Annotated in this window: 187 protein-coding genes, 2 tRNA genes and 3 pseudogenes; 95 read left to right on the top strand and 97 right to left on the bottom strand. The window is 39.1% G+C overall.

Going from position 1 to position 173,935, the window contains the following annotated elements; translation table 11 throughout:
• On the bottom strand, window positions 1-165 hold a 165-nt coding region (locus EP1X_RS06610), incomplete at its 3' end, for a TRAM domain-containing protein (protein ID WP_055282893.1).
• A gap of 231 nt (window positions 166-396) precedes the next feature.
• Here EP1X_RS06610 and tdh point away from each other — a divergent pair.
• The 4 genes from tdh (at window position 397) to truA (ending at window position 5,839) form a co-directional block, all read left to right on the top strand.
• Window positions 397-1,449 (top strand): L-threonine 3-dehydrogenase, encoded by a 1,053-nt coding sequence (tdh, locus tag EP1X_RS06605; RefSeq protein WP_055282891.1) that lies wholly within the window; start codon window positions 397-399, stop codon window positions 1,447-1,449.
• A gap of 80 nt (window positions 1,450-1,529) precedes the next feature.
• Window positions 1,530-3,041: a phenylalanine--tRNA ligase subunit alpha gene (locus EP1X_RS06600; protein WP_055282890.1), complete on the top strand. Its 1,512-nt coding sequence runs from the start codon at window positions 1,530-1,532 to the stop codon at window positions 3,039-3,041.
• A 6-nt stretch (window positions 3,042-3,047) separates the two neighbouring features.
• Entirely contained in the window at window positions 3,048-4,730 is a 1,683-nt protein-coding gene (gene pheT, locus EP1X_RS06595) for a phenylalanine--tRNA ligase subunit beta (protein ID WP_055282889.1), read from the top strand.
• A gap of 308 nt (window positions 4,731-5,038) precedes the next feature.
• Window positions 5,039-5,839 (top strand): tRNA pseudouridine(38-40) synthase TruA, encoded by an 801-nt coding sequence (truA, locus tag EP1X_RS06590; RefSeq protein ID WP_055282907.1) that lies wholly within the window; start codon window positions 5,039-5,041, stop codon window positions 5,837-5,839.
• Here truA and EP1X_RS06585 read toward each other — a convergent pair.
• Window positions 5,826-6,845 (bottom strand): annotated as a pseudogene (locus tag EP1X_RS06585) (DEAD/DEAH box helicase); the annotation flags it as partial. The gene truA and the pseudogene EP1X_RS06585 overlap by 14 nt on opposite strands.
• Window positions 6,846-7,077: 232 nt before the next feature.
• Between EP1X_RS06585 and EP1X_RS06580 the strand changes: the two are divergent.
• The 3 genes from EP1X_RS06580 to EP1X_RS06570 all read left to right on the top strand — a co-directional run bounded on the left by EP1X_RS06580 (window position 7,078) and on the right by EP1X_RS06570 (window position 13,957).
• Window positions 7,078-8,343, top strand: a complete 1,266-nt coding sequence (locus EP1X_RS06580; protein ID WP_055282887.1) for a UbiD family decarboxylase — start codon at window positions 7,078-7,080, stop codon at window positions 8,341-8,343.
• A 105-nt stretch (window positions 8,344-8,448) separates the two neighbouring features.
• Complete coding sequence (locus EP1X_RS06575) at window positions 8,449-10,908, top strand: hypothetical protein (protein WP_055282886.1); 2,460 nt, start codon at window positions 8,449-8,451, stop codon at window positions 10,906-10,908.
• Complete coding sequence (locus EP1X_RS06570) at window positions 10,901-13,957, top strand: DEAD/DEAH box helicase family protein (RefSeq protein ID WP_055282884.1); 3,057 nt, start codon at window positions 10,901-10,903, stop codon at window positions 13,955-13,957. Before EP1X_RS06575 ends, EP1X_RS06570 begins: the two co-directional genes overlap by 8 nt.
• On the opposite strand, the gene proC is transcribed toward EP1X_RS06570, so the two are convergent.
• The 11 genes from proC to EP1X_RS06515 all read right to left on the bottom strand — a co-directional run bounded on the left by proC (window position 13,952) and on the right by EP1X_RS06515 (window position 22,598).
• Entirely contained in the window at window positions 13,952-14,752 is an 801-nt protein-coding gene (gene proC / locus EP1X_RS06565; protein WP_055282883.1) for a pyrroline-5-carboxylate reductase, read from the bottom strand. The two genes, EP1X_RS06570 and proC, sit on opposite strands and share 6 nt — an antisense overlap.
• A 257-nt stretch (window positions 14,753-15,009) precedes the next feature.
• The gene (locus EP1X_RS06560; protein ID WP_055282881.1) at window positions 15,010-15,750 is read right to left on the bottom strand and encodes an HAD family hydrolase; all 741 of its coding nucleotides are present in this window, start codon (window positions 15,748-15,750) and stop codon (window positions 15,010-15,012) included.
• Window positions 15,751-15,786: 36 nt separating this feature from the next.
• Complete coding sequence (gene hisC, locus EP1X_RS06555) at window positions 15,787-16,794, bottom strand: histidinol-phosphate transaminase (RefSeq protein ID WP_055282879.1); 1,008 nt, start codon at window positions 16,792-16,794, stop codon at window positions 15,787-15,789.
• Window positions 16,791-17,423 (bottom strand): bifunctional phosphoribosyl-AMP cyclohydrolase/phosphoribosyl-ATP diphosphatase HisIE, encoded by a 633-nt coding sequence (hisIE, locus tag EP1X_RS06550; protein WP_055282877.1) that lies wholly within the window; start codon window positions 17,421-17,423, stop codon window positions 16,791-16,793. The genes hisC and hisIE overlap by 4 nt, the downstream gene beginning before the upstream one ends.
• A complete protein-coding gene (hisF, locus tag EP1X_RS06545; protein WP_371180445.1) occupies window positions 17,407-18,165 on the bottom strand; it encodes an imidazole glycerol phosphate synthase subunit HisF in 759 nt (252 codons plus the stop codon). The genes hisIE and hisF overlap by 17 nt, the downstream gene beginning before the upstream one ends.
• Window positions 18,162-18,845: a 1-(5-phosphoribosyl)-5-((5-phosphoribosylamino)methylideneamino)imidazole-4-carboxamide isomerase gene (hisA, locus tag EP1X_RS06540; RefSeq protein ID WP_055282876.1), complete on the bottom strand. Its 684-nt coding sequence runs from the start codon at window positions 18,843-18,845 to the stop codon at window positions 18,162-18,164. Before hisA ends, hisF begins: the two co-directional genes overlap by 4 nt.
• A 1-nt stretch (window position 18,846) precedes the next feature.
• Complete coding sequence (gene hisH / locus EP1X_RS06535) at window positions 18,847-19,434, bottom strand: imidazole glycerol phosphate synthase subunit HisH (protein WP_055282874.1); 588 nt, start codon at window positions 19,432-19,434, stop codon at window positions 18,847-18,849.
• Window positions 19,435-19,965, bottom strand: coding sequence for an imidazoleglycerol-phosphate dehydratase HisB (gene hisB, locus EP1X_RS06530; protein ID WP_055282872.1), 531 nt, complete (start codon window positions 19,963-19,965; stop codon window positions 19,435-19,437). It abuts the gene before it with no gap.
• A gap of 5 nt (window positions 19,966-19,970) precedes the next feature.
• On the bottom strand, window positions 19,971-21,104 hold the full coding sequence (gene hisD / locus EP1X_RS06525) for a histidinol dehydrogenase (RefSeq protein WP_055282870.1): 1,134 nt from the start codon (window positions 21,102-21,104) through the stop codon (window positions 19,971-19,973).
• Entirely contained in the window at window positions 21,094-21,711 is a 618-nt protein-coding gene (hisG, locus tag EP1X_RS06520) for an ATP phosphoribosyltransferase (RefSeq protein ID WP_055282868.1), read from the bottom strand. Before hisG ends, hisD begins: the two co-directional genes overlap by 11 nt.
• On the bottom strand, window positions 21,708-22,598 hold the full coding sequence (locus EP1X_RS06515) for an ATP phosphoribosyltransferase regulatory subunit (protein ID WP_172672606.1): 891 nt from the start codon (window positions 22,596-22,598) through the stop codon (window positions 21,708-21,710). The genes hisG and EP1X_RS06515 overlap by 4 nt, the downstream gene beginning before the upstream one ends.
• A gap of 392 nt (window positions 22,599-22,990) precedes the next feature.
• Here EP1X_RS06515 and EP1X_RS06510 point away from each other — a divergent pair, with 392 nt between their 5' ends.
• The gene (locus EP1X_RS06510) at window positions 22,991-25,168 is read left to right on the top strand and encodes a hypothetical protein (protein ID WP_055282864.1); all 2,178 of its coding nucleotides are present in this window, start codon (window positions 22,991-22,993) and stop codon (window positions 25,166-25,168) included.
• Here the strand turns inward: EP1X_RS06510 and EP1X_RS06505 are convergent.
• On the bottom strand, window positions 25,158-25,967 hold the full coding sequence (locus EP1X_RS06505) for an immunoglobulin-like domain-containing protein (RefSeq protein ID WP_156300719.1): 810 nt from the start codon (window positions 25,965-25,967) through the stop codon (window positions 25,158-25,160). The genes EP1X_RS06510 and EP1X_RS06505 overlap by 11 nt on opposite strands.
• An 80-nt stretch (window positions 25,968-26,047) precedes the next feature.
• Window positions 26,048-27,325, bottom strand: coding sequence for a serine hydroxymethyltransferase (gene glyA, locus EP1X_RS06500; RefSeq protein ID WP_055282860.1), 1,278 nt, complete (start codon window positions 27,323-27,325; stop codon window positions 26,048-26,050).
• Between the two features lie 108 nt (window positions 27,326-27,433).
• Between glyA and cobB the strand changes: the two genes are divergently transcribed.
• From cobB to EP1X_RS06480, 4 genes are read left to right on the top strand one after another with little or no spacing between them, the layout of a single operon-like run.
• Window positions 27,434-28,201 carry an NAD-dependent protein deacetylase gene (gene cobB / locus EP1X_RS06495; protein WP_055282858.1) on the top strand — a complete coding sequence of 256 codons (768 nt, stop codon included), beginning with the start codon at window positions 27,434-27,436 and terminating at the stop codon, window positions 28,199-28,201.
• A gap of 8 nt (window positions 28,202-28,209) precedes the next feature.
• The gene (locus EP1X_RS06490) at window positions 28,210-28,605 is read left to right on the top strand and encodes a DUF3783 domain-containing protein (RefSeq protein WP_055282857.1); all 396 of its coding nucleotides are present in this window, start codon (window positions 28,210-28,212) and stop codon (window positions 28,603-28,605) included.
• A gap of 29 nt (window positions 28,606-28,634) precedes the next feature.
• A complete protein-coding gene (locus EP1X_RS06485; RefSeq protein ID WP_156300722.1) occupies window positions 28,635-29,360 on the top strand; it encodes a TIGR02253 family HAD-type hydrolase in 726 nt (241 codons plus the stop codon).
• On the top strand, window positions 29,326-29,889 hold the full coding sequence (locus EP1X_RS06480) for an ASCH domain-containing protein (protein WP_055282853.1): 564 nt from the start codon (window positions 29,326-29,328) through the stop codon (window positions 29,887-29,889). Before EP1X_RS06485 ends, EP1X_RS06480 begins: the two co-directional genes overlap by 35 nt.
• A 2-nt stretch (window positions 29,890-29,891) precedes the next feature.
• Here EP1X_RS06480 and EP1X_RS06475 read toward each other — a convergent pair whose 3' ends face one another.
• Window positions 29,892-30,344, bottom strand: a complete 453-nt coding sequence (locus tag EP1X_RS06475) for an Lrp/AsnC family transcriptional regulator (protein WP_055282851.1) — start codon at window positions 30,342-30,344, stop codon at window positions 29,892-29,894.
• A 121-nt stretch (window positions 30,345-30,465) separates the two neighbouring features.
• Between EP1X_RS06475 and EP1X_RS06470 the strand changes: the two genes are divergently transcribed.
• Together EP1X_RS06470 and EP1X_RS06465 are read left to right on the top strand one after the other, a co-directional pair.
• Window positions 30,466-31,629: a GTP-binding protein gene (locus EP1X_RS06470; RefSeq protein ID WP_055282849.1), complete on the top strand. Its 1,164-nt coding sequence runs from the start codon at window positions 30,466-30,468 to the stop codon at window positions 31,627-31,629.
• A 260-nt stretch (window positions 31,630-31,889) separates the two neighbouring features.
• Window positions 31,890-33,371, top strand: a complete 1,482-nt coding sequence (locus EP1X_RS06465) for a sodium-dependent transporter (RefSeq protein ID WP_055282847.1) — start codon at window positions 31,890-31,892, stop codon at window positions 33,369-33,371.
• A 127-nt stretch (window positions 33,372-33,498) separates the two neighbouring features.
• Here the strand turns inward: EP1X_RS06465 and EP1X_RS06460 are convergent, their stop codons facing one another.
• Both EP1X_RS06460 and EP1X_RS06455 read right to left on the bottom strand, forming a co-directional pair.
• Window positions 33,499-34,494, bottom strand: coding sequence for a proline racemase family protein (locus tag EP1X_RS06460; protein WP_055282845.1), 996 nt, complete (start codon window positions 34,492-34,494; stop codon window positions 33,499-33,501).
• Window positions 34,495-34,542: 48 nt separating this feature from the next.
• Window positions 34,543-35,520 carry an ornithine cyclodeaminase family protein gene (locus tag EP1X_RS06455; protein ID WP_055282843.1) on the bottom strand — a complete coding sequence of 326 codons (978 nt, stop codon included), beginning with the start codon at window positions 35,518-35,520 and terminating at the stop codon, window positions 34,543-34,545.
• Between the two features lie 185 nt (window positions 35,521-35,705).
• On the opposite strand from EP1X_RS06455, the gene EP1X_RS06450 reads away from it, so the two are divergent.
• The 12 genes from EP1X_RS06450 (at window position 35,706) to pfdA (ending at window position 45,311) form a co-directional block, all read left to right on the top strand.
• Window positions 35,706-37,190 (top strand): FAD-dependent oxidoreductase, encoded by a 1,485-nt coding sequence (locus EP1X_RS06450; protein WP_055282841.1) that lies wholly within the window; start codon window positions 35,706-35,708, stop codon window positions 37,188-37,190.
• A gap of 4 nt (window positions 37,191-37,194) precedes the next feature.
• Window positions 37,195-38,334, top strand: a complete 1,140-nt coding sequence (locus EP1X_RS06445; protein WP_055282839.1) for an FAD-binding oxidoreductase — start codon at window positions 37,195-37,197, stop codon at window positions 38,332-38,334.
• 170 nt (window positions 38,335-38,504) lie between these two features.
• On the top strand, window positions 38,505-39,938 hold the full coding sequence (locus EP1X_RS06440; protein ID WP_055282838.1) for an FAD-dependent oxidoreductase: 1,434 nt from the start codon (window positions 38,505-38,507) through the stop codon (window positions 39,936-39,938).
• The gene (locus EP1X_RS06435) at window positions 39,935-40,441 is read left to right on the top strand and encodes a 4Fe-4S binding protein (protein WP_055282836.1); all 507 of its coding nucleotides are present in this window, start codon (window positions 39,935-39,937) and stop codon (window positions 40,439-40,441) included. The genes EP1X_RS06440 and EP1X_RS06435 overlap by 4 nt, the downstream gene beginning before the upstream one ends.
• Entirely contained in the window at window positions 40,438-40,719 is a 282-nt protein-coding gene (locus EP1X_RS06430; RefSeq protein ID WP_015848924.1) for a (2Fe-2S)-binding protein, read from the top strand. The genes EP1X_RS06435 and EP1X_RS06430 overlap by 4 nt, the downstream gene beginning before the upstream one ends.
• Window positions 40,709-41,872, top strand: coding sequence for an FAD-binding oxidoreductase (locus EP1X_RS06425; RefSeq protein ID WP_055282834.1), 1,164 nt, complete (start codon window positions 40,709-40,711; stop codon window positions 41,870-41,872). Before EP1X_RS06430 ends, EP1X_RS06425 begins: the two co-directional genes overlap by 11 nt.
• Window positions 41,873-42,001: 129 nt before the next feature.
• Window positions 42,002-43,204 carry an MFS transporter gene (locus tag EP1X_RS06420; RefSeq protein WP_055282832.1) on the top strand — a complete coding sequence of 401 codons (1,203 nt, stop codon included), beginning with the start codon at window positions 42,002-42,004 and terminating at the stop codon, window positions 43,202-43,204.
• A gap of 208 nt (window positions 43,205-43,412) precedes the next feature.
• Entirely contained in the window at window positions 43,413-43,568 is a 156-nt protein-coding gene (locus EP1X_RS06415; RefSeq protein ID WP_055282831.1) for a 50S ribosomal protein L39e, read from the top strand.
• Window positions 43,569-43,574: 6 nt separating this feature from the next.
• Window positions 43,575-43,835, top strand: a complete 261-nt coding sequence (locus EP1X_RS06410; protein WP_055282829.1) for a 50S ribosomal protein L31e — start codon at window positions 43,575-43,577, stop codon at window positions 43,833-43,835.
• A gap of 40 nt (window positions 43,836-43,875) precedes the next feature.
• On the top strand, window positions 43,876-44,562 hold the full coding sequence (locus EP1X_RS06405) for a translation initiation factor IF-6 (RefSeq protein ID WP_055282827.1): 687 nt from the start codon (window positions 43,876-43,878) through the stop codon (window positions 44,560-44,562).
• Between the two features lie 6 nt (window positions 44,563-44,568).
• Window positions 44,569-44,805, top strand: a complete 237-nt coding sequence (rpl18a, locus tag EP1X_RS06400; RefSeq protein WP_055282825.1) for a 50S ribosomal protein L18Ae — start codon at window positions 44,569-44,571, stop codon at window positions 44,803-44,805.
• Window positions 44,806-44,867: 62 nt separating this feature from the next.
• Window positions 44,868-45,311, top strand: coding sequence for a prefoldin subunit alpha (pfdA, locus tag EP1X_RS06395; RefSeq protein ID WP_055282823.1), 444 nt, complete (start codon window positions 44,868-44,870; stop codon window positions 45,309-45,311).
• Here pfdA and EP1X_RS06390 read toward each other — a convergent pair.
• From EP1X_RS06390 to EP1X_RS06380, 3 genes are read right to left on the bottom strand one after another with little or no spacing between them, the layout of a single operon-like run.
• Complete coding sequence (locus tag EP1X_RS06390) at window positions 45,292-46,239, bottom strand: hypothetical protein (RefSeq protein WP_055282821.1); 948 nt, start codon at window positions 46,237-46,239, stop codon at window positions 45,292-45,294. The two genes, pfdA and EP1X_RS06390, sit on opposite strands and share 20 nt — an antisense overlap.
• A gap of 8 nt (window positions 46,240-46,247) precedes the next feature.
• Window positions 46,248-47,021, bottom strand: coding sequence for a hypothetical protein (locus tag EP1X_RS06385; protein ID WP_055282820.1), 774 nt, complete (start codon window positions 47,019-47,021; stop codon window positions 46,248-46,250).
• The gene (locus EP1X_RS06380; protein WP_055282818.1) at window positions 47,021-47,944 is read right to left on the bottom strand and encodes an SDR family oxidoreductase; all 924 of its coding nucleotides are present in this window, start codon (window positions 47,942-47,944) and stop codon (window positions 47,021-47,023) included. The genes EP1X_RS06385 and EP1X_RS06380 overlap by 1 nt, the downstream gene beginning before the upstream one ends.
• A gap of 138 nt (window positions 47,945-48,082) precedes the next feature.
• Here EP1X_RS06380 and EP1X_RS06375 point away from each other — a divergent pair, with 138 nt between their 5' ends.
• Both EP1X_RS06375 and EP1X_RS06370 read left to right on the top strand, forming a co-directional pair.
• Window positions 48,083-49,756: a DUF4932 domain-containing protein gene (locus tag EP1X_RS06375; protein WP_055282816.1), complete on the top strand. Its 1,674-nt coding sequence runs from the start codon at window positions 48,083-48,085 to the stop codon at window positions 49,754-49,756.
• Window positions 49,757-49,847: 91 nt separating this feature from the next.
• The gene (locus tag EP1X_RS06370) at window positions 49,848-50,867 is read left to right on the top strand and encodes an adenylosuccinate synthetase (protein ID WP_055282814.1); all 1,020 of its coding nucleotides are present in this window, start codon (window positions 49,848-49,850) and stop codon (window positions 50,865-50,867) included.
• On the opposite strand, the gene EP1X_RS06365 is transcribed toward EP1X_RS06370, so the two are convergent.
• The 6 genes from EP1X_RS06365 to EP1X_RS06340 form a co-directional block, all read right to left on the bottom strand.
• Window positions 50,864-51,655, bottom strand: a complete 792-nt coding sequence (locus tag EP1X_RS06365) for a hypothetical protein (protein WP_055282812.1) — start codon at window positions 51,653-51,655, stop codon at window positions 50,864-50,866. The genes EP1X_RS06370 and EP1X_RS06365 overlap by 4 nt on opposite strands.
• Window positions 51,655-52,584 carry a hypothetical protein gene (locus EP1X_RS06360; RefSeq protein WP_055282810.1) on the bottom strand — a complete coding sequence of 310 codons (930 nt, stop codon included), beginning with the start codon at window positions 52,582-52,584 and terminating at the stop codon, window positions 51,655-51,657. The genes EP1X_RS06365 and EP1X_RS06360 overlap by 1 nt, the downstream gene beginning before the upstream one ends.
• Window positions 52,585-53,439, bottom strand: coding sequence for an alpha/beta hydrolase (locus EP1X_RS06355; RefSeq protein ID WP_082391507.1), 855 nt, complete (start codon window positions 53,437-53,439; stop codon window positions 52,585-52,587).
• Window positions 53,440-53,504: 65 nt separating this feature from the next.
• Complete coding sequence (gene tsaA, locus EP1X_RS06350) at window positions 53,505-54,137, bottom strand: tRNA (N6-threonylcarbamoyladenosine(37)-N6)-methyltransferase TrmO (RefSeq protein ID WP_055282809.1); 633 nt, start codon at window positions 54,135-54,137, stop codon at window positions 53,505-53,507.
• Window positions 54,138-54,139: 2 nt separating this feature from the next.
• Window positions 54,140-54,892 (bottom strand): nucleotidyltransferase domain-containing protein, encoded by a 753-nt coding sequence (locus EP1X_RS06345; protein ID WP_055282807.1) that lies wholly within the window; start codon window positions 54,890-54,892, stop codon window positions 54,140-54,142.
• A gap of 167 nt (window positions 54,893-55,059) precedes the next feature.
• Window positions 55,060-56,325 carry an adenosylhomocysteinase gene (locus tag EP1X_RS06340; protein ID WP_055282805.1) on the bottom strand — a complete coding sequence of 422 codons (1,266 nt, stop codon included), beginning with the start codon at window positions 56,323-56,325 and terminating at the stop codon, window positions 55,060-55,062.
• A 92-nt stretch (window positions 56,326-56,417) separates the two neighbouring features.
• Between EP1X_RS06340 and EP1X_RS06335 the strand changes: the two genes are divergently transcribed.
• Window positions 56,418-56,993: a cyclase family protein gene (locus EP1X_RS06335; protein WP_055282804.1), complete on the top strand. Its 576-nt coding sequence runs from the start codon at window positions 56,418-56,420 to the stop codon at window positions 56,991-56,993.
• 3 nt (window positions 56,994-56,996) lie between these two features.
• Here the strand turns inward: EP1X_RS06335 and gcvT are convergent, their stop codons facing one another.
• Entirely contained in the window at window positions 56,997-58,190 is a 1,194-nt protein-coding gene (gene gcvT, locus EP1X_RS06330; protein ID WP_055282802.1) for a glycine cleavage system aminomethyltransferase GcvT, read from the bottom strand.
• A gap of 94 nt (window positions 58,191-58,284) precedes the next feature.
• Between gcvT and EP1X_RS06325 the strand changes: the two genes are divergently transcribed.
• Window positions 58,285-59,127, top strand: a complete 843-nt coding sequence (locus EP1X_RS06325; protein WP_055282800.1) for a universal stress protein — start codon at window positions 58,285-58,287, stop codon at window positions 59,125-59,127.
• 146 nt (window positions 59,128-59,273) lie between these two features.
• On the opposite strand, the gene EP1X_RS06320 is transcribed toward EP1X_RS06325, so the two are convergent.
• Together EP1X_RS06320 and EP1X_RS06315 are read right to left on the bottom strand one after the other, a co-directional pair.
• Window positions 59,274-60,143: a type I restriction endonuclease gene (locus tag EP1X_RS06320; protein WP_055282799.1), complete on the bottom strand. Its 870-nt coding sequence runs from the start codon at window positions 60,141-60,143 to the stop codon at window positions 59,274-59,276.
• A gap of 117 nt (window positions 60,144-60,260) precedes the next feature.
• Window positions 60,261-60,998 carry a Rossmann-like domain-containing protein gene (locus EP1X_RS06315; RefSeq protein ID WP_055282797.1) on the bottom strand — a complete coding sequence of 246 codons (738 nt, stop codon included), beginning with the start codon at window positions 60,996-60,998 and terminating at the stop codon, window positions 60,261-60,263.
• Between the two features lie 56 nt (window positions 60,999-61,054).
• Here EP1X_RS06315 and EP1X_RS06310 point away from each other — a divergent pair, with 56 nt between their 5' ends.
• Window positions 61,055-61,849 (top strand): class II glutamine amidotransferase, encoded by a 795-nt coding sequence (locus tag EP1X_RS06310; protein ID WP_055282795.1) that lies wholly within the window; start codon window positions 61,055-61,057, stop codon window positions 61,847-61,849.
• On the opposite strand, the gene folP is transcribed toward EP1X_RS06310, so the two are convergent.
• Window positions 61,839-62,663, bottom strand: coding sequence for a dihydropteroate synthase (folP, locus tag EP1X_RS06305; protein WP_055282793.1), 825 nt, complete (start codon window positions 62,661-62,663; stop codon window positions 61,839-61,841). The two genes, EP1X_RS06310 and folP, sit on opposite strands and share 11 nt — an antisense overlap.
• 119 nt (window positions 62,664-62,782) lie before the next feature.
• On the opposite strand from folP, the gene EP1X_RS06300 reads away from it, so the two are divergent.
• The gene (locus EP1X_RS06300) at window positions 62,783-63,685 is read left to right on the top strand and encodes a DMT family transporter (protein WP_082391505.1); all 903 of its coding nucleotides are present in this window, start codon (window positions 62,783-62,785) and stop codon (window positions 63,683-63,685) included.
• 47 nt (window positions 63,686-63,732) lie between these two features.
• The gene (locus EP1X_RS06295; protein ID WP_055282790.1) at window positions 63,733-64,704 is read left to right on the top strand and encodes a beta-ribofuranosylaminobenzene 5'-phosphate synthase family protein; all 972 of its coding nucleotides are present in this window, start codon (window positions 63,733-63,735) and stop codon (window positions 64,702-64,704) included.
• Here the strand turns inward: EP1X_RS06295 and EP1X_RS06290 are convergent.
• Both EP1X_RS06290 and EP1X_RS06285 read right to left on the bottom strand, forming a co-directional pair.
• Entirely contained in the window at window positions 64,682-65,758 is a 1,077-nt protein-coding gene (locus EP1X_RS06290; protein WP_055282788.1) for a DUF835 domain-containing protein, read from the bottom strand. The two genes, EP1X_RS06295 and EP1X_RS06290, sit on opposite strands and share 23 nt — an antisense overlap.
• A gap of 93 nt (window positions 65,759-65,851) precedes the next feature.
• Complete coding sequence (locus EP1X_RS06285) at window positions 65,852-67,627, bottom strand: ribosome biogenesis/translation initiation ATPase RLI (RefSeq protein ID WP_055282786.1); 1,776 nt, start codon at window positions 67,625-67,627, stop codon at window positions 65,852-65,854.
• An 89-nt stretch (window positions 67,628-67,716) separates the two neighbouring features.
• Here EP1X_RS06285 and EP1X_RS06280 point away from each other — a divergent pair, with 89 nt between their 5' ends.
• A complete protein-coding gene (locus EP1X_RS06280) occupies window positions 67,717-70,401 on the top strand; it encodes a DEAD/DEAH box helicase (protein WP_055282785.1) in 2,685 nt (894 codons plus the stop codon).
• Here EP1X_RS06280 and EP1X_RS06275 read toward each other — a convergent pair.
• The 4 genes from EP1X_RS06275 to EP1X_RS06260 are packed head-to-tail and all read right to left on the bottom strand — an operon-like array spanning window position 70,379 to window position 72,179.
• Window positions 70,379-70,774 carry a hypothetical protein gene (locus EP1X_RS06275; protein ID WP_055282783.1) on the bottom strand — a complete coding sequence of 132 codons (396 nt, stop codon included), beginning with the start codon at window positions 70,772-70,774 and terminating at the stop codon, window positions 70,379-70,381. The two genes, EP1X_RS06280 and EP1X_RS06275, sit on opposite strands and share 23 nt — an antisense overlap.
• Window positions 70,752-71,078, bottom strand: coding sequence for a hypothetical protein (locus EP1X_RS06270; protein ID WP_055282781.1), 327 nt, complete (start codon window positions 71,076-71,078; stop codon window positions 70,752-70,754). Before EP1X_RS06270 ends, EP1X_RS06275 begins: the two co-directional genes overlap by 23 nt.
• Window positions 71,053-71,904, bottom strand: a complete 852-nt coding sequence (locus EP1X_RS06265; RefSeq protein ID WP_172672605.1) for a DNA-3-methyladenine glycosylase — start codon at window positions 71,902-71,904, stop codon at window positions 71,053-71,055. Before EP1X_RS06265 ends, EP1X_RS06270 begins: the two co-directional genes overlap by 26 nt.
• Window positions 71,892-72,179: a hypothetical protein gene (locus EP1X_RS06260; protein WP_055282778.1), complete on the bottom strand. Its 288-nt coding sequence runs from the start codon at window positions 72,177-72,179 to the stop codon at window positions 71,892-71,894. Before EP1X_RS06260 ends, EP1X_RS06265 begins: the two co-directional genes overlap by 13 nt.
• A 96-nt stretch (window positions 72,180-72,275) precedes the next feature.
• Here EP1X_RS06260 and EP1X_RS06255 point away from each other — a divergent pair, with 96 nt between their 5' ends.
• The 5 genes from EP1X_RS06255 (at window position 72,276) to EP1X_RS06235 (ending at window position 77,224) form a co-directional block, all read left to right on the top strand.
• A complete protein-coding gene (locus EP1X_RS06255; protein ID WP_055282777.1) occupies window positions 72,276-73,625 on the top strand; it encodes a nodulation protein NfeD in 1,350 nt (449 codons plus the stop codon).
• 6 nt (window positions 73,626-73,631) lie between these two features.
• Window positions 73,632-74,429 carry a slipin family protein gene (locus EP1X_RS06250; RefSeq protein ID WP_055282775.1) on the top strand — a complete coding sequence of 266 codons (798 nt, stop codon included), beginning with the start codon at window positions 73,632-73,634 and terminating at the stop codon, window positions 74,427-74,429.
• Window positions 74,430-74,599: 170 nt separating this feature from the next.
• Window positions 74,600-75,382: a cell division ATPase MinD gene (minD, locus tag EP1X_RS06245; protein WP_055282773.1), complete on the top strand. Its 783-nt coding sequence runs from the start codon at window positions 74,600-74,602 to the stop codon at window positions 75,380-75,382.
• Entirely contained in the window at window positions 75,379-75,624 is a 246-nt protein-coding gene (locus tag EP1X_RS06240; RefSeq protein ID WP_055282771.1) for a hypothetical protein, read from the top strand. Before minD ends, EP1X_RS06240 begins: the two co-directional genes overlap by 4 nt.
• An 88-nt stretch (window positions 75,625-75,712) precedes the next feature.
• Entirely contained in the window at window positions 75,713-77,224 is a 1,512-nt protein-coding gene (locus EP1X_RS06235) for an AMP phosphorylase (protein WP_055282769.1), read from the top strand.
• Here the strand turns inward: EP1X_RS06235 and EP1X_RS06230 are convergent.
• Window positions 77,221-77,598, bottom strand: coding sequence for a DUF2095 family protein (locus EP1X_RS06230; RefSeq protein WP_055282767.1), 378 nt, complete (start codon window positions 77,596-77,598; stop codon window positions 77,221-77,223). The two genes, EP1X_RS06235 and EP1X_RS06230, sit on opposite strands and share 4 nt — an antisense overlap.
• 102 nt (window positions 77,599-77,700) lie before the next feature.
• Here EP1X_RS06230 and EP1X_RS06225 point away from each other — a divergent pair, with 102 nt between their 5' ends.
• Window positions 77,701-78,159, top strand: a complete 459-nt coding sequence (locus EP1X_RS06225; RefSeq protein ID WP_055282765.1) for a DUF123 domain-containing protein — start codon at window positions 77,701-77,703, stop codon at window positions 78,157-78,159.
• Complete coding sequence (locus EP1X_RS06220; protein ID WP_055282763.1) at window positions 78,143-78,910, top strand: geranylgeranylglyceryl/heptaprenylglyceryl phosphate synthase; 768 nt, start codon at window positions 78,143-78,145, stop codon at window positions 78,908-78,910. Before EP1X_RS06225 ends, EP1X_RS06220 begins: the two co-directional genes overlap by 17 nt.
• 45 nt (window positions 78,911-78,955) lie before the next feature.
• Here EP1X_RS06220 and EP1X_RS10080 read toward each other — a convergent pair whose 3' ends face one another.
• The gene (locus EP1X_RS10080) at window positions 78,956-79,102 is read right to left on the bottom strand and encodes a hypothetical protein (RefSeq protein ID WP_156300718.1); all 147 of its coding nucleotides are present in this window, start codon (window positions 79,100-79,102) and stop codon (window positions 78,956-78,958) included.
• A 168-nt stretch (window positions 79,103-79,270) separates the two neighbouring features.
• Here EP1X_RS10080 and EP1X_RS06215 point away from each other — a divergent pair, with 168 nt between their 5' ends.
• Window positions 79,271-80,113, top strand: coding sequence for a M55 family metallopeptidase (locus EP1X_RS06215; protein WP_055282761.1), 843 nt, complete (start codon window positions 79,271-79,273; stop codon window positions 80,111-80,113).
• On the opposite strand, the gene EP1X_RS06210 is transcribed toward EP1X_RS06215, so the two are convergent.
• From EP1X_RS06210 to EP1X_RS06200, 3 genes are all read right to left on the bottom strand, one after another.
• Window positions 80,110-80,349, bottom strand: coding sequence for a hypothetical protein (locus EP1X_RS06210; protein WP_055282759.1), 240 nt, complete (start codon window positions 80,347-80,349; stop codon window positions 80,110-80,112). The two genes, EP1X_RS06215 and EP1X_RS06210, sit on opposite strands and share 4 nt — an antisense overlap.
• Window positions 80,350-80,589: 240 nt before the next feature.
• On the bottom strand, window positions 80,590-81,198 hold the full coding sequence (locus EP1X_RS06205; protein WP_055282757.1) for a DUF257 family protein: 609 nt from the start codon (window positions 81,196-81,198) through the stop codon (window positions 80,590-80,592).
• 64 nt (window positions 81,199-81,262) lie between these two features.
• Window positions 81,263-83,575 (bottom strand): DEAD/DEAH box helicase, encoded by a 2,313-nt coding sequence (locus tag EP1X_RS06200; RefSeq protein WP_055282755.1) that lies wholly within the window; start codon window positions 83,573-83,575, stop codon window positions 81,263-81,265.
• 214 nt (window positions 83,576-83,789) lie between these two features.
• Between EP1X_RS06200 and EP1X_RS06195 the strand changes: the two genes are divergently transcribed.
• Complete coding sequence (locus EP1X_RS06195; protein WP_055282903.1) at window positions 83,790-84,125, top strand: DUF134 domain-containing protein; 336 nt, start codon at window positions 83,790-83,792, stop codon at window positions 84,123-84,125.
• Here the strand turns inward: EP1X_RS06195 and EP1X_RS06190 are convergent.
• The 4 genes from EP1X_RS06190 to EP1X_RS06175 all read right to left on the bottom strand — a co-directional run bounded on the left by EP1X_RS06190 (window position 84,117) and on the right by EP1X_RS06175 (window position 87,850).
• A complete protein-coding gene (locus EP1X_RS06190; protein WP_055282901.1) occupies window positions 84,117-85,217 on the bottom strand; it encodes a radical SAM protein in 1,101 nt (366 codons plus the stop codon). The genes EP1X_RS06195 and EP1X_RS06190 overlap by 9 nt on opposite strands.
• A gap of 23 nt (window positions 85,218-85,240) precedes the next feature.
• Window positions 85,241-85,984, bottom strand: coding sequence for a hypothetical protein (locus EP1X_RS06185; protein WP_156300717.1), 744 nt, complete (start codon window positions 85,982-85,984; stop codon window positions 85,241-85,243).
• A gap of 112 nt (window positions 85,985-86,096) precedes the next feature.
• Entirely contained in the window at window positions 86,097-86,984 is an 888-nt protein-coding gene (locus EP1X_RS06180) for a P-loop NTPase (protein ID WP_055282751.1), read from the bottom strand.
• Window positions 86,985-86,989: 5 nt separating this feature from the next.
• Entirely contained in the window at window positions 86,990-87,850 is an 861-nt protein-coding gene (locus EP1X_RS06175) for a P-loop NTPase (RefSeq protein WP_055282749.1), read from the bottom strand.
• A gap of 415 nt (window positions 87,851-88,265) precedes the next feature.
• On the opposite strand from EP1X_RS06175, the gene EP1X_RS06170 reads away from it, so the two are divergent.
• From EP1X_RS06170 to EP1X_RS06110, 13 genes and pseudogenes are all read left to right on the top strand, one after another.
• Window positions 88,266-88,865 (top strand): NifB/NifX family molybdenum-iron cluster-binding protein, encoded by a 600-nt coding sequence (locus tag EP1X_RS06170; RefSeq protein WP_055282748.1) that lies wholly within the window; start codon window positions 88,266-88,268, stop codon window positions 88,863-88,865.
• Window positions 88,866-89,163: 298 nt separating this feature from the next.
• A complete protein-coding gene (locus tag EP1X_RS06160) occupies window positions 89,164-89,616 on the top strand; it encodes a NifB/NifX family molybdenum-iron cluster-binding protein (protein ID WP_055282743.1) in 453 nt (150 codons plus the stop codon).
• 73 nt (window positions 89,617-89,689) lie between these two features.
• Window positions 89,690-90,592, top strand: coding sequence for a hypothetical protein (locus EP1X_RS06155; RefSeq protein ID WP_055282741.1), 903 nt, complete (start codon window positions 89,690-89,692; stop codon window positions 90,590-90,592).
• A gap of 11 nt (window positions 90,593-90,603) precedes the next feature.
• Entirely contained in the window at window positions 90,604-91,413 is an 810-nt protein-coding gene (locus tag EP1X_RS06150; RefSeq protein ID WP_055282739.1) for an MBL fold metallo-hydrolase, read from the top strand.
• Between the two features lie 153 nt (window positions 91,414-91,566).
• Window positions 91,567-92,529: a radical SAM protein gene (locus tag EP1X_RS06145; RefSeq protein WP_055282738.1), complete on the top strand. Its 963-nt coding sequence runs from the start codon at window positions 91,567-91,569 to the stop codon at window positions 92,527-92,529.
• A 52-nt stretch (window positions 92,530-92,581) separates the two neighbouring features.
• Window positions 92,582-92,707 (top strand): annotated as a pseudogene (locus tag EP1X_RS10235) (short-chain dehydrogenase); the annotation flags it as partial.
• A gap of 56 nt (window positions 92,708-92,763) precedes the next feature.
• A complete protein-coding gene (locus EP1X_RS06140) occupies window positions 92,764-92,952 on the top strand; it encodes a hypothetical protein (RefSeq protein ID WP_055282736.1) in 189 nt (62 codons plus the stop codon).
• 125 nt (window positions 92,953-93,077) lie between these two features.
• Complete coding sequence (locus EP1X_RS06135) at window positions 93,078-94,040, top strand: hypothetical protein (protein ID WP_055282734.1); 963 nt, start codon at window positions 93,078-93,080, stop codon at window positions 94,038-94,040.
• 113 nt (window positions 94,041-94,153) lie between these two features.
• Window positions 94,154-94,453 carry an antibiotic biosynthesis monooxygenase gene (locus tag EP1X_RS06130; protein WP_253276548.1) on the top strand — a complete coding sequence of 100 codons (300 nt, stop codon included), beginning with the start codon at window positions 94,154-94,156 and terminating at the stop codon, window positions 94,451-94,453.
• Between the two features lie 113 nt (window positions 94,454-94,566).
• The gene (gene scpB, locus EP1X_RS06125) at window positions 94,567-95,139 is read left to right on the top strand and encodes an SMC-Scp complex subunit ScpB (RefSeq protein ID WP_055282731.1); all 573 of its coding nucleotides are present in this window, start codon (window positions 94,567-94,569) and stop codon (window positions 95,137-95,139) included.
• 118 nt (window positions 95,140-95,257) lie between these two features.
• The gene (locus tag EP1X_RS06120) at window positions 95,258-96,319 is read left to right on the top strand and encodes an OB-fold nucleic acid binding domain-containing protein (RefSeq protein WP_055282729.1); all 1,062 of its coding nucleotides are present in this window, start codon (window positions 95,258-95,260) and stop codon (window positions 96,317-96,319) included.
• A 1-nt stretch (window position 96,320) separates the two neighbouring features.
• A complete protein-coding gene (locus EP1X_RS06115) occupies window positions 96,321-96,692 on the top strand; it encodes a hypothetical protein (RefSeq protein WP_055282727.1) in 372 nt (123 codons plus the stop codon).
• A complete protein-coding gene (locus tag EP1X_RS06110; RefSeq protein WP_055282725.1) occupies window positions 96,689-97,489 on the top strand; it encodes an OB-fold nucleic acid binding domain-containing protein in 801 nt (266 codons plus the stop codon). Before EP1X_RS06115 ends, EP1X_RS06110 begins: the two co-directional genes overlap by 4 nt.
• Window positions 97,490-97,521: 32 nt before the next feature.
• On the opposite strand, the gene EP1X_RS06105 is transcribed toward EP1X_RS06110, so the two are convergent.
• Genes EP1X_RS06105 through EP1X_RS06095 form a run of 3 tightly spaced genes read right to left on the bottom strand, consistent with a single transcriptional unit; the run spans window position 97,522 to window position 99,863 of the window.
• Window positions 97,522-97,902: a hypothetical protein gene (locus tag EP1X_RS06105; RefSeq protein WP_055282724.1), complete on the bottom strand. Its 381-nt coding sequence runs from the start codon at window positions 97,900-97,902 to the stop codon at window positions 97,522-97,524.
• 3 nt (window positions 97,903-97,905) lie between these two features.
• Window positions 97,906-98,745: a geranylgeranylglycerol-phosphate geranylgeranyltransferase gene (locus tag EP1X_RS06100; protein WP_055282722.1), complete on the bottom strand. Its 840-nt coding sequence runs from the start codon at window positions 98,743-98,745 to the stop codon at window positions 97,906-97,908.
• A gap of 47 nt (window positions 98,746-98,792) precedes the next feature.
• A complete protein-coding gene (locus EP1X_RS06095; RefSeq protein ID WP_055282720.1) occupies window positions 98,793-99,863 on the bottom strand; it encodes a Clp1/GlmU family protein in 1,071 nt (356 codons plus the stop codon).
• Window positions 99,864-100,015: 152 nt separating this feature from the next.
• Here EP1X_RS06095 and EP1X_RS06090 point away from each other — a divergent pair.
• Window positions 100,016-100,479, top strand: a pseudogene (locus tag EP1X_RS06090) (helix-turn-helix domain-containing protein).
• Here EP1X_RS06090 and engB read toward each other — a convergent pair.
• Window positions 100,448-101,023, bottom strand: coding sequence for a GTP-binding protein EngB (gene engB, locus EP1X_RS06085; RefSeq protein WP_055282718.1), 576 nt, complete (start codon window positions 101,021-101,023; stop codon window positions 100,448-100,450). The pseudogene EP1X_RS06090 and the gene engB overlap by 32 nt on opposite strands.
• Window positions 101,024-101,094: 71 nt before the next feature.
• Between engB and EP1X_RS06080 the strand changes: the two genes are divergently transcribed.
• Window positions 101,095-101,754 (top strand): hypothetical protein, encoded by a 660-nt coding sequence (locus EP1X_RS06080; protein WP_055282717.1) that lies wholly within the window; start codon window positions 101,095-101,097, stop codon window positions 101,752-101,754.
• Here EP1X_RS06080 and EP1X_RS06075 read toward each other — a convergent pair.
• The gene (locus tag EP1X_RS06075) at window positions 101,751-101,921 is read right to left on the bottom strand and encodes a preprotein translocase subunit Sec61beta (protein WP_055282715.1); all 171 of its coding nucleotides are present in this window, start codon (window positions 101,919-101,921) and stop codon (window positions 101,751-101,753) included. The genes EP1X_RS06080 and EP1X_RS06075 overlap by 4 nt on opposite strands.
• Before the next feature lie 348 nt (window positions 101,922-102,269).
• Here EP1X_RS06075 and EP1X_RS06070 point away from each other — a divergent pair, with 348 nt between their 5' ends.
• The 9 genes from EP1X_RS06070 (at window position 102,270) to EP1X_RS06030 (ending at window position 110,796) form a co-directional block, all read left to right on the top strand.
• Window positions 102,270-102,593 (top strand): hypothetical protein, encoded by a 324-nt coding sequence (locus EP1X_RS06070; protein WP_156300716.1) that lies wholly within the window; start codon window positions 102,270-102,272, stop codon window positions 102,591-102,593.
• Between the two features lie 117 nt (window positions 102,594-102,710).
• Complete coding sequence (locus EP1X_RS06065; RefSeq protein ID WP_055282711.1) at window positions 102,711-103,055, top strand: winged helix-turn-helix domain-containing protein; 345 nt, start codon at window positions 102,711-102,713, stop codon at window positions 103,053-103,055.
• Window positions 103,056-103,538 carry a permease gene (locus EP1X_RS06060; protein WP_055282709.1) on the top strand — a complete coding sequence of 161 codons (483 nt, stop codon included), beginning with the start codon at window positions 103,056-103,058 and terminating at the stop codon, window positions 103,536-103,538.
• Complete coding sequence (locus EP1X_RS06055; RefSeq protein WP_055282707.1) at window positions 103,535-104,050, top strand: permease; 516 nt, start codon at window positions 103,535-103,537, stop codon at window positions 104,048-104,050. The genes EP1X_RS06060 and EP1X_RS06055 overlap by 4 nt, the downstream gene beginning before the upstream one ends.
• Before the next feature lie 319 nt (window positions 104,051-104,369).
• Entirely contained in the window at window positions 104,370-104,750 is a 381-nt protein-coding gene (locus tag EP1X_RS06050; RefSeq protein ID WP_055282705.1) for a 30S ribosomal protein S6e, read from the top strand.
• 105 nt (window positions 104,751-104,855) lie between these two features.
• Window positions 104,856-106,088 carry a translation initiation factor IF-2 subunit gamma gene (gene eif2g / locus EP1X_RS06045; protein WP_055282702.1) on the top strand — a complete coding sequence of 411 codons (1,233 nt, stop codon included), beginning with the start codon at window positions 104,856-104,858 and terminating at the stop codon, window positions 106,086-106,088.
• 34 nt (window positions 106,089-106,122) lie between these two features.
• Entirely contained in the window at window positions 106,123-106,527 is a 405-nt protein-coding gene (locus EP1X_RS06040; protein ID WP_055282701.1) for a PIN domain-containing protein, read from the top strand.
• A gap of 65 nt (window positions 106,528-106,592) precedes the next feature.
• Window positions 106,593-110,126: a chromosome segregation protein SMC gene (gene smc / locus EP1X_RS06035; RefSeq protein ID WP_055282699.1), complete on the top strand. Its 3,534-nt coding sequence runs from the start codon at window positions 106,593-106,595 to the stop codon at window positions 110,124-110,126.
• 10 nt (window positions 110,127-110,136) lie between these two features.
• On the top strand, window positions 110,137-110,796 hold the full coding sequence (locus tag EP1X_RS06030) for a ScpA family protein (protein WP_055282697.1): 660 nt from the start codon (window positions 110,137-110,139) through the stop codon (window positions 110,794-110,796).
• Window positions 110,797-110,804: 8 nt separating this feature from the next.
• Here EP1X_RS06030 and EP1X_RS06025 read toward each other — a convergent pair whose 3' ends face one another.
• The 4 genes from EP1X_RS06025 to EP1X_RS06010 form a co-directional block, all read right to left on the bottom strand.
• A complete protein-coding gene (locus EP1X_RS06025) occupies window positions 110,805-111,248 on the bottom strand; it encodes a hypothetical protein (RefSeq protein WP_055282696.1) in 444 nt (147 codons plus the stop codon).
• Window positions 111,249-111,273: 25 nt separating this feature from the next.
• Window positions 111,274-111,381: transfer RNA gene (locus EP1X_RS06020), tRNA-Met, on the bottom strand.
• 270 nt (window positions 111,382-111,651) lie between these two features.
• Window positions 111,652-112,407, bottom strand: coding sequence for a bifunctional fructose-bisphosphatase/inositol-phosphate phosphatase (locus tag EP1X_RS06015; RefSeq protein WP_055282694.1), 756 nt, complete (start codon window positions 112,405-112,407; stop codon window positions 111,652-111,654).
• Between the two features lie 2 nt (window positions 112,408-112,409).
• Entirely contained in the window at window positions 112,410-113,216 is an 807-nt protein-coding gene (locus EP1X_RS06010; protein ID WP_055282692.1) for a DUF63 family protein, read from the bottom strand.
• A 95-nt stretch (window positions 113,217-113,311) separates the two neighbouring features.
• Between EP1X_RS06010 and EP1X_RS06005 the strand changes: the two genes are divergently transcribed.
• Together EP1X_RS06005 and EP1X_RS06000 are read left to right on the top strand one after the other, a co-directional pair.
• A complete protein-coding gene (locus EP1X_RS06005; RefSeq protein WP_055282690.1) occupies window positions 113,312-114,352 on the top strand; it encodes an NAD(P)-dependent glycerol-1-phosphate dehydrogenase in 1,041 nt (346 codons plus the stop codon).
• 24 nt (window positions 114,353-114,376) lie between these two features.
• Entirely contained in the window at window positions 114,377-114,805 is a 429-nt protein-coding gene (locus EP1X_RS06000; RefSeq protein ID WP_055282688.1) for a UPF0179 family protein, read from the top strand.
• On the opposite strand, the gene EP1X_RS05995 is transcribed toward EP1X_RS06000, so the two are convergent.
• The 3 genes from EP1X_RS05995 to EP1X_RS05985 are packed head-to-tail and all read right to left on the bottom strand — an operon-like array spanning window position 114,806 to window position 117,268.
• The gene (locus EP1X_RS05995; protein WP_055282686.1) at window positions 114,806-115,807 is read right to left on the bottom strand and encodes a biotin-dependent carboxyltransferase family protein; all 1,002 of its coding nucleotides are present in this window, start codon (window positions 115,805-115,807) and stop codon (window positions 114,806-114,808) included.
• Window positions 115,804-116,496, bottom strand: a complete 693-nt coding sequence (gene pxpB / locus EP1X_RS05990) for a 5-oxoprolinase subunit PxpB (protein WP_055282684.1) — start codon at window positions 116,494-116,496, stop codon at window positions 115,804-115,806. Before pxpB ends, EP1X_RS05995 begins: the two co-directional genes overlap by 4 nt.
• 4 nt (window positions 116,497-116,500) lie before the next feature.
• On the bottom strand, window positions 116,501-117,268 hold the full coding sequence (locus tag EP1X_RS05985) for a LamB/YcsF family protein (protein WP_055282683.1): 768 nt from the start codon (window positions 117,266-117,268) through the stop codon (window positions 116,501-116,503).
• A 62-nt stretch (window positions 117,269-117,330) separates the two neighbouring features.
• Here EP1X_RS05985 and EP1X_RS05980 point away from each other — a divergent pair, with 62 nt between their 5' ends.
• Window positions 117,331-117,816 carry a type II toxin-antitoxin system VapC family toxin gene (locus EP1X_RS05980; RefSeq protein ID WP_055282681.1) on the top strand — a complete coding sequence of 162 codons (486 nt, stop codon included), beginning with the start codon at window positions 117,331-117,333 and terminating at the stop codon, window positions 117,814-117,816.
• Between the two features lie 111 nt (window positions 117,817-117,927).
• Window positions 117,928-119,037, top strand: coding sequence for an ATP-binding protein (locus EP1X_RS05975; RefSeq protein WP_082391503.1), 1,110 nt, complete (start codon window positions 117,928-117,930; stop codon window positions 119,035-119,037).
• Here the strand turns inward: EP1X_RS05975 and EP1X_RS05970 are convergent.
• Complete coding sequence (locus EP1X_RS05970; protein ID WP_055282678.1) at window positions 119,027-119,473, bottom strand: HAD family hydrolase; 447 nt, start codon at window positions 119,471-119,473, stop codon at window positions 119,027-119,029. The two genes, EP1X_RS05975 and EP1X_RS05970, sit on opposite strands and share 11 nt — an antisense overlap.
• A 57-nt stretch (window positions 119,474-119,530) precedes the next feature.
• On the opposite strand from EP1X_RS05970, the gene EP1X_RS05965 reads away from it, so the two are divergent.
• Window positions 119,531-120,067, top strand: coding sequence for a flavoprotein (locus tag EP1X_RS05965; RefSeq protein WP_055282676.1), 537 nt, complete (start codon window positions 119,531-119,533; stop codon window positions 120,065-120,067).
• Here EP1X_RS05965 and EP1X_RS05960 read toward each other — a convergent pair.
• Window positions 120,031-122,088, bottom strand: coding sequence for a hypothetical protein (locus EP1X_RS05960; protein ID WP_055282674.1), 2,058 nt, complete (start codon window positions 122,086-122,088; stop codon window positions 120,031-120,033). The genes EP1X_RS05965 and EP1X_RS05960 overlap by 37 nt on opposite strands.
• A gap of 88 nt (window positions 122,089-122,176) precedes the next feature.
• Between EP1X_RS05960 and nikR the strand changes: the two genes are divergently transcribed.
• From nikR to EP1X_RS05940, 4 genes are all read left to right on the top strand, one after another.
• Window positions 122,177-122,593, top strand: a complete 417-nt coding sequence (gene nikR, locus EP1X_RS05955; protein WP_055282673.1) for a nickel-responsive transcriptional regulator NikR — start codon at window positions 122,177-122,179, stop codon at window positions 122,591-122,593.
• 42 nt (window positions 122,594-122,635) lie between these two features.
• Window positions 122,636-122,712: transfer RNA gene (locus EP1X_RS05950), tRNA-Thr, on the top strand.
• Window positions 122,713-122,847: 135 nt separating this feature from the next.
• Complete coding sequence (locus EP1X_RS05945) at window positions 122,848-124,083, top strand: Nre family DNA repair protein (protein WP_055282671.1); 1,236 nt, start codon at window positions 122,848-122,850, stop codon at window positions 124,081-124,083.
• A gap of 125 nt (window positions 124,084-124,208) precedes the next feature.
• Window positions 124,209-124,844 (top strand): DUF257 family protein, encoded by a 636-nt coding sequence (locus EP1X_RS05940; RefSeq protein ID WP_055282669.1) that lies wholly within the window; start codon window positions 124,209-124,211, stop codon window positions 124,842-124,844.
• Between the two features lie 250 nt (window positions 124,845-125,094).
• Here the strand turns inward: EP1X_RS05940 and EP1X_RS05935 are convergent, their stop codons facing one another.
• Window positions 125,095-125,388: a hypothetical protein gene (locus EP1X_RS05935; protein WP_156300714.1), complete on the bottom strand. Its 294-nt coding sequence runs from the start codon at window positions 125,386-125,388 to the stop codon at window positions 125,095-125,097.
• A 34-nt stretch (window positions 125,389-125,422) separates the two neighbouring features.
• A complete protein-coding gene (locus EP1X_RS05930) occupies window positions 125,423-126,205 on the bottom strand; it encodes a ParA family protein (RefSeq protein ID WP_055282665.1) in 783 nt (260 codons plus the stop codon).
• 883 nt (window positions 126,206-127,088) lie between these two features.
• On the opposite strand from EP1X_RS05930, the gene EP1X_RS05925 reads away from it, so the two are divergent.
• The 5 genes from EP1X_RS05925 to EP1X_RS05900 all read left to right on the top strand — a co-directional run bounded on the left by EP1X_RS05925 (window position 127,089) and on the right by EP1X_RS05900 (window position 130,824).
• Window positions 127,089-127,418, top strand: coding sequence for a hypothetical protein (locus EP1X_RS05925; protein ID WP_055282663.1), 330 nt, complete (start codon window positions 127,089-127,091; stop codon window positions 127,416-127,418).
• A gap of 932 nt (window positions 127,419-128,350) precedes the next feature.
• The gene (locus EP1X_RS05920; RefSeq protein WP_055282661.1) at window positions 128,351-128,809 is read left to right on the top strand and encodes a 6-carboxytetrahydropterin synthase; all 459 of its coding nucleotides are present in this window, start codon (window positions 128,351-128,353) and stop codon (window positions 128,807-128,809) included.
• 109 nt (window positions 128,810-128,918) lie between these two features.
• On the top strand, window positions 128,919-129,350 hold the full coding sequence (locus EP1X_RS05915; RefSeq protein ID WP_055282659.1) for a chromate resistance protein ChrB domain-containing protein: 432 nt from the start codon (window positions 128,919-128,921) through the stop codon (window positions 129,348-129,350).
• 87 nt (window positions 129,351-129,437) lie between these two features.
• Entirely contained in the window at window positions 129,438-129,860 is a 423-nt protein-coding gene (locus tag EP1X_RS05910; RefSeq protein WP_055282657.1) for a PPC domain-containing DNA-binding protein, read from the top strand.
• 256 nt (window positions 129,861-130,116) lie between these two features.
• A complete protein-coding gene (locus EP1X_RS05900; protein WP_055282653.1) occupies window positions 130,117-130,824 on the top strand; it encodes a hypothetical protein in 708 nt (235 codons plus the stop codon).
• A gap of 34 nt (window positions 130,825-130,858) precedes the next feature.
• Here EP1X_RS05900 and EP1X_RS05895 read toward each other — a convergent pair whose 3' ends face one another.
• Window positions 130,859-131,701: a radical SAM protein gene (locus EP1X_RS05895; protein WP_055282651.1), complete on the bottom strand. Its 843-nt coding sequence runs from the start codon at window positions 131,699-131,701 to the stop codon at window positions 130,859-130,861.
• Window positions 131,702-131,759: 58 nt separating this feature from the next.
• Between EP1X_RS05895 and EP1X_RS05890 the strand changes: the two genes are divergently transcribed.
• Together EP1X_RS05890 and EP1X_RS05885 are read left to right on the top strand one after the other, a co-directional pair.
• Entirely contained in the window at window positions 131,760-132,158 is a 399-nt protein-coding gene (locus EP1X_RS05890; RefSeq protein ID WP_055282649.1) for an OsmC family protein, read from the top strand.
• A gap of 34 nt (window positions 132,159-132,192) precedes the next feature.
• Complete coding sequence (locus EP1X_RS05885; protein ID WP_055282646.1) at window positions 132,193-132,477, top strand: family 4A encapsulin nanocompartment shell protein; 285 nt, start codon at window positions 132,193-132,195, stop codon at window positions 132,475-132,477.
• Here EP1X_RS05885 and EP1X_RS05880 read toward each other — a convergent pair.
• From EP1X_RS05880 to EP1X_RS05865, 4 genes are read right to left on the bottom strand one after another with little or no spacing between them, the layout of a single operon-like run.
• Window positions 132,467-133,357 (bottom strand): triphosphoribosyl-dephospho-CoA synthase, encoded by an 891-nt coding sequence (locus tag EP1X_RS05880; protein WP_055282645.1) that lies wholly within the window; start codon window positions 133,355-133,357, stop codon window positions 132,467-132,469. The genes EP1X_RS05885 and EP1X_RS05880 overlap by 11 nt on opposite strands.
• A gap of 6 nt (window positions 133,358-133,363) precedes the next feature.
• Complete coding sequence (locus EP1X_RS05875; RefSeq protein WP_055282643.1) at window positions 133,364-134,236, bottom strand: hypothetical protein; 873 nt, start codon at window positions 134,234-134,236, stop codon at window positions 133,364-133,366.
• 2 nt (window positions 134,237-134,238) lie between these two features.
• Window positions 134,239-134,688: a PspC domain-containing protein gene (locus tag EP1X_RS05870; protein WP_253276546.1), complete on the bottom strand. Its 450-nt coding sequence runs from the start codon at window positions 134,686-134,688 to the stop codon at window positions 134,239-134,241.
• On the bottom strand, window positions 134,654-134,884 hold the full coding sequence (locus tag EP1X_RS05865) for a PspC domain-containing protein (protein WP_055282638.1): 231 nt from the start codon (window positions 134,882-134,884) through the stop codon (window positions 134,654-134,656). The genes EP1X_RS05870 and EP1X_RS05865 overlap by 35 nt, the downstream gene beginning before the upstream one ends.
• 178 nt (window positions 134,885-135,062) lie before the next feature.
• Here EP1X_RS05865 and EP1X_RS05860 point away from each other — a divergent pair, with 178 nt between their 5' ends.
• Window positions 135,063-135,773 carry a 2,3-bisphosphoglycerate-dependent phosphoglycerate mutase gene (locus tag EP1X_RS05860; RefSeq protein ID WP_055282636.1) on the top strand — a complete coding sequence of 237 codons (711 nt, stop codon included), beginning with the start codon at window positions 135,063-135,065 and terminating at the stop codon, window positions 135,771-135,773.
• Between the two features lie 24 nt (window positions 135,774-135,797).
• Here the strand turns inward: EP1X_RS05860 and EP1X_RS10140 are convergent, their stop codons facing one another.
• The gene (locus EP1X_RS10140; protein WP_172672604.1) at window positions 135,798-135,941 is read right to left on the bottom strand and encodes a hypothetical protein; all 144 of its coding nucleotides are present in this window, start codon (window positions 135,939-135,941) and stop codon (window positions 135,798-135,800) included.
• Between the two features lie 144 nt (window positions 135,942-136,085).
• Between EP1X_RS10140 and EP1X_RS05855 the strand changes: the two genes are divergently transcribed.
• On the top strand, window positions 136,086-136,490 hold the full coding sequence (locus EP1X_RS05855; protein ID WP_055282900.1) for a M67 family metallopeptidase: 405 nt from the start codon (window positions 136,086-136,088) through the stop codon (window positions 136,488-136,490).
• Window position 136,491: 1 nt separating this feature from the next.
• On the opposite strand, the gene mobB is transcribed toward EP1X_RS05855, so the two are convergent.
• Window positions 136,492-137,229, bottom strand: a complete 738-nt coding sequence (gene mobB / locus EP1X_RS05850) for a molybdopterin-guanine dinucleotide biosynthesis protein B (protein ID WP_055282634.1) — start codon at window positions 137,227-137,229, stop codon at window positions 136,492-136,494.
• Window positions 137,230-137,234: 5 nt separating this feature from the next.
• Window positions 137,235-137,456 carry an LSm family protein gene (locus tag EP1X_RS05845; RefSeq protein ID WP_055282632.1) on the bottom strand — a complete coding sequence of 74 codons (222 nt, stop codon included), beginning with the start codon at window positions 137,454-137,456 and terminating at the stop codon, window positions 137,235-137,237.
• A gap of 61 nt (window positions 137,457-137,517) precedes the next feature.
• Here EP1X_RS05845 and EP1X_RS05840 point away from each other — a divergent pair, with 61 nt between their 5' ends.
• The gene (locus EP1X_RS05840) at window positions 137,518-138,321 is read left to right on the top strand and encodes a hypothetical protein (RefSeq protein WP_055282627.1); all 804 of its coding nucleotides are present in this window, start codon (window positions 137,518-137,520) and stop codon (window positions 138,319-138,321) included.
• On the opposite strand, the gene EP1X_RS05835 is transcribed toward EP1X_RS05840, so the two are convergent.
• The 10 genes from EP1X_RS05835 to EP1X_RS05790 all read right to left on the bottom strand — a co-directional run bounded on the left by EP1X_RS05835 (window position 138,305) and on the right by EP1X_RS05790 (window position 150,229).
• Complete coding sequence (locus EP1X_RS05835; RefSeq protein WP_055282625.1) at window positions 138,305-138,628, bottom strand: hypothetical protein; 324 nt, start codon at window positions 138,626-138,628, stop codon at window positions 138,305-138,307. The two genes, EP1X_RS05840 and EP1X_RS05835, sit on opposite strands and share 17 nt — an antisense overlap.
• A 30-nt stretch (window positions 138,629-138,658) precedes the next feature.
• A complete protein-coding gene (locus EP1X_RS05830) occupies window positions 138,659-139,648 on the bottom strand; it encodes an AIR synthase family protein (protein WP_055282622.1) in 990 nt (329 codons plus the stop codon).
• A gap of 45 nt (window positions 139,649-139,693) precedes the next feature.
• On the bottom strand, window positions 139,694-141,199 hold the full coding sequence (locus EP1X_RS05825) for an FGGY family carbohydrate kinase (RefSeq protein ID WP_055282620.1): 1,506 nt from the start codon (window positions 141,197-141,199) through the stop codon (window positions 139,694-139,696).
• On the bottom strand, window positions 141,200-141,565 hold the full coding sequence (locus EP1X_RS05820; RefSeq protein ID WP_055282617.1) for a DUF1667 domain-containing protein: 366 nt from the start codon (window positions 141,563-141,565) through the stop codon (window positions 141,200-141,202).
• The gene (locus EP1X_RS05815; RefSeq protein WP_055282614.1) at window positions 141,549-142,805 is read right to left on the bottom strand and encodes an NAD(P)/FAD-dependent oxidoreductase; all 1,257 of its coding nucleotides are present in this window, start codon (window positions 142,803-142,805) and stop codon (window positions 141,549-141,551) included. Before EP1X_RS05815 ends, EP1X_RS05820 begins: the two co-directional genes overlap by 17 nt.
• Window positions 142,802-144,565: an FAD-dependent oxidoreductase gene (locus tag EP1X_RS05810; protein ID WP_172672603.1), complete on the bottom strand. Its 1,764-nt coding sequence runs from the start codon at window positions 144,563-144,565 to the stop codon at window positions 142,802-142,804. Before EP1X_RS05810 ends, EP1X_RS05815 begins: the two co-directional genes overlap by 4 nt.
• 2 nt (window positions 144,566-144,567) lie before the next feature.
• Complete coding sequence (locus tag EP1X_RS05805) at window positions 144,568-145,713, bottom strand: (Fe-S)-binding protein (RefSeq protein WP_055282612.1); 1,146 nt, start codon at window positions 145,711-145,713, stop codon at window positions 144,568-144,570.
• A 2-nt stretch (window positions 145,714-145,715) separates the two neighbouring features.
• The gene (locus tag EP1X_RS05800; protein WP_253276545.1) at window positions 145,716-147,134 is read right to left on the bottom strand and encodes an FAD-binding oxidoreductase; all 1,419 of its coding nucleotides are present in this window, start codon (window positions 147,132-147,134) and stop codon (window positions 145,716-145,718) included.
• A gap of 244 nt (window positions 147,135-147,378) precedes the next feature.
• Window positions 147,379-148,548: a pyridoxal phosphate-dependent aminotransferase gene (locus tag EP1X_RS05795; protein WP_055282610.1), complete on the bottom strand. Its 1,170-nt coding sequence runs from the start codon at window positions 148,546-148,548 to the stop codon at window positions 147,379-147,381.
• Between the two features lie 79 nt (window positions 148,549-148,627).
• Window positions 148,628-150,229, bottom strand: a complete 1,602-nt coding sequence (locus EP1X_RS05790) for a carbamoyltransferase (RefSeq protein ID WP_055282608.1) — start codon at window positions 150,227-150,229, stop codon at window positions 148,628-148,630.
• Window positions 150,230-150,291: 62 nt separating this feature from the next.
• Between EP1X_RS05790 and EP1X_RS05785 the strand changes: the two genes are divergently transcribed.
• Together EP1X_RS05785 and EP1X_RS05780 are read left to right on the top strand one after the other, a co-directional pair.
• Window positions 150,292-150,636 carry a cupin domain-containing protein gene (locus EP1X_RS05785; protein ID WP_055282607.1) on the top strand — a complete coding sequence of 115 codons (345 nt, stop codon included), beginning with the start codon at window positions 150,292-150,294 and terminating at the stop codon, window positions 150,634-150,636.
• Window positions 150,637-150,699: 63 nt separating this feature from the next.
• Window positions 150,700-151,575, top strand: coding sequence for an AEC family transporter (locus EP1X_RS05780; protein ID WP_055282606.1), 876 nt, complete (start codon window positions 150,700-150,702; stop codon window positions 151,573-151,575).
• Here EP1X_RS05780 and EP1X_RS05775 read toward each other — a convergent pair.
• From EP1X_RS05775 to EP1X_RS05720, 12 genes are all read right to left on the bottom strand, one after another.
• A complete protein-coding gene (locus EP1X_RS05775; protein WP_055282604.1) occupies window positions 151,565-152,203 on the bottom strand; it encodes a DUF257 family protein in 639 nt (212 codons plus the stop codon). The two genes, EP1X_RS05780 and EP1X_RS05775, sit on opposite strands and share 11 nt — an antisense overlap.
• A gap of 5 nt (window positions 152,204-152,208) precedes the next feature.
• Entirely contained in the window at window positions 152,209-154,146 is a 1,938-nt protein-coding gene (locus EP1X_RS05770) for a hypothetical protein (RefSeq protein ID WP_055282603.1), read from the bottom strand.
• A complete protein-coding gene (gene flaJ, locus EP1X_RS05765) occupies window positions 154,143-155,852 on the bottom strand; it encodes an archaellar assembly protein FlaJ (protein ID WP_055282601.1) in 1,710 nt (569 codons plus the stop codon). The genes EP1X_RS05770 and flaJ overlap by 4 nt, the downstream gene beginning before the upstream one ends.
• 9 nt (window positions 155,853-155,861) lie before the next feature.
• Window positions 155,862-157,487, bottom strand: coding sequence for a type II/IV secretion system ATPase subunit (locus EP1X_RS05760; protein ID WP_055282598.1), 1,626 nt, complete (start codon window positions 157,485-157,487; stop codon window positions 155,862-155,864).
• Between the two features lies 1 nt (window position 157,488).
• Window positions 157,489-158,184, bottom strand: a complete 696-nt coding sequence (locus tag EP1X_RS05755) for an ATPase domain-containing protein (RefSeq protein ID WP_055282596.1) — start codon at window positions 158,182-158,184, stop codon at window positions 157,489-157,491.
• A 10-nt stretch (window positions 158,185-158,194) separates the two neighbouring features.
• Window positions 158,195-158,632, bottom strand: coding sequence for a flagellar protein G (locus EP1X_RS05750; protein WP_055282595.1), 438 nt, complete (start codon window positions 158,630-158,632; stop codon window positions 158,195-158,197).
• A 10-nt stretch (window positions 158,633-158,642) separates the two neighbouring features.
• On the bottom strand, window positions 158,643-159,158 hold the full coding sequence (locus EP1X_RS05745) for a hypothetical protein (RefSeq protein ID WP_055282593.1): 516 nt from the start codon (window positions 159,156-159,158) through the stop codon (window positions 158,643-158,645).
• A gap of 11 nt (window positions 159,159-159,169) precedes the next feature.
• Window positions 159,170-159,994: a FlaD/FlaE family flagellar protein gene (locus EP1X_RS05740; RefSeq protein WP_055282592.1), complete on the bottom strand. Its 825-nt coding sequence runs from the start codon at window positions 159,992-159,994 to the stop codon at window positions 159,170-159,172.
• The gene (locus tag EP1X_RS05735) at window positions 159,991-160,485 is read right to left on the bottom strand and encodes a flagella accessory protein C (RefSeq protein WP_055282589.1); all 495 of its coding nucleotides are present in this window, start codon (window positions 160,483-160,485) and stop codon (window positions 159,991-159,993) included. Before EP1X_RS05735 ends, EP1X_RS05740 begins: the two co-directional genes overlap by 4 nt.
• 65 nt (window positions 160,486-160,550) lie before the next feature.
• Complete coding sequence (locus tag EP1X_RS05730) at window positions 160,551-161,207, bottom strand: flagellin (protein WP_055282587.1); 657 nt, start codon at window positions 161,205-161,207, stop codon at window positions 160,551-160,553.
• Window positions 161,208-161,394: 187 nt separating this feature from the next.
• On the bottom strand, window positions 161,395-162,357 hold the full coding sequence (locus EP1X_RS05725; RefSeq protein WP_055282585.1) for a bifunctional 2-polyprenyl-6-hydroxyphenol methylase/3-demethylubiquinol 3-O-methyltransferase UbiG: 963 nt from the start codon (window positions 162,355-162,357) through the stop codon (window positions 161,395-161,397).
• A gap of 10 nt (window positions 162,358-162,367) precedes the next feature.
• Window positions 162,368-162,694, bottom strand: coding sequence for a helix-turn-helix domain-containing protein (locus tag EP1X_RS05720; protein WP_055282584.1), 327 nt, complete (start codon window positions 162,692-162,694; stop codon window positions 162,368-162,370).
• Between the two features lie 328 nt (window positions 162,695-163,022).
• Here EP1X_RS05720 and EP1X_RS05715 point away from each other — a divergent pair, with 328 nt between their 5' ends.
• From EP1X_RS05715 to eno, 3 genes are all read left to right on the top strand, one after another.
• Window positions 163,023-163,211 (top strand): hypothetical protein, encoded by a 189-nt coding sequence (locus EP1X_RS05715; RefSeq protein WP_055282581.1) that lies wholly within the window; start codon window positions 163,023-163,025, stop codon window positions 163,209-163,211.
• The gene (locus EP1X_RS05710; protein ID WP_082391495.1) at window positions 163,180-164,472 is read left to right on the top strand and encodes a sodium:solute symporter; all 1,293 of its coding nucleotides are present in this window, start codon (window positions 163,180-163,182) and stop codon (window positions 164,470-164,472) included. The genes EP1X_RS05715 and EP1X_RS05710 overlap by 32 nt, the downstream gene beginning before the upstream one ends.
• A gap of 160 nt (window positions 164,473-164,632) precedes the next feature.
• A complete protein-coding gene (gene eno / locus EP1X_RS05705; protein ID WP_055282579.1) occupies window positions 164,633-165,925 on the top strand; it encodes a phosphopyruvate hydratase in 1,293 nt (430 codons plus the stop codon).
• A gap of 34 nt (window positions 165,926-165,959) precedes the next feature.
• On the opposite strand, the gene EP1X_RS05700 is transcribed toward eno, so the two are convergent.
• The gene (locus EP1X_RS05700) at window positions 165,960-166,640 is read right to left on the bottom strand and encodes a fibrillarin-like rRNA/tRNA 2'-O-methyltransferase (protein ID WP_055282577.1); all 681 of its coding nucleotides are present in this window, start codon (window positions 166,638-166,640) and stop codon (window positions 165,960-165,962) included.
• 5 nt (window positions 166,641-166,645) lie between these two features.
• Window positions 166,646-167,878 carry a C/D box methylation guide ribonucleoprotein complex aNOP56 subunit gene (locus tag EP1X_RS05695; RefSeq protein ID WP_055282574.1) on the bottom strand — a complete coding sequence of 411 codons (1,233 nt, stop codon included), beginning with the start codon at window positions 167,876-167,878 and terminating at the stop codon, window positions 166,646-166,648.
• Window positions 167,879-168,067: 189 nt separating this feature from the next.
• Here EP1X_RS05695 and EP1X_RS05690 point away from each other — a divergent pair, with 189 nt between their 5' ends.
• From EP1X_RS05690 to EP1X_RS05680, 3 genes are read left to right on the top strand one after another with little or no spacing between them, the layout of a single operon-like run.
• Entirely contained in the window at window positions 168,068-169,120 is a 1,053-nt protein-coding gene (locus EP1X_RS05690) for a hydroxymethylglutaryl-CoA synthase (RefSeq protein ID WP_055282572.1), read from the top strand.
• A 10-nt stretch (window positions 169,121-169,130) separates the two neighbouring features.
• On the top strand, window positions 169,131-170,288 hold the full coding sequence (locus EP1X_RS05685; protein WP_055282570.1) for a thiolase domain-containing protein: 1,158 nt from the start codon (window positions 169,131-169,133) through the stop codon (window positions 170,286-170,288).
• 2 nt (window positions 170,289-170,290) lie between these two features.
• Complete coding sequence (locus tag EP1X_RS05680; RefSeq protein WP_055282568.1) at window positions 170,291-170,698, top strand: Zn-ribbon domain-containing OB-fold protein; 408 nt, start codon at window positions 170,291-170,293, stop codon at window positions 170,696-170,698.
• Here the strand turns inward: EP1X_RS05680 and EP1X_RS05675 are convergent.
• Complete coding sequence (locus EP1X_RS05675) at window positions 170,671-171,207, bottom strand: GNAT family N-acetyltransferase (protein WP_156300720.1); 537 nt, start codon at window positions 171,205-171,207, stop codon at window positions 170,671-170,673. The two genes, EP1X_RS05680 and EP1X_RS05675, sit on opposite strands and share 28 nt — an antisense overlap.
• 83 nt (window positions 171,208-171,290) lie before the next feature.
• Between EP1X_RS05675 and EP1X_RS05670 the strand changes: the two genes are divergently transcribed.
• Entirely contained in the window at window positions 171,291-171,824 is a 534-nt protein-coding gene (locus EP1X_RS05670; RefSeq protein WP_055282565.1) for a multiprotein bridging factor aMBF1, read from the top strand.
• On the opposite strand, the gene EP1X_RS05665 is transcribed toward EP1X_RS05670, so the two are convergent.
• Together EP1X_RS05665 and EP1X_RS05660 are read right to left on the bottom strand one after the other, a co-directional pair.
• Window positions 171,825-172,208, bottom strand: a complete 384-nt coding sequence (locus tag EP1X_RS05665) for a DUF356 domain-containing protein (RefSeq protein ID WP_055282564.1) — start codon at window positions 172,206-172,208, stop codon at window positions 171,825-171,827.
• Window positions 172,209-172,279: 71 nt separating this feature from the next.
• Window positions 172,280-173,710, bottom strand: coding sequence for a S8 family serine peptidase (locus EP1X_RS05660; RefSeq protein ID WP_055282562.1), 1,431 nt, complete (start codon window positions 173,708-173,710; stop codon window positions 172,280-172,282).
• Between the last annotated feature and the right edge of the window lie 225 nt (window positions 173,711-173,935).

The raw sequence follows: 173,935 nt of genomic DNA, 5'->3' as shown, positions 1-173,935 counted from the left end.
TTTTGTGTTTGGGACGAATACTACAAACCCCCTAATCCTAGCTATCCCATCTCCACTTTTTCCAAGGGCTTCAATTTTCACTTTGTATCTTTCACCAACTTTTACAGGAGGAACTCTTGGAGCTCTTTTATCTCTTCCTTTCCTTTCAAACTTTCTATCCTCCAATTCAGACACCACCAAGTAAGTATCTGCAATCTTATGGTGATAGTAAATGTATTTAAGATTTTTGGTAATGAATGTGTCTTTTTCAAACTTTTCGTCGCTTAGGTCTTTCTTTCACATACTAACAAAGAAATAAAACTTGCTTTTTAGGCTCTACATATTTTATAGAGCAAAAAGATTTATATCAGCGAAAACAGAGATAGTAATGTTAAAAGATTCATGGAGATGATACCTATGAACGAGAAAATGATCGCAATAATGAAAAGTAAGCCTGCCTATGGTGCAGAACTCGTTGAAGTTGATGTTCCAAAGCCAAAGGAAGGCGAAGTTCTCATTAAGGTTCTTGCTACAAGTATTTGCGGCACGGACTTACATATTTATGAATGGAACGAATGGGCCCAGAGCAGAATAAAGCCTCCTCAAATAATGGGTCATGAAGTAGCTGGTGAAGTAGTAGAGGTAGGACCTGGAGTGGATAATATTCAAATAGGGGATTATATCTCAGCCGAGACACATATAGTTTGCGGGGAATGCTACCAGTGTAAAACTGGCAACTATCATGTGTGTCAGAACACAAAGATATTTGGTGTGGATAGTGATGGTGTTTTCGCTGAATATGCAATAGTACCTGCTCAAAATGCGTGGAAAAATCCCAAGGGGATTCCTCCGGAATATGCAACTCTTCAAGAACCTCTTGGAAATGCAGTTGACACAGTTTTAGCGGGCCCTATTGCAAGTAAAACTGTTCTTATCACTGGGGCGGGTCCATTGGGTCTTCTAGGTATCACTGTTGCTAAGGCAAGCGGTGCTTCTCTTGTTATTGTAAGCGAACCGAGTGATTTTAGAAGAGATCTTGCAAAAAAAGTTGGGGCTGATGTTGTCATAAATCCAATGGAAGAAGATGTAGTTAAGGAAGTAAAGGATTTGACTGATGGCAATGGTGTGGATGTTTTCCTTGAATTTAGTGGTGCTCCTAAGGCCCTTGAGCAGGGTTTGCAAGCGGTGACTCCAGCAGGAAGGGTTAGTCTTTTGGGACTGTTCCCTAGGGAAGTAACTTTTGATATAAACAACTTAGTTATCTTCAAGTCCTTAGAGGTGCATGGAATAACCGGAAGACACTTATGGCAAACATGGTATACGGTCTCAAATCTTCTAAAGAGTGGAAAGCTTAACTTAGATCCGATCATCACCCATAAGTACAACGGGCTAGACAAGTTTGAAGAAGCCTTTGAGCTCATGCGTGCTGGAAAAACAGGCAAGGTTGTCTTCTTCCCACACAAGCATTAGTTCCCTCTGTATTTTTTTGTTCATTTTTCCCACCGCAATTTTTAAGTAAGTCTTGTGAGAGTTCTCTCGGGGGGTTGATAATGGAACTAAGCTATCAAGAAAAGTTGACTCTCATCAAGCTCAAGGATTTTAAAAAAGTGAAATTTGAAGACCTTGTTAAAGAGACTAATCTTGATCAAGTAGCAGTCATGAGGGCTATTCTATGGCTTCAAAGTAAGGGACTTGCACGACTACATGAAAGGCAGAAAAAAATTGTAAGGATCACAGAATTAGGAAGAAAATATGGCCAAATTGGGCTTCCGGAAAGAAGGGCTTTAAAACTCCTTGTGGAGAGAGGAAAGATAACTTTGGATGATCTCAAAGATGTGCTTAGTGAGGATGAACTCAGACCAATAATTGGGATTCTTAGGAAAGAAGGATGGGCTAATATTAAGAAAGAAGAGGGGATTCTTGTTTTAGAGGCAACGGATAAGGCAAAAGAAGCTCTTTCTAAGGAGAGACCTATTGATGTTGTCCTTAAACTTCTTGTAGAGAAGGGTGAAGTGGAAGCAAAGAATATTGAACAGATAATCCCTCTGAAAGAGGTGAAAAGCAGAAAAATTGGAGAAGAAGATATAAAGTCAGAAAGAGAAGTAGAGATAACGGAAGAGGGATTAAAGCTCGTGGAAATGGGGCTTGAATTAAAGAAAGAAGTTTCAATCCTAACTCCAGAGCTTATAAAGAGTGGAGAATGGAGAAATGTCGAATTTAAACGTTTTAACATACAGGCTCCTGTTAAGAGGATCTATCCAGGTAAGAAGCAACCCTATAGGGCCTTTTTGGATAAGATAAGAAGAAAACTCATAGAAATGGGATTCATTGAAATGAGTGCGGAGAGTTTAATTGAGACTCAATTCTGGAACTTTGATGCTCTGTTCCAACCTCAGAATCATCCGGCTAGAGATTGGACAGATACTTATCAGCTTAAGTATCCCAAGCACGGATACCTCCCAAGTGAAGAACTTGTAGAAAGAGTAAAAGCCTCTCATGAGCATGGATGGATCACCGGTTCAAGAGGCTGGGGCTACAAGTGGGATCCAAGAACTGCCATGTTGTTAATGCCAAGAGCCCATGCAACTGCTTTAAGTGCAAGACAACTTGGTAAAGGTGTTCAAATACCTGGCAAGTATTTTGCCATTCAAAGAGTTTTCAGACCTGATGTTTTGGATAGGACTCACCTTATAGAGTTTAACCAAGTGGATGGATTCGTGGTAGGGGAAGACTTAACATTCAAACACCTTCTTGGAATACTGAAGCGGTTTGCTGTTGAAATAGCTGGAGCAAAGAAAGTAAAGTTCCTTCCTGATTATTACCCATTCACAGAACCTAGTGTCCAGATGAGTGCATATCATGAAGAACTTGGATGGGTAGAGTTTGGAGGAGCAGGGATATTTAGAGAGGAGATGACCAAACCATTAGGAATTGATGCTCCAGTTATAGCTTGGGGGATTGGAATTGATAGACTGGCCATGTTTAAACTTGGAATAGATGATATACGGTACCTCTTTAGTTATGACCTAAAATGGTTGAGAGAAGCTAAATTAGTGTGGTGATGGAAGATGCCAAAGTTCGATGTTGCTAAGCATGACTTAGAGAGGCTGGTGGGAAAGGAGTTCACAGTTGAAGAGTGGGAAGATCTTTTCCTCTATGCTAAATGCGAACTTGATGATCTCTGGGAGCATGAAGGTAAAATATACTTTAAAGCTGATGCTAAGGATACCAATAGGCCCGACTTGTGGAGTGCTGAGGGTATAGCTAGACAAGTGCGTTGGGCCCTAGGAATGACAAAGGGCCTACCACGCTACGAAATTGAGAAAAGTGACGTGGTAGTTTATGTTGACGAGAAACTTAAGGACATAAGACCATATGGAGTTTATGCTATAGTTGAGGGTCTTAAGTTAGATGAAGAGGCGTTGAAGCAGATTATCCAGCTGCAAGAGAAAGTTGCACTAACACTTGGCAGAAGAAGAAAGGAAGTTGCTATAGGAACATTTGACTTTGATAAACTTGAGCCTCCTTTCTATTATAAAGCAGTAGAGCCTGAGAAAATAAAATTCATTCCCTTAAATAGTGAAGAAGAAATGACAGCAGATGAGATATTAGAAAAGCATGAAAAAGGAAAAGAATATGGTCACCTAATTAAGGGGAAACCCTACTATCCGTTACTTATTGATAGTGGAGGAAATGTTCTTTCCATGCCTCCTGTTATAAATTCTGAGACTCATGGAAAGGTTACGGAGAATACTAGAAACATTTTCATAGATATTACTGGTTGGCACCTTGAGAAGATAATGCTCGCTCTAAACGTTCTAGTGACTGCCTTGGCGGAGAGAGGAGGAAAAATAAAGAGTGTTAAGGTTGTTTACAAAGATTTTGAAGTGGAGAGCCCTGATTTAACTCCAAAAGAATTTGAGGTTGAGTTGGATTATATTAAAAAGCTTACTGGTGTCGAACTTAGTGATGAAGAGGTAAAAGACCTTCTTGAAAGGATGTTTTACGAAGTTGAGCTTGTTGATGGTAAAGCAAAACTGAAATACCCTGCTTTTAGGAACGATATAATGCATCCAAGGGATGTCTTGGAGGATGTGCTTATAGCTTATGGGTATAATAATATTGAACCCGAGGAGCCTAAGTTAGCAGTTCAGGGAAAAGGGGATGATTTTATCGACTTTGAAAATGCAGTAAGGGACCTTATGGTGGGCTTTGGACTTCAGGAGGTCATGACTTTTAACTTAACAAATAGAGAGGCACAGTTTGGCAAAATGAATATCCCTGAGGAGGACATAGTCGAGATAGAGAACCCCATAAGTCAGAAGTGGAGTGCCCTTAGAAGGTGGCTTTTACCAAGTTTGATGGAGTTCCTGGGCCAGAATACGCATGAAGAATATCCTCAAAAAATCTTTGAGGTTGGAAAGGTCACTTTAATTGATGAGAGCAGGGAAACTAAGACAGTGAGTGAAAGCAAACTTGGTGTAGCTATAGCACATCCGAAAGTTACTTTTACTGAAGCCAAGGAGGTTCTTGATAGTTTGATGCATCACTTGGGGGTAAAATATGAGCTTAGAGAAATAGAATATGGATCATTTATTCCTGGTAGGGCCGGAGAAATAATAGTGGAAGGAAAGAGCATTGGTATAATCGGTGAAGTTCACCCACAAGTCTTGGAAAACTGGGGAATAGAGATGCCAGTAGCCGCTTTTGAAGTATTCCTAAGGCCATTCTATAGAGGAAGTTTTCTTTGATCTTTCTTTTTGTCTTTTAATATGGAATTCAAAAAGGGGCACTCTTTTGTAGAAATTTCTTTGCGAATGTAAACATGATGTCAAAGTTAATTAGGGACTCTTGAATCTCAATATCCAGTTCAATGGTCATTTTTTACACCCCCGAATTTTCTAAGAAAAAGAGGTTTTAGATTTTGTCCTTCTTTTATTGTCAAATTTTCAAAAATGGTGAGCTACAAGATACATCAACTAGACATATTGACCTTGCTATTTGTAAACTACACTTTATCCCAATAACCCTTTTATATTCTCCTAATCATCTATCCAATATGAGAATAGCGTTAAAGATAGCCTACGATGGCACTAAGTTTTATGGGTTTCAACGACAGCCTGGGCTTCGAACAGTTGAGGGGGAAGTGATCAGGGTACTAAAAAAGCTCGGGATAATTGAGGATATTCGAGAAGCCAATTTCAAGGGGGCCTCTCGCACAGATAGGGGAGTTTCGGCATTTGGTAATGTAATTGCGTTTGATACAAATAGACTGGATCTTACTGAACCAAGGATTTTAAACCACTATCTTAATGATGTATGGGTTTTGGGGAATGCAAGTGTCCCTGAGGATTTCCATCCAAGGTTTTGGGCCATGAGTAAGGTTTATCGCTACTATCTTTTTAATGAAGGAATAGATTTAATAAAACTTAAATCGTGTGCTGAGCTCTTTATTGGAGAACATGATTTCTCCAATTTTGCTCGTCTTGAAGAGTTTAAAAATCCTGTAAGGATTGTACGAAGAATTGATGTGGTTCCCAGAGGGAAGATAATCATGATAGAAATTGAAGGAGAGAGTTTTCTCTGGGAGATGGTGAGAAGAATAGTCACTGCTCTTAAATTGTGTGGAATGGGAATTCTTTCGGAGGAAGAGATAAGTTTTATGTTAAAAGAAAAAGTAGATAAAAAACTCCCTCCAGCTTCGCCAGAAAATCTTGTCTTGTGGGAAATCAAGTATGAAAATATAGAGTTTAAGAAAGACAGTTATGCAATTGAAAAAGTTAAAAGAGAATTTTTTGAAAGATTTAGGATGTATCTAACAAGAGCGGCAATCTTTGAGGACTGGATTATTTCTTTATGATCTTTTCGAGTTCTTTGTCGTAGTATTTTCCATAGTATTGCTTCAGGGCTTTTTGTCTCTCTATGAAGTGAGTAAAGAGCAGAGGATCTTCATCTTTGATATCTACTATAATTGCATTACTGCCTCCTTTGGGCCTCAAGGCCCTTCCTATCGTCTGGATTGTCATAATATCGCTTTTTCCTCCACCTGCTAGGATTATAGCCGAAATTTCTGGAATGTCCACACCTTCCTTTAATAATGTAGATATAAGTACGTTAATTTCTCCATTTCTAAACTTTTCAAAAATTTCCCATCTGTTTGGAGTTTGGGAGCTTAGAAATTCTGCATTTATACCTTTCTTTTTGAGCATTTCTATTAGTATTTTGCCATGTTCTATCCGTTTTACGTCGATTAGTACTCTGTGTCCTTGCTTTGCAAGTTTATATGCAGTTTTCACGATTGCCTTGTTTCTTTCTTCATTTTCCATTATTATCTCTTCATAGAGCTCTTTGTATCGTTCTGCCAGAGGGGGCATTGAAGATTCGTATCCTATTATCATGAATCTCGGCTTTGCCAAAAACTTCTCTTTAATTAAATCTTCGGCCTTTATTTCATAAATAATCGGTCCGATGGCACCTTCTATCTTCAGTTCCTCACCCTTAATCCTTCTCCAGGGAGTTGCAGATAATCCGAATCTAAATTTTTGGGGAAGGCTAATTCCAAGCTCATAGAACTTTTCAGCGGCTGAAGTCCTGTGGCATTCGTCAAACATTAGAATTGCATACTGCTTTTTGAGTTTGTCCACTCCTCTTGAAAGCAGAGTTTGTATCATAGCTACGGTTACAGGTTTCTCATCCCAGTTATTATCTCCCACAAGCCCTGGCTCTATTCCCAAAACCTCTCTAATGTTATCGGCCCATTGATAAAGAAGTTCTTTTGTGTGTACCACTACCAAAGTTGATAAGTTAAGTTCATAAATAAGTCTAAGTCCTATTATGGTTTTTCCACTTCCCACAGGGAGGGCTAAATATCATAAAGTATACTTTAGGGTCTGCTTTTTCCACATACGCCAATGCAGACTTATCCGGAATTCTTAATGTTACTACCCTCATAGCAATTCAAATAGGACTTTTGGGAATTCTCCTTTATAGGTTTTTCTCTATCTTTCTGAAAAATATTCAATAGAAACGTATGAAATAAATGAAATGTTCCAAAAAGTTTATCATAAGCTCAGGGTAATTTTGAAAAGGTGATAGCAGATGCTCAGAGATATACTTACTCAATTTCAAGATGAAACGATAGTTATTGATAAACCAGTTAATAAGAAATTTGAAATAACCAAATATTTCCTTCGGCACAAAGATCAGCCGATTCTTTTTAGGAATGTGGATGGATGGGAGGTTATAGGAAATCTTTGGAGTACTAGAGAGAGAATATCTAAGTATCTAGGCATAAAGAGGTCAGAACTTCTTCATTTTATGATGAAGGCAATGGATAGTCCTAGGCCTTATAAAGAGGTTAGTGAGGCAGAGTTCTTTAAGAATTCCACAAAAGACTTCTCACTTAGAGATCTTCCTGTGCCTCATTATTTCCCAAAAGATGGTGGTCAATACTTTACTTCGGCTATCTACATAGCTAAGGATGAGGATTTTGTAAATCTCTCGTATCACAGAACAATGGTAAGAGATGAGAAAACTGCCACGGTAAGACTCGTTCCAAGACATCTTTATGCGATGTGGAAAGAAAAAGCAGAGCATGGCGAGGAGCTTGATGTAAGGATAATTGTCGGTAATCCTATCCATATATTACTCGCCGCAGCTACAAGTCCACAGTATGGAGTTAGCGAGTTAAGCATAGCATCAGCGATGAGGGAAATGGCCTTTGGAAAACCTTTAGAAGTTGTTGAGGTGAATGGGATCCCTGTCCCGGTGGAGAGTGAATTTGTCTTTGAGGCAAAAATTCTTCCTGAACTTGACAAGGAAGGTCCCTTTGTCGATATAACTGGGACATATGATATAGTTAGAGAACAACCAGTAGTAGTATTTGAGAAAATGTATCATGTTGAAAAGCCGATTTTTCATGCTTTGTTTTCAAGTGGATATGAACATTACATGCTTATGGGTCTTCCTAAGGAGCCTCAGATATACAAAACTGTCAAGCAAGTAGTTCCAAAGGTTCATGGGGTAAGACTCACAGAGGGAGGAGCAATGTGGCTCCATGCAGTTGTAAGCATCACAAAGCAGCACGATGGCGATGGGAAAAATGCTATTTTAGCTGCATTCTCTGGTCATCCAAGTCTAAAACATGTGGTGGTTGTGGACGAGGATATTGATATTTATGATGACAGAGACATAGAGTGGGCAATAGCTACAAGATTCCAAGCTGATAAGGACTTAGTTATTATTCCAAAAACTCGTGGGTCTTCTCTTGATCCCTCTGGGGAGAAAGGGTTTACAACCAAATGGGGCATTGATGCTACAAAGCCTTTGAATAGAAAGGAAGAGTTTGAGAGGGCGAGGATTTGACTTTTTATGTTCCTATCTATTGTGATTTTATTTTATGCAAACAAAATTTAAATACTTTTTTGTATTATCCAAAGTGATGAGCTACTAACGTTCGGAGTTGATACTATGGTTAGGTTGTTCGAGAAAGAACTCGAACCTTCAGAATTTGAGGAGTTAATTCTCGATCTCTTTGAGTGGTATCTCAATGATGGGGTGTCCTTTGCCCCTGTGAGTTTCTCATCAAAGTTCTATAAACACATAACACGGGAGATACGGAAGTACTTTCGCGAAAGGGCTCCTAATATGGAGTACATTAGAGCCTTCAAGGAATCCCTCTTAAGAGAAAACTACAAACTTGCGAGAAAGATGTGGGAGATCCTTTTGAAAAAGAAAGAAGCAGTTCTTTTGGAGAAATTGGAATTATACAGTGTAGGGGAGAGAATTGGAGACATTGATCCTCCAAAAGTAACACTTAATATCACGCGAGGGGATATTGTTTTTGGAGGGAGTGCTGGGGTTCTCATAAAAGGAGAATCTGCTTGGGATGTTGCGAAGCTCTACTATGAAAATATTTTGATTCCTTCATTTAGTAATGAAACTTATAAAAAGCTCGTTGAGACATACACCTTAATGAAAGACATCCTAAAGGATAGAAGAGAAGACCTTGCAAAAAAATACAAGAAGATTAAGGAAAGATTTGCAGAGTTTGAAGACTATAACTATGAGGGAAAAAGTTTTCCTTCATTTCCAGGCATACTAAGAGAAAATAGCATTAAATTGTCTCTTCTGCCAGATAGAGAAGAATTTGAGAAGTACTATTCAGTTCCACCCTACGGTGAAGGGTGGGACAAGGAGAGGAACGTTCTGCTCGAGTTACTCAGACACAAGGACAATGAGAGAGTGATTGAGTTTTTAAAAGAACTACACCTGCAGTGGCTTGAGCTTGAAGACTACGAGAAGCTTTTTGATAGTAAGGAGAGAGTAATGGCAGAAGTGAGCAAGCTCTTGAGAGAAGCGGTTGAAAGAGAGGAGATAGGGGAGAGTGAGGTAAAGGGTCTTGGAGTGGAGAAAAAGGGGAGGAGCGATAGAAAAATAGTTGTCGAGATAACTCCCTCCAAGGTGAACAGAGTGGAAGAAGCTTGGGTTATCTTAGGATCGATCGGAGAAGAGGAGTTCAAGGGGCTTGAGGGATTCATTGCCCAGCTCTTTGCGAACTCTTGCTACCTCCCTAAAAAAGTTAGAATATTCAAAAAAATCATCAAGTACAACATTCGGGATGAATCATCAAGGAAAAGACAGAGTCTTGAAATCGTGAATCTATTAAAGGCTACCTTTGATTCTGTGATAATTTATGGCATGCTCAAAGGCGAATTTTCTTTAAGCTCCCCGTTTAATGAGTTTAAGCGTGGATACAATCTTGTCTTTTTAAACAACATCCGGAAGAAGAGTATCACGAGCAACACAATCTTCCACGACTATTATTATCATCTTTTGGATGGAGTAGAGGCAATGGATCATGAATTTTCTGAAGTCCACAACATGAGGGCTAGGATAAACGTGCAGAATATGAAGAAATACTACTATCGTACGCCAAAACAGAAGTGGATCTCGGAGGAAATAGGGGCGATTTTACAAAAGCTCGGATTAGAGCAAGTGGCACTTTATAACTTTGAAAACGGAAAAATAGGGATAGTTGCCAGGCATCAAACAGGAAAAGGAACAATTAAGTATTATGGATTGGAAGAAGTTCTTTCAGCGGCTGAGGGTAAGGACTTAAATAGAAGCCTCCAAGGGATTTATAGGCTCCTCTCAACTTCGGAGAGCTTACTGATGGCGTATTCATTTAAAAATACATCAACAACAGGCTATTCTATAAGTGTTAACGGCAAGAAAGTCATGACGAACATTTACGCCATCTCTATCATAAATCAGAGCCTCGAGAGTAAAGGGAGACAGGCAAAGTTCATACGGATTATTAGAGTTGTCAGATATGGGCTGACAGAGATTGGGAAAAACGTCAGGGCTCAACTAATAAAGCATGTGGCTTACAAGGATAATCCCCTTGGAGATATGAAGAGCTCTAGCAACGTCGTTAAAATGCTCGATAAGCTAATAAAAGAGTACAAAAAAGAAGGACTTGTTTTATTAAGCATTCAAAACCTGAAGAACCACCCCCGTGAATACGAGAGCATCTTAAAGGACACCAAGAACAAGGACGTTCTTTTCTTTGATATGGACAGCTTAGTCCTTGATGCAGATAAGCTTCACAAAGAGAGATTAAAATCCGCACTGACATCGACAAACTACGATGGTGTAATAGCAGACTTTAATTTTGGAATCAAAGGTAAAGTGTTCATAAGTAAGAAAAGCAATGAAAAAATAACATACAGAAGGCCTGTCATGGTGTTTTCTCTAGAAAGGGAGCTTCCGGAGGAAGAAATTTATCCACTCTTAACGTTCGAGGATGAGAAAGGAGGAGCCAGCTTCGTTGGAATAAAAAGGCTCTTTCACACACCCTATCCAGATCCAGTTAGAAGGATTATGAGACCCTCACTATTGCTCTTGGGGGCGAAGGATAATGAATAGTGAGAGTATTAAACTCATTTCTACCCTCTACGGGGAGGCTTTTGAAATTGGGGTGAATGCAGGAATAGCGGAGACACAAAGGGGATACATGATTAAGCAGTTAAACGATTGGGAAGAGTTCTTTGATCTCGATGATGAAGAGAAAAATCAATACAAAGAGCTCGCCCTTAAGTACACCAAGTATTACAACAAGATAGTCAATGAAGAATTAAACAAAGGCTTTGAGAGCTTTTTGGAGATTTATCTTAACGTCATTCAGCATGAGAGAAGAGTAAAATTCGGGGAAGATGATATTAGAAAAGCTCTAAGTGAAGTTGACAAAAGAAACATAGTAGCTCTCCTTAGGCTTGGACATGAAGTAGGCAGGGAACTTCTCGAATGGAGCAATGGTGATTTTCTACTCCAACCAAAGGTGGCCAAACTATACCCCGACTTCATTATCATCGAAGGAGAGAGCATAAAAGCAGTCGGCGATTTTAAGACCTACATGGGCTTCTTTGAGAGGGATTTAACGAGTGTGGTTTGGCAGCTGAATTTTGACTTTTACAATAGAGAGGAACTCTTGCATAGGATTAACCATCTACCCATTTGGAACTACAAAGGACTATTCTCAGTGCTTATGAAGTACATGAAAGTGCTGAGATACGCTACTCTCATAGATGTTTTTCCAATAAAAGCAGTTGCTGCTTTTCCACAGGGCTACTCTGCTCTTACATTGGAAAACTACGAGGCCCTCAGGGAGTGGGAGAACATAATCCTCACAATAGCGGAGAAAGCAACACCCCTTGGAATTGGAAAGAAGGAAAGAGTACTTCTGCTTGAACACCTAAAGTCAACGAGGGGTTACATAACCCACCGAGAGGATGGCTACTACCTAGTTGATGATAGTAAGAAAGTTGAGATTCGCCTTAAGCACCACAAGGCATTTAGAGAAACGCGCTTCTGGAAGGTGGATGTGGACTTTAAGTTCACGGACATCGAGAGAATAAGAAATGAGCACGCAGAGAAATTCAAGGAACTCTTAAATAGAGATTACGATGTGGTTATAAACGCATCAGATCAAGGGATAGGAAAAAACTGGACCCTCAGCAACCACATTAAGATGCTTCACTCATATAATGAGAAATTAAAGGTTCTCTTCGTGGCTCCGAGGAAGAGGATTCTAATCGAGCTCGAGAAGAACTTGAGAAAAGCTTTGGGAGATTCTATAAAAATATCTAAGACGTTCTCTGATTGGGAGGTTGAGTTGGAAAAGGTGGACACATTTTATGAGGTACCCCGGTTCGACGAGGATTCTAAATCAGCAACAAGAAAACTCTTAGAGGCTTTAAACGATGAGACTAACGTAATCCTCGCAACGTCCCAAGCTTTCTCCTATTTCGTCCACTCGGGGACACCAAAAATCTTGGCAAAAGCTGACTTTGTTATCTTTGATGAGTTCATTAATTCTGGGGCACCAGCCATCGAAGCCATTTTGGGCTTTTTAAGACAGTTCAGTAAAAGAAAGAAGAATTCAAAATTGAAGAAGGTCATCATTACTGATGCCTCCCTAACTTGTGCTAAACTCGTTAAGAAAGCCTTTGAGGAGCACATAAGCAAAGAAGGAGAGGTTTATACTCCCTTAATGACATACATTTCCCCGAAAGGAGAAATTCAGGGAGAAATCGTGGAGTCATTCAAGGTGGGGACCCTAAACTTTGCTTACTACAGGCGACTCCTTGACTTTCCTCTTAACTTCTATGCTCTTGGCTTCTACTTTGAGGGATATCTACCGGATTGGGAAAGACTTCTCAGAGATTTGAGCACTTTGCTTTGGAAGCATGGGAAGGTCAACCTTTGGGAGCACCTGAAACAAAATAAGGTGATATTTTACATCGACAACAAGGTTTATGTGGAGGACTTGGCAAAATACTTGAGCGAGAAAGGATACAAAACCGTAGCAATTCACTCGGGCACTGTAGATAAGCTTATTGATTTAGATGCCAACGTTGCTGGGACGTCAACCCTTGCCTTTGGGAGCAATCTTGAGAACCATGAGATTTTGATAGTTCTTCCTCCCTACAAGGGACATAACTATGAGGACAGAGCCTATAAAGTGGAACTTTTCCGCCAAGTGATTAAGAGAATGAGGGGAAAAGAAAAACAGCTTAAGCACGTTGTTTTTGTAGGCTTTGCAAACCAAGAGAATGGTCAAAGCATCGAGTTTCACCGCGCAAAGAACTTCATAGCCAATGTGCTAACTAACCGTAAGTTTCATGTTTTGCTCCCGATGCACTCGGGGGATGTACTCTTTACGATTTTCGCAGGGATGCCAAGAGAAAAGACTAAGATACCCCTAGAGCGGTTTTTGAGAGATTACATGCCAAAATTAAAGCGTATCCTTTATGCTTCTGGCTTTTCAGTTCATGAAACGTTCACAGTATCATTTGGGGAGGAAAAAACGATAGAACTCCCAATTCCCTACGTTGTTTACCGACTCGATAAGTGGAGGCTGGCAAAGCAGTTTGGAGTCGAAGTTGAGGTCACTGGAAAGGGAGAGAGAGCAAAAGAGGAGTTCTTTAGGGTGCTCGATGATGATTCATTTAACGATGAGCTCCTCACTCTTTATCAGCTCGTGAAGGGAAGAAGTGAGAAGGAGGTTTCCAAGGCAAAAGAGTTCTTCAAGGATGAATTCAATGGCTTAAACACTTACCAAATAGCTCATTACCTAACTGAGAGGTTGACTCCTAAGTATATCCTTGCAACATATTCAAGCATACTTCTCGTTTCCTCAATGTATCCAGTTTATTCTCCCGACTGGAAAGACTTAAGATTAGTAGAGTCCCCACTTTACAAGGTTTTCCTTGGGGATAGCAAATACATTGAGATACCTGTGATAGTTAAAGATGGCCCATTCGAAGCTCCTGGTGTTCTCATCCACCATCCAGCGATTGAGACTCCGGCTACGCGGGAAGGCAAGACGTTTGAGGAGAAAATACGATTTATACTGAGAAAAGAGAGACTAAAGGAGAATACTCTTTTCCTACCCAACCTTTGGAGGATGTTATGACACTCTCTCACTTTTTCCAATCTCAAGCGACAGAATCTTTGATTTCTTCGTTGCAGCATCCACGGCTTTCATCATCGCCGTCCTGAGCTTGCCCTCCTCAAGCTCAAAGATGCCATCTATTGTAGTCCCTCCTGGAGTTATCACCATATCTCTTATTTGGGCTGGATGGAAGCTAGTTTCAAGCAAAAGTTTTGCTGTACCTAAGAGTGTCTGAGCAGCCGCTAAAAGTGCAATATCTCTTGGGAGACCTACTTTTAGCCCCCCGTATATCAATGACTCAAGGAACACTGAGGCATAGGCTGGTCCAGAACCACTCAATCCGGTTATAGCATCCATATACTCTTCGTCAACTCTAACACACCTACCAAAAGCACCAAATATTTTCTCAACAAGTTCAATTTCTTTTCTATCTAAATCATCTGCTGTATATGCGGTAAAAGACTCTTTCACAAGAATTGCTATATTTGGCATTGCTCTCACAAGTTTTGCACCTGTTAGCCTCTTTAGAAAGTTTAGTGAGAGCCCCGCGGCAAATGAAATGAGAATTTTCCCTTCAACAGCAGGATTTATTTCTTCAAGAACTTTTTTGACCTTGTTTGGTTTTACTGTGAGAATAATTACATCTGCCTTTTCGGCAATAGCTTTATTATTATTTGAGATTTTAACTCCATATTCCTCAAGCCATTTCACTTTTTCAATCTTTCTCCTTGTCACAATTACATTATACCCCTCTTCAGCCAATGCCTTTGCAACGGCACTTCCTATAGTTCCAGCGCCTATCACTGCTATTCTCATGACTCATCACCCAGTATCAACTTAATGGTGGCATTTTGCCATAACTTATAATATTTTTCAAAATGCTTTTGAATTTTTGACAATATTATAGAAATGTCTGTGCAATATCTTGATAAAGTGCCAATTATTTAAAACTATTAAATATTGCAATTAAAAATCTGCTCTCCTCTACTCTAAGGGATAAGGATTTCACGTAGTAAAAAATGAAGGATATTTATGCAAAAACATCAGTGAACTGTAGCTATTGGTAGAACACTTCACATCCGCTTCTCTAGTAGCTCTTCTATAGCATTATTCACGTCTTTGGCATCCCTGCTAATCATCATAAACTCAAAATCCTTTCCGTATTCCTTTTTGTAGTTCTCCACCAAAAGGCCATCGTTTACCGTATCACCAATATAAACTCCATTTTCTCCTCTAACCAGATGCCAAAGAGCTTTTGGATCTGGTTTAATATAAAGCTCTCTTGTAACCGCACTTTCAAAGTGAAAGCCAATGAGTTCTTCGGCTAATTTAAGCTCAAGTCTACTCCTTCCAGTTATAACGCCAAGATTAAACTTTTCACTTGCTCTTTCTAGGAGCTTTCTCTTAACTATCGGTTTCTCTTTCTTCCATAGGCCATCAAAATCAAAAGGTCTCTCTTTATAATACTCACCAAGATAAAAGGTGTTGAAAATTTTTTCAATCTCTTCCGGCTCAACAATAGTCCCGAACTTCTCCCTAACCCATTTTATCCCTTCTCCTTCTGGAAAACGTTCAACAAACTCTTCTACCTCACCATTTAGAACAAATGCTATTAAAGCTTCACTGACTTTAAAATCATCTCCAAATGCTCCTTTTCTCCTCAGCTTCCTTATAATTTCCACGTCAATCGCTTTTTTCTTGTTGAGCTTTTTTAGGAAGTATTCCACTGTGAACTTTGTTGCTAAGTCGTAGCTCTCGCTCACGTCAATTAAAACACCGTCAACGTCAAAAATCACCCATTTTAGCTCCTTCATCAGTTAACCCCCCTAAATTATAGCTCGTGCAGGCAATCAGTAATCTTCTTCCAAAAACTCATTCAATACTTTAATCAGCTCGTCGTTTTCCTCCTTCTTACCAATAGTAATTCTTATGTGGCCATCTAATCTCCCACCGAGCTTCCTCACCACAATGCCTCTATCAAGAAGGAATTCATAGGCATTCAAGCGCATAAGCAGAAAGTTTGCCTCACTTGGATAAGCATAGTCTTTGAACTCTTTGTAAATCCTTTCGCGCTCTTTAATTATGTAATTGATGTTTCGTCTAATTAAATCATAGTGGTCAAGCATAAGTTCTGCTATCTTCATTGAAAGGGAGTTCAGCGCAAAGGGAGTTTTGATTCGGTGAAGGTAATCTATTATCTCTTTACTTGCGACTGCATAGCCAACCCTAATCCCGGCAAGCCCAAAAGCCTTTGAGAATGTTCTCAGAACTATTAAATTATCATACTCACTGACCAAATCAACGTTGCTGCTCTCTGCAAACTCTATGTATGCTTCATCTAAAACCACAGGAGCGCCAGTTTCAAGGACACTTATTATCTTTTCCCTTTCTTGAGTGTTGCCCGTAGGGTTGTTTGGAGAGCAGATAAAGATGCTCTTGGCATTTTCCGCGTAGTCCTCGACATTCTGGAGCTTAAAGCTCTCATCCAATGGCACATCAACTAAATTAATTCCTTCAAGCTTTGCAAAGAAATCATACATCCCAAAGGTCGGGGAGCTTATGACTATGTGGTCACCTTCAAAGAGCTTCAAAATTAGGCTTATCAGTTCGTCGCTCCCGTTTCCAACGATTACGTTTTCCTTTTCAAACCCCAAAAACTCGGCTATCCTCTCCCTTAGAGGATCAGCTGTGATGTGTGGATAGCGGTTGAAAGGGACATTTTTAAGCTCTTCAAGGATTTCTTCCTTAATCTCTGCTGGAATGTCAAAGGGATTTTCGTTCTTATCGAGCCAAATCTTGTAGTCTCCCTCTAAAACCCTATACGGTTTAAACTCCTTAGTTATCTCACTAACCTTCACCCTCTCCTCCCCCTAAGCTCCTTCATAACTTCACCTAGGCTTATCTCATTATAAGTGAGCAAAACTAAGAGGTGATAGATTAAATCAGCAGTCTCGTAAATTATTCTCTCCCTTTCTTCAGCGACCAAAACTTCCACTGCTTCTTCTCCAAATTTCTTGTATATCTTCTCTTTCCCCTCTTTGAAAAGCTTTGAAGTGTAGGAGCCTTCTTTTGGATTTTCTTTGCGCTGCTTTATGACCTCCTCAAGCTCCCTCAAAACTGTCAACGAGTAGTCAATCCCGCCAACTTCCCTCTCTGGCTCTCCCAATTTCCTGTAAAAGCAGCTTCTATTGCCGGTATGGCAGGCTACGCCAACCTGCTCAACTATTAAAAGCAAGGCATCATTGTCGCAGTCTATCTTTATTTCCTTAACTTTTTGAACGTTCCCACTAACTTCTCCTTTCATCCTAATTCTCTTTTGACTCCTTGAATAATAATGTGCATAACCCGTCTCTAAAGTCTTTCTCAATGCTTCCTCATTCATATAAGCCAAAGTCAAAACTTCTCCATCAACGTTCTGCACAATAACCGGAACTATTTCGCTTTTCTCCCAGTTGACCTGCTTTATAAGCTCATTCAAGTCTGACATTCACACCCCTCCTCGCTAAATACTCCTTAAGTTCCCTAACAGTGTACTTCTCATAGTGAAAGATTGATGCAGCTAAAGCCGCGCTTGCACCAATTTTAAATGCTTCATAGAAGTGTTCTGGACTTCCAGCACCTCCAGAGGCAATAACGGGAATGTCAACAGCTTCGACTATTGTTTCAGTTAGGGGTATGTCAAAGCCCTCCTGTGTCCCGTCCGTGTCCATAGAAGTGAGCAAAATCTCACCAGCTCCCAAAGATTCGACCTCTCTGGCCCACTCTATTGCATCTATCCCTCTCGCTTTTCTTCCTCCGTGCGTATAAACCTCCCAAAACTCCCCATTCCACTTTGCATCAATTGCTATGACTAAATTCGCACTCCCAACAACTTTTGCCGCTTCGCTTACAAGTGTTGGATTGTCAACAGCAGCCGTGTTGAGGAAAACCTTATCGGCACCGCTCTTTATTATCTCTCTAATCTCCTCAACGCTCTTAATCCCTCCACCAACCGTGAAAGGAACGTAAATCTCTTCCGCAATGCGCTTTACTAAATCGAGGAGAATTTGCCTCTTCTCGTAAGATGCAGTAATGTCGAGGAAAACTATCTCGTCTATTCCCTCCTCCTCATAGCGTTTTGCCAGCTCTATTGGGTCTCCAGCGTCTCTAATATTCTGAAACTTTATCCCCTTTACAACTCTCCCCTCTTTTATGTCCAAGGCGGCGATAATTCTCTTAGCGAGCATCATAATACCTCCAAAATCTCTTCTAAGCTTATTTTCTCCTCATAGAGAGCTTTTCCAACTATTGCTCCAGAGAATCCAATTTCTTTGAGCTTGATTACATCCTCAACGCTTGAAACCCCACCGGCATAGATGAACTCCTCTCTGCCCCAAAAGCGCTCTATCTTTTCAATTCCCGTCAATGTCCCGTCCTTCTCTATTGCCGTGTAAATGAACCTATTAACGTACTTTTTGAGCATCTCGTAAGCCTCTTCAACGGTTATAGAGCTCTCTTCCTCCCAGCCTTTTACAGCTATCCTTCCACCTTTGGCATCTAAGCTTACAGTTATTCCTTCAAAATCCTGCGTTACCTTTTCTAAAAACTCTAAATCAAAGGCTTTTGTTCCTATTATGACGTTCTCAACGCCAATTGAGTAGGCTTTCGCTATGCTCTCATAGTCCCTAAAGCCTCCACCCACCTGAACCCTCAGCCCTGTCTCCTCTATTATCCTCCTCACGACGTCGAGGTTCTTTGGCTTTCCTTCAAAGGCCCCATCTAAGTCCACTATGTGGATTTTGTCCACAAGTTTAGCAAAATCCTTAGCTACCTTTACTGGATCTCCATAAACTTTTACGCTCTCTTTTTTACCCTTGTAGAGCCTCACAGCTTTCCCGCTCATTAAATCTATTGCAGGGTAAACCTTCATCTCACAGCCTCCTGAAGTTTTCTAAAAGCTTCAACCCATTTTTGCTCGACTTTTCTGGGTGAAATTGAACTCCAAAGACGTTATCTTTGCAAACTGCTGAAGGAAAGACTACTTCCTTCCCCTTTGACTCATAGTCCGTTATTGCTGCAATTACTTCTTTGTCTTGAGGATTTACATAGTAGGAGTGCACGAAGTAGAAGTAGCTTCCGCTTTTGATTCCTTCAAAGAGCGGACACTCTTTAGCAGGAAAAACTTGATTCCAGCCTATGTGGGGAACTCTAACACCTCTAAACTTCACTACATTGCCCTTAAATACTTCTAAGCCCTTCCCTTCGCTTTCTTCACTCCACTCAAATAAAAGCTGCATCCCCAAGCATATCCCAAGGAATGGCTTTCCTTCATTGATCGCATCTAAGATCGTCCCTTTTAGAGGCTCAAGCCTTTTCATCACTGCTCCAAAGTTCCCTACTCCTGGGAGCACAATTTTATCAGCCCTCTCAATCTCATAGGGGTCACTCGTGATTATTCCGCCCAAAGCTTTTCTAACATTTGCCAGGTTCCCAATCCCTAAATCCACTATTGCTATCATTTACAGCACCCCTTTTGTGCTCTCCAAACGCTCGCTCTCACTTAAAGCCTGCCTTAGGGCAACGCCGAGCCCCTTAAAGGTCGCTTCAACTATGTGGTGAGCATTAACTCCACTCAGTTGCTTCACGTGGATTGTCGCATTGAGAGTTCTCGCTAAAGCCCAGAGAAACTCTCTAACTAAAGTGAACTCAAATCCTTCTTCGCTCTCTTTGAAGTCAAGCTCGAGGTTTAGGTAAGGTCTTGAAATGTCAACGGCGACCAGGACTAACGCATCGTCCATTGGAATTATTGCATTTCCAAAGCGCGCTATTTTCTTGCCCTTAATCTTCTCTCTAAGCTCCTCTCCAAGGACTATGCCCAAATCCTCCCATAGGTGATGCCTTAAGTCCCACTCAGCGCTCACACTAACCTCTTCACGCATGTAAAAGAATAAAGCAGTGAGGAGGTGGTCAAAAACTTTATCGCCAGTCTTTATTCCTCCTCCACTGCCGAGCTCAACAGTTATGTCCGTTTCTCTTGTTTTGCGCCTCATCAATACTACCTCCTTATCTCCATGCTCCTCTTGTGCTGTTCCATACCCTCGATCTCCGCCAAGCGAATCCCCAAATACCTCTCCTGCAAAAACTCCTCCCTGCTCACGTAGGCTAAACTTATCCGCTTCATAAAGTCCATAACCGTTAAGACCGAGCTGAACTTGGCCGCTCCACCCGTTGGAAGGACGTGGTTGACTCCTAAGAAGTAATCCGCTGCTGGGACTGGTGTGTATTCTCCTAAATAAATCGCCCCAGCATTTTCGATTAAGTCCACTAACTTCAGAGGCTCTTTTGTGAGTATCTCCAAGTGCTCTGGCGCAATCTCATTGACCTTTTCTGCACACTCTTCTAAGCTTTTGCACAAGACAACCTCAACGCCCTCCTTGTTGCAGTATTCTGCTAACTCTTTTGAAGTCGTGAGGAGCCAAGCCTTTGAGTCTTTTCCGTGCTCTAATTGGGAGAGCAGATCAGCCAAGACATAATCTTTATTTGCACTTTCATCGGCTATTATCGCTATCTCCGAAGGACCAGCTAAGCTATCAATCCCGACAACACCAAAAACCTGCCTCTTAGCTTCATTCACGAACTTGTTCCCGGGGCCAAAGATTTTGTCCACTTTCTTCATTCCAATGCCATAGGCCATTGCCCCAATCGCTTGGATTCCACCGAGCTTGTAGACTTCTTTAATGCCAAGGAGCTTTGCAACATAGAGGACGTAAGGATTAACTTTTCCATCTTTCGGCGGTATGGCAACAACTATCTCCTTAACGCCAGCTATTTTAGCCGGAACTCCAACCATTATGAGCGTTGAGGGAAGAGGTTTTCCTCCAGGGACGTAGATTCCTATCCTCCTAATTGGCTTGTAGATTATGCCGTAAAGCGATGCGTTCTTTATGTAGACCTTATCATTTTCAAGCTGCTTCTCGTGGTATTTCCTAACGCGCTCGATAGTCCTCGCGATTACTTGTTTATCTTCCTCTGGAATCAGCCTCTCAGCTTCTTCAAACTCTTCCTCTTTCACTAAGAACTCTCCCTCGTACCTGTCAAACTTCTTTGAGTACTCTCTAATAGCATCAATACCCCTTTTTTGTATATCTCTTAAGATTTGGGATACATAACTCTCTAATTCAAAATCCATCTTCAACAACTCCCTTAAGTTTTAAAATAAGGTCATTAATCTCTTCAAATCTGGTTTTTTGGGATATTCTATTTACTATAAGAACTGCTGAAATATCCATTATTTTTTCCAATTCAATTAGGCCATTTGCCAGTAAGGTATTTCCAGTTTCAACAATATCAACTATGGCATCAGCTATTCCAATTTTTGGAGCTAGTTCAATGCTTCCGTGTAATTTTATTATCTCTACTTCGATACCTCTTTCATCAAAGAATTTTCTAGTAAGGTTAGTGTACTTGGTAGCAATTCTAAATCCATCCATTTCCTCAACTTTTACACTTTTTTCCTTTGGGATGGCTAGGCTAAGTCTACACTTACCAAAGGGTAGTTCAAGAGGAACAAACACGTCGCTTTCTCTCTCTTCTACAATGTCACTTCCAGCCATGCCAATGTCGATTCCATGCTCCACGTAAACTGGAACATCGAAGGATTTTGCAAGCAAAAAGCTGTATTCCCCATTTTTAGTTATTAATTCGCGGCCCTGGGGTAGTCTTACCTCTATACCAGCTTTTTGTAATATCTCCACAGAGCCTGTTAAAAGACGACCTTTTGGAAGAACAAACCTCATTTTCTCACCTCCACTGGTATTCCAAGTCTTACAAACTGTTTTGCTTTGTTATAGGCCTCTTTAAGGTCGCCACTAATAATTTTCCTAGTTTTTTCTAGATCTCCTTCGTAAAGCTTTAGAATGGCTTTTAAGTCAAAAGCGAATCCAAATGCTTTCATGCCTTTAATCTCGTATTCTCCCCCGCCTCCAATAGGTTTTCCAAATTTTGGTGAGTATACTTCGAAGATAATGTCACTATAATAGGGGAGGATTCTCATGGTACCGAAATCCACAAAAACCCTCTTGTCGTCGATTGCTTCAATTATCTTGTTTAGCTTTTGGTATTCACACTTCTTTCCTCTGAAGTTGAAAAGCTTCCAAAGTTCTTCCTTTTTTGCTGAAGGTATAGGGAGGCTTTCTATTTCTTCAAAGTTCCGTCTACTTAATGCAGTAATTATCTGGGGTTTATACTCTTCTATTCCCTTCAGAGCTCTTTTCCACACTTCCAAACTGCCCACATCAATATAGAACTCGTTTATGCCGAGACTTTCCAATGCTGTTATTGCAACTAATATTCCTTCAACCTGTACCATCAAATCATTTCCGCCAATGAACTCAATTCCAGCTTGCCATTCTCCCTTTGTGGCTCCGTTGAGAACCTCAAGGATGTAGTAAAGCTTTAGCTCTCTTTTCTCTTTTAAATTTGCTAGGATTTGCGATGTTGGGTCTGGTTTGAACATATAGAATTTATTGTTATATGCAAACTTTGTACCCTTCCTTAAATTAGGGGAATATTCTTCCACACTAGGTAGGAATATCTCCTTATATCCCCAAAGCTCAAAGGTTCTTCTTAGGTTTTTTACAATATACGCTAACCTAACTGATTCGGAAAATAGGTCTTTTTTCAAAAAAATCCCCTCCTGTGAGTTTTAAAATGGATTTCAACTTCAACAGTAGATCTAAGTTAATCTCAATTATAGAAGAGCCGTCAATGATGATGGCAGTAGCTCACCATACAAACTATTGAAAATACATCCTCTCTATCCTGGACATTTGCAAAGTTTTTCGTACTGTTTTCATTCCAAACTTTCATATTGCTCACCTACGGGGGAAAGGATTCTTAAGCCTTATAAACTTTATGGAGAAAATCAACGAACTTAACCTAGATTCATTTGGGTTTTAGAGAGACCAGAGGAAGTATTGTTATAGGCTTTAAAAAACGATAAAGGAAGAATCTCTTTTTACTAGGCGAAAAATTTTTGTAAACTATTTTTGTAAAATATTATATGGGGTGTTATTCATGCAAAAACACCTGAAAGTAATTTTTGTAATTGCTTTATTACTCTTCTCAAGTATGTGCATAGGCAATAAGGAGACCTTAACAACAAAATCCTCAACTCCTATTCTAGAAACCTCTGAGAAAGATCTCTACTCTACTTGGCTTAGAAATGAAACCAAGTATTTTACGATTTATTACCCAAAAATTGAGGAAGAGGGATTTAATTTCAACATCAGGTATCTTCTAGTGGGGATTGACTATGTCTACGAAAGTTATTCAAAAGCTTTTGGAAGAACTCCAGAAGAGGTTGAGCTCTATATTTACCCAAGCGAAGCGGAGTTAAAGTTTGATTATTCAACAGAACTTCCATGGTATATTGAAGGAAACAAGATATTTGCATTTATTGAGAAGGATGCAAAGGGTTTTAACTACTACAGTGTGGAAAGCGCTTTGATAGCGTATTTAACTGGAAAAGTAAATGGATTGACCTTTATATTCCCGTTTTTGGGTGATTTTTACTTTAGAGGAGCAGATGAGCTCAAAGAGATCTCTTTTGATGAACTTCTTTCTCTAGTTGATAGTCAGGATATTGATGAGGTCATGGATTACAAGAGCAACATAATCAATTTTGTGGGTTTTCTTGTGCATGAGTATGGGGTTAAAGAAGTCTTGAAGCTTCTTGAGAGTGATAGTCCTTCTGAAATAATACGGGAGTTACCCAACGTTAAGGAGGAATATGAAAGGTTTGTTGAGTGGTTCTGGGGCGGGGGAATAATAAAAGGGTTACTTGAAATTAAGAACATAAACTTGACAGTGGTTCTTGAAGAAGAAAAGGCATTTCTCTTGGCAAATGAGAGTGTTAAAGTGGAGTATCTCCAAGATTATTATCCATTCTTCGTCAAAAGCGTCTATCTCAATATAAGAGGAATGAGTACTCAATATTTGCAAAGTTTTTCTTTTCTGCTTCCCTACGAACAGAGAGAGACTTATGAAATATATTATATCGGAAACTACAGCATTCAACCATTAACGTATGATGAGGATATTCATTATGCACTTTCTGGGAAGTTTGTAACTCCCAACATGACTCTTCTTGGCAATGGGCATTTATTCCCTCAGCCTGTGGGCCAATATCTCCCCCAAGGAAAAATTGAAGTAAAAAGTCAAAATATAGCTTTTACAACAACACTACCTAGTCAGGATGTATTCCTTGCAACGGGTAAGTTTAAGAGCTTTAAAGGCTTTGTTAATGGAACATCTGTCGAGTTTTACTATACTGGATGTGTAGAGACTCCATCAACGGTGTTTAAACAAGCCTTGAGTGCTTTTAGATACATAAAAGAATGGTTTGAAGTCCCAACGTCCCAATTTAAGGTTGTTTATACGGAGGAAGGTGTTAAAGAGAAGATTTACTGGTCAAGAGATTTGCTTGTTTATAGGCCTTGGCAAGGTTATCATGAGCTGTATTTTGTAGTGGGGCTCTATCATAGTTGGTTTGATAGTGTAAAAATAAAGCCAAGAGATATCTGGGTGTTAAGAAGCTTATCCCCACTGTTGGAAGCGATTCGGTTAGATAAACTTGAAGATTACAAAAAGAGTGCAGTATATCTTTATAAGACAAATCTACGTGATTTCCCGGAATCGGGATATCCACTTGTTGAGAGCTATAAATACTTCTACAGTGATAGACTATGGATGAAGAATTCAATGGTATACAAAGGTTTCCTAACCTTTTATCTCCTCTATACTCACACAGGGGAAGAGGCTTTCAAAGAGGCTCTAAGAGAATTTTCTGAGAAAACACTCTTCAAAGAAGCTGACTTTGAAGACTTCGTAAAACTTCTAGCTGAGAAATCTGGGAACAATAAAGTGCTCTTGATATGGAAAACATGGACAACAAAACCTGCACTGCCAAATCTCACATTGGAAAATGTCGAAATTCTGAAAACTGATGTCAATTACACATTAAAATTTACCTTAGTGGATACAAATGGCTTTGCTTTTCCATTTGAAATTATGATAATAGGATGGCAGGGCCAGAGAGTTGAAGTGGAAGGTTTTTATTATGGAAAACCTCAAGAAGTCGAAATTCTCCTCTCTGGAGAGCCAAAGGAAATCATAATATCTGGTGCACCTTTCCTAAGCAAGAACTTTGACATAGAGGTAAATGGAAGTAAGATATACGTGACTATTCCCTAATCTCAAACTCTACCTCGAGTGTTAGTGTTCCCTCTACTCCTATTCCCTCCACATTTTTTATTATCTTATATTTTCCAGGAGATAAAGGATGTGGGTTCCAATTCTCGTCAAGATACACTAACCTAATTTCCTGGGTCCAAGATTTTCCTGGCATAAGTTCATGGCCCTCTAGGGTAAAGGGCATTCCCAGTTTAACCTTTTTCCAACTTCCATTTTCAAATCTATAGATCTCATATGGGTTTCCTAGTAGTACTGGTACTTTGCCTATATTCTCAACTATTAGTTTTGCGGTTTCCCCTGAGTTGTAGATCTTTTTATTAAGATGCATTTCGGCACGAAAATCTTGAATTGGGACAAAGACTGTGGAGTATAAGCTATCAATCAGACTACAGTTCTCATCAAAAACATACACAGAGAGAGCATAAGTAACGTTCTGATCAGAGGGGAGGATGAATTCAGCATGCCAGTCATTTTCGGTGTATAGAATCTTCCAGCCGTCCTTAATTTTCTTATAAACGACAAAAATCACTGTTCCATTATAATTTGGAGGCACATCCTGAGCTTCAAATCCAACTGTTTTTCCCGGAGGTTTGTAACCTGTACTTATCCAGTATCCCACTTTTCCAGGGCAACAGAAGAAGGAATGATTAGAGGCAGGCCCTAAAGGTTCTGGAGGAATTTCACAGGAGAGTATTTTTTGATTGTATTCTCGTGTATCCTCAGATGAAATAATTAGATAAGCAGATGCAATTATAAGTAACAAAAGTGCTGTGTAAATAGCCCTTTTCATCGTTACCATCTATTATAAGAGATAGCGTCACAACATCATAAATTTTTGGGCTTCAACTCTAAATTAAAACTAAAGGAAAAGAGAGAAAATCACTCTTTCATTGGCAAGCCATAGTCGAAGGAGTAGTAAACCTTCTGGAATTGCTTTCTGAACTCGAAGACGTCTTTTTCGACTTTCTTTGGATCTTCTTTATCAAGAAGGACTCTTCTCATGAATCTTGCTATCTCCTTTATATCGTCTTCCATCATTCCAACTCTTGTCATCTCTTGAACACCAATTCTTAGACCGCTTGGAGTGTTGACCTTTTCAAGTGGGTCCCATGGGAGAAGGTTCTTGTTGAGGATTATGCCGGCCTCTTCCAATAGTGGAGCGGCCCATCCGCCACCTGCTTCGTGGAGCTCACTAACATCCACAATGACCTGGTGGCTTTCGGTATAGCCTTTGTCCTCACCAATGACTTTGAACCCTTCTTCTGCCATTGCTTCAGCTAGGGCCTTTGCGTTCTTGACAATCTGCTCTGCATAAGCTTTACCGAATTCAAGCATCTCTGCAGCTGTAACGACTTTTCCAGCCATGTGGTGCAAGTGGTGGTTGCTCAAAACGCCAGGGAAGATTGCCCACTGGAGCTTGGCTGTGTCTTCACCAAGATCCTTGTAAAGTATAACACCACCTTGTGGTCCTGGGAATGTTTTGTGGGTTGATGAAGTTATAACATCTGCTCCTTCTCTAAGTGGGTCTTGGAACTTTCCTCCACCGATTAATCCCAAGACGTGGGCGGCATCATACATGACATAAGCTCCAACCTCTTTAGCAACTGGGGCTAGTTCTTTAACTGGGTGTGGGAATGGGAATAGTGAACCACCAAACACAACTATCTTTGGCTCAAGTTCTCTAATCATCTGGGCTGCTTTGTCAACATCAATGTTAAATTCCTCATTATCGAAAGGCCATGTATGTACTTCTAATCCTCTCATACCAGCAGCTCCAAAAGGCATGTGGCTTATGTGTCCACCATGAGAAGTGTGGAGAACTATTGCTTTGTCTCCAGCTTGGGTAAGTCCAAAGAATGCGGCTTGGTTAGCGTTGGTTCCAGAAATTGGTCTCAAATCGGCGAAATCGCTCTGGAATAGTTTACAGAAGAGGTCAACACCTATAAGCTCAACTTCATCCACATACTTACATCCTTGATAGTATCTTTGTTTTGGCCATCCTTCAGCATACTTATGCATAAAACCGCTTGCCACGGCTCTTGTAACGCTTGGAGAAGTTATATTCTCACTTGCAATCAAGTTTATTGTGGAGCTCCTCCAGTTTTCATGGCCCTCAATAAATTCCAATACTTTATCTTTATACATCTGGTAGCTCATAGTATCACCCCAGTACTTTTTTGCATGTGATATTTACATCAATGTAATTTAAATCTTGCCGTTGGAATACCTTTAAAAATTTCAAGGGAGAATTAAAGGCGATGCCATATGATAGAAGAGGCAGCAAAACTCATTACTCACTCTCGCTTTTTAATAGCTTTTACAGGAGCAGGAATAAGTGCTGAAAGTGGTGTTCCTACCTTTAGGGACAAAGGAGGTCTATGGGAAAAATATAAAATTGAAGACGTAGCTACCCCAGAGGCTTTCAAACGAAACCCTGGGTTAGTGTGGGAGTTTTATAAAATGCGAATGCAGCTTATGAAAAACGCGAGGCCAAATTCAGCGCACTTGGCCTTGACAGAACTTGAGAATATGGGAATCTTAAAGGCAGTTATAACTCAGAACATAGACAATCTTCATAAGATGGCAGGAACTAAGACTGTTATAGAGCTCCATGGGAACATTTATTCTGTTAAATGCTCCAACTGTGAGTATAAAGAAAATTTGTTAGAAACTAGGAAGCTTGATGAGTTCTTAAGAGAAGAGGAGATTCCAAAATGTCCAAAATGTCGATCATTTATTCGCCCTGATGTGGTGTGGTTTGGAGAATCTCTCCCTCAAGGAACTCTTCAGAAAGCGTTTAAACTCGCTGAACGGGCCGATGTTTGCCTTGTGATAGGAACAAGTGGACAAGTTTTTCCAGCTGCATATATTCCATACATTGTCAAAGATAGTGGAGGGTACGTAATAGAAATCAATCCCAAAGAAAGTGGAATAACTCCAATAGCGGACTTGTTCCTAAAGGGAAATGCGGGGGAGATTATGAAGCTTCTTTTAGGGAAGGTTAAAATTTGCTTGAAGAACAAAAAATGTTAGGTGGTTGTATGATACTCGTGATAGGATTTGGAAAGGAAGAGTTCTCTAGGATTAAGGAGATACTAGATGGATTTAAGGTTTATGAAGTCCCTGAATACTGCAGAGATTGGATAATGGAAGAAGTAGTTGAGAAGGCCCCCTCTTTTGAGGGTAGTGGAAACTGGCATTGGAGGAAGTTCATTATAATGCATGACCTTTCAAATGAGAGTGTAAAGGAGATTATAAGGAAAGTCCGATCGTTAGGCATTAAAGAGATAATCTTTGCTACCACAACACCGACATCCCTATCTTGGATGTTGGAAGATCTTCTCAAAGAACTCATCCGAGAAGATGAATACTTTAGAAGGCTAAAGGAAGAGCAAAAGAAAATGAAAACCTTCTACCTGGACATTGGAAAAAGTTAAAATAGTTCTCACCCTTTTATTAGATGGGGATAGGTATGGTAAAGGTCATATTTTTTGATTTGGATGATACTCTTGTGGATACATCACGCTTGGCTGAACTCGCTAGGAAAAATGCAATAGACAATATGATTCAACATGGTTTTCCTATTGACTTTGAAACTGCTTATAATGAACTAATTGAACTTATAAACGAATATGGAAGCAACTTTCCTCATCATTTTGATTATCTTCTGCGAAGATTCGATCTAAGGTATAATCCCAAATGGGTAGCCGCAGGAGTAATAGCTTATCATAATACAAAATTTGCCCATCTTAGGGAAGTTAAAAATGCCAGAAAGGCCCTTATAAAACTCAGAGAGATGGGATATAGGCTAGGGATAATAACGGATGGTAATCCAATAAAACAATGGGAAAAGGTTTTGAGACTCGATTTGGATGATTTCTTTGAGAATGTTGTAGTATCAGATTTTGAAGGTGTTAAAAAGCCTCATCCAAAGATCTATCAAAAAGCTTTGAAGATCTTTCGTGTAAATGCTGACGAGGCCGTTATGGTGGGAGATAGGCTTTACTCTGATATTTTTGGGGCCAAAAGAGTAGGCATGTATACAATATGGTTCCGCTATGGAAAATATGCTCATAGGGAGCTCGAATATGAGGAATATGCAGACTTTAAGATCAATGACCTCCTAGAACTTCCGCAGGTTATAGAGGTGCTTGAAAATGGTTCAAATAAGGAAGTTCATGCTGATAGATAATTCTTACAAGTCAAAGATACTCAATGGGAAGAAGAAAACAACTATTAGATTTGGAAATTATGAGGCAAAGCCCGGGAGTGAAGTTTATCTTGCAATAACTCCCAGTGACACAGTAATTGCGAAAGTTAGGATAACAAACGTGGAGAAAAAGAAGGTTAAAGAGCTCACGATAGAAGATGCTAAAAAGGATGGCTTTAAGGATGTCAAAGAGTTGGTAAAGGCATTAAATAAAATTTATGGAGAACTTCATGGAGATGACGAAGTGACAATAATTCATTTTGATATTCTTAAAAAGTTTGATGAAGGTATCCCTCTAAAATGGCTAAAGGGGCTTAATTACAGAGAACCCGTGGAAATAGCCAAGTTATATATAAAAAATAAATTGAAAGACTCTGCAGACGTTGACTTCATTATCAAAAAAGTTTATTCTGAGGGTTTAAAGAGCGCTGTTAGGAGATATGGTCCAAAAAGAGTTAAAAATTCACTTTTGAAAGCTTATCATAGGCTTTACGAGGAAGGGAAAATTTAAAGTTAAAGCGGAAGTTCTGGGGTTTCTTTGTGAACCTTTAATACCACCATTGTATGTGTTGCCACAACACCATCTATCTCTCCGATTTTGTTAAGAAAATCATTGAGCTCTGTACTATTTCTAGTTCGTATTTTTAGTATCATATCGTAATCCCCTGTGGTTTCATATATCTCTACAATTTCGGGGTAAGTGACAAGCTTTTTTGCAACATCCGCGTATTTTCCAGCCCTAGCTTTAATGAGGATGAAGGCCAATAAGTTAAAACCAAGCGACTCTGGATCGGGAATGATCGTGAACCTCTTTATTATTCCTTTTTCCTTTAATTTTTTGATTCGCTCGTATACAGTTGACTCGGCTAAACCAACTCGCTTAGAAATCTCTCTCAAAGGAGTGCGACTGTTTTTTTGGAGCACTTTTAAGATTTCTTTATCAATATCATCTAAAATCCCTTTCATATTCCCACCGTCCAAAAATTTTTCGAGATAGTATATAAAGTTGATGATACCTTCCTTAACCATAAATTTATAAAAATCTTCTATAACCTTTAAACGGCGAGAGAAGAAGAGGTGAATAAAAATGCCAACAAACGTAACAGCAGAGTACTTAGCAGCGGAAGAGGAATATCGACAAGCAAAAAGCATACCAGAGAAAATTAGGGCTCTTGAAAAGATGTATGCTACGGTACCAAAGCACAAAGGGACTGAGAAGCTCAGGCTTCAAATCAAACGTAAAATATCAGAGCTTAGAAAAGAGCTTGAAAAACAGCAAAGTCAGAGAAAGGGTGGAGGCTATTCATTTAGCGTTAAAAAAGAAGGTGCAGCTCAGATAGTCTTTGCAGGTTTGCCCAATGTTGGCAAGTCTTCGCTTCTAAAGGCCTTAGCCAATGTTGATATAGATGTGGCTGATTATCCATTCACAACAGTTGAGCCCATTCCAGGTATGATGAATCATAAAGATGTTCAAATCCAGCTTGTTGAAGTTCCAGGCTTGATTGAAGGGGCCGCATTAGGCAAAGGTATGGGAACACAACTTTTGAGTGTTATAAGGAATGCAGATGCTATTGCTATAGTTGTAGATCTCTCCCAAGATCCCATGAAGCAGATGGAGATAATCTTAAAGGAGTTTGAGCGTGCTGGAATAAAAGTGAACAAAAGGAGGCCCAAAGTGGATATAAAGAGGATGCCTATGGGAGGCATCATCATAAATGGACAACACCTAATTCAAGGTGATGTTTCTGAAGTTATGAAAATGCTTAGGGAAGAAGGTATTCACAGTGCAGAGATTACGGTAAAGGAGCCAGTCACACTTGAGGACTTTTCAGATGCTCTTGATGAGAGTCTTGTATGGAGAAAGGCAATAATAATAGCAAACAAGGGGGATGCTCCAGGAAGTAAAGAGAACTATGAAAAGCTTGTTAAGGCATATAATGATAGATTTAAGATAGTACCCGTTTCTGCTAAAAAGAAGGCAAATATTGAGGTATTAAAAGAGGAATTGTATCAGCTAGCTGATATAATCCGGGTTTTCACTAAGTCCCCAGGAGAGGATCCAGCATATCCCCCTATTGCTCTTAAAAAAGGTTCAACAGTTTTGGATGTAGCAGAAAGAATTCATAAAGACTTTGCTAAGAACTTTAAATATGCTAGAGTATGGGGAAAGAGTGCGAAGTTCCCTGGACAGAGAGTCGGAGCAGAACATGTGTTGGAGGATGGAGATATAGTAGAGGTTCATGCAAGATAAATAACTAACCTCTTTGTTTCACTTTTCTTTTGACGCCCTTGCTCTTCAAAGCAGGAAAGATGTCGGTTTTCAAAAGGATAAATCTTCAAAAGAAAAGAGTAATTAATTTGTCTTACAAGATTGTATCAAAATTGTCTCAATAATGTGTGTAAATAATCAGAAAAGTATAAATATGAGTATTGCTCACATATTAATGCTATATACTGCCCTCTATAGGGCATTGTGGTACTTATTTATAAACCTCTTTGGGGGACTTTAATATGGAAAGAGTAGAAACCGGTGAACACTGGGGTACTAGGTTGGGTTTTATTTTTGCTATTATAGGTGCAATGGTCGGCAGCGGTAACATATGGCGTTTTCCAAGAATGATGGCAATGTATGGTGGCGGTGCCTTTTTGATCCCATACAGTATTGCGCTGTTTACAGTAGCAATTCCACTACTGATTGCAGAAGGTATCATTGGTAGGGAAACTGGAAAGAGCACCATTATAGGATTTGCAAAATACGCAGGGAAGAAATATGCATGGCTTGGAGCATGGGTAGCATGGATTAATATTGCTATAATGTTCTATTATGCCGTTGTTAATGGTTGGGCACTGGCATACTTCGTTAAAGGATTGACAGGACTTTATGCAAGCTATGCACCAGGAAAAGGTTTAGAAACATGGAACGCATTCATTGGCGGATGGCAGCCCTTGTTCTTTACATTGCTTGTTTGGATATTCACATGGTACATAATGGCAGTAGGTGTTAAGAGAATCGAAAAAGTTGCCAGTTTCATGGTTCCATCATTGATACTCTTCCTCATTGTGGTTATTATAAGGGCCATCACAATGCCAGGTTCAGATGTTGGACTCACATATATGTTCAAATTTGACACTACAAAACTATCCAATGCAGAAGCATGGCTTCAGGCATATAGTCAGGTATTATGGAGTACTGGAGCTGGATGGGGTATCTACTTGACTTATTCGTCATATCTAAAGAAGAATGACGATATTAACCTTAACTCCCACATTACAGGATTTGGTGACACAAGTGCAGCACTTTTAGGTGGTTTGGCAGTTATTACCACAGTAGCAGTTACCGCACCCCTTATTGGCCTTGATCCATTCAAAGTGTATGCAGAGGGTAACGTAGGATTGACATTCATTTGGTTGACTGAGCTCTTCCCCAAGGTGCCAGCAGGGTTTGCAATAGGAACATTATTCTACTTAGCATTGTTCTTTGCAGCATTCACCTCACAAATTGCAATCACTGACGTCTTTGTGAAGAACATGGTGGACTTTGGACTCCCAAGAAAGAAAGCTGCTACATACGTTGCTATTATTGGTTTGATTGCCGGAGTTCCAGCAGCAATTAGCATCAACTGGCTTAACAACCAAGATTGGGCTTGGGGTGTCGGACTATTGGTTAGTGCAATTGTGATCTCATTCATCATGCTCAAGACTGGCTTAGAGAAGAACAGAGAGACTGCTAACAGAGGTTCAGATATCAAGATCGGCAAGTGGTGGGACATAATGATTGGTTATGTCTCTCCACTAAGCATCATAGTTGTCATGCTATGGTGGCTTAAGCAATCAATCTCTTGGTATCCAGAAACATGGTGGAAGCCTACCGAAGTATTCAGCGCTGGAACAGTAATCTTCCAATGGATCTTAGCAGCTATAGTTCTCTATGTGTTGGTTAACAAGATGCTCATGCCCAAGATAGAGGCAAGACTTGCAGAGGAGGGAGCGTGAATGGAGGGATCAGTGATAATCTCAATGATAGTAGTGCTTGGATTCTATTGGGGCTTAACACTGTATTTTGTTAAACTGGCACTCCAAAAAGAAAAGGAAAAGGCTCAAGCCTCTTGATTTCTATTTTTTATTTTAGTAAAAACCCTTTCCATAATGGGTCGTTTTTGGAAATTATGTCGTGAGAAATTTTTGTAATATATGCACTTCCAGTAATCTCAGGTATTATTGCAGTGTAATCACCTATTTTTGTTGTTCCTACAATCTTAATTTTAAATTGGGTCCCAAGTATACTCTCATGGATGAAAATATCTCCCTCTTTTAGCACACCTTTTGAATATAGAGTCGCCACTCTTGAAGCGCTTCCAGTTCCGCAGGGACTTCTATCCACACTTCCTTCTCCCCATATAACAACATTTTTCCCATTGGAGTCTTCTTTCTCTGGTTCATCGGTTAGCATTGCAAGGTTTATTCTATTTTGAACACCTTTTCTTGGGTGATGAACCTCTATCTGGTCGTTTGCCACGTCAATCAACTTTAACGCAGCTGGTATGAGTTTCTTTATGTAATCTTTTCTAACTCTAAGACCCAGATCTTTGGCATTTGCTATCACATAAAAGTTTCCACCAAAAGCCACGTCTACATTTATTTTTCCGATTTTTGGATATTCAATTTCAAACTCTCCTACATGGAAGCTAGGCACGTCTACAACGGTAACTTCTTTGACTATTCCGTTTTCTACTCTCGCCTTTGCTTCTACCAACCCTGCAGGTGTTTCAAGTTTTATGCTCGTATATGGCTCATTCAGTTCAATAATTCCCAGCTCCACTAATGTTGTTGCAATTCCCATTGTAGCATGACCACACATGTCCAAATAACCAGCAGTGTCCATATATATAACTCCAAAATCAGCTATCTCAGAAGGCACTAAAACAGCTCCAAATTGATCCCCATGGCCTCTGGGTTCGTGAAGTAAAGCAGTTCTTATCCAATCGTAATTCTCTTTGAAGTATTTCCTTTTTTCTATGATGTCTTCTCCTTTTACATTCACTCCTGAAAGTACTATTCTGGTTGGTTCTCCTTCTGTATGGGTATCAACGACATAAAAAATGTGTTTCGCGAACACAAGTGTTCACCCATGTATTAGAAAAAACAAAAAAGTATATAACCGTTGCTAAAGCGTCACTTCTGTCCCGACCCCTAATTTCAATGCTTTCTCATAGGCCAATTTGGCTGTAATGGCATCTTCTATTGCAAGTCCTACACTCTTAAAGAGTGTTATTTCCTCCTCGTGTTTTCGTCCTGCCTTAGCTCCGGCCACGATTTCCCCTAGCTCTGCGTATACATGTGTTTCATCAATTATTCCTTCTTGTATAGGGATGAGTATATCTCCTGATTCACTCAGTACTCCTTCTCTGGAGTCCACAACTAATTTGGATCTTTTTACAGTCTCCGAATCAAGTTCTCGGGCATCTTTGCCCATCCATCCAATGGAGTTTATATGAGTTCCATTTTGAATCCATTCTCCGCTGATAACAGGTCTGGTTGCGGTAGTAGCAACAATAAGGATGTCAACATTTTTAGCAACATCTTTGGGATTTGAAGCAGTAAGTATTTCTATTCCAAGCTTGTTTGACATTTCTTCAGCAAAACTCTTGGCCCTATTCTCATTTAAGTCATATACTAAGGCTTCTTTTATATCCCTGACTTCACAAACAGCCCACAACTGTGTTCTTGCTTGTACTCCAGCACCTATTATTCCTACAATTTTTGCATCTTTTCTCGCAAGGTATTTTGTGGCGACTCCACTAGCAGCTCCAGTTCTCATTGCAGTTATATAGGTCCCCTCCATAAGTGCTAAAGGTTTTCCAGTTTCGGGATCATTTAGTAGGATAGTTGCTAATACACTGGGAAGGCCTTTTTCGGGGTTTTGGGCATACAGAGAGACTACCTTGATTGCTAAGGCCTCGCTCTCTTTTAGGTAGCTTGGCATGTACAATAAAAAGCCATTGTGTTTTTCGATTTCTATTATTGTTCTTAAGGGGACCTCTGCTTTTTCATGATAAAACTCAAGAAAGGCTTTTTCTACTGCATCTATAGCTTCTCTCATGGACAAGACTTTCTTCAGGTCATTTCTGGTAAGAAGCAACATAGTAATCACCGTTTTTCTATTTTTGTGTTTTTGGTATAAATACTCTTTGCAAAGTTCCTTTTTCTGTAGGCTATCAAAATTTCTGAAACTTCAATAAAAGGTTTAACACCTTTTTGTTTAAACAAAAGGTTTAAATATTTTACATACATAAACGAACTGAGAAAAATGTATACTTGGGTGATAAAATGCGGCCATTAGATCTTTATGAGAAAGACTCTTCTAAAAGGATCACAATCTATTTTGAGGGAAAAGCACTAGAAGCTTATGATGGAGAAAAACTGCCAGTTGCTTTGCTTGCTAATAGGATTTACTGGATAACTACAAGCTTACAAGGAAGAAAAAGAGGAGCGTTCACCTTTGGCCCTCTTCCAGTAGTAGTTAATGGCGTCAAAAATATGAATGGAAGAAAGACTGTTGTGAGGAATGGGATGCGAATAGAGAGACAAAACTACGGCGAGTTTCAAGAAGTTGTGGAGATCGATGAGAACAAGGAGACTGTTCAAGAAGTTGTTGATGTTGCAGTGATTGGTGGGGGAATGGCAGGAATTGGTGCAGTATTAGAACTTCAGGAGCATTTGACAGTTGCAATAATAGAGGAAAGGGGCTGGCTTGGGGGGGCAATGTCTCTCAAGGGAATTACTCAGGAGGGATTTGAGGGGTCTCCTGGAGAAGTTATTAATGAGCTAACTTCAAAATTTAATGAAAATGTGAAAGTTTTCAAAGGTACAATTTCCCTTGGAGTTTTTGATGAGGGAGAATACTTTTTAGTACCTGCTGTTAAAAAAGGCCAACTAATTGAGATAATGGCAAAAAAGGTCATTTTAGCTACTGGTGCTGTTGAGAACATACTTCTCTTTGAAAACAACGATTTTCCAGGAGTGTTTAGGCTTGATTTTGCTCTTGAAGTGATGAATAAATGGGGAGTTGCTCCAGGTAGGAAGGTAGCCATTGTTGGAAGGAGACCTGAGAGGATAATTCCAGAGCTGGAAAAGTGGGGTATTGAATACGTTGTAGTGCCTAATCCAAAGCGGGTTGAAGGGGAAGAATGGGTTGAGCGACTTATTGACATGAATAACAACGTTTACGAAGTAGATGCAGTTATAATGAGCGATTATAGGATACCTGATATCAATCCTGTGACACAGGCTGGAGGAAAGCTTACGTTTAAGTGGGGGTACTATGTTCCTGTTATTGATGAGCAAAATCGCATAAGAGAAGGGATTTATGTTGCTGGGAGTGCAACGGGCATAAAACCGCACTATGCCAATTATCTCGAAGGAAGGCTTGTTGGGGCGTACATATTAAAGGAGTTTAATTATAAGAGCACACCTGCTGTATACAGGGAAAAGCTAGAGAAGTATGAACCCGAAGCTTTACCCCCACTTCACGTTGACTTTAAAGCCATGGATCTAAAGGATGTGCAGATATGTGGTTGTGATGTGGATCTGAAAAAAGTTGATGATGTTGTGAAACAAGGAATCACTGATCTCCAGATAGTAAAGAGACTCACTCATCTGGCAATGGGCTTCTGTCAGGGAAGATTTTGCCTTTTCAATGGGGCTATTCTTGTTAGTCAGAGAACGGGGAAAGAAATGAGCACAATAGATCTCCCGGTTGCGAGACCTCCACTTAAGAATGTGAGAGTGAAAGCCCTTGCAAAGGAGGAATGATAGTATGAAGAGCGATATAGTAATAATTGGAGGAGGAATAACGGGAATTGCTATTGCTCACGAGCTTGCTAAACGAGGTGAGGAAGTAACTGTCCTTGAAAAAAGATTCATTGGTTCTGGTTCTACTTTTAGATGTGGAACAGGGATACGACAACAATTCAATGACGAGGCTAATGTCCAGGTTATGAAGCGCTCTGTAGAACTCTGGAAGAAATATAGTGAAGAATATGGCTTCCCATTTAAACAGACTGGTTATTTATTTTTGCTCTATAGCGAGGAAGAAGTTGAACAATTTAGAGAGAATATCTCCATCCAAAACAGATTTGGTGTTCCTACAAGGCTTATAACACCAGAAGAAGCAAAAGAAATAGTCCCTCTTCTAGATACAAGTGAGATTATAGCGGCTTCGTGGAATCCTACTGATGGAAAGGCAGATCCCTTCCATGCTACAACGGCATTTGCTCTTCATGCTCAAGAGATGGGTGCTAGGATATTGGAATATACTGAGGTCAAGGATATAATTATTGCAGATAATGAGATTAAAGCGGTAAAAACAAACAATGGTGTTATTAAGACAGGAATAGTTATCAATGCCACAAATGCTTGGTCAAAGCTCATTAATGCAATGGTAAAACTTCCAATAAGAATTCCAATTGAGCCTTATAGGCATCAGGCAATAATTACCCAACCTATAAAGAAGAATGCAATAAATCCAATGGTAATTTCTTTCAAATACAAAGATTCCTACCTAACTCAAACTGATCATGGGGGAATAATTGGAGGGATAGGATACGAAGTTGGGCCAACATACGATTTAACACCCTCATATGGATTTCTCCGTGAGGTTACAACATACCTTTCCAAGATAATTCCTGCTTTGAGAGAATTGCTAATATTGAGAACGTGGGCTGGGTATTATGCAAAGACTCCTGATAGTAATCCTGCAATAGGCAAGATAGAAGAGATAAGCGACTATTACATTGCAGCTGGCTTTAGTGGTCACGGCTTCATGATGGGACCAGCGGTGGGTGAGATGATGGCAGATTTAATCATCAAAGGGAAGGCTAGTTTGCCTGTAGAGTGGTATGATCCATACCGTTTTGAAAGAGGAGAACTAAGACAAAAAGCTTTACAAATGGGTTGATTTTTGTAAACTTTATTTTTATTCCATTTCGTTCTGAGGGCAGTAGAAATTTTAAAAAGCCTACAACTCTTTGACTTTTATCCGTTCTTAGTTTAAACCAAAGGTGAATAACATTTTTATGAAAAAACCTTTAAAGTGGAGGGCTCTTTATTTTACATTGGTGAAATTTCATGCGCCTTAGTGAACATCCTATTTTGAATTTTGAAAAAGTTCGAGGAAAAGAAGTAACTATCTACTTCGAGGGGACACCAATAAAGGCCTATGAGGGTGAAACAATTGCCATGGCGCTCCACGCTGCAGGGATAAGAACATTCCAATACTCAACAAAAAAACACAGGCCTCGGGGATTGTTTTGTGCAATTGGAAAATGTTCTTCTTGTCTAATGAAGGTTAATGGTATCCCAAACGTCAGGACATGTATAACTCTCGTTGAGGATGGAATGCAAATAGAAATGCAGGAAGAAAAACCGCTACTACCAAAAACTAAAAAGCCGCCAAAATGGAAAGAGCCGCCTAGAATTGAGGCGGATGTTATTGTGATAGGTGGTGGCCCGGCTGGAATGATGGCTGCTATTCATGCACGGGATGCTGGGGCAAAAGTAGTTCTATTAGATGAGAATCCAATGCTTGGTGGTCAGCTGGTTAAACAAACCCACAAGTTTTTTGGAAAGAGGGAGCAGTTTGCCGGAGTTAGAGGAATTAAAATAGCTGACATACTTGAAGAAGAGCTGAGAAAACGAAACATTGAACTTTTCTTAGAAACTTCTGCTATAATGCTTCTGCAGGAGGGAGAGGAAAAGCTGGTGGTTGGGGTCAGAAAGAACAAAGAACTCATTGAGTTTAAAGGAAAAGCCGTTGTGGTTGCAACAGGAGCAATGGAAAGGATGATTCCGTTTGAAAATAACGATTTACCAGGAGTATATGGGGCTGGTGCAATTCAAACACTTATGAACACTTATGGAGTAAAACCTGGGGATAAAGTCTTAATTGTTGGGGCCGGTAATGTTGGGCTTATCTTGGCTTACCAATTATATCAAGCGGGAGTGAAGGTTGAGGCAATAGTTGAAGCAATGCCCAAAGTAGGAGGATATTTTGTTCATGCGGCTAAGATTAGACGGCTTGGTATTCCAATATTGACAAGACACACAATCCTTAGAGCTGAGGGCAAAGAAAAAGTGGAAAGGGCAATTGTGGCCCAGCTTGATGAGAACTGGAAAGTTATTTCTGGAACAGAGAGAGTCTTTGAAGTTGATGTAATCGCTTTAGCCGTGGGATTAAGGCCGAGTATAGAACTTTTACACCAAGTCGGCTGCCAAATTAAGTATGTCCCAGAACTTGGAGGACACGTAGTAATTAGGGACTCAAGGATGGAGACAACTATAAGGGGAATCTTTGTTGCTGGAGACTCTGCGGGAATTGAAGAAGCTACGACAGCAATGCTCGAAGGAAAGATAGCAGGAATTGGGGCAGCTTTAGGTGCAGGGGTGGCTTCTCCTGAGTGGCTCAAAGAAATAGAAAAAGCTCAGAAAGAGCTTGAAGAGTTCAGAAGCGGTCCATTTGGAAGTAAAGTTCTTGAAGGTCTCAAGAAGGTGGTGGTAGAATGAGTGAAATCCCTCACTATTTGAAAGAAGGATTTCTAAGCGTTGAAGAGTTGAAAGAGTACGTTGGGTTGCCGAGTGAGGAGAGATTAAGGCAAAGGCCAGTGGCAGTTCCAGAGTGCCCGCAGGAAATCCCGTGTACTCCGTGTGCGGAGATCTGTCCTACAAACGCTGTTCTCATGGAGCATCCAAACGCGGTTCCTGTTGTTGATTATGAAAAATGCATTGGCTGTTCTCTTTGTGTGCAAATTTGTCCAGGATTGGCATTTTTCATGGTTCACTACATTGGAGAGAAAGCAAAAGTGACAATGCCTCATGAAGTTCTTCCAGTCCCGCAGGTTGGAGAGGAGGTTGTTCTGCTAAATAGAATTGGAGAAGAAGTAGGAAAGGGAAAGGTTGTAACAGTGATTCCAAGAGAGAAGAGCAAGGGAGATACACCAATAATAACTGTAGAGGTGCCCCTCGAATTAGCTTGGGACGTTAGGGCTGTAAAGGTGGTGAGAGAATGAACGAAAAAGGCGAGAAGATAATCTGCAGGTGTAATGAGGTAACTGTGGAAGAAATTGAAGCCCTCATTGAACAGGGAGTTGAGGACATTGAAATGATAAAAAGGCTTCTCAGAATAGGCATGGGACCATGCCAAGGAAGAACCTGTCTTCCAATGGTTATCAGTATATTAGCAAGGAAAACCGGTAAAAGCCCAGATGAAATAAAGCTTCCTGCAACGAGAATCCCAATTAGACCCGTTCCAGCAGGAGTTTTGGTGGGTGAGATGGATGAAGAGTAAAGCAGAGGTTATTGTTATAGGTGGAGGAAGTACTGGTACATCGATAGCTTATCACCTTGCTAAACTTGGTGTTGATGTTGTTCTTATAGAAAAAGGCTACTTAGGGAGTGGATCCACGTTTAGATGTGCCACTGGGATTAGACAGCAATTCACTGATGAAGCCAACATAAGGCTTCAAAAATATAACGTTGAAAGATGGAAACGGCTAAGTGAAGAGCTGGAATATGATGTGAATTTCAAGCAAACTGGGTATCTTTTCCTTGCCACAACGGAGGAAGAAGTTGAAGCTTTTAAGCAAAATATAGAACTTCACAATAAGTTTGGTGTTCCCACGAGGCTTATAACACCGGAAGAAGCGAAAGAAATAGTGCCCTTACTAAATGCTGATGAATTCTTGGCAGGTCAATGGAATCCTACAGATGGAAAGGCCAATCCATTTAAAACTGTTTTTGCCTTTGCAAGAAAGGCTAGGGAGTTGGGTGCTGAGATCTATGAATACACAGAAGTAACCGATGTCATCGTTGAGAATAAAGAAGTCCAAGGGGTAAAAACTAACAGGGGTATTATAAAAGCGGATGTAATAGTAAATGCAGCCAATGCATGGGCCCCAATAATAAATGAAATGGCTGGTTTGGGGAAGGAATTCATTCCAATAAAGCCCTACAAACATCAACTTGTGAAGACTGAACCTCTTAAAGAAGGCCAAATTGAACCCTTAGTGTGTCCACCAGCATGGAATGATTCTTATGTAATCCAAGATGGAGAAGATGGTGGAGTTCTTTGTGGAACAGGAATAGAACACGGTCCCACTTATGACATGACACCCACTTACGACTTTCTGAGAGGCGTGCTTAAATGGGCTACTCGTATAATCCCAGCACTTAAATATGTACACATATTAAGACAGTGGGCAGGTTTTTATGCGAAGACTCCTGATAGCAACCCCGCAATAGGCAAAATAAACCATATAAACGGTTTTTATATTGCTGCTGGTTTCAGTGGTCATGGTTTCATGATGGCACCTGGTGTGGGAGAGGCAATGGCAGATCTCATAGTTAAAGGAAAGACAAAAGTACCTTTAGATTGGGACTGGTACGACCCACACCGCTTTGAAAGAGGAGAACTTAGAAGTACAGCCTTCCAAATTGGTTGAGTTTTCTTTATCCTCTTTTTCTTAAGATTTGTTCGTGTGAAAAGATTTTTAAATTTAAACTTGTTCAGTAGGGATGGTGTAATCCTTATCTCCTTTGTGTTGCTCATCGGAAAGTCGTGAGGTGATAAAATGAAACGTTGGAAATCTGTAATCCTGAATACACTTGTAATGACAGCTGGATTTGGAACTCTGAGTATGATGAGTGTAGCTAAACCCGATATAATATCTCACTTTGGAATAAGTGGAGAGGCTTACGATCTTCAACATGTAGCCTATGTCTTTGGTCTCTTTATAGCATTTCTTTTAGGTCATACAAAACTTTATGAAGGGAGTTTTAAGAGGAGTGTTGCTATAGCCCTTAGTTTTGCTGCAATACCGCAAGCTGTGATTCCTTATGTTGGAAATTGGCATCTAGTGGTACTTTTAAGGTTTATTCAGGGTTTTGTCGTGAGTTTAGTGCCTCTGTTTAGTACGCAGATAGCTAACTACTTTGTGGCCGAGAGACCATTTGCTAAAGGTATAATCCTCTCTGGAATCTTTTGGGGTGGTGTTTTTGGTTCAATGAGTGCCAAATATTTGGTAAACGCTCTTGGCTGGAAATCAGCATTTTTGGTGACTGTTGTTGTAATGTATGCTGTTCTTTTAGTATGGTGGTTATTTACGGAAGACTTTGAGATAGTCCACAAAAGCGAGAAAAGTACAAAAGTTAACATTTGGAGCATGAAATTTACTTGGGTCCTTGGATTTACATTTTTCCCTGCCTTGTGGGTGATTTTCACAATAGTTGGTTTCTCATCATCTCTAGCTTATGCGCTCGGATGGAACAAAAGCCAAGTGGCAAACTTAAGCACGACTTTGAATATCTCAAAGGCTATTTGGTCAATAGTTATGGGCTTTGTCGGATTTCAGCTTTCTAAAAGAAACACTACTGCCAGGGGGCTTTTCAACGCGATTGTACATGTGATGATACTCTCTTATGCAATATCTTTTGTAGGTTTGGTGGTTTACTCCAAAGCCATGCTTGATGGGAGTTACTCTTTAGCTTTGGCTTCAGTATGGCTTATAGGGGCCCTCCGAGGGACAGGACCAGCTTTTTGGACGTCCGCTCCTGCTACATATCCAAGGAGCATATATCCAAGAGCTTCCTTTGCATTGGGATTAATATCCAATTCAGCTAATGCGGTGGCTCCCTCTATAACAGAAGCACTTGCAAGGCAAAGTGAGACATTAGCACTTGGGGAATTAGCCCTCATGCCACTCTTGGGCATATTGATCTTGATTACTGTTTCAAGAATGAAATTGCCAGTAGAGGAGCTTGGGGAGGACGCTTAAATTTGCATTCTTTTTGTTTTTGCCATTTTTTCAAATCTTACATCGGGGTAGGGAGGTAATTTTTAAGGCAAGGATAGGAGCTTAATCAAAAGCTTTTTAACCTTATAATTTTTGAATGTGAGTGAAAGCAAAAATTTAAATACGCTTGTGCTAAGCCGGCCATTAGTCCGGCATATTTTCACGTTCACAAATTAAGGAGGGATTAAGAATGGCAAGGAACAAGCCTGTAGCGAAAAAGCTTCGTTTGGCAAAGGCAGCTAAGCAAAATAGGAGAGTCCCTGTGTGGGTTATTGTAAAGACAAATAGAAAAGTCCTAACTCATCCTAAGAGGAGATATTGGAGGAGAACAAAGCTTAAGGAGTGATGAGAGATGGCAGAGGAGAGAGTTTACGTAGTCCCGATTAGAAAGATCATAAAGATAGTTCCAAGATGGAAGAGAGCACCAAGAGCTGCTCGCTACGTTAGAGAGTTTGTAGCAAGACACACAAAGGCAGATGAGGTTATCATAGGTACAGACGTTAACGAGAAAATCTGGGAGCGCGGAATAGAAAAGCCACCAAGCAAGCTCCGTGTTAAGGTCACTATTGAGGAAAGAGAAGGCGTTAAGGTGGCTGAGGTCCACCTTGCTTGATTCTTATATTTTCCAATGAGGGAAGGCCGAGGGTGTGAAGATGCACATTGAGAGACTTGACTTTGAGAATTCACCGTACCTTGGAGTTTTTGGGTTAGCTAGTGATAACTTTGCCCTGATCAGAGAGGGCCTTCAAGAAAAGAAGCTTGATGTGTTAAGGGAAGTTTTAAAAGTCCCCATCATAGAGACGAGCATAATGAAATCTAGGATAGTTGGCATCTTTGCTGTTGCTAACTCAAGGGCAATTGTTGTTCCTTACTATATCTGGGATACGGAGCTCGAGAAAATTAGAACTACCCTACGAGAAAACGGTTTTGATGTTAGTGTGGAACCAGTCTTGAGTAAGTTAACTGCCTTTGGAAACTTGATCCTTGTGAACGACAAAGCTGCTCTAATTAGTGCGAAGTTCACAAGAGAAGAAGCAAAACAGTTTGAAGACATATTTGATGTTGAAGTGGAAAGAGGAATAATAGCTAACTATCATGCCGTTGGAAGCGTTGGAATCGTCACTAACAAAGGTGGATTAGTCCACCCGGAGGCTACTGATGAAGAGCTTGAATGGCTCGAAGGTCTCTTTAAAGTTGATTTTTATGTTGGAACCGCCAACATGGGTGTGCCCTTTGTGGGCTCATGCATGATTGCAAATTCCTTTGGTGTTGTCGTTGGGCATCTTACAACGGGTCCTGAAATAGTTAAGATTGAAGAAGCACTAGGATTTTTGGGGTGAGGGGCAATGGAAGTTAAGGTATTCCGCGTTAAGGGGATCTTTGAAAAGGAAGGGAGAAAATTCAAATTCACCAAGGAATACAGAGCCCTAAAGCCAGAAGATATTAAAGAGCTTGTCTTTTCAGAAATTGGAAGCAAACACCGTGTTAAGAGGTCAAAGATCGTCATAGAGAGCATCGAAGAGATAAAACCAGAGGAAGCTGAGAACCCAATCGTTAAGAGACTTACCTTGGAACTCGCTTGATGTTTTATCTTTTTTACCAACACTCTTAAAAACTTCTTTAGTTATTCTTTTTGGTGGTGGAAATGGAGAATAGGGAACAACTTGAGAGGTTGGCTTATGAGTATCAGCTTTTACAGGCACAAGCACAGCTTTTGGCTCAAAACCTTGAACTCTTAACCCTTGGAAGGAATGAGTTCCAAGCCGTGAAAGAGACACTCGAAGGACTGAAGAACGTTGAAGAAGAAAATCCCGAGATTCTGGTTCCAATAGGTGCAGGTTCATTTCTGAAAGGAAAAATAGAGGACAAGAACAATGCAATTGTTAGTGTAGGTTCTGGCTATGCAATCGAAAAAAGCATTGATGATGCAATCACGTACTTGGATGAGAGAATTAGAGAATATGATGAGGCTATAAAAAAGACCCAGGAAGCTCTTCAGCAGCTTGAGGGCAAACTCCAAAACTTAGCCCAAAAGGCTCAAAAATTACAACAAGAGCAAGCCATGGGGTTTAAAGTCCCCAAGAAGTGATCTCTTTTTCTTCTTTCTCTGGAAACACCTCAAATTCAACTTCTTCTTTCACGTCTGGTTTGAAGGGTATATCCAGTGCAAGTCTAAGGAAAAACTTTCCATGCCCTGCTATTATCCTTCCGAACTTTCCAGCTCTAAGGATCTCAAGAGGAGTTGTATTCTCATAGTGGCCTATTATTACTATTGGTTCTGCTGGGAAGGCATATTCAAATATTCCAAAATCTTTAGTTTCTCCTATAGGTTCTTTGACGATTCTGTTGTGTTTTGATATCAGTTCAATCTTAGCCCTTCGGGCCCTGTTGAGATTTGCTTGGATGATGATTTTGATTCCATTTTGGGTAGTTTCAACTTTGGCCTCAGCAAAGTCTTTCTCAGTTGATACACTAAAACTTTCCTGTGGGAGTAATATTTTGTAATTTGGCTTGGCGTGAAGAATTATGATGTCTTTGTATTCTTTATCTAGGATTCTAATTCCGGGCAAATGCACGTCTCCTTCGCCATCTTGGGCTATTGACAGTAAAAATGGTTTTGTTTCAAATTTAAAGGAGCTTAGTGCTTCTTCACTTTCCTTTAGAAAACTCTTGAATACATGATAGTGCCTGCTCTTCCCGCTTGAACTCCAGTAAGCATAAGCATCAAAATATCCAACTTCTGCTCTCAAGGGTTTTAGAAAACTTATTTCATTCTCGCTGATGGAAATGATTTCTTTGATATTCTTTACTTTTTCAAAGGACTTTCTTGAGCGATAAATGACAAAACTCATTAAACCAACCCAAAGGGCAATGAATCCAAGTACTCCAGCTCGATACATTATGGGAATTGTAGGGTTTTTGAGTACTATTACACCTATGGGAACGGTGATAAGTATTCCAAATAGCAGAACAAAGTACAGAACTTTGGTTTTTCCCATTAAGATTATTATCCTCATTATAGTTCTCACCCTAAAGATACACTAAATTTTATATTTTCTCTTATGGCCTTCTTTAGAGGGTATTTAAGCTTAGCTTCAACTTCAAATTCCCCATGTCCACTTATTAAGGAGGCTTTTCCAAAAGCATTTGCAAGTTCTTTTGGAGTGATCAAACTTTCATGAGAGATTAGTAGAATAGGCTCTTTGATAAACTCATAGTTAAATTCTCCCTCTTCATCTCCCCAGAAAAGTAATTCCCTCGTGTTATCCCCTTTGAGTATTACTTCCACCTCCTCAGCATCTTCGAGATTTAGTGAAACTCTACCTTTAAAGCCAAATTGAGTCGGATTGAAGGTGATTTGGGCGAGATCTTGAGAAGTTGAAAGCATTAGACTCGCTTGAGGAAATTGAAATACATATTTTGGAAAAATATAGAGAATCAAAATTCCATTATCAAGGCTGAATCCAGGCAATTCAACTCTTCCAGCACCACTAACGTCTACTTCAACTCGATATTCTTTTGGTTCTAATGGCAACTCATTTGTTGTTATTTTTTCCTCTTCCTTAAATTTTCTTGAAACCAAAAATAGTATGCCATCATAATGTTTTCCACCCACGCGTTTTCCAATTACTATACTACTGGAACATAAGAGAGTTCCTTTCTTGATTTTCTCTTCTTTAGAGAGAAGGATAATGTTGTCTTCTAAGGTGATGTTCTGAGAGAAAGACTGTACGAGTCTTTTTGTCTTTCGTTTTAAAAATGAGAGTTTGGAATCGGGGACAAGGGTTATTTTTCTCATTAGGTTTTCCCCCGATACCATTCTATGGTCTTCAAGAGACCTTCTTCGAGGGAATATTCTGGCTTAAAACCAAGCTTTTTAATTTCACTTATATCGGCTTGACTGTGCTTTATATCGCCGGGTCTTGGCTTGTCAAAGAGTATTGAGCTTGAAGAATCTGTAACCTCGATGATTTTAAGGGCGAGCTCTAAAATAGTTGTTCTCTCTCCCTTTGCGACATTGAATACTCTCCCATTTGTTTTACTGCTCTCAGCTGCCAGTATGTTGGCCTTAACAACATCCTTAACATAGATGAAGTCTCTTGTCTGCTTTCCATCGCCGTAGATAATGAGGGGATCTCCTTTAAGGGCTCTGTTGATAAAGATGCTTATAACCCCGGCATACTGGTTATACCCTTGTCTCTCCCCAAAGACGTTGAAGTATCTCAAGCTTACGGTTGGGACTCCATAGAGCTCATAAAAGACTTTGCAGTAATACTCAGCAGAGACTTTTGTTATCCCATAGGGCGAGAGAGGTTTAGGCTTTTCACTCTCTTTTAGGGGTAAGTTCTGGTTATCCCCATAGACAGCTGCGGAGGAAGCAAAGATTAGTTTCCCATGTCCATCACTCAAGGCTTTTAAAATATTTAATGTGCCTAGAACGTTTATTTCTTCTGTCAAGAGTGGTCTTTCTACACTCTCAACCACACTCACAAGAGCCGCCTCATGAAAGACGTAATCTGCTTGAGAAATCAGCTCCGCTATGCTTTTGTAATCCCTAATATCAGCTTGAATGAACTTTACATTTGGTGGAATATTCTTGATTTTACCAGCATAAAGATTATCAATAACTATAACATCATTATCTTTGCTAAGCTCCTCGGCGATGTGTGAACCTATAAAGCCAGCTCCTCCTGTGACAACAATGAGTTTGTTTTTTATCATGGCTTTCCCTCACTCTAAATTCTTCTTGGGGAATTTATAATTTATGGAACCTACCAGATAGTGGTTAAATAAGATGAATAGCATTTCGTGAGGGAGAAACATTTTTTATCTTCTTTTCCAACAAATTAAGGTGAGGCCATGAAGAGAGCATCCTTTGTGTTATTCTTCATTGTTATTGTCTCTACCTTTCCTCAAGCCTCTGCAGAAGCTCCTGAAATAATCATTGAGGTAAATCCAAACCTTGAGCTTTTTGCTGTTGTGTATATCTTAGCATTTAACGGGAGCGACCCATTTATAATAGCTCCTCAGAGATATATTAGCGATGTTTTGACATATTTTGATTCCTACAGAGATCATCCTGCTGTGTATTTGATGAGAGAGACAATTCCTAAAGATTTGCCTCACTATATGAGAGACTACTCAATAAATGGATTTGCGGCAAAACTGACATCTACGCCCTATCTTGGCAATATGAGTGAAAATGACCCTATTTTAAGTGAGTTTTATAGAGCTCTCGCGAGTTTTGCAAAGGAGAGCAACTTTATGGAATTCTATGAGGCCCATAGAGGAGAATACGAGAAAGTTTTAGAGCCGGCCAAAAGAGCACTCACTTCAGAGCTCTTTCAAGAGTTCGAGGAGTTATTTGGATATCAGTATAAGACTTTTCACATAGCTCTCTCCTATTCCTTGAGAATTCACCCTGGGAGCAGAGTGATTGGTGAAGTTGCGTATTATTTTGGCTACGTTGCTTTTATGCCTGAATCCTACTCCACGATTTCTTACCTTTTCTTGGCCACTCACGAGTATTCTCACACGTTTATCAACCCTCTTGTTTCAAAGTACTTATCCGAATTTTCGGAGCTTGAGTATTACCTTCAGGAGGTTAGGAGTGAGATCGCTTATGCAACTTATGACAAGCACTTTGATACAAACTATGTCTATCTCTCTGAGAACCTTGTGGAGGCATTAACAAATTATCTCCTCCTGAACTTTAAGCACGAACTTGTTCATGATCTCCCAAAATACTTTGTCTTAAGGGATCATACACTGGGATACTACCTGGTTAGGGATTTAATGGGAGAGTTTGAGATTTTTGAGAGTTCGAAGAAGACAAGTGAGACCTTTGAGGATTATATCCCAAGGTTAATAGAGCACATGAAAGAATGGGCAACTCCGGAAAACGTTAGTGAATACTTTGAGAAGAGAGTTCCACCCAGTGGGTTTAGACTTTTTGACAGAGGTTATTTGGAAGGGGAAGTCATAATAGTATATGGAGCTAAAAATCCTGATCCTAACGGCATAGAGTATGACAAAGAGACTGCTTTTATGCTCAAAGAGCTTATAGAAGAAGATGATATCTGGAGGCTTTACAACGGCAAGCCAAAAATTACCGTAAAAGCTGAGAACGAGCTAAACGAAGAAGATCTAAAGCAAAACCTCGTACTCATTGGAGGACCAGCGGCAAATGGGATAGTGCAAAACCTAACAACTCTTCCCCTGAAATTTGTCTTCAACGGCTCATGGATTTTAGAGAAGAATGTAACTAACTTTGAAACTTTTACAAGTTTCGCTATTGAAAAAGAGGTTTATACGGAACTTAAGGAAAGGAGTAAAATCATTCATGGTTATCCTCTGGGAGTTGTTGAGGTCATAAGGAATCCTTGGAACGAGGAAAACCTTTTAGCAATAATAGCTGGAGTGGATAGATACTCTACCAGAAGACTAGCAAAAGACTTCAGGGCCTATCCTCGTAGTTACGGCATTGAAAGCGGCAACTACACAGAAGTCGGATTTTATGTGCCTAGTGGTTAAAAGAGTTTGACATATTTCTGTTAATTTTCACCATTTGCCTTATCCGAAACTGTTTTAAAGATGTTATTCTCTTAACTATGGGTAAGGAGCCATGCCAAGCTACATAGTTGTTGGTGGTCAATGGGGAGATGAAGGAAAAGGTTCAATAATCGCTTATCTCGCGATACACGATAAACCAGAGGTCATAGCAAGGGGCGGAGTAGGAACAAACGCTGGACACAGCGTTTTTATAAACGGGAAAAAATATGCGGTAAGACAACTTCCTACGGGGTTTATGAATGAAAATGCAAGACTTCTAGTTGGGGCTGGAGTTTTAGTTGATCCTGAGGTTTTCTTCCATGAACTTGAACACTTAAAGGACTTTAATGTCGAGGGAAGGGTAGGCCTTGACTATCGTTGTACTGTAATTGAACCAGGGCATAAAGAGCTTGACCGGAGTAATGGTTATCTCCATGGGAAAATAGGAACTACTGGCTCTGGCTGTGGGCCTGCAAATGCAGATAGAGCATTAAGGAAAGCTAAGCAGGTAAAAGACCTTAAAGAACTTGAACCTTATCTAACAGATGTTGCTCAAGAGGTCAACGATGCCCTTGACGAAGGCAAGCTTGTTTTGGTTGAAGGGACACAGGGATTTGGATTAAGTCTCTATTACGGAAGCTATCCCTACGTTACTTCTAAAGACACTTCGGCCTCTGCAATGGCCAGTGACGTTGGAATAGGGCCAACGAGAGTTGACGATGTAATAGTGGTCTTTAAGAGCTTTCCAACGAGGGTTGGTGCTGGGCCATTCCCCACAGAGATGAGTGAAGAAGAGGCAGATCGCATGGGCCTTGTTGAATACGGCACAGTTACGGGAAGGAGAAGAAGAGTAGGATGGTTTGACTTTGAATTTGCACGCTATTCAGCCAAAATAAATGGTGCTACAATGCTAGCAATCACAATGCTCGACAAATATGACAAAGAGGCATTTGGAGTCACAGAGTTTGACAAGCTTCCAAAGAAAGCAAAGGATTTCATAGCAGAAATAGAGGAGAAGGTAGGCGTTCCTGTTGGGCTGATAAAGACAGGGCCTGAGCTTGAGCACATAATTGACTTAAGAGAAAATATTTAGTGAAGAAACTCCAGAATTTTTCTTTTAATTACTTCTTTTTCCATTGTTGCAATCTCTTCTAGTGAGTACTCTTGTTCAAGCCGACAGATGAATTTGTAGCCAAGATAGTAGCCTAGGTATTGTTGTCCAAAAAGGGTGTACCAGGAACCAAAGAATGGATTTAAAGGCTCTTTTTCTTCAACTCTTCTTAAAAATTCTTTTTTGATAACTTCTTCATTCCCCTCACACCACTCAAACCAACCCTTTTCTTCGAGATGCCACGGTCTTCCGCTTATTAAGTCTTCAATCCTCTGAGCAAATCCTTCTGTGTAAAGCCACATTATTTGTTCATCTTCAAGGTTTTCTACATTTTCTTTTCTTAACAGCCAGTGAATTAAGTGGCCGAATTCATGTGCAGCAAGGCCCTTAAGCTTTTTGTACCATCCAAGCTCGGCAATGGCCTCAAGGCCGAAGAGGATTGAAGGCTTTCCATTAAATTCTGTGACCCATCCAGCTCCATTTTCAAGACCGACGTAGATGACGATATTATAATCCGGAACATCAAATAGCTTCTTCACTTCTTCTTCCACTTCAGGAAGAATCTTCAAAAGATTCTCATGGGCAAGCTTCAGTTCATCAGCACTTCTTTTGGAGAGGAGTTTTAGATATTCATGCCAATCCATCTTATAACGCTCATAGTCCCACTTTATTTTCTCAAAGAGTTCTGGGTAGTTTTTAATGTACTCAATCCATGAATCTTTACTCCCATCCCAGTACTTTAGGAAACAGGGAAAAGTGTCGATCAGCATCAGACTCCCCACCTTTCTCCTTCTTTAAGTTCGACTTCGAATTTATAAGAAGCTAGTTCTTTTCTTCTAGGTTTTGGTAGCTTGAACTTCAAGAGGAATTCCCCATGTCCAAGGACAATTTTTGAAAAGTTCAAAGTTCTTAGCAGGTTTTCTACACTCAAACTTCCGTAGGAACTGAATATTACAACTCTTTCGTTTGGAACCATGGAGTATCTAAACTCTTCCGCTGAGGAATCTGCTATCTTTACATTAGTTTCAGGAGTCTCGGGGGCACTTAAAAATATCTCAACCTTCTCTCGTTGGTTTGGTAGTTTATAAAGCCTTCCTACTAACTCTTTTTCTTCTCCCCTTATCTCAACGTTCATATTGCTCCTTAGAATTGAAGGTGCGATGAGCTTTTTGACAGTTACTTTCCCTTTATTGGTCATGAAGAGGAGTACTGTTCTTTCATAGGCCCTTGTTAGTATTTTAATCGCTGGAAAGCTGGCAAATCCTTTTTCGTAAGTAGCCACGAATTTGAACTCTTTCTCTGGAAATTCAAAGATTGAAGTCTTTTTTCTTTCTATAACCTTGAACTCCTTTTTCGAACCCATTCTTTCAGGAGAGTTGAGAAGCTCCATTCTACCGTACTCAAATTCAAGTTCTATGGGGAAGACTAAACGATTCCCCTCGAAGATTGTTTGTTTAGCTAGTAGAGTGGCCTTTTTGGGTCCTTCTCTTATTTTCTTCAGGCAAAAGGCCAGAATACTCATCACAATTACCGCGAATACCAGATATGCCAACACTCCAAGGAAGGCTTCTCGGGAAGCCCCACTCCTTACAAGTGTAAATAATATCACAGAGATGATAAGGAGAAGGAGGATTAGGAAGGCCATGAATAGCCCTGTGAGAAATTTTATTTCGTAGGACTCTAGGACCAACTTTTTCATTTATATCATCTTCTCTATTTTTCCTGCCTCAGGGATTAATAGGAGTTCTTCAGAGTTCACTGGGGCATGGCTCTCTTTTGGGCCCTTCACATGTTCAAGAAGCCATTTCACTATTGTGTTGTGAAATTCTTCTCCCCATTCTGGGTCATCAAATATTTCATGATATGCACCATTAAATTTTTTGATGCTCTTGTCTTCAACTTTGAGTCGTTCAAAAAACTTTATTGCTCCTTCTGGAGGAGTTATTATATCTGCAGTTCCAATAAGGAGTAAAACAGGAACTTTTATCTTTTCAGCCTCTTGATGCGCTTTTTTCATGTTCTCAAAAACACTTTTTCCAAGTGCAGCAGAGATTCTGTCGTGAACTAACTCATCCTCTACATATTTCTTAACAGCCTCTTTGTTTCTTGAGAGGAACTTTGGGTCCAGTCCATTGCTAAGAGTTATGGTAGGAATTAAAGTTCCCAGTACCTTAGCGAGAGGTACCATAAAGCTTGGTGTCTTGGGACTTTTAGCTAAAGCAGGGGAGGATGCTATAAGTCCTTGAATACGGTTAGGTCTTGTTTCAGCATATCTTATTACAGTAAGACCACCAAGGCTGTGGCCAAAAATGAAGGGCTTTTCCCCAATTTCCTCAATGATACTATCTATTATCTCCATCGCCTGTTCTATGGTTGCATGTCCTCTTTTTCCTCCACTTTTGCCATGACCAGGCCAATCGAAAGTATAAAGTGCAAAACCAGCGTTGTTGAGCATTTTTATAAGCTTATCATATCGCCCACTATGCTCTCCGAGACCGTGTACGAGAACGACCCATCCTTTCTCAGGGTTTCCAAATTGAGCTTTATATAGCATAGGAGACACCATAAAAATTTGAATATAAAAGTTTAAAAATGTACCTTATGGCACATTGTGGTGCACTATTCGAGTTTTAACTTATCTTTTATTTCTACTGGTAGCCTGTCATAAAATTCTTTTAATGCCCTAATTAGTTCTACCAGATCTTTGGCGGTTAGTATTGTCGTTTTAGAACCAAGCTCCAAAACGAGTGCATTGTATTTCTCTGGGCTGATTTCTTTAGGATGAAGAAATTCGCTCTTCTTTGGAATTAAGTTTATCTCGCCAATCTGTCGTGATGAAGGAATATCAAGCTCTTGTTCATCGATTGACATTTCTCTAGGACAATCAAACCTCTCTACAAGTATCTTTATGTCTACTATCGGTGTACCGTCGTTGGCGTCGATCCAGTCTATATAAAGTCTGTTTCTTTCAATACGATGTATTTTGAGGGCATAAATCGCAAGGGGATTCGGTCTAACGGGTGAGCGCGTAGCAAAGACACCTTTAAGGGGATTTTCTGGGTTGTTGTATGGATGAACTTTTAGGATTTTTCTTTTTTCCGGCGTATCACTCTCATGGAACCACAAAATTAGCTTAATCCAATCACCTTCGTTTAGGCCTTCAAGGGCCTCAGCGAACTCGGGGTAGATTTCGAGGAACGTTTCGCTGTCTTTATGAACTCTTCCGATTGGAATTAGCTTGAATTTTTCCATCTCTAAACCTCCGTTCTTGTTTTTAAACGCCAGCCATCGATGTTAAATCCTCCCATCTTTTCGAAGACATATACGACGAGTTTTTCTAATGTTTCAAGTTTTTCTTCCTGCATAGCATTCAAAAACAGTGTAACAAACTTTTCATCCGGAAAAGACTCAAACATATATGCCTTCCTAAACTTCTCATCGGTAAATAAACGATAGACCTTACTTGCTGGAGGGGTCTCAACGCAGAGGAACTTTGAGTAAACATGGAGGGCGTGGTTAAGAGTTAAGTGATAAAGGTGGTTAAAACTTGGGTCGTTTCTCTCTTTTGCATCCATCAGACCATCAAGCATGTCCCAGAGGGAGTACTTGGCAATTTCCACCCAAACTGCATCCGGCTTCTCAAAAGGCTTTTCCATGTACTCTAGCGCTTCTCTTTTGAGTTCTTCAGTTATGCCGGTCTTATCAAACAGAACTTTGCTAATTGCAACGATCCTCGCAGTACTCCTACCATTTTCCTTAAATTCTTTCTTAAAGTAATGCTTAATCTGCTTCACCGGGTTTACAAAGTATTCAATTAAAACTCCGTCAATTACTTTATTTCCTCGCTCACGCCAATCGATACTGTCTGAAAGGATGATGTAAACATCGACGTCAGAGTACTTAGTTTCCATACCTATCGCATAGCTCCCCGTGAGCAGAGCAGCCTCAACAAAGTCTTTTCCCTTCCATTCCTCAAGGAACTTTTCTAAAGCGAGTTGCCAGTTCATTTTTGCTCCCCAATCAAGCCTTACTCTATTATTTAATTAACCTTGTGGTGTTTTGCACATTTCTGAATCAAAAAAGATATGTACAGAAGGCCCAAAGTTTCTGTTAGGTATCTAAATAACAGTATAGGCAAGAAAATAGAAAATCAAAAGCGACAAAAACAATACAACTAGGTTCCGTGCTCCCAGCTCTCCAAGTATTGCTTTTGCTCTTCCGTTAGCTTTTCAATCTCAATGCCCATGGCTTTGAGCTTAATCCTCGCGACCATCTCGTCAATCTCCCTTGGAAGGACGTAGACCTTGTTTTCGAGCTTCTCGTGGTTGTCCCTGATGTATTTTGCAGCCATCGCTTGCAAAGCGAAGCTCATGTCCATAATTTCAGCTGGGTGTCCATCAGCTGCTGCTAAGTTCACTAAACGCCCTTCCGCCAGGAGGTATAGCCTCCTTCCATCTTTGAGCTTGTACTCCGTGATGTGTGGCCTTGGATTGTTTATCTCCACAGCTAAGCTCTCCAAGTCTGGCTTGCTTATCTCAACATCGAAGTGGCCAGCGTTTGCCATTATTACTCCGTCTTTCATGACCTCGAAGTGCTCTTTCCTGATACAGTTTATGTTTCCGGTTGAGGTTACGAATATATCTCCTACTTTGGCAGCTTCGCTCATTGACATGACTAAAAATCCATCCATCCTTGCCTCTAAGGCCCTAATTGGATCAGTTTCAACAACAATTACTGTGGCCCCAAGACCTTTAGCTCTCATGGCTATTCCTCTTCCACACCAGCCATAGCCAACTACAACGACGTTTTTACCAGCTATAAGAAGGTTTGTGCTCCTAAGTATACCGTCCCATGTTGATTGACCAGTTCCGTAGCGGTTGTCAAAGAGGTATTTGGTGTAGGAATCATTAACAGCTATGATTGGGAATCTAAGCACTCCATCCTTTTCCATTGCTCTAAGTCTTATCACACCTGTTGTGGTCTCTTCGCTTGCACCCCATAGGTTTTCTATAAGTTCTTGTCTTTCTCTGAGGACTGTGCTTACCATATCAGCACCGTCATCTATGATGATGTTCGGCTCAATATCGAGAGCTCTGTGCATGAACTCATAGTATTCCTCTCTGCTTTCCCCTCTTATGGCATAAACCTTTACTCCGTTTTTAGCTAAAGCAGCTACAACATCATCTTGAGTACTTAGAGGATTGCTGGCTGCTGCAGACACTTCAGCACCGGCTGCTTTTAGGGTCAAAAGCAAAAATGCAGTCTTCATTTCGAGGTGAAGAGTTGTGGCAATCTTGACTCCTTTGAAGGGTTTCTCTTGTTCAAATTCTTTTCTTATGTTCTGGAGAACAGGCATAAACCTCGATACCCAATCAATCTTCTTCTCTCCTTCTGGGGCTAGTTTGATGTCCTTCACACAGTAATCTTTACTACACTTCATGTCATCACCGTTTTGGGGATAAGGTTAAAGGGTTAAAAAGGTGATTATTATGGCAAAAGTAAAGAGTGAGGAGTGGTAGGGGGATGTGAATAATGATAATTGATCTAAGTATGGAGCTTAGCGAGAATATCCTTGTTTATCCCGGAGATCCAAAGGTGGAGATAAAAGCGTGGAGTACTATTGAAAAAGACGGCTACTATATGAACACGCTTTTTATGGGAGAACATAGTGGAACTCATGTTGATGCCCCTGCACATTTCATTAAAGGATGCAAAACGATAGATGAGATGCCACTAGACAAATTTATTGGAGAAGGCGCAGTTATTGATGTTTCAAAACTGGACAGGGAGATATTACCCGAGGATATAACAGAAAACCCTGAAATATTACTATTGTATACCAATGGAGCAGAAGTTTATCTAAGTGAAGAAAGTGCAAAGCACTTAGTCAACCTTGGTATCAAGGCCATTGGGATAGATAAGCCCAGTATAGATAGAGACTTCAGAGCTCATCGTGTTCTGCTGGCTAATGAAGTGGTTATCTTTGAAAACCTTGTAAACTTAGAAAAGCTCATTGGAAAAGAGTTTACTTTTATAGGAGTCCCATTAAAAATCAAAAATGGCTCGGGCAGTCCAGTTAGGGCTTTTGCAATAATAAAAGAAAAGTAGGAATCACTCCTCCCTAAATGCTCCATATTTCTTGGGGTCATAGAAGGGTGGGGCAACTGTTAAGGCCTTCTTCTTTTGTCCTCTTACTTCAATCTCAATCTCTACCCCTGGTTTGGCGTATTCTGGTTTAACGAACGCTATTCCTATTCCAACACCAAGCAACGGAGACATTGTTCCACTTGTAACTTCTCCGATCTCTTTGCCTTCTGCGTACACTTTATAGCCTGCTCTTGGAATTCCTTTATCCACCATCTTAAAGTGTACCATCTTTGAAGGTAGTCCTATCTCTTTTTGCCTTAGCAGGGCCTCTTTGCCGATAAAGTCCTTGTCCCAGAAGATTGCAAAGTCAAGGTTGGCCTGTAATGGAGTAACCTCGTCTATGTCAGTGCTTAAAAGCTGGAGTTCCTTTGTCTCATTGCCGTAAAGTGTATATCCAGCCTCAAGTCTCAAAGTATCCCTTGCACCTAAGCCAGCAGGTTTTATACCATATTTTTGCCCAACTTCAAGGATCTTTTCCCACACGTAGAGGGCTTTCTCGGGCTTTCCACGCTTGCTTTCATCGGGATGATATGGATTTACATCTTCGAAGTAAACCTCAAAACCGTTCTCTCCAGTGTAACCACTTCTTGAGAGAATCATTTTTATGCCATCAAGCTCGACTTCTTTGGCTTGGAACCACCATAGCTGATTAATATCAATTCCGAATAGCTCCATGGCAACATCTTTTGCTTTTGGCCCTTGAATTGAAAACATTACGTAGTCATAAGTTTTGTTTTCGATTTCGAGATCAAGGTCTGTGTATTGCTCAATTGCGCCTTTGATTGAAGTAAACCATGCATAGAGTTTCTCAAAAGCATCGCTGTCACATACCATCATATATGTATCGTTGCCCATATTAAACACGAGGGTCTCGTCTTTAACGGCCCCTCTTTCATTAAGAACAAGGCTGTAGGTACCGCTTATTGCTGGTGGTCTTGAGATATCGTTTGTTGTGACATACTGGAGAAACTTGAGGGCGTCTTTTCCTTTAAAGAATATCTCACCCATGTGAGATACGTCAAAGATCCCAACCCCATTTCTAACGGTTAAGTGTTCTTCTTTTATGCTTGAGTACCAAATGGGCATTTCCCAGCCTGCGAATTCCTCCACCTTCTTTGCATGCTCCTTATGCCAGTCAAAGATGTGTACCCTCTTCATAGTATCACCACCATAGAATATTCCCTCCCAAATATAATGTTTTCTTTCCTAAAGACCTAAATACATGAAAGACGAATATATATTTGGTGGTCACATGTTTGAAAAAGTGTTGTTTCCAACTGACTTCTCTGAGGTCTCGAGGCATGCCCTTAAGAATTGTATTCCTCAGCTCTTTGAGGTAGGGGCTAAGGAATTATATTTAGTCCACATAGTTGATATAACTGCTACAGATATAGAGGCAATAGAACTTATGAAAATAGATGAAGGAGAACTTAATCGGATTGCTGAAGAAATCAGAGCTAAGGGCATCGAGGTAAATCCAATAGTGAAAATTGGCATACCTTCTCTTGAAATCGCTGAGATTGCACAGGAAAACAATGTAGATCTTGTTGTTATACCCTCTAAGGGTGAAAATATTCTTAGGCAGATGTTTTTAGGAAGCACTGCTTCGAATCTTGTCAGGGCCACAAAGAAACCAGTACTAGTTGTGAAATATGAATGGGATGAAGAGAAAGAAGAAATTAAGTGTCTGTCAAACTGTAAAGAAATTTTTAAGAGACCTCTTATTGCTGTGGACTTTTCTGAGTGTTCTGAAAAGGTTATAAATGCTGTAAAGAAGTTTGAGGAGCTCATTGAAGAGGTCACCCTAATTCATGTGGTCGATTATGGAAAGCATGAGGAGCTAGAAAGGAATATTGAAAGTGCTAAAGTTAAGCTAAGAGAATTTGCAAAATTCTTCAAGGTCCCAAGTAAGACGGAAGTCTTAACCGGGATTGCATCTCACTCAATTCTTGGAACAGCCCTAGCAAAAGATTCTTCACTTATAGTTGTAGGTAAGAAAGGTAGGAGTGTTATAAAAGACCTTTTGCTTGGAAGTACCGCAGAAAGAGTCGTGAGGGATTCAAAACTCCCAGTACTCCTGGTGCCATGTGAATAACCTCAGACTGGAACGGCTTCCACATCAAATTCGGTAGCTACCCTGTTGCCATCATCGGTCATTATTTCTTTTTTCTCTGAGTTTAAAAACCTTTAGAGTTATGAAAAATACACAAATCCAATAGAAAAAAGGCTTGAAAAACAAGCTTAGATCTCCAAGCCAATTTTAACTCCTTTCTCTTTTTCCAGTTCGCGGAGGAGGAGCATGATTTTATCCTTGCTTAGTTGAATGTTTCTTAGCTGTTTGTATGCTATAAGAATCTCGTTTCTCTCTTTTTTAGATGCTTTTTCTGCTAGGTACAGGAGCAGGGAGAGTAAGACCCCTTTAAGATTTTTCTCAATTAGTGGAACACCTTTCCAACCGTTGTCATACACATAGAGGCCTTTGGGGATTTCGCTTCCATCTAAATGATCCAAAAGGAGGAAATTTGATTTTATTGAACCGGTTAAATATGAGAAGAGAAAATCTTTGGGGTAACTTTTTTTGAGATTTTCAAAACCCCATGTAAAAGCTTTCAGATAAAGGGAGTAGTCTTCTAATCTTGTGATTTTATTCTTTGATAAGAAACTCAGTTTCAGTGCAGCACGTTCAAGAGGTTCATTTAGAAGGTCAATTCTTAACAAGATCCTATCTTCGAGAGTAGAATTTTCTTCAAAGGCCTTCACAACTTTCCATTGAGTCCCGTTTGTGATTATTCCATATTTAACTCCACGAGAAAAGCAGTATCTAGCAAGCTGCCTTAAAGCTCTCTCGTTTTTTAAGACATTAATTCCCAGATTCTTGGCCTCAACATAAGCAACAACCTTATCTTCAAGCACTAGGGCATAGTCAGCTCTTCCATCCTCTGTTCTTTCCTCTGGTCTAACCTCTCTTGGGTTTTCCCAGTTCCAGCCTAGCGTTCTAAAGATTTCACCTATCAAGTGTTGCTTTACAGCTTCTTCATTTTTTTCATAAAGCAGCCTGTGTTCACGCACTTTTTTGATGACACTTATTATAGTCTCCTGAAGTTTTAGCATTTTAGACCCCCTTGAAACTTAAAAGGAGTCGATAAAAAGCTTACTGTATTAGGGGCTTTTGGCAGTGTATTTTCGTCCTAAATGTTCTGGATTTTATAGAGTAAGCCAACAAGGGTTTTAGACTTCAATTACATATTTTCTGCTTTGTTCGCCAAAGCCTCTGAAGCTTCCCATTTTTAGGTTTAAAATGGCTTTTTCCACATCAATAACTTTCACTGAGGCCAAATGGGTTACTCCACTTCCTTTCAAAAATTCTGGGAGAATTTGAGCAGTTGCTCCAGTTAAAATGATTTTCTTGGCCTTTTTGCTTCTTTTCACTATCATGTCAAGAGTGCAGTTTACCAGAGCGGATCCACTTACTATTACTGCATCCATTTCAGGAAGTAGGTAATACTCGAGGCTATCACTTAAAGTCTCTCTATCCCACAATTTGGGATTTCTTTCGAATACAAAGATCTCTTTTCCTTTTTCTTTCAATGTTCTAACTATTGGAGGCATATTTCCGATAACGGCTATCTTTTTGGCATCATCTATGAGGTCAGTAGCATCTTGAGAAGTACTTTGAGTTAGATCGATATAATATTGAGAAATAGCATTGATTGTTGCTACTCCAAGAGTTCTTTCTATAATGTTTAGGCTGTCTGTTTTATCAATGAACTCTTTTAAGCTAGGCGACTTAAACGATGTCTTGTATTCTCCTATCTCTTCGGGGAGTGTCATTGCTAAGCCAATAGCTTTCCCCTCGGGCCCTTCTAAGACAACATAAGTATAAGGCAACGCGAATGAGAAGTCCAGTATTCTAAAGTCTTCTTTTATTTTCTTCATAGCTTTCTCTTTGAGTTGTTTAAGGATCACCTTTGTCCCTCCAATATTTTTAAAACTTCTTTGTCTAAAAAAGTTTGGTGAGTAAAATGTGCAGAGTGCTTTTTGCAGTTGGAAATGGAAGTGAAATGAAAGAGTTTGTGGATGCCTTGGTAAAATCCTCGGAGAATGACGTTTATAAAGTGGCATTTGGAAAAAGTCCCTATCACAAGGATGGCTGGGGCTTTGTATGGATTAGTAAGGATGATTTAGAATATTATAAAACATCTAAGCCTATTTTTGAAGACACAAAAGGTGTAAGAAAGTTTTTAGAATCCCTTGATGGTTTTGGTGTTCTTCTAGCCCATACAAGAGCTGCTAGCCAAGGAACTGTTAATCTTTTCAATGCTCAGCCTTTAGTGTATTCCTCCCCAGAGGGTTTTAATTTCTGGTTTTATCATAATGGAGATTTGAATAAGCAGATATTGATAGATATGGCTGGATTGGACAATGAAAAGCTTAAAGATATCTCTGACAGCCATGTACTGGGCCTCTATTTGCTGAGTTCATTGCGGTCTTTCTCGAAGGATGAGATCTTAAAAAGATTCAAGGAAATTGTCCCTGTGGTTAAGACAACGCTTAACACTGCCAGCTTATTTATCACACCATCTGAAATAAAGGGCTTTGTAACTGCTTATATGGTGAGGGAAAGAGAAGAGAATTCATTATATAAACGGTATTCGCGCCTCTTAAAAGTAGAAAGAGAAAATCTCTTTGCGATAGTTTCATCAACATTTGAAGTCTACTCAGAATTAAGCTTTGAGGAAGTTAAAAATAGGACTGCTTTTTACCTGACTATAGATCTCGAAAATGAAAAATTTGAAATAGAAGAGCTTACTCTCTAAATCTTTTTATAAAGTGTGCAATCTTAATCGCATCAAGAGTTTCCTTAACGTCGTGGGTTCTTATTATATTTGCTCCATTCCACACAGCTATTGCTGTAGCTCCTAAACTACCAGCGAGCCTTTCCATTGGATCTCTTCTTCCGGTTATTGCTCCTATAAAAGATTTTCTTGAGATCCCTACGAGAATAGGAAGGCCAAATATTTTCAGAAGGTTTAAATTTGCAATAATCTTTGAGTCCCATTCGTACCATGGTGGCCATTTAGGCCGTAAAAATCCTATTGCAGGGTCGATTGCTATTTTATCCTTTTCAATGCCATTCTCATGGGCTATTTGGAGACTCTCTTGAAGAGCAGTGATAACTTCATGAACTGGGTCGGTGAAGTCCTTTACTTCTCTGTGAGCACAGAGGATAACTGGGACACCATATTCTTTGGCAACTTCTACCATTCTTGGGTCTCCCTTAAAACCAGTTACATCGTTTATTATGTCAGCTCCAGCTTTTATTGCAGCTTCAGCCACTCTTGCGTTGGTAGTGTCTATACTTATTGGGATGTTAATGTGTGCTCTAAGGGTCTTTAATGCCCAAACTGCTCTCTTAGTTTCTTCTTCTACTGATATCTGGGTTTCGAGGTACGGAGCCGTGGATTTTGCCCCGATGTCAATAAAGGATGCTCCTTCTTCGACCATTTTAAGTGCTGTTTCAATCAAATCCTCCTCTTTTTGTTTTACACTTCCTTTAAAGAAGCTCTCAGGGGAGACGTTAATCACACCCATAATCTTGGGGGTTGCTAAGTTTATACCTGCAAACTTCATGCTACCACCGAATTCTTATAAATTTGTTATCAAAAAACTTTTTTGCTTGAAATAGTTCCCTAAAGTCAGCAAAAATAGGCTAACAAAAATCTTAAATTTTTCCATGCAAAGTAAGTACTATGAAAAGGATCTACTCGCTAGCTGAAGCCCTATTGGTGACTTTTTTGTGGTCTACCTCGTATGTTCTCATTAAAATTGGTTTAAAGGATATTAATCCACTAGCTTTTGCCGCTTATAGGTACTTATTAGGGTCGTCTATTCTACTGCTTTTTGTACTTTGCTCGCCTAATATTTCCATGCTCCCCATCACGTCAAAGCGATTCTTATGGTTTTTTACTTTAGGGTTTACAGGCTATTTTATTGCCCAAGGATTACAATTTGTTGGGTTGTATTATCTGCCTGCAATTACAGTGACGTTCATTCTTAACTTAACTCCTATCTTTGTTGCTATATTGAGTGTTCTATTTCTCAAAGAAACCCCCTCTGTCATTCAAATAGTTGGAATAACTCTTGTGATTCTTGGAGTTAAAATATTTTTCACCGAAAGTGTCCTAGTTTTCAATGAAAGAATTGGTATCCTCATAACTCTTGTCTCTGGAATTGGATGGGCTGTGTATATGATTCTCATGCGGCATTATCTCAGGGAAAATCACGAAAGTGTAATCTCCTTAACTGCGATCTCTATGGGAGTGGGTGCATTAATGCTCCTTGGGGTTACAGCTTCAAGTGGATACATCACAATGCCTTCACTGAAAACATGGGGCATAATACTGATTCTGAGTATTGTAAACACTGCATTTGCATTTGTGCTTTGGAATCATGCTTTAAAATACCTCAAGGCTTATGAACAATCAATACTTCAGAATACAATGCTAATACAAATAACCCTGCTAGCATATGCTTTTTTAGGAGAAACCCTGACTATACACAAGGTTATAGGGATGATAATAGTTTTTTGTGGTGTTTTATTGGTTCAGTTAAGCCCGATAGTATGTAAAAACAGAAAGTTTAAAGTTTGGTAACGATCACTTTGATAGAGCATTATTTTTATCCAAGGTGGTGATAGGAAATGTTAATCGAAACTCCAAAAAGGCTTCATCTAGGATTGATAGACCCTTCAGCGTCGTTAGGAAGAAGATTCGGTTCATTGGGAGTTGCTCTTGAGGGAGGATATAGGATAAGAATAGTTCCTCATGATAAACTGGAGATAAGGGCAAATGAAGAAGACATGAGGACAATAAGGTTCACGATTGACAGGATGAATCAAGAATTTTTGACAGGATTTAATTATCTTGTTGAAGTAGAGAATGCAATTCCCCGACATATTGGGCTGGGTTCTACTACCCAATTAACTTTAGCTGTTGGTTTGGGAATAGCTACTCTGAATGGGCTTAAAATTAGCGTTGAAAGACTTGCCTCTTTGTTAGGGAGAGGTAAGAATTCCGGTGCTGGTATTTATGCGTTTAAATATGGAGGTTTTTTAGTGGATGGAGGGGTTGGGAAGGGAATTCCTCCTCTTATAATAAGAGAAGAGTTCCCTGAAGAATGGGGGTTTCTATTAATAACTCCCAACGTTAGGAGAGGACTTGATGAGGAAGAAGAGAGGCCAATAATGGAAAGGGTTGGAGGGGCCTCAGAAATTGCTGAGAAGATTTCCCATAGGGTTGTGTTGGGTTTGTTGCCAGCACTTAAGGAAAGAGATATTAAAGAATTTGGGAAACATCTAACCCAGGTACAGATCTTGGTTGGCAAGCATTTTGAGAAATACCAAGGAGGAGAATTTAGGGAAGACATCAAGTTTATCATGGAGTTTCTGAAAGAAAACACCTATGGATATGGACAGAGCTCTTGGGGTCCCACAGTTTATGGGCTTATAAACCGAGAGGACTATACAACACTAAAAACAAAAACTCAAGACTTTTTGAAAGCTCATGGAATTGGGGCCCAAGTTGAATTGGGAATACCTAGAAACAAGGGTGCAACAACTGTTGAGGAAAACACTTACATACTGAGGCTTATTAATAAGGTTGCCAAGAGTTAGGCACACTAACCTCCTCACCTAAAATTCTTTTTAGCATGGCCCATTCTTTTTTCTCCCAAGCGTTTTCTTCTGCAACTAGTACAAGAGTGCCATTATTGATGATTACATGATCTCTCACAGCACTTAGCATTTTTGCCACGCTTTCAAAATTGTTATACAATCTTAGGAATTCTAATCCTTCAATTATTGTTATCCCTTTTGTGTTCTTTTGACGGGCCTCTGAAAAATATCTAACTGCAGTTTCAGTTATCTTGTATAGATCAGTCGGATAAATAGTATTGGGAGCTTCTATAGTACTTAAGCGGTAACATATCCAGCCAGGAGCTGGTTTGAAGTTTCTAAGAAAAGCTAAGGCGGGATAAATTCCTATCTCTTCCTTGATAGCTATAAATTCATTTGGAGAAATAAGTCGGAGGCCTTCGATTCTAAGGGCTTCAATAGCTTCAATACTTTGGGGCCATTTGAAGAACCGTTCGCTGTATATAATTCTGTAATAGAAATAAAACTGTGAAATTGCAAGAGACCAAGCTATAATTAATATTACTAGCTTATTAGCGAATTCGGGGGTGACTATGGCATATGATGGAGTCATAATACCCGAAAGGGCCAATGATATCCCCAATCCTTTTGCATTTTTGCCATAGTACGGACCTAATATTTCAATAGTCATGAGGCCAACAATAAGTTCAAAAATCCCTGCTACAACATAACCATTTTGAGGAGTAGTTCGTATAATACTCTCTACAGTGCCAACAAGTGCGGTCATAAGGGGGAACAAAATAAATATGGATTTGGGGAGAGGAAATTGGTGTTCTTCTTTAATCAGCTGAAAAATACCTAAGATAACAAATGCGTAGCCAAGAGCTATCATAATATTTTCGATTCTTATATCTACACGCCCAAAAGTAGCAGTAGGAATTACTAAGAACCAAAATATTGAGATAAAAAGAGCAGATAATCTTTTGCTTTCCAAATAAGCAAAAAAGAAGGAGAGTCCAGCTAAGATTTTGATAAGTGTGATGGAAGTAATGTAAATGTCGCCTGCATGAACCATAATACCCCCTATTTTAAATTTTATGAATTCTTTTATTTAAATCTTTATTCATTATTGGAAATTAAAAGAAAGAAGAGATATACCCATTGGCCCTTATTCACTTATATAATAATATTCTCCAATTTCTTTTTGTTCTCTATCCTTAACACTTCCTTCCTTATTGGCTCTTGGTCTTCCTGTATCGGGATCTCTTCTGAAAGTGATCCCTACATTGGCTAAAAACTTGTTCATACCTTCTCTCATCCCCATTGGTGGTAAGGCTTTTCCATGTTTGCCTGGCTCTCCATCAAAGACCATTATACGGTCACTTATGTAATCTATCATAAGGACGTCGTGTTCCACAACAAGTGCTGTCTTTTCGTTCTTTTCCATTAGGTGTCTTATAGCTCTTGAAACAGCTAAGCGCTGCTCGACATCAAGATATGCTGAAGGCTCATCTAAAAGGTACAAGTCAGCATCTCTTAAAAGGCAGGCTGCTATTGCCACTCTTTGCAGTTCACCACCACTGAGGTCATTTATCTTTCTTTCGTAGAGTTCAGGAATACCAAGTGGGTTTAGGAGTTCAGTTTTGTAGAAGTTGCTCATAAGTTTGGCCGGATCAATTTTGCTTAGGAGTTCATACACCGTACCTTCATAATCTGCTTTTATGTATTGGGGTTTGTAGCTAACCCTAAGCTCCCACTCGACTTTTCCTTCTGTGGGTTCTTCGACTCCAGCAAGCATTTTTACAAAGGTTGTTTTACCTATACCGTTTGGACCCACTATGCTCACTACTTCTCCTTTATAAAGCTCTCCCCCTTCTGCTTCAAGTTTAAAGCTCCCATAATCTTTAACTAGAGATGGATAGTCTACCAAGACTTCTCCTGTTTGGGTGTGTCTCTCACTTAATTTTGTGAACCTTATCTGATATGGTCTAAATCTCACATTTTCTTCTGGTAAATATCCCTCTAAAAAGACGTTTATTCCAACTCTAGTTCCTTTTGGCATTGAAAAAATACCATAGGCCCCCGGTTTACCATAAACCACATGGATGATATCACTTAGGTAATCAAGAACAGCTAAATCGTGCTCTACAACCATAACAGATTTGCCTTCTTTTGCTAATCTCCTAATAGCTCTAGCAACTTTAAGTCGCTGTCTTATGTCAAGATAAGATGAGGGTTCATCAAAGAAATAGAAGCTAGCATCCCTTGCCATTGCTGCTGCTATTGCCACTCTTTGCAGTTCACCGCCGCTAAGATGCTGAATTTCCCTATCAAGAATGTTAGAAAGCTCAAGTTCCTCAACAAGCTCCTCTAAGATTCCTCTTTCGTCGGCTTTCTTAAGAAGGTCTTTGACTTTGCCTTTAACGACCTTTGGAATTAGATCTACATATTGGGGCTTTACAACCTTCTTTATTGTTCCATCTTTGAGTTTCTCGAAATAATTCTGAAGTTCGTTTCCTCTGAACATTCGTATAACATTATCCCAGCTATCATTTGAGCCGCACAAGTTTGGAATGATTTCACCTGAGAGGATCTTAACAGCCGTAGTTTTACCAGTACCGTTTGGACCTAAGATACCAACTACCATGCCCTCTTTAAGTACAGGAAGTCTATAAAGGGCAAAACCATTAACTCCATATCTGTGTACACATCCTTCCTTCAGCTCTTCTGGAAGATTTACTATTGTTATTGCGTTGAATGGGCACTTGTGGACACATATTCCGCATCCAGTACAGCTAGCCTCTTGGATTATCGGTTTATACTTGTCTTCATCAATGATTATAGCTTCCCCACCCATCCTATTGACAGGACACACTCTCTCACAAAGGAAGTGACCGCATTTGTCTGGATTACATCTGTCATAATCGATGACTGCAATCCTCATAACCCTCACCGCATTACCCTTTTCTAGAGGTCTTTAAAAAGTTGTTGAAGAATCGAAAAGCAATTTAACTTTAAAGATTAGAGTATATCATGCTCAAGATTTTTGAGGATATAGCAAGTGAAATAGTGACTGTGAGGGAATTTCCACCCAAAAGGGGTAGAAGAGATTCTTTTGAGTTTAAAAACAAAGAAGTAAATAAACTCGTCGAATCTATGGGATTTGAGTTATATATGCACCAGGTTGAGGCATTAAAAGCCCTTTATTCTGGGAAAAATATTGTGGTTACTACACCCACTGCATCAGGAAAAAGTGAGATCTTTAGGTTGGCAATCTTTGATAATTATTTATCTAAGCCTCAGGATACCTATCTTCTCGTTTATCCTACACGAGCATTGATAAATAATCAGTATGAGAAGTTTAGCATTGAAAACTTCCTCTTCTTTCAGATTACAGACAAGATTGTTAATGCAAAGATTCTCACTGGAGATGTGGGATGGAGTGAGAGAAGAAGATTAATTCGAGAAAAACCCCGAGTTGTTTTCACAACTCCAGATATGTTGCATTATAATATTTTAAGGAACAAAAAAGACTACGAATGGCTTTTAAAAAATCTCCGATATATTGTTGTTGATGAGCTCCACATATATCGAGGAGTTTTTGGCACTAATGCAGCCTACCTTTTTAGACGACTTTTCAAGACTCTTGAAAGATATGGGAAGAAGCCTCAGATAATAGCCCTCTCTGCAACTCTTAGAAATCCTAAAGAATTTGCTGAGGAGTTTTTTGGAAAAAAATTTGAAAAGATAAGTAAAGCCACTAATCCATTTCCAAAGCGGTATCTAATAATGTTTGAACCAAGGAGATTTAATGAGATGCAACTCCTAAAGAAGATCGTTGAGAACTTAGCTGAAAATAGTATAAAGACCCTTGTATTCTTTGATTCTCGTAAAGGTACAGAAAAGCTAATGCGTTTTCTTCTCTCTTCTTCAGCTGTTTACAAAACCACAACCTATAAAGGTACCCTTCCCAAGAATGTCCGCTGGAAAATTGAGCGAGATTTCAAAGAGGGCAAGTTGCTTGTGCTTTTAACTACAAATGCCTTGGAGTTGGGAATTGATATTGGAGACTTAGATGCTGTCTTAAACTATGGAATACCGCCCGATGGTCTCTTCTCTCTTATTCAACGCTTTGGGAGAGCGGGAAGAAAGGAAGAAAGAGAGGCGATAAATGCCATAATACTGAGAAAGAATGGTTTAGATTACTATTACAAAGAAAATGTAGAAGAACTTGTGGAGAGGCTTGAAAAGGGGATAATAGAGTATATGCCTATAAATCTGAGGAACAAGTTTGTTGCCAAAAAACACCTTCACTACATGTTAAGCGAGCTTAAAATAATTGACTGGGATGAACTCAACGATTTCGAAAAAGATCTTGCAGAAGACCTCATAAAAGAAAACGTGGCAAAACTCTATGATAATCCCCTTACGGCCAAAAAGGAACTTCGCATTCTAAGGCCTGCTCTCACCTACTCCTCGATAAGAACAGCGAGTGATGAAAGTTATTTTCTAGTTCTAGATGAACCTTGGATAAGGTACAAGCTGATGGAAAAGTCTAGTATTGGAGATTTACTTCGTTTTATAAACTGGCTTAAGCTTAAGGGCTACGTTATAGAAGAGGTCGATAAACCAGAATATTATCGGTCTCTTCTACCTGGAATGGCATACTTTTCGAGGGGAGAACTTTATATGGCCCGAGACAAGCTGAGTATTGGAAAATTCCACTTTATCTTTGCATCTTCGCTTAATAAGTTCTGGGAGGTTGACACATTCCCATCTAAAAGAGAAGAGGTAGAAATTCTTAATATCTCTGATAAAAAGGCTTACAAAGGGATTGAAATCTACATAGGAAGACTGAGGGTTAGACATTACTACTGGGGCTTCGCAGTGAAAGGAAAAGATGTTTCCCTTTACCTTCAAGAACTTTTAAAACTGAAAGAAGAAGGTATTTTAAAGGCAGATATGTATTCTCCTCTTGTTGGGAGTGAGGTAAAAGGAGAGAATTGGGATATTCTGAACTGGGAAAAATTTGTAAAGGTTGAGTTTGATGAACCTTTCATATGGGAATTCGAGACGGATGGTATCTGGCTTATTTTCCCTGATGGTATAAGAGAGGTTGCAAATGAGGAATTTCGCCATTTCTTTAAATTAACTGCTGAAAAGGGTTATGAAAACATAGCTTTTTCTCTTTATGAAAAGTTTGATAGAAGGACTATTTTCTCAGAATTCCTTGGCGCAACAACACATTACCTACGGAAGAATATAAAAGAAAGCCTCAAGGATTTGAAGATTAGGGATGAAGAACTTGAATTTGCAATAAAGAAGATGATAGACAGTAAAGATGGTATAGGCTCTGCCCTTCATGCGATAGAGCACAACATGATCAAAATAGCTCCAATTTTTACTTATGTGGACTCTAGAGAACTGGGTGGCTATAGCTATGAGAGTTTTCCAAATCCTCCTTTTATAGGTAAGCCGATAATTTTCGTATATGATGGAAATGAGGGTGGTTTTGGTTTAGCGGATATTTTATACGAAAATGCTGAGAACCTGATGGAGAAAAGCTTGGAACATTTAGATAAATGTGAGTGTAGAGATGGATGTCCTCTTTGTGTGTACTCACCTAAATGTGGTACCTTTAACGAATTTCTTGACAAGTGGCAGGCTATACGAGTTTGGAAAATGTTACTAACATCTACTGAAGATAATACTGGATAAGCTTTCTTAATTCCACATTTCTCTCTATTTTCTTTCTTAAAAAGCGCTTTAGCTGTAGGTTTTCTGCTAAAAGACCACTTAACTCTATTGCCAAGATTTTGTTGTCCTCACTTACCCCGTATGCTTTGTACCTCAATGGGGCCCATTCCTTTTCGAGACTTCCAACTCTCTTTTTGAGCTCTTCTATACTTTCTTCCAACTCTTTTACATTCCCTTTGGGATTTTTAAACTCTCCAGAAAAAATTATCTCTAGGATTTTTTCCTCACTTACCTGGTATCTCTTACCTAATTCTTTTATTTTTGTAATTAATGACTCATCTAGTTCAGCTTCGATCTTTCCAAATCCTCTTTTAGGTTTTATTATTACTTTCACGTTTTTTCGCCTCCAATTCCTTCTTAAGCTCTTCGTTTTCTGTTTGGAGCTTTTTTCTAATTTCTAGCATTAGTTCCTTATCTTCCAGGGCTTTTTTATAGAACTTTCTTAACTCCTCCAGTTCAGCTTCAATTTCTTGTAGTTTTTCTTCAAGTTTTACTTTTGTTTTGAGAAGAAAAATCTCCCTCTCAGCTTGCAAAGTCCTTTCGGCTTTTGAAAGATTCTTTTTTATGAGTTCAGTAATATCGGCATTTTTTAATTCTTTAAACTTCTCCTTTTCAACGCGTATTTCTATTTTTCCCACGTTTTTTCACCATTTCAGTTTTTCTGTCATAACACAGAATATAAAACGCTAAGAGAGACTTCCATTTTTCATAGGGGTCAATTATCTCTCGCACGTCTTTTTCCTTTACTTCTTTGGGTGTTTTTCCAAATATTTTTGCTATTCCTCTTCTAAGTCCTAAGTCGCTGGCGGGGTATGTATTCTTTCCAAGGCCGTAAGCTAAGAAAAGCTCAGCACTCCATTTACCAATTCCCCGGAACTTAATTAGATACTTTATTGCTTCTTCTTCGCTAAGGTTTTCAAGTTCTAACCTCAGCTTTCCATTTACGTACTCTTGGGTTAGGTATTGTATGTAGTTTGCTCTATATCCCAGTTTGGTCTCCTTTAATTTTTCTTCACTTAATCTAAGTATGTCATTAGGCTTTGGGAAGAGGTAGAGATCTCCAATTTTTCTTCCTATTAATTTTACAAGATTTCTTATAGTCTGCATAGCGAACTCAAAACTCACTTGCTGCTGGGCAATGGTTTCAATCAAAGCTTGATACTTCTCTGGAGCTTTTGGGACTGTAAGACCATAAAATTCATCTATGAGGAATGCGAATTTTGAGTCAGATATTTCAGAGTAAAACTCTTCTAGCTTAACATCTAAGCCAAGTATGAATTTAATCTTTTCTCGAGCTTTCTTTTGTTGCTTTTTAGAAAAATGCTCTGGGAAGTAGAAGTTTTCTCCATCAAATCCTATTATCCCATAATCCAGAGCCTGTCTAAAGATTCCATTTTTAAATTCCCATGTACCGTTTTTGATCATTTCATGAGTTATCTTATTAAGATCAATCACTTTAACCATCGGTCTAGCTTAATTGGATTGTCCTTTATATCTTTTAGTGTTGAAACATATAACCGTTTACCGTCTATGGATCGGTGTATTTCAACTTCTCCCACCTGTTCCAAGAAACGCATGATCTCTTTAACATCCTTTTCCTTTATTCCAAAGTTTTCCTCTAAGAATTTCCAGAAAGGTCCACTGTGAGAGTATTTAGCAACTTCCCTAATCAACTTCCATGCAACCTTAATCTTTTCATCTCCTTTTGTTATTCTAAACTGTTTTATCTCCTTTTTCATGGTTCTCGAAGGTATTATGTTCTAGATTCTTATTAACTTTTCTTGCAAGAGAAAACTTAATTAAGATTAGGAACTACATTTATACAGGTGGTAGTTATGAGGAAAACTGTTGTACTAGTAGTTTTTCTACTTATTTTTCTAGCCCCTACTCTGGCAGAGGCCAAAGTGGTTTATGTAGCTCAAATAAAGGGTGAGATAACTTCTTATACTTATGATCAGTTTGATAGGTATATTAGCGAGGCGGAACAGGCAGACGCGAGTGCTATTATAATTCTCTTAGATACTCCTGGAGGAAGAGCAGACGCAATGCAAAACATTATAGAGAGAATAAAGTCTGCAGAAGTACCTGTTATAATGTATATCTATCCACCTGGAGCCATGGCGGCTTCTGCAGGCACATATATTGCGTTAGGTTCTCACTTAATAGCAATGGCCCCCGGCACAAGTCTTGGGGCTTGTAGGCCAATTATGGGATATTCCCAAAATGGGAGCATTATAGAGGCCCCTCCGAAAGTTGTTAATTTCTATATATCCTATATCAAAAGCCTAGCAAAAGCCAGTGGAAGAAATGAAACCATGGCAGAGAGATTTATAACTGAGGATCTGGCTATAGATCAGGAGGAAGCTTTGAAATATGGTATAATTGAGGTTATTGCCGGCGATGTTGATGAGCTCATAGAGAAGGCTCATGGTATGAAGACAAAAGTTCCAGTCAAAGGAGAATACGTTACTCTAGACCTAAAAGGGGCAGAATTGAGGTACTTAGAACCCAGTTTGAAAGATAAAGTAGTAACATACATAACAGATCCAGCAATTGCGTATGTTCTCCTTACATTAGGAATATGGGCATTAGTTCTAGGCTTTTTAAGTCCTGGATGGCACGTTCCTGAGACGATTGGAGCAATCATGATAGTATTGGCGATAATAGGCCTCGGATATTTTGGCTATAGAAGTGCCGGTCTATTATTGATTATTCTAGCAGTAATCTTCTTTATCGCAGAGGCATTAACTCCTACATTTGGATTATTTACAGTCGCAGGTTTCATAACTTTTGTTTTGGGTAGTATAATGCTTTTTAGTGGAGGTGGTGGAGTGGATTACCTTATTTCTCGAGAAGTCTATTCAGAGATAAGAGTAATAATCATCACAATAGGGGCATTATTAGCATTATTCTTTGCCTTTGGAATGGCAGCAGTAATAAGAGCTCATAGAAGAAAAGCACAAACTGGAAAAGAAGAAATGATAGGCCTTTCAGGTGAAGTCGTTGAACCGTTAGCCCCAGAAGGCATGGTCAGGATTAGAGGGGAGCTATGGAAAGCAAAGAGCAAAGATGGAACGACAATAAATATTGGAGAGAAAGTGAAGGTTGTTGAAATTGAAGGTCTTAAGCTCATTGTTGTTAGGGAAAAAGAGAAATACCCTAAAGAAGAAAATGTTATGAGGTGAAAAGAAATGGCATTTGAATGGATTGTGTATGTGATAATTTTAGTTTTTGTACTGGTGTTTTTGGCATCGGCCATAAAGATAGTTAAGGAATATGAAAGAGCAGTAATCTTCAGATTGGGTAGGGTTGTGGGCCCAAGAGGACCTGGACTCTTCTTCATACTTCCCATTTTCGAAAAGGCAGTAATCGTTGATTTAAGAACCCAAGTTTTAGATGTGCCTGTTCAAGAAACGATTACAAGGGATAATGTTCCAGTAAGGGTTAATGCAGTTGTCTATTTCAGAGTTGTTGACCCTGTGAAAGCAGTTACTCAGGTTAAGAACTTCATCATGGCAACTTCTCAAATCTCTCAGACAACCTTGAGAAGTGTGATAGGTCAAGCACACTTAGATGAGCTTCTTAGTGAGAGAGACAAGCTAAATAGAGAATTGCAGAGGATAATAGATGAAGCAACAGATCCATGGGGAATAAAAGTTACTGCAGTGGAGATTAAAGACGTTGAGCTTCCAGCAGGAATGCAAAGAGCAATGGCAAGACAAGCTGAGGCAGAAAGAGAAAGAAGAGCTAGGATTACACTTGCAGAGGCTGAAAGACAAGCTGCAGAGAAACTTAGAGAAGCTGCAGAAATCATATCTGAACATCCAATGGCTCTACAACTTAGAACACTTCAGACGATAAGTGATGTTGCTGGGGATAAGAGCAATGTTATAGTTTTACCACTCCCGATGGAGATGTTGAAGCTATTTAGAAGTTTGTCAGACACAGCTGAAGTTGCTAGGAAGAAAATGAAAGAAGAAAAGGAGTAATTTCTCTCCTTTTGTTTTTCTGTCTATTTTTTTACTATTTTATTGGGGTGGATAGTTATTTTTTGTGACCTGCTTGAGTTAAATATAAAAGCTTAGACAGCGAAGTATAAGTAGTTACACCATTTACAGCTTTCGGACATTATTGTCAAAATTCAAATGGAGGGACCAAAGTGGGGAGGTCAATTGTTTTCGCTTCTGGAAAGGGAGGCACTGGTAAAACCACGACAATAGCTAATGTTGGTGTTGCTTTGGCCCAATTTGGGAGAGAAGTTATAATCATAGATGCGGATATTACAATGGCAAATTTGAGTTTAATTTTAGGGATGGAAGATATACCAATAACTCTACATGATGTTCTTTCTGGCGAAGCAGAACTCAACGATGCCATATATGAGGGACCAGCGGGTGTTAAGGTCATACCTGGTGGTTTAAGTTTAGAGAAGATTAAAAAAGCAAAAAATCCAGAGCGGTTAAGAGAACTCATGAGAGAAATTTCATCATTGGCAGATTTTATACTGATAGATGCTCCTGCAGGACTGGAGATGACGTCTATAACGGCTTTGCTTATAGGGAAAGAACTTATTCTAGTCACTAATCCGGAGATATCAGCCATAACTGATTCTCTCAAAACAAAACTTGTGGCAGAAAAACTGGGTACTCTTCCACTGGGAGCAGTACTAAATAGAGTAACTAGTGAAAAGACAGAGCTCTCTAAAGAAGATATTGAGACTATTCTAGACGTACCCGTGCTCATGGTGATCCCAGAAGATCCGGAAGTAAAGAGGGCAAGTGCGTATGGTATACCGCTGGTGGTTAAGAACCCAACTTCTCCAGCAGCTATAGCATATAAACAACTTGCTGCTAAGCTCGCTGGCATAAGGTACAGTCCTCCAAGGCCAGAGAGTCCGATAAAGAGGGTGTTTAGAGCTTTATTTGGAGGGGGCAGAAGATGAGTGCTTTTACAACAATCCTCATAATATTCCTCCTGCTGATGAATATCTTTCTAATAATTTTGTACCTCTCAGAAAGGAGAGCATCCTACTACGTGGCATATGATGAAGAAACCCGGAGCACCCTTAAACGGAGGGTGACACATCTAAAAGAGGAGCTAGAGTCCGAACTTGTAGATTTTGATATAGAGGAATGGGAGAGGGCTCTTGAGGAATCCCTTGAAGAAGAAATAAAGAACCTTTAAGTTCTTTTCTCTATATTTTTAGGTTTGAGAAAAGTTTAAGTATTTTTACAACATATTATTTTTTCCCCAAAGTTGGGAGGTGAAAAATATGAAGGCGAAAGTGAGGATATTAGATATTGAGACAGGAAGGTTCTTGGTTTTTATTAGTGAGGAGGATGCTAAAAATGCTAAGCTTCATCCTGAAGACTTAATAAAAGTGGAAACAGCAAAGAGAACAATATATGGGGATGTTGTCATAAGTAACATGGTTAAACCAGGTGAAATTGGAGTTACAAAAGATATATTAAGAGCTTACAGCTTTTCTGATGGAGAACTTGTGAATATAGTTCCTGGTGGGACACCAGAGAGTGTTCGTTATATCAAGAAAAAGATGAATGGCCAGAAACTAAAAAAGGTTGAGATAGAAGCAATAATAAAGGATATTGTAGACAGAAAACTAAGAGATGTTGAGATAAGCTCTTTTGTCACGTCCTTAGAGATAAACGGACTTGACATGGATGAAATAGCATGGTTAACTACGGCAATGGCAGAAACTGGTGACATGTTAGATATCGATAGAAAACCAATTATGGATGTCCACAGCATTGGAGGAGTGCCTGGCAACAAGACCAACATACTTGTAGTGCCAATCGTAGCCGCTGCAGGCTTAACAATCCCTAAGACTTCTTCTAGGGCAATAACAAGCGCTGCAGGAACTGCAGATGTTGTAGAAGTTCTCGCACCAGTAACTCACTCTTTAGATGAAATTAAGAGAATCGTGGAGAAAATTGGAGCGTGCTTGGTGTGGGGCGGTGCCCTCAATTTGGCCCCTGCTGACGATCTAACAATAAAAGCCGAAAGAACTTTGAGTATTGATCCTAGAGGTTTAATGCTCGCTAGTATAATGTCAAAGAAATATGCAATGGGTTCTCAATATGTTCTGATTGATATTCCTACAGGAGAGGGAGTAAAAGTTGAAAAAATAGAAGATGCTAGGTCATTGGCAAAGGACTTTATAGAACTTGGAAAGAGACTTGGACAATATGTAGAAACCGCCATAACATATGGTGGACAACCCATTGGACACACTATAGGACCAGCCCTTGAAGCAAAAGAAGCTCTGGAGACAATAATAACAGGAAAAGGTCCAGGAAGTTTAGTGGAAAAGGCAACTGGATTAGCAGGAATATTGCTTGAAATGGGAGGCGTTGCTCCAGCAGGCATGGGGAAGAAAATCGCTAGGGAGATTTTAGAAAGTGGTAAGGCCTATGAGAAGCTTAAAGAGATAATAGCAGAACAGGGTGGAGATCCAAATGTAAAGCCAGGTGACATTCCAATAGGCGATAAAACGTACACCTTCGTGGCTCAGACCTCTGGATATATAACCAGGATTGATAATAGGGCCATCACTACAATAGCTAGGGCTGCAGGTGCTCCTGAAGATAAAGGATCAGGAATGATATTGCATGTAAAAGTGGGAGAAAAGGTAAAAGAGGGAGATCCACTTTTCACAATACATGCAGAAAGCGAAACACGGCTAGATCAAGCTATAATACAAGCAAGAAGAATGGAGCCAATAAGGATAGAGGGCATGGTCCTGCAAAGAATTGGGAACCTTTAGCGTTTTCTATGTCTCTCGTACCATCCCCACTCTTTTTTACTACCAAAACTTCTTACTCCTTCCTTTACAAGTTTTATACGGAGTTCTTTGGCAAATTCAGGTGTTATCTCCCCATGATCTTCCATCCAGTTGATGATCTCTAAGGCTTCCTCATCAGTTTCACACCTTCGTATGAAGTCTATTACAGTGGGGTTATATCCTGAAAAGTCCATGGGCTCTTCTTCGTATTCTTCCTTGGTTCTATAACCTTCAATAACTAACTCTGCCCCTTCGTCTAACTCTTTAGCTAAATAAGGATATTTTTCCTTAAACTCTTCTTTGTCATACTCTTGCCAAGGAAATTCATCAACTGGACGCTTTTTCTTTTTATCCATATTAAGCACCTCTTTTCAGAGTTTACTTTGGGAAGGGATTTATATAGTTTGTCTTTTGCTCTTTGCAAAGAACTTATATAATTCGACTCTAATTCTCTAACCATGAAGGGAGGATATTTTCTTGTAATTTACCTCGAAAAGAGCCAAAATATAAGGACTAAGGCTAGGAGATTCAGCTTGGAGAAGGGGTATTATGTTTATGTAGGTTCTGCAATGAATTCTCTTGAAAAGAGAGTTTTAAGACATTTTAAAAAGGAGAAACGTTTTCATTGGCATATAGATTATCTCCTTGATAAAGCCCAACTTATCGATGCTTATTTGATCCCCAGTAATGCAAGGATCGAAGAAAAACTGTCCCAGGCATTGAGTGACGTTGTTATGGGCATTGAAGGCTTTGGGGCGAGTGACGTAGCTGTAAAAACAAATTTATATTACTTTGGAGATACTACTCCTTATGAGATACTAGTTAACATCTTGAACTCTATGAAATTAAGGTGGAAAAGGATTAAAAATCCTCAGGATATTATGGAGTGGAGGGAAGAGAATGGTGAAGATAGGTAAGGTTGAGTCATATATTCACGAGAAACTTGAAAAAGAAAAGCTTCACTTTGTTTTACTTGATCCTGACGATGTTTCACCTGATTTGGCTTCAAAGCTTGCTCAAATGAGTGAGGAAGTTGGTGTTGACGCAATAATGGTTGGTGGTTCTACTGGGGCTGAAGGTGAGGTTTTAGACAGGGTTGTCAGAAGAATAAAGGAGAGTTCTAATCTTCCAGTTATTCTTTTCCCTGGATCTCATGGGGGAATTAGCAAATATGCGGATGCCATATTCTTTATGAGTCTTTTAAATTCTACAAATCCATTCTTTATAACAGGGGCCCAAGCTTTGGGAGCTTTTACTGTAAAGCGTTATGGTATAGAGCCCATTCCAATGGCCTACCTCATAATTGAGCCTGGAGAAACTGTAGGCTGGGTGAGTGATGCGAAACCAATTCCCAGATATAAACCAAAAATAGCTGCTGCTTATGCACTTGCTGGACAATATATGGGTATGCGTTTGGTATATCTCGAGGCAGGAAGTGGAGCACCAGAACATGTGCCTTCAGAGATGATAGGACTTGTAAAAACTGTTATAGAAGTTCCTCTTATAGTAGGTGGGGGGATTAGAAGTTACAAAGACGCAAAAGAAGTTGTTAAAAGTGGGGCAGATATAATCGTCACTGGCACTGCAATAGAAAAGGCCGGTTCTTTAGAAGAAGCAAGAAAAAGGCTTGAAAGCATAATACGAGGAGTTAAAGAGATTAAGAAATAGCGTGTATGGGGTTGGTTTCAAGTATCTCTATGTGTTTTTAAAACCTTATTTTTCGGATTGCTCGAATAAACTTGCAGCAAATTCTGAAATACCTTTCCAAAAACCTTGGAGGAACCATAGTAAGAGCACTATTACAGCTATCCACACTCCAAAGCCCACAAGTAGCCTTAGGAACTCAGCAATTCTAGACATTGATTCTCCTCGTTTAAATGATGGTCTTTATTATACTTAATTGTTTTTGAAGGGTTGTCCGTTCAGAATGAATCCTATGTGAACTTGACTCTTATCATATGCTGGTTTTTGGGTTTATTTCAAAAACATATTTAAACATTCAGTTTAATTTCTAAATGGTGATCCTCAATGAAGGCTTTTATTTCTGTAGACTTAGAAGGGATGCCCTTTGTGGTAAGTCCCCAGCATTTAATTGAAAAAGGGGCGCTTTATACAGAGGCAAGGAAAATAGCGACCGAAATAACATTGACAGCAGCAGAGGCGCTTTACGAAGCAGGTTTTAGTGAGGTAGTAATAGCGGATAGCCATGGTCCTATGGTAAATATTCTTCCTGAAGAACTTCCTGAGTATGTCTACTTAGTTAGGGGCTATCCAAGGCCGATTGCAATGATAGCAGGGGCAGAAGATTGTGATGTGGCTTTATTCTTGGGATATCATGCAAAAGCTGGAACATTTCATGCTATCTTTGACCACACATACAGTGGAGCAAATGTAGGAAAGCTTGAACTCAATGGGGTGGAAGTAAGCGAATATCTTCTCAATGCTTATGCAGTTGGTCATTATGGGATTCCCGCAGTTTTGGTGGGAGGTGATGAGAAACTGCTTGAGGATGATGTAAAAAGATTCACTCCTTGGGCTGAAAGGATACCTTTCAAAAGAGCTTTTTCAAGATATTCTGCTATAAGCCCAAGCCTAAAAGTTTTGAAAAAAGATCTGAAAGACGGTATTTTCAAAGCAGTTGAAAAGTACAGAAAAGGTGAAACAAGACCTCTTAAGCTTGAGTATCCTATTAAAGTAAAACTTACATTTAATAACAGTGGCATGGCTGATGTTGGCGAATTATTACCGGGAGCAAATAGGATGGATGGAAAAACTGTAGAATTTGAGGCAAAAGATATAATAGAAGCATACAAAGCTTTTCAACTTCTTGTATTTGCTGCCAGCGGAGTTACTTCCATATTTAGGCGTTAAGCCTCACTAAGGACTTTGAAGGTTATTTTTCCCTCTTTTACCATGTTCTTAAGGTGTGTGAGAAGCTCAGGTACATTCTCTTCGGTTACCTCAATTCTTATTTCACTAATGCCCTTGCTCGTAGGCGGGAGAAAGTGAATGTCTTTAATTTTCCCTCTAAGCTTACCTAAAACTTTAGTCAAAATTTTTCCTCTTTTTTCATAGGGCATTTTAATGTCGATTTCAACAATTTTCATAGTTTTCACCAATTTATTTTAGAAAACAAGGCCTATATAACCTTTTTCATAAATGAAGGTAATTCTTTAGAGGAATTTTTATTCCCTATAGTTATGATAAAAGTTTTTGAGTTTATACTCCCAAAACTAAGTGCCCCGGGGAAACCGCGGGGGATAAGCTAACGGCGAGCTGTGAGTCCCCTTCGCTCCCCCGGGGTACATTACAATCTGAAAGTTTGGTTTCTTCAGGACAAGAAGAGCTCAGTCCATTAGGGTTTTTAATAGCTTGACTGTTGGAGGAGCACTTTCATTTCTTCCTATTCTCACTACTCTTGTGAATCCCTCTTCTAGAATTGGAAGTGCTGCAGGAGCAGCAACCTCTATTAGGTCTTGATTTATGAAATAAAATGCTATTCTCCTTTTATTTCCAACATATTTCAAGATATCATGAAGAGAACTTAAAAATTCTTTTTTGTCTTGGAGTAAGAGTAAATATTTGTCAAACCCTACTACAATATTTAGGAATCTCTCATGCGGCACTTTTTCAAAAACAGAGTCATATTCTTTTTGTAAAATAGTACTCTCACTAACTGAAACCTTTCCTATGACATTTCCTACCTCTAAAATACCGCCTAATTTTATTACCATTGCTGCCTTTATTGGCTTGGTTAAAAGACCAGAGAGTTTTATATGTTTTTCATACAAGTAGAGAGAATCCAAGAAATCATCAATGAGAACGGGATATGAATTTAGCTCCGCCCACTTTATAAGTTCATAAAAGAGGATATGCACTGGAGCGGTTGATGAGTGTTCTATCAATATGCTCTCTCCAAACTTTAGATTTTCCAACAATGTGCTAATGGTTGACATGTAAAAATCCCCCAATAACTATAGCTAGGCGGTTATATATGTAACCTTATATTTTAATTTTTCTCTATTTTTCCTCTTCATAAGGAGCAGTGATGACTTTTCTTATTTCTCTAGCTATTTTTTCACCTATTCCCTCTACTTGGGTAAGTTCACTCTCTTTTGCAGTGAAAACTCGCTCTACACTTCCGAAATGCCGTAAAAGTCTTCTTGCAAGAACTGCAGACACATAAGGGAGACCTTCTACTATTAGGCGTTGTCGATCTGCCAGAGTTAACGCTTTTTTCTCGCTTCTGACTGCAATCTCCTTTTTTCTTTCTTCTTGTTCGCGTTTTGCTATTAAGTATATGTAGTTTGCCACCTCATTTGGGTCTTTGGCAAATAGTATGGGAATATCCCAGTCTACGGTTAGAGCTGCTAGAGCACCTCTAATGGCATTTGGGTGAATATTTCTAATTCCGTAAAGCTCGCCTTCGATGATAATTATGGGTTTTAGATATGCCTCTTTCAAGCGTCTTGCTTGGTCAAAGAGCCGTCCATCTATTATCGACTGAATAAAGTCATTAGCAGCTTTTCTTTCTATGGCAACATCTTCACTAACTATGTAATCTCCGATGTCAAGTGTTTTGATTTCCAAGTGCACCCCGAGTTCCTTTAACATTTTAGGGACTTGACTTTTAAGCTCACGAGAGTCAACATACACTACAATACCCTTTGGTTTTCGTATGAAAATAGGTTTTATGGGAAGTTTTTCATAGACTTCCTCTTTTGAGACTTCGATTTTTTCTTCTACCTCTTTTATGGTCGTTTCACTTTTTTTCTTCTCTTTTGACTTCACAAATCCAAGAAGAGAGGATTGTTTCTCTTTTTTAACCATATCTTCCACCTTCTTTAAAAGAGAAATCATCTGTTTTTCCTTATGACGGGAACTCCAGTAATAGGCCTCATCTCTTGTCCCTTTTGCCATTAAAATAATTACTTTACCGGGTTTATGGCGTCCAGTTCTTCCCTTCCTTTGAATACTTCGAATGGCAGAGGGTACAGGCTCATAAAAAATCACTAGATCTACTTCTGGCACGTCTAGGCCTTCCTCTCCGACACTGGTGGCAACTAAAACGTTGAACTCTCCCTTAGAAAAGAGATCTAAAATCTGTTTTTGTTTTTTCTGACTTAGACCTTTGTCATTTTCTCTGCTGGCTTGTCCAACAAAGCGCATAGCTTGAATAGGTTCTTTTAGGAGCTCTTCCACTATTTTCTTTGCAGTGTCACGGTAATTTGTAAAGACAATTATTTTTGAGGATGGTTTCTTGTCTAGTTGTTCTTTTATAATTTCCTTCAACTTATCGAGTTTTGGGTGATCAAGTCCAAGCTCCTTAGCCTGTACAAGAAGAGCTATTGCTTTTTTCATTCTTGGGTCTTGGATAATCTCTTTTGTAGATTTTGTTCTGCCCTTCCTCGCTTCTTCATAGAGCTTTTTTAAGTATCCCCTTAATGCGGATAGTCCTTGGGTCTCAAGCAATTCTATCGCGTGATGAAGCTTTAGAGCTTTAGCTTGGTATAGCATAAGTTTTCCTACTTCGTAATTACCTTTTGCCATTTCGGTGTTTATTATTCGACCTGCCTTTAGGACTTCTTTCTTTGGTATGTCGGGGGAATAACTATCGAGTAACCCTGCTCCAGCAAGAGGTTTTAGAGAATCTTTGAGCATTTCACGCAAAAACTTTCTAACGTCTTTATAAATCTCGGGAAGTTCGACTTTGAGCCATTCGAACTTTATCCCCTGTACATAGGGCTTTACGTCAGAAGAATTTTCTGTTCTGAGTTCAATATGTTCTATGAATAGATTTTTCACAATAGCTCTTATTTTTGTCTCGTCGCTTCCAGGAGAGGCCGTTAAGCCTAGAATGAGAGGATGCTTTGATTCTCTCATGTATTCTTTTGCGATATATACATATCCGTAGTTTCCAACAGCTCTATGGGCCTCGTCAAAGATAAGCAAAACCACATCTTCGAGGCTTATTCTACCAACAACAAGATCATTCTCTATAGTTTGAGGAGTAGCTGTAATTATAATACTCTTTCTCCATATCTCTGCTCTTTTTTCGGGAGGAATCTCTCCCGTTAAAGTGTTTACTTTTTCTTCTGGGATGTTAAAGAGTCTCAGGAAACTTTCCCTATGTTGGAGGGCTAAAGGCTTTGTGGGAGCTAGCATTAGGACTTTTCCTCCATATTTGGAGAGGCGGTAGTCTGCTATCATTTGAGCTATTAGAGTCTTTCCTAACCCTGTTGGTAGAACAACTAGGCTATTTTTGTCTTTACACTTTGCGTAGATTACCTCTTGATAAAGCCTTGGCTGTATAAGGTCTTTTCGCAAATACATTGATGTATATTATAGACAAAGAGGTTTATAAAAGCGCCGCTTGGAAATTGTTCTCTCCTCTCTTGAAACTAGTAGGAGACATAGGAGAGTTAACGCGGGAATTTTGTGAGAATCAAAGATGGGAAGTACTAAAAGATAATGAAAGTGGGAGTTGTTCCTTCTTACCGAAACTCTAAAAAGGGAAACTTCCAAATGGATTCAGGTGAGAGAAGAAGTGCCCCGAGGAATGGGAAGAGGTAGGGGTCGGAGAAGGAAAATGCGTTTTATAGGTTTTATTCCTGAGGTTAGACACTTTTATCCGGCTAAGCCTCCGTTTGGCCCTCCTCAACCTCCAATCTTCATGACATATGAGGAGTTTGAGGTATTGAGATTAGTTGATTATGAAGGGTTAACGCAGGAGGAGGCTGGCCAAAGAATAGGTGTTTCGAGAGGAACAGTGTGGAGAGCATTAACATCAGCGAGAAAAAAAGTTGCTCAAATGCTTGTTGAAGGGAGGGAGTTGATAATTCTTGCCCAAGGAAATGAAATTCCAAAGGAGGAATCACCTTAAGAGCCAGTAATTCTCTATGTAAACTTCTTTTATACCTTCCTCTTTAGCTGCATGATAGACCTCTTCCATTTGTTTTTTGCTTGTAGGTAGAACATCATGCATTAAGTGCTGAGGAGCAAAACCGAGAAGAACGTAAGGAATCTCTGGATCCAGTTTTGCAAGATATGTTGCTATTTTTCTGACCTCCTCCCCGTCAATGTAATGAGGAACTACAAGAGTGCTCACGACTAACAGTGGGGGTTCGTTTCTTGTTTTCATTGAAGAAATAAGTTTTATGTTTTCCTTTATTCTTTGAAGGGCTTTTTCTCCGTTTATGCCTGTTAAGGCCTCATAAACTTGGGGTGTGTATGCTTTCCAATCAATTTTTATTATTCCTCCGCTTTCAATGCTTAATTTGGCCATTTCTTTCATAATATTTGGGTTTTCGAGACCATTTGTTTCCCAGCAAATCCTTTTTGTTGATTCGATATTTTTTGCTCGTTTGAGGATTTCTCTTGAGGTTTTAATTGCATAAGGTGCGTGTGGTGTGGGATCTCCACCAAAGTAACATACACAAGAGACCTCTCTTTTCATAGCAACATTAGCAAGTTCTTCTGAGCTTATGATAATTCCCGCTAAAGGATCGATATTTCCATTTTTTATCATGTATTTGTGTTCTATGTTTTGGCAAAAGAGGCAATCTAAGTTACAGCCGGCGAAAAAGACTGCTAAGTTACAGAATCCTCTGTGTTTTGCCTCAGGACACACAGGTTGTGCAACACAGTTTGTGGGATGAGGATCAAGATACCAGTGGAGGTATCCATAGTCAAAACTTCCAGTTATTGGCACCAATTTTCCTTTTCTGTTCCAGATTATCCCACAATAGCCAGGATTTCCTTCTAGAATTTGACATTCATTAACACAGATTTTACAGGAAATTTCTCCGTTTTGAGGAGGAAGGGAAGGCAAGTTTATTAGCTTCCGCCATCTGAAATGAGACTTCATAACTTTTTCTAAAGCTTTTTGAGGGTTTTTCCTAAGGCAGTTAACACATACCCCAATTGCTTCACTAATTTCTTCAGACTCGTACCCACATAATTCACACTTCGCCATTCTAAAAAGATTTGAGAAATATTTTATAAATAGTTTCTTCTTACTAACAACACAACTGAAACTAAACACACTAGCACTCTAAAAATAAGAAAAACCATGAATGCTATTCTGATATTTGCCCCAAATATTGCTGCTATTATCCACCACAAGGGATTTTCATTCAAGAGATACGCTAGCACAATCCCTACACTGTTTCTTGTTTTGTGATAGACCCATGTAAATAGGAACCCAAAGAAAAGAATATCAACGGGATCAAGTTTTCCGGTTAGTAGTGGTGTATTATATAGTCCAGACCATAAAATAGCTATCCAAAGTACTGCAAATCTAGGAGAAATGTCTCGCATGAGTTCATAGGGAAAAGCTTGCCAAAAAGCGAAGGCAACAGTGCCAATTAAACCCCAGAATAGGACTGCGAATATTAAAATTCCTAACGAAATTGGAAAATTTGCCCAGGACGGTTTAGCAGCAACTAATAATGTATCAATACCTACAATTTGCATACCAATGAGCCAAAACAACGGGATGGGCGTTGAAAGAGCTGCAGCCAATAGAAAGCTATTGCGTAAATTATCTCTTCTAATTCCAAAAAGGGAGGGGAGTAATTTTTCATTATTCAATTTTAGTACAAGAATAGCAACTAAAAATATTCCTATAAATGTAATCCCAATCGTCGCTGTAAGATCTAAAAGGATGTAAGAATTTTTTAAATAGTATTTTATAACAAGCGTTGAACCGTAGACAATTAGATAGACAAGCAAATAAAACATCACCACGCTTTCTATTTTTTTGCTCCTTAAATTATCTGGGCGGTGCGGACTCATAGTTATACACTCACAATAATATTATTTAAAAATTAGTGAGTGGGAGAAATAGAAAGTACTATCTTAAAATCTCTTCTTCTACTATCTTTGCAATTTCTTTAAGAGCTTTAGATGCTTTAGACTCTGGAAATGCTTCAATAACTGGTTGAAGCATTGTCATACTTTTTGGAACTGCTTTGTCATACGGTATCTCGCCGATTATAGGTATATCTTCTTCCTCAGCAAACTCATGTAATCTTCTAAACCCTGGATTTAGGTCTGCTTTATTGATTATTAGGTAAGCTGGTTCTCTAAAGTGCTGAACAACTTTGTAAACTCTCTTTACATCACTCAATGAAGCAGGAGTTGGCTCCGCAATAAGTATTACTGCATCTGCGCCTCCAAGACTTGCTATTACTTGACATCCAATCCCTGCTGCTGAGTCCACTATCATGTGTTCTAGATTTTGTTCTTTCATAATTTTCTTGGCCCATTCTTTCTCTTCAGTAACAAGCTTTCCACTATTTGGTCTACCCACATCAAGCTGTGCTGAGATTAAGGGAAAGTTGTATTTTGTCGTTGTCTTTCTAATTATGCCAGACCGAACTTCTTCTAAAGTGATTACTCCTTTCACTGGACACACAAGCCTGCAAACACCACAACCTTCACATGTTAATTCATTCACTATGTAATCTCCATCAATGAAGTTTATACAATCATAAGGACATCTCTCAGCACATATACCACATTGTATGCATGTTTCTGTGTTTATTTTGGCAACTTTTGCTCCTATGAGTTCTTTTTCCTCTTCCCATTTCTCCACATTAAAGAGTAAGTCCAGATTAGGCGCATCAGCATCAGCATCAATCGCTATTAGCTTATAAGTGTCTTTAAGAAGGTAAACTAGTGAAGCAGTAACACTTGACTTTCCAACTCCACCTTTTCCGCTTGCTATCGCGATCTGCATCCTTCTCACCCCACGTATTCTGCAACTTTTTTGGCAAGTTCTTTGAAGACCTCTGCCTCTTTATTCTCGCTTAACACTATAGGCTTCCCCTCAATATAGCTGCGGATTATATTCTCGCTATATGGAATTTCTGCGACTATCTCTACTTTGTATTCTTTTGCCACTTTTTGAACTCCTTCCCTATTACCAAGGCTGCTTCGATTGAGGACTATCCAAGTCTCAATACCCATAAGCTCTGCAAGCTTTAGTATGAGTTCGAGATCATGCAGACCCAATGGAGTTGGTTCTGTAACTGCAATTAACAGTTTTGAATTTTCTAAAGCTTTGGAAACGGTGTTACTTGTACCTGCAGCAGTATCTACTAGTAAAAGCTTTTTCTCGAGCTTTTGTGCTCTCTCTTTTGCTGCAACTACAATTGGCATAGCTCTCTCTTCTCCTTCCAAGAGTTTGCCTGTTATGAGGGGAAATCCATAGACAGTGTTTGTTAGGTATGTGTGCCCCATGGTTTTCTGTCTCTCCAATATTGCCTCCGGAACCGGGCATACTATCTCACATCCTCTACAACCAGAACATAAAGTTGGTATCAAGAAGGGGGTTCCATCCTTCATAGTGATTATTGCATTTTCTTCACAAATCTCAGCACACTTTCTACATTTGATGCACTTTGAATAGTCAAAACGAGGCATAAACATGTTGACAGGTTCTTCATTTTGAAGCTCAACATTAAGGAGTATGTGGTCATTTGGTGCTTCAACATCTAAATCAGCTAATGCAAGGTCGAAATATTCCTTTAGGGCTATTGCTAGGTTAATTGCAACTGTCGATTTTCCTGTTCCTCCTTTACCCCCACTCACTGCTATTTGCATGTGTTCACCTCCAGAGTTAGGGAGGCCTAAAACTTTAAAAATTTTGTGCATATGCTATCATGATGATCTGGAAATGAGAAAGCTTAGAGTTGCATTTGGTATGAAAGATTATGAAACTTTGGCAGATACTCACTATGGGGATTCAAAATTTTTCTCGATATACGAAATCAGGGGGTGATGCAAGTTTTGAATTAGTGGAAAAGAGATCAAACGGAGCGTTAAATTGTGTTCTTCGCTCAGCCGAGAGGTTTAAACATTGTGCTCAAGCATATTGTGGGAGGAAGTTTGACGAAATCTGGAATGAATTTGAAGAAAAGTAGCAGAAAACTGATGTTCCGGCTAAATGTTAAGTTAATCGAAAAGTTTTTAAGATTTTGTGCATATGCACATAACAGAAATATGGGTGGTGATGAGGATGAGGATTGGAATATCAAGTTCGACAAATGGAGGATTGGAAGATACCATAGCTCCAGTATTTGCGCGGGCACCAGTGTTTACAATAGTTGATGTGGAGAATGGGGAGATAAAGAATGTCAAAGTACTCCAAAATCAAGCTGCATACGCAGGAGGAGGGGCTGGTCCAATAGCTGTACAGGCACTTATAAACGAAGGGGTTGATACAATAATAGCATCACAAATAGGGCCAAATGCCATGGGTGCCATTCAAGCAGCTGGGATCAAATACTACACCTTTCCGGCAGGAACATCAATAAAGGAAGCTGTTGACAGAATTATAAAGGGAGAAACTCCTTCGCCACCATCAGAATTTCCACGAGCTCCATCTTATCCTCCTGTTCAAGTGTCCTCCCAGAACCCACAGTATTATCCTCCTGTTCCACCGTATCCAGCGTACGGCTTTGGTTGGGGTAGAGGATTTGGTAGAGGTATAGGAGGAGGATTTGGTAGAGGTTGGGGTAGAGGAGGACGTGGCTGGGGAGCAAGATTAGGATACTGTCCATGGACTGGAATGCCAAATAGAAGAAACTGGATAGCTAGATATTTTGGCTGGTGGTGAACTTTTCTCTTTAATTTTTGGAGGATTAAAAATGCCACGAGGAATGGGGAGGGGCTATAGAAGACAAAGTTTCTTTAACTATCGCCTGAGAGAACCTTATTATTTGATTGACATGCTTTTGCTGATTGGAATTATTTACTTTTTCATAAAGCTACTTTTTGTGGCCCTTCCGTATACCTTGGGCTTCATAGTGCTTCTCATTATCAGAGGTTTTCTGAGGCCAAATAGGGGTGGAGGTTTTTTGAGCTTATGCAAACTTTTTTAAATTCGGTCTCCCTAATTCTTTGGGGTGATAATCATGAAAATAGTGGTAGCAACTGCGAAAGGTGGATTGAATGATTTTGTTAACCAAGCTTTTGGGAGAGCTCCAATGTTCACAATAGTGGATATTGAAGAAGGGCAAATAAAAAATACTAAAGTAGCTCCTAATCCTGGTGCAAGTGCTTCAAGAGGAGCTGGTGTTCAGGCGGCTCAATTTTGTATAAATGAAAGTGCAAATGTTGTCATAGCTGGTCAGTTTGGACCCAACTCTTCCCAAATACTTCAAGCATCAGGCATAAGGTTTGTTTCAGCTCCTCCAACCATGACTGTAGAAGAAGCTGTGAGGGCATTTTTACGTGGTGAATTGACTCAAGCAATTCTAGGCCCTGAAGGGGGGATGGGTCCTGGAAGAGGCAGCAGCCGAACGATGGGCCGTGGAAGAGGTCAAGGAATGGGACACAGAAGGGGACAAGGCAAAGGTGGTTGGTGACTTTTCTTTTTATCTTCTACTTAAGAGAAATCCGTTTATACTTCATTTACCTAATAATTGTTTGGTGAACCTCATGAAATATAGCAAATTAGCTGTAAAAATTTTAGAGTATGAAGAGAAAGAAATATACTATGATCCTGTTTACCACGGAAGGAGCTTGAAAATTTTTGGGATCGACGATGATCCAACCAAAGTGATTGAGTACATTGGGGATAGGTTTCTAGAGAAGGAATATGGATTGGTTTTCTTTGATACGAGAGGAAAATACTCAAAGGAGAAGTTTGATACAATAGTAAAAATAGAGGACAATAAACCAACTGGTCTGGATCCAATAAAAATGGCAAAGGAAGGTATTTTAAAGAACTTTTACACAGCGGCAACTATAATCCAAACAATTTATGGGTTAGATCGTTCCCTTACGAATAAACTTTACTCTGATATACTAACAGGAAAAATAAAAAGTGTTCCAGAGGCTGCAGTGTCTAAAGAGAAGTATAGTGAAGTGATACGAGAAACTTATACTACTCTTGATGAGGTTTTCTTTAAGGGCAAACCTCCAGAGCTTGGAAAAAGTGTTCTCATAGACTTTGGCAACGCTTACAGCATAACTCTTGTAGGAATGGCGTTCTTAATTCTTGCAGCAGCAGTGAAAGATAGAAGGAATACCTTAATAGGTATTGATGATGCTGCAGTTCTTTTCTATACTACTCCAGGAAGTGCTGCTATTCCTTTATTGACCCAGCCCATGAGGGGAAGAGTTACTCTTTTAGCGTCTAGATATGTAGCAGAGAACCTTCTTAATGTTCCGGGTCCGACACTTGTCCTTTACAATGATCCTGATCTGCAGAGCATGATTTATGAAGCAAATGGGGTCCCACAAGGAGCCATGAGAAAGCATGTTCTCAAAGGAGAAGGAGCTTTCGTATGGAGAACGACACAGACCTTAGAAGTTGAGTTTGGTAAACTGTTGATTTGAGGGAGTCAAAGATGAGAATTACAGTACTTTTTGAGAATCATGCAGGGTTTAAAAAGGGCCTCTTAGGATACCATGGATTTTCTCTTTTTATTGAATACGATGGGAGGAGAATTTTAGTGGATGTTGGAACGGAAGGGAAAATTCTTCTCCATAACATGGAAGCCTTGGAAATAGATCCAGAAAAAATCGATGCAGTCGTTTTAACTCACGGTCATTACGATCACACTGGAGGGTTGAAGGAGTTTCTTAGAGCTAGGAGAAGTGCTATAGATATTTATGCTCACCCTGAGATCTTTCTACAGCGAATAGCACTAAAGCCCAAGCGAAGGGATATAGGGATTCCATATCTCCAAGAAGAATTGGAAAAGCTTGGAGCAAACTTTATTCTTGATAAAAAGCCATTAAAGATTTTTGATGGAGTTTGGACTAGCGGAGAGATCAAGAGAGTAACTTGGGATAGAAGAGTTGGATATATTGTGAAAGATAATGGGCTTATCAAAGATCCTGTTAGGGATGATATAGCACTAGTTGTAGAAGATGGAGAGAGTGTCATTGTAATAACGGGTTGTGGTCACAGTGGGATCTTAAATATAGTCGCTCAAAGTTCGTTGAATAAACCTGTTAAGGCCCTAATAGGAGGTTTCCATCTGATGGGCTCTAACGAGAGATTGCGGAGGGAGGCAATAAGAGGTCTAAAAGAATTGGGCGTTCAAAAACTTTATGCAGGTCATTGCACGGGTTTTGAAGCAATGGCATCATTTATGTACACTTTTGGAAAAAACTTTGAGCCCCTATATGTTGGAAAAGTGATAGAGCTTTAAAATAACTCTTACCTATCTGAGGGTCTTAGTCTTTAGGAGAAGAAAAAAGTTAGTTGTTACGCGGTTTATGTCCTTTACCAAGGCTATGGTCAGCCAGAGTGGTAATACAAAAACCTTAAAGAGGATTAGATTAACCTAATTTTGGTGATCATTATGAGAACCTTAATTGCCTTTGGTCCTGTTCCTTCTCGCAGACTTGGGAGAAGTCTTGGGGTAAACAACATTCCCGACAAGTTTTGTTCTTATGCTTGTGTTTACTGCCAAGTTGGGAAGACCCTAAAGATGGAAATTAAAAGAAAGGAGTTTTATGGTCCAGAAGTTATCTTTGAAGACGTTAAGAAAAAAGTTGAAGAAGTGAAGGCAAGAAATGAGAAAATTGATTATATTACTTTTGTTCCTGATGGAGAGCCAACATTAGATGTAAACCTTGGAAAGGAGGCTGAGCTTTTAACGGAACTTGAAATTCCTCTTGCAATTTTAACGAACTCTTCTTTGATATGGCGTGATGATGTTAGAGAAGAGCTGTTGAGGTTTAATTTTGTCTCTTTAAAAGTTGATGCTGTTAGTGAGGAGTTATGGCGAAAAATAGATAGGCCTCATAAAAGTCTGAGGCTTAATACAATTTTGGAGGGTATGATAGAGTTTAGAAAAGAGTTCAAAGGTAAACTTGTAACAGAGACTATGCTAATTGATAGAGTAAATTATAGAGATGAGTTTGAGAGGATAGCAGAGTTTTTGAAAGAGCTAAAGCCTGATGTAGCATATATCTCAATTCCTACTAGACCACCAACGGAAAAATGGGTTAAACCACCAAAAGAAGAAATTATTAACCAGGCATTTCAAACTTTTGCAAAAGTCGTTGATAGGGTTGAATATTTAATTGGCTACGAAGGAAATGCTTTCACTTTTACGGGAAACATTGAGGAGGACTTATTGAGCATTACAAGTGTTCATCCGATGAGAGAAGATGGCGTGAAGGAACTTTTAAAGAAAGCAAATGTTGATTGGGGGATCGTTGAAAAGCTTTTGAATACGGGAAAGCTCATTGAACTTGAGTATGAAGGAAAAAGGTTCTACATGAGGAGATTGCCTAGTAGAAACTCTTCAAGGGAATGATGTTTGTGAAAATTTATAATTCTTTAAGTAATGAGATTTTAGTGATGATATTATGGAGATAAGACTTAATGGAAAGTTAGCTTTTACAACGGCCTCTTCTAAAGGGATTAGTTTTGGTGTTGCAAAACTTCTAGCAATGGGGATTGATGTAATACTACTTTCAAGAACGAGGAGGAACTTTTAAAAGCGATAAATTTATTAAAATTTGAAGATAAAAATAGATAGGTGCGCTCAATGCGTGGTCCTTTTCCCGACCAGAAAACCATTAAAGATTCTGAAATAATGTCGAAGGTAAAACAGAAAGAATTTCTTAGTCAGAGTAGGGAGCTTAGAGATTACTCAAAACTTGAGAGTGCAATAGTGATACTCCTTGGATTAATTGTGGTAGGTTTTGTACTCTTTGTGCTGAGCAATTATTTTTAACATAGTCATGAAGGTAATAGAGAAACTCTAAAGTTCATCCTCATCGAATATAAAGAGCTCATCTAAACTCATAAAGTAAAAAGAAGAGGTAGCTTGAAAAAGAGTAGGTGAGTTGTGGAGGTGAAATGGTGAGAAGACCCTTTTTCTGGCTGATCATTGCTTCATTCTCAGCTTTCTTTGGTGAAGTTACGATAGGAGCAACTCTTTATCCTTTCTTTACTTCCTGGGGACTACTTGTAATTCTTCCCCTCTATGGACTCCACACTCTAATTTTAGGTTCAGTTGTTTACCACTTTGGGAAACCAAGATTCGAAACACTCTACTTAGCAGGCGTTATTTTCGGTCTTTATGAGGCATACATAACGAAAGTTATATGGAATCCTGAGTGGGAGTCGCCAATTCACATTGGAGGCATAGGCATCTTAGAGGTTCTTGTAATAGTACTCTTTTGGCACCCATTTATGTCTTTTATACTCCCTATAGGTGTTGCTGAATTATTAACATCTAAAAGGAATGTATTACCCAGCCCACTACTCAAAAGACCTTATCTTTTTGCTTTTATATTTGGGATGCTTGAAAGCTCTAACTCTCCATCACCATTTGCATCTTTCACATCTGCTGTGAGCACGCTTGGAGTTATTCTCCTTTTAATCTACATTTGGAGGCAAAAATTCGATAGAGATGATGATATGGAAGGACTTCTTCCTACAAAGGGGGAGCTTAAGTTCTTAATTCCTGTGTTGTTGTTATACTACGTAGTTCTGGGTTTCGGGATAAATCCAGCAGCAATACCAGAAATAGGGCCTCAGGCTGTTATCTGGTTACTCTATGCTTTGACATTCTATTTAATCTACAGAGCACTGAAGAGATCAAAGAGAGAGGATATAGAAAGAGTTGAGTATGAGCTTGATTTTTATCGACTGTTTGTCCTTTCTCTCATTTTCATGATCTCAGCAGTGTTGTTCTCAACCCTTGAAGTGCAATTTCATGAGCTTAAGTTCATCATACTCGCCGTTCTTTGGGTTGTAGGAAGCGGTATAGGGGTAATCAGCTTTTGGAAAAGTGCTAAATGGGCATTGGAAGCATGATTGGATGATAAAATCATCAGAACTCCGATTTATCAATCCTATTATTTGAATGCACAATGTTCATATATCATGTAATGTTTATAGAGTAAAGAGGAGGTGATATTTTGGCAATTATGAGGTTGTGGCATGGCAAAGTTCCTATTGAGAAAGCTGATGAGTATGAGAAGTTCTTAATTGAAAGGGCAGTACCGGATTATAGCTCTGTCGATGGTTTACTAAAACTATATTTCACACGAAAAGATGAAGACACAGTGGCTCATTTCCTTCTTGTAACTATCTGGGATTCTATGGAGTCTATTAAAAAATTCGCTGGTGAAAATCCAGAACTTGCGAAGTATTATCCAGAAGACGACGAATTCTTACTGGAAAAAGAGAAATACGTTTCCATGTATCGTGTGTTTTATGAGAACTAACCTTCTTCCCGCCCTAAAGAATGAGACTTTCAAGAGGTAACTAATGCGAAACCAATATAAAATGCAAAGAATAATACAATATTAATTCTGAAATATCTCTCTAGGTGATGATCATGGGATTAATTGAGGACAAGGCCCTAGTTGAGGCTGCTTTATTCGTATCTGGTAGGCCGCTGAGTGTGAAAGAGATTTCGAAGGCTTTGGGAATAAAATCCCTTGACTATATCGAGAAGCTTATTGAGCTTATAGCAGCGGAATATGCAGAAAGAAACAGTGCTATAGAGGTAGTGAGGGTTTTAGGAGACAAATACGTAATGCAAGTTAAGCAAGAGTATTCTCAAAGGGTAGTTCAGTTAATGCCAAGGCCAGATCTGAGAACAGGAGAACTCAAGACACTCGCATTGATAGCATATCTTCAGCCAATCGAGCAGAGCAAATTAGTGAAGCTCAGAGGAAGCCAGGTATATGAACATATAAAACGTCTGCTGGGAATGGGCTTGGTATATGCGGAGCCCTATGAAAGAACAAAAATCCTTGGAACAACCCAAAAGTTTGCTGAGCTTTATGGCTTTCCAGAGAATGATCCTCTCATAATTAAAGAGGCCTTTAAAAAAGTTGTTCATGCAGAGTATTCTGACTTGATATCTAAAATAGAGAAGGAACAAAAAAACGAAAACACCGAGTAGTAATTCTTTATGCTGCTTATTTTTTCTTTTTCAGAGGTATAGGGAAATATTAAGGGTTTATTGCGAATTCAAAAACTTTAAATACCTGTTCTATTAATTACTATCTAGGTGAGTGTATATGGTAGTCATAACTAAAGATGAGATTGTAAAAAGAATACGGCAAAAAACAGGCATGAGTATGGAGGAGATAGAAGCTAAAATCAATGAGATTGCACGGGCTAATGAGATCTCTGAGCATGCCGCTGCTCTCTTACTGGCAGAAGAACTCGGGGTAAAAACTGAAGAAGAGGAAGCTCCACTTATGCATCTCGCTGATTTGGTTCCAGGAATGAGGGGAGTTAATATAGTTGGAAGAGTTCTTCGAAAATATCCTGTTAGGGAATACAAGAAGAAAGATGGTTCTTTAGGAAGGGTAGCAGGACTTCTGATTTATGATAGCACTGGAAGGGCAAGAGTTGTTCTGTGGGATTCTGAAATTGCAAAGTATTACAATGAGATACAAGTTGGAAGTGTGGTTAAGATAATAAACGCCGATGTAAGGGAAAGTCTTAGAGGTCTTCCAGAGCTTCATGTAAGCTTCAGGAGCAGACTCATTTTAAATCCGGACGACCCAAGAGTAAGTGAGATTCCGCCTATTGAGGAGGTTAGGAGCTATAATTACACAAGAAAGAAGATTGGAGAGCTAATGGGTGGAGAGAAATTTGTAGAAGTTAGGGGCACAATAGCCAAACTTTACAGAGTCATTGCTTATGATGCATGTCCTCAATGTAGGAGAAAAGTTGATTATGATCCAGCGACAAACGTATGGATATGTATAGAACATGGGGAAGTAAAACCAATAACTGCTACGATTCTTGACTTTGGTCTGGATGATTCCACAGGTTACATTAGAGTCACTTTATTTGGAGATGACGTGGTAGAAATTCTCGGTGTAGAACCTGAAGAAATAGGCGAGAAACTTAAGGAACTGATAAAAACAGGCATGACTACAAGGGAAGCTGGTAGAAAGCTAGCAGAGGATGAATTTTATCATGTGCTTGGTAAAGAGATAGTAGTTAGAGGAAATGTTGTTGAAGATCGCTTCTTAGGCCTGATATTGAAGGCTTCATCTTGGGATGATGTGGATTGTAAAAGAGAAATTGAAAGAGTTAGGAGAGAGCTTTTGGAGGAGGTAGAGTGATATGGAAGAGATGCCAGTTCGTATTAAAAGACGCAGACCTGCTGTGGAAAGAAAAATCTCTGAAATTACTCTTGATGATCTTAGAGTATCCCTTATTGGTAAAGTTGTCAAGGTAGATAAGATAGACTATATTTTCTGGCTTGATGACGGAACTGGGGTTGTTCCAATTGAATGTGAGGAGAACATCTTACCAAAAATTGGTCAGACAGTGAGGATAATTGGTAGAGTCATTAGGAATGAAGAAATGCACATTTACGGTGAGGTTGTTCAGGACTTTAGCAATGTGGACATAGAGTATCTAGAGGAAGTGCAAGAACTCGAAAAAAAGCTTCTCCCGAAAATTAAAAATGCTCTTGCAGGGTGGTTAGAATGAAAAAGAGATTACCTTCAACTAGGGTTTATATAAAGGATATACTTGAAGGGTTTTATGTAAAAAGTGAGGGTGATTTCGAACCTAATTATCTAATCACAAAGGATGCAAGGAAAGTTTACAGAGCAAAAATTGTAGGCACTGTAGTCAGAGAACCAATTATTGCAGAGGATGAAACTTATGGTAAGTTTCAGATTGATGACGGAACTGGAGTGATATGGGTTCTTGGGTTTAGGGATGATACGAGATTCATTCGTTTAGTGAAAAAAGGAGACATGGTTCAGCTAATTGGTAAAATTACAGAATGGAGAGATGATAAGCAAGTGTTGATTGAAGGAGTGACCAGAGTAGACCCGAACATGTGGATATTACATCGCTATGAGACCTTAAGAGATAAAGTGGAGCACATCAAGAAGGCAAGATTGGCCTTTGAGATATATAATACGTATGGAATAACAGCAAAAGCGAGAGTAATAGCTAAGAACAAAGGAATATCCGAAGATTTACTTGCTACCATTGATGAACTTTATGCTGTGATAATGGAGCAAAAAGCTGAGGAGTCTGCATTTGAGGAAGAATTCTTTGAGGAGGCCGAAAAAGTTAAGGAAGGTTTGGAAGAAGTTAAGAAAGCAGTACTTGAGATTCTCCGATCAAAGGGAATGGCCGTTTCACTTAAGTTTATTCAAAGAAAACTGCAAGACAAGTACGATATAGAAACCATTGAAGAGGCCATTAGGACCCTTTTGGCGGAGGGTGAAATCTTTGAACCAGAGATAGGCTATTACCAGATTCTTGAATGATTTTTCCTTTTTTAAAATATTAAAAAGTGGTGTTAATATTGTTCTCTCATAGTTCTAATAACTGGGTCATGTATTAGTGTTGATGTAATTCCGTCTACTAGTCTGTAGAACTCATTTTTGCCCTTTTCCAAGTCTAGGTTCTCGATTTTAAGAAGTTCACACTTGCTTCCAAGTATCCATCTCCCCAAGATTATTTTCTCTCGGCCTTCATATTCTGCGTCTAATCTGATCACCCCATACGGGATGTCTGCAGTCCACCAATTTGCTTTAAAGGTGACTTTCCATCCCAGTTCTTCAAGAAGATTTGCTAGTTGATCCATGGTTTCACCAGGTCCATATGGGGTTTTAAACGTGATGAGAGTCCAAAGTTTAGGATTAGCCAACTCTTTTTCGATTACGTCTCTAAATTCCATTTACTACACCTCCCTTGTTATTGATCCTAGTAAAAAGCTAAGCACTGCCAAATATATGGCAATTTTCAGCTTTCTTTGAACCTTCCCGGCAGTTGTAGGAGAGGGGCTTTTTAAAACTTCGTAACTTGCCCATAAAATTATTCCATCCACAAAGATTATAGGGAAGTATCCAAGACCTATTCCCACCCTTACAGGAAGGAACGACGCCATAATGGTAGTTATGTTGAATAAAACTCCAATCATGGAAGCCCTCTTAACTCCCCAAATAATAGGGAGGGTCTTTGCACCTTGGATTTTATCACCTTCTATGTCTTCGACATCTTTGAAAATTTCTCTGGCAACGTTTACCAAGAATGCACAAAGAGCAAGATAACCTGCTAACCCTATTTTCTCAACGGCGATTGCGCCGTAAATAGGCGTTGCTCCAGTTAAGGTTGCAACGGCTAAGTTCCCGATGAATGGCAGGGGTTTGAGTTTCCATGCATAGAGGAACATCAATAAATATGCACCTAATGCAAAGAGAAATGCTTCAATACCAATTAAATATGCTATAAAAAGGCCTGAAAGTGCCAGGGAGAGACCATAAATGAGGGCAGTATTTCTGGAAAAGGCTCCTCTCGGAAGAGGTCTCTTTGGTCTGTTAATTTTATCAATTTCATAATCAAAATAATCATTTATAGTGTTTCCCCAGCTACATCCTAAGAAAACTACTAAGAATATCAGCAAACTTGTTTTGTTAGGAGGTAAACTACCTAAGGCCACAGTAGCGCCAAGGATGCCTACTAAACCTGCGATAATACAATTAGCCGGTCTTACAATTTCAACGAGTCCTTTGACTTCCATTAGGAGCACCTAATACTACCAGACACTTTTTGGTTAAAAATGTTTCTCTAAAGGGCTTCTCTAGGGAGGAGGCCGAGCTCTTCTCCGTCTTCCCTAACTCTAATTCTGCCTAACCTTATTTCCGTAATTTTTTCAAGTTCTTCCTTATTTAGGGGAGTCATTAAATGAGCTTTAAGCTCGTTGAAATTTATGAGCTTGAGAATCCCCAATCCCAAACAAAACCCTTTCCTGTCTATAAGGCCAACGATAAGATTGCTTAAGTTTTCAAAATCACAGGTTACAAGTGTGTTTCGATCAAATCCTCTGGGAAAGTTCCCAATATCGGCTTTTACCACGAAATACTTATTGGAAATTTTTCTTCCGTGAAAGATTATCCACCTAAAAAGACGCTCTAGTGTATTCTTCTCTTCTTCAGTGATTTTTGTCCCTTGGAACATTAGCGTGCCACTTATGTTTATCTGTTGCAGGTCAATCTCCCATTCATGGGATTCTTTGAAATATCTTTTCCACTTGTCTCGTCTTATTTTTCTTCTTTCTTCTCTGGTGTGAATTCTCGCGTTTTCACTAATTTTCAACTTGAATATTCTTATTTTATCCTCAAAAGGCTGAATAATATTTTCAAGCTCGTCTTTTTTCTGAAGGGCAATAATAATGTCAGGATTAGTTACTTCGATTTTCATTCGTTTTAATTCTACACCTGGGCCATGGACTAGGCCAGTAGTGTCTATAAGAATAACGTCTGCCCTTTTAATGCCCTCATTCACAAGGAGTTTTACACCAGTTATCATTTCCCCAAAGAACTGATTGGGAGTAATGGTGCCTACAAAATAGTGTTTTTCGGCTTTTATCTCATCTAGCGAGGTAAACACCTTCTCTGGAAATCCAAGGCTAATGACTGCTGGAGGAAGAATTCCCTTTTGACCTATATCACTATCAATTATTCCTACTCTAAGGCCCTCTTTTAACAGTTCATTTGCTAAAAAGACTGTGAGTGTGGTCTTTCCACTATCTACACTCCCTATTATCATGACTTTTACAGGTTTTTTGAGCTTTTTGATGACTTCAACAACTTCTTTTCTATCTTCTGGAACTCTGTTTGTGTACTTGGCTTTATTCATAGTTAAAATTAAAAAGGAAATAATTAAAAAATTAACCCTGAGCATTGGATGGCAATAAGTAGTGGGATTTGTTTACAAAGACCAAAAGATTTATTAAACTCTCAAACGTATTGGTTTATGATGGCAAAGAAAATAGTAAGGGGTGATTGAAAATGAATAATGAAACTGCACTTACATCAAGGCAGATAGAATTGCTTAAGAAGCTTTACAAAGAGGGGAAGACTATAGAGGTACACACAGTTGAAAAAACACAAGATGAAATTGCAGATGAGCTTGGAATAACGAGACAAGCTCTGAGCAATCACCTTAAGACTCTCAAAGAGCTTGGATATATAAGAACAGGAAGAGGGTTTATCGATCTTACAGACAGAGCATTAGAATTCCTTGGGGAGAAAAAAGGGATGTGTTTATTTTTGTTAGAATTGAACCCACAAAAAGAAAACAAGTTTATGAGTCCATTAGAAAGCTTAAAATTAAACGGATTCACAGAGTTACTGGTGACATAGATCTTATTGTGGAAGCGGACAAAACAAGACTTGATGAGATTTTAGAGGAAGTAGCTTCTCTTGACGGTGTTAGAGAAACTATAACCCACGTTGTTCTTGAGACCTTTTGATCTTTTCTTCTATTAATTTTCTGAGTTCCTCGAGATTTGTACCAAATTTTGCTGAAATTGGTATAAAAGTATCTTTATGATCATCCCAACTACCGGAAAGCCCGAATTTCTCTATAAGCTTGTTTATTGTAGCAGGAATATTTTTCATTTTGTCCATTTTATTAACAGCTACAATGGTTGGAATCTCTAGCTCTTGAAGAAACTGGAAGAATTCGACATCTATTGGGATTTCTCCTCGTTTTTCCCAGCGTTCGATAATTTCGAGGGCACTTTTACCATCTATGACAAGAACAGCTAGATCAATTTTATCAGCATTGTTTTCAATAAATCTCACTATTTCAGTTTTTATTTTCTCTTGAACGTGTTTTGGTACTCCACTCATAAATCCAAATCCGGGCATATCTACTATTGTCTTGCCCCTCCAACCGAGTTCGATAGGTTTTCTGGTAACTCCCGGTCTCTTTCCTCGCTTGACGTATTTGCCTGTGAGCCTGAATATGAGGGTGCTTTTTCCAACATTTGAACGACCTACAAAGACTATCATAATCTTCACCTTTTTAACTTCGAGAAAGGCTTAAGTATAGTAACTTCAAAAATCTTTCTTAGGTGAATGCCATGGCCGAAAGTCAACAGGCAAATCAACTTGTTAATAAGTTCGTGGTGTCGTTAACCGAGGGACAAATACTGGGTTATGTAACGGACATTAATGTTGAAGTAGATCATGACCAGTTCTATTTTATATTTAAAATTAAGACTCTAGAGAACCTTGCTAAAACTGGTGAAGTTCAGACAGGAATGTTTTCAAGCGAAAGAAAAATAAGAATCCGCCCTTCAGATATAGTAAATGTTGGACCTGATGTGATAATCCTTGGAAATGGGCAAGTTCCTCCCATAAGGGAGATTGAGCAACTTCACAATATTGCTTCGGAATATAATGCACTAGTAAAAGAACTTGAGCATAAAGAAAGAGTTATTGCAGAGTTGAAAGAGGAAAACTCTAAGTTAATAAAACAAATGGATGAACTTACAAGAGAATTAAAGAGGCTTCAAGTGATTAAGGAAGATTTTGAACATTTAAAGGAGCAACTTATAAAACAAGAGGGACAACTTGAAATGGCTAAGGAATACATCAGACTTCTAGAGGGATTACGGCATGATATTGATCAGATAAAGGCTGATGTTGAAACCCTCCTTAAAGGATATATTGAAGATGCTATTAGAAGGATAGTGAATGAGGAATTAAATGCAAGAGGGTTGAAGAAAACACTCCTTTAACTAAAGATTTGGCTTCCAAAGACGTTGAGGAGTATTTCAATGGCAATGAAAATCAATACTATTGCTATGGCCCCTTTGGGGCTTATTTTTATCGCTCTTGTATCTTCGTCGAAAAATCTCATTAAACCTGCACCGGTTGGTGGAAGAGTTGTTTTTTCCTTCGCCATTTTTCTCACCTCTTTGTTGAAAAGGTAAAGTGAAGGTATATAAAAAAGTTTTGATATTAAACTGAATCATTCGAGAGTTTCTGGTATTGTGATATTGTATAAGTTTCTAAAGATTTAATGATGAATTTGTTGTTCTAAGTAAAATTAAATGTTACTTAACTCTTGATTTGATTATGGAAATCTTTAAATATAACAAGAACACTAGCCACAATTGAAAAAATTCAGCTAGGAAGAGGAGTAAGTAATTGATTGGAGCATCATGAAAGCCTTGGACAATTCTTCCTCTCCCTTGTGTGCTCCCTCTAACACCATGAGAGGTCTTAGGAAGTTATTTTGGAGGTGTGAAAATTGCCGATGTATATTATAACCCATAAGTGGGCCCCTGAAGAGGAAATAGCTGCACTCAAGGAAGCTACTAGATTCTTTGAATCCATTTTGGTTGAAGGCGCAGAACTTCCTAAAGGATTAGAGTTTTTGGCCAGTTATAACTTCACTCATGGTTCATATACTATCTGGAAAGCACCAAAAAAGGAAATACTTGAAAAAATAATGGAAGACTTCCCAGTTTTCAAAAAGGAAGCAGAGATCGTCGAAGTTGTTCAGAGTTATCCACCTACTACGGAGTATGTTGTAAGGATATGGAAGATGGTTATTGCCCTCGCTCAGAAGTGAGCCAGATTTTTGTTTTTTCTTTTTAATTTTCACGCTATTATAGTTTTTATCGTTGAAGAAAGTTTTATATATTACTAATATATTACTGTCAATGACTATAAAATTGTGGTGATTCACATGTGTAATGATGTATCATGCAAACCCCCAGAAGATGTACCTCCAAACTGGCTTCGGCTTCGTAATTTTGTTAGAGCTTTACGCTTTCCAACTAGATGGCTGATAATTAGATACATTGGCAACGGGAGTAGAAGTACAAGGGAAATTTATGAATATCTAATTAAAAAAGGAGAACAATTAACAAAATCTGGGTTATATTATCATCTTTCTGAACTTAAAAATGCAGGTATCATAGAAGTCGCTGGGTATATAGAGGAGGGTGGCGGAGCGCCAGAAAAGGTATGGAGATTAAAGACGAAAAAAATAGTAATAAACCTGTTGGAAACAGAGGAGGCGGGTGATTAAATGAATGTCACTGCACTCATTATTAATATTATAGCTATCTTTGGTCTTTTGATAGCATTTGCTAAAGACAAGGATAAAGCCATACAATCTCTCAAAATAGCCGGGAAATCTTTCATTAGAATGCTTCCGATGATCTTTATAATTATAATTATCATTGGTTTACTTCTCGGATTCGTGCCACCTGAACAAATATCAGGATTTATAGGTGAACAATCAGGAATTAGAGGGATATTGCTTGTTGGTGCAGTTGGAGCATTAATGCACATCCCTGCTTTATTGTCATTCCCTTTGGCAGCTTCTCTTCTTGAGAATGGTGCATCAGTTAGTGCAGTCGCTGCATTTATAACTACATTAACCATGATTGGAACAGTCACACTCCCCTTAGAGATAAAAGAACTCGGAAAGAGGATAGCGTTTCTCCGGAATGGACTGAGTTTTATCATCGCAATTATCATCGCCTTGATTATGGGGGCAATCTTATGAAGAAGGAAGGGGAAATGATTCGAGATTGGGTCCTGTTAGGATTAATTTTAATAATCCTTGTAGTCCTTCTATCAATTTTTCCAGATAAAAAGGAAGCGGTAATTAGTACATCATGGGAGTTTTTTATTGAGATGGTGTGGATACTTCCTGCAGTGATGATAATATTAGGTCTTTTTGCAGTATGGATCCCAAAAGATATTGTTGTGAAATATCTTGGAAGCACATCTGGTATGAAGGGTATTCTCTTTGCGATAGTCCTTGGTACGTTACCAACTGGTCCCCTTTATATTGCCTTTCCAATAGCTGCCGCCTTACTTAAGAAAGGGGCTAAAATATCTAATATCATCATCTTTCTTTCAGCATGGGCATGTATAAAAATCCCACAAGAGATGGTAGAACTTCAATTTCTTGGACCAAAATTTATGGCAATAAGGCTCATTTTAACAATTATCTTTGTAGTCATTATGGGAGTGTTTATAGAAAAACTAATCGAATGGAGTGATAAAAAATAACTGCCATTTTCCCCTTCGTGAGCAGCAAGCCTTCCAAAAGTAAAGGGTATAAGAGACGAAGAAGATGTGAGTATTTGATCCTAAGATGATAGTATTCGCCATACGGGGGAGATTTAAAACAACATCACCTAATAGTGCGCGCGCGGTTTGCTTACTCTCAGTGAAAATTCTTATAGATTTTGCATTTTTGTGAACTTTCTCTCAACAATAAGCTAACAGAACTAACTCAAAGAAACCTTTTTAAATAAAGTTACTTAGCCCATGGTGGACAAGGGGTTTACCCAATGAATCCCGCTAATGAACGTGGAGGTGGGAGGAAATGGCCACATTCAAGCTTGTAATATCTGACACAAAAAGTGGAGTCGCAAAACAAGTTGAGATTACCGGAGCGGAAGCAGAGAAGCTTATAGGATTAAGAATAGGAGACGAAATTGAACCAAAAGAGCTTGGGCTTAATTTGAGTGAAATCTTTGGGAATGAAATTCCTGCTGAGGTTAAGCTCAAAATAACTGGCGGGACAGATAAAGATGGATTTCCAATGAGACCAGATGTTCATGGTCCAAGAAGAGTTAGAATACTCCTCTCAAGAGGGCCTGGATTCAGACCTCAAGAAAGAGGGGAAAGAAGGAAGAAGACTGTTAGGGGCAATACAATAAGCCATGAAATTGCCCAAATAAACGTTAAAATAGTGTATCCATGAGGTTTTCTCCCTTTTATTTAATTTCTGTTCCATCGATTAATTTTAAAAGCTCTTGTGGCAAGGTTAATAAGGGAGAATGAATCCTTACTTTTGGAGGCGAGGGAAATGGCGAAGAAAAAGTTTAAGCAAGCCGAGGTTAATATTGGTATGGTAGGTCACGTTGATCATGGTAAGACTACATTGACGAGGGCCCTAACTGGCATTTGGACAGATACTCATAGTGAAGAACTTAGAAGGGGTATTACAATTAAAATAGGATTTGCCGACGCTGAAATAAGAAAATGCCCGAGCTGTGGCAAATATTCAACTTCTCCAAAGTGTCCGTATTGTGGTGCTGAAACTGAATTTGAAAGAAGGGTTTCGTTTATTGATTCTCCAGGTCACGAGGCTTTGATGACTACTATGCTTGCGGGTGCTTCTTTAATGGATGGGGCCATTTTAGTTATTGCTGCAAATGAACCATGTCCACGACCACAAACAAGAGAACATTTGATGGCCCTTCAGATAGTGGGCAATAAAAATATAATAATTGCCCAAAACAAAATAGAGCTTGTTAAAAAAGAGCAGGCTATAGAAAACTATGAGCAAATTAAAGAGTTTGTTAAAGGTACCGTAGCTGAGAATGCTCCGATAATTCCGATATCGGCCCTTCATGGTGCTAACGTTGATATTTTATTAAACGCAATAGAGGATGTAATCTCAACGCCCAAGAGAGATCCAAATAAACCTCCTAGGATGCTTGTTCTGAGAAGTTTTGATGTTAACAAACCAGGAACGACCCCAGAGAAACTTGTGGGTGGAGTTATTGGAGGATCAATTATTCAAGGAAAGTTACAAGTTGGAGATGAAATTGAAATAAGACCAGGAGTCCCCTATGAAGAACATGGTAGAATAAAGTATGAACCAATAACAACAGAAATTGTATCGCTCCAAGCTGGTGGTAGGTTCGTAGAAGAGGCGTATCCAGGTGGATTAGTGGGTGTTGGAACTAAATTGGATCCGTTTCTCACGAAGGGAGATCTTATGGCCGGCAATGTTGTAGGAAAACCTGGGAATCTTCCACCTGTATGGCAAGAGCTTCGTTTAGAGGTTCACTTGTTAGAGAGGGTTGTAGGAACCGAGGAAGAACTTAGAGTGGAACCAATAAAAAGAAGAGAAGTGCTCTTATTAAATGTGGGAACAGCTAGAACAATGGGTCTAGTTACAGGATTGGGCAAGGATGAGATAGAATTAAAACTTCAGATACCAATATGTGCAGAGCCTGGAGAGAGGGTTGCTATAAGTAGACAAGTAGGTTCAAGGTGGAGGCTTATTGGTTATGGCTTCATAAGGGAGTAATAACTTTATTTTTCAATTTTTAATGGTGGACTTCATGAGAAAGTGGATTGTAGTGCCGGATACAAATTTTCTCTTAGTTCCAGGGCAATTCGGAGTTGATATAGTGGGTGAACTCCAACGTATTCTTGACGTAAATTTTGAGATTGCTATCCCAAATGTCGTTCTTAATGAGCTAGATTTGATAGAGCGTAAAGTTAAGGGAAGAGACCTTATGGCAGTTAGGATGGCCAAGAAGCTGGCCGAAAAGTTTATTACACTTGAAATCGGTAGGTTTGGAGAGAAACCTATAGATCAACAAATATTGGAATTTGCGTTAAATATGCCAAATGTGATTGTATGCACTAATGATAAGGCTTTAAAGAAAAGGCTTCGCGAAAATGGCATTCCCGTAATATATCTACGTCAGAAGAAGATTTTAGAGCTTGAGGGCATAGTTTAGTAATCCCGCTCTAATGGGAAAGATATATAACTATATTTCACCTTAATTTCGCTCAGGTGTTAAATATGCCCTATGTAGAGAAGCTTGAAATGAAGGGTTTCAAATCATATGGAAGTAGAAAAATCGTAGTTCCTTTTTCTCGTGGATTTACAGCTATAGTGGGAGCTAATGGGAGTGGGAAGAGCAATATTGGTGATGCTATTCTCTTTGTCCTTGGTGGGTTATCTGCAAAGGCCATGCGTGCGACTAGGATTGGGGATTTAATCTTCGCTGGAACTAAGGACGAACCTCCAGCTAAATATGCTGAAGTTGCAATGTACTTTAACAATGAAGATCGTGGATTTCCAATAGATGAGGATGAGGTAGTAATTAAAAGACGGGTTTATCCTGATGGTAGGAGTGCTTATTGGTTAAATGGGAAAAGGACAAGCAGGAGTGATATTCTTGATGTTCTAAGTGCAGCCATGATATCTCCAGATGGATACAATCTTGTTCTTCAGGGAGACATAACTAAGTTCATCAAAATGAGTCCCACAGAAAGGAGAATGATAATAGATGAAATCTCGGGGATAGCTGAATATGATGAGAAAAAGAAAAAGGCAATGGAAGAACTTAAGCAAGCAGAGGAAAATCTGGCAAGAGTCGACCTTTTAATTAGAGAGGTTAAGACACAACTTGATAAGCTTGAAAAAGAAAGAAATGATGCGTTGAGGTACCTTGACTTAAAAGAGAAACTTGAAATTGCAAAGACCACCCTCCTTGTGGGGGAGGTTAAGAGATTGGAAAATCTTATTGCTACAAGTCAAGAGAGAGACAAAGAGATAGAGTCTGAAATAGAGCGTATAAACAAAGAACTGGAGAAGATTGCAAAAACAATACTTGAGAAGGAGAAAACTCTGAGTCAGGTGGAAAGGGAGCTTGAAGAGAAAAGTGAAGATGGAATACTTGATGTCACGAAAAAGATAAGCGAGGTCACTTCTCAAATAGAGCTAGCTAAAAAGAACATAGAGCTTGCTCGCAAGGAGATAAATGAGAGCAAAAGGCGCCTTACAAAAGTGAAAGAGGAATTGAAAACTGTTTCCGAGGAAATTGAAAAAGGTAAATCCGCTATTGAGAGATGGAAGAAAAGGAGAGAAAAACTTCTTGGTGAGATTCAGAAAAAGGAGAAAGAGAGAAATGAACTAATACTAAAGCTCGCTGAAATAGATAAAAACTTCACTATTGCAAAGCAAGAGCTAGATAAGGTTGAAGAGGATCTTGAGAATGCAAAGAAAGAACAATATTTCAAAGAAAGTGAAATTACAAAAATGACAGAAGAGATAGAAAGAATTAAAACTAAGAATTCCCAGAATTCCACTAGAAGACTTGTTCTGAAGAATAAAATTGAAGAGCTCAAAGAGGAAATAAATTCTAAGAAATCTGAACTTTCAGAGATAGAGTCGAAGATAGAAAGAGCTGGTGCAAGAGTACGAAAAATCGAAAAAGAACTAGAAGAGGCTCAAAGGAAATTAGAAAAAATAACTCCTGAGATCAAAAAGCTCAACGAAGAACTCATCAAGGCCGAGGCCCGAAAGGAAATCAGTCAAAATAGAACACTTGAAGCTCTTAAAAAAGCCAATATCCCTGGAATTTATGGTTCCTTGGCTGAGCTCATTAAGGTTAGGGATGATACCTATCTTACAGCCGTAGAAGTTGCTTTAGGTTCACACGCTGATAATGTTGTGGTAAAAGATGATAAAGTAGCTGAAAAGGCTATAAACTTCTTAAAACGGAATAAGCTGGGAAGATTGACATTTTTACCTCTTAATAAAATAAGGCCAAGAAAACTGAATGGTACTTCTAAAGGGATTCCAGTCATGGATGTTATTGAATATGATCCACAGTTTAGGAATGCTGTTTCATTTGCCGTTGGAGATACATTGATAGTTAATGATATGGACGAGGCGAGAGAGGTAGGTATTGGTAAAGTTAGAATGGTCACTCTTGAAGGGGAGCTTTTAGAGAGAAGTGGTGCTATTGTTGGAGGATATTACCGACCAAGAACGAAGCTTGCTGTTAACACTGATGAGATACGAATGGCATTAGAAGCACGTGAGAGGGAGAAAGAACAACTTGAATCTAAAATAAATGCTCTAAAGCTTGAGCAAAGAGGATTGGAGAGAGAACTATTTGAACTTAGAATGAAAAAGAGTGATGTGTCTAAGGACTTGCAAATGTTACAGAAAGACATGGAGAGATTCTTAAATGAAGATAAAGGTTTGAAAGAAGAAATTGAGATGGGAGAACGGAGATTAAAAGAATTGGAAGAACGGATCCATCAGACAAAAGGTGATCTTGCAAAACTCAGTGGAAGAATAGAGAGACTTGAAAAGATGAGGAATAAGCTTAGAAAAGCATTAGATAATCCAGAAGCTAGAGAACTCAACCAGAAGATAAGAGAAGTTGAACATGAAATAAGTGGTCTTAGAGAAGAACTCAGCAAAATAGAGTCAAGGCTTGAGAATCTCGATATAAGAATCAACGATGAGCTTATCCCAAGAAAAGCAGATCTTGAGGAAGAAATTGAAGGACTTATCAACAGGATAAACGCTTTCAAAGCTAGCATTGTGCAGAATGAAGAGGATATTAAGTCACTACAAGAGCGGCTTAAAGAACTTCAAGAGAAAGAGCAGGAAGTAAAAGACGAGCTTAAATCCCTAAGAGATGAGAGAGAGAAACTTAGAGAAGAGATCTCTCAAATGAGAGAAGAAAAAGAGAAGTTGAGAGATGTCCTACAAAAACTTAGGTTAGAAGCTAATTCTATTAAAATAAGAATGGCCCAATATGAGGCACAACTTAAAGAAAAGACCAGTGAATTGAAACATCACGACGTTAAAGTTGTTAAAGAAATACCAGAGGATCTTGAAAAGCTTAGGGAAGAGATTGAACAAATGGAAGATGAGATTAGGAAACTTGAACCAGTGAACATGAAAGCCATTGAGGATTATGAAGTCGTTGAGAGGAGATATCTAGAGCTTAAGTCAAAGAGAGAACGGCTTGAAGCTGAGAAAGAGAGTATTGTTGAGTTCATAAATGAAATAGAGAGCCAAAAGAAGAATGTATTTATGCAAACACTAAATGCAATAGCGAAGAACTTTTCAGAGCTTTTTGCAAAACTTTCTCCAGGAGGAGAGGCAAAGCTTGTCCTTGAGAATGAAGAGGATCCATTTAGTGGAGGTTTGGACATAGAAGCAAAGCCAGCTGGAAAGGAAGTAAAGAGAATCGAAGCTATGAGTGGTGGAGAAAAGGCATTAACTGCATTGGCCTTTGTCTTTGCTATACAGCACTTTAAACCAGCTCCATTCTATCTCTTTGATGAGATTGACGCTCACCTTGACGATGCAAACGTCAAAAGAGTAGCGGATTTAATAAAGGAAGCTTCAAAAGATAGTCAGTTCATAGTTATTACATTGAGAGATGTCATGATGTCGAACGCTGATAAAATAATTGGTGTCTCAATGCGTAGAGGAGTTTCAAGGGTTGTCAGTTTAAGCCTTGAAAAGGCCATGCAGTACCTGGAGAAAGCAAGGGCAAAAAATGCAAATGCCCTTGGTTTGTAGGTGAAATAAGATGGAATATAGAAGAGAAGAAGAAATAACTCCGATTGATATACTCTTGCAACTTGTCACTATGGGTAAAGTTGACCCGTGGAACATTGATATAGTGGATATTACCGAGAAATACATTGAACGTATAAGAGAAATGCGAGACTTAGATTTGAGAATCTCAGCAAGGGCCATTCTAGCGGCCTCTGTTCTCCTTAGAATGAAAACTGAGGCCCTGCTCTATGCCAAGGATGAAGAAGAAGAGGAACAGAAGGAAGAGGAAAGGATAAGGGTAGATGTTGATCCATACATTCCACCTCTTAGGAGAGCGGAAAGGTATTATACTCTGGATGATTTAATAGAGGCTTTAATGGATGCCCTTGAAGAGACTGAGAAAAGGAAACCCAAAAAGAAAAAGAAAGTACAAATTGAAGAAGAAATATTCGTTGTCGATGATTTTCGTGTGGACATTGAAAAGCATGTTAATAAGCTGTATGAAATAGTGAAAGAGCTCTACAATAATACTAAGGACAAAATAACTTTTTGGGAGCTTATATTTGATCCTAGCCCCAAAATAGTGGCAAGGACTTTTCTGTATCTCTTGTTTTTGGCAAATATGGGGAAAATAGAGCTCATTCAGGAAGAACCATTTGGAGAGATATTTGTGGTACCTATAGGGAACTGAGGATTTCATCATGTTTTGAGATTTATAAATAGGTTTCTCTCCTCTTTTTTTGCTGGTCTAAGTGTTATAGCTAATAGTGGTTGAATGTTTCCGATATAAAGGACTTTTTTCTCTCGATTGAGATAGAAATAAAATCCCTCTTCTGTGATACTATTTAGGAACTTTTTTGGGGTTGTGACACGAGCAAACCTTTCTTTTCCCCAGAAAATGCACTCATAACTATCTTCTATTTTCTTTATTTTCTCGGCTTCATTCTTAGTTAAAATCTTGGAGGGCAATTTAGTGCACACGAGAGACTTCTTCCCATCAGTAAAAATGATAATCTTTTCGTTTATCTTTATTTCGTTTGCACTTTCTAGAAACTTTAAAATGGAGGAGTAAACTAGGTCGAGCCTCCGTCGTTTTGAAAGTCTTTTAATGATCCTTTCTTTTGCGTGGTTTGTGAGCAACATTGTAACACCTAGAAAAGACTTTTAATGGTGCCGGGGGCGGGCTTTGAACCCGCGACCTCCCGGTTTCTCAGGCTCCCCCAAGAGGGAGCGGCCCTATGAGCCGGGCGCTCTGACCAGGCTGAGCCACCCCGGCACTTCCGCATATACCTCTTTGTGATTTATTTTTAAATCTTTCGCCCGTTTGAATCTTCTGTTTTTCTTATATTTTTAGTCTAATGATTTGATCACATTATAATTATTTTAGAGGAGATACTTTTCATATTAATGGGGTAATACTTGTCAAATATTCAAATATTTCTAAGTGATTCTTGCAATTCGTTTTAACTAACTATGAGTTTGATGAGAAGGAACTACGGGATTTGGGAGAGCTGAGTACTTTTTTGTTTTTCATTTTCAGTGTAAGTTAGATCTCTTCGAGTATCAATTTGAGAAGTCTTTTGTCATTTACAGCTATTATATTCAACTTCTCTGATGCACTAAGATCAAATCTAATTTCTTCCCCACTGTCGTCGGTTATAATGGCTCCGGCTTCCTTTGCGATTATGTAACCGGCAGCTATATCAGTGGGCCTAACATAGTTTCTTATGTCTACAACCCCATCAAGAGAGCCTCTAGCAAGATATGCCAACTCTATCGCAATGGCTCCCAATACCCTAGTTCTTCTAACTTTTTCAACTAGTTTTGCTCCCCTTCCTCTTGTATAAAAGCTTATTGAGATCGATTTTTCATTTAGCGTTTTTACTCTTATTCTATCTCCGTTTAGGTATGCTCCCTGTCCTGGAATTCCTTCGTAAACATTTTTAGGCATGAACTCATATAACATGGAATACACTGGCTTTTTCTCTTTAAAAACTGCAAAGCTGAATCCAAAGATCGGGATTCCATGAATAAAATTGAAAGAACCGTCAATGGGATCAACGATGACAGAGTACTTGCTCCCGGTATCTATGCTCCCAATTTCCTCACTTATTATGTTCACTCCAAGGGGTTTAAGATACTCCAAAACTATATCTTCAGCTATTTTGTCAACAAACTTTGTTTTATCACCACTTGGACTGAATCCAATAAATTCTCCAGCTTTTTTTGTGCCAAAAAGTGGCATAATTTCCCTTTCAATATCCTTTGCAAGATTAAGTGCTATCTCATTCCACTCATACATATCTAAACCCCCATGAGCATTCTCAAAAGGTTCCTAGTACCAGGAGCAAAGCCAAGAATGAACATTACCATTTTTATGAAGTCCATAAGCTCTTTGTCACTTTCAGTCTCTTCTAATTTCTCCATGAGGTATAAAGCAATCATTAATACAGCAAACTTCAATAAATACATCACTGCAGCGGTTCCTGTAAGTTCCATCAGGTATCTTGGAACTACATGTTGCTCCCAGTAACCCAAGAAGTCAACGCCTACAAATGTTGTTGTGGCATCATAGAAATGGGCATAGAAGAGGTAAGAGTTTTCTTTAACCAGCCAGATCTTTTTTGAAAGTAGATATATTGTTATAAGGGCTATTGTTGCAAATGGAATAAAGTATTTTAAGACGGTGAGGTTAAAATCTACTTTATCAATATTAAATAGTAGGAGTAGACTCTCCATTCCAACGAGACTCCAACCAAAGTATAAGAAGACCTTCTGCCAATCTTCAAAAAGTTTGTGGGTTATTAATAAAGCAGAGAACGTTATTGTAAATACAAGAATATAAATCCCCGGCGTGACTGTGAGATACGTTCTGGGTATTATGGTTGCATCAGTCAGGGCTCGTCCAAAGGCCCCCAGAATCATGTAGGGCATAAGGGCTCTAAAGAAAGCGTTATCATATTTTATATTGAGCTTTTTTAAAATTTTATAAACTCCTAAGGATGCCAATCCAAGAATTAAGGCATATGTTAATGTGTTAACGATATTATACCCTTGGTTGTATTTTATTGGATCTATAAAGTATCTCTGAAAGACTTCCGCAATTCCCATTTGACCACCCAGAGGAATATTGTGAGAAAGGTTAAAGCTTTTTCTTCCAATTATTTTTTAAGCTTTGAAACCCTAAGAATAGGATGGTGAGTCTCATGCATTTAATGGAGTTACCTCGGGAAGTTCTTCTCGGAGAAGATTTGAAGGATAAAGTCAGTCAAGTAGCTAGAAGGTTAAAATTAGGGGAAAATGCCCTGATTCTTTATGGACCCAAAACAAAGGAGATAGCAGGAAAGGATGTTGAAAAACATTTGAAAAATTCATTTAATGTAAGAAATATGGTGATAAAAGAAGCCTCAATGAGAGAGGTGCAAAAAACCTTAGAGCTTATTGAAAATGAGGATATTAACTGGCTTCTGGGGGTAGGCGGGGGAAGTATAATCGATGTTGCTAAACTTGCCTCATTTAAAGCGGACATTCCTTTCATAAGCTTCCCAACAACAGCTTCTCATGATGGAATAGCGAGTGCAAATGCTTCAATAAAGGATCTTAATGCCAAGACCTCTATAAAAGCACGTCCACCTGTAGCTATTATTGCAGATGTTAATGTTATAAAGACCGCCCCCTATCGGTATCTTGCAGCAGGAGTTGGAGACATGATAAGCAACCTGACTGCAGTGAAAGACTGGGAACTTGCACATAAGATAAAGGGAGAATATTTCAGTGAGTATGCTGCTTCTTTGTCTCTTATGAGTGCCAAAATGGTAATCAAGAATGCTAACATAATAAGATTAGGTAACGAAGAGAGTGTTCGGAAAGTCATAAAAGGCCTCATCTCGAGTGGTGTCGCAATGAGCATAGCAGGTTCATCAAGGCCCGCCAGTGGAGCTGAACATCTATTTAGCCATGCATTGGATGCAATAGCTCCAAAACCTGCATTACATGGAGAACAATGTGGAGTTGGAACAATAATAATGGCATACTTACATGGTTTGAAATGGCAAAAAATTAGAGAAACATTAAAGAGGGTTGGGGCACCAACTAATGCATATGAACTAGGAATTGACCCGGAGTTTATAATAGAGGCTTTGACTATTGCTCATACTATACGACCTGAAAGGTACACTATCTTGGGCAAAGATGGATTAACAAAAGAGGCTGCTGAAAAAGCAGCCAAGGTAACTGGGGTAATATGATCATATTTCATAGGAGGTGTTAAAATGACAATCACGTTGGTTGGGGAAAAGCTTGCAAAACCAGGAGTTGAATTCATTTATTATGGGCCAGCTGATCCCTGCAAAAGTTGTAGACTTGCAAGAGTTTGTGTAGGAAATTTGGAGCCAGGAAGGAGGTACAAGGTTGTACGGGTTAGGAACATAGAGCACTCATGCCCACTGCACGAAGGTAAGGTTAGAGTGGTCGAGGTTATTGAGCCAGCAATAGAAGTAGCAATGGAACCACGAGTTGCAATAGTGGGTTCGAAAATAAAATTAAGCTTTGTTGAATGCAGTGATCCTGAAAAACAGGCCCTTACTAGGCCAGAAGGCCTCTTTGAGGGCGATATCGTTAAGATTCTTGAAATTTTAGATGATTTTGAATGTGATGGAAAGCACTACAAAGTTGCCCGTGTTATGCGGGAAAAGGAATGATCACCTCTTCTTTTCTATCTTTGTAAATGCTATTACCTCTTCTCCAGAAGTTTTCACTTTATATGCTCTCATCTCTCCACGGAGAAAGAATTTTATCGCTTTCATGAACTTTTCTTGTCGTCTCAAAGCTTCTTGAGCTTTTTCAACACTGATTGCTTTGAATCTAATTTTCTCTCCGGGTCTTGTTTGGGCAACTTTTGGAATATCCACCCTTGTGACTATGGCTATTTTTGCATACCCTCCAGTAGTCTGTCTATCTGCGAGCATTATGATCGGTTTTCCATTTTTTGGTACTTGAATTGAGCCAAGGGGGATTGCATCTGTTATTATGTCTGCTCCTTTATCAGAGTGCTCTATCTTTGGCCCTTCTAGACGGTAACCCATTCTATCGGATTCAGAAGTTACAGTATATTCTGATGTTAGGAAGGTCTCTATGCCTCTTTTGGTGAAGTGTTCCTCTTGAGGGCCAAGGATAACTCTAACTATATTTTCCTTTTCATATTTTGGAACAAATTCTTTTGGCAGCTGTTTTCCGTCTTTACCAGTTAAAATTGCATAACCAAGTTTAAGCTTATCTCCGGAACTTAGGGCTTTTCCAAAATTTGCTCTTAAGTATGTGGAACAACTGCCTAAAATTGGTTCACATGCAATTCCTCCGGCAAACGCTATATAGCCATACATTCCGGATTTAAGGATGCCTATCTCAAGTATATCTCCTCTTTTTGCCCAGTAGCTCCTCCATGCTTTTATTGGCTGGCCATTAAGCTTTACTTCTACATCTCCACCTACTGCAAAAACCGCCGAGGAATGGAACTTTATGGTGGGCCCTTTTAATACGAACTCTAGGAGTGGAGTGTTATCTTCATTACCTACAAGATAATTTGCTAGTCTTGCAGAAACCTCATCCATCACGCCACTAACGGGAACTCCAAAACTCTGATATTTACTTCTTCCTAAGTCCTGCACTGTAATTAAGGAAGGAACATTAACGAGTTCTATCATCTTTCCTCTCCCCATTCATCTTTGTAAATCTCTTGAAATTCCTCTTCGGTTATAGGAACAAACTTCACATAATCTCCAGCTTTTACAATGCTTGGAGGTTTTTTATGGGGGTCAAACGTTTTTAAGGGAGTTCTGCCTATGAGTCTCCATCCTCCAGGGCTTTCTATTGCGTACCATCCTGTTTGTTTCCCAGCTATACCCACACTTCCAGCAGGGACTTTTAAACGGGGTTTCTCAAGTCTAGGCGTTGCTATTCTACCATCCATGCCACCCAGATACGCAAATCCAGGGAGAAATCCGAGCATATAGACTCTATATAGTGGTTTTGAGTGAATCTCTATGACTTCATCTATGGTGAGATTGTTGTATTGAGCAACGAACTCTATGTCTGGGCCAAAGTCCCCTCCATAGACAACGGGTATTTTAACTATTCTTTTTTCTTCTTTCTTAGGCTCGGCTGATAAAAAAGGTTTCAGGGCCTCTGCTATCTCAGAGTAGGAAATTCTAATAGGATCATAATACACATAGACGCTTGTATATGTAGGAACAACTTCAACTAGCCATTCTGGGGAAGCATGTTCTATTGTTTCCGCCACGGCATGCACTTTTTTGTTTATCTCTTCGCTAATTTCATTACCAAAGATTATAGCTATCGCTGAATCACCAGCGGGTTTGAACTTAGGGAGCATTTGATCACCGTATCAACTCTTTCATTGCGACTATTTTAATTCCTTCCTCTTCGAGGCGTTTTCTTATGTATGCTGTTATCTCCACAGCTTTTGGATTATCCCCATGGACACAGATTGTATCTGCTTTGAGTTCAACCCATTCTCCATTGATCGCTTTTACTCCACCATCCTTTACCATGGAGATAACTCTCTCGGCTATCTCCTCTTTATTATGGATTATCGCACCTGGTTTTCTTCGTGAAACAAGGGTTCCATCAGGATTGTAAGCCCTATCTGCAAAAACTTCATGGGCAACTTTTAGTCCCATTTCTTCTGCAATTTCTAAGGGTTTTGACATAGAAAGCCCGACAAAGATTATGTTTTTATCAAAATCAGCTATTCCTTCAAGAACACCTCTTGTAAGTTCTTCATCTCTAACGAGAGCATTATAAAGAGCTCCATGTGGTTTGACATGCTGTAATGTTAATCCTTCAGCTTTCACAAATGCGTATAAGGCCCCAATCTGATACAGGATATAGTTTCTGGCCTCTTCTCTTGTAATGCCCATATATCTTCTTCCAAATCCCATAAGATCAGGATATCCTGGATGAGCGCCAACTTCAACATTCATGTCTTTTGCGAGTCTCACAGTATTCCTCATTACTAGGGGATCTCCTGCGTGCCATCCGCAGGCAATGTTGGCTGAGGTTATGTACTTCATAACCTCTTCATCGAGACCTAGCTTATACCTTCCAAAACTTTCCCCAAGATCTGAATTAAGGTCAATTTTCATAGTTTTTCACCACTTCATAGATGAGACGATAAACCTTTAACTCTTTCTTCTAATTAAATCCCATGTTGATTATAGATGCAGCCATATTTATCCAGGGTATTGATGTAGAGGGCATTACAACTCCAAAAGTAATTGAGGAGGTTAAAGACCCAGAATCGAGACTTTTACTGGAAAGTCTTATTAGTGCAGGCAAAGTTAGAGTTATGGTGCCCTCAAAGGATAGCATTGAAAAAATTAAAGAAAAGGCTATTGAAACTGGTGAACTTGGAGAATTAAGTGATGCTGATATTGAAATACTGGCTCTAGCCTATGAACTTAAAGGAGAACTTTTTACTGATGATTATAACCTTCAGAACATTGCCACTCTTCTAGGGCTTAAGTTTAGGACTTTAAAAAAAGGTATAAGAAGAGTGATAAAGTGGCGTTATGTCTGCGTAGGGTGTGGGAAAAAGTTTGAAACTCGGCCTCTTGATGATGTTTGTCCTGATTGTGGGAGCAAGGTTAGGCTTCTTCCCAAAAAGAAGAGGAAAAGGCGTCAGCGCTCATAGGGTTCTTCATCAATCAGGTTTGATTCATCATCATCCGCTATTGTATTATCCTCATCTTGCCTTTTAACTTTCCCTCAAAAACTTTATAAGTAATGGTACCATTACTAAGTAATGGGGGCATTACCTATGTTGTTTGACCCAAGACCAAAGGAAAAGAGGGAAGACATATTCGATAGGGAACAAGAGATAGAAATGATAAAGAATTCTGCTAAGGAATATCCGATTACCCTTATTCTGGGAATAAGACGGGTAGGAAAATCCTCTTTACTCAAAGTTGTGCTGAATGAGTTGGAAAGCGGTATATACATAGATGTAAGGAAGCTTCATTTTGATTCCGGAGGGTGGATAACAAATGAGTCTCTGCTGAAGGCCTTTGAAAATGGATTAAACTCCCTTAGCCATCCCATAAAAAGGGAAGTCTTTCAGTACCTGAAAAGAGTGAAGGGAGTATCAATTGCAGGACTTCAATTGAACTTTGAACCTGAAGTCTCACTCTCGGAGATTTTGGAGGCATTAAATAAGCGTAGTAGGATTATTATAGCCTTCGATGAGGCCCAATATTTGAGGTTCTACGGACGGAGAGGAGGAAAAGAGTTCTTAACCCTCGTGGCCTACGCATATGACAATCTGCCAAATATAAGTTTTATCTTCACAGGTTCTGAAATAGGACTTTTGCATGATCTTATTGGCGTTTCAGATTATGAATCTCCACTGTATGGTAGGATATATAATGAGATTACTATCTCTCCCTTTTCCAGAGAACTCTCAATTGAATTCTTGAGACAGGGATTTGTTGAGGCAGGAATAAAAATAAGGGAAGAAGAAGTAGAACATGCTGCAGAACTTTTAGGTGGAATTCCAGGCTGGTTAGTAGAGTTTGGATACAATTACATAAAAACGAAAAGTTTTGAAAATGCTATAAAAGGGGTAATGAGAAAAGCAGAAAAATTCCTCGAAGGTGAGTTAAGAGAACTTGAAAAGCGGAGTCCTAGGTATATCTTGGTGTTAAGAGCTATTTCAATGGGATTTGATAGATGGACACTCATAAAAGAATTCTTGGAATCTAGGAGTGGTAAAATACCAAATTCACGATTGGCTGCTATCTTAGAGGCTCTTCAAAAGATGAGTTGGATTAATGCAGAATATAGAGATGGGGAAAAAAGGTATAAAATAATTGATCCAGTTATTGAGAGGGTTATTAAAGAGCGTTTTAACCTCTAAGAGTTGCTATTAGTCTTTTTTCATTTAACAGCAGATTGATCGCATTTTTAATGTCTTTAACCACGATATCACTGGCCAGCAAAGCCTCAACACTTGCTCCTTCTTCTCCTATTACACAAATAGCAAGTTCAGCGTTTTCAAGCATTCTAACGTCGTTGTTTCCATTGCCTACACCAATGTAAGGCTCATATTCAAGGGCCTTCTGAAGCTTTTCGTTGCCATCTTTGACCCTTTCTATCTTTATATCAAGTTCGTTGAATTCATCTTTCAAGGTTCCGAATGTATCGGAGCTTAATACCACGATTTCATATTTTTCACTAAGTTCTTTTAAGAGTTCTTTAACGTCTGCTTTTACTTTTCCTTCAACTCCTAATGTTCCATTCAAATCAAATATGACTGTCTTTGCCATTATCCTCCCATAGTTCGGGATCTCCATATTTTTCACCACTTAAGGTTTGGCAAAAATACTTAAAACTTTGTTCTCGAACTTTGGATGGTGGCGGCGTTGAAAATCGCATGGGGGATCAGTGGTGCAGGACATTTGCTCCTGGAAAGTGTTGATGTACTGGAACACTTAAAGGATCACCATGAGCTTAAAGTGTTCCTTTCTTCAGCGGGCGAAGAAGTAGCCAGGATTTATGGGATTCTTGAAAGAATAGGTAATTTTCCCGTTGTAAGGGAGTCGAAACAAGGACATGCATTTCCATCATGCGGTTCTTTCAATTTAGGTAAGTTTGACGTTTTTGTAATCTCCCCAGCAACATCGAATACGGTGGCCAAAATAAGACTTGGAATTGCAGATTCTCTTCTTTCATGCTGTGCTTCACAGGCCTTAAAAAGCAAAGTTCCTTTGATAATGGTTCCCACAGACTCAAAACCTGTTGTCGAGACAAAGGCACCTAATGGTAAAGTTTTCAAAATATATCCGAGGAAAGTTGATCTTGAGCATATTAAGGCCTTGAAAGAGGAAGGAGTGATAATATTAGAGCATCCCTACGAAGTAGAGAATATTTTGGAACGATTTCTGTGAACATAATAAAATCTCCCATCTTTTGTAACTGTAACATAATCTGGCGTGTATTTAGACCCATAATAGAGATTACGTCCATCGAGTCTGTACCATAAACCTCTTGCTGCTTCAAGCTTGTTTAAATCTTCAAGTACACTTAGGTCTCCCTCTTGTATTTTTTCTAAGAGACCCTGTACGTAGTCTTTGCTTATGTTAAACGTTACGTAAGAAGCAAAAAACTCGTAGCCGGTGATGAGTTCTTTCATGAGATTTTTATACGGATATGCAGGAGTTACGGGGAGGTTAAAACGTTTGTAGAATTCTTCAACGGAGACCATATCTGGCCTGTATGGAAGTATTCCAAGGACCAGCATCTCTACAGTGTCATCATAATATGTAGAAAACCAATCAGGATCATAAGGATAGAAGAGATTATCATTCTGAATATAGGGATCCTTTCCCAACACGTAAACTCCTTTGTAATTGCTTCCCACTAGGAGGGGGACATCCCATATAACAATGACCTCTGAGTGATCTAGTCGCCAGCCGCTTATACTTGCAGGTACCTGAAGGGCCCATGCTTTGAGATTAAAGTCCAAGAAAAGGTTGTTCATAAGTACTACTTGTGTCTCCCCATCATATCCACAGATGGAGGATCTCAAGGTTTTTATGTAAGGCATATCGTATGAGTGCACATAGCTGTTTACAAAATACACAATATGAAGAGGGGTTATTGAATAGAAGGGGAGAGGCTTGTGGTAGAATTTGAAAAGATCTCTTTTTGCTTTCTCGTAGAAGAATTCCATTGCACCATCAAATTTCATTTTTCCATATCTGTCAAATCCCAAGTATGGATAAACGATTTTGTAAATCTGCAGGGGTTTGTATTTGGCCGCATAGCGCCACATCTTTGTGAGTTCTTCTTTAGTGTAAGGTCGAGCGTTTTGAAATTCCTTGCCACTCCCATCAAACTTTATTTCGAAGATTTCCGGGTAGTGGGAGAATTCAATTTTTGCAGAGTGTTTGTTCCCTTTTGCATCCATACCTGTGATTGTTACATTATACTCTCCCCATTCTTGTTCAAAATCTATGGCACTGCTATATGTAAGGGAATTGGTAGAAATTGGAAGAGTAATTACTTTTGCTCCTATTTTGATGATTACCTCTTTTGGAACATTTACATTGTCTTTTATTGTGAAGCTTACTCTGATATTTTTTCCTTCGCTTGTTACCACACCCCATATCTTTGGAGGCGTTGTATCTTTTTGGCTTTCTTGTACAAATTTATCCCAGCTTGTTTCGATGTTAGTCGCATCAAAGTATCTTGAATTTTCAACGAACCACTCTCTAAACGTTTGGTTCGTAAAAAATCTTTCTTTAACCGAGTTGAGGCTATCCAAAAACTCTTCTATCTCGTGGGGTTCAAAACCATCTAGAATACCTTGGGTATTGTCTATTGCTGTTATAATCTCGGGTGGGAGTTCATATAGGTTCATGTAGAGTAGCTTTACTATGGCTATATAGTCTTGGAGGTTGTTTACTTCGTAAATGTTTCTTGAGTTCTCTATCCCATTCTTAATTCTTGGAGGTAATTTTTCATAGGTCTTGAGAAACTCATTTACCTGAGACTTAAATATCATCACTCTGTTTGAAAAGTCCTCAAGGGTATATGGACTCTCGGAGAACAGAAAGCGCACCATGTCATCTTGGAGAGGAAGGGGGACTTTTTCTAATATCTCACTAATTTGTTCGCTTAGATTTGCGAGGAGTAAGGGGTTGTCAGTCTCCACCTCATCAAAAAGAGTTGTACGGTATTTATAGAGGGGGTAAATTTTGATTGCTATGCTCTTTTCTTCTTCACTTAACATACCATCTTTGAGAAAACCAAGTTTTTCGGCAATAAACATAATCTCTTGCTCCTCTTCTGGCGGTGGATGGGGAGGGGGTTGAACTGCTCTCATACTCCAGAAAAGAAATACTAAGTATGCTAAAAACAGGATAATAATGAGCTTTCCAGCATCCAGTTTAAACTTTTTTTGCATATTTTATTTTTCCTTAACCTTCCTTATCTATTTTTCCTTTCTCAAAATTTAAATATTAGAGGCGATTATTTAACAACGGTGGTGAAGTATGAAAATAATCCGCTTTGGAGTTTCAATGCCTGAGGATTTGCTTGGAAAATTTGATGCAATAATAGAGGAAAAAGGTTATGCAAATAGAAGTGAGGCTATAAGAGATTTGGTTAGAGACTTTATAGTGAGGCACGAGTGGGAAGAAGGGAATAAAGAAGTGGCAGGCACTATAACAATAGTCTACAACCATGATGAGGCCGATGTGGTGAAGGAGCTTCTTGAGATGCAACATGACTACGTGAATGAGATCATTTCAAGTCTTCATGTTCACATGGATGAGCACAACTGTCTTGAAGTGATAGTGGTGAAGGGCGAGGCCAGTAGAGTGAAAAAGATAGCGGAACGATTGATAAGTTTAAAGGGAGTAAAACACGGAAAGCTGGTAATGACTACTACAGGCAAGGAACTGGTATGAAAAAGCTTATAAATTTCTCTTTTATCAACATCCTTGGGACGTGCCGGGGTAGCCTAGCTCGGTAGGGCGGCGGACTCGTAATCCGCAGGTCCCGGGTTCAAATCCCGGTCCCGGCTCCAATATTTCTAGTTTCTCGAGTTGACTGCTAAACAATATATTATTCCCTTCTTAGAGATATTAAATATTAGTTCACGATATTTGTGATAACCTTTAATTATCCCTTCATACCGATACATACATGGGTAACTAACTCGATGAAACTGGATCCGAATTTATGTATACTCTGCAGAGGTAGGGGATGGTGCGGTCTTGCATATTGCCCTGTAATAGCTAGGGCCAGGGCCACCTTAATGGTTAAACGACGTGTTTCCTCAAAAATTGTAGAAGGTTCTAGCCCTCCATCGATTTTTATCGGGAGAATAGGCTATCCTTATGTGAGAATAGGGCCAGCCGCACCACCTTTAGTTGGAGACACCCAAGTGTTTGACTATCCTGAGCTGTGGATTGAGAAGAAAATAGAGGATATCCTTGAGTATCGATGGAGTCTTATAACTGGCATTAAAATAGCAGATGTGAAAAAACCTGAAGATAAACTTATTGATGAGTTAAGGCTTTTGGCAATGAGTTCTAAACCTGTGGATGTACAAATTGCCCTTAAAAAGCCCCCTAGGCCTTTTATGACATTTAGTGAGCATGAACCCCCACAGGGGCCTCGTTCTCCTCTTACTAAGATGAAAATCCTTGGAAATCCATCAATCCCTAGACCTGTGGAAAAGGCTCATGATGACACTGACCTACCTGCGCTTGAGGCAGTTACATATCTCTACGAGTCTGGTGTGCCGGTTTCACACATACAGAAGATATTTAGCACTGGTGCATTTGGTGTTAAAGGTAGGAGAAGACTTGTTCCCACGAGGTGGAGCATCACCGCCGTAGATAGCATACTTTCGAGGAAACTCATCAAAGAGATAAAAGAATACGATCCCTTGAACGAGATTTTAGTCTTCAGATATCGCCTTCATGATAATTTGTTTATCGCAATACTATATCCAGCCAAATGGAGTTACGAATGGATGGAAGCATGGTGGCCTGGATCCACGTGGAACCCAGGCGCAGACAACGTGGTTATCGAGGGTGACCATGAAGGTTATCATGGAAGGACAACCTATCCGGGCATAGGTGGATGCTATTATGCAAGCATGCTCGCAACAGTTGAGTATTTAAAGAGGATAAAAAGACAAGCCACTGCTATACTTCTTAGGGAGATTTACCCCGGATTTAAAATCCCCGTAGGGGTCTGGTTTGTTAGAGAAAGTGTTAGGGCAATGTTTAATTCTCCACCAGTTTTAAAGACAGACAACTTGGACGAGGTCATGGAACTTTTAGACAGGGAAACAAAGCTTGGTAGTGGTAAGTGGCTTTCATCTTCGGCCCTTTTGAAGAGGATAAAGTTTACAAAGACCATAGATGAGTTTTTGAAAAGTGGCTGAAAGAAAATCATCGTTAACTAATCAATAAGTATTATTCCGAGGATTTTTGCTATATGGGCTTAAAAATATTCTAAAAGAAAATCCTTTTATAAAACAAATGCTATATCGAAAACTAGGTGATGTTTATGAATGCCAATATTCTTAAGGGGTTTATAAAGAACTTCCCCCAACTTTTTGAGGAAGTAAGCGAAGGAGAAACGGTGTTAATTGAATATTCTCCAATTATTAATTCTGCTGTTATTTTGTACGAGTTAATCATCTGGGCCAAAGAAAATGACTACCAGGTGATAATAGATGATACTCTTGACACCCTGCCTATTTACAAGATCAAAATGGACTTGAAAGGCTTAAATAGTGAGGTACTGAATGACATTAAGGTAGTAAAAATTGGAGGAACATTGGACGTAGGTGATGTTATCGGACACTTGGCCCTTAAGGAACCTCATATAAGAGTAAAAGAGTACTTGGAAGTTGCACTCCCACACCTAGATAGTGAAAAACGAATAATTAACCCTGTTTTGGGATTTGAAAAACTTTTAATATTAAGTGAATCACCAAGGGAAGTTTTCGCTACTTTATCAATGATACTCTCATTTACCTCGAGCTTTCAGAGAACGGCATTTTATTTTGTGAATGTTAACGCACTTGAAGAGGCCATCCCATGGGCTCTACCGCTCCTTGAAGAGATTGCAACTACTGTGGTTGAGCTGGGGAGAATAAACAATGGTCTTGGTTTTAGTGTTAAGAGCTATGAGTTTTAAGCTTTGTTTTATCATTACATCATTAGTTTGGTTGGCTTTGAGTCTATTTGAGAGATTTTCAAGCCATTTAAAGGCTCCTAGAATCTTTGAATAACCAAATACAGCAGTTTTTAATTTCAATAATTATTTTATTATTTTATTATTTTATTCTTTAACTCAATTTTATTTGAACTTTATCAATTGTGAGAGAAAAAGTATTCCCTAATATAAAACAACAATAAAATAATAAAATAATTATTGTATTATTTAATCACTTAAACTCGAGTCGTCGCTTTATCTTTTCGATTTCCTTCTTTTCGGCCAGCTTTACCAATCTTCTAAATTCTTCCTCTGGTAAAACCTCTCTGAGGGCCCAGTACAGTTTTATAGCCTTTTCAAAGATTTCATTTTGTTTGCCTTCACCTTCAGCATAGAGTAGCCTTAGCAACTTATCCGCGTCTACGCTTATGTATAGGGTTTTCATCTTCTTCTCGGTATCTTTCTTCGCATTTGTCCTATTGTTTTTTGGTTCTTCCGTTAGGGTTCTCACGACCTCGCTACTCATGGAGGGAAGCTTGGGCAAAGTTTTCTTTCTACTTTTACCTGACATTTTTGATCACACTCTCCGCAAGTTTTAAGAAAGCCTTGGATACTCTATTGTTCGGCTCAAATTCAAAAACTGGCTTACCCTCTTCTTGAGACTTCTCAACTGCAACTGCCCTCGGCAAAATGGCAACTATCGGTAAGTCAGGATAGGCCTCTTTTAGCTGATCTAACCTCACCTGGGGGACTTTGCTTTGACGTGTAAATTTGTTTGCAACAATACCCATGATTTCCAAGTCTGGGTTGAGTTCAGTGGACTTTATCTCCCTGATGACATCAAGTGTTAACTGCACACCCATGACACTAAAGTATCCTAACTCAGTTGGGATCAAGACATAATCTGAGGCTCCAAGAGAGTTTATTAAGAATATTCCTAGACTTGGTGGGTTATCGATGATTATAAAGTCATATTCATCCTCTATTTTCTCTAAAACTCTTTTGAGTCTCTGTTCACGCATGTATGCTGTCATGAGCAATCTTTCAATCGCAGAAACTTTTAGGTGGGAGGGTATGAGAGATAGATTCTCATGTATGTGGACTATGGCGTCCTCAATTTGAGCCTTTTTCACGGAGTTTTCTATTAGAAGGGTGCCTATGTTGTTGTCGCTGTAATTGATTATATTCATGCCGATTAGAGCAAACGTAAGGTTGAATTGGGGATCAGTATCGATTATTAGGGTATCATAACCCTTTTTAGCCAGTGCATGGGCCAAGTTGAGACTTATTGTAGTCTTTCCAACACCACCCTTTTGATTAGCAATACTGATTATAATCGCCATTTGATCACCATAATTAAATAATGCAATAATTATTTAATAATTTTGCTGAATATTGGGATTTCAGTGTGAGGTTTTATCCTAAGAGATACAAAGATGTAGCCGGACTTTCCACTTGCTTGTTAGGGATAATTAATGTTTTTGATACTGATTTAAAGGGCCAAGAATGGAGTTTCAGTTATTATTTTTAGATATCTATCTCATTGTTTTATAATTATAAAATAGGGAGTGCTCTTTCAACTCTCAAACTTTGACTTAATTTTTTACTTAAAAATATAGTTATAAATCAATTACTACAAATAATTCTTAATTACAAAATAAAATTTTTTCATGATTATTATACTTTATTGATTTATTATTAAGAACAAATGAATATATTATCACTAATAAAATGAACCATAGTAAAAAATATCAAATTTTTATTATCATTGATAGTAGGTAATTTATACAAGCATGTATTGGCCTTTTCTGATAGGGCCGCATCTCCTGGAAAAAACGTATCACATTATTAAATAATACAATAATTATTTAATTACTTTATTATTTTAAAACGGGAGAGACATTCAAGGGATGAGAGAGAATTAAACTGCTATTAACAGATATGACTCCTAGTGGAGATATAGTAACAGTTCTATTGATCCTCGTTTGAAAATCTAGGACAAGGGAGAGTCGATCAATGTACCGGGAATTACAATAATTATTTAATTATGTTATTATTTTATCACTTAAGCCAGCAACAGAGTAAAATATACACTTGGGCCCATGTATGAAAAAGCCTCAAAGAAACTTCTCATAGATGAGAATACTATCCCACCTTCTGGAAGGGGTATGACATATTAGATATGCTTTTAAACTTTAAATGCGTTATAATATGAGGTGATAAAATATGCTGGATATACTCGGATTCATTTTCTATGCTGGAGCATCCCTTGTGATACTGTTTATAGCAGCATTCTCTGGAGGTATTTCGCGGCTATTAGCACTTCCAGCAGCACTGGGTTATATATTGCTTGCCTTTTGGTCAATAGAGCAGGCTAGTTCTGATATAAGGAGACAAGATAAACAGAAGGATGAAAGGCTAATGCTTCTCTTGAACGTAGCATCATTTGGCCTTGGGGCAACATCGTTTTACTTATATATGCACAGTGTCGTGACTCCAATACTCCTGCTCGCACCAGCCTTTGTCATCGGTCTCTGGAGGTCTTGGAAGGGATGATGACTCTCTCTTTCCCTCTTTTTCTCGATGTTTTTAACGTTCGTTTCTGTACATGAATTTTAGATATAATGTGCCTTATATCTAAAATACGTGTATATACATGTTCATTGAAAGCTATTGGTGGAGCAATTTTCTTAGCCCATATTCTCAAATAGCGCGCAATTCTCTTGGTTTCTTAAAATACCTTGAATAAGGCCTTCACTGTATATTGGGTGCAAACCTTTTTGGATGAGATTGGTATCCAAAATCTTGATTATAGTCGTCGTATATTCCATCTCCTTGTAATTTGTTGTGTGGGCTCTAATAAAGGTGCTTAATATTCCACTATTATTACCACCTTGGCTTGTAATCATAAAAATTGTTTGAGATGCCGGCTTATTCAATACTCATTTGCAAATTCTTGGAGAGACTGCATAAGCAGGGGGTTAAGTTCAATCAATTGTTTCATGAGCTCAGAACAACTCAATATAGTAAAAAATGTATATTTTGTAATTTCTTACAATAGTAAGGATTAGAATTGAACAACATTATAGTATAATATATATCATATAATTCTAATAGACGTTAACCATAGGTGATATTATTAAGATATTATCTCAAATTTTAATTGGGGCTATACAATTTATCGTAATAATTTGAAGTAAAAGTTGAGAGAGAAAGGAAATAAATGTCGCATTGAAATACTACTAACTAGAGTAAATATTTCCCAAGGTTATTTATACCTTGTAGGATATACGTATTCACGGTGAGAGAGTATGAGGGAAACCCAAAATTTTGTATGTCCCTTTTGTGGCTATAGAGCGAAAAGTCTTGAAGAATTGAAAAAACACATCTTAGAAGAACATACGCTAAATAGAGGGGATATAAGAGGTATTAAGCATGGCCAAAAAGATTAATAAGTCTATTTTTCGTTCTTGATTATGGTGGGATTCATGAGATTCAAGATTGTTGGGAGAAAAATCGGGTGGCATAAGGATTTTGATAGTTCCCACTTCTTGGTGCTTCCATATGAGAGTAAGTGTCTTAGGATTCATGGACACACATATAATGTAGATGTAGAGATATGGGGAGATCTTAATGAAAATGGAATGATTTTTGACTTTAACTACCTTAGTAACCTAATAAAGCTCCTGGATCATAAGATTCTGGTAAGTGAGGAGTGGATAACCGAAAAAAAAGATTCTTATATAATAATCGAGAAAAATGGCAAGCGATTGGAGTTGCCGGAGGATGAGGTAGTAGTTCTCAACAAGCCAAATGTAACTGCTGAACTCATAGCGGAGTGGTTTGCTGAAAGGATATCTGAAAAAGCTGGGGAAAATGTGAAAAAAATTAGGGTAAAGATATGGGAAGATCCAAGGAGTTATGCGGAGGTAGTCTTAGAATATTAACCATTTAATTTTGTAAAGTAGCGGTTTTCTATATCTTTTCTAATTGGTAGAATAGGTTTAAATATTTCCATCTACAATTTAATATAGTAAATTACTGAAGGTGAGTATTATGAAGTGGGTAACACGTGAACATGTCCATGTGGATAGAGTTGCTTGCCCGTGGCTTATAAAACGATTTATAGATCCCGAAGCCGAGTTTATTTTTGTACCGCGTGATACAGACCCTTCAACTATAACTGAAGGAATACCATTTGATTTTAAGGGAGTTGAACTGGGTCACCATAATGGAAAATGCTCCTTTGATGCATTTATAGAGAAATACAATATAACGGACCCTGCAGTGTTAAAGATAGCTGAAATAGTTAGAGAAGCAGATACTCACGTTGAGAACTCCTCTCCTTTGGCAGTAGCTCTTGATATTATTGCTAGAGGCTATAGGATGATCTGTAAGGATGACTATGAGACACTAGAAAAGGAATTTTATCTCTATGACGCGTTGTATGCATATTTCAAGAAAGAACTAGAGGAGGGAAAAACTTAACCTCCTTTTGTTTTTGGATTTTATTTTCAAACCTCAACCTAAAAAGTTAAATTAATCTTAGTCCTCTATTTAATTTAGGTGATTACCATGAGATTTTCAAAGGGTAGAGCATTTCTTTTCAGGGTACCGGAAGGAAAGGAACTCTTAAGTTTTATCAATGAGTTTGCCAAAAAGCACAATGTGCTAATTGGCACTGTTAGTGTGATAGGCACTCTAAGAGATCCTAAAATTGGATATTTCGAAGAGGATAAGAAACAATACAAAGTTATTGAGCTCAAGGGGACTTATGAACTTATTTCCGCTTTGGGGAACATAAGTCTCAAAGATGATGAGCCTTTTGCCCATATTCACGTAAGCCTAGGGGACAAAGAAGGGAAGATGCTTGGTGGTCATTTAGTAGAAGGCGAAGTTTTCGTGGCAGAGGTGTTTATTCAAGAGTTGCTAGGAGAATTATTGGAGAGGAAGCCTAAAGAAAGCGGGTTAGCTTTGTGGGATGCTGAAGAAAGTTAGTTAGGGAAATATGGTTGTAGAACTTAACGGAGATATAGAGGCTTTTTCCTTCTTTCTAAATATTTTTAAAGACATTCGTCATTTGAGTTTTCCTACTCTGAAAATTTTACTTGTTTTAGATTTCTTTCTGGGATTTTGGCATCAAATGTGGAGGGATCATAGACTACTTCAGATTCATATCTTAATGTTCTCACAACCATCTGCCAAAAATTAAAAAAGATTCATGGATTAGGTAAATTACTATAGGTGGTATCCTATGGATGAAATAAGAGCATATCTGGGTGAGATTATCCCAGGAGGTATGGTATTAGTCTCTTATGGCCAGTACAGCTTAGGATGGAAAATCGGAATGAACTTTCTGAAGCAAGAATTGGAAAATGGGGGATTTGGAATAATAGCCAATTTTACAGTACCCTTTAGAAAGCTTGTGTATAGGGCAAGTTCAGTTGGTTTGAATCTACTTGAACATGGAGATAAGGGAAGTATTGCAGTAATTAATGGGTTTAAAGAGCCTTTGGTGGATCATACCTTCGTGTACCCTTTTGTTGAGTTTGACGAGGAAACATTTTCTCCGAAATATAAGAACATCATGAGAAAACTTGGTCGCAAGTACAACTTTCAAGATAAAAGGGTTGTTGCAATGTTTGCAACGTTGGATGCTCTGTATGAACATTTTGGAGGGAATTTTATAAAGAACATGATTTCTATGTACATGTCTCATACAGAAAGGCTTATCCAAGAAGGTAGAGAGTTTTATACAATTATGCTAGTTAACAGGGATGTCATTCCAGAGGGCCTTCATTCTTGGCTTGTTGGTGTGAGTGATTACGTAATTTTGAGTAAGGGGTTTTTTGAAAAGGGTGAGTTCTATGAAAATATTGTGATCCTTAAAAGCATTGAACATGGCTTTAATCCAATAGTCTTTCAAATAAAGGCCTTAACAATACCTAAAACTTCCCGCTAGCAAGATTTTGGATTATCATAGTTTGAGTGGTAGTTCATGGGGGTACCAAATGGGAGCCATCGCAGCTTGGGTAGGAATAGTATCCCTCTCGGCAAGAACCAAACGTTATACCCATTCCTTCAATCTTTTCTCGGGCCTCTCTAAGAATCTTGAACCTTATTTCTTTAGGTAGATAGTAGTATCCAGCAATTTTTTCTCCCTTTTTATAAAGAGGGGAAAGTCTTTCCATTAATGTGGGGAATTTTGCCTCCATTCTCTTCCATGAATCTGGGCGCAGTTTTAGAGTAGAAACGGTAATATGGGACACAAAGTTCAAGGCTTTAAGAGTCTTATCAAAATCTTTCCAGGTGTAGAATGGTATTATAGGATCAATTCTGGCGTAGATGGGAATTCCTTCTTCTTTTGCCTGTTTTAGGGCTTTAATTCTCTCCGATGGAGAAGGAGCATTTGGCTCCAATAACTTGGCTTTTTTCTTGTCTACCGTGGTCACAGTGATTCCCACGGCACACTTTAGGTCTTTTAGTATATCCAAGTCTCGTTCAAACAAATCCGACTTGGTGAGGATTAAACATCTGACATTGTATCTTTGTAAGAGTTTGAGAACTTTTCGGGTTATTTCAAGCTCTTTATCTATTGTAGGGTATGGATCAGAGGAATATGACAAGGCTATTATAAAGCGTTTGTCGAAGCTTCTAAGTTCTCTTTCTAGATATAGGAAAAGATTCTCCTTTATCCTCACTTTAAAGGCTTTGGGAATGTAGGAGGTTATATAACAGTAAACGCACGCGTGATCGCATCCAGTATATATATTGAGAGTGTACTTAGGGGGACATGTGCAGAGCTTGGATTTCCATGGGTCAAAAGCTCTAATATACATAACTTAAGGTTCACAAAAGAGATTTAAAAAATTCTCCCTATTTTGGTTAGGTGGTCCTATGAAAGGAGTCGTCAAATGGATTGAGGATAAGAAGTTCGAAGCTCTAACAGAGGAGGGTGGGAAAATAATTTTTGGAGAAAGTGGTATCTCTCCAATGAAGACTCTCCTTCTTAGTGTTGCTGGATGTACCTCAATAGATGTAGTAATGATATTGCAAAAAATGCGGGAGCCCATAGAAGGTCTAGAAGTCGAAATAACTGGTGAAAGGAGAGATGAGTACCCTAGAATCTACACAAAAGTCCATCTCCATTATAAAATCTATGGAGACGTGAACGAGGAAAAAGCTAAAAGAGCAATAGACCTCAGTCAAACAAAATACTGTTCTGTGGGTGCTCATTTGAAATTAAGTGGTACTGAGGTAACTTATTCTTACGAGATTATTAGGGAAAAAGTTTAAGGCTCTCTTTTCTAAATTTTATATGGTGGGTTTGATGAGGGGAGAACTTATTAGGGTTTTAAGTGGCGTTGAAGAAAAGGCCAATGAACTTAAGATGGAAGGGTTTGAGCCAGATATTGTTTTATTTGGGAAAGAGGCATACGAATTCCTGAAAAATCAAGTTAATGCAGAATTTGGAGGGGAAGATACAGTCTCAGAGATTTCTGGACTTCCAATAAGGGTGGTTGAAGAGCTCGGAAAAGACGCTGTCGTTATCGATTCAAAGGTTTTAGGCCTTGGTCTTGGGGGGGCTAAAAGAGTTAAGATAATCAAAGATTGAGTTTGTATCCACTTAGAACGAGCATACTTAGAGCAATAGCCATAATGTCCGCCAGACTTCCGGGGTTTCTTAGATCTTTCTTTTCTCTCAGAAAGCTATCAAGTTCTTGGAAGGTGACTTTCCCATTCAATGCTCTTTTAGCAGTCTCTTGGACAAGAATAGCTTCTTCAATACCTGCTTTTCTTATTATAAGTGTGTCCACCTTAGTTGCTAAAAGTTCTAGAAATGCTCGTAAGGCAGCTTTTTCAAGAGGAAGTGAGGAGGTAAGTTGTTTGAGCTTTTCAAAGGTAGAATAGCTAAGTTCATACCCATTTAGCCATTCTTTGAATATCAACTCTCTTTTGCTTGAGATTTCGGCAAGTTTCCACAAGTTTACTTCATCTTTCACAATTGCGTCAAATGAGGAGTCGTCATACACATCGTATTCTACTCCCTTTTTAATTCCTTTTGGATTTGCAATCCTTATTGCTCTGTAGAACTCGATAGTATCTTGGGGAGTTGAGGAGTGTATTAAGAGCTTAGTTTTTTCTCTAGCGGAATTAATGTCTCCACTCCATGTAAGACCGATGATTAAGGGGACTGCTAAAGTTATGATGCCAAAGTTTGGATTGGAGTCCTGGATTCTCTTGGAGTTTTCAACAGCTTTTTTTATGAGTTCCCCAAGCCTTGCATCTCGGGGTAAGAGTTCTTTATTTTTAATTTGTTTTCCTCTTTCTGCAGCCTCGAAAAACACATCCATAACTGCTGTATTGGCAAAAAGAAAATGATAAAATGTAAGGTCTTCAAAGTCTTTATACCTATTTACATTTCCTGGTTTAGGTATTGCTACTTCTAGTAACGGTCCTATGGTAAAGGCTTTAACAACCTCCCATGTTTCCATGGTACATCATTCCACAATTATTTTGCCTACAAAGTTCTTGGCTGTTAATTTTAAAGTCTTTTCTCCAACTTCAAACCCCTTATCTATGGTGATCGATGTTAAAGACCCTTCAATTTCTGGCGCTACCTTGATATTGTCTGGTATGTAGAGAGTGACTTCACCGCTTCCTCTGTATATGCCAATTTGAGAGCAATACTCCTCGATTTCAATATCGGGGCATCTTTCTAGGCTTATTTCCATTTCCCCTACAAAGTTGGCTGTTGTAAGACTGCTAAATGACCCTGAGATTTTAAAGTCTCCAATAACATTTTCTATAGTGATTGAGGTAACGTCATCTATGTTGATGTCTACGTCTCCCACGGTGTTTCTTAAAGTTAGGGAATTAATTTCTGCTTCTTCACCAACTTTAATGAAAAGTTTGCCATTTCTGTACTCAGGACATCCAGAACAACTTATCTCTAAAACGTCCCCTTCGTTTATCCTTAATGGCAAATTGCTGAGGACTTTTATACCATCACCAGACACTCTCACGATGCTGATCTCTGCGGCGATGTTCTCTATATCTATCTTGGATGCCTGGAACTCTCCAAGTTCTTTAACATCTCCAGCCTCTCTGAAGGAGAAGTACCATCTGAAACTTGTCTCAGGGGTTACAAGGTAGAGGGCGAGGTAAAGGATAAACACGACTCCCAAGATAGTTCTTGCATTTCGGTTTTTTATTAGGATGTAAAGACCAGCGATAAGTAATGTGACCCCCCAGAATGTTTGTTTGATATATGGTGCATAAGGTAGGAGGTAGTTATAGAACTGGGGTTGGAAACTTCTTAAAAGTATTAAGAGGCCGAAAAATACTAAAAATACACCAAGAAGTCTTTTCATTTTTATCCCCTCGCCACCAAGTATAGTCCAAGGAGCAAGATAAGCACGGCAACGATTTCTCTAAGACCTAAGAAGGGAATTGGGATAAATTCTTTTAAGAGTAATGCAGTTCCTAGGATGACAAGAGCTATTCCAAAGAGTTTTGTATCGTCTTTTTTCTCAATTTTTGGAGCTTTCTTGGCGAGTTCTTCCACTTTTTCTCCAGTCTCTTCAACTATCTTTTCAAATTTTTGAGGGATCTTTTCTGCAGTAACTATTTCTTCCTCTTCGGGCATAACTATAGCCATTAGGAAGTATGCTAAGATGAACACTGGTTCCACGAGACATAAAAGGATAAATAATATCCTTATTATTGTGGGATCCACTTCAAGATATTCAGCAATGCCACCTAAAACTCCTAAAAATACCTTGTTTTTCTTACTCCTCTTTAATTTCTTTTCCAATTTCTTCACCTCCTTTCTTAGGCTCCTCGGGCATTACAACCGCCAGGAGAAGATATAACAAAACCGCCGTCCCTACACTTCCTATGAGTAGTATTATAAATAGTATCCTTACAAGAGTAGGATCGACGTTAAAATATTCTGCTAGTCCACCACAAACTCCAAATAACATTCTATTTTTTCTGCTTCTATACAGCTTTTTTTCCATGGGATCTCACCTCACTTTCCAAACCCAAATTGTATTGGGTCTTTGTTTTATATAGCTTTAATCTTCTCTAAATGTATTGTCACTGATAGTTTCAATGGTCAAGATACAATAGAATACTGTTCACTTTTGAGCAGAAAAGGATTTATATTCAAGTGCCGAGAAATTTTAGGTGGACCTAATGAGCAACCTCATACTAATAAGACATGGTGAGAGCCTTTGGAATAAGTTAAACCTCTTCACTGGATGGGTAGATGTTCCTCTAAGTGAGAAAGGCGTAGAAGAGGCCTTGAATGCTGGGGATCTTCTTAAGCATTGGCGAATTGATGTGATTTTTACTTCTGAACTTGTCCGTGCAATCCAAACAGCAATGCTTGTAATGAGTAAAAACTGTTCTGGAATTCCAAAGATAGAGCATGAAAATGGAATGATGAAAGAATGGGGTTTAATTTATGGAGAAGATGGGGAAAGGTATGTGCCTACATATAAGTCATGGCATTTGAATGAGCGATATTATGGGCAACTTCAAGGGTTAAACAAGGATAAGGCCAAAAAGATTTATGGGGAAGAACAAGTGCTTTTATGGAGGCGAAGCTATGACATTGCTCCACCCGGTGGAGAAAGTCTTAAAGACACTGCCAAGAGAACCATTCCATATTTTAAGGAAAAGATAATACCGGAGCTTGAGAGGGGCAAAAATGTCCTTGTTTCAGCTCACGGAAACAGTTTGCGCTCAATAGTTATGCATATTGAGGGATTAAGTAAGGAAGAGGTTTTGAAACTTAATATTCCTACTGGGGTGCCATTAATCTATGAATATCATGCTGGAAAGCTTAAAAGAATGGGATATCTTTATGAATGGGGTTATGACAAGAGCTTGCATATAAAATAAAAGGGGAGAAGAAGGCGATCGTGATCAGATTATCTCGATTTCAAATCCCACTATATCGTTCCCTAACTTTTTCTCAGCTATTTTAATGGCTTTTTCAATTTTATTAACAGCTATTATTTCCTCTTCGGGGATTGAATTTAGTTTGTAGTAAACTATTCTTGCAAGCATTTCTTCACCCCCCACATATCACCCTCAGTAGTAGTACATTAGGCCTAAATCTTGATGTTTGTAAACATTTTTATAAGCCTTTCTGCACAAAAAAATACATCGATGAACAAAAAATGTTTAAACAACAAAGGCAAAAAATCTGTTATGAGGTTCCTTTATATAAAAAGCGTACATCTGTACGAAATACTTCAGAGGGCAAAAGAAAGCAAAGTTGAAATATGTGGTTTTTTACTCGGACAAGAACGCGAAGACGGATTTTTCGTAGAGGAAATAGTTTTCACGAAAAATAAGTTAGATTCTCCAGTAGAATTTGAAGTAGATCCACTGGAAACTTTAGAAGTTTTTCAAAAAGCTGAAAAGGAAGAGTTAGAGATAATTGGAATTTTCCATTCTCATGTTAATTGTCCTCATTATCCCTCTGGCAAGGATCTAAAAGGAATGAATTTATGGAGAAATGTATGGTTAATAGTCAGCACTCTTGGAACTTATGGAGCATTCCTTTTAAAGGACGGAGAAATTAAAGAGATTAGAGTAGTGGTTCTGGATTGAATCACTCGTTATTTATTGTAATCTCAATTTTTCGCCCTTCTTTATACCCTTTCATAGCTGAGAGCATACCTTCGATGGTCTTTTTTACCAGCTCTTGAACCCAATCTTTCATTGGGAGCTCTTTTCCATCAACTTTCACTACTACTTGAGGCTTTGAGCTTATGACGACACAGTCCTTGATGCTTTTCTCTCCTCTGATAATTAATTTTGCCATTTCATAGCAAGTGAGACCACACATTCTACAATCAATGTTTGGCAACATAAATGCTTTTTCTTCGATTAAATCAGCTAGTTTCTCGGGGTTTTCAAGAGCATTTATCACAGGTAATCCCTTTATTTGGTGTATTTTGTTATTTGCTACGATTCCACTAATTGCAATTGCTAGGCCATCATTGAGAGCATCTACTTCTTCTTCACTTTTTGCACATATTATTTTTGGCATGTGTTTGACTGTTTTAAATCCCTCAAGAAGAAGGAAATCCACTTCGGGAATTATTGAAAATAATGCATTTATATCTTTAGCCTCAAAAAGTAAAGCGTCAGTTTCCTGGGCTTTAACGATGACGTAATCTGCTACCTGTTTAAATTTCCATGTGTCTGTGTTCTTGTTATCAAAATTAGTGTGCATGCTCTTGGCTATTGCTATTTTGTATCCTCTGTTCTTGAGTTCATTTGCAACTTTTTCTACTGCGGAGGTCTTCCCACTCTTTTTAAAACCTATAAAAGCTATGGCCTTCATTTTAATCACTCTAGAAGCATTATCCAGTTGATATCATCTATCTTAACTATTAAGGATTTTCCTCTGTTTCCAACAACATCTGCGACGTTTTCAAGCACAATGACTTCTTCATCAAACTCTTCTAGAGTTCCAGTGAAAGAATGGTCTCCACTAACTGCAAGAGCAACTCTTTTTCCCTTCCATTTCTCAAGTGTCTTGTCAAGTAGGAGAGGTTTTTCTTCACTCATTGTCCCACCTAATACAAAAAGACTATAAATGTCTTTTAGCCTTTTCCATCTGGTGAGTTTTATGAGATTGGTCACAAAAAATGAAGTTGTGAAGGAAGCATTTTTGAATGAGCTTAGAAAAGAGAGAATAAAGTTTATGGTCAAAGAAAGACTTGGGTATATGCTTGAGGGAACTCTTGACGAGATCAGTACTACTATAAACTCTTTTCAAGGAGAAGAAAAGGAAGTTCTCCTTCAGGGCTTTTTAAACTTTAAAGAACAAATTAATCACGCTCTTGAACATCTTAAAGAGGGTGAAAGTATAAATCATCTTCTCCAAGAAGGATATTGGATGGGCGATGTCTTAGATCAGCTTTTTAAAAATGGGGCTATTGCTGTTGAGGGGGAGAAGGCCAAGCTTAAAGAGGATGTAGATGTTACAAGGCTTAAGTTCCAGTTCCGTTTCCCATATCAACTTGCAAAGGATTTGGAGAGTATTGAAAAGATAGCAAAGCAGTTTGCTTTTGTAGATTTGCTTCCAGAGTATGAAATAGAAATAAAGGAAGTGGAAATAGACAAAATCAACAGGGCTTTTCATATAGCAGCGAAGTACTTTGAAGAAGATATGGTAATGGGAACTTATTTTGCAGCTATCTCTCAAGGAATAGTTTCAAATGAAATATTAACCGTCATTAATAATGAGAAAATTCCAAAAGAGGACTTAGTTGCAAGTTTTCTCAAAGCAATGCCTATGGAAATTCCAACTGAAAAAGGAACAATGATAATAAACGTAGTGAATACAAAAGCCCTTGAAGAAATCCTCAGGCTCTTGGAAAAAGAAGGTCGTATAGATATAAAAGGAGGAAAGATTAGAAGGTTGAAGTAGACTCTTCGGAGGGTAGCAACACCAAACCAAGGAGCATTAATATTCCACCAACTCGACTGGTTAAAATGAGGGCAATTATAGCTGGGATCAAAAGCTTGTCTTTTGCTTTTTTGTACTCTCCATTTTCGATTAGTTCAATGCACTCGTTTGCCCTGTTATATATCCAAAAGCCAAGGATGGCAAAGGGGACTGCAAATAATACTCCTATCACAGTTAACAGAAGCATAAATGCTATAAGAAATGGCTCTATAAAACTTAATATTCCTCCAACTTTTATGAGCGTTTTAGCCATTTCAACATCGGCCATGTAACCACCATAGATAATAGAAAAGAGAACTTAAAAAATCTTCCAAAGTTCATCACTTTCAGGCCTTTTTAGGGGGAATTCTTTCCCGTCTTTCACAATAACTTTGGTTTCGTTGTTTCTTAAGAATTCGCCGATTATTGCAGCTTCTATTCCTTTTTCTTTTATTGCTCTAACTATAATGTCTGCATTCTCTCTAGAAGCAGCTATTAAAAGTGAGCCTGAGCTTATAAGAGCCAGAGGATCTAAGTTAAAATACTCACATATTTTCTTTGTTTCGCTAGCTATCGGGATTTTTTCATAATAAACCCTAAAGCCCAACCCAGCAGCATCTGCCATCTCATGAAATCCGTTTGCTATCCCACCTTCTGTTGGATCATGCATAGCATTTACCCCTATTTCAGCAGCAATGAGCGCTTCTTCCACAACGCTGATTTTTTCTAAAAATTCTTTTGCGCTTTTAACAAGCTCTTTACCAAAAGCGTTTTTTAGTTTTTCTTCATGTTCGCTTGCTATGATTGCTGTTCCTTCAATCCCGGCTCCCTTAGTTAGAATTATCATGTCTCCTGGCTTAGCACCATTTGACCTGACGAGTTTTTCCTTTTTAACTTCTCCAAGCATTGTTCCTATCACTATTGGTCTGTTTAGCCCAATTGTTACCTCTGTATGACCTCCTACTATAGAAACTCCAAGTTTCTTCGCATTTTCGTGCATATCTTCCATGATTTCTTTAAGTAATGTTTCATCGGAGTTTTCGGGAAGGAGAATAGTTGCGAGGAACCATTTTGGTTTTGCCCCAAAAGTTGCAACGTCATTTGCATTTACGTGAATTGCATAAAAGCCTATGTGTTTCTCCGCTCCAGTTATTGGGTCACTTGAGGCAACTAAAACATTCTCACCAAAGTCAATTGCAGCAGCATCAATACCTACCCCTGATTTAAGTATTACTCTCTCGTCTTTGGCTCCTAAAAAGCCAAACACGATTTTCTCAAGAACTTCTGGAGGAACTTTTCCTGGAAGCATCTTTCATCCCCTTATTGAGTCACTGGGGAGAAATATAAAGGTTGCCTAAGAAGCTTCAATCAACTTCTTCACTTTTTTCTTCCAGTTCTCTTTAAATTCCATTTTTTGCTTTCTTGGTAAAAATGTTTTTTCAATGGGGGGAGTTTTCCAAGATTTTATTATGTCTTTTTTAAAGTAAACAGCATTTGCAAGCATGTAGGCTCCATAGGCTGATCCATTGAGATATAATGGCCGTAAAATTTGTTTTGAGGAGAAATCAGCCACGGCCTGAAGGAATTCATCACTTATCGAGAGTCCACCATCAGCTAGTATCGGATGAATATTTATTTGGGAATTTTTTTCTATGTGCTCAATTACTTCAGAGCATCTCATTGCTATCCCTTTTATCATTCCGCAGATGAGATCCTCCTTTTTTGTCCCTCGTGTAAGTTCAAAAATTGCTCCTTTTACATTTGGTTTAACATAAGGGGTTCCAAGCCCTGAGAGAGCGGGAATGACAATAATTTCATCTTCACTTTGATCAAAGGCCTTAGGAATATCGGAATAGTCTTTTAGTACTCCTAGATTCATAAGCCAGTCTATTGCAGACCCAGATGTTATCACTGAACCCTCGAGGAGATAGAGAACTTTTTTTCTAGTTCCTAGAGCTATCATTGGATAAAGGCCTGTTGCTCCAGGCAAGGGTTTTTCTCCAACGTTTATATCTATGAATGTTCCAGTCCCATTTGTCATTTTTGTGGTTCCTTTTGAGACTCCTGCCATATACAGAGAAGCTTGTTGATCTGCGATCATTGTCAATAGAGGAATTCCATAGTCCCTAATCTCTCCAATTGGAGTGTCATTTGTCACAACACTAGGAAGAATACCTTGGGGGATGCCAACGATTTTGGCAATATTATCACTCCATTTTAAGTAAAAAGGATCAAAGAGGCCGGTGGCACTTGCATTTGTACAGTCTGTTACTTGTTTTCCAGTTAAGTTCCATGCGATCCAAGAGTCAACAGTACCAAAAAGAGCGGTTCCATTCTCAATTGCCAGTTTTACTTCCGCTATATTGTCTATGAGCCATCGAAGATGCATTGACGAGTGAGTGGTGCCAAACTTTACGTATGCCAGTGTAATTATATATGCTCCTTTTTTTGTATTCTTTATGAATGGTAGGGGTTTGGAAAGGAGACCAAGAACCTTCCCAAGGGCATTTCCTAATTTAACGAGGAACTTAGAGGAAAACTCTTCAATGATTGCCTCGGTTCTAGTATCTTGCCATGTAATCATGTTGTAAAGTGGTTCACCGGTATTTTTATCCCATAAGACAGTACTGCTTCTCTGGTTGGTGAGTGCTACTCCGAGAGGATTTCCAAGTTTTTCTTCAGCTTTGTCTAAAAGCTTGTACACAATCTTAATAACTTCCTTTGGATCTTCTTCTACCCATCCAGGTTTTGGGTAGTGAGGTTTTAGGCGTTTCTCGAAGTTAGCTATTAGTTTTCCGTCTGAAAAGGCTAATGCTTTCACATTAGTTGTTCCAACATCTAAAACAAGAAAATACTCCATCTAAACCCTCTCCATATCCCTCTCAGCTATAATATCAACACCCGTATTAGCTACGTTCTTAACAATAATTTGCCCTTTTTTCACGGGGGCCTTAACTACTACATTCTTAAGATTGTTTATAACTTCCTTTATCTTTTCTTTGGGGACTGGTTCAGACGTTCTAACTGGTAAACGAGGATATCTGGCATTTAATATTCTAACAGTTGATGTAACGATTCTTTTTGGATTTTTAATCTCCTCTATTCCATATCTCTCTCCTAATGGACATTCATTACCCTCTACTTTTACTTCGTTGGTTCCAATAGTTATTCTCAGAAGACACCCTTTTGGACATTTTATACATAAAATCTCAGTCTTCTGAGACATTTAGGGTCACCTGCCTTTTGTCTTGTATTAGCTCTCTTGGGATTTCTATTCTCTCAAGTGTAGAAGGCCTTATGTATCTCCGGAAGTATCTCTTGAGCAAGTTACCATTCTCATCTCTTAGTTCTATATAGGCGTTTTCTTTTTCTGTATTTACTCGGAAAAATGCTATAATATTTCTATCGTCTTTCCACTCGATTCTGTGTGGGATAAGGGCTCTAATGTATTTGCCAGGAACGAATTCTACGGTTTTTTCCTTTGGTTCTTGGTTTAGATACTTTTCAACTCCATTGGCAGCTATTAGTGCACTTTCAACTGCGTCATCTACATAATCAAATATTTGAACAAGGTTCCCAACTGCAAATACCCCTTCAATTGTGGTTTCAAAGAACTCGTTTATTTCGGGTCCTTTAGTTTTTGGATCTATTTTTGCTCCGATTTTCTTGAGTTTTAATGAATAAGGAATAAGGCCTACAGAGAGAATGATTGTGTCACAGGGATAAAGTTCCTCAGTTCCGGGTATGGGTTTCCATCTTTCGTCTACTCTAACCAGAATAGCCCCTTCAACCCTTTCTTTTCCAATTATCTCTTTTACTACTGTCTGGGGCCGATATGGAATTCCAAAATCTAAAACACATTGTTGTACATTTCTTGGTAATCCAGCAAATCGTTTTTCGGGAAATACAATAAGGAGGTTTTCTGCTCCTTCAAGATAAAGATGCCTTGCGACGATCATCCCCACATCTCCACCACCCACTATGAGTATGTTCTTTCCAGGAAGGATCCCATAAAGATTGATAAGTCGTTGCACCATTCCGGCTGTGTATACACCTGCAGGCCTAGTGCCACCAATTTTTATTTCAAATTGATGTCTCTCCCTACATCCTACCGCATACACTATTGCTTTTGTTTTTATGTTTTTGACACCTTGTGGACTTATAGCCACTATCTCTTTCTCGTTTTCTTTGATTTCAACGTTCTTTACGTACGTGTTTAGATGTATGTCAATTCCAAGTGACTCTGCTTTGTTTATGAAAAAGCTTGCGAATTCAGGTCCTGAAAGGGCTTTATTGAAGAGCTTGGTTCCGAACCCATCATGAATGCATTGATCTAGGATTCCTCCCAGTTCGTCTTTTCTTTCTATGAGTGAGACTTTGTATCCCTTTTCAGCAAGCTTTGTAGCTGCGGCGAGGCCTGATGGGCCACCACCAATTACAACAACGTCATAGTTATAGGCTTTCAAGGGGCCTCACCTCTTACTGGTCCATTAAAGAGCTTGGCTTCTTCCTTGAGTATGTCATTTAGTGGAACTCCAAGTTCTCTGGAGAGAATTTCAGCTATTTTTAGTGTACAGTAACTCCCTTGACAAGTACCCATTCCTGCTCGTGTCCGTCTTTTAATGGCATCTAGTGTGTAAGCTCCTCGGTTGATAGCTTCAATAATCTCTGCTTCTGAGACAAGCTCACATGTACAGACGATATTTCCCCACTTTGGATTTTCCATTATTCGTTTGTCTAATTCCTCTATGCTCATTTCTGCAGTTGTTGGAATTGGGCTCCTCCTTGGGTTAAAGCGTGGATTCTCTTTCAATTCTAATCCCATTGCTTTGAGTTTCTCTATTGCATACTCTGCTATTGCTGGCGCTGATGCAAGGCCGGGAGATTGTATTCCCGCAACATGAAGGAAGTTTTTCACCCATTTTGCAGGTCTAATTATAAAATCCTCTGTAAATGTGGGAGCTCTTACACCGGCAAAGTATCTTATCATTTGCTCTCTGGGAAAGTTGGGGATTATTGTAGAATATCTCTTTAGAACAAACTCTATTTCCTCTCTTTTTACTGAAGTGTCCTCTTTATCTGGAACTTCAACTGCAGTTGGTCCCCACATGACGTTTCCATGTATTGTGGGGTTTAGTCCACCACCCTTACTCGTGGGATGAGACGGAAAAACTAGTTCCGATAGACAATGATGGATAAGTTCTCCAGTATCTTTGTGAAACATCAATTCAACGCCTTTTCGTGGATGTATAGTATATTCTCTTGCCCCAGCTAGTTCTGCTATCTCGTCAGCATATACTCCAGCAGCATTAACAACGTATTTACACAAAAAAACACCTTTATTTGTAACTACGCCTTTTATGGCATTTTTCTCCTTTAAGAAACCAACAACTTCTGTTCTCAGGTGGATTTCAACACCATTTTCTTTGGCATTTTCAGCCAGTGCTATTGTGACTTCATAAGGGTCTACTATGCCTGTGGAAGGAACATACACTGCAGCTAGAGTGTCTTTAGTCACATAAGGTTCTAGTCTAAAAATTTCTTTGTCTTGGAGTATCTTAATCCCTTTCACACCGTTTCTCATGCCTTTGAATTTAACAACCCATGGAAATATATATTTGAGGACTACCTTGTAGAGAGGGCCAGGTAGATATTTTTTGTATCTAACAAGTGTTCTTGGTGTTATTAGCCATAGACTACCAACACGCTTGAATTTAAAGCCCAATTCTTCTGCCCATTTATCATACATAGCGTTTCCTCTGATGTTTAACTTCCGTTTTAGAGTATTCCTAGGGGGTGCAACTCCAGGATGTATCATACCGTTGTTTGCTTTAGATGCACCAGTGGCAATATCAGACGCTTTTTCTAGAAGTGCTATCTTAATATCATATCTAGATAGCTCTCTAGCAATGGCGGTGCCTATAATCCCACCACCAATTATGATGACGTCGTATTCGCCGATTACTTTCCCCCTGTTCTTTTCAAACAATTTTTTTCTTCTCTCTTCTTTTTCTTTAAATCTGTCCTCTGGGAAACCTCTCCACTTTATTTTGTTTACTACTCCATCAACACCTTTGATTTTTCCGATTCTCAGACCTATTTCAACCCATTCTTCGTATTTTTCCACATTCCCGTAAAGAAAGACGATTTTGTCTTTTATTTCAAATGTTATGTCGTATGGGTATCTTTTCAATATTTTAGCCACTTTTGACTCGAGGGAGGACATTTTTACCCCCTCAAAACATCGTACAGAAGCTCCACTATATCAAGAGCTTTTCCATAATTAGATTCAAAAGCGAGTTTACATGTAGGACAAGCAGTTACTATAACGTCAGCTTCTTCTTTAAGCTCTTTAAGACGTTCGTTTGATATTTCGTCTGCCAACTGTGCGTTTAAGCGTGGTATCGCACTTCCTCCATATCCGCAACAGAAAGTCTCCTTTCCTTTTCTTCTAGGAGATTTGACTTCAAGACCTTCTATGCTTAATAGAAGTTTTTCAAGAAGTTCGGGTCTTTTAAGCCCTATGGCTAGTTTGCATGGATCATGAAACGTTACAGTTCCTTTGGCTTTTAGTCCCTTAATTTTCCCCTCGAGGAATTCTGTAATATGGAAGATCTTTGGATTAATCTTTATACCGTATTTTGGGTAAAGCATCCGATAAGCGTAGGCACATGAGGGGCAAGAAGTTACCACAACATCTGCTCCAGAAGAGTTTATTATTTCAGCTTGCTCTTTTGCAAGCTTTTTGAAGAGTGCAATATTTCCAAGATTATATGCAGGGATTCCACAACACTTTTCGCTTGTTGTAAAGGGTTGATATCCCAAACTCTCAAGAACTTTAGAAGCTTTCTTTTCGACTTCGGGATATTTTTCCCTGATAGTACACCCCCTTAAATAAAGGATATTACCCTCTTTTACCATTTCTTTGTCCCTAGGTTCTCCATAGACGTATCCATATTCTTCAAGATTTTTAAAGACTTCACTAAATTCTTTAAAAGTTATCCCTTTTTTGACGGCCTCTTCTTTAATGGGTCTTGTTAAATTCGATACAGAGAACTCGAATGGGCACCACTGACTGCATGCGTCGCATGAGAGGCACGTATAAAGCGGCTCAATATTTTCCAAGTTCAACTCTAGTTTTCCGTCACGTATAAAGAACGCTATTCTGGCTTTTCCAGCGGGAGATGTGGTTTCCTTTCCATCAACTATGCTGATTGGACATGCATGCCGGCACATGTTGGGACAGAGAGCACATTTTACAAGATCATCTGGCCCTTTTAACTTTCCACTTATGAATTTAAAGATCAATGGAGCACTTCTGATCAGTTCAAAGCCCTTGATCTCATCTTTCAGCCAGTCCCACTTTCTGGGCATTTTCATACCTCCATGTTTCTGGGATTCATAATCTTTTTCTCATCAAGAGCATTCTTTACTCTCTTCAGTACTTCAAAAGCAGGTCCAAGATCTTCTTTGAGCCATTTACCTCGTTGTCTCCCTATTCCATGATGGTGGCTTATTGCTCCGCCCACTTCAAGAGTGGTTTTCATAGCAGCATCCCATACTTTGTTGTAGTACTCCGTAGGATCTCCCTTGGGAATCCCTGCAAAGGTGAAATAAAAGCACACTCCTTGAGGATAAAAGTGAGAAGCATGGGCAGAGGCAAAGAGTGTTCCCTTTACAGAACGCATAACGTTAATCAGGGATCTATACAGTTTTATGGCTTTATTCCAGTGAATAGAGACTTCAATGGTGTCAAACACAACCCCTAGTGGTGCGAACTCTGAAGCCTCTTTTACGTTAAATCGGGTTTCTAACCAGTGTTTTACAAGGTCTTCTCCAAGGGCCTTTCCTTTAAACTCCTCTTCAATTATCTGTTTTTCTGCTTCAACAAGTTTTGAATCTCCTTCAAGTATGATAATGGTAGCTATCTTTCCATAGACTTCGTCGAATTTGTAAAAGTGTCTTTTAGTCTCAACAACGTCGTATATCCTTACAACTGCTGGTCTTGCGCCTCTTTTAAGTATGCGGTTCACTGAGTCGAGAGCTTCTTCAAGAGTTTCTGAGGCAAAGGATAGCAGTATTCTCTTTTCGGGATAAGGCCATATTTTAAGCCAAGCTTTTGTGATTATTCCAAGAATTCCCTCACTACCAATAAAAAGTGTCTTCAAGTCAGGTCCTGTCGCACTTCTTACATGAGGTTTTAAAGTTACCACATCTCCCCATGGAAGAACTGCTTCAAGGCCTAGCACCATGTCTTCTATTCCGCCATATTTTGTTGAAAATTGGCCGGTTGCTTTAGTGGCTATCCATCCACCGATGGTTGAGGGATAAAGAGATTGTGGGAAATGACCAAGTGTGTATCCTTTTTTATTGAGGTATTTTTCCAAATAATAGCCATTCGTGCCAGCTTCAACTTCAACCAACAAGTTTTCCTCATGAAGCTTGATAGAGCGCATTTTTTTCATGTCTACAACTATTCCCCCTTGTTCGGGAATAGCTCCGCCAAGAACCCCAGAGCCACCTCCGTAAGTATATATTGGAATATCATTTTCGTATGCTATCTTTACCACTTCTTGCACCTCTTTTGTGTTCTTAGGCCATACAATGGCTCTTGCTAGTGCAGGAATTTTTCCTTTGAGCATCCAGTGAAGGGTTATTGGCCAGTAATCTCGGCTATATGAGAGAAGATCAACATCTTTTGTGGAGATCCTATTTCCCAGGATACTAATTAAGTGTTTCAGAACATCGGAAGGGAGTTCATGATTAGACTTCATTACAACCTCAAAATTGGTCAAATTATCACCTCTAAATAGGAAATTGTTATTTTGAACTTAATAAAATTTTTGAAGGATATTTTTAGTCATTAATAACTTTTTGAGTTTTATACATTTGTATTTGAATGAAATAGTGAGGGAAATAGATGAAGCCAGATGACTAACTGATTGCTTATCCACTTTCTTTTTCTTGAAGGTAGAAGTCTCCTACGAGAATGGGAGATATCTAAAATAGAGAGTGAAGCGATAAAAAGATGTAGAAAACTCAAACGAGCTCTTTATCTTTCAGGACTTTCTCTATTCTATCCATAGCCTCTTCAAGCTTTTCATACGCTGTGGCATAGCTTATTCTTATATAGCCTTCACCAGCTTGTCCAAAAGCACTCCCTGGCACTAGGACAACTTTTGCTTCCTTAATCATGAGTTCGCTGAATTCTTTGCTTGACAGCCCAGTATCTTTGATTCTTGGAAAGATGTAAAAGGCGCCCTTTGGTTTTACTGTGGGGAGACCCATTTCATTGAGTCTTTTCCAGACAAGGTTCCTTCGTCTTTCGTATTCTCTTCGCATTTCTTCAATAGCCTCCCAGCTTCTTTCATCTCTTAGGGCCTTAGCAGCCGCATATTGGATGAAAGTCACTGGGCAGGTTGCATTATACATTTGGAAGCGTATCATTTTTTCTATTATCCATTCAGGAGCTGCTACAAATCCTAGTCTCCATCCGGTCATGGCAAATGTCTTTGAAAAACCGTTCATTGTTATTGTTCTTTCAAACATCCCATTAAGGGAGGCCATGCTGTAATTTTTCACTCCATCATAAACAAAGTACTCATAGACTTCATCACTAAGTATTATCAAGTCATGTTCTACTGCAAAATCTGCTATCTCTTCGAGGTCTTTCTTTGTTAAAACTGCACCTGTAGGGTTATTTGGGGAGTTTATAATGAGTGCTCTTGTCCTAGGTGTGATGTATTTTTTAAGCTCATCAACACTTAGGCGAAATTCGTTCTCCTCATAAGTAGGAACCTCAATAGGTTTCCCTCCTGCCAGGATAACGGCAGGAGCATAACTTACAAACATGGGAGAGGGAATGAGGACTTCTTCATTATCTTTTAAGAAAGTGCTCAATCCCATTAAAATTTGCTGATTCGTACCAACGGTTATCATTATTTGAGTCTTTGGGTCAGCATTAATCTTGTTATGCTTTTTGAGTTTCTCTGCAACTGCTTCCCGAAGTTCAGGAATCCCACTATTTGGACTATAATGAGTTAGTCCTCTGTCAAGGGCTTCCTTTGCGTACTCTTTTATATGTGCTGGAGTGTCAAAATCAGGTTCGCCTATTCCTAGAGAAATGACTCCTTCGATCCCTTGTGCAAGATCAAAAAGCTTTCTTATTTCGGAAGGGTTTACTAACTCTAGTCTATCACTTAGAGCCATGAGCATCACCAGTAGGGTTTCTCCTTGATGTTTATAATTTTACCGACATAAAATATTTGACAATGATGAATAAAAAAGGTCATCGATAGACAACAAAGTTCTCTAAAATAAGAATATCCAATTTGGCTTTGAAGAAGGTTCTTAAAGCATCGTTAGGTGAGCACACTATAGGTTCGCCGTGCATATTGAAACTAGTGTTTAACACTATTCCTGTTCCTGTTTCTTGCTCAAAATGTTTTATTATCTCGTAATAAGTTGGATTGTCTTTTTTCATAAGGGTTTGTGGTCGTGTAGTACCATCCACATGAACAACTGCTGGTGCCTCAAGCTTCATTTTTTCAGTAGCTTCATAGCTCATTGTCATAAACTTATTTGGGTATGGATTTCGGAGATACTCCTTAATTTTCTCCTCTAGAATCGATGGAGCAAAAGGTTGAAACACATCTCTGTTTAGTGCAACATTAAGCTTCTTGACGATTTCCTTATTTCTCGGGTCTGCAAGAATAGAACGGTTTCCCAAGGCCCTTGGACCGTACTCCATTTTTCCTTGGAAAAGTCCAATGATTTTGCCTTCAACAAGCATTTCAGCAACGAATTCTGAGATGTCTTCTTGATATTCAAAGTTAATGTCATTCTTCTTTAGGAAGGCTTCAATTTCATTTTCATTATAACTTGGGCCTAAATAGACATGTTCTAATTTGAATGGTTTCCATTTACCATCCAATCGCTCAAATTGAGCCTTTATAAAAGCCGCAGCACCAAATGCCAATCCTGAGTCATCCATTGCAGGAAAAACCCAAAGATCTGGAAAATGTTCCCTTAAAACAGCATTTGCTTTTACGTTTTGAGCAACACCACCAGCATAGGCTAGTTTTAAGTTGTAAGTTGTAAGTTTTAATCCAAGCTCGTCGATGATTTTCTCAAGATGGGCTTGGGCACTTGCTGCTATTTCTATTGCTTTTCTTTGTATCTCTCCTTCCAGATTTCCTTTCTTCATTTGCTGGGCAATTTCTCTAGCTCTTGAGAAAGGATAGTCAAAAAGTTCTGCAAGTTTTTTTGTGGCTTCGATTCCAACTACCTTAAGCTTGTTTTCGAAGCTTAGTTCATTAAGTTCTATTATGTTCGCGAGATCATAGGTAGGTTTTCCATAAGCTGCTAGGCTCATAATTTTTCCTTCGTGCCGCATAGGTTTGAAACCCAAAAGCTCAGTAACAGATGCATAAAAATCTCCTAGAGAATCAAGATATGTACTCTGGGCTATTCTAATCATTTCTCCATTTCTGGCGATATATATTGAAGAGCTTAGTCCATCTCCGGCAGCATCTATACTTAGGGCTAGAGCCTCTTTCCATCCAGAAGTGTAATAAGCTGAAGCAGCATGTGCTAAGTGGTGTTCAACAAAGAGGATCTTCTTTTTGAATCCGTCTCCAAATATTGATTTTAATCCTCTTTCAAGTTCAAGTAGTCTAGAATGTTTTCTAAAGAGTCCAGCAACGGCTATAGCATCGATCTCATTGGAATGCACATGGGCCATTTCAATAACCTTCTTTATGCTAAGCTCAGGAAATCCTCGATATTTCTTAATCCTGTTGAGTCTTTCTTCATTCACTGCGTAGATTGTATTCCCTTTGAGAAGGACTGCCCCTGCGTCATGCCCATCATGGATCCCCAAGATAATCATGTTTTAGGGTTGGGAGGAGCATTTTTAAAGCTAACTTCAGGAATAATTTTGGGGACAAAATAATGAAAGGTGAGATTGGAAAACTTATAGATAGAGGAAGTTACAAGAAAATGCCTCTCTTTGAAGGGGAACTTCCGGAAGGAAGTTTTGCTCAGATAGTGGAGATTAAGCCTAAGCAAGAAGTTCCTAGGCACTATCATGAAAGGCAGTATGAGCTCTTTTACATCATAAGTGGTGAGGCAAGGCTGGGCATAGGAGAACGAGAATACAGTGCAAGAGCTGGTGATATTTATCTAGTGAAACCCAAAACAATTCATTGGGTTGTAAATGATAAAAACGAGCCCTTTAGGCTCTTTGTAGTAAAGTTGGAGTATTATGGAGAAGACAGTGTATGGCTTAAAGGGTAGTCTTATAGGGATGCTCTACGTATAAAGCGAAAAATTCTTTAACTTGATTTCTTATCTCAGAGCATGAACATTTACGAAATGCTTGGTTTAATCATTATCGGGTTTATCCTTAAGAGGGTGATAAAATCAGAAAAGCTATTTGTTTATCTTAATAAAATCGCCATCCAACTACTTTTGACATTTTATATCTTTTCAAGTGTTGCGGCAAAGGATTTGGAGTACCTCATACGGATTAAGCTTGTTTTTGTTTATGTATTTTTGATCATTACTATAAACCTGGTGTCTTCGTACTTTTATGCAAGATTTTTTGTAAGAGACAACAAGTGGAAAGGTGCATTGATAATTCTATCCACATACCCAAATACTGTGGCCATGGGGTTCCCGATAGCTAGTTTGTTTCTGGATGATCTAACTCCAGTAGTACTTTATGCTAGTATCCATACATTGATAATTATCCCTCTTGCTACATTTCTGGCGGCTCACTACTCTAGTGGAAAAGCCTCATTAAAGGAAAGTCTCTTAAGAGCGTTAAAATTCCCTCCTACAAGTGCCAACCTTTTGGCTCTTGGTTTTGTATTTTTAGATATTAAATTGCCTACTACTATCTTAACAGTCATGAATCAAGTTGGCTGGTGGAGTATTCCGATTATCTTGATATACTTTGGGTCTCGAGTAAACCTCCAGAAATTTGAATTAAGGAAGTTACTCGAAGTTAGCACGTTTAGAACATTCATTCCATTTATATTTGTCTTCTTGACTTTAAAAGCACCATCTGAGATATTTTATGCAGTTCTTGTAGAGGCTACAATGCCTCCAGCCATAATAGCCAATGCAATTTTAGCCCATTATGGGCTTAGGGAAGAAGAGGGCATAGGAGTTACAATTGTCTTGACTTTGATGGTTTTAATACTCTTTCTAGTCTTTAGAGTTATTGTTTGATCATTTGGAGTGCTTTCCATACTCTATTGTTTGTAGATTTCATGATTTCGAAAGTTTTCTCGTCGTCTTTATAGATTTTGATCACAGTACTGGCTAATTCTTCTAATAGTGGAACCACATAGGGGATGCTATTCATTAGCACAGCAGTGTTAATAAAATAAAAGGCAGTTCTTTTCCTACTTCCAGCATATCTAGCAAGTGTATTTACTAGGGCTAGGATCTCTAGCTTAGATTCAGCTAGTAAAAACAGTTTGTCGAGTCCAACTATGGGGACTGTTGCGTGTTCTATTCGGGAGAGAATATGTTCATAGTTCATTTCAAATTCTTTTATTAATGATAGTATATCACTAACCTGAAACCGTCTCATGACGTTCCCTACTTCTAATCTCCCTCCAGTTTTAAGCACTTTTATATTATCTAAGATTTTGGAGTCTATACCTGCAAGTTCCATCTGACTCTTGTACGTGTAAAGAGTATCGAGGACATCTTCAATAACCAGTGTATAGCCTCTTTTTTTACTCCACACTATTAACTCAGCAAGCTCTTTGTATGGGAACATCAGGGAATCATGCTCTAAAAGCACTGTCTCTCCAAACTTTAGTGAATCCCAAATAATGTCTGTTTTCATATCCCTTACCTCCTACTCCTTTCTTCAAGTTTTGCAGCAATCCAAGCAAGGAGGAGTATAAAGGCCATGCCTCCTGCAAATCCAGCTCCACCAAAAAGAAGTTTCTGTTTTATTGGAAATACTGTTATTGTGGAATTTAGGACTTTTGTGTAAGTTACTGTCGTTGTGATGTTTTCTTTAATAATTTTTGGTGCAGTGGAAGTAGGAGTTTCGCCTGTAGAGTTCCCAAAGCTCTCTTTTTCTACGGGTGCTGGAATAGTAAAGATCTTCGCAATCGTGGAATTCTTGATAATGTACTCTCCTTCTTTCAGTGCTGCTAGTATCTCGAATTCTCCTCCTTGGATAGGGATGAAGAGTAAGGAATACGTCTTGTTCTCGTTGGGGTTTAATGAATCTTCAAAATAAACAAATCTTCCTTGGAGGTTTATGTTTTCTCCGATTATGGCAGATTGTTCTGGAAATGCTATTGTTATTGTAAATGGCCCTTTAGTGTTCCCCATGTTTACAACAGTAAGGTTAAGTTGAGTGCTACTACCTACTGTGCCATTTTGGCTGTTTAGAACAAGTTTATATTTTGGGGTTGCATTTTCCACATTTATCCAACGGGTCTCCGAAGAAAATGAGATTCTAGCAAAACCATCACATGAAAGTTGGTATGGGACGTTTGCCTGGATTTCAATGTTTCCTAGTTGTAGAAACCCTCCTTTCTTTGGTTCTATTCGGACGTTAAACTCTATCTTTTCTCCTACTTTAAGTTCTGGAATATATAGTGGATATGAGCTTATAATTTTGAATTCCTCAGAAAGCTTTGGGATTATTTCAATGTACTTCAAATCAATGTCTCCTGTGTTTTTTATTACAATAGTGCTGTTGAATGGTTCAAATTGAAGAGCCCTCGAGGGGGTTAAGAAAGAAACATTTGCAAATGCATATTCTCCGACTTTTGGTATTTCTTGTTCGTCTAAAAACCCTATTATTTTTGCTACTTTTTTGGTAGCCATGTTACTTACTTCAGTGACCCCTATATGCAAACCTCCGTATGATACTAATGTTCCAATTTTCCCTAAACGTATCCACGTGCTCTTAAGGGTCATTCCACACATGTTTTTAATGGATATATAGACGCCATCAGAGAATATTTTTTCGAGTTTAACAATATAAGGCCCTATTTGAGCATCTTTGCCTTCTTCCAGCTCTTTATATAAACTCGGAGAAATAGAGAGGGACGCGTAAGCTCCATTTATTTTTATTATTGTCTTCAGGTACATTGAGCCAACTAACTCCTTAGTTTCAACAATAATCCCTTCGGCTTTCAACGTGCCCCCCACTTCTATCCAGTACTCCTTGTTGTTAATAGAGATCTTTGCAAATTCTTTGAGTTCTCCGTTGATTTCAGTGATATTATAATCTTCAAATTTTATCCGCCAATCTTGAAAGTATTTGGTACCTCCTTTGTAAAGATACCCGTCAAAAAGAAGGGGCATTATAGAAAGTTGAACTGTCAATCCATTGAATTCTATCTTACCTCCATTATATATGAGTTCTTTTTCAATATCGTTATACCTAAGTCTAATTTTTGCTCTATTTTCTTCTACTGAGAGAAGTGTAAGGGCATAGTCCCCTGCTAGAACTGTTTGATTTTCTAGGAGATATGGGAAAGTAATGTTAAAAGTAGCATAACCTCCATTTTCTTTTAAGAATACTGAGTTCATGTAAACCGAATAGAAACTTGTGTTCAGTAACACTTCTGGTTTCAAAATGTATTCTCTATTATTGAGTTCAATAAGCAAAGAGCCTTCAGTTGGTGAAACATCCCTGATCTCTAAGGGATATTCTTTTATCCCAACTCTGGAAGGTATTTCTATCCATCCTGTTATAATGGAATGTGCAGTTGCATATGGGAGTAGAATTATTAAGAATAAGAGAGGGATCAACTTTTTCACGTTCCCACCCCCAGTAGAGGAAGTAAAATACTTGAAAATGTCATCATTTTACCCATTATGAACTCCCCAAGATAGAGACCTATTGCGGACATCCATGTGAGCATAACAAAATAATAGAGAGCTATTCCTAGGTGCCCTCCATCTGCAATTTTTATTGAGAATGCTGAAATTAAGGAATGAACTAGGAGGATAGAGATAAGGATGTAATTTGTTAGTTGGAGTCCTTCTGGGCTTGGGACAAAAAGTATGTCTTGAATGAACTCTCCTTGTAGCTGGACACTTGAGAAAAGGTGGGTCATGTAAACTGCAACTTGAAATGCTGCCGCGACGGAAAAGGCAAAAGCTCCAGTAACTCCGTAGATAACCCCTTTAAAACTGGCCACGTTCTGTTTTCTTTTTCTTCTAAGTCTCAGAAGTCTTTCAAAGTTACTAGAAATGACCTTTCCTACATAATCGGGGTCTGCTCCTAGGTGTAAGCTCTTTCTAAAGATGTCTGAGAAGATATCTATGAGCCAGCTTCCGGTCTCTGAGACGAAGTATTTCCATGATTTGGTATCGTCTATCTTGAGGGAAATTCTTTTGTTCAAGTTTCGGATATCTTTAGTAAGGCTTCCAAAATCGTGAGAGCTCAAATATTTCAGAACTAATGCCATAGATACTCCGCTTGCTGCTAGAGACGAACTTAAGCTTCTCATAAATGCTGGAAAGTTCTCATCTTTTATCAGAATGTCTTCCTCTTCTTTTGAGAGTACATATCCGATATATGCTATTGGGGTCACAAACAAAGCAATGGCGATTTCTATTGGTACATCAAATCTTGCTCTTATTACAAAAAAGTATAAGGTTCCAACAATGGCCGTTCCAGCGATAGAGAGTAGGATAGCTCGTATTAATTTCTCTTTTCGTTCTGGATTCATTGCATTGTGGGCCCATATATTATCTTCTGGCATTTTATGTTTTATCAAAATCAAGACCCCTATTTCCACAACCATAACAAGTATAAATGTAAAAATTGTGAGGGTTACTAGATCTTGCCCAGTAATAATCGGCCCTATAATAATAAAGGTCACCATAAATACTACAGAAATTATTAGAGAGCTATAAACTTCCTTAAAGACGTCCAAGTCGTAAAGTGCTCCTTCATAGAATGTTTGGTAGTCATCCATCACAATTTTCTGCTCTTGGAGTAGATATTCTCTTAACTCTACACCACTATCTAAGGAGTACGCGAGTCTCTCTAGAAAGTCTGAGAAGACCTTACTTGGTGTTCTCTTAGCCAAAAATCTAAACGCTTCAGGCATTCCACGATTAAACTTTGCTATTAAATGGTAGATTTTTTCCATATCTCTTGAAATAGGCTCTAAAACCTTCTCCTTTGCTAATGTGTGTATAAGTTCATTTCTTCCAACTTCACTAGTGGAAAGTACCGCAAAATAGGTTACAAAATAAGGGATTTTTGAATTTATTTTTACTTTTTTCCCACTTGCCATTGAGTAAGGGTGCATGATTGCGTAAACTAGAGGAAGAATGGGAATCGCATAAAGAGCAATTCGAATTACCCGTGAAATTGTAACAAATCTGGGAACAAGTGAGAAAACTATGAAAAGAATGACACTCCCAGCTATGCTGGGCAATAATACTTTTCTTGCATACCTCTTCATATCCAAATCAGCTTGGATAAATATGCTGGCTTTTTCTCTTGCCATCATATTCACCTACAATCTAAAGCTTAATCCTTGAATGCCCTTTTCATAGAAGTTCTTTATCTCTCTATAGACATCCCAATAGTCGGTTATTCCAAGTTCTGCCATTCTCTGGATTATCCTGGCTCTTAGAAATAGCTCGTTGTAAATGTCCTTTGGATCTTCATAACCAGCAACTTCAGCAATTTTTCTCTCGAGGATATATGAGTTGTTCATACCTCTGAATATATGTCTATCACTCACAGAATCCCATTCAAACACACTCCTTGTTGCTACTCCTCCAAGCTCCTCATAATAGCCCTCAATCTCAACAACGTTGAGAACTCTTCTTAAGAACCTCCCTTTAACATATACAGCCTGTTGAAAGAGAGCAATATTCAAGTTATCTATAAAAGTCACAGGAACGTTTATTGGATGCCCGGTAAAACGTTGTATCATCTTCTTTATATCGCCGGCGTGAAACGTTGCCATGACTGGATGGCCCGTTTGCATGGCTTGAAAAGCAATTGCACCCTCTGCACCTCTGATCTCACCCACAATGATATAATTTGGTCTTGATCTCAATGCTGCTTTCAAAAGATCAAAAAGTGTAACTCTGCTTTCCTCGGGTCCTCTTTCTCTTGTTGTAAGTCTTTGCCAAGTAGGATGAGGAACAACAACCTCAGGAGTGTCTTCAGCGGTAAAAATCTTTGATTGGGGCTTGATGAAAGGAATGATAGAGTTTAAAGTGGTGGTTTTTCCACTTGCTGTTTCCCCACATACGAAAATACTCATACCATATTCAAGCGCAAGCCATAAGTATGCCGCGACTTCTGCAGAAAATGTATTCCACTTTACAAGTTGGACAACACTTAGGGGTGTAGCAGAGAATTTTCTTATTGTGGCTGAGGGCCCTTTTATACTAACGTCTGGGCTGTATATTATGTTGATTCTTGATCCATCTGGAAGTGTTCCATCAACAATGGGGTTTTTGTCACTAACAGGTCTTCCAATTCTTTCACTTAAGGCCTTGAAATAATCAGCCAATGTGATATTACTCTCAAATTTTATATTAGTGGGTAAAGCATCAAAGATCTTGTGAATTAAAGATACATATTCGGCACCCAATATGTGAATATCTTCAATATATGGATCTCTAATAAGGACCTCTAATGGCCCAATTCCTACAATATCTCTTTTTATGAGGTATCTAAATTTCTCAATTTCTATTTGCGTTAGTTTAACGCTCTTTCTAGAGAAAAAACCCTTATTATTAATCTTCTGGAGGGCCTCATTATACAGTTGGTCTAGGAATATTTCAAACTCTTCTCTGTTTTCGGGTATTACCTTTGAAGGAGCAAGTTCAAGAATTTTTTCTTTGACTACTTCATATTTTACTCGCTCTTCTGTATTCTGAAGTCTGGGTTCTATTACTATGTATCTTCTCTCCGTTTTTGGATCTCCGTAAATGTGAACAAAAAGAGGATCCCCGACTGGATAGATTATGTTGGGATACTTTATTTCTTTCATATTCCTGCTCAGTTGAGTGTAGAATTCTGGGACTTTTCCATATTTTTTAGTAAACTTTTCAACGTATTCTCTTAAGTGTGGATTCCTTGCCATTGCGGTTTCTAAGGTTTCTCTGCTAATCTCAGCCATTCTACACCACCGCAGCTATCTCCACTATAAATCCTGCTTTAGGCTCTACTCTAAATGGAATTATCTTCTGAAAAATTCCCATAGCATTGTTATACTTCACGATAGTGGCAGAATTTTTCAAATCTCCTCCGAATACTTTGACCTGCAATCTTATGAGCATTGTAGCTATTTCTTCTAAAATCGAGAGTACAGAAGAATCGAGGTCACTTGGGCTCGCTGTTAATATTATGGCCTTGTTAAGAGCACTTAATTTTTTGAGGTGTTCTGTAAACTGTCTTAAAGTCTCCTCATCTATTTTTGGAGGTAAAATGGAAGGTAGTGAATCTATGACAATAACATCTCTTTCCCATAATCGTTCCTCACTCAAGAATCTTGGTAAAAACTTTCCTCTTTTAGAAACACTGCTCAAAAGAGGATATAACGACACAAAAAGAAGTTTTCGCTTTATCAGAAAGGGGATTACACTATATCCCAGTGATTCCATTTGGTTTATAAATTCAGGGGTTGTGAGTTGGGTAGAAACATAACTAACTTGAATATCATTTTTTAGAAATCCATAAGCGAGTCTCTGGGAGAATATAGACTTTCCAGTCCCCCTGTCCCCCTCTATAAATATTATACTCCCAGAGGGTATTCCTCCACCTAGTCGTCTGTGAAGCTCATCATTTGGGATCTGCATTTTAAGTAAGCGGGCCATGGTGTTCACCTCAGATTTTAAATACAAATTCACGCTGTTTTCCACTTTCAATGACCACAACGAGTTTGTGGTAGCCAGAGGAAAGAGTAGTGCTTATTCTCAACTCGCCGACATCATAGGGATAAAGGGTAGATGGTGTCAGCGTGAGATTTGAAGGAGGAATGAGGTTCCCATCAATAAAGACAATAATAGTGCTGCTTGTAAAGGAGAACTCTTCACTCCCAGTGTTTTTAATATAAAACACATAAGCTCCACCCAAGACGGGAATATTCTCTGGATCATTTATTATCGTGAAGTCCACTCTAAGATTTTGGGCTATTGTTGCTCCTCTAGTGCTGATACCATCCGCTAAGTCTTGGGTCACTATATAAAGACCTCCAGCTATTGTTCCTGCGACAAGGAGGGAAACAATGAAAAGGATTATTTCTGAAATTACTGAGCTCGCCATTAGCATCACCTTAGGAGCAGTACCAGGCCTTTCCAACAATAGAAGGTTGGCCAGTCGTTTGATTTGGATCAAGCCATATCCATTTCCATTCTATTTTCAGAGAGCATCCCGTTTCAGTTGCTACTATCAGACTGTGGATAATTTGATCCTTGACTTCAGTAGTTCGTATTAGTATGGATTCTCCGGGAAGTAGGTATGTTTTATCTTCCACTATGAGCGTCGATCCATCGGGCTCTTTTAGTTGTCCATCACGAACAAAATCCCAATATTTAGGGGATAGGGTGGAGCCATTATTGCTAATATTGAAAGTTATTGTATAGATGGACACACCACTTCCAGGATCAATGTAAGAGACACCTTGTAGATCAAGGTGTGACGTCTGGGATTTTATGAAAGTTTCTTTATACGCTTCAACGGACTCAGCTATTGAAGTATAAGTATTCTCGAGAGAGATATAGAGAGTGCCAAATGCCATTATCGATGCAATGAATATCACTGCAAAGCTTGCTGAAACGCTGAATCCCATACCCTATCCCCTTAAACACCATACACATGTTCAAGGATCTTATTCATCATCTTAAGTTCTCTTTCTAGAGAGTTCAGGACTTCTGGAGTTATTTTGGTACCTCTTAGGCGTTCAATGAATAGGAGTGATATTAAGTGATCTTGAATCGTAAGTTTGTCATCTGGTTTCCAGTTTGGTTCTCTCTGGTGAGGTCTAGTCCCATTTGCATACTTCAATAGGCTTTCCAATACTTCTTCGGAGATCCACCCGATTGTATAGTAAAACTCAAGGACATTTTCTAGATTCAGCATTCCCGCTCTTTCGATGAGGAAACCTAGCCATTTCAGTGCTATCATTGTTGAAACAGTGTCATTTGGAAGATGTTCTAATCTTGCCCTCATTTTTGTTGGACTTATTAGGGCTTCTCTCACATCTTTCGGAATTTGAAATTCTTCAGTCAAGATTTCTTCCTCCCCACTCCTATTATTTTCAATTAATTCAATCTTTGGGGGATCATAACTTTTAATTTCCTCTTGGTGTTCAACTTCAGGAATTCTTTCTGGAGCTCTCTCGAAATTTTCATTAAATTCTTTATGAGGCGCTGTTTTGCCTATTAAATGTCTTCTTATTTCCTCTAGGTATTTTCCAATCTCTTCCACTCTTTTGTCTAACCTTCTGAGCCTTTCTGCTTGACTTGAATAGTTCTCGAGGACCCTGTTTATGATTAGATCCACTTGCTCTGGTGTTAAGATGTCCATTTTTGAAACTAATTTGTCTTTTAAGTCCTTGATAAGGACATTAGGTACTTTTCCCTGTAGCATCTGAAGTTTACTGTCTATCTCGTTCTCGGTTATCATGTTTCTCCCTCCGAGATTGCTTCGTATATTATCCTGTCGAGGTCTACCCCGTGATAGGCAAGGAGTTTCAAGTCTCCTTTTATCTGTGCTATTTCTTTTCTAATATCTTCGAGATCTTGCTTTAGTTCGTGTATTTCTTTTACTATTGGGTTTTCACTATCCAGATCTCTAAAGGGGTTGATCTCTTGTGATACTACTTCATAGAGCATCATGACATCTTTGATAGTTTTGTCAAGCTTTTCTATTTCCTCCCTTAGTTCTTGGATTTGGGACTTCAAAGTGTCGATGTTGACCTTAATTCTTGGCAGGTCGTTTTCAATCTCGTTAAGTCTGTTCATTATGAGGGTAATTTTTTCTTCATCTTCTTTCTGCTCTTTTGGGTTTTCTTGAACGTTTCCTTCACTTAGGGCAAGTTCTAGTTGGTAGATTTCTTCTTTTTCATCTTTTTCTGGCTTTTTCTTGAACTTCTCTTTCAAATAACTGAATGACATTGCTGACCCTCCAAAAAGGTTAATGGAAAGTAAATGAAGTTGGAAAAATCAAAAGAATTAATGCATCACTTGAGGTCAACAATCTTGTCGTTTGTGCTTAGTCCATAAGCAGTTGGAGTTACAACTCTTGTATATCCTGGGGAACCAAATTCTGGTCTGACCTCAATAGTTAGAGTTGTTCTTGGTTCTATACCACCAAAGACATCATTTGCATCAACTGTTAAAATTGCAATGTCTCCAGCTGTTAAGGTTGGTATACTACCGCTTAATGATCCGTCTGCATCTTGTACTATAAGAATTCCAAAGTGTTGGGCATCAACAGCTGTTCCCCATGCACTTGAGGTGGTATCAAACATGCTCCCTGAGATGTTAGCAGCGGCACTACCTGCGTAGGCTAGAACTACCTGTGTAGCTCCGTCATCAAGGTATAACTTAGTTTGGTTGAGATCTATAGGCTCACTTCCTGCATTGAGTGAAACTTGAATTGCTAACATAGTTATGTTGTTGGCACTTGGAGCATAACCAACTACCTTGTCAATCTTCAAACCACTAGCAACTTCCTTTGTTGTTTGTCTTCCTGTGGCTTCTGCTCTTTGTTGCAAGTAGCCGCTGGTGTTGATGAGTACTGCTGCGGCTACTGCAGCTACTAAAACCATGGCTATGAAGACTATCAAGGTGCCAATACCAACGGCACCTCTCTTCTTACCAAAAATAGGCTTCACCTTTTGGCACCTCCATTGGAAATTCTGCAATTAGGTGTATGTCCTTTAAATATAAATTGATTTTTTGTTTTTACATCAATTTTTACACATGTAGGTACATATGTAGGTACATACTAATATTAAGTAGTAATTTTAAGAATTTAGAAAAAAATCATAAAATTAGAATAATTACAAAGTAAACAAAATATTATAGTGTGGGTTCGAGCACAAGAACCGATTTTCCGTATTCCTTAACTTTTGCGTCCTTTCCGTAGTATTCAAGAGCATCAAGAATCTCGGATTTTCTTGGGAATCTTCTAAACTCCTTCGTGAGTTTTTCAAAAAACTCCCATGCAGCTATGTTTTCAAAATTCTCTCTAAATGGTTCTACAATTATTAGTTTCCCTCCTTCGTCCACGAAATTCAGAGCCTTTATAATGATTCTGTGGACTTCAGGAAGATACTCGAGAACAAAACTCATTATAACTCTGTCATACTTTCTTTTAGGTATGGCATTTGTTATGTCAAGCTCTCTTAAGAACACCCAATCCATACCAAGTTCTCTTACCCTTTGTTGGGCTATGCTTAGTAATCCTGGGGAAAAGTCAATCCCAACATACTCTCCATTTGGACCAACATGTTTTCCGAGTTCTATCGGTGAGACCGAGCCGCAACCAAGATCAAGGACCCTCATTCCATCTCTAAGTCCACCAGCCCTAACGATTATTTCTCTATATAACTTGTTTAATGGGTTCGAAAGTCGAATGTCCCAGAAGTCTGAGTCTTTGTCAAAGTCCATCATCACTTTAGAATTCTCGAAAGATAAAAATGCGTAATTTGCCATTCTGACGATCTCATCTTGTATGTTAATCCATTCTGGAATAATATCTCGTAATTTCTCATATTCAAGGGTAAAAGTACGTAAGAACCTTTTGGGGCTTAATTCAGTCCCCGTAGCTTCTAGAATTCCTAACTCATAATATGCACTTAGTAGTGATCTTAAGTAGGCTTTATTTTTGACATCTATTAAGTTTAAAATATCTTCAAGGGTTTTAGTTTTGTCTAGTTCCTTAAAAACGCCTAGTTCCAATCCAATTTTGACTACATTAAAGAACGAAAAGTCAATAAAAGTTGAGAGGTTGAAATCGAATTGTTTTATTAGATCTTCCATTTTTTGCACCTCACATAAATCTACTATAATATGATTGATAAGTTTTTAGAAATTCAACAACTTTTTTCCCATGTTCAGTAAGTTTGTAATACCGAAATCCATTGTGGTTAATTTCTTCTACCAAACCAAGATAGACTAAGGAACTATCTCCGTTATAGCGGTTTCCCATACCAACTAAAGCTCCTTTTACGTTGGAAGGATCTGACCTAACGATTCTAGCAATTTCAGAGAGATATGTGGAAGAGGGGTAAATCTCATGTAAGTAGAAAAGTATCTTCTTCCTTAGTTCACTCCTGTGTAATGATCGTAAGATGTGAGGATCAATTACTAATCTCAACTTCCCCACCACAAAAGGCCAGACATGTTAATCCAAAACGTGGTAATACTAGATGTTATACTATATTTAAATATTTCGGTTCGATATTGTAAATTATCTAGTTATTTGAGATAGCTGTTACAAATTACACAGTTATAAGTTACAAGGTTAATATATTTACAATTCCCGTTGGTTATTATATAGACATAGAATATGATATTTCTCTAAAATAAACCTGAGTTCATTAACCCTCTTTTATTGGATAGTTATCATTTTGACAAAAAATTCGTCAAAAACTTTAAATATAATTCAAGATTCCTTGGTTTGTACTTTCAAGGGGTGCAGAAAAATGGACATGATTTGGACAATAATTATTTTGTACATGGGAGCAATGCTAGGAGTTTCAGTATATGCTAGGAGGTACATTAAAACGGCGGCCGACTTTTTGGTGGCCGGCAGGAGACTAGGATTGGCTTTAACTACTGCAACTTTGGCAGCCACTCACTATGGTGGTGGCTTTCATCCTCGGAGGAGCTAGTTGGGGAGCCACCTATGGATTAGGAGGAATCTGGTACGGTTTTGCTACGGGACTGGGTCTTTTGCTTCTTGGCGTGACTCTTGCAAAGCCTATGCGTGCTTTGGCCCTGTATACAGTCCCTGATGTATTAGAAATGCGCTATAAAAGTAAGATGATAAGACTTTTAGCAGCAATGCTATCACTTTTAGCCCTAGTAGGAATTCTTGGAGCTCAAGTTTGGGCAGCATCAGCAGTCTTTGAAGCCATAGGATTACCAGGAACTGCTGGAGCAGTGTTCGCCACACTGATTTTTATAGCATATACAGCGTTTTCAGGATTATGGGCAGTTGCACTAACAGATTTCATACAAATAATCCTTGGAAGTATTGGTGTGTTAATTGCAGTGATCTTGGGCCTAAGCAAAGTAGGAGGCTTTGATGGCTTAAGAATGAGTCTCTCTACAATTCCAAACTTGCCACAACCAACTGGAGAATACTTCAACTTCATGTCTCTGGGAATTTCGCTTTTTGCCTTAACATTAGCGGCAACAGTGATGTATACCTTAATAGGTCAAGACTTTTATCAGAGGCTTTTTGCATCAAAGAACGAAAAAACGGCTAGAAGAGGTGCAATTTATAGTGGACTATTGCTTATGGCCCTGTCATTCCTTCCAGCACTGGCAGGGATGCTTGCATTGGCACTCTCAAGTGATCCACAAGCAATAATAGATTCACCAAAAACTGCAGTGCCAAAATTAGTTATAACGGTCTTTGGAAGTGGAATAGGAGCAATATTTGTTGCTGCAATTCTAGCGGCGGTAATGAGCACAGCTGATTCACTCCTCTCTGCAGCCACGTCGCACGTTGTCAAAGATTTATATCAAAGCTTTATAGAGCCTGAAGCGGATGATAAGAAGCTGTTGAAACTTTCAATAGGTACAACAATTGCTATAGGGATTCTCTCATTAGTAGCGGCCTTGACGATCCAGGGAATTATAGAGCTTCTTATATACTCTTACGATATATATACTTCGGGTGTCTTCGTACCTCTAATACTTGGCATTTACTGGAAGAGGGCAACAAAAGAAGGAGCATTACTAGGAATGATTGCGGGATCATTAACAGCAGTTATAGGAGTAACAGGTGTTGTGAGCTTCAGTTACTGGGAATACATTTATGTGAGCGGTGCCATAGTATCGGCAGTTGTTATGGTGCTTGTTAGCCTGATAACAACTGCAAAGCCTATCGAGAAGGACTTTGAAAGGGCCTTTGAACTTGGTTGAGGTCATTTCTCGCTTTATATTTTTTATTTAAACTTTTGAACCCTATTATTTTTAGTAATTTTCCTACAAGGAAAGTGCCATTCTTGGGAAAACTATTTTCTCTTTTAACTTGTGAAAAAGCTTTAAAGAGAAACCTCAAATATCACCCGAGGTGAAAGCTATGGAGAACCCATTCGAAATTACCGGAATAGTGGCAAGGGAAATCCTAGATTCTAGGGGGAATCCAACAATTGAGGTGGATGTTTACACACCAGTTGCGATGGGAAGGGCTGCTGTACCAAGTGGAGCTTCAACAGGGATTCATGAGGCTTTAGAACTTAGGGATGGTGGAAAGAGATATCATGGGAAAGGCGTAAAACGAGCAGTGGAGAACGTAAATAAGATAATTGCTCCCGAACTTTTGGGAATGGATGTAACACTTCAAAGGGACATCGACATGTTCATGATTGAACTCGATGGTACAGAAAACAAAAGTAATCTTGGAGCAAATGCCATTCTAGGAGTTTCTCTTGCTGTTGCAAAGGCTGCCGCAAACACTCTTGGAATGCCACTCTACAGGTACTTGGGTGGTGCGAATGCTTACGTTCTTCCCGTACCAATGAGCAATGTCATCAATGGGGGAGCTCACGCTGGCAATGATCTTGACTTTCAAGAGTTCATGATCATGCCTGTTGGGGCAAAGAGCTTTAGAGAAGCCATTCAAATGGTAAGTGAGACATACCACACACTGAAAAAGATTCTCGTGGAGAAATATGGAAAATTGGCTGTTAATGTAGGAGACGAGGGAGGATTCGCTCCACCTATGAAAGAGGTCAATGAGCCATTAGATGCTCTTGTCAAGGCCATTGAAGAAAGTGGTTACAAGGTTGGAGATGAGATTGCCTTTGCTCTTGATGTTGCCTCAAGTGAATTCTACGATGAAAACAAGAAAGTATATGTCGTGGGTGGCAAGGAATATACTAGAGAAGAGCTTATAGACCTCTATAATGAGCTGATCTCAACATATCCAATAGTTTCAATTGAGGATCCAGTTAATGAGGAAGATTTTGAAGGCTTTGCTATCGTTACAAAAGAACTTGGGAAGAAAGTTCAGATCGTTGGCGATGACTTCTTTGTGACCAATGTCAAGCGCTTGAGAAAGGGTATTGAAATAGGTGCGGCAAATGCACTCCTTCTGAAAGTCAACCAGATTGGAACATTAAGTGAGGCTATTGATGCTGCATATCTTGCTTTCAGGGCCGGTTATGGAGTCGTTGTTTCTCATCGGTCTGGAGAAACAGAGGATGCCACAATTGCAGACATAGCAGTTGCTTTAAACGCTGGTCAGATTAAGACAGGGGCTCCTGCAAGGAGCGATAGAAATGCCAAATATAACCAACTCTTAAGAATTGAAGAGGAACTTGAGGGCGTGGCATATTATCCAGGCAAGAAGTTTAGGAATCCACTTCTCTGATCTTTTTTAATTTTAAAAATTTAAGAAAAAAGAGCTACGGTTTTCTCACAACTATCAAGGCATGGTCTTTTTCGTAGGGCTCAAGAGAAATTCTTTCGACAACTTCAAAGTATTCGCCAAGTTCTTTTTCTACTTCTCTAAATACTTCCTCTGGTTCTTTTGTGACGTCTATACTTCTGCTTTTAATAGATATCATCCCGTACCCACCGCTTTTAAGGTATGCTTTGGCATTATCCACGAGAATTTTTGCTTGGGTGGGTTGAGCCACGTCTTCGAATATTACATCGACCTTGGTAACTAGGGCCCTGTATTCCTCAGGCTTTGTAGCATCTCCGAGTATTGGAATTATGTTTCTTCTTTCTTCCACCAGGGGAACCAGTTCTCTAAGAACCCTTGGTGAGAATTCTATACCAAATATTTTACCTTCCCATCCAATGACATCGCTGACATGTGAAGCAGTTGTACCACTGGCTATGCCCAAATATAATACCTTATGTCCTGGCTTTATTGGAAAGTTCTTAAGGCCATTGAGTATAGCTGCAGCAAGTTTTGATCTGTGAGGATTCCAGATTCTGTATTCTTCACCTTCCCACTTAATGATCCTCTCGCCGTAGACTTTTTGGCCGGGAACTAGATTCCTAGTGGCCAGTCTCTCGCTTCCATCATCCTCGATGACAATATAAACGCCAGGGAATTTATGTTTCTTAACGTTCATTTATCTCACCTCCTACCGCCTCTCTTTTCTTTGCTTCTCTTTTTCTTTTCTTTGCCTTTGAATTTCTTTTTCTTTTTGAATTTTTTCTTCTTTTCTTTCTTGGGCTTTTCTTTGCGTTTTGGTGGATTGGGGTATTTCTCCTTAATTTCCTTGATCCTTGCTTCGATTTCATTTTTGAGCTCTTCGGCTATATATTCACCTGAGAAGTAATCCACTCTTGCTGCTATGGCTAGTTTTCCAGCTAATGCTCTTGCAATTTTTCCTCTTTGCCACCAGGGGGACTTATTTATTGCGGGATATTGGTAAATTATACCGTGTTTTGGAGGCTTTGCCCCACTTCTTAGGTGCCTAAATAGTGCTTTTTCTGCACCAAGAACCTGGATAGTTGAAGAGGGCATTATTGCGAGTTCTTTCAAACCTCCTGCTAGACTTATTAGGCGAGCACCAAGTTTTGCACCCACTAGGGCTTTTAAGTTCGGTGCAACGTCATCCATAGCCCTTTCGATGTAGTCCTCTATCTCACTTCTTAATTTATAGAGGTCATCTATTTCTTTGGCTAGCCCTTGAATAACTTTAATGTCTTTTTGGTCCATCCATGCGCCCATTGTCTTTTCTTTTGCATCTAAAATCTTCGTTATCTTGTTCTCACCGAATCCAAGAGACTCCAAGCTTTCTTTTGTAATGTTGTCTCTGTGTCCAATGTTTTTCACAAAAATGACATATTGGGGATGCTTTGGGAGGATTTCGTCAAGTTCTGGAAAGTGAAGTGAATACCATTCTCTAAGTCTTGATACTAAAAGGTTGATGACTTTATCGATGTCATCTAAAGCCTCAATTGCTTGGATTATCATCTTATCTCTCGCGCCACTTTGCTCCTGGATCCTGGCCCTTGTTAATGCCACTCCAACTGTGAAGTATTTTTCAAACCAATCAGTTCCCAAAAATTCTTCGGCATTTTCTCTAAGTTTCTCCCCGGCAATGTTAGGAAACTCTGCTTCTGTCTCAAATCCAAACTCTCTAATTTTTCTAGCAAGTTCTGGATGTTCTACAACAAAAGTTGAGTATCCTTTTTCCTTTAACTCTTCTAAGAAAAGAATTAGGTCTTCTGCAACTTCGCCTTTGAGAAGTTTGTCTAGTACTGTTTCTGGCTTTTCTGTGAAAACTCTCTTTCCAATGAGATTGCCATTCTCATCAAAGGCATAGATTCCCTGTACATTTTCACCTACGTATGCTTTCATGAGCATCACCTTTTCTATTCTTTGCTAAGGAAGTATAAAAGAGTTAAGCTTTTAAACCTACTCTACATCCAAATTTCATCGCTAATTGTCGAAAAAGTATTACACGTTTACCGAAAGGCTTTTATAATGTACAAGCTTAACCTCGGAGAGAATAGCATTAAGCTCATTCATTTAAAAAGGTGATGCCCAATGAAGAAACTGTTAAAGCCAATAAAGGATGTTGGTATCGTTGGTTATGGTGCATACGTGCCAATGTTTAGAATTAAAAATGAGGAGATTGGAAGGGTATGGGGAGTTAGTAGCTTTCCAATCCAAGAAAAATCCGTGAATAATCTAGACGAAGACGCCATAACAATTGGTATTGAAGCTGCTAGAAATGCCCTTAAGAGGGCCCGTATAGATCCGAAGGAGATTAGGGCCCTTTGGTTTGGTACCGAGTCAAAACCTTATGCTGTTAAACCTTCTGCAACTGTTATAGCTGAAGCAATTGGAGCAACTCCTGATTTAGATGCTGCAGATTTTGAGTTTGCATGTAAGGCTGGAACCGAAGCCCTCCAAGCAGCTATTGGATTTGTAGGTAGTGGCATGGCCAAATATGCCATGGCAATTGGAGCAGATACTTCTCAAGGAAGGCCTGGAGACCATTTAGAATTTACAGCCTCTGCTGGAGGAGCAGCTTATATTGTTGGAGAAAAGAGTAATGAAACCTTAGCATATTTTGAAGGAAGCTACTCTTATGTAACTGATACTCCTGATTTCTGGAGAAGACAACACGAGCACTATCCAAGACATGGTAATAGGTTCACTGGTGAACCTGCTTACTTCCATCAAATAATAAGTGCTGCAAAAGGTCTAATGGAGGAACTCGGTTATTCACCAAATGATTTTGATTACGCAGTATTCCATCAACCTAATGTTAAGTTCCCCCTCACTGTAGCAAAGATCCTCGGTATTCCAAAAGAGAAAGTTTTGCCTGGTTTACTCACTGGTATAATAGGAAACACTTACAGTGGAGCGACTCTTGTGGGAATCTCGGCAGTTTTAGATATCGCAAAGCCAGGAGATAGGATCCTATGGGTGAGCTTTGGAAGTGGAGCAGGAAGCGATGCTTTTAGCCTTATTGTGCAGGATGCGATTGAGGAGAAGAGAGATTTAGCTCCAAAAACAATGGACTACGTGAACAGGAAGAAATATCTCGATTATGCCCTATACGCAAAGCACAGAGGGAAGTACATTTTGTGAGGTGGTTGAAATGAGAAAGCCAGTGATTATTGGTGTGGGCTTAACTCCTGTTGGAGAGCACTGGAAACTTGGTCTTAGAGACCTAGCTGTTGAGGCTCTGCTTAATGCTATGGAAGATGCCGGAGTTGACAAAGTAGATTCACTTTATGTTGGAAACATGGCTTCAGGCTCATTTGTTGAACAAGAAAACCTTGGAGCCCTTATAGCAGATTGGGCAGGTCTTGGGAATATCCCCGCAGTTAAAATTGAGGGTGCATGTGCAAGTGGTGGAGCTGCAGTCCAAGAAGGTGTAAAGGCTGTAATGAGCGGTCTTGAGGACGTGGTTGCTGTTGTAGGCGTTGAAAAGATGACAGATGCGTGGCCAAGTGATGCAACGAGATACTTGGCATATGCAGCTGATGCCGAGTGGGAGCTTTTCCATGGAGTTAGTTTTGTGGCCCTGAATGCCCTTGCAATGAGGCTTTACATGAAAGAATATGGGTACACTGAAGAGGACTTAGCCCTATTTGCAGTTAATGCTCACGCAAACGGTGCCAAGAATCCATATGCCATGTTCAAAAAGGTAATCAAGGTAGAGACTGTTATGAGGAGTCCTTATATAGCTGATCCATTGAAGCTTTTTGATGCTTCTCCAATAGCTGATGGAGCTGCGGCAGTTATTATCACCACTGAGGAGAAGGCCAAGGAATTTGTGGACAAAGCCAAGATGATCAAGGTTGCGGGAATGGGAAGAGCTATAGACACTATAAGCCTCGCTAACAGAAAAGACCTTCTTCTGCTGAAAGCAGCCAAAATAGCCGCAGAAAGAGCTTACAAGATGGCTGGTATAGGTGTGGAGGATATAGACTTCTTCGAGGTGCACGATGCATTCACAGTCATGGCGGCCCTAAGTTTGGAGTCTATAGGGGCTGCAGAGAGAGGAAAAGGCGCTATGTTAGCTAAGGAGGGACAAATAGCGATTGATGGAGACTACCCAATCCAAACACTAGGTGGATTGAAAGCAAGAGGACACCCGGTTGGTGCAACTGGAGTTTATCAAACAGTAGAGGCAGTATGGCAGCTTAGGGGCGAAGCTCCAAATCAAGTGCCTGATGCGGAGGTAGGCCTTACTCAGAACATAGGTGGAACGGGTTCAAACATAACTGTAACCATATTAAGGAGGGTTTGAAAATGGGGAAGCCAATGCAGGTCGCCCGCTATTGGAGACATTTTAAGGAAAAATACCGCCTTATTGGAGGCAAATGTAAGAGTTGCGGGCATGTTCACTTTCCAAAGAGGCCAGTTTGTCCAGAGTGTGGAAGCCAAGAAATAGAAGAGTTCCAATTTAGTGGAAAAGGAAAAGTATTAAGCTGGACAATAATAAGGAACCCACCAAGCGGTTATGAATATTACAAACCATATCCAATAGCTTTAGTTGAACTTGAGGAAGGGCCAGTGATCTTAGCCCAACTTACTGACGTTGATCCAGAAGAAATAGACTTTGGGATGGAAGTTGAGATGGTCACAAGAAAGATCAGAGAGTTCGGCGAGGATGGAATAATCCTATACGGCTATAAGTTTAGGCCATTATTGAAGTGACTTTTCCCTTTTTTGATATCTTTTATCATTCTTATCCAGATGCCTGCTTTTCCAGCCACTTTAAAACCAAGTTTTTTATAAAACTCTATGGCCTTTTTGTTTTTCTCCCCAACCCAGAGTTCAATTCTATCATTATACTTACTTAGATACTCCAGACATTTGTCCATAAGTTTCTTTCCAACGCTTTTCCCCTGATACCCCTTATCAACAACGAACTCGTGAATAGCACCCACTACTCTATTTTCATATCGACTGTGCCAGTCGTTATCACACACAATAAAACCAACTATCCTATCTCCGTCTTTTGCGATGAAAAATCCATCACTGGCCTTGCTCCAGCACCATCTTAGATATCTCTTTGCATAGCTCTCTCCTTCGCCCCCATATTCCTTCATTTCCTCGTATCCTCGCATGTATATGCTTACAAGAGTCTCAAGTATTTCCTGATCCATTCTATCTAATTTTTCTATACTCAAGTGCTCCTTATCGTTATTTTTAATTTCTTTCATTCCCATCGTTAGGAACTTATAATAGATGGATTTATAAAAGCTAGCCTTCCATCGTAGAGTAGAGTGAGTTGAAGGTGGTTTTAATGGCAAAAGCCAAGCCAAGAATTTGTGAAATCTGTGGAGCAGAGATAAGAGGTAAAGGACACACAGTGAAAATAGAAGGGGCTGAGCTTTTGGTGTGCTACAAGTGTTACCAAAAATATGGCAGGAAAAAGCCGGGAACCTGGAGTCCAATGCCAACAGGAAGAGAACCTAGAAGAACATATGCTCCAAGACCAAGGCCTAAACCAACCCCAAGAACGCAAAGACCTCTTTACACTGAGGACATAGTAGAAGACTATGCAGATAGAGTGAGGGAGGCTATCCAGAGAAGCGGCTTGAGTTATGAAGAGCTTTCCCATAAGGTAGGCCTTTCAACCAATCTTATTAGAAGGATCGCGCACGGTGAGTATATCCCCACTATAAGTGAGGCAAAAAAGCTTGAGCGTTACTTTAAGATAAAACTAATTGAGCGTATTGAAGAGACTGTAAAAGAAAAAGCTACTATACCTAAAGATTATGAGCCAACTTTGGGGGATGTAGCTAATATTAAGATCAAAAAGAGGAAGAAGAAGTAGCTACTCCCTACTTTCCCCTTCTTGCTGTTCTTTCTTTGGAGAATAAAATCCTTTTAAGATTTCAAAAGTACTCCAAAGACGTAGGAGTTCTTTGTGAACCGGAGTATCCGGTGGAATTACTATTATATGGGCAGGAGGGTGTATCTCTCTTAATCTCCCTATGGCCTTGGCAGGTGGTAGATCCACTTGGGCCACAACATGGGCATTATATTTTCTTTTGGGTTTTTCGCCTACAATCTTTTCAAAAGCCCAGTCTGAGAGGGCCGGAGGGATTATCCTTGGCTTACCTCGTATTTCCATTCCAGCATATCTCACTAAATCAGCTAATGCCACTAGGGCCTTGTCAAAGTTGTCTGTCCTTATCAAAACTATCGTGTTTAACATAACCTTCACCGCAGAAGAGGTAAGTTGGGAGGTATTTAAAGATATGGCTAAAAAGAGAAAATAAAAAAGGGTCACGGTGTTGCTCCTACGGCAGCATCTGCTTGCACCAATCCTGAACCTACTGCATCTGGGCCCCATGTCATTAATGTCCATCCAGGGATGCTTATGTCAATTACCCAGGCGCTATTCCATGTTATTGGCATTGCAGTGCTTTCGAGAATATTCTCTACCATTGTTTGATTTAGGTCTATTACACCGTCTTCCATATCTTTTTCAAGCATTAATGCCACTATTCCGCTGACGTGAGGTGTTGCCATACTTGTTCCGCCAAGGAAGTAGTACTGGCCGGGAACTCCATTTGCCCAGTATGGGGGATGAGCTGCTCCATAGGGGAGGTAAGGCCCAACTACCCAGCTCCCTGGGGCAAGGACGTCGAGATCCTGCCCTGGTTTTTCTCTTCCGCTGAAGTCTGTTACATAAACTTGATCAATTAAGTTCTCCGGAACGTCTGAGAGTCTCCACCATCCCCCTGCTAACCATTCTCCAACCCATCCAGCGGCTCCTACTGAAATCACCGGTTCATAGGCACCGGGATAGTCCATCCCTAATTCTCCATCGTTTCCTGCAGCCGCAACAATGAATACTCCCTGAGCGATAGCGTAATCAATCGCTATTTTCTCAATTTGGCTTAACCTAGGTCCACCAAGACTCATGCTTATGACAATTGGGTTCACCTCGTCGTAGGGCGGCAGTACATTTCCTCCGCTCTCTTTCTCAGCTTTGTATAAGTCAGCGATGTAGAGTATTCCAGCAGCGATGTCAGTTGACCACCCAAATCCACTGTTATGTAGGACTTTGACTGGGATTATCTTTACATCTGGAGCAACTCCACTCACCCTGTAGAAATCATAAATCCAGAAGCCAATTATTGTGCTTGTCACGTGGGTGCCATGGCTGTGGGTATCGGCTTCCCACGCGTTGGGATTGTAATGAGCATTTAATGAAGCTGCGAGAAACGCTCTTCCAAATTCCGTTGCTATCTTATCTTCCTCGAAGTAATCTTCCCAGTTAGGAACTAAACCTGTGTCAAGAACCGCTATATACACTCCCTCACCAGTGTACCCCATGTTCTCGTGCACTGTTGGAACGTTTATCATGTCGAGGTTCCATGTGTAATATCCGAAACCATATGGACTTGCACTTGGGAGCATCTCGTTCGTTACGTGAACCTGGACATCTTCCCCCACATTCTTAACGAACTCAAGCTGTGAAATTTTTTCCAAATTTTTGTCCTTTACAAGGCCAGCGACAAAACCGATCTCATCAAAAACGTAGGTTATTTTCATTCCATTTGCTTTCAATGTATCAAGAACTTCTTGAGTTATCGCTCCATCAATCTGGACAAAAACAGACTTTGGAGCATTTTCGCTAGCTCCTGAAGCCAGTGGTATGCTCATTAGCAACAGCATCACTAATATTCCGACACCTATACTACTCTTCATTCCTCGTTTCCTCCCTTGCGGTCGTTGTACTTATTTTAGAATCTATTTTACTCTATGGCATTGGACATATATAAATATTTTCTATATAGTAAAGAAATTCTTTAACAATGGGGAAGTTTCCAATGAGGATGTTATTAAAATACAAAAAGATTGAAACTCAGGAGTTCTGTATAATGCTAAGAAAAATTTATAAGCACAGCTCGAAAGAGATATGAGTGACTATTA

The sequence above is a fragment of the Thermococcus sp. EP1 genome (assembly GCF_001317345.1).
Classification (GTDB): domain Archaea; phylum Methanobacteriota_B; class Thermococci; order Thermococcales; family Thermococcaceae; genus Thermococcus_A.
The sequence above is the reverse complement of the archived record's forward strand: the minus strand, read 5'-3'. Positions and strand labels throughout refer to the sequence as shown.

Excerpts from the sequence above, each read along its gene's own strand:
- tdh (WP_055282891.1), top strand. The coding sequence starts at position 397 with ATGAACGAGAAAATGATCGCAATAATGAAAAGTAAGCCTGCCTATGGT.
- EP1X_RS06600 (WP_055282890.1), top strand. The coding sequence starts at position 1,530 with ATGGAACTAAGCTATCAAGAAAAGTTGACTCTCATCAAGCTCAAGGAT.
- pheT (WP_055282889.1), top strand. The coding sequence starts at position 3,048 with ATGCCAAAGTTCGATGTTGCTAAGCATGACTTAGAGAGGCTGGTGGGA.
- truA (WP_055282907.1), top strand. The coding sequence starts at position 5,039 with ATGAGAATAGCGTTAAAGATAGCCTACGATGGCACTAAGTTTTATGGG.
- EP1X_RS06580 (WP_055282887.1), top strand. The coding sequence starts at position 7,078 with ATGCTCAGAGATATACTTACTCAATTTCAAGATGAAACGATAGTTATT.
- EP1X_RS06575 (WP_055282886.1), top strand. The coding sequence starts at position 8,449 with ATGGTTAGGTTGTTCGAGAAAGAACTCGAACCTTCAGAATTTGAGGAG.
- EP1X_RS06570 (WP_055282884.1), top strand. The coding sequence starts at position 10,901 with ATGAATAGTGAGAGTATTAAACTCATTTCTACCCTCTACGGGGAGGCT.
- proC (WP_055282883.1), bottom strand. The coding sequence starts at position 14,752 with ATGAGAATAGCAGTGATAGGCGCTGGAACTATAGGAAGTGCCGTTGCA.
- EP1X_RS06560 (WP_055282881.1), bottom strand. The coding sequence starts at position 15,750 with ATGAAGGAGCTAAAATGGGTGATTTTTGACGTTGACGGTGTTTTAATT.
- hisIE (WP_055282877.1), bottom strand. The coding sequence starts at position 17,423 with ATGTCAGACTTGAATGAGCTTATAAAGCAGGTCAACTGGGAGAAAAGC.
- hisF (WP_371180445.1), bottom strand. The coding sequence starts at position 18,165 with ATGATGCTCGCTAAGAGAATTATCGCCGCCTTGGACATAAAAGAGGGG.
- hisA (WP_055282876.1), bottom strand. The coding sequence starts at position 18,845 with ATGAAGGTTTACCCTGCAATAGATTTAATGAGCGGGAAAGCTGTGAGG.
- hisH (WP_055282874.1), bottom strand. The coding sequence starts at position 19,434 with ATGATAGCAATAGTGGATTTAGGGATTGGGAACCTGGCAAATGTTAGA.
- hisB (WP_055282872.1), bottom strand. The coding sequence starts at position 19,965 with ATGAGGCGCAAAACAAGAGAAACGGACATAACTGTTGAGCTCGGCAGT.
- hisD (WP_055282870.1), bottom strand. The coding sequence starts at position 21,104 with ATGGATTTTGAATTAGAGAGTTATGTATCCCAAATCTTAAGAGATATA.
- hisG (WP_055282868.1), bottom strand. The coding sequence starts at position 21,711 with ATGAGGTTTGTTCTTCCAAAAGGTCGTCTTTTAACAGGCTCTGTGGAG.
- EP1X_RS06510 (WP_055282864.1), top strand. The coding sequence starts at position 22,991 with ATGCAAAAACACCTGAAAGTAATTTTTGTAATTGCTTTATTACTCTTC.
- EP1X_RS06505 (WP_156300719.1), bottom strand. The coding sequence starts at position 25,967 with ATGGTAACGATGAAAAGGGCTATTTACACAGCACTTTTGTTACTTATA.
- glyA (WP_055282860.1), bottom strand. The coding sequence starts at position 27,325 with ATGAGCTACCAGATGTATAAAGATAAAGTATTGGAATTTATTGAGGGC.
- cobB (WP_055282858.1), top strand. The coding sequence starts at position 27,434 with ATGATAGAAGAGGCAGCAAAACTCATTACTCACTCTCGCTTTTTAATA.
- EP1X_RS06490 (WP_055282857.1), top strand. The coding sequence starts at position 28,210 with ATGATACTCGTGATAGGATTTGGAAAGGAAGAGTTCTCTAGGATTAAG.
- EP1X_RS06480 (WP_055282853.1), top strand. The coding sequence starts at position 29,326 with ATGGTTCAAATAAGGAAGTTCATGCTGATAGATAATTCTTACAAGTCA.
- EP1X_RS06475 (WP_055282851.1), bottom strand. The coding sequence starts at position 30,344 with ATGAAAGGGATTTTAGATGATATTGATAAAGAAATCTTAAAAGTGCTC.
- EP1X_RS06470 (WP_055282849.1), top strand. The coding sequence starts at position 30,466 with ATGCCAACAAACGTAACAGCAGAGTACTTAGCAGCGGAAGAGGAATAT.
- EP1X_RS06465 (WP_055282847.1), top strand. The coding sequence starts at position 31,890 with ATGGAAAGAGTAGAAACCGGTGAACACTGGGGTACTAGGTTGGGTTTT.
- EP1X_RS06455 (WP_055282843.1), bottom strand. The coding sequence starts at position 35,520 with ATGTTGCTTCTTACCAGAAATGACCTGAAGAAAGTCTTGTCCATGAGA.
- EP1X_RS06450 (WP_055282841.1), top strand. The coding sequence starts at position 35,706 with ATGCGGCCATTAGATCTTTATGAGAAAGACTCTTCTAAAAGGATCACA.
- EP1X_RS06445 (WP_055282839.1), top strand. The coding sequence starts at position 37,195 with ATGAAGAGCGATATAGTAATAATTGGAGGAGGAATAACGGGAATTGCT.
- EP1X_RS06440 (WP_055282838.1), top strand. The coding sequence starts at position 38,505 with ATGCGCCTTAGTGAACATCCTATTTTGAATTTTGAAAAAGTTCGAGGA.
- EP1X_RS06435 (WP_055282836.1), top strand. The coding sequence starts at position 39,935 with ATGAGTGAAATCCCTCACTATTTGAAAGAAGGATTTCTAAGCGTTGAA.
- EP1X_RS06430 (WP_015848924.1), top strand. The coding sequence starts at position 40,438 with ATGAACGAAAAAGGCGAGAAGATAATCTGCAGGTGTAATGAGGTAACT.
- EP1X_RS06425 (WP_055282834.1), top strand. The coding sequence starts at position 40,709 with ATGAAGAGTAAAGCAGAGGTTATTGTTATAGGTGGAGGAAGTACTGGT.
- EP1X_RS06420 (WP_055282832.1), top strand. The coding sequence starts at position 42,002 with ATGAAACGTTGGAAATCTGTAATCCTGAATACACTTGTAATGACAGCT.
- EP1X_RS06415 (WP_055282831.1), top strand. The coding sequence starts at position 43,413 with ATGGCAAGGAACAAGCCTGTAGCGAAAAAGCTTCGTTTGGCAAAGGCA.
- EP1X_RS06410 (WP_055282829.1), top strand. The coding sequence starts at position 43,575 with ATGGCAGAGGAGAGAGTTTACGTAGTCCCGATTAGAAAGATCATAAAG.
- EP1X_RS06405 (WP_055282827.1), top strand. The coding sequence starts at position 43,876 with ATGCACATTGAGAGACTTGACTTTGAGAATTCACCGTACCTTGGAGTT.
- rpl18a (WP_055282825.1), top strand. The coding sequence starts at position 44,569 with ATGGAAGTTAAGGTATTCCGCGTTAAGGGGATCTTTGAAAAGGAAGGG.
- pfdA (WP_055282823.1), top strand. The coding sequence starts at position 44,868 with ATGGAGAATAGGGAACAACTTGAGAGGTTGGCTTATGAGTATCAGCTT.
- EP1X_RS06390 (WP_055282821.1), bottom strand. The coding sequence starts at position 46,239 with ATGAGGATAATAATCTTAATGGGAAAAACCAAAGTTCTGTACTTTGTT.
- EP1X_RS06385 (WP_055282820.1), bottom strand. The coding sequence starts at position 47,021 with ATGAGAAAAATAACCCTTGTCCCCGATTCCAAACTCTCATTTTTAAAA.
- EP1X_RS06380 (WP_055282818.1), bottom strand. The coding sequence starts at position 47,944 with ATGATAAAAAACAAACTCATTGTTGTCACAGGAGGAGCTGGCTTTATA.
- EP1X_RS06375 (WP_055282816.1), top strand. The coding sequence starts at position 48,083 with ATGAAGAGAGCATCCTTTGTGTTATTCTTCATTGTTATTGTCTCTACC.
- EP1X_RS06370 (WP_055282814.1), top strand. The coding sequence starts at position 49,848 with ATGCCAAGCTACATAGTTGTTGGTGGTCAATGGGGAGATGAAGGAAAA.
- EP1X_RS06365 (WP_055282812.1), bottom strand. The coding sequence starts at position 51,655 with ATGCTGATCGACACTTTTCCCTGTTTCCTAAAGTACTGGGATGGGAGT.
- EP1X_RS06360 (WP_055282810.1), bottom strand. The coding sequence starts at position 52,584 with ATGAAAAAGTTGGTCCTAGAGTCCTACGAAATAAAATTTCTCACAGGG.
- EP1X_RS06355 (WP_082391507.1), bottom strand. The coding sequence starts at position 53,439 with ATGCTATATAAAGCTCAATTTGGAAACCCTGAGAAAGGATGGGTCGTT.
- tsaA (WP_055282809.1), bottom strand. The coding sequence starts at position 54,137 with ATGGAAAAATTCAAGCTAATTCCAATCGGAAGAGTTCATAAAGACAGC.
- EP1X_RS06345 (WP_055282807.1), bottom strand. The coding sequence starts at position 54,892 with ATGAACTGGCAACTCGCTTTAGAAAAGTTCCTTGAGGAATGGAAGGGA.
- EP1X_RS06340 (WP_055282805.1), bottom strand. The coding sequence starts at position 56,325 with ATGAAGTGTAGTAAAGATTACTGTGTGAAGGACATCAAACTAGCCCCA.
- EP1X_RS06335 (WP_055282804.1), top strand. The coding sequence starts at position 56,418 with ATGATAATTGATCTAAGTATGGAGCTTAGCGAGAATATCCTTGTTTAT.
- gcvT (WP_055282802.1), bottom strand. The coding sequence starts at position 58,190 with ATGAAGAGGGTACACATCTTTGACTGGCATAAGGAGCATGCAAAGAAG.
- EP1X_RS06325 (WP_055282800.1), top strand. The coding sequence starts at position 58,285 with ATGTTTGAAAAAGTGTTGTTTCCAACTGACTTCTCTGAGGTCTCGAGG.
- EP1X_RS06320 (WP_055282799.1), bottom strand. The coding sequence starts at position 60,143 with ATGCTAAAACTTCAGGAGACTATAATAAGTGTCATCAAAAAAGTGCGT.
- EP1X_RS06310 (WP_055282795.1), top strand. The coding sequence starts at position 61,055 with ATGTGCAGAGTGCTTTTTGCAGTTGGAAATGGAAGTGAAATGAAAGAG.
- folP (WP_055282793.1), bottom strand. The coding sequence starts at position 62,663 with ATGAAGTTTGCAGGTATAAACTTAGCAACCCCCAAGATTATGGGTGTG.
- EP1X_RS06300 (WP_082391505.1), top strand. The coding sequence starts at position 62,783 with ATGAAAAGGATCTACTCGCTAGCTGAAGCCCTATTGGTGACTTTTTTG.
- EP1X_RS06295 (WP_055282790.1), top strand. The coding sequence starts at position 63,733 with ATGTTAATCGAAACTCCAAAAAGGCTTCATCTAGGATTGATAGACCCT.
- EP1X_RS06290 (WP_055282788.1), bottom strand. The coding sequence starts at position 65,758 with ATGGTTCATGCAGGCGACATTTACATTACTTCCATCACACTTATCAAA.
- EP1X_RS06285 (WP_055282786.1), bottom strand. The coding sequence starts at position 67,627 with ATGAGGATTGCAGTCATCGATTATGACAGATGTAATCCAGACAAATGC.
- EP1X_RS06280 (WP_055282785.1), top strand. The coding sequence starts at position 67,717 with ATGCTCAAGATTTTTGAGGATATAGCAAGTGAAATAGTGACTGTGAGG.
- EP1X_RS06265 (WP_172672605.1), bottom strand. The coding sequence starts at position 71,904 with ATGGTTAAAGTGATTGATCTTAATAAGATAACTCATGAAATGATCAAA.
- EP1X_RS06260 (WP_055282778.1), bottom strand. The coding sequence starts at position 72,179 with ATGAAAAAGGAGATAAAACAGTTTAGAATAACAAAAGGAGATGAAAAG.
- EP1X_RS06255 (WP_055282777.1), top strand. The coding sequence starts at position 72,276 with ATGAGGAAAACTGTTGTACTAGTAGTTTTTCTACTTATTTTTCTAGCC.
- EP1X_RS06250 (WP_055282775.1), top strand. The coding sequence starts at position 73,632 with ATGGCATTTGAATGGATTGTGTATGTGATAATTTTAGTTTTTGTACTG.
- EP1X_RS06240 (WP_055282771.1), top strand. The coding sequence starts at position 75,379 with ATGAGTGCTTTTACAACAATCCTCATAATATTCCTCCTGCTGATGAAT.
- EP1X_RS06235 (WP_055282769.1), top strand. The coding sequence starts at position 75,713 with ATGAAGGCGAAAGTGAGGATATTAGATATTGAGACAGGAAGGTTCTTG.
- EP1X_RS06230 (WP_055282767.1), bottom strand. The coding sequence starts at position 77,598 with ATGGATAAAAAGAAAAAGCGTCCAGTTGATGAATTTCCTTGGCAAGAG.
- EP1X_RS06225 (WP_055282765.1), top strand. The coding sequence starts at position 77,701 with ATGAAGGGAGGATATTTTCTTGTAATTTACCTCGAAAAGAGCCAAAAT.
- EP1X_RS06220 (WP_055282763.1), top strand. The coding sequence starts at position 78,143 with ATGGTGAAGATAGGTAAGGTTGAGTCATATATTCACGAGAAACTTGAA.
- EP1X_RS10080 (WP_156300718.1), bottom strand. The coding sequence starts at position 79,102 with ATGTCTAGAATTGCTGAGTTCCTAAGGCTACTTGTGGGCTTTGGAGTG.
- EP1X_RS06215 (WP_055282761.1), top strand. The coding sequence starts at position 79,271 with ATGAAGGCTTTTATTTCTGTAGACTTAGAAGGGATGCCCTTTGTGGTA.
- EP1X_RS06210 (WP_055282759.1), bottom strand. The coding sequence starts at position 80,349 with ATGAAAATTGTTGAAATCGACATTAAAATGCCCTATGAAAAAAGAGGA.
- EP1X_RS06205 (WP_055282757.1), bottom strand. The coding sequence starts at position 81,198 with ATGTCAACCATTAGCACATTGTTGGAAAATCTAAAGTTTGGAGAGAGC.
- EP1X_RS06200 (WP_055282755.1), bottom strand. The coding sequence starts at position 83,575 with ATGTATTTGCGAAAAGACCTTATACAGCCAAGGCTTTATCAAGAGGTA.
- EP1X_RS06190 (WP_055282901.1), bottom strand. The coding sequence starts at position 85,217 with ATGGCGAAGTGTGAATTATGTGGGTACGAGTCTGAAGAAATTAGTGAA.
- EP1X_RS06185 (WP_156300717.1), bottom strand. The coding sequence starts at position 85,984 with ATGTTTTATTTGCTTGTCTATCTAATTGTCTACGGTTCAACGCTTGTT.
- EP1X_RS06180 (WP_055282751.1), bottom strand. The coding sequence starts at position 86,984 with ATGCAGATCGCGATAGCAAGCGGAAAAGGTGGAGTTGGAAAGTCAAGT.
- EP1X_RS06175 (WP_055282749.1), bottom strand. The coding sequence starts at position 87,850 with ATGCAAATAGCAGTGAGTGGGGGTAAAGGAGGAACAGGAAAATCGACA.
- EP1X_RS06170 (WP_055282748.1), top strand. The coding sequence starts at position 88,266 with ATGAGGATTGGAATATCAAGTTCGACAAATGGAGGATTGGAAGATACC.
- EP1X_RS06160 (WP_055282743.1), top strand. The coding sequence starts at position 89,164 with ATGAAAATAGTGGTAGCAACTGCGAAAGGTGGATTGAATGATTTTGTT.
- EP1X_RS06155 (WP_055282741.1), top strand. The coding sequence starts at position 89,690 with ATGAAATATAGCAAATTAGCTGTAAAAATTTTAGAGTATGAAGAGAAA.
- EP1X_RS06150 (WP_055282739.1), top strand. The coding sequence starts at position 90,604 with ATGAGAATTACAGTACTTTTTGAGAATCATGCAGGGTTTAAAAAGGGC.
- EP1X_RS06145 (WP_055282738.1), top strand. The coding sequence starts at position 91,567 with ATGAGAACCTTAATTGCCTTTGGTCCTGTTCCTTCTCGCAGACTTGGG.
- EP1X_RS06140 (WP_055282736.1), top strand. The coding sequence starts at position 92,764 with ATGCGTGGTCCTTTTCCCGACCAGAAAACCATTAAAGATTCTGAAATA.
- EP1X_RS06135 (WP_055282734.1), top strand. The coding sequence starts at position 93,078 with ATGGTGAGAAGACCCTTTTTCTGGCTGATCATTGCTTCATTCTCAGCT.
- EP1X_RS06130 (WP_253276548.1), top strand. The coding sequence starts at position 94,154 with ATGAGGTTGTGGCATGGCAAAGTTCCTATTGAGAAAGCTGATGAGTAT.
- scpB (WP_055282731.1), top strand. The coding sequence starts at position 94,567 with ATGGGATTAATTGAGGACAAGGCCCTAGTTGAGGCTGCTTTATTCGTA.
- EP1X_RS06120 (WP_055282729.1), top strand. The coding sequence starts at position 95,258 with ATGGTAGTCATAACTAAAGATGAGATTGTAAAAAGAATACGGCAAAAA.
- EP1X_RS06115 (WP_055282727.1), top strand. The coding sequence starts at position 96,321 with ATGGAAGAGATGCCAGTTCGTATTAAAAGACGCAGACCTGCTGTGGAA.
- EP1X_RS06110 (WP_055282725.1), top strand. The coding sequence starts at position 96,689 with ATGAAAAAGAGATTACCTTCAACTAGGGTTTATATAAAGGATATACTT.
- EP1X_RS06105 (WP_055282724.1), bottom strand. The coding sequence starts at position 97,902 with ATGGAATTTAGAGACGTAATCGAAAAAGAGTTGGCTAATCCTAAACTT.
- EP1X_RS06100 (WP_055282722.1), bottom strand. The coding sequence starts at position 98,745 with ATGGAAGTCAAAGGACTCGTTGAAATTGTAAGACCGGCTAATTGTATT.
- EP1X_RS06095 (WP_055282720.1), bottom strand. The coding sequence starts at position 99,863 with ATGAATAAAGCCAAGTACACAAACAGAGTTCCAGAAGATAGAAAAGAA.
- engB (WP_055282718.1), bottom strand. The coding sequence starts at position 101,023 with ATGATAGTCTTTGTAGGTCGTTCAAATGTTGGAAAAAGCACCCTCATA.
- EP1X_RS06080 (WP_055282717.1), top strand. The coding sequence starts at position 101,095 with ATGGCCGAAAGTCAACAGGCAAATCAACTTGTTAATAAGTTCGTGGTG.
- EP1X_RS06075 (WP_055282715.1), bottom strand. The coding sequence starts at position 101,921 with ATGGCGAAGGAAAAAACAACTCTTCCACCAACCGGTGCAGGTTTAATG.
- EP1X_RS06065 (WP_055282711.1), top strand. The coding sequence starts at position 102,711 with ATGTGTAATGATGTATCATGCAAACCCCCAGAAGATGTACCTCCAAAC.
- EP1X_RS06060 (WP_055282709.1), top strand. The coding sequence starts at position 103,056 with ATGAATGTCACTGCACTCATTATTAATATTATAGCTATCTTTGGTCTT.
- EP1X_RS06055 (WP_055282707.1), top strand. The coding sequence starts at position 103,535 with ATGAAGAAGGAAGGGGAAATGATTCGAGATTGGGTCCTGTTAGGATTA.
- EP1X_RS06050 (WP_055282705.1), top strand. The coding sequence starts at position 104,370 with ATGGCCACATTCAAGCTTGTAATATCTGACACAAAAAGTGGAGTCGCA.
- eif2g (WP_055282702.1), top strand. The coding sequence starts at position 104,856 with ATGGCGAAGAAAAAGTTTAAGCAAGCCGAGGTTAATATTGGTATGGTA.
- EP1X_RS06040 (WP_055282701.1), top strand. The coding sequence starts at position 106,123 with ATGAGAAAGTGGATTGTAGTGCCGGATACAAATTTTCTCTTAGTTCCA.
- smc (WP_055282699.1), top strand. The coding sequence starts at position 106,593 with ATGCCCTATGTAGAGAAGCTTGAAATGAAGGGTTTCAAATCATATGGA.
- EP1X_RS06030 (WP_055282697.1), top strand. The coding sequence starts at position 110,137 with ATGGAATATAGAAGAGAAGAAGAAATAACTCCGATTGATATACTCTTG.
- EP1X_RS06025 (WP_055282696.1), bottom strand. The coding sequence starts at position 111,248 with ATGTTGCTCACAAACCACGCAAAAGAAAGGATCATTAAAAGACTTTCA.
- EP1X_RS06015 (WP_055282694.1), bottom strand. The coding sequence starts at position 112,407 with ATGTATGAGTGGAATGAGATAGCACTTAATCTTGCAAAGGATATTGAA.
- EP1X_RS06010 (WP_055282692.1), bottom strand. The coding sequence starts at position 113,216 with ATGGGAATTGCGGAAGTCTTTCAGAGATACTTTATAGATCCAATAAAA.
- EP1X_RS06005 (WP_055282690.1), top strand. The coding sequence starts at position 113,312 with ATGCATTTAATGGAGTTACCTCGGGAAGTTCTTCTCGGAGAAGATTTG.
- EP1X_RS06000 (WP_055282688.1), top strand. The coding sequence starts at position 114,377 with ATGACAATCACGTTGGTTGGGGAAAAGCTTGCAAAACCAGGAGTTGAA.
- EP1X_RS05995 (WP_055282686.1), bottom strand. The coding sequence starts at position 115,807 with ATGATAGAACTCGTTAATGTTCCTTCCTTAATTACAGTGCAGGACTTA.
- pxpB (WP_055282684.1), bottom strand. The coding sequence starts at position 116,496 with ATGCTCCCTAAGTTCAAACCCGCTGGTGATTCAGCGATAGCTATAATC.
- EP1X_RS05985 (WP_055282683.1), bottom strand. The coding sequence starts at position 117,268 with ATGAAAATTGACCTTAATTCAGATCTTGGGGAAAGTTTTGGAAGGTAT.
- EP1X_RS05980 (WP_055282681.1), top strand. The coding sequence starts at position 117,331 with ATGTTGATTATAGATGCAGCCATATTTATCCAGGGTATTGATGTAGAG.
- EP1X_RS05975 (WP_082391503.1), top strand. The coding sequence starts at position 117,928 with ATGGGGGCATTACCTATGTTGTTTGACCCAAGACCAAAGGAAAAGAGG.
- EP1X_RS05970 (WP_055282678.1), bottom strand. The coding sequence starts at position 119,473 with ATGGAGATCCCGAACTATGGGAGGATAATGGCAAAGACAGTCATATTT.
- EP1X_RS05965 (WP_055282676.1), top strand. The coding sequence starts at position 119,531 with ATGGTGGCGGCGTTGAAAATCGCATGGGGGATCAGTGGTGCAGGACAT.
- EP1X_RS05960 (WP_055282674.1), bottom strand. The coding sequence starts at position 122,088 with ATGCAAAAAAAGTTTAAACTGGATGCTGGAAAGCTCATTATTATCCTG.
- nikR (WP_055282673.1), top strand. The coding sequence starts at position 122,177 with ATGAAAATAATCCGCTTTGGAGTTTCAATGCCTGAGGATTTGCTTGGA.
- EP1X_RS05945 (WP_055282671.1), top strand. The coding sequence starts at position 122,848 with ATGAAACTGGATCCGAATTTATGTATACTCTGCAGAGGTAGGGGATGG.
- EP1X_RS05940 (WP_055282669.1), top strand. The coding sequence starts at position 124,209 with ATGAATGCCAATATTCTTAAGGGGTTTATAAAGAACTTCCCCCAACTT.
- EP1X_RS05935 (WP_156300714.1), bottom strand. The coding sequence starts at position 125,388 with ATGAGTAGCGAGGTCGTGAGAACCCTAACGGAAGAACCAAAAAACAAT.
- EP1X_RS05930 (WP_055282665.1), bottom strand. The coding sequence starts at position 126,205 with ATGGCGATTATAATCAGTATTGCTAATCAAAAGGGTGGTGTTGGAAAG.
- EP1X_RS05925 (WP_055282663.1), top strand. The coding sequence starts at position 127,089 with ATGCTGGATATACTCGGATTCATTTTCTATGCTGGAGCATCCCTTGTG.
- EP1X_RS05920 (WP_055282661.1), top strand. The coding sequence starts at position 128,351 with ATGAGATTCAAGATTGTTGGGAGAAAAATCGGGTGGCATAAGGATTTT.
- EP1X_RS05915 (WP_055282659.1), top strand. The coding sequence starts at position 128,919 with ATGAAGTGGGTAACACGTGAACATGTCCATGTGGATAGAGTTGCTTGC.
- EP1X_RS05910 (WP_055282657.1), top strand. The coding sequence starts at position 129,438 with ATGAGATTTTCAAAGGGTAGAGCATTTCTTTTCAGGGTACCGGAAGGA.
- EP1X_RS05900 (WP_055282653.1), top strand. The coding sequence starts at position 130,117 with ATGGATGAAATAAGAGCATATCTGGGTGAGATTATCCCAGGAGGTATG.
- EP1X_RS05895 (WP_055282651.1), bottom strand. The coding sequence starts at position 131,701 with ATGTATATTAGAGCTTTTGACCCATGGAAATCCAAGCTCTGCACATGT.
- EP1X_RS05890 (WP_055282649.1), top strand. The coding sequence starts at position 131,760 with ATGAAAGGAGTCGTCAAATGGATTGAGGATAAGAAGTTCGAAGCTCTA.
- EP1X_RS05885 (WP_055282646.1), top strand. The coding sequence starts at position 132,193 with ATGAGGGGAGAACTTATTAGGGTTTTAAGTGGCGTTGAAGAAAAGGCC.
- EP1X_RS05880 (WP_055282645.1), bottom strand. The coding sequence starts at position 133,357 with ATGGAAACATGGGAGGTTGTTAAAGCCTTTACCATAGGACCGTTACTA.
- EP1X_RS05875 (WP_055282643.1), bottom strand. The coding sequence starts at position 134,236 with ATGAAAAGACTTCTTGGTGTATTTTTAGTATTTTTCGGCCTCTTAATA.
- EP1X_RS05865 (WP_055282638.1), bottom strand. The coding sequence starts at position 134,884 with ATGGAAAAAAAGCTGTATAGAAGCAGAAAAAATAGAATGTTATTTGGA.
- EP1X_RS05860 (WP_055282636.1), top strand. The coding sequence starts at position 135,063 with ATGAGCAACCTCATACTAATAAGACATGGTGAGAGCCTTTGGAATAAG.
- EP1X_RS10140 (WP_172672604.1), bottom strand. The coding sequence starts at position 135,941 with ATGCTTGCAAGAATAGTTTACTACAAACTAAATTCAATCCCCGAAGAG.
- EP1X_RS05855 (WP_055282900.1), top strand. The coding sequence starts at position 136,086 with ATGAGGTTCCTTTATATAAAAAGCGTACATCTGTACGAAATACTTCAG.
- mobB (WP_055282634.1), bottom strand. The coding sequence starts at position 137,229 with ATGAAGGCCATAGCTTTTATAGGTTTTAAAAAGAGTGGGAAGACCTCC.
- EP1X_RS05845 (WP_055282632.1), bottom strand. The coding sequence starts at position 137,456 with ATGAGTGAAGAAAAACCTCTCCTACTTGACAAGACACTTGAGAAATGG.
- EP1X_RS05840 (WP_055282627.1), top strand. The coding sequence starts at position 137,518 with ATGAGATTGGTCACAAAAAATGAAGTTGTGAAGGAAGCATTTTTGAAT.
- EP1X_RS05835 (WP_055282625.1), bottom strand. The coding sequence starts at position 138,628 with ATGGCCGATGTTGAAATGGCTAAAACGCTCATAAAAGTTGGAGGAATA.
- EP1X_RS05830 (WP_055282622.1), bottom strand. The coding sequence starts at position 139,648 with ATGCTTCCAGGAAAAGTTCCTCCAGAAGTTCTTGAGAAAATCGTGTTT.
- EP1X_RS05825 (WP_055282620.1), bottom strand. The coding sequence starts at position 141,199 with ATGGAGTATTTTCTTGTTTTAGATGTTGGAACAACTAATGTGAAAGCA.
- EP1X_RS05820 (WP_055282617.1), bottom strand. The coding sequence starts at position 141,565 with ATGTCTCAGAAGACTGAGATTTTATGTATAAAATGTCCAAAAGGGTGT.
- EP1X_RS05810 (WP_172672603.1), bottom strand. The coding sequence starts at position 144,565 with ATGTCCTCCCTCGAGTCAAAAGTGGCTAAAATATTGAAAAGATACCCA.
- EP1X_RS05805 (WP_055282612.1), bottom strand. The coding sequence starts at position 145,713 with ATGCCCAGAAAGTGGGACTGGCTGAAAGATGAGATCAAGGGCTTTGAA.
- EP1X_RS05795 (WP_055282610.1), bottom strand. The coding sequence starts at position 148,548 with ATGGCTCTAAGTGATAGACTAGAGTTAGTAAACCCTTCCGAAATAAGA.
- EP1X_RS05790 (WP_055282608.1), bottom strand. The coding sequence starts at position 150,229 with ATGATTATCTTGGGGATCCATGATGGGCATGACGCAGGGGCAGTCCTT.
- EP1X_RS05785 (WP_055282607.1), top strand. The coding sequence starts at position 150,292 with ATGAAAGGTGAGATTGGAAAACTTATAGATAGAGGAAGTTACAAGAAA.
- EP1X_RS05780 (WP_055282606.1), top strand. The coding sequence starts at position 150,700 with ATGAACATTTACGAAATGCTTGGTTTAATCATTATCGGGTTTATCCTT.
- EP1X_RS05775 (WP_055282604.1), bottom strand. The coding sequence starts at position 152,203 with ATGAAAACAGACATTATTTGGGATTCACTAAAGTTTGGAGAGACAGTG.
- flaJ (WP_055282601.1), bottom strand. The coding sequence starts at position 155,852 with ATGGCAAGAGAAAAAGCCAGCATATTTATCCAAGCTGATTTGGATATG.
- EP1X_RS05760 (WP_055282598.1), bottom strand. The coding sequence starts at position 157,487 with ATGGCTGAGATTAGCAGAGAAACCTTAGAAACCGCAATGGCAAGGAAT.
- EP1X_RS05755 (WP_055282596.1), bottom strand. The coding sequence starts at position 158,184 with ATGGCCCGCTTACTTAAAATGCAGATCCCAAATGATGAGCTTCACAGA.
- EP1X_RS05750 (WP_055282595.1), bottom strand. The coding sequence starts at position 158,632 with ATGGCGAGCTCAGTAATTTCAGAAATAATCCTTTTCATTGTTTCCCTC.
- EP1X_RS05745 (WP_055282593.1), bottom strand. The coding sequence starts at position 159,158 with ATGGGATTCAGCGTTTCAGCAAGCTTTGCAGTGATATTCATTGCATCG.
- EP1X_RS05740 (WP_055282592.1), bottom strand. The coding sequence starts at position 159,994 with ATGATAACCGAGAACGAGATAGACAGTAAACTTCAGATGCTACAGGGA.
- EP1X_RS05735 (WP_055282589.1), bottom strand. The coding sequence starts at position 160,485 with ATGTCATTCAGTTATTTGAAAGAGAAGTTCAAGAAAAAGCCAGAAAAA.
- EP1X_RS05725 (WP_055282585.1), bottom strand. The coding sequence starts at position 162,357 with ATGGAAGATCTAATAAAACAATTCGATTTCAACCTCTCAACTTTTATT.
- EP1X_RS05715 (WP_055282581.1), top strand. The coding sequence starts at position 163,023 with ATGGACATGATTTGGACAATAATTATTTTGTACATGGGAGCAATGCTA.
- EP1X_RS05710 (WP_082391495.1), top strand. The coding sequence starts at position 163,180 with ATGGTGGTGGCTTTCATCCTCGGAGGAGCTAGTTGGGGAGCCACCTAT.
- eno (WP_055282579.1), top strand. The coding sequence starts at position 164,633 with ATGGAGAACCCATTCGAAATTACCGGAATAGTGGCAAGGGAAATCCTA.
- EP1X_RS05700 (WP_055282577.1), bottom strand. The coding sequence starts at position 166,640 with ATGAACGTTAAGAAACATAAATTCCCTGGCGTTTATATTGTCATCGAG.
- EP1X_RS05695 (WP_055282574.1), bottom strand. The coding sequence starts at position 167,878 with ATGAAAGCATACGTAGGTGAAAATGTACAGGGAATCTATGCCTTTGAT.
- EP1X_RS05690 (WP_055282572.1), top strand. The coding sequence starts at position 168,068 with ATGAAGAAACTGTTAAAGCCAATAAAGGATGTTGGTATCGTTGGTTAT.
- EP1X_RS05685 (WP_055282570.1), top strand. The coding sequence starts at position 169,131 with ATGAGAAAGCCAGTGATTATTGGTGTGGGCTTAACTCCTGTTGGAGAG.
- EP1X_RS05680 (WP_055282568.1), top strand. The coding sequence starts at position 170,291 with ATGGGGAAGCCAATGCAGGTCGCCCGCTATTGGAGACATTTTAAGGAA.
- EP1X_RS05675 (WP_156300720.1), bottom strand. The coding sequence starts at position 171,207 with ATGAAAGAAATTAAAAATAACGATAAGGAGCACTTGAGTATAGAAAAA.
- EP1X_RS05670 (WP_055282565.1), top strand. The coding sequence starts at position 171,291 with ATGGCAAAAGCCAAGCCAAGAATTTGTGAAATCTGTGGAGCAGAGATA.
- EP1X_RS05665 (WP_055282564.1), bottom strand. The coding sequence starts at position 172,208 with ATGTTAAACACGATAGTTTTGATAAGGACAGACAACTTTGACAAGGCC.
- EP1X_RS05660 (WP_055282562.1), bottom strand. The coding sequence starts at position 173,710 with ATGAAGAGTAGTATAGGTGTCGGAATATTAGTGATGCTGTTGCTAATG.